Genomic DNA, 221,841 nt, shown 5'->3' on the forward strand with positions numbered 1-221,841 from the left:
CAAGCCGCCATGCATTGCATCGCGGCGAGCGCGTCTGGCTCGAAACCAATTGCTATGTCGATTTGTGGATCGAGCTACTGCATCACTTCGGCTGCGATCCGCATGCGGCGCTCGGCTTCACGGTGACGCAAGCGTTCGAGGGAGACCAGTTCACGTTCCCCAAGTTTTCTCTCGACGATATCGGCAGGCTCTACGGCCTGCAGGCGCAAGAACTGGCTATCTACGATACGCTCGAAGCACACGTCTGTGAGCAGACGAAACGCGGGCATGTGGTGGTCGCCGAAGTCGACGCGCACTATCTGCCGGATACGCGTGCCACCGCTTATCGTCAGACGCACTCGAAGACGACCATCGCGATCGACTCGATCGACGCTCGAGCAAAGCGGCTCACGTACTTCCACAACGCAGGCTATTTCGCGCTATCGGGCGAGGATTATGACGGCGTCTTTCGATTAATGCCCGATCTCGCGAGCGATGTGCTTGCGTTATTTCCATACGTCGAATTCGTGAAGCGTGCGAGGGCGCCGCTAGAGGGCGAAGCATTGGTGCAACGTTCGCTCGAACTACTCAAGCTGCGTCTCGCAGATCGGCCGGGCGTAAATCCCATCACGCAATGGCGTACGGAATTCCCAGAGCATTTGCAGAGACTCCTCGAACGCGACGTCGCCTATTACCATCTGTACACGTTCAACGTCATGCGTCAGCTAGGTTCGAATTTCGAATTGCTGTCGAAATACCTGGCCTGGCTGGATTCGAATGGCGTAAATGTTCCAGAGGACATCAGGAGAAACGCACAGGCCATTGCCAGCGAAGCCATGGTGATGCAGTTCCGGCTTGCGCGGGCACGTATGCGTTCGCGTCCGGACCCATGCAACGACTGCCTGGACTCACTCGAAGCGGCGTACGAGAAGGTCATCCAGCCGCTCGCCTCGCTTCCTTCGGGGCGATGAATAAGAGATAGCCTGTGCCGCGTCGAGGCGCGGCACGGGCTTCAAAGAAGAGTTGTGATATGAATGGCTCCCCGCTCGCGCCTCGCCGCCTGGACGCAGGGTGGCAATGCGCCAGCACGCCCGCCGGCGCATACGCGACGCCGATGGCGCTCGACGCCTGCATCAAGTGGCTCGATGCGCAAGTGCCTGGCACGGTTGCTTCCGCGCATCGCGCAGCAGGCGTGGACGATGAAGCACTCGCCCAACCGTTCGCGCTCTCGGACCATTGGTATCGTCTGACGCTGCACGCGGAAGGGAAACGACGCGTGCGCTTCAACGGGCTGGCCACGATAGCCGAAGTCTGGATCGACGACCGTAAGCTATTGGAGTCGGACTCGATGTTCGTTACGAGTGACATCGACTACGAATTCACGGGAACCACCACGCTCCATCTTTGCTTCAGGTCTATTACGCCTGCGCTTGCGGCAAAACGCGGGAGAGCTCGCTGGCGTCCGAGGCTTGCGCAACCCGCGACGCTGCGCAACATACGTACGACCCTGCTCGGTCATATGCCCGGATGGTGTCCGCCGGTGCAACCTGCTGGACCTTGGCGCCCCGTGGAGTTGATCGGCGACTCGCCTGAATCCATTGATCGCGTCGATCTAGCTTCGCGTGTAGACGTCGGCGATGGCGTCGTCGATGTAACGGTGCGCTTCTTTCACGCGCAAGCACCCACTGATATGCGCCTGCAATGCGGCGAGGCGTCGGCCACGCTGGCGTGGAAGGATGCGCACACGCTGACGGGCCGCCTACGCGTGCCACAAGCGCGCTTATGGTGGCCTCATACACACGGACAACCTGCACGCTATACCGTACAACTCGTCGGGGCATCGACAGGCGTTGTCTCTCTCGGCGACATCGGCTTCCGCACGATTGACGTGGACCGAGGCGCGGATAAAGCCGGCTTTCGACTCGTCGTGAATGGCGTGCCGATCTTTGCACGCGGGGCGTGCTGGACATCCGCCGATATCGTTGCACTCGATGCATCGCGAGAGAAGCTTGCATCGATCTTCGACGCATGTCGTCGCGCGGGTCTGAACGTTATTCGAGTGAGCGGCACTACGTTGTATGAGTCCGACACGTTCTACGAGCTTGCCGACGAATACGGCATTCTGGTCTGGCAAGACTTTGCCTTCGCCAATTTCGATTACCCGACCGACGAGCGATTTCAGCGCACCGTGCAGCAGGAAGCCGAGCAGTTCCTTGCGCGCACGCGGCGCTTTGCGTCGCTTGCCGTACTATGCGGCGGAAGCGAAGTGCATCAGCAGGCCGCGATGCTCGGGCTTCCGTTCGACGCCTATCAGCAACCGCTCTTCACGGAGCAATTGCCCTCGATCGTCGCAGCTATGCGTCCCGACGTGCCCTACGTCGTGAACTCACCGAGTGCCGCGCCCGGAGACACTTGGTCGATGCCTTTCGGAACACGTGGCGGCATCACGCACTACTACGGCGTCGGCGCATATCAGCGTTCCTTCGACGATGTGCGCCGTGCTGACGTGCGCTTCGCGAGCGAGTGCCTTGCGTTCGCCAATGTTCCCGATAACGCCGCGTTGCGGCTAGTGTCGAACGCCTCGCGACCGCACGAGCCGCGTTGGAAAGCCGGCGTGCCGCGCGATCCGGGCGCTGCCTGGGACTTCGACGACGTGCGCGAGCACTACTTACGCGCGGTCTACGGCGTCGACGTGGCGCGTTTGCGGTACGAAGATCCTGAACGGTATCTCACCTTGTCGCGCGCCGTCGTCGCCGACGTGATGGGCGCAGTCTTTTCCGAATGGCGACGCAAAGGCTCGTCCTGTGCCGGAGGCATTGTGTGGAATCTTCTGGACGTGCGGCCCGGCGCGGGCTGGGGAATCATCGATATCCACGGCGTTCCAAAGAGTCCTCTGCACGGACTCTCTCGCGTGCTTCAGCCGGTGCAAATCCTGGTCACCGACGAAGGTCTCGACGGGCTCGATATTCATCTCGTGAACGAAACGGCGCACGACATCCGCGCCCGTGTGGTCCTGAGCTGCCTGCGCGATGGCGCGGTCAAAGTGGCGGGCGGTTCGTGCGAGATCACGTTGCCCGCTCGCGGTGTCGAGCGAATCAACTCGAATGCTCTCTTGGGTGCGTTCTTCGATACGACCTATGCTTATCGCTTCGGCCCTCGCGCTCATGACGCGACTCACGTTCTTCTAAGCGACATCGCCGCGGGCGAAGTATTGTCCGAGGCTTTTCACTTTCCCGATCCCGGCGTTGCGGATCGCCGCGAGCTTGGCCTCAGCGTGACTGTCGAGAAGCACGCTGCGGGATGGTGCCTCGACATTACCACGACGCGACTCGCGCGCTGGGTACATGTCGACGATCCCAACTACTATGCGGAAGTCGACTGGTTTCATCTCGCGCCTGGTAGCACGCGACGAGTTCCGCTCGTCGCGCGTCGCCCGGACGTCTCTACTAATCCGGAAGGCGATGTCTTCGCATTGAACGGGACTGCGGGTGCGTCGTATAAAGCGTGATGCGATGCTATTGAGTTGTTCTACTGAGCTTCGTTTGGGTCGACAGGTTGGGGAACGCGATACAACGCATCTAATGCGTCTGTGAATTCCTCGGCGCACCCTATGCGCAACAGAAACTTGTCTATACGAATCAATTCGATCATGCCTTCCGCCGCAATGATTCGATAGAGCGCCCCTGATTCATTCTTGATGCCGACGCGCATGCCGCCGCGCGGCCCTGGCATGCAGGTCGCGTGCTTCGACACGAAGTCCAGGATCTGCGCATCGAGCGCCGATCTGGCTGCGCCATTGATCATATGGCTACGCATGCGGGTTCGTTACTGTCGGATCTCCTCACAATAGCACGGCTCATGATGGCCGCCTTCATCAGGCAGCGACCGCACGCGTTACACATTACTTCCACGCGTACCGAAGCCCTACCCAAACGCCACGCGGCGCCCCTACGCCCAAGAATTGTTCACTCGTCGTATCGGTTCCGCTGAATGTATGGTTAGGTCCATTAAAAGCGTTCTCTCCGAGAATGGCAAAGCTCGCATAGCGCTTGTTCAAGAGGTTTCTCACGGTTGCATAGATCTGCAACTGCTTCGTCACGCTATAAGTCGTGTCGAGGTCAATCAAGAAGTAGCCTGCGACGCTGCCATTCACGTCCTGATTGTTCTCGTCCCCGCGCGCAAAGATATTGCTACGGTAAGTCACATTGCTACCGACATTCCATCGCGAGACCGGGTTGTAATCGACACGAAGCTTCACGGTATTGGACGGGATGCCCGGAATGCGGTCGCCCGAATGTACGGTTATGTTGCCGCTACCGTCTGCGCTCGAATTGCTGGGGCTATGTTCGACCCACGTCGAGCGATAGGTCGCATCGACATACCCATAGCTTGCGCCGACGCCCAAAGGCCCCCATTGCGTCCGCCCCGCGAGTTCGAAGCCCTGGCGACGCGTCTTGCCCACGTTCTGGAAATACCCGAGCGTGCTTGAAGCGCCTTGGCTGCTGACGAACTCGATATCATCGGACAGCGTCGTGCTGTATGCCGCAGCGCTCCAGCTCGTCGCACTGCCGATGCGGCCCCGCGCACCCACTTCGAATGTACGCGAAATCACGGGCTTGAGGTCCGGGTCTGCAATGAAGTCATTCGGTAGAGAGCAAGGTGCATTCGGGTCCGCGCAAGCGAGTTCGATGGCAGTAGGCGAGCGCATGCCTTCGTTGTACGTGGCGTACGCGGTAAGCCATGGCGTCGGGTTCCAGTTGAAGCCAATAGCGGGGTTGAAACGCGAGAACGTGTGATTTCCATCGAGCAAAGGCTGCACGCCGCTTTCGTCGCCGATAGTCGCTTTGGCCCAGTTATATCGACCCGCCAGCGTCATCGACCATTGCTCGGTGAAAGAGAAAGTGTTCTCGAAGTAGATGCCCCAGTTCTCGTTGCGTGTCCTGGCGTTCGTGCCGGGCACGAACGGACCTATACCAAGCGTCGCGCGAGTGTCCGTGAATTCCGCCGGCTGCGTCGCTTGCGTGAAGTGCGTGTTGGCGAAGTCGCCTGCCGCTCCGAGAACGAGTTGGTTGTCCTTGCCGAATAGCTTGTTCAGCACGGTAAGTTGAAGGCTCGCGCCATAACTGTCAGTCAGTACGACGGATTGCTGGTTGGTCGCCTGTACGAGGTCGATATCATCGCCGCCCCCCGTCCCCGGGTTGTAATCGCCATTGACGTTGCTGCTCGTGTTCTTGTTGCGATAGTGCCGGTAATAGACGTTTCCACTCAGTTCCACGTTGGCCGAGAGATAGTGCTCGGCATTGATCGTGATATAACCGAGTTGGTTCTCGTTCGTGTCCGGATAGGTGTACGCCTGACGGAAGTTGTCGAGAAACGACCTGGGGATGGTTTGCGATCCGTTGAGCGTATTGTCGGCGCCGCCCATCGACAGCGACACCGTGGTATCCGCATCGGTATAGCGCAGTTTTCCGAATGCCTGACGCAAACGGCTCGCATTGTGCTCGGCCCAGCCGTTGTCATTCGTGATGTTGGCCGTGAAGTAATAGTCGAGGTGATCGCCAATGGCGCCGCCCTGTTCGATCTGCGCCGCCTTCCTTCCCCACGATCCGCCGCTCACATCGACATTCCCCCCAGGATTACTGCGGCCGTTCTTCGTCGTGACCGCCACCGCGCCACCGAGCGTATTAAGTCCGAACGTCGGGTTCGAGCCCGGGATGATCTGCATCGTCTGAATTGCCGCTTGCGGAATCAGATCCCAATTGACTACATCGCCGAAGGGTTCATTCACTCGCACGCCATCGAGAAATACCGACAAACCCTGTGGCGTGCCTAGCAAAGGCGAAGCAGTGAATCCGCGATAGAGAATGTCGGTTTGGGAAGGGTTGCCTTGTGCGTCGTTGGTGTCCACGCTCGTCACATTTCTCTGCATGTAATCCGCCATGGTCGACGTGGTGGACGTATGCTGCGCTTGAAGTTCACTGCCCTTGATGGTTTGGACATTTGCAGGCACCTTCTCCAGCGGAGTGCCGACGCCCACGAGCGGCGTCGTTCCAACGACTACGATCGTCGGCAACTCTGTGTTCGCAGTGGACACCGCGTCGGGCGCGCTCGCGGCTTGCGCCCATGCCCCCGCAGTCATGCTCGCCAACGCGCCGCCGATCGCCAACTTATATCTCGCGCGGAGCGTCAGCGAACGCTCCTGCATGAAGGTGCAGGAATTGCTCCTCATCGTCGTCTCCTGTCATTTTATTTTGTCAAGATGCACGTGAGCTGTTCCGACTTTGAAAGAGTCGCATGACGAACGCTGCGCGCGCCGGGACTTTTTCCCGATCGCGCTGGGAATCTCTCCCGAAGGCGACAACTCGATGCGAACACGAATCGTCGTCCGCCGCTTCGGTGAACTGCGATAACATGAGTAGAGCCGTCTCAACCGACAACGCAAGGACTGGAGAATGATCGAACGCTTCCGCCCGGCAACATCGAAGTATGTGTACGGCGCCCTCGTCGGACGCATTACCGATGGCAAAGAGAACCCTAACGGCAATTCACCGCATTACGAGATTCTCGTCGATGCGGCAGGCACCCCGTACCGCGTTGCAGTCAATATCCGTTCGGTGGAAGGCAGCCAAGTGCTCGCCTACAGCAGCAGCCAATACACGAACGATACGAAACTCGGTATATCCGGACGCATGTCGGGATCGCACGGTTTCACGCCGCTCGCCACAGGCAAGCAAGGTGAGGGACTCGACTATCTGCGCGATGATCTCTTCCCGCTGGATCAGATGAGACCCATCGCGGCAGATGGTAAAGGCAGCACGATGTCCGCCCTTCTCGACGGACAGATACAGCGCGCGAAGAACGATAAGCAAGCGGTGGTGCTCGCCGTCGGTGACAAGTTCGACGACTATGCGACACGTGAGCCGCTCGCCTTCTCGCTTGGCCGCGGCGTACACGATATTCATATGATGCAGGGCAACTCAGGCAAATTCGCGGACGATAATCGCATCAACGGTGACGGCGCGCTTTTCATTCGCTTCGCAAGCGGCGAGACGTTTGCCCTTTTCGTACGCTTTGCGACGCAAACGACTAAGACCGACGAGAACGGCAATCCCGTAAAGCCGGTTTAATGCGCTCTTAACGCATCGACGATATTCATTTTCGATGCCCTGAGCGCCGGCAGAAAGCCGCCCACGATACCCATGACGAGCGAGAAGACGACAGTCTGGAATACCACTGCAGGCGTAAGCATGAAACGGAACGACAGGTCGGAAAACGTCTGGAAGTTGGTTGTAGAGAACGAGGCGAACTGCATCAAGGAAGCGCAGCATAAGCCCGCCATGCCGCCCACGAGGCCGAGCAACAGCGCCTCCAGCAAGAACGCGAGCAGAACGTCGAACCGCTTGAAGCCGAGCGCACGCAGGGTCCCGATCTCGGCCACGCGATTGGCGACCGACGCATACATCGTGATCATCGCCCCGATCATCGCTGCAATCGAGAAGATGATCGAGAGAGTGAAGCCGAGTATGTTGATGAACGTCGACAGCGCCTTCGACTGATCGCCATAAAAGACCTGCTCGCGCTTGGCTTCGTCCGCGAGGCGCGGGTCCGTGTCGATGTCGGTCCTGAAGCGCTCCAGCGCGTCGCTGCGAACGAGGCGCACGACCATCGACGAGTAACTGGTTCGGCGAAACGACTGCATGAGTTGATCGACATCGCCCCATATCTCCGAGTCGAAGCCGCTGCCGCCTGCATCGAAATGACCGACTATGGTCCAGTCGCGTTGCGCAAACCGCAAGTGATCGCCGATGCGTGTACCAGCGAACCCCTTCGCGATATTGCTGCCCACGATGATTTCCGACGATCCACGCCTGAACATGCGCCCTGCCGACAGCTTCACCTGCGGGCGCAGTTCGACACCCATCGGCGAAACGCCGCGTATCACTACGTTGGCAGGCGTATTCGCACCGAGCTTGATAAGAGAGATCAGCACGACAGTTTCCTTCGAAGCGAGAGGCTGACCATCGCCATTCCTCGCGACTGACGGATGCATTTCCATCACGTTCGCTTGCGCGCGATCGACGGAACTCTGTATCTCCGTCTCCGCGCCCTTGCGGATCACCACCACGTTATCGCGTTCTCCTGTCGAAACGAGCGTCTTCTTCAGGCCCGCGTCCAGCATCAGCACGGTGGCAAAAACGAACACGACGAGCGCGAGGCCGCTAGCGGTGAGAAGCGTCGTGAGACGGCGCGCCCATAGGTTGCGTGCGACGTAGGTGACGGGAATGGCCATCGCCGTATGTCCTCAACCTATCGCCCGCAGGCCTTCGACGATACGCACGCGGCTAGCCTGCACCGCCGGCACGATCGCCGCTGAGAGCGCAATCACGAATGCGCATGCGCCCTGCAACAGCATTGTTTCATGCGACACCTTGAAGACAGGAAACACGCCGCCCGTCGCATGCTGGAATACTACGGCGGCAGGCGGGGTGGCCAGTATGCCAATGCCGCCGCCAATCGCACAGATCGCGAGCGATTCGCCGAACACCAGTGTCGAGAGAAACGCGGGGCCGAAGCCGAGCGCCTTGAGCGTCGCATACTCGACTGTACGCTCGCGCGCACTCATCGCCATGGCGTTCGCCATCACCGCCATGATAATAAGGATGACTACATACGACACTACGCGTATCGCCGCGATAATCTGATTCGACATCGCGACAAAGCCGAGCTGGAAAGCCTGTTCCGTTTCGGTCAATGTCTCCGCGAGCGAGTTCTTGAAAACCGCATCGATGTTACGGGAAACCGTCGCGCCATTATCAGGATCGTCGATGCCGACGACATATACGCCCACTTGATCCACGTTGCGCTTCGTGGTCTTTCGAATCGTTTCGTTGAGATATTCCCAGTGAAAGACGAGCTGCCGCGTAATGGTGGATTCGTCGCGACCTTCCATGATGCCGCGCACGACGAAATCCCACGTGCCCGGATAGATGGTGCCTTTGAGGGGAATGACATCGCCCACTTTGAAGCCGTATTGCGTCGCAAGCTGACGTCCGATGAGACAGCCCTTGCGGTCGCGACGATAGTCGGCGCGCGCTTGCGGCGATATGACGAACTCCGGGTAAAGGTCGAGATAGTTGTCGGATACGGCGAACTGCGCAAAGAAATTCTTCGGGTCCCGGTAGATGCCGCCGAACCAGTTCGAGCGCGCAACCATCGTGACGCCCTCGACGCCACGAATGCGGTTCTCATAGGCGAGCGGCAGAGGGAATACGAGGGATATCGCGTTGCGCGTGACGAGCCTTGCGTTGGATGCCGCCGCCGCACCGGCATACCACGCATCGACGACCGTATAGAGCAAACCATACGCGAGCACGGCGATGGTCAAGCCGAGGACGGTCAACGCAGTACGCAATCGATGGCGCGTCGCATTGCGAAGAATCAGCTTGAGCGCATACATGTGTCAGCGCGCCTCGGCATCGATGAGTTCGCCCTTCTCCAGATGCACGAGCTTTCTCGCTGCGTTCGCCGCGTGCGCGTCGTGCGTCACCATGATGATCGTTTTTCCGAGGCGATCGTTCAGACGCTGCAACATGGTCAGCACTTCGGACGCGGACGTGCGGTCGAGGTCACCCGTCGGTTCGTCAGCGACGATCAGCTTCGGATCGGTCACGACCGCACGCGCGATCGCGACGCGTTGCTGCTGCCCGCCCGATAGCTCCGACGGATAATGGCTCATGCGCTCGCTCATGTTCACCATGTCGAGCACCATCGCGACACGCTCGCGCCGCTCTGCACGCGAAAGGCGCGTAAGCATCAGCGGAAGCTCGACGTTCTCGAAAGCGGAAAGCACCGGCATCAGGTTATAGAACTGGAAGATGAAGCCGACATTCGATGCGCGCCAGTCCGCGAGCGCCGCCTCGGGCAAGCGAGTAATGTCGAGCCCGCCGACGCGCAACTCGCCGCTGTCCGGTTGGTCGATGCCGGCAATGAGATTGAGCAACGTGCTCTTGCCCGAACCTGACGGCCCCATCAGCGCGACAAAGTCGCCCTCGGAGATGGACAGGGTAATGTCGGTCAGCACGGGTACCGTTTGCACGCCGCGCCGGTACGACTTCGCGACGTGGCTGATCTGAATCAATGGCGCTGTGGTCACACTATTTCTTCGCCACGGTGACGCTCGCGCCGTTTTTGATCTTGTCGCCGGGCGCGAGCACGAGCGTATCGCCAGGCTTGACGCCCGAAACGGCCAACACGTCGCCGATGCGCTCGCCCGTTGTCACCGGCACTTCGCGCACTTTGTCGTTGTCGACCACATACACCACCTTTTTGCCCTCGCGTGTGACGATAGCAGCGGGCTGCACGGCCACGACGGCTTTCCTCTGATCCGAGGGCACTGGCTTCGAGAGAAAGGCGACTTTCGCGCTCATATCGGGAAGCACGCGCTCATCGCGCTCGACGAAACGCACCTTCACGAGCACGGTGGCTTTCGAGCGATCGACGGACGGCACGATGCGCGATACACGGCCCGCAAAACGCGTCTCCGGCAACGCGTCGAGTTGAATCTCGCAAGGTTGATCGACTGTGATACGTCCGATGTTCGATTCCGCCACATCGGCTTCGACTTCCAGCGTCTTCATGTCTGCAATGGTGACGACCGCCCCCTTGCTGTCCGATGCGGACGAGAACGGCGTGATGTTGTCGCCGACGTTCGCGTGTTTCTCGATCACGACGCCATCGAACGGTGCGCGAATCACGGTCTGATCGACGGCGACTTGAGCCGCGCGCGCATTCGCCTGCGCAGATTGAATGGCCGCTTGCTCACTGTTGATCGAGGCTTTCGCCTTATCGAAACGGGAGCGGTCGGCGTCGTATTGGGAAGCGGAAATTGCGCCGTGCGGAGCGAGCACGAGTGAACGCTTCAGATTAGCCGAGGCATTCTCGAGTTCGGCCCTTTGCAACTGCAGATTTGCCTGAGCGACCTTCACTTGTGCCTGCGCTTGAGCAAGCGCCGCGGCCACATCCGCGCTCTCGAGCCGCGCAATGATCTGCCCTTCCTTCACCGGCGTCCCCTCGAGTACGCCGAGCCATTCGACGCGCCCTTGCGCCTTGGATGCAACTGCCGCCTTCCGCTGCGGCACCACATAACCGGTTGCATTCAAAATGGTAAAGCTTTGCGATGGGTACACGGACGTCACGGTGGTCGTCTCGACAGTCTGCGGCCCGGCAAACCGAAGCGCGGCGCCGACCAGCACGAGAACGAGGATCAGGACGCCCGCGTAGCGGAGCCAGTTGCGCCGCCTCCGCGGCGCCAAGGCGCCCGGACCCGTTGTCCGATCAATTCTTAACTTTTCTAGGTCGTGTTCAGCCAATTTCTGACGTAAGCGCCGTTGGATGCCTGAGAGATGGCTGCCTGAGGCAGCAGTCCGGCGCGTGTTGCGGTGAAGGGATGCTCAGTATAGCGCCGGAGCTTACAGGTGCTTTCGCTCACGCCTGCGGTTTATGATCGGCTTGGGAATGCGGGCAGGACTCGTGGCATTCTGCATGCAAGCTGTGCATGGAGAATGCCAGACCGCCCCGGGCGACTATCTCGAGGTTTCGCGGGCTGATGCGCGGCTTCTGAGGCTGGCAATCGATAACGCGGTAACGTTGAAATTCGACGGATCAGGAGAAAGAGTTGAAGACATATCGCATTGCGACCATTCCTGGTGACGGCATCGGCAAGGAAGTCGTGCCCGCCGGACGACAGGTTCTCGAAACACTCGCTCGCAGCACGGGTAATTTTGTATTCGAAGTCGAAAACTTCGATTGGGGCGCCGACTACTACCGTCAGCACGGCGTCATGATGCCTAGCGATGGCCTCGACGCGCTTCGCGACAAAGACGCCATTCTCTTCGGCTCAGCGGGGGATCCGGACGTGCCGGATCACATCACGCTATGGGGCCTGCGCCTGCGCATCTGCCAGGGCCTCGATCAGTACGCGAACGTCCGCCCGACGCGCATCCTGCCAGGCATCGACGCGCCGCTCAAACACTGCGGACCGAAGGACCTGGACTGGGTCATCGTTCGTGAAAATTCGGAGGGCGAGTACTCGGGTGTCGGCGGGCGAGTGCATCAGGGTCATCCGCTCGAAGCCGCGACCGACGTTTCGATCATGACGCGCGCTGGCGTCGAGCGAATCATGCGTTTTGCATTCAAACTTGCGCAGTCGCGTCCCCGCAAGCATTTGACCGTCATCACGAAGAGCAATGCGCAGCGTCACGCCATGGTCATGTGGGACGAAATCGCGCAGCAAGTCGCGAAGGAATTCAGCGACGTGACGTGGGACAAGGAACTCGTCGATGCCGCGACCGCGCGCATGGTGAACCGCCCCGCGACGCTGGACACCATCGTCGCGACGAATCTGCATGCCGATATTCTCAGCGATCTCGCAGCCGCGCTGGCGGGCAGTCTGGGCATTGCACCGACCGGCAACATCGACCCCGAGCGCCGCTATCCGTCCATGTTCGAGCCGATCCACGGCTCCGCATTCGACATCATGGGCAAGGGTCTGGCCAATCCGATCGGCACATTCTGGTCGGTCGTGATGCTGCTCGAGCATTTCCGGGAATTCGAAGCGGCGCAGCGGGTGATGGCCGCGATCGAAGCCGCGACGGCGGACAGATCGTTGCACACGGGCGATCTCGGCGGCAACGCGACGACTGCGCAAGTGACGGCCGCGGTGTGCGCGTTCATCGAGCGCGGCGGGGTCGACCCAGTGCAGTGGGGAAACGACTAGCCTCGTCGGGGCGAATGCGGCTGTCCGACGCGTGAGGCCAGACGGGAGCCAATCTCCGGGAATATCGCTCGGGCCGGCGACAGTCGCGGACGCCGCTTCTTCCCTTGTCTGCCATTGAGTTCGCACCGAAGTGAGCCTCCTTTGGCTCTCCACCGTGAAGCACACAATCGCATGGCCGACCCTGCTCAGTTGCATGCAAAGTTCGAAATGCAAACGGCGCGGCCGATTCCCCTGCTTTTATTTTAAGATAGCCGCTTCTCCGTGACTCGGCGACGTTTGCCAGGGGTAGGTACGTGTCTTTTCCACTAACAGGCCGCAACACCGTGGCTCGCGCTGCTGGCACGGCGCTCTGCCTGTCGATCGCTTTACATGCGCAAGCGGCGCGCAGCGCAGCGCAAGGGAGTGCTGCGAGCGCAGGGCTTGCCGCAAGCGCCCCGAGCGCCACCACCGCCGCCGGTATTCTTTCTGCCGAATCGCTGCCGCCTCATTTCGCAGGCGACGATCCCGAACATGTGCGAGATTCGTTGGCGGCGGCGACGACTCCCGGGCAGCAGGTTGCGACGTCGAACCCATCCGTGACCAGTCGTGTTCGCAGCTTTCTGTCGCGGCCCTTTGTTGCAACCGGGCACCGGTCGTCGATCAACGACGCATCCCGTCCGGACAGAACTTTTGTATTCGTTATTCCTGCGGCCTACGGCGTGCGTTTCGAATCCAAAAAGAAACTTCTGTCGATCGATGTATCGCTTGCCGCGCCCGACCAGCGGGACGCCATCCTCCTGAAACGCCAGGTCCACGGGCAGAGCGGACGCAAGCTGGTGATCGCACCGGAAGCCAAGGCGAAGGGGTTCGTTCAGACCATCGACACGATCCAGCTCGAAACTGGAGAGCGCGCCAAAACTACCGTGCGGGGGCGAGCCGTCGTACCGACGTTCGACGCATCGCGTGGCAGCGATGACTTCGCGATCGTCATCGTCTGCTCACTCGAGCCACCGTATCTCTCGGACCGGACGGAACACAGCGAGCCGACCGACGAAGAACCCACGGACATCACGAGGAGAACATCGACGTTGCACGGTCGCATCGATGCGCTCTGGCTGGTGGACCGGAACGACGGCACGGTCATCACAAGGCGTCTGCGTCTTGGCAAATAGACACCGCCGGTAGACAAAACTTATGCAAGAGCCGGCTGCTGTTAGCTTCACTTCTCGAAGTGCATGCAAAAGACCGAAGCAAGGTCGAAACGTGCCGGCACCCATCTACAATCCGAAAGTCGAACGCGCAGGTTCGCTGACGACTGCATACGTAAGAGTGCTGCACCCGAACATCCCCAGCGCTAGGCATGCGCGCAGCGGATCGATCGGAACGCGCTCGCGTCACGGAGAGATGAATGCCCCGTAGATTCAAGGCCATGCGTCAGAGCGGCAGAGCCGTCCGGCGACGGCTGTTTCGTCGAAATACTCATGCATGGGTGCGCATAGCCGACGTCTTCTCGCGCTTTCCACTCCTCGCGGGCGCGATCGGCACCGCAGTGGCGCTTTCGATGGCCGTGCTGTCGTTCGCCGCTCTATGGCAAGGTCGCGCACAGGCGCTGCAGAACGCGCACGAGGCATCGTCGAACGTGGTGGCCACGCTGAGCGCCGACATTGCACGCAATATCGAGTCGAGCGATCTGTCGTTGCGATCCATCGTAAGTGGCATGCAAAATCCAATCGTGACCGGCCTGTCCCCGGAACTGCGCCGGCTGGTCCTTTTCGACGGCGCGACGGCCGTGAGCTACATCGGCGGCGCCTTCGTGATGAATGCGCAAGGGCGCATCGTCGACGAACGCGATCCTTTCGGTCATGCCGATCTCGTGTTCAACGACCGCGACTACTTCAAGGTCCACGTCGAGCGGCCGGACGTCGGGCTTTACATTTCCGGCCCGTATCGTTCCCGTCTGCGCGGTGGTCAACGCTCTCTCGCGCTGAGCCGGCGCATCAACGCGCCCGACGGCTCCTTCGCAGGAGTCGCGGTCATTGCGATGAACGTCAGCTACTTCGATTCCTTGCTGTCGCGCGTGAACGTTGGACGCTCGGGATCGGTATTCATTGTGCAGCGCGACGGTCTCATGCTTGCCCGCAAGCCGCCGCTGCCTCGCGACGGAGCGAACAACGTATCGGCATCGCCGACGTTTGCCTCGATGAAGCAAGAAAGCTCCGGCTCCTACATTTCCACTTCTCCGCTCGATGGCGTGCGCCGCCTGTACACCTTCGTGCGCGTGCCCGGTACGAATTTGATCGCCGCGGTCGCACCCGCCGAAGACGACGTGCTCGCAGGCTGGCGCGAACGCAGCACGGTCATCGGCGGCCTGACGCTGACGTTCGGCGGCGGCTTCGTCGCTATCTCCTGGCTACTCGCGATCTCGCTGCGTTCGCGCGCCATGGCCCTGGAGAAGTTGCAGCGCCTGGCCGGCACGGACTCGCTGACGGGCCTGAGCAACCGTCGCGCACTCGATCGACGTCTCGGCGAAGAGTGGCGTCGCGCACGCCGCGCCGACTATCCCATCTCGGCACTCTTCGTCGATGTCGATCACTTCAAGTTCTATAACGACACCTACGGTCACGCGATGGGCGACGATGCGCTCGTGGCAGTTGCCGATTGCATGCAGAATGCCGCCCAGCGGCCCGGCGATATCGTCGCGCGTTACGGCGGCGAGGAATTCGTGATCGTGCTGCCCGGCACTTCCGCGCCCGCAGCCGTCGTCTTCGCCGAGCGCCTGCGCGCCAAGGTCGAGTCACTTGCCATCCCGAACAGCAGGTCGCTGAAGGGCGTGCTCACGATCAGCATCGGATGTGCAACGGTTCATCCGCGTCAAGGCGACGATGCGCTCAAGCTGCTCAACAGCGCCGATGCCGCGCTTTATCGCGCGAAAGGCGCCGGCCGTAATCGTGCGGTTCACGAAAACAGCATGGCGAGCGGCAACGCGTAGGCACGGTCAACGGGCTTACGCGAGCGCCGGCATTTTGCATACGAAGGAGTCATCCAATGACAACGTCGGCGGCCATATCCGCGATCCTGCTGGCGATTCTTCTCGGCGCGATAGTTCCCGGACCGAGCTTCGTCATCGTCGCTCGGAACGCGGTCGGTCTTTCGCGGGCTCACGGCGTCGCCACGGCGTTGGGCATGGGCCTCGGCGGCATCACGTTCGCCGGAATCGCGCTCGCGGGTCTTTACACGCTGCTGTTCGCCGTCGAGTGGCTCTATGTTGCGTTGAAGATAGCTGGCGGACTCTATCTCGCCTACATTGCGCTGCGCATATGGCGCGGGGCCTCGCGGCCGCTGTCAATGCAGACCGACGGCGTGCGAGAAACCGGCAGTGTGCGCCGCTCGTTCTGGCTCGGCTTGGGTACCCAACTGAGTAACCCGAAGACCGCGATCTGGTACGGCAGCATCTTCGCGGCGCTCCTGCCACAGCACCCGCCGCTCTGGTGTTATTTCGTGCTGCCGTCGCTCGTCTTTTGCATCGAGTTCGGCTGGTACACCGTGGTGGCGGTCTGTTTCTCGAGCCGTCGGCCGCGCGATGTGTATCTACGCGCGAAAGTCTGGATCGACCGTATCGCCGCAACGATGGTCGCAACGCTCGGGCTACGACTGATCCTCGCAGCAGGCAAGGACGGCCTTTGAACCGGCTTGCATTCAGAATTCCGACCCAACAATAAGGAATTCAGAACACCAATATGCCGAATTGGTTGTCCTTCGGTGTCCCGGAAGCGCGCCGTTTCGTGCGCACACTCGTCGCGTGCACACTCAGCTATGCGGGCGCGCGCCTGGCCGCACTTCCGGAAGGCTATTGGGCGCTGATCACGACGCTAGTCGTAGTCACTCAACCGAGCCTCACGCAAGCGCTCGGCACCGCACGCGATCAGATCATCGGGGCCTGCATCGGCGGCGTGGCGGGCGTGCTCGGCGTCATGGCGACTCAACGGGGCGTTGCGCCGCTCGCTGTGTTCGCGGTCGCGTTGGTGCCGCTCGCCGCGCTGACCGCGAAGCGTCCCGCCATGCGGCTCGCCTGCGTAACGCTCGTTATTGTCGTCTTGATACCGGCAGGTTCCGGACCGCCGTTTCAACGGCCGTTGCATCGAGTACTGGAGATTCTCATTGGCGTGACGGCGGCGTTCATCGTTGCGGCGATCTGGCCGAATCGTGCGCTGCGCACTGCTCATCGACGCGTTGCCGATACGTTGGAAATTCTGCGTCAGTTCGTGGACCTGCAACTCTCGGGTAAGGCGGACGAAGCCGGGGCCGCACGTCTCGAAACGCTCAGCGTGCAGGCACAACAGGCCCTCGACGATGCCCTTCAGGAAGCCGAGCGCGAGCACATCATCGTGCCTCTGCGTAGTCGTCGCTCGGATGCAATCGACAAGGCTGCACCGTTCCTGCGTCGACTACATAGTGACGCACTGTTTCTCGGAAAAGCACTGTCGAATGGGCGGCCGGATGAATACAAAATGCATTACCGGGAGATCGGCCGCGCACTGCAGACGTCATTCGCAGCACTGAAGGACGCGCTCTCCGACACGAAACTGGACCCATCGAAGATGGAGCGCGTACGCGAGTGCATGCGCCAGCTGAAAGAGGCGCTCGAGAACAAGCGGGCGAATGACGGGGAGCGGGATGTCGCGAATTTCGTCGTCGGCCTCATCGTCACGGACCTCGATGCCCTCACTGCGGCGATCTATCCAAGCGAACCACCAAGCACGCCTTAGCGCGACAGTCCGCGCGCATCGATGGGCCATATATCGACGACTTGTCCGTTGCGATGGCACACGTATTCATCGTAGAGATTGACAGTCGGATCGCAATGTCCGGGGGGCAACAAAATGCGTGTGCCCAGCAGCGCGTCCGTGTCGTCGTATCGCGCAAGCAGTGCGTCCAGCATGCCATGCTCGTCATTGGCGGCAATATAGGTGAAGACCTGCTCGCCCGATGCATCGAGCGGTTGCACGCTGCGCGGCAATCCCGAGTCCACCGCCAATCCTTTGAGTCCGACATCGCAGACGGCCATACCGGGGCGCGCGGCACTCATGATCGTCGACAACACAAAGAGACTTTGCCGCCAGCGCAGTGCGTCGTTCCATGTCAACCCACCGTAGTCGCCGTCCATGAACAGGTACGACCCGGGCTGCAATTCGGTATAGACGCCACTGGCGGCATCGAACTCGACAGTGCCCGTACCGCCACCGGTGATAACGGTACATTGAATGCCACGTGCCTCCAATGTGCATGCAAAATGCGCCGCGCGTTCAGCCGCCCGACTCGCTGCGGTCTTGCGGTCCTGCCAGTCGACAATGTGCTGGGCGCCGCCGTGGTACGCCTGAATACCCGAGAAGCAGAGCGCCCGCTGCGCGGCGATCGCATCAGCGAGCGACAGCAGCGCATCGTCACTGGCTACGCCGCAACGATGCTGCCCCGCATCGACTTCGACCAATACGTCGATGTGAACGCCCGCGCGTGCCGCCGCTTCTCCGAGCGCGGCGACTTGCGCGAACGCATCGACGCAGACCGACAGCCGCACGTGCGATGCGAGTTCGACGGCCATCGACACCTTGTCCGCGCCGACGAACTCGTTACTGATGTGGATGCTCGCGATGCCCGCCGCTGCGAACGGGTACGCCTCCGACAACTTCTGGCAGCAAACGCCGACCGCACCCGCGTTTATCTGACGTCGCGCGATGGCGCTGGACTTGTGCGCCTTTGCGTGCGGCCGCAAAGCGACGCCGTGACGTGCGGCCAATGAACTCATCTGTGCGAGATTCGAGTCGAACGCGTCGAGATCGAGGACGAGAGAAGGCGTCGAGACTGCGGCGAGCGTGTCGCCGATACGGGCTGCGGTCGGTGGAACGAGCGTCATGGGCGCATCGAGTGAGGTGGCGGAAAGTCATCTTATCGCGTGACACTCCGCTCGCACGCATGCGGCATGCAAAATGCCACATTCATAGTGCCGCATGCAAAGCGGGAAGCTGTCGGGGACTTAAGCCGGGACTTCGGTCTCCAGAATCGCCCCCTCGTCTTTCAGCGCCTGGATACGCTCGGCGTCGAAACCGTATTCATGCAGCAGTTCCGACGTGTGCTGGCCCAGAACCGGTGCTGGACGCGACGACTGAGTAGAAGAATCGGAGAAATGGATCGGCAAGCCGATGCCGCGCATGCGACCCGCAAGCGGATGCTCCGTCTCGACGATCATTCCCCGCGCCAGGGCTTGCTCGTGCGACGACGCCTCGGGAACGCTGAGCACCGGTCCGCTCGGCAAGCCGATTTCGTCGAATGCAGCGAGCCACTCGTCCGTGGTCCGCTCGACGAGGCGTGCGGTGAGAATTTCGACGAGCGCTTCCCGATGCTTGAGCCGTCCGGCATTGGTCTGAAAACGCTCGTCTTCAGCCAATCCGTTTATATTTAGTACTCCCACCAATCTCTCATAGTTTCTCTGGTTGGCCGCCCCGATGTTCACCCATCCATCACGTGTGCGAAAAGCCTGATATGGCGCGCTCGTCGGGTTGGCCGAACCGGCCTTCGGCAGCACCGTCCCGTCCGCGAAGTAGTTGGCGAAGGCCCAGTACATCTGCTGCAACCCCGCTTCGAAGAGCGACGTGTCGACCATCTGCCCCAAGCCGGTGACCTGTTTTCGCGCATACGCCGCGCTGACGCCGAGCGCGGCGAGAATGCCCGCGTTGATGTCCGTGACAGGGGACCCCGCCTTGATCGGCGCCTGCCCCGGCTCGCCGGTCATGCTCATCAACCCACTCATGCCTTGGGCGATGAGGTCGAAGCCGCCTTTGTCGGCCATCGGACCACTGCGCCCATAGCCCGAGATCGCGCAATAGATGAGGCCGGGGTTGACGGCGCGTAGGGCTTCATAGCCCATGCCGAGTTTTTCCATCGTGCCGCGCCGATAGTTCTCAGTGACGACGTCGGCAGTCGCGAGCATCGTCTTGAGCACCTCCTTGCCGCCCTCGGTCTTGAGGTTGAGCGCGATGCCTCGCTTGTTCCGGTTCACGATCATGAACGACGCCGATTCACCGCTCGCGAGAATCGGTGCGAACCGGCGGCAATCGTCGCCGTTCGGGATCTTCTCCACCTTGATGACTTCCGCGCCCATGTCGGCGAGCATCATCCCGCAGATGGGACCTGACATGATGTGCGCCAGTTCGATGACCCGCATCCCCGCTAATGGTCCGTTCCCCTTCCCTGCGGATTCCGCGGCCTGCAACGATGCGTCGTCTGGTATTTGGTATGCCATCTCAACGCCCCTTGAATTCAGGTTTGGTCTTGCTCAAAAACGCCTCGTATCCTGTGCGGAAATCATCCGTGCCGAAACAGGCGAATCCTTCGTCACGTTCATCATCGTTGAGCGGCGTCGGATCCATTACGCGACGGACGAATTGCTTGTGCCAGCGCGCGACGAGCGGCGCACCATCGGCAATGCGGCGCGCGGTCTCATAGGTATGCGATGTCACGTCGCCATCGGGAACGATGCGTGTGACCAGTCCTTTCGCGAGAGCCTCGCTCGCGCCAAAAATTCGTCCTTCGAGCAAGATCTCCAGCGCGACCGCTGGACCCGCCAGCTGGACGAGCCCCTCCATTTCCGCATGCGCCATGACCAGGCCCAGGTTTTTGATCGGCACGCCGAATCGGCTCGACTCGCCGCAGATGCGCAGATCGCACATCGCCGCAATCTCGAGACCGCCTCCGACGCATATGCCGTGAATCATCGCAATCAGCGGGTGACGACAACCCCTCAACGCCGCAAGCGTTCGATGCATGATCGCGCCGTAGGCCCGCGCCTGCTCCACGTTGGACCGGTCGGTGCGAAACTCGGCAATATCGTTGCCGGGCGAGAATGCTTTCTCCCCCGCGCCGCGCAGGACGATGCAGCGCAGCGCATCGTCTCTGGACAGCGCGTCGATGGTCTCGCCCAGCGATTGCCACAAGTACTTGGTCATTGCGTTGAGCTTCTCGGGCCGGTCGATGATGACCGTCGCGATATCGCCGTCGCGCGTCGTCACGATGGATGCTTCCGCCACTTTGCCTCCTGATTGAATATTGCATGCGCTTCGGGCCGCCGACTCACCGCCGGAACGGCCCGCCGGACATGTCACACGAACTTCCTCGCATGCGCTGTCTCATTCTTTTCGTCTTCTACTTCCAGGGTACGGTCGGGGCGCATGGCGAACGAGAGAATGATGCCGGCCGCCATCAGAATCATCGACACCGTGAACGGGAGGTTCCAGTTGCCGGTGCGATCGATGATCCATCCGCCGACGACCGGACTGACGATAGCCGCCAGCGCCGATCCGGAATTCATAATGCCGGCGGCCGTGCCCGAGTGCTTCGGCGCGATATCCATCGGAACCGACCACATAGGGCCGATCGTCATCTCGTTGAAGAAGAACCCAGCCGACAGGCACAGGGCCACGAGCGTGATGGAGAGATTCGACACCAGCATGATCGGAGCAAGCGATAACAGCGTCAGCAGCATGCATACGCCGACCATCATGTTGCGCGCCAGCCGCACGTTCCCGCTTTTGCGCAGGATGCGATCCGTCAGAGAACCGCCGAGCCAGTCACCCAGTACGCCCGCGAAGAACACGCCCGATGCGAACAGCGCGGACTTGCCCAACTGCATGTGATAGTTGTGCAGGAAGTACTGAGGGATCCACCCGAGGAACAGCCAAAGGACCCAGCCATAGCAGAAGTAGACGGCGGTCACGGGCGCCATGCGACCGAGCAACGTGCGCCACGGCACCGCCTTCCGTTCCTTCACGCCTGAGTACGTGGCGAGCGTCTGGCATTCGCTGTCGGTGATGCGGGGATGATCGCGCGGATTGTCGCGGAAGTAGAACACCCACGCGAGCGCCCACAAGAAGCTGATGATCCCGGTAATGACGAAAGCACCGCGCCAGCTCGTCGCGACCATCAGCCATACGATCAGTGGCGGCGCAACTGCATTCCCGATGCGGGATGCTGCATGCGTAATACCTTGTGCGAAACCGCGCTGATCGGCCGGCATCCAGTTCGACATTGCGCGCGTTGCGGTCGGAAAGGTAGCGCCCTCGCCCAGGCCGAGAAGAACGCGAGCGACGATCAGCGAAACGAAGCCGCCAGCCATGCCGGTCAGTACCGTCGCGCCCGCCCAGATAATTGCGCATACCGTGAGCGTTCGGCGCGGCCCGAAGCGGTCGCCCACCCATCCACCGATGATCTGGAACACCAAGTACGGGTATGCAAAAGCGGAGAACACAAAGCCGATCTGTGTATGCGAAAGACCGAGTTCCGCGCCGAACTGACTGGCAGCGGTACTGACGTTCACGCGGTCGATATAAGTGATGAAATACATCGCGCATAGCAGCAATAGAACGCGCGTGGTGGCTCGACGGAACATCATCGTCTCCTTGAGTGGTCGCGTGCGTGAGCCGGCGCATCATGGCGCCTGCCACGACTTACGGAACAGCGTGTTGTTGCTTGGAACGGAAGACTGGCGCGTGTCTATGGCGCTCGTCGGCGTGAACTGCGGATGTGCGGTCTACACGATGGTGTCATGGCTTCGTCTCCGATTCGCGGATCGATAACGTGTCCGCTGTTATGTGTCGATGAATGAATCGTTAAGCTCTGCACTCTGCTCCGTTTCATGCGAGAGCGCGCTCAAGCACGCGCGCCACATGCCACGCTTCGGTCTGTGCGCCATCGCTGATCTGATGCCTGCAACTCGTACCATCCGCCACGATGATGCCGTCTTGCGCGTCGCGTGCCTTACGCACCGCCGGCAAGAGCGACAACTCCGCCATGGCTTGGGATGCTTCGTAATGTTCCGCCTCGTAGCCGAAGCTACCGGCCATGCCACAGCATGACGACTCGATAGTCTTGACGTCCAACTCGGGAATCCATGCAAGCACCGCTTCGACCGGCCGCACGGCGTCGAATGCCTTTTGATGGCAGTGTCCGTGCAGCAGCGCCCTGGGCTTGTCGAGCGCCTTCAGCGCAAGCTCGAAGCGACCGGCGGCACGCTCCCGAACGAGGAACTCCTCAAACAGAAATGATGCTTCGGACACCTTACTAGCCGCATGGCCGTATCCATAACCGAGAAACTCGTCGCGCAATGACAACAGGCAAGAAGGCTCCAGCCCGACTATGGCCACGCCGCGCTGAACATACGGCAGCAGCGTATCGAGCGTGCGGCGCGCTTCGGCTTTCGCTTCCTCGACGAGTCCCGCCGCAAGGAACGTCCGCCCGCAGCAAAGCGGTCGCTCGCCTGCTCTCGTGTTCAGATGCACCGTATAGCCGGCCGCTTGCAACACCCGCTGCGCGGCGCGAGCATTCTCCGGCTCCATGTAGTTGTTGAACGTATCGACGAACAGCAGCACTTCCTTCGTCGCGGATGTGACCGTTTCGGTCGCCGCTGCATCCAGGAAAGGCCTCTTGAATCGGGGGAACGCGCGTTGTGGCGCGAGTCCCAGCTTTGCCTTGAGCCAGCGCGCCGTGCTGGGCAGGTTCCTTTCGAGGGCGTTGCCGAGCCACGGCATGCGGCTCGCAAAAGGCGCGTACCGAGGAAGGTAAGCAACGAGTCTTTCGCGCATACGCAGACCATGACGCGCCGTCCATGCAGAACGCGCTTCGATCTTCATGCGCGCCATATCGACGCCCGTCGGACAGTCGCGCTTGCATCCCTTGCAGGAAACGCAGAGGTCGAGCGCCTCTTTGACGTCCTGACTCGCGAGCCCTTCTCCGGACTCGCCGAGCTGACCGGAGAGCGCAAGGCGCAGCGTGTTCGCGCGGCCTCGCGTGACATGTTGCTCGTCCTTCGTGATGCGGTAACTCGGGCACATGGTCCCCGCATCGAACTTGCGGCAATGCCCGTTGTTATTGCACATCTCGACGGCTTTCGCGAGGCCGCCCGTGAGATCGCCACCCGAGCCGACAACGCCTTCTATGCCCGTCGACGGATCGCGCGTGACGTTCCACGCGGACCAGTCGAGTTGCGTCGTGGTCTCCCGCTCGCGATACGACGGCGGAAATCTGAATAGCGCGGCATCGTCCATCTTCGGCGGCGCGACGATTCGGTCAGGGCTCATCCGGTTATCAGGATCGAAGAGCCGCTTGATGTCCCGAAACGCTTCATTGATGCGGGGCCCGTATTGCCATGCGACCCATTCGCCACGGCAGAGGCCATCGCCATGCTCGCCCGAATAAGCGCCCTTGTATTCGCGCACCATCGCCGCGGCCTCTTCCGCGATGGCGCGCATCTTCGACGCGCCATCGCGACGCATATCGAGAATGGGCCGCACATGCAACGTACCGACGCTTGCATGCGCGTACCACGTGCCCTCCGTGCCGTGCTTTCTGAAGACTTCAGTTAGACGGCTCGTGTATTGCGCCAGATGTTCGAGTGGAACGGCGCAATCCTCGATAAAGGACACTGGTTTGCCATCGCCCTTCATGCTCATCATGATGTTGAGCCCCGCCTTGCGCACTTCCCATAGCGCCTTTTGAGGGCCGGCCTCAGGCATCTGCACGACGGATCCAGGCAAGCCCAGATCGCCCATCAACTCGACCAGCTGCGCGAGCTTCATCAACTGCGTGTCGCGATCGGCGCCTGCGAATTCCACGAGCAGCACCGCTTCCGGATTGCCGACCAGCGCCTTCTCGATGACCGGACGAAACGACGGATTGGACATCGCGAGGTCGATCATCGTGCGATCGACGAGCTCGACTGCAACCGGTCCGAGCTTCACGATGTGCTGTGTCATGTCCATCGCGTCATAGAAGCTCGGGAAATTGACGACGCCGAGCGTCTTATGCGCAGGAATCGGCGAAAGTTTGAGCGTCAATTGCCGGCTGAACGCAAGCGTGCCCTCGGACCCGACCAGCAGGTTTGCGAGGTTGGGCTCACCGTCGCTGAAAGGCAGCGGGCTCTGGCAATCGAAGAGATCGAGGTTGTATCCCGCCACGCGTCTCAGTACCTTTGGAATGCGCTCGCGCAGTTCATCGTGTTCGCGCATTGCAATGCTGCGCACTCCGTCGACGAGGTCGCGCATGCGTGCATCCAGTTGCATCGCTGATAGCCTGGCGAAGCGCGCTTCATGGCCGTCAGCGAGGATCGCGTCGATCGCCTCGACGTTGTGCACCATGATGCCGTATTCCATCGAGCGCGAGCCGCATGAGTTGTTGCCGGCCATGCCGCCTATCGTGCATTGCGCGCTCGTCGATACGTCGACAGGAAACCATAGGCCATGCGGCTTGAGCCAGGCATTCAGATTATCGAGCACGACACCCGGCTCAACGGTCACCGTGCGAGCGTCTTTGTCGAAGTGAACGATATTGTTCAGCCACTTCGTCGTATCGATGACGAGCGCTTCTCCGACGGTCTGTCCGCATTGGCTCGTTCCCGCGCCGCGTGCGAGGACGCTCGCGCCGTGTGCACGCGCGACGTCGAGGGCCACGCGGAGATCTTCCTGATCTCTCGGGACCGCTACGCCGAGCGGCATGATCTGGTAGATGGATGCATCGGTCGCATAGCGCCCGCGCGAGGCGCGGTCGAACAGCACATCACCCTTCAACTCGCGCTGCAAGCGTGCCTGCAGAGGTGTAGGCGCCGAGGCGACCCGCGCTCGCTCGGAGGCGGGCACCAGATGTATCGGCTTGACTAGACGGTCGGTGGTCGAGTTGAGCATCGTCGCGCTATCGCTGAAGGGGCCGTGGACTTTTGAATGCGTAATGCCTAATGCTTCATGCCTAATGCCTAATGCCTAATGCGTAATGCCTAATGCCTGATGCCTAATGCTTCATTCGAAATGCAATTGAACCGGAGGAAGACCGTCGATTGCGCCGATCGCTGCACCGGGTCCGTCGGGAAACGCGATGCCGGTGTAAGAACCTGCTGTGATCGCCACGCCCTTCTCGACGGCCAGGCCGCGGGACACCGCGTGATTGATGGTCCATGCCAGCAGCCGCCGCGGGTCGCCTGCGGGATTCGCGGGTGTCGCGTCGAAGAGCGGCCGGCCGTCGTACGTAAAGGCCATCGTCGGCGATACGAACGGGAACGACTCGTCATATGGCACGCCTTCGCCGAGCACCAACGCGCCGTGATTTTGCAAATCCGCGAGTTGCCAGAGTTTGTCGACATCCGGCCATGCGGCGAAGCGGCTCGCGACGACTTCGATTGCCGAATGAATGCAATCGATAGCTGCCAGCACTTGCGCCTCGTCATACGGACCGCTACCTGCTTCGAAGCGCCGGTTGAACGTGAACGCCACTTCGAGTTCCAGCCCGGCCTTCCCGAAAGCCTGCATCGAAAGGCGCGCGCCCGAGCGATGCACGCCGTCCGCCGGCAGGAGCGCACCCTGAATGAGACCGTCCGTCGATTTGGCGCCGACCTTCCAGCCGCCGATCGCAGTTGCTTGACCCGCATTTGCAGCGCCTGCGCCGAGCGCGCGCAAGGTCGCCTCTTGCACAGCGTAGGCTTCGTCCGCACTGGAAGGTCGCGCGCCTTCGGGCAACGTGTCGAGCTTCGCGCGGTGCGCCTTCGCTTGCACGAAGAGCCGAGCGGCAGCGGCAGCGTCGAACCGGGCGCTCACGCGGCCACCTTCAGATCAGGCTTTGCGATATGGCTCGTCAGATAGCTCATCGCTGCTGCCACGCCGCTGTCTTTTAGCGGCACGCCGGCGAGCTTCAGTCCCATCTCGCAGCCCGTGAGTGCGGCCATCAGCGTGAGATCGTTGCAGTCGCCCAGATGCCCGATGCGGAACATGCGACCCTTCAGCTTGCCCAGGCCCGTGCCGAGCGACATGTCGAAATGTTCGTAAATGAGCTTGCGCACAGAGTCGGCATCGACGCCTTCCGGCATCATCACGCCCGTGAGCACCGGCGAGTAGACGGCGGGATCGGCACATTGAATTTCGAGTCCCCACGCCGTGACTGCGGAACGGCACGCCGCGGCAAGCCGCTGATGTCGCGCGAACACATGGTCGAGTCCTTCCCCGAGAATCATGTCCAGTGCTTCGAGGAGGCCGTAAAGCAGGTTCGTATTGGGCGTGTAAGGCCAATAGCCCTGCTTGTTCATCTCGATGATCTCTTTCCAGTCCCAGAACGCGCGCGGCAGCTTCGCCTCGTTCGATGCTTCCAGCGCCTTCTGCGAGACCGCGTTGAAGCTGATGCCCGGCGGAAGCATCAGGCCTTTCTGCGAGCCCGACACCGTGACGTCGACGCCCCATTCGTCGTGGCGGTAATCGGCGGATGCCAGGCCCGAGATGGTGTCCACGAGGAGCAGCGCGGGATGACCGGCGGCATCCATTGCGCGGCGCACTGCGGCAATGTCGGACGTCACGCCGGTCGACGTCTCGTTGTGAACGACGCAGACGGCCTTGATCGCATGCTGCGTGTCTTCGCGCAGACGCTTTTCGATCATGTCCGGCTGCACGCCGCGACGCCAGCCTTCGATGCCCGGCAACCCGAGAAACTCAGGTCTCAAGCCGAGCTTCTCGGCCATCTTCTTCCAAAGGCTCGCGAAGTGGCCGGTCTCGTACATGAGGACGGCATCGCCCGGACTCAGCGTATTGGAAAGCGCCGCTTCCCACGCGCCCGTTCCCGACGCCGGATAGATCACTACCGGCCGCGTCGTTTTGAAGATCCGCTTGATGCCGTCCAGCACCTTCAGTCCTAGCGCGCCGAACTCCGGGCCGCGATGGTCGATGGTCGGGTAGCTCATTGCACGCAGAATGCGATCCGGTACCGGACTAGGCCCTGGAATCTGCAAGAAGTGACGGCCAGCGGGATGGAAGTCGAGCTTGAGCATCGATGCGCGTCCTTAGGAAATTGAATTTTGCATGCAAAATACTCTAACGCAGCGACTCTCGCCGGCCAAGGATTTATTAGGCCGAATGGCCTAGGGATAACCCGTTGGCGGTTTTCCGGGCTTTCGGTGAGCTAGAATTGCTGAAACGGATTTCGAGGTATTGAATGCAAAACGTGGATCTACCGGAAGCGCGCTTGCCATCCGCCTTGCTGCCCAAGCTGGAACGGCTCCGGCTGCATGACACCGTCGTGGACAACCTGCGCAACTTCATCGTCGAGGGCTTGCTTGCGCCGGGAGTCAAACTCAACGAGCGCAAGCTCTGCGAGACGCTGGGCATTTCGCGCACGCCGCTGCGTGAAGCACTCAAGGTACTGGCGGCTGAAGGGCTGATCGAGATCGCGCCCAATAGAGGCGCCTCCGTCGCGCAGATGAGCGACCTCGAGATTCGGGAGATGTTCGAACTGATGAGCGGGCTCGAAGCGTTCTCCGGCGAACTGGCTTGCGAACGCATCACGCCTGCAGAGATTGCGGACATCAAGGCGCTGCATGAAGAGATGGTTCAATGCCGCGCGCAAAACGATCTTTCCGGCTATTACGCGCGGAACCGGGCCATACACGACAAGATCAACGAGGCCGCGCGAAACACTGCCCTGCGGCAAACCTACGTGTCGATCAATCGTCGTTTGCAGGCGCTGCGGTTTCGCTCCAACTTTCAGACGCCGAAGTGGGATAGCGCCATCCGTGAGCACGAGGAGATGATCGCGGCACTGGAAACGCGCGACGGCTCGCGCATGGCCGCCATCTTGCGTCGCCATCTGCTGGGCAAGCGCGATGCGGTGCTTGCCGAACGCACGCTCACGACGGTCAAGCCTGCTGCGGCGGCAAAGCGCCGTGCGAAAGACGCATGATGAATGCACGTTGAGATAGCTGCCTCACTGCGGAATCGAAGAATGCCCGCAGGGCGACGGTACGTTTTCTCGACGTGATGCAATGGTCGTGTGCGGGGCGCTGATCCCCATGCGTGCGAAGTCCGCAACGCAGCTTTCGTCCTGCTCATTCGGTTATCTTGTATCGCAAGCTCTTGTCGACCTCGATCACTGCCAAAGGCCCATCTCCGGCATTCTTTATTCGGCATTCAGCATGCAATCGACCCAATGTGTCGCTGCCACCGTCATCGAACTGCCTTTCACCCGGCCTTTCGACTGGACTCGCTTGTGCGCCTTCATCGGCGGACGAGCGTCAGCGGGCGTGGAGACGGTCGATGGCGGCGTGTATCGTCGCGCGATCGAATGGCGTGGCGACGATGGAATCGTCGAAGTGACGCCGCATGAGCGCAAGCATCGTCTGGTGGTAACGGTTGAAGGCGATGTTCGTCGGCACGCCGATGAACTTGCGCAGCCGCTTTCGCGCATGTTCGACGTCGGCGCTGATCCGCGTGTCATCGGTCGCTGGCTCGCGCGCGATCCGCTGCTCGCGCCGCTCGTCGAGGCCGCGCCCGGCTTGCGTGTCCCGGGCGCCTGGTCGGGGTTCGAGCTCGTCGTGCGAACCATCGTCGGTCAGCAGGTCAGCGTGAAAGGCGCTTCGACGATCATGGCGCGGATTGTTCAGCGCGCAGGGCGCCGCATCGACGGTCATGCGCATGAAGGCACGGCCTGGCGGTTTCCGACGCCAGCGGAACTCGCGGACGCCGACCTCCGCCAGATCGGCATGCCGGGCAAACGCGTCGAGACCGTGCAGCGGTTCGCGCAAGCCGTGGCAACGGGCGCACTTCCGATCGACACACCGGGAATCGATCGCGAGCACCTGAAACGCGACCTGCTCGCGATGCCCGGCATCGGACCGTGGACCGTCGGCTATGTCGCGATGCGGGCGCTACGCGATCCCGACGCGTGGCCCGATGCCGACCTCGTGCTCATGCAGGCAATCGCGCGGCACGAGCCGTCGCTCACTACATCGTCCCAACAGAGAGCGTATTCGGATCGCTGGCGCCCCTGGCGTGCCTACGCCGCCATGCATCTGTGGAACGGAGTCGCGATGCAAGTGGGGCGCGCCCGAGGCGGGTGATTTTGCATGCCGTCGTTTGTATGCCGCATGCCCGACGTTTGCATACCGAATGCAACTCATGTTTGCGCGGCATTGTTGACCCGTGAAGCGACGACAGCCTCCGGCACTCAGTTCACGACTGCCATGCAGGCGTATAGTCTGCGTGACGCACAACAGGAGAACACCATGAACGACGAGACGTGGCAGTACCAGGTGCGCATTCGCCTCAGTCCGTACTATGCGCAACTGGTTCGCAAAGAACCGGAACATGCGGCGCTGTCATCGCTGAATGCGCTGCTCGGCAAGCACCACGCGGTGCTGAAATGCCAGTTCGACGCTTTCGCTGATTACGTCGCTGAAGCGGAACGCGAAGGCACGCAGCACTATCCGCTCTATCGATGGACGCGCGAAACGATTGAGAATCCCGCAAAAAAAGCGAAGTACCTGGAAGCCTTCACTTTTTACGTGCGTGGCGACGAGCTATACGACAAGACGCTAGCCGATGCGCTCGAGGCCGACCTCTTGCAGCTCAAGGCGAACTTCAACGACGCCATCATCGACGTTAGCAAACTGGATTCGAACCCGGCGCACAATCCGCAACCGGCGTCGTACGGCAAGGATTGACGGAACGTGCGGTTCACGCACGGAGCATCGTGTTGGTTGCCGTATCGGCAAATCAACATCCATGCACGCCGAGCGCATGACGCAGTTGCGCCACGAAGATCTCATATGCGGAGCAATCGTCAACCGACGCGCTGACACTCTTTGCGGGCGAATGATCGGCCAGACACACGCCACCATGATTCACGTGGTCGTCGCAAGACGAAACCGATGACATCGCATGAAACAAGTCTGCGCGGGACATCGCCGCGGCGTTCTCCTATAGTCACCCCATCGCCACACGTAACGTCAAGTGGCTCACTGATCGAGGAGAACTACCGTGAACGACAAATCGACTTCCGCTGGCTCATTCTCCTCGAAGGCAGGCTTGCGCCGGCTGCTGATCGCCGTCGCGACGACGGCGCTCGCGCTCTCGAGCGGTTCCGCGTTCGCGGGCTGGGCGCGCGGCGGCACGGCCTATACCGGCCGCGGCGCCTATAGCGGCGCGCACGTCGGCGCGTGCGGCGGCGGAAGCTGTTTCCATGCGGGCGGCGTCATGAACCCGTGGGGCAGCGTCGCGACGAATTCAGGCACGGTGACGCGCACGGCCCCCGGCCAGTTCTCGAACTCGGGCACGGCCTACGGCCCCTACGGACGGTCCATGCAGCATGCAGGCGACACCACGTGCGCGGGCGCTTCGTGCTCGCATACCGGCAACGTCACCGGCCCGAACGGCAAGACCGCAACCACCGCGGATACCGTGACGCGCAGCGCGCCGGGGCAGTACTCGTCATCGGGCTCGGTAACGGGACCGAACGGGAACACATCCACGCACAGCGCATCCACGACTTGCGCCGGCTACACATGCAACCGCTCGGGCACCATCGACACATCGAACGGCGGCACGGTCGCTCATGCAGGCAGTGCGACGAGCGTCGCGCAGGGCGTCGTTGTCACGTCGAGCACCGTCACGGCCACCACGGGCACGCATAGCACGACGGTCGTGGCAGGCGGCACCGTCACCGGCGGCACCACAGTCGTCGCGGTGCCGCCGCCTTCCTCGACTGTGGTGGTCGCTCCGCCGCCTCCGCCCACGACGGTCGTTGTGGCTGCGCCCCCGCCGCCGCCCCAGCCGGTCGCGGTATATGCCGCGCCCGCGCCGCGTCCCGCCGTCTGGGTTCCGGGTCACTGGGTCGGAACCGTGTGGGTTCCAGCGCATTGGGCCTGAATGCAGAATGCAATCGCGATAAATCGCCCCTGCCGTCGGGTGACCGGCTGGCGGTACACTGCCAGTCAACGCAGCTTTCGAACGGACTCGACATGCGTGAAGGCGTTTGCGGTATGCAAAATGCGAAGGCGGCCCGCCGATGACGCGGCCTCGCATGCCACGATCGCACTTCGCCCGCGATCATGCCAGGCGAGTTCTGCACGACCTCACGTGGTCAGTCGGGCCGCTGATCGTCGCATCGGCGCTCGCCATTGCGCTAGTGGTGTGGCTCGTCAATCCCGCGCCGCCGCGATCCATCATCATCACAGCGGGGCCGCCCGATAGCTCGCTGTATCAGATCGCCGGGGAGTACGCGAAAGTGCTGGCACGTAACGGCGTCGCGCTGAAGGTGCTGCCGTCCGACGGCTCGGTGCAAAACGTCGAACGCCTGCTCGACTCGAAGACCCACGTCGATCTCGGACTCGTGCAAGGCGGCATCGCCACGCCGCAGCAAGCGGCCACGTTGATGTCGCTCGGCAGCGTGGCTTACGTGCCGCTGGTCGTGTTCTATCGCGGCAAGGGCCTGACACTGCTCTCGCAACTGGAAGGCAAGCGCGTTGCCATCGGACGCGAAGGCAGCGGCACGCGCACGCTGTCGCTGAAGCTGCTGGAAGCGAACGGCATCACGCCCGGCGGCAGCACGCAACTGCTATCGACCGATGGACTCGATGCTGCCACGCAGCTCGTCAGCAAAGAGGCCGATGCAGTCTTCCTGAGTGGCGATTCCGCGACGCGCACATTGATGCTGCGCCTCTTGAAGGTGCCCGGCATCTCGGTGATGGACTTCAACGAAGCGGACGCCTATACGCGCCTCTTTCCCTATCTCGACGAGATCGAGTTGCCGCCCGGCGTCCTCGATCTCGGCCGGCGCATTCCGCCGCAAGCCGTGCATTTGATCAGCCCGACCGTCGAACTGGTGGCTCGCACGAGCCTGCATCCGGCGTTGTCCGACTTGTTGATCGAAGCGGCGCAGGAAGTGCACGGCAAGGCTGGACTGTTGCAGCGCGCGGGCCAATTCCCGAGCCCGGTCGCGCACGAGTTCCCGATCAGTGAAGACGCGAGCCGCTATTACCGCTCCGGCAAGAGCTTCCTGTATCGCGCGCTGCCGTTCTGGCTGGCGAACCTGGCCGATCGCGCGCTCGTGTTGCTCTTGCCCGTGGCCGTGTTGATCTTTCCGGCGCTTCGCATCGTGCCAGCGTTGTATCGGTGGCGCGTGCGATCGCGCATCTATCGCTATTACGGCGCGCTCATTGCATTGGAGCGCGGCGCGATGCATCTTTCAAGCGATGACGAACGGCGCGCACTGCTTGTCGAACTGGACGACATTGAAGCCTCACTCGATACGCTGAAGCTGCCGCTCGCCTATACGGATGCGCTCTATGTGCTTCGCGAGCACATCGGCTTCGTGCGCTCGCGTTTGAGTACTGCGGGCAGACGAGACAAGCAGACCGTGTGACCGCCGGCCGTGCAGCGCCTGACCACAATCAACGCATCACTTGAAGCCCGCCACCGCGTGCGGAACGTACGGCGCTTCGAGTTGCGCGATCTCTTCGGGCGTCAAGTTCAGAGACAACGCTGCGACTGCATCGCTCACATGATGAGGCTTCGACGCGCCAATGATAGGCGCGGTCACCGGCGCTTTTTGCGCCACCCAGGCCAGCGCGACCTGAGCGCGCGGAACGTTGCGTGCCTTCGCCACGGCCGCCACTGCCTCGACTACCGCACGATCCGCATCATGCGTTTGATAAAGCGTGCTGCCGAACGTATCCGTTTGCTGACGCTCGGAAGTCGCATCCCAATCGCGCGTGAGACGTCCTCGTGCGAGCGGACTCCACGGCAGCACGCCGATGCCCTGATCCGCGCATAGCGGCAACATCTCGCGCTCCTCTTCGCGATAGAGAAGGTTCAAATGATTCTGCATGGTCTTGAACTCAGTCCAGCCATTGGCACGCGACGTATAGAGTGCTTTGCTGAACTGCCATGCATACATCGACGATGCGCCGATATAGCGCGCCTTGCCGGCCTTTACGACGTCGTGCAATGCTTCGAGCGTCTCTTCTATCGGCGTCGTATAGTCCCAGCGATGGATCTGATAGAGATCCACGTAATCGGTCCCGAGCCGTCGCAGGCTGTTGTCGATCTCGTTCATGATCGCCTTGCGCGACAGCCCCGCGCCATTGGCACCAGGCCGCATGCGATTGAAGACCTTGGTCGCGATCACGATGTCATCGCGCGTCGTCATTTCGCGCAACGCGCGTCCGACGATTTCTTCCGACGTCCCATCCGAATAGCTATTCGCAGTGTCGAAGAAATTAATGCCTGCATCGAGCGCCTGTTGAATGATGGGACGGCTTTTTTCTTCGTCCAGCGTCCAGGGATGCGTGCCGCGTTCGGGGATACCGAAGGTCATGCAGCCGAGGCACAGGCGAGACACTTCCAGACCGGTTGTGCCGAGTTTCACGTAGTCCATCGGGACGTTCTCCTTGCAGTCGATTGAGTTTCAATAGATGGCGTCGTCGCTGTGAGAGGCCAAGACACCGACATTAGCGCAGGTTGCAATGCGTTGCTTGCGAGTCAGTCATCGCCGAAAGAAAAGTGCCCGCACGGTGGCGGGCACTCAGAGCTACGCAGATGAGAAACGGTATCGAATCACGACCTCACCGGTTCCCCTTCTTCCATATCCTGCGGGCCCGATATGGTTTCGAGCGCCGTATCGTGATGCAGCAGCAACACCGCCGCCACGCCGATCAGCCCCGCCCCCGACAGACACAGCAGGCCCGCGCCGAAGCCGCCCGTGCTGTCCTTGATCCAGCCCATCACATACGGACCGAAGAAGCCCGCCAGATTGCCGAGCGAGTTGATCGCCGCGATACCGCCCGCAGCCGCCGCGCCGGAAAGAAACGCGGCAGGCAAGGTCCAGATCACCGGCAGGCAGCCGAAGATGCCGAAGCCCGCGATCGACAGCGCAATCATCTTGAGCACCGGATTATCGAGGCCCGCCGACGCTGCGATCCCGCCCGCCGCGACCATGAGCGCGATGGCCACGTGCCAGCGTCTTTCGAGCTTGCGGTCCGAATGACGTCCCCACAGCACCATGCTGATGACACCGACTACATACGGCAGCGATGTCACGAAGCCGGTTTGTACGTTGCTCAGGCCGAACGCCTTGACGATTTGCGGCAGGAAGAAGCTCAAGCCATAGTTGGTTGCATTGGCGCCGAAATAGATCAACGCAATGGCCAGCACTCGACGGTTGAAGAGCGCTTCTTTAACGCTGAACGAATGCACCGCCTCGCGATGCGCGCGCTCGTGCGCCTGGCGGTCCACGAGCCACTGGCGCTCGTCATCGGCGAGCCAGTGCGCGTCCGCAGGCCTGTCCGTCAGATAGAAGTACACGACGAACGCGAGCAGCAGCGCGGGCAAGGCCTCGATCAGATAGAGCCACTGCCAGCCCGCCATGCCATTGATGCCGTCGAGTTGCAGAAGCGCACCGGAGATCGGTCCGCCGATTACCGTGGAAAGCGGGATCGCAGCCATGAAGTATCCCACCACGCGTCCGCGATATTTCGCCGGGAACCAGAGCGTGAGCAGGAAGATGATGCCCGGGAAGAACCCCGCCTCGGCGACGCCCAGCAGAATACGCAGGCCGTAAAACACGTACGCATTGGACAAGCCGGTCGCTTGCGCGATGTGCGGGATATAGGCCATCGCCGCCGCCAGAATGCCCCATGTGAACATGATGCGGGCGATCCACCGCCGAGCGCCGAAGCGTTCGAGCAAGAGATTGGACGGCACTTCGAAAAAGAAGTACGCGATGAAGAAGATGCCCGCGCCGAAGCCGAATTCTTTCGCAGAGAAGCCGAGCGCCTTGTTCATCTGCAATGCAGCAAAGCCGACATTGACGCGATCCAGATAGGCGATGAAGTAACACACGATCAGGAACGGAACGAGCCGTACCATCACGTGCTTCATGGTGCGAGTTTCAAGGTCCATCAATATCTCCTCCGAATGTGCAAGCGGCAGGTCGTTGATTTAGGTTACGACTTGCCAGCCTACTCTTTACGAAGGAAGTACAGAACTGGTGTTTAGCCTGTACTGAGAGAAGGAGTCGCCCACTTCGCAGGGGCGGTCACCGCCTTTTCATGGCATTTATGCGACCGGTAACATACCGGCGTACTCCGGTTCCGGTAATCCTTGCACACCGGGGCGCAAAGCGAAGACGCAACCGTCGTCGTCCGTCGCGTTGACGGCTGGACGAATCGACGTCACGTAGAGCGTCGAGAGATCGCTGCCGCCGAACGCGCACATCGCCGGCTTGACAGCGGGCAAGGCGATGGAGCGGTCGAGCTTGCCCTCCGGGGTGAAGCGCAGCAGGCGGCCCGCATCGTTGGCGCAAGTCCAGTAACAGCCGTCCGCATCGACGGCGGCGCCGTCCGGACGCCCCGCATGGTGGTGCAGATCGGCGAACACGCGGCGATTGTGCGGCGTGCCGGTGGCGACGTCGTAATCGAAGGCCCAGATCAGGCGCCGCGTCGGGTGCGAGTCGGACAGGTACATCGTCGCGCCGTCCGGCGAGAACGCGAGCCCGTTCTGCGTGATGAGACCCTCGACGACCGGCTCGGACAGCACGCCGTCTGCGCCATAGCGATACAGCGCGCCCGCCGGGCTCGCGAGCGACATATCCTGCACCATCGTGCCCGCCCAGAAACGCCCTTGCCGGTCACAGCGCCCATCGTTGAAGCGCATGCCGGGTGCGTCGAAATGGGGCGCAGCAAGCCGAGTAACCCGCGCTTCGCCTGCACTTTCCAGGGTCAACGCGTGCAGCCCGCTTTCCATGCCCGCGACGATCGCGCCCGCAGCATTGAATGCAAAACACGCAATCTGCTCGGGAAGCGTCCAGTCGGCGCGCCGCCCGCTGTCGACTTGCAGCCGCACGATGCGCCGGTCCGGAATGTCGACAAAATACAACGCGCTGTCTTTTGCATGCCAGACCGGACACTCCCCGACCGTCGCGCGCCCGGCCGCCTCCAGCCGCTCGACGCGCGGCGCACCGCTCATCGGCTTCGCTCCATCGGCTCGCCGAGAACGAATGCGCCGCCCTGAAACTGCTGCGCGGGATCGTCGCGGTCGGCCGTCGGCGCGATGACCGGGAAGCGGTCGTTGAATTCGGCGGAGCTGTCTTGCGGATTGAACCCGAGGAAAGCCGCCTTCGTGTTGTCCCACCACTTCACCGGATTGTTGGATGCGCCATACACGACAGTGTGTCCGACGCGATTGGTGAACAGCGAACAGCGCACCAGCTCGATGAAATCCCGGTAACTGAGGTAGGTGACCAGCATGCGCGGATTCTTGGGTTCTTCGAACGAAGAGCCGATGCGCAGGCACACCGTCTCGATGCCGAAGCGGTCGAAGTAGTAACGCGACAGCGACTCGCCGAAGCACTTCGTCACGCCGTAGAGGCTGTCGGGGCGCTGCGGCGCGTCGGCGTCGAGCACTTCAGTCACCGGATGGAAGCCGATCGCGTGATTCGAGCTCGCGAATACGACGCGCTTCACGCCATGACGGCGCGCCGCCTCATAGATGTTGTACGTGCCGCGAATGTTCGCCTCGATCAGGTCGTCGAAAGGCGCTTCCACCGATATGCCGCCGAGATGCACGATCGCGTCCACGCCCTCCACCAAGCCCATGACCGCGTCGCGGTCCGCGAGATCCACCGAGCTGACTTCTTCATGCGCTGCGGCATCGTCGAGCGGGGCGATATCGGATGCGCGCACGACGTCGGCCCACTGTGCAAGCGCGCCGCGCACCTGACGGCCGAGATTGCCGGCCGCCCCGGTCAGCAGCAGGCGCCTGAAGGGTTTCCCCGTTGCGTTGGTCTTGTCCATCGAAACTCCTCTACTAAGATTGAATGCGATGCGGTAAAACGTTTTTCGGCGCGGTCGCGCTGAGCGAACGCCCGTCTGCGCTCAGCCGGTGTTCTGCATGCCGTATTCAAAACGCCATTCTACTTTCCTGTTTTCTGCGACAATCCGGAAAATTGGAAAAACGCACGAAAACGTTACCCGCCATGAAGAAGACCTCTCCGACCATTCGCGATGTTGCCGCCGCAGCGGGCGTGTCGGTCGCGACGGTATCCAAATACATGAATGGCGCGCAGCGCTTTTCCGCGCCCGTGGAAGCGCGGCTCAAAGCCGCAATCGACTCGCTCGGCTACAGGTCCAACCCACTCGCGCGCTCGATGATCACGGGTCGCACGCGCACCATCGGACTGACGATCCTCGACATCAGCAATCCGCACTTCACGAACGTGGTCAAAGGCGCGAATCGCATTGCGCTGAGACACGACTACACGCTGCTGCTCGTCGATATCGACGAGAGCCAGGCGCGCGAGCGTCCGCTCATCGAGGCGTTGGCGCAGCGCGTGGATGGCCTGATCGTCAGCTCGCGCCTCTCCGACGAAGACGCGCGCTGGATGCTCGACCTCGACAAGCCGGTCGTGCTTCTGCGCAATGCCGAGGCCCTGCCCATTCCGAGCGTCGGCATCGACAACCGCCTCGCCTCGCACATGCTCGCGCGGCATCTGCTGAATCTCGGGCATCGGCATATTGCATACCTTGGCTTCGGCCAGGCGCGCATCAATGATGAACGGATTCGCGGCGTGCGCGAATGTCTTCAAAATGCAGGACTCGAACTCGACGTATATGATGCGCATGCCCCCACCTCGCTTGCCGGCGAACATGCGTGCTCGCGCGTCATGCTCGGACCGAAGCGTCCCCAAGCGGTGATCTGCTACAACGACCTGATCGCGCTCGGCTTCATGAAGGAAGCCGCGACACTCGGCATTCGCGTGCCTCAGGACGTCTCGGTCACGGGCATCGACAACGTACCCTACGGCGCATACGCCGCGCCCGGACTCACCACCGTCGATATCCAGAGCGAGAAGATGGGCGAACTCGCGATGCAGAAGCTGATCGACGCGCTCGCGGGCCATCCGGACCCCGGCAACTCCATGTTCGAGCCGCGCTTGATCGTGCGTGAATCGACGGCTCCAGCCGCGACCACGACGACCGATTGACGCGCGACGCATCGTGCCGATGTCGTTCACGATGCGTCGCAAGATGCGCTCAGGCGTCGAGTTTGGCGGGCGCCATTTTCGGCGTCAGCACATGCATGACGGCGAACGCGACGAGGTAAGCCAGCGCGCCGATCGCAAAGAGCGCCCAGTACTGGCCGGTACGCTGCAGAACCTGACCGATCACTTCCGAGAACAGCACGCCGCCGATCGACCCTGCCATTCCGCCGATGCCGACCACGGCACCCACCGCGCGACGCGGGAACAAGTCCGAAGCCGTCGTGAAGAGATTCGCCGACCATCCTTGATGCGCCGCCGCCGCGAGACCGACAATCGCCACGGCGAGCCACAGATCATGGACCTGCGAAACGAATGCAATCGGCAGTACGCAACATGCACAGATCAACATCGCCGTTTTGCGTGCTGCATTCACACTCCAGCCCGCGCGCAGCAGCGCCGACGAAATCCAGCCGCCGCCGATACTGCCCACCGTGGTGATCGCATAGATCACCACGAGCGGCAGGCCGATGTGCTGCATGTCCATGCCGCGCGATTCGTTCAGCCACTTCGGCAGCCAGAACAGATAGAACCACCACACCGGATCGGTCAGGAACTTGCCGATCAGGAAGGCCCACGTTTCGCGCTTGCGGATCAGCACCTTGAAACCGGGCGCGCCCGCCTTCGCATGGCCGGCGTCGGCAGCTTCCGCTTCGTCCTTTTCGTGCGCGAGATCGCCTTCGTGCGCGCGGCTGTCCGGCTGGCGATACATGAAGAACCAGACCACGAGCCATACGAGGCCGATTGCGCCGACGATCACGAACGCCGCGCGCCAGCCCAGCGCCACGGCGAGCGCCGGAATGATGGCGGGCGCGAACACCGCCCCGATATTCGCGCCTGAATTAAAAATGCCAGTGGCGAGCGCGCGCTCGTGGCGCGGAAACCATTCGGCCGTCGTCTTGATCGCCGCCGGAAAGTTGCCGCCCTCGCCGATGCCGAGCAGCGCGCGAACCATCGCGAATCCCATCACCGAACCGACCGCCGCATGCAGCATCGCGGCAAGGCTCCAGACGAACATCGCCAGTGCGTACGACAGGCGGGTGCCGAGCCAGTCGACGATGCGCCCGAAGCACAACAGCCCGACCGCATAGAACGCCGAAAACGCGATGACGATGCGTCCGTACTGAATCTGCGTCCAGCCGATGTCATGCTGAAGCAGGGGCGCGAGCAGACCCAGGATCTGCCGGTCCATGTAGTTGATGACGGTCGCAAAGAAGAGCAACGCACACACGGTCCACCGATACCTGCTGGCGGTGCGTGCGAGGCCGACGACGGCTGTTTGCATGAATGTCTCCGGTACGCGGCGGCGCTCGTCGTGCCGCGTGTCAGTTTGTGAAGGCGACGGGCGCCGTTTGCATGCGTCGAGCTAAAAGGCCGCGCTACGCTTTTCTTGGAAAACGTTTTTCGAAGGATATAGCGACTTCCACCGAGACGCCTACCCCGGGACTTACCCTAACGGACGGCGGCACGCGGTCTAAGGTGACGCCGCGCGACTAAGCGGCGTTAATCGTTTTCTTCGACGTGCGGCTCGGTGGCATTTTGCGTGCGGAATGCCGCACACAGAATGCCCGCGACGAGTACGACCGACAGTGCAAAGCGAAGACCTCGAGACCCAAAAAACCCGATCGACTAAAGCTGCGTCCACTTTTTGCCGATAGATACCGGACACCTTCCCAAGATTTAAGTACTTATGCTCTTTCAACGTCTCGCCCGCATGAATGCCGGGACAAAGTTCGCTGTTCTCGCATGCACGCTCGCCGCCATCGTCGTCGCCTCTTTCACGCTTGCCGTCACGCGTTCCGCGGGCGAGCAAGTCGACGCTCATGCGCTCGCCCGCGTGGAAAGCGACAATCGTTCGATCGTGACGATGATCCGTCTGTACGACTCGGCAGTGAGCGCCGAAGTCGCGCGCTTCATGACCATGTTCTCGCATCGCCTGCCTAACGATTTCACGCTCGACGACACGCAAACCGTCGATGTCGCCGGGGCAGCGACGCCTCGCCTCAGCGCGGGCGATAAACCCCTGAACGGCGACTTCTCCATTCCGGATGCGTTTCTGGAAGAAAGCGGCGCGATCTCGACGATCTTCGCGCGCACCGGCGACGACTTCGTGCGCGTCACCACGTCGCTCAAGAAACAGGACGGGTCGCGCGCCGTGGGTACGATGCTCGATCGCAAAGGCCCCGCGTACGGTCCGGTGCTCGCAGGGAAAAGCTATATCGGCATGGCTGCGCTCTTCGGCAAGCAATACATCACCGAATACAAGCCCGTGAAAGATGCCGCAGGCCGTGTGATCGGCGCGCTGTTCGTGGGCGTCGACGTGACGGCGGAAATGGCCGCGCTCCAGAACGACATCCGCAAGTTGACGGTTGGCGAGAGCGGCTATCACTTCGTCGTCGATGCGTCGAACGGGCCGAACCGCGGCAAGCTGCTCGTGCATCCCGGCAACGAGGGGCAGGCGGCGGACGAGCGCGTTGCACCGTTCGTGCACATGCTCGAGACGCGCGAAGGCCTGCTCGCGTTCGATGGCGCCGACATAGCCGGTGCCGACGCGCATATCCACGGCGGCGCCAAGGAGATCGTCTTTACAACGGTGCCCGAATGGAACTGGATGATCGGCGGCATCGCATATCGCGATGAATTGCTCGCCGGCATTCACGCGAGCCGCAATCGCTTCCTTTTGCTCGGCCTCGTCGTCATCGCCGCGCTCGTCGGCGCGCTGCTGTATGCCGTCTCCAAGCTCGTTGGCGCTCCTATCGACGAAGTGACGCGCGCCTCCGAACGCATCGCGGCGGGCGATCTGACCGTGCGCATCGACACGGCGCGCCAGGACGACATCGGGCGTCTGATGCGCGCGATCGACGGCGTCTCGCAAGGTCTCGCCGGCATCGTCGCGCAAGTGCGAAGCGCATCCGCCGATATGACGGACGGCACCGCGCGCATCGCGTCCGGCAGCAGCGACATCGCCATGCGTATCGCGACGCAGGCGTCGAGCGTCGAGGAGACCGCGGCGAGCATGGAACAGATCACATCGACCGTTCAGCAGAACGCAGCGAACACCGAGCAGGCGGGCACGCTGGTGGCATCCGCATCGGACGCGGCACGCGCGGGCGGCGAAGCCGTGGCGCGCGTCGTCGAGACGATGAGCGAGATCGACGCATCCGCTCGACGCATCGCCGACATCACCGCGACGATCGAAGGCATCGCATTCCAGACGAATATCCTCGCGCTCAACGCGGCCGTCGAGGCGGCGCGTGCCGGCGAACATGGAAAGGGTTTTGCGGTCGTCGCATCGGAAGTGCGGGCGCTGGCCCAGCGCAGTGCCGGCGCGGTCAAGGAAATCGACGCATTGATCTCGGAGTCCGCGAACAAGGTGTCACACGGCTTCAAGATAGCGGAGGAAGCAAGCGGCACCATGCGCGGCATTGTCGATCACGTCGCGCGCGTGAACGCAATCGTCGGCGAGATCGGTGTCGCCTCACGCGAGCAGGCTTGCGGCATCGAGCAGGTGAACATGGCCGTGATGCAGATCGGCGAAGCGACGCAGCAGAACGCGTCGCTCGTTGGCGAAGCAGAACATTCGACCGCCGAGCTGCGCGATCAGGCCGAGCGGCTGGCACACGCAGTCAGCATGTTTCGCGTGTGACGTACGCGTGACTTGAACGCCTCGCCGCAAGCGGCTAACGGATCGCTTGCGGTCCGTTCGACTTCGCTGCTGTACGAATGTCAAGTGAGGCTGCCTTATCCGCCAACATACGTCTCTGCACGCCAGTGCGCAGCCTCGCCGCCATGCAACGTGGCACTGTCCTTGCTCTGACTTTCGTCGATCCATACGCCGCACGAGCTTGACCTACGGAAGGTGACATAGTATTTAAACGACGACCACCCATCCTTCCTTTTGAACGGCTAGGATGCAAGAAGCCCGTGAATGGACGCATCGGCGTGATTCTCAGGCTCATTCGGGGAACCCACCGCAGCAAAGATGCTCTATTGCGTGGCGCGGTTGACAAGATGTGCATCACATCGGGGCATGGGCTTCGATGTATAAGGCATCCACTGGCTCGTCCACTGTCTTTTCGACATGCGACCGGGTCTGCCAGCATCTATAACTAGACATCGCAACCGGCACGTGCCGCTTGTCGGGCGGCATGCCACGCCGAGGTGTGCGATGCGATCGACCACAAGATTCGTCCGGGGAGCGCGGCGTGTCGCGCCACGGCGTCGCCATTGCGGCGGCGCTTCCTTCAACCCGATTTAGACGGAGCGTCCCTATGTCTTTCGAGCGTGTCCCGGTGTCAGACACAAGTCCGCTGCTCACCATCGTGGTTGCAGCCTATAACGTCGAGGGGTACATCGAAGAAGCGCTCGAGTCGCTATTGAGCCAGCCACACATCGACGCGATGCGCATCATCGTCGTAGACGACGGGTCTCACGACGAGACCAATTCCGCAGTCCAACTGATGATCGAACGCGACGGCGGCGCGCATATTCAGCTCGTCCGGCAGCAGAACGCCGGCGTCAGCGCCGCACGCAATCTGGGTCTCGCCGCGGTGACGACCCCATACGTCGGCTTTCTGGATGGCGACGACATTTACCTGAAAGGATTCACCGAGGCCATCATCCCGCGCCTCGCCGAAGGTGAATACGACATGATCGAGTACAACGTGAGCATCATCGACGACGAGGGGCGCCAGTTGGACGAACTCGTTCTGGTGAGCGGAGCGGAGGGCGGCGATCATCCGGTGGATCGTCATGCGCGACTGCATTTCGCCGATACGTTCCATACCTTCGTCTGGGCGCGCGTGTATCGCACGGAACTGTTCAAGACCACGCAGTTTCCTGTCGGCCGCCATTACGAAGACATGGCGCTCATGCCGTCCTTGTATCTGCTCGCGAATCGCATGTATCGCATTGCAGAGCCGCTGATCGGCTATCGGAGACGGTTCGGCAGTATCACGCAGAAAGCCACGCTGCACGATATGCGCGATCTGCAGGTGAATGGCGTAGAGGCGCTCGCGCGCTGCGACGGCGGTGAGATGGACGACTTCTGGCTCGCCGTATTCGATAAAGTCTTTCAGCGTGCCTGCCACGTTTGCGCGCGAGTCGATCGGGCATCGTTTCGCGAGGCTTCGGAAATCCTGTCCGACATGGCGGCCGACCACCGCAACACGCGTGCAAGACTTGCCGAGCGCAATGGACGCACAGTCGTCGAACTCAAGCCTTTCGACCTCAATGTGCGCACCGACCGGTCCATTCACTTTCTGAAGTCGCTCGTGAAGAAGGTGCTGAGGCGCAGCCTCGATCGTCATCAACGGGAGCGGCGGCCGATCAGGAGAGAACGGCTGGGCATGACCGAACGCTCACGCGTCTAAAGCCGCACGAGGGAGCGCGGGCGAGCGTCCCGCGTTTCGCAGTAAACTGCATGCATGGAAAAGTGCCCCTATTGCGAAAGAATCCGCGACGAATGGGACTGTCACGGACAAACATGCCGCACCGCCATCGCGCTTGCGCTGCGCAGGCAGCGCATGGGCTTGCCCATGGTTCCCAAAGTGATACGCAACGAGATCCCGGCCGGCGCGTCGACGGGCGAAGTCATCGCCCAGTTGTCGCGGCAGCGCCTGCGCGCTCGCCGCGCGAACGAAGAGCGCCGCGAGCGCAAGGCCGCCGACGATCTGGACGTCTGAACGTTTGAACGTTTGAACGTCAGCGTGTTTGGCGTTCAGCAGGCGTCGAGCACGGCGCGAAAACCATCGGCGGTAAAAGGCTTCAGGAAATAGCCGTCGAAATGCTCGTGCAGTTCGTTCCTGTGGCGGTCGTCGCCGGTGACCGCCACGACGCATGCAAGCTGGCTCGGTCCTGCCGCCCGCAATCGCCGGCACAGGTCGCGGCCATCGACATCCGGCAAGCCGATGTCGATAAAGATCGTGTCGTAGCGGTTTTCCGCTGCCAGCAGCATCGCCTGATGACCGTCATACGCGACATGCGCAACGTGTCCGAGGGACACGGCGAGGTCTCTGAATGCATCGCAAAGACGGGCGTCATCTTCTACAAACAGGACATACATGGTCGGTCATCCGGAAGGCGTGGGCTCGCGTCGCGCTTGAGGCCGATGCGTCAGGCAAGAGACGCACGCAAAAACCGAGCCATTCTTTTGGCCGTGCAGTGAGGTCGCGAAAGTCGGATAGCCTTATTGAGGCCAGTGACCGAGCGCGGTGCTAATGCTCTAGTGAATTTCGCGGCGAACGAGAAGCTGATGCTTCAGCGCGCGATGCCGAGTGGCATCGAGATAGCCGCGCGCGACCATCGAGTCCAACGCGTCGAGCGTCGTTCGGGAGCCGCAAAGGCGCATGGCCTTCGCATCGGCGTCCAATTCGAATCGCGCCGCCCGCGCGTCGGCACGTGTGCGCCATGCCCTACGTGCAGCGAACAGAACGAGTGCGAAGCATGCACCCGGAACGGACACACGCCACAGCTCCGCGTCCGGCAACGACGCGAACAGGGCGCATGGGACCGCAAAGATCAAGCTCACGCCGAGCAGGGTCGTCATGAAGTCTGCGAGCAACGCGGGGCGCTGAGTCGCATGCGCGACTTCGTGCGCAAGAACGAGACGAAGCGCAGGCTCGGGCAACGCGAGCGTGCGCGAATCGATTTCGATGCGATTGAACAAGGCGTCATAGCACGGCCCGCACGACGTCTCCACGAACCGGACACCAGGTGTCGCGACGCTCAACGCCTGCGCGTAATGCGCGACGAGCCGCGATGCGAGTTGCTCTGTCTTGTCCATGTCGCCACGTCATTCGACTGTGTTATCGCTCGCCGGTGAATCGCTCCTTGATGCTGACATCGGGTTCTTCGTAGAAGATGGCGGCGCGTCAGTCATTTTGAGCGCAATGCCGTGAACGTGCTTGCGACCCTGCCACCTCGCGATGTAATCGACTCATCTCATGCCTCGCTCACTAAAAGCGGCAAATTAAACCGACGCCTGAGAGAGGCCAAGTAATTTTGTTTATTGTGACGTGCGCAAGTACACATGCTTAGCAAAAACGCGTATTGGACCAAAATCCCGAGTCATGGTAAAAATGTATTCGCTCGACATCACGAGCGCATCTTCAACGAAATTCGTCTCTTAGGGTTGGAAAAATGGCAACAGGTACCGTCAAGTGGTTCAACGATGCAAAGGGTTTTGGTTTCATTACGCCGGACGACGGCGGTGAGGACCTGTTTGCACATTTCTCCGAAATCCAGTCCAAGGGTTTCAAGTCGCTTCAGGAAAACCAGAAGGTGAGCTTCGAAGTCAAGCAAGGCCCCAAGGGCAAGCAGGCTTCGACGATTCAGCCGCTGTAAGTCAGTTATAGCAGGCTGCCTCGGCGCACAACGGCCCTTCGGGGCCGTTTGTTTTTTGCACTGTAGATTCTTTCTCCAAGGCGATGACGCCGCCTTATCCGCGTCGCGGCAAAGGAAATAAGTCAGTAGAATTCACGCATCGCATACAAAGCTGCGATCCAAAGCAGCGACATTTCTGGATCTTCATTGGCGTGAATTCGCGAAGCAGCCTAGAAAAGCGCCGTGTCTGGCCACGGTACACCGCTCATGCGTTGCTCATCATGCTCTGGTGTGTGTTCGCTAGCGCACACGGGCAATCGTTTGCACTAAATGCGCGTGCAGCCCGTTTTGTCAGCGCGGTCGTGATGGACGACTTTCACACGGCCCAATCAGGCGGCGGATATCTTTTTTCCTACGACCCTCACGAGACAGATGCCACGCTCAAGATGAAGCTCGCGCGCTGGTTTTCCGGCGTCGATCCCGACGCGATCCGTATGGCTCCTGCCGAGAAGAGAACGCTCTTCGGCTTTTATTGGGCGGCGAGCATGATGTCCGACAAGTCGCCCTGTTTCGACTCCATCGCGCAGGCCGCTTGCAGCGAAGAACTGGGCGCGTGGATGGCGCGCGAAGCGGCCGACGACCCGCGTTTCGTCCGCGCGTATGAATCGGCGGCGAAGGCCCTTGGCTTGCCGCCTTATGCAAGTCCGCTTGAATGAGCGGCGCGCTCGGCTGATCCCCGTGCGGCGTTTCATCGGCATGGTCGCGGGCCCACGCGATCTTCGCCGCCACGCTCGCGAGCACGGATAACGCGCCAATCGTTTCCAACAGAGCGGCGATCATGATGTTTCATCGATGGGAAAGCATCGGCCCATACGTTCGCACGAAGAACGCGATGGTGATGCCTGCGCTCAGAAGCAGCGTTCCGGCCCGGATCGCGCCAGGCGGCGCGCGGCGTCCCAACTGCGCGCCGCTGTATCCGCCCGCGATGGCCGCGACGAGCATCGCGACGGTCTCCGGCCAGCGTACCGCATGCGCCAGCGCGAACGTCACCACCGCGACCGAGTTCGCTGCGCTGACGAGCAACGTACGCGGCGCGTTCAGGCTCTTGAGATCGCGCGCGTCGAGCAAGCCCCAGACGGCCATCATCATGATGCCGACCGCTCCGCCGAAATAGCCGCCATAGACGCCGAGCGCCAGCTGAATCGCGAGGACCGACGGCGCGCCGATGCGCCACCGTCGCCGCAACGCTTCGCCCATCGTGCGGCCGAACGCGAGCGCGAGACTCGCGCAGAGCATGAGCCACGGCAACAGGAACGAGAACGTGGATGACGACGTGCGGAGCAACAGCCCCGCGCCGATCAGCCCGCCGATCACGGTGATGAAAAGCATCGCGCGAAGCGACACGGGGCCGACCGGACTCAAGCCGTCGCGGTACGCCCACGCGCTGACCACGCCGCCGGGAAAGAGCGCCACGGTCGACGAAGCGTTCGCCTGGACCGGGGGCAAGCCCGCTGCAATGAGCGCGGGCAGGCTCACGAACGAGCCGCCGCCCGCGAGCGCGTTCATCGCGCCCGCGAGGAAACCCGCGCCTGTCACAACGATAAGAGGTTCCATGCGGCAGATCGTAGCGGGCAGCCTGCGCGCTTACAATCTGGCAATTCCAATGCGAGGCTTCGGCGCGACCGAAGGCACGGCATGCGCTTCGATCTCACCGACATGCGGCTTTTTCTGACCGTGCTGGAGCGCGGCAGCATCACGGCGGGCGCGCAGGCCATGCATCTTGCGCTGGCATCGGCGAGTGAACGCATCGCGGGCATGGAAGCCGCGCTTGGCGCACCGCTTCTTGAACGCAATCGCCGGGGCGTACACGCGACCGCCGCAGGCGAAGCGTTCGTACGGCATGCACGCATGATTCTGGCTCAGGTCGAACAGATGAAGGGCGACCTGCGACATTACGCGACCGGTCTCAAAGGCCGCATCAAGCTGCTGTCGAATACGGCTGCCCTCGCCGCCTTCTTGCCGATGCAACTCGCGCGCTTTCTCGCGGCGCATCCCGATCTCTCCATCGATCTGGACGAAAGGCCGAGTGTCGATATCGTGCAGGCACTCGCCGAAGGCCGCGCGGACCTGGGCATCGTGGCCGATATCACCGACCTTGCCAGCCTGCAGACGCATGTGATCGCGCAGGATCAGCTCGTCGTGGTCGCGCACTTCACGCACCGCGTCGCGCAGCAGTCCGCTGCATCGTTCGCGGATATCGTGAGCGAAGCGTACGTCGGACTCGCGGATGCCGCGCTGGAGATGCATCTGGCCGAACGCGCGTCGCGGCTCGGCAAGCAACTGGACTACCGCATTCACATGCGCAGCCTCGACAACGTGGGCATGCTGGTCGAAGCGGGCATCGGCATCGCGATTCTGTCGGACGTGTCGGCGCAGGCGCTGCGGCGGCCCGGTCTCGCGATCGTGCCGCTATCGGAGCCGTGGGCCGCGCGCCGCCTGCTGCTTTGCGCCCGCGCTTTCGATGCGCTGACGCCTCATGCGAGTCTGCTCGCGCGTCAACTGATCGAGGCTGCGGCCTAGAACGCCCGCCCGACGATCAGCGGATCGACCGGACCGATTGTCCTGATATCGCGATTCGCATACGGCAGCCGATGCAGCACATAGCGCATGGCATTGAGGCGCGCGCGCTTCTTGCAATCGGAACGCACGACGGTCCACGGCGTATCGGCGGTATCGGTGTGCGCGAACATGGCTTCCTTCGCGGCGGTGTAGTCGTCCCACTTGTCGAGTGAAGCAAGGTCCACGGGACTGAGCTTCCATTGCTTGAGCGGATGCACTTCGCGCTCCTTGAAACGGCGGCGCTGCTCCGCGCGGCTCACGGAGAACCAGAACTTGATGATATGCACGCCGCTTTGCGTCAGGTGCCGCTCGAACGCCGGCACCTGCTGCATGAACGCGTCGTACTCCTGATTCGTGCAGAAGCCCATCACGCGCTCGACGCCCGCGCGGTTGTACCACGAACGGTCGAACAGCACGATCTCGCCGGCAGTGGGAAGGTGTTCGACGTAACGCTGGAAATACCATTGCCCTCGTTCGCGTTCCGAAGGCTTCTCGAGCGCCACGACGCGCGCGCCGCGCGGATTCAGATGCTCCATGAAGCGTTTGATGGCACCGCCTTTGCCTGCGGCATCGCGCCCTTCGAACAGTATCACGACGCGTTGACCCGTCTCTTTCACCCACGCCTGCAGTTTCAGCAACTCGACCTGCAGCCGGTACTTCTGCTTCTCGTACGCCTGGCGCGACATCAGATGCTTGTACGGATATTCTCCGTGACGCCAGCCGGCCGACAGTTCCTCGTCCTGACGCTGCCTGCGCGATGCCGGCGCTCCCACGAGCGATGTGGCCTCGAAGAGATAGGCGCGCAAGGTGGCCGCTTCGTCCGGAGACAGGCCGCCTATGATGGCCTTCAGCGTGTCGATGCGCGTTTCGGTGCTTTCGCTGTTCGAGGCGGCATATGCGAGCACGTCCGCCATGCCGCTCGTGATGAGTTCATTGGCTGCATCCACTGCGTCCTGCGTTTCCTGCCTCAAGATGGCCTCGGACGCTTCGGCGACGCTCACGTCGCCGTCCTGTTCCTGCGGGTTGCGTCGAGAAGTCGGGCCTTCGGGGGTCCCGGTTGGTCTTGCGTTTTTCAAAGTCCTTTTCTCCCTAAGGCCGCATGGTATGCGGCAGCGCGTACGCAAGCCGTCTCGTCAAACCGCTTCGGCGGCCTTGCGCAATACGACGTACAGCTTGTCTTTCAGCCGCAGCTTTTCCTTCTTCAACGCTTCGACGGCGAAGGGATCGGCCGGCGTGACGCCGCTCTCCATGTTGCGGATTTCATGATCGAGCGCATTGTGCCGCTCAAAGAGCTTCGAGAAGTGCGCGTCTTCAGTCTTGAGCCAGGATATCAGGTCACGGTATTCGGGAAACATGCGATGCTCCAATGCGGTTTTAACGAGGGCGTTGCTCAACACTACGTAGTACATCTTACCGATTCGCGACCGCGTTTCGCCCTTCACCGCCTGCTTCAATGCTGCGTGATTTCGCCGCATCGTAAAGCGGCAGCGAAGCGCCGCACGCGAGCCGTAGGCGAAAACCCCTCTGCCCGCCTACCCGTGCGCCGCGCACAATAGTCGTTCGGGGACGTCGCGTTCCCGCAGGGAGCCATCATGAAGACAACCCTTACCTCCGTCGTCGCGTTAGCGATCGGCGCCGGCGGCCTCGCTTTCGCCACCGTATCGCAAGCCGACAATTCCGCTGCCCACAAGCTCGGGCAGATCGGCGTCATCAATCAAACGCTTCAGCCCAAACCGACGAAATCGGCGCCTGCCTATTCGAACTCGAACTCGAACTCGACCTCCACCGGAAGCACTTACGGAAACACGGCGAACGGCGTGAACAGCCAGAACCCGTCGAATGCTGCGGCCAACACGGGCGCCGCCGCTCGCGCAGGCGCAGCAGCGGGCAGCGGCAAATAAAGCAGACTGGCTCCGTCGCGCGCGATGCGCGCAGCCCTGTCCGCATCGGCATAGAGGCGACCGACAGGCCCGGCTGAACGACATCAGAGTCGATCAGTAAAACCGCCCGGCTCCGAAAACGCCGCCCCGCCATGCGCCGCGCGCCTCACGCAAGAATCGCACGATCGTTCTCGCATGAAACGAACGGTTGTCCCGCAAATTCTGCTGAAGCTTTCTTAATCGTTTCAGTCGGAGCCATTCAAATAATCAAAATCAGGTTATCGTTTGCGCGGCTTTTTCGCTCGGCGATGTCGAAGGCATACTGTAGGTACATACAAATAAATGCTGAGAGAAAGCCATGTACGGGGAACCGAGAACACTTTACTTCGCAGGCCGCACGGCGTCGGACGATCTGACCGAACGACTGCATGCGCGTGGCTGGGCGATCGAATACGTAACGCCTGCGAAGCCGCCTAAAGCCGCGAAGCATGACAAGCGCGCGGCGGCAGGCATCATCGATCTGACGAGCCGTGGCTATGCCGAGGACACGGCCGCGCTCGTCGGATTGCTTTCGAGCCAACGCATCGGCTGGGTCGCGACCGTCGATCCGGATCATGCGGAAAACCCCGATATTTCCCGCGTCATTCGCGATTACTGCTTCGACTACGTGACGATGCCGTCGGCATCCGACCGCATCGTCGATGCGGTGGGCCATGCATACGGCATGGTCTCGCTGCACGACGCCGCCTCCAACGATGCCTATAAGACCGATGGCCAGGAAGTCGGCATGGTCGGCACCTGCGAAGCGATGCAGGCTTTGTATCGCTCCATTCGAAAGGTCGCCATGACCGATGCGCCGGTCTTCATCTCGGGCGAATCGGGCACCGGCAAGGAACTGACGGCGCTTGCCATTCACGCGCGTTCGGCGCGGCGCGACCAGCCGTTCGTTGCGATCAACTGCGGCGCGATTCCGCCGCATCTCTTGCAGTCCGAGCTCTTCGGCTACGAACGCGGCGCGTTCACCGGCGCGAACCAGCGCAAGATCGGCCGCGTCGAAGCGGCGGATGGCGGCACGCTCTTTCTGGATGAAATCGGCGATCTGCCGCTCGAAAGTCAGGCGAGCCTGCTGCGCTTTCTTCAGGAACGCAAGATCGAGCGCCTTGGCGGGCAGACGTCGACGGCGGTGGACGTGCGCATCATTTCGGCCACGCACGTCGACATGCAAACCGCGATGCTCGAAGGACGCTTCCGCGCGGACCTGTATCACCGTCTATGCGTCTTGCAGATCGACGAGCCGCCGTTGCGCGTGCGCGGCAAGGACATCGAACTGCTCGCCAACCATATGCTCGAACGCTTCAGGCGCGATGCGAGCCGCCGCTTGCGCGGGTTCTCGCCCTGCGCCATTGCCGCGCTTCACAACTACGCGTGGCCCGGCAACGTGCGTGAACTCATCAATCGCGTGAGGCGCGCCATCGTCATGAGCGAAGGGCGGCAGATTTTCGCGAGCGATCTCGAACTCGGCGACTATGTGGAAGCCGCGCCGACCACGCTTGCGCAGGCGCGCGAAGCGGCGGAGCGGCAGGCCATCGAAGTGGCGCTGTTGCGGCATCGCGGACGCCTCGGCGAAGCGGCCGACGAACTCGGCATCTCGCGCGTCACGCTGTATCGTCTGCTCACGGCCTATGGGCTGCGCGCGAAAGAAGAGCGCACGTTGCAGGTATCGAGCGCTTAAAGCCGCACGGCGACGCGCGTCTTCAGAAGGGCAGCGCGGCGTCCTGCCGCAGAAAGCGGAGGATGCGGCTCACCACGGTTCGCGCCTGCTCCTGCTGCACCCAATGCCCCGCGCCTTCGATAAAGTGCGCCGCGCGAAAATTCGTGCACGCGTACTGACGCATGGCTTCGAAATCGCCCGGTCGCTGATAGCAGCCCCAGTCGCTGCTTCCCGCGATGAAACACGCAGGCACGTCGATCGTGCGCCCTGCCCATAGGCGCAAGCGCGCGCTCTCGCCTGCGTCGTTGCTCGCGCGATACCAGTTCAATCCGCCCTGAAATCCCGTTCGCGCGAATTCGCTCGCATAAACGTGCAGTTCGGCGTCGTCGAGCCACGCGCACGATGCAACTTCTTCCGCGGACGGCATGGCTTGCGCGACGGTCTGCGGCATGGTCTTGTCCGCGTCCATCACGTAATAAGCGGGCAGCAAAGCGAGTTCTTCGGCAACGGGCGCGACAAGCGGATGCGGCCTGTTGCCGGACCAGTCCGCGCTCTTGACATGCCAATATGCGCGCAGAAAATCGGCAAGCCCTTGCGGCGCGTGCCGCATATCGTCGTTGGCCTGCGGCTCCGTGAAGTAGCGTTGATAGTGCTTTCGCGGCGGATCGAGCGAGGCCAGTTCGTTCATGGCATCGGTCATCGTAGGCGAGGCGGGTTCGGCGAACGCGAAGCGAGGCGGTCCTGCAAACGGCGCGCTCATCATCACCACGGAGCGGAAGACGTCGGGCCTCGTCAGCGCGCACCAGGCCGCCACGGGCGAGCCGAAATCGTGCCCGACGACAGCGGCAACCGACCGATGCCCCAGCGCGAAAACGAGGCCCAGTATGTCGAGGACGAGGTTCGGCATCGCGTAATCGGCGAGATCGGCGTCGAAGCGCGTGTCCGCCCCGCCGGTTCTGCCGTAGCCGCGCTGGTCCGGCGCGATGACGTGATAGCCGGCATCCGCAAGCGGCTTCATGACCTTGCGCCAGCTATAGGCCAGTTCGGGAAAGCCGTGCAGCAACACGATGCACGGCGCGTCCGGCGTCTCATACCCCGCTTCCAGCATATGCATCGACAGGCCGTTGCCGTTGTCGACCATGCGCGCGCGCACGCCGTCGGGCAAGGGCACATCCGGCAGCGTTTCACTCATGCGCGGCTCCTTTCTGCGAGAGCCCACATGATGCCATTTCCAGCAAGCGCCGAGGCGCTGCACGCTTTAACATGGCGGGTTATGAGGCGGCTATCGACGCTCGCCTCGACGCCTTACGTCTACTTCCGGGATTCTTCAGCCATGACAACCTCTACTTCCCGCCGCCGCGCCGCCTTTCGCGAACTCGTGAATGCCCGCCGTGGTCTGCTCCTGCCCGGCGCATTCAACGCGATGAGCGCGAGCCTCATCGCGGACCTCGGCTTCGAGGCGATCTACATCACGGGCGCGGGCGTCACCAACATGTCCCTCGGCTTGCCGGACCTCGCATTCATGGGACTCGCGGAGATCGCGGAGCATACGAATCGCATTCGCGATGCAGTGGACTTGCCGCTCGTCGTCGATGCGGACACGGGCTTCGGCAACGCGCTCAACGTGCGCCATACCGTAAGGACGCTCGAGCGCGCCGGCGCCGATGCGATCCAGCTGGAAGATCAGGTCATGCCGAAGAAATGCGGCCACTTCTCGGGCAAGAGCGTCATCTCGACGAGCGAGATGCTCGGCAAGATACGCGCCGCCGTGGATGCGCGCGAGGACGAGAACCTGCAGATCATCGCGCGCACGGACGCCTGCGCGGTGCATGGCTTCGATGCCGCGATAGAACGCGCGAATCAGTTCGTCGAGGCTGGCGCCGATATTCTCTTTATCGAAGCGATCGAAACGCAAGAGCAGATCGCATCCTTAACCCGGCTCGTCGCCGCGCCGCAACTCATCAATATCGTGATCGGCGGCAAGACGCCGGTCACGGGCCGCGACGAGTTGCAGAACCTCGGCTTCAGTCTCGTGCTCTATGCGAACGCCGCGTTGCAGAGCGCGGTGCGCGGCATGCAGACGGCGCTGACCGCGCTGAAGCAGCAAGGCAAGCTGGATGAAGATCCGGCTGTAGTCGCGCCGTTCTCCGAGCGTCAACGGCTCGTGAAAAAGCCCCTTTTCGACGAACTGGACCGCAAGTACGCGGCGGAATGAATCGTCGCGGGCATGTCCGCAGATAGAACGATCGCGACGACACGCAAGGCATGAGCCGATTCTTTGCTATGCTCGCCTACGCAAGAATGCATGCGTCGCAGACGGGTTGCAGACGCGTTGCATTCGCCTCATGGCGCATGGCGCTCAACGAAAATCAGGAGATTGCAGATGGCAAAAGGCTATTGGGTCAGCGCATACCGCAAGATTACGAAGCCCGATCAGGTTGCTGAGTATTCGAAGCTCGCAACGGTCGCGATTCAGGAAGGCGGCGGCCGCGCGCTGGTTCGCGGCGTAGCGTCGACGGTGCACGGCGCGGGCATTGCGGAACGCACGGTGCTCGTCGAATTCGACTCGCTCGATCAGGCGCTCGCCACGTTCAACGGCGAGAAGTACCAGGAAGCGCTGAGAGTGCTGGGCGATGCATGCGAACGCGACTTCCGCGTCGTCGAAGGCATCGCGTAAAACACGGTGAGCCGATGGCGGCGTGCTCGCGCCGCCATCGCATGCTCACGCGTTCACTGACCCGGCGCGTAAAGATCGAGCAGGCGCAAGGTCACGCCATTGGTCCATCCGAAGCCGTCCTGTAGCGGATATTCCCCGCCCCCGCCACCGCCTGTCCCCGCCCCTTCCACGACATACTTCTCGACGAGCTTTTGCTGCGTCGCATACACATGGTTCACGTCGGCGAGAAAGCGCGTGCCGATTTGCTGCGCGAGATCGCCGCGGCCATAGCGTCGCAAACCGTCGACCGCTATCCAGTGCAGCGGCGCCCAGCCGTTCGGGGCATCCCATTGTTGAGCCGTATTGAAGGTCGTCGTCGTCAGGCCGCCCGGTTTCAGCAATAGCGTTTCCACCGTGCGCGCCGTGGCGTGCGCGCGCTCGGGCCACGCCGCCCCTGCGAACAAGGGATAAAGCATCGCCGCCGACGGGTTGTTGCGCGGCTGACCGAGCTGCCAGTCGTAGTCGCCGTAATAGCCGTTGTTATTCCACAGATACCGGTTGATGCCGATGGCACGCTTTGCCGCCTTGCCGACGAACTCCGCGACACAACCGAAGTCGCGCGCTTCGCCGCAACCGCGCGCAATGGTCGTCTCCAGATGGAACATCAGGCTATTGAGATCCACCGGAATGATGGACGTTGTGCGGATGGTGGCAAGCGTCTGGTTGTCGCCGAACCATCGCGAACTGAAGTCCCAGCCGCTTTCCGCTGCCGCGCGCAGATCGCGATACACCTCGTTCGCGGGACGGTTCGTCACGAGCCGGGCAGTCTCGACGTCCTCCAGATACGACTCGTCGCGCGGCGTGTCGCGTTCGTCCCAATAGCGGTTGAGCACGGTGCGATCGGGCAGCATCACGACATTGCGCACCGCCTCGCCGGGTTGGAGCGAATGCGCGCCCTGCATCCAGTAGTGATATTCGCGCCGCATTTGCGGCAGATACTTCTGATACACGCGTCCGCCTTCCTTATGCGCGGCAAGCTCCACCATGTACGAGAAGAACGGCGGCTGCGAACGGCTGACATAGTACGTGCGATTGCCGTTCGGAATATGGCCGATGGTATCGATCAGATACGCGAAGTTGTCGAGCATGTTATCGACGAGATCTTCGCGACCGGCTTCCTGAAGCCCCAGCATCGTGAAATAGGTGTCCCAGTAGTAGCCTTCACGAAAGCGTCCGCCTGGCACGACGTACGGCTTCGGCATGGGAATCAGCGTGCTGTATGGCGGCACGGTCGCGGAGTTGCGCGTGAGTTGCGGCCAGAGCCAGTCGATATGCTCGCGCAGGGTCTGGTTAGGCGGCGGCGTGATGACCTGATCGGTCGGCGGCGTGAAGTACTGCGCGACGAATGCGGAAAGACTGAAGCCCGGGACGATACGCTGTTGCGCATAGAGCTGATTGATTTGCGCCGGGTCGATCTTGGGCGTCGCATCGACAAAGGTCTTCTGGTCCGGATAAATCTTCTGCGTTTGCACTGCGGTGAAAAGCTCGCCATAGAGTTCGCTAGGCGGTGGCGGCACGACATAGCTGCTCTGGGCATCGGCATAAGCGACGCTCGCCGCGCCGAGCAACGCCCATGCGCCGAACAGGCGGCGCGCGTTCAACGAATGGTGCTGCGACGCGTCATGCGTCATGCGATATCGCGACAGTACGATCATGTTCACTCCTTCGAAGGGTGATGAACCGGACTGGTCTCGCTCGTGCCGCTTGTTTTAACGGAAGCTGCAGCAGGGCGAAGCATCGCATGCACGGCACCGTCGTTGCAACCGGCGGTGCGGCCGAATTGAAAGCGCGCCTAGCGCACGCCGAACTTCCACACGGTCACTTCGTGATACTCGTCGCCCGGCCTGAGTTCGGTGGACGGGAACGAGGGATGGTTGGGCGAATCAGGAAAGTGCTCGGCCTCGAGTGCGAACGCGTCCGTCTGACGGTAAGCATTGCCCGATACGCCGACCGCACTGCCGTTCAGCCCGTTGGCGGTGTAGAACTGCAAGCCCGGTTGCGTCGTATAGAGATCGAGCACGCGCCCGCTCGCCGGATCGTAGGCACGCGCGGCAAACGAAGGCTCGCCTTCATGCTGGCTGCTCTTGTTCAGCTTGAAGTTGTTGTCATAACCGCGTGCGTAGCGCAGTTGCGGGAAGGCCGAACGCAAACGCGCGCCGATAGGCGTCAGCGCGCGCAGATCGAGCGGCGTGCCTTCCACGGACGCGACTTCGCCCGTTGGAATCGAATCCGCGCGGGTCGGCGTATAGCTTGATGCTGCAATCATGATGAGCTGATTCTCGACGCTGCCGCTGCCCTCGCCCGCTAGATTGAAATAGCTATGGTTCGTGAGATTCACGACTGTCGGCTTATCCGTTTTGGCGCGATAGTCGATACGCACTTCGTTGTCGTCGGTGAGCGTGTAGGTCACGTCGACCGTGAGCGTGCCAGGAAAACCGTTCTCGTTGTCCGGGCTCACGTAACGCAGTTGCACACCCGCGCCGCTTGCGTTCTGAAACGTGCGCACGACCGTCCATACCTTCTCGTCGAAGCTGTGCGGACCGCCATGCAGCGTATTGGGCGGATCGTTGACCGGCAACTGATACGTGTGTCCGTCGAGCGTGAAACGCCCTTGCGCGATGCGGTTCGCATAGCGGCCGATCAGGCTGCCGAAGTGAATATCGCCGTTGTATCGCTCATAATCGGCAAGCGATGCGAAGCCGAGCACGATGTCCGCGCGCCGCCCGCGCCGGTCCGGCACATCGATTCGTGTCACGATGCCGCCATAGGTGATGCAGCTCATCGAAACGCCGCGCGTATTCGACAGCGTGTATTGAACGACCGGCTGACCTTGCTGCGTCGCGCCATACGGTGAAGATGTGATGGTCACCGCATTCGACATGAACGGAAAAGCGGCGGCGCATAGCGCGGCAACGCTGCGGGAAATCTGTTTCATCGGATCAGGACGTGGGATGGGTCGGGGTGGTTAGGCAAACATACGACGAAGCATCGGCCATACCCGCGTGGATGCGCTCCAGGTTAGCGGGCACGTTCGATGCAACCGGTCCGGGATGCACTGACCATTCACATGACCGAAGGAACGCACCATGACACAAGAGAGCGAACGTTCGACTCCGCCTAAGCAAACGCCTAACGACGCGACCGCAGCGGACCGCCGCCTAAGCGACGAGCAGAAGCAAAACCTGACTAACGAGCCCGCGCCGCCGACGGGCGCCGGCAAGCCGCTGCCCGAACCGAACGACGTCGGCGAGGATGGCTAAGTAACTGGCAATGCGCAGGCCCGGCGCAGCGCTCGGCCTGCCCGCCGCACATTGACGCTCGTACAATGATGGAAGCAACGACACAACCGACACTGCGCTGCGCCCGGCGATAGGACACGTCGCCGTTCACCGAAGCAAGGACGCTCATGCACGATCCTGCTCACTTCCTGCCGTCGTTCGTGTGGCGCGCGGCGCGCGACGGGACCATTCAGTATGCCAATCCGTGGGCCTCCCGCTATCTCGGCATACCGTCCGACGATTTGGCCGGCCAACATTGGCAAGCTTTTGTTCACCCCGACGACGAACGTACGGTGCTCGACGCGCTGAGGCAAATGCGCGACGGCGTGCTGCTTCGCAATGTCGATGTCCGTCTTTTGCGCGCGGACGGCGCGTTTCGCTGGCATACGCTCCACTTGCAGGCACGCCGCAACGAGGATGGAAAAATCGGCGATACGGTAGGTGTCGCGATCGACATTCACGAATGCCGACACGCCTGGGAACTGTACGAAGCAAGCGAGCGGCGTCTGCAAGCCGCCTTCGCGGGCGCGCGCATGGGCGCGTGGGAATGGGACATGAAAATGCGCGTCGTGCGCATGACGGCGCAGCTCGCGGACCTTTATTCTTTTCCGCCCGGCACCGAATCGGTCATGCTCTCGGAGATATGGGACCGCGTGGCGCCCGATTACCGCGAGCCCTTTCAACGCAAGCTCGCCGATGCGCTGCGCTATGGCGGCCCGTTCGAATTCGACTTCATGCTGGACTGCCGTCGCGATGGCAACCCCGGCTCGCGACGCTGGCTGCGCATGCGCGGCAATCCGGAATTCGACGCGCAAGGCGTGCTGACGCGCGTGCACGGCGTGAGCTTCGACATCAGTCAGCAACGTGCCGACATGGAGCGTTTGAGCCTGAGCGAACGCCGTTATCGCGCGCTCGTCGAATCGACCGGGGCGCTCGTCTGGTCCGCCGATGCGAACGGCGAAATTCGGCCTTCGGGCGGCGAATGGGAGATGTTCACCGGCGAGCGGCGCGACCGGCTCTCGCGCTGGGGCTGGCTCGACTTCATTCATCCGGACGACCGCGAGCGCACGCATCAAGCATGGCTGGAAGCGTTGCATCAGGGCGGCCCGCGCACGCTTACCTTCCGCATGTATCGCCGCGATGGTTCGTATCGCATGGTGCAGGCACACGCCGCCCCGCTCTACGACGAGCACGGCAAGTTGCAGGAATGGTTCGGCACGACAACGGATGTCACGGCGCAATACGAAGCGCAAGCGGCGATCGAAGCGCGCAGCCTGCGCCTCACGGTTGCCATGCAGGCGGCGAAGATTCACATCGTCTCGCTGGAACTGGCGAACTGGACCATGTTGTTTGAAACGAGCGTCGAGCACCGGCCCGATCAGGTCGAGACGCTCACCTACGAAGCGGCGCTGGCACGCATTCATCCCGACGATGCCCCCGCTCTCGACCGCTATGTCCGACGCCTCGCGTCCGGCGACGATCCTCACGAGCAATTCGAGTTTCGCGTGCAGAACATGCACGGCGAACAGTGGATGCAGGGCAGCGCGTTGCTTCAGCGCAGCAAGGACGGCAAGCCGCTGCGGATCATCGGCAGCCTGATCGACATCACCGACCGCAAGCAGATGGAACTGGTCCTGCGTGAGTCGGGCCGTCGCAAGGACGAATTTCTCGCCATGCTCGCGCATGAGTTGCGCAATCCGCTCGCGCCGCTGCGCACGGCTATCGCGCTGCTGCAAAAGGACGAAGACTTGTCCCCGCAGACCAACGACCTCGTCGAACTGATGAACAGGCAAGTCGAGCACATGACGCGCATCGTCGATGATCTGCTCGAAGTGTCGCGCATCACGCAGGGCCGCATTGCGTTGCAGCGCGAGCCGGTGTTGGTCGGGACCGCCGTTTATCATGCGGTGGAAGCCATCGCGAACATGGTCGAATCGCGCGGCCAGCACATACAGGTCGATGTCCCCGATGCAACGACATGGGTGTGCGGCGACGTCACGCGGCTCTCGCAAATACTCGTCAATGTGCTCAACAACGCGAGCAAGTACACGCCGGAAGGCGGCGACATCTCGGTGAGCGTGAATGCGGATCCGGACTGGGTGTCCATCGTGATCGCCGATACCGGCACCGGAATTTCCGGCGACCTGTTGCCGAAGGTGTTCGAACTCTTCTCGCAAGGCGAACGCACACTGGACCGCTCGAATGGCGGCCTCGGCATCGGGCTGTCGCTCGTCAAGAAGCTCGTGGAAATGCATGACGGGACCATCACGGTTCAAAGCCCAGGACCGGGGCTCGGCACCACCGTCAACGTGCGCTTGCCGCGTCTGCATCATCACGAGCGTCACTCGGCGCTCGCGCTTTCCGAGGGCAGCGGGCTCGAAACGCATGCCGCGTTGCGCATTCTCGTCGTAGACGATAACCGCGATGCCGCCGATTCTCTCGCGATGCTATGTGAATCCGAAGGACACGTAGCGCGCGTGACGTATTCGTCGGAAGAGGCGCTGTCCGCCACGCCGTTTCAGGCGGACGTAGCGTTGCTCGACATCGGCTTGCCCGATATCGACGGTTACGAACTCGCGCGACGCCTGCGGCGCAAAGGAGAGAGCGCGCCGCTTCTCATCGCCATCACAGGTTATGGACAGACCGACGACCGCTTGCGCGCGCAATCGGCGGGCTTCGACTATCACTTTGTGAAGCCGGTCAACGTGGAAAGCCTTCTTAAGCTGCTGTCGTCGCTGACCGTCACGCGACGCCCGGAACGCTGATTGCTTGCTACAGGGCATCGCAACCAGAAGGAGGCACGCATGGCCGAGCAACACAAACCCGGTGAAAAGGTACAGACCTCGGGGATCTATCGCGTCGTGAAAGAAGGCGACAGCGGCTCCGCATTCGAAGTGACGTGCGTGGAAGGCGAGCACTTCCCGCCGACGAGAAGCGGCAAGGGCGCGCATTATGAACTGGTGCACGCCGCGACGCACTCGCACAAGCACGGCGAGCTCGGCAGCGGGGACAAGTGACGCCATAGACGCTATGAAGGCGGCGCGCGAGCGTCGTCTCTCACCTTTGCGAGGACAACGCGATGAACCCTGAACCCTCCGATCCGGTCGAGCGCGCGGACAAGCGCCGCGAGGCCATCGGCGAAGGCGAAGTCAAGGAAAAGCCAGACGGCACGATCGAGCAGCGCGGACATGGCAGCATGGACCCGACGCTCGTTCCGAAAGGCAAGGACCATCCCGAAGAGGGGCCTTATACGCCGGAGAACGATCATATCGACCCCGATGTCGATCCCACGGCGAGCAGCGATCATCCACGCAGCAAGCCGGATTCAGAAGCGTAAGCAGCGGCGCGGGCGCATGCAGCATAATGTGCGCTCGCCCATTTGCCCGACCGCATCATGCAGATTCTCGTCGATGCCGACGCTTGCCCCGCTGTCGTGAAAGACATGCTGTTCCGCGCGGGGCCGCGTGCGGCAATCAATGTGACGCTGGTGGCCAACCAGTTCCTGCGCACTCCGCCCTCGCCCTATATCAAGGCCGTTCAGGTGCCTTCGGGTTTCGATGTCGCGGACGCACGCATCGTCGAAATGGCCGCAGCCGGCGATCTCGTGATCACTGCCGACATACCGCTCGCAGCAGCGGTGCTCGCCAAAGGCGCGCATGCACTCGACCCGCGCGGAGAGTGGTTCAGCCCGGACAACATCGAAGAACGCCTGACCATGCGCTCGATGATGGACCAGTTGCGCAGCACCGGCATCGCGACAGGCGGGCCCTCGCCGTATTGTCCGCGCGATGGCAAACAATTCGCCGCTCAGTTGGACAAATTTCTCGCGCGTCAGCGCGCCGTCAAATAGTCGCAGTGAGTTTCAATGTCGCGGGCCTTCGCTTTTGCGGTCCATCGTGCGGTCTGTGATGCGGTGCTTGTCGCTCGGGCTATTGTTGAAATGATCGGGGTACTCGGTGCCGACGAGCGAGTCGTACTGGTCCGGTTGCGCCTTGACGATTGCCTGCAGCATCTTGATGAACGCGTTGCCGTCCGCGAGGTTGTCGGCGATCACGCGCGCCGTTCTGAGCGAAATGGATTCGGTCAGCGGCGGCGCTGTTCCATCGTCCAGCTTGAATAGAAACCGGTGAATCTCAGCCGACGATGCTTGCGGCGGCACTTCATGCGAAATGATGGTTGCTTTCATGCTCTGGTTCTGTGATTCATTCTTTGATCTGCTAGCAAGGAACAAACCACGACGCGACGGCACGTGATCTGCTGAGTGCCATGCATGTCAATCAGCACGGAGGACACATGACGAGCGAGAGTTTTTCCTTCAAAGGCTACGACGTTACGGTGACCATTCAGCAGAACGATACGGGCGACTGGGTGCCGCAGATCGCAGCGCTGCGCAATGGCGCGCCTGCCGACCTGCCGGATGTCGAACCGACCGGTCCTAGCTGGGCGACGCGCGCGGAAGCCTTGCGCGCGGGCGTCGAGCGGGCTCATCGTCTGATCGAACGTTATGGCCTCGGCCACGACGACCAACATACCGATGGCGGCACGAAGCGCGAGTTCTAGACGCTGGAACGCGGTATGCGTAATTGTCAGTCCCTAACCACGTTGCAAAGGAGTGAAGCAATGCCATCGTCCAAGCTCGGAAATTCGAACCCGACCAATCCGCGTAACGACCAAGGGAAGGCGCAAGGCCAACAGCAGCAGAATCAGCAGAAGCAGCCGATGCATCAGGGCGGCCAACGCCAGCCGTGATCGCGTCGAGTGGTGAAAAAGGTCCGCTCGCGCTGGCGTCATAGAGCAGTGCGAGCGGATCGCATGCATTGCGTTAGCAGGAGACACGACTCATGAAAGCGCGACCATTGATCGCGGCAGTGGCTCTCTCTTTAACGGGCACCGTGCTGGCTGCCGGAAGCGGCAGCGGAAGCCCGGGCGCCGGACCTTCGGTGAACACATCAGCCGCAGGCCGTAGCGGCGCTGATCAGGGCCCCGCGTCGGCCATGCGACCGCCGACGCCAGGAGGCGGCACCGGCGGCTCAGGCGACGGCATGCGTTCCCCCGGACAAGGCTCCTCGGGCGGAATGCAACCGATGCTGAAAAGCGGCAGCGGCAGCACCACGAATCAGTCCGGCGCGCCATCCACGACGAACGGCGGCGCTCAAGGTCAATAGACCGCCTGCACGTTTGCTGCGGCATACTTCGTCAACGAGCCCGCTCGAGGCTCCAACGGAGACGTCATGCCAACTCTGCCCATCAGCCGTTTTCCCGTTCCGAACCCTGAAGCGTGGCCCGACGACATTCGCGAGCGCATACGCGAAGTGCAGGACAAGGCGGGCTTCGTTCCGAATGTATTTCTTGCGCTCGCGCACCGGCCCGACGAGTTCCGCGCATTCTTTGCCTACCACGACGCGTTGATGCTCAAGGAAGGCGGCCTCACGAAAGGCGAGCGCGAGATGATCGTGGTGGCCACAAGCGGCGTCAACGATTGCCTTTACTGCGTCGTCGCGCATGGCGCAATCTTGCGCATCTATGAAAAGAACGCGCTGCTGGCTGACCAGATCGCCGTCAATCATCGCAAGGCCGACATTACGCCGCGTCAAAAGGCGATGCTCGATTTCGCGCTGAAGGTCTGCCGCGAAGCCGGCGCAGTAGACGATGCCGACTTCGCCGCGCTTCATGCGCACGGCTTCAGCGACGAAGACGTGTGGGACATCGCGGCCATTACTGCGTTCTTCGGCTTGTCGAACCGCATGGCGAATGTCACGTCGATGCGGCCCAACGACGAGTTCTATCTCATGGGGCGCGTGCCGAAGGGTTAACCCGAGCCGGCAATACCTGAAAATTTCTCAGCATTAGTTGAACCGAACCGCGTTGATCGCTGCGTCGAACGCGACGAAACTGCCTCCACACCGAACAAACCATGGAGACAGCAATGTTGCTCGACAATCGTGTAGTGATCGTGACCGGCGCGGCTTCGGCGCGTGGCATCGGCAAGGCGACGGCAAAGGCGCTCGCGGCGCAAGGCGCGCGCGTCGTCATTCTGGATCTGCGCGAAGCGGACGCGCAAAGCGCCGCACGCGATATCGGCGAAGAACACCTGGGCCTCGCGTGCGACGTCACCGACAAGGACGCATGCGTGGCCGCCGCCAACGCGGCCATCGAAAAATACGGCCGCATCGACGCGCTCATCAATAACGCGGGCATCACGCAACCCATCAAAACGCTCGAAATCAGCGCGGCGAACTTCGACGCCGTGATCGACGTCAATCTGCGCGGCACGCTCTATATGTCGCAAGCAGTCATCGGGCAGATGAAGAAGCAGCAGAGCGGCAGCATCGTGTGCATGTCGTCGGTATCGGCGCAGCGCGGCGGCGGCATCTTCGGCGGACCGCATTACAGCGCAGCGAAGGCCGGCGTTCTCGGCCTCGCGCGTGCCATGGCGCGCGAATTCGGCGCCGATCGCATTCGCGTGAATTCCATCACGCCGGGCCTCATTCAGACGGACATCACCGGCGACAAGCTCACGCCCGAGATGCGCGCGGACATTATCAAAGGCATTCCGCTCGGCCGTCTGGGCGATGCAGCCGACATCGCGAATGCGTGCCTCTTTCTCGCGAGCGACCTGTCGAGCTATCTCACGGGCGTCACGCTGGACGTCAACGGCGGCATGCTGATTCATTGATGTCGCGTGCGCCCGCCAGACGCGCGGGCGCAATCAACGCACCCGGACTAACCGGGGCGTAACGAGTCATGGCAGGAGACAAACATGAAACCTCGCTTTACCGCGCCGCCGCTCGCAGCGGATATCTCGTCGTCGGCCGACACCGCCACTTTCGAAGCAAAGACGTATGCGAAGGTCGGACGCCGTCTCATACCGTTCCTGATGCTGTGCTATCTCGGCGCTTATCTGGATCGCGTCAACGTCGGCTTTGCGAAGCTGCAAATGCTCAATGACTTGCGCTTTTCCGAAACCGTCTATGGCATCGGCGCAGGCATTTTCTTTCTCGGCTATTTCCTTTTCGAAGTGCCGAGCAACGTGATACTGCACAGGGTGGGCGCGCGCAACTGGCTCGCTCGCATCATGCTGACGTGGGCCGTGATCTCCGCGAGCTTCGTGTTCGTGAAGTCGCCCACCATGTTCTATGTCCTGCGCTTTCTACTCGGCGTGGCTGAGGCAGGCTTTGCACCCGGCGTCATTCTTTATCTGACGTACTGGTTCCCCGCCGCGCGCCGAGCGAAAGCATTGTCGTTGTTCTTCATGGCGATCCCGCTCGCGGGCATCATCGGCGGGCCGCTCTCCGGTTACATCATGCATGCGCTGCAAGGCGCTCACGGACTCGCCGGATGGAAGTGGCTCTTCATCCTCGAAGCATTGCCGTCGCTCTTCCTCGGCGTCGTGATTCTGTTCTATCTCGACAATGGCATTGCCAGCGCGAAGTGGCTCACCGATGCCGAAAAGACGCTCCTCGCCCGCAATGTCGAGAAGGACAACGCGCAAACGCTGGAACACGTGTCGATCCGCTCGTTCATCGGCGACCGGCGTCTGTGGCTCATGGCCGCGATCTACTTCTGCGTCGTGCTGGGTCAGTATGGCCTCACGTTCTGGCTGCCGACTATCGTGCGCCGTGCCGGCGTGGCGGACCCGCTGTGGGTCGGCATCTTCACCGCGATTCCGTATCTGTGCGCCATCGTCGCGCTGCCGCTGATCGGCGCGAGTGCCGACAAGCACCGCGAACGCCGTCTGCATCTCGCGATTCCGATGCTCGTCGCCGCCGCCGGCTTTGCCACCTTGCCGATGCTCGGCAGCGTGGGCGCGTCGATCGTCTGTGTGAGCGTCGCCGCTGCGGGCATCCTCGCTTCGTCGTCGCAGTTCTGGTCGCTGCCTACTGCCGTGCTCGGCGGCATGTCGGCGGCTGCGGGCATCGCGGCGGTCAACTGCTTCGCCAATCTCGCGGGCTTCTTCTCGCCCGCCATCGTCGGCTGGCTCAACGATCTCACTGGCAAGTCCACGGCTGGCCTGATCTTTATCTCGGCTGCGGTCGTCGTCGGCGCGGCGCTGGTTTTCCTCGTGCCTGCGAAGACGGTCAATCGATAAGCATCCCTATCTATCATTTCAAGGAGACGAACATGAGCAGTCCCGTTATCGAGGAGGTGACGCTCGCCGAGCGCGCCTACCGCATCCGCCGCAACGCCCTTTTGATGGGCGAAGTGCAGGGCCAGGGCTATATCGGTCAGGCGCTGGATATCGCCGATGTACTGGCCGTGAGTTACTTCGGCGCGATGAACTACCGCCCCGAAGATCCGGAATGGGAAGAGCGCGACCGCTTCCTGCTGTCGAACGGTCACTACGCGATTGCGCTGTACGCAGCCCTCTTCGAAGCCGGCATTCTGCCGCAAGAAGAACTCGAAACGTATGGCAGCGACGACAGCCGTCTGCCGATGTCGGGCATGGCGAGCTATACGCCGGGCATGGAAATGTCGGGCGGCTCGCTCGGCCAGGGTCTGACTATTGCAGTGGGCCGCTGTCTCGGACTCAAGCGCAAGAACTCGAAGTCTTTCGTCTATACGCTCTTCTCCGATGGCGAGCTCGACGAAGGCGCGATCTGGGAAGGCTTGATGTCCGCCGTGCACTGGAAGCTCGACAACCTGATCGCGATGATCGACGTGAACAATCAGCAAGCCGATGGCCCGTCGACGCAGATCATGGCGTTCGAACCGCTCGTGCCGAAGCTCGAAGCGTTCGGCTGGTACGTGCAGCGTGTGAACGGCAACGATATCGACGCCGTGAAGGAAGCCTTCGACAACGCGCGCAATCTGCAGGAAGCGAAGCCGCGCATCATCGTATGCGATACGAAGATGGGCTGCGGCGTGCCGTTCCTCGAACAGCGCGAAAAGAATCACTTCATCCGAGTCGATGCGCACGAGTGGCAACTCGCGCTGGAAGCACTCGAATCGAGCCGGTAAGCAAGGAGAACAGCATGAGCACCATCGAAAAGAAGCCGCGTTTGAAGACCTCCGCGATGATCGCCTCGATCGCAAGCGAAGGACAAGTCACGCGTTCGGCGCCGTTCGGCCATGCGCTCGCCGAACTGGCGCGCTCGAAGCCGAACGTCATCGGCATGACGGCCGATCTCGGCAAGTACACCGACCTGCATATCTTCGGCAAGGAATTCCCTGAGCGTTACTATCAGATGGGCATGGCCGAGCAGTTGTTGATGGGCGCGGCCGCCGGCTTCGCGCATGAAGGCGCGCAGCCGTTCGTCACGACGTATGCGGTTTTTGCGACTCGCCGCGCGTATGACTTCATTCACCAGACGATCGCGGAAGACAACCTCGACGTGAAGATCGTCGCCGCGCTGCCCGGTCTCACGACGGGCTACGGCCCGAGCCATCAGGCAGCCGAAGACCTCGCTTTGATGCGCGCGATGCCGAACATGACCGTGATCGACCCGTGCGATGCGCTCGACATCGAGCAGATGGTGCCGGCCATCGCCGCGCACAAGGGGCCGGTCTATGCGCGCCTCTTGCGCGGCAACGTGCCCGCCGTGCTCGATGAATACGGCTATCGCTTCGAGCTCGGCAAGGCCAAGATGCTGCGCGACGGTTCCGACGTACTCGTCATTTCATCAGGCATACTAACGATGAGAGCGCTCGAAACCGCGAAGGCGCTGGAAGCGGACAACGTCGACGTGGCCGTGCTTCACGTGCCGACGATCAAGCCGCTGGACACGGAAACCATCATTCGTGAAGCGCGGCGCTCGGGCCGGCTTGTCGTGGTCGCGGAAAATCATACGGTGATCGGCGGTCTGGGCGAAGCGGTGGCGTGCGCACTGCTGAGCGCGGGCGTAACGCCTGCATTCCGGCAAATCGCGCTGCCCGATGCGTTCCTCGATGCGGGTGCCTTGCCTACCCTTCACGACCGCTACGGCATCTCCACGAACGTGATGGCGAGCACCATCAAGGGCTGGCTCGGCTAGGGCGCACTGCGGCCGCGCGCAGGCTTTCTCGCGCGCGGCGCTTCTTTTCCGGCAGGCGCGTTCGCGCCTGTCATCTCTTCCATCCATGAAAGCGTGTCGACGTACGCGAGGAAATGCTGCAAGTATTCCGGCGAAGCCTCACGCATCAATGCAAGCGAACGATGCACGAGGCTGCTCGAATTGAGCGGTCCCGCGTTCTTCGGCACCTTCTGCTGCGACTCCCGCAACTGCCGCTCGGCGCTGACTTTGGACCAGACGCCCCGCAAATACTCCAGCAGTTCTTCAAGCGACGGATGCGTGGCCGCGTGGCGCGCCATCTCGTCGAGCAACACGGCAAGCGGTCCTTTCGGCGCATGCGCTGCAACGGCTTGGCGCGCGGCTGCCTGCGCGACCGTATCCGCGTAGTCGTTCAAGAGCGATGACAGCCGCGCGTCGATGATGCGTCTCGCCTCGCCTTCATGCGTCATGGCGCGCCGCGCCAGTGCCTCGATGAAGCGATAACGCACGGGATTGACACGATGCTCGCCGCGCGCGCGCCATGCGTCGAGCATCGCGCGGGCATTCATGCCGTCATCCACGAGGCTTCACCAGCGAGTTCGTCGGACGCGGCACAGCCGATATCTCGACGCGGCGGTTCTTCGCGCGGCCTTCGTCGTCGGCATTGGAACTGACGGGCTGCTCGGAGCCGAAGGCCGCCGCGAAGACCGATGACGGCGCAACGCCTGCATCGATCAAAGCGCGCGTCACGGTCAGCGCGCGCTTGGCCGACAGTTCCCAGTTGTCCGCGAACCGGCGATTGCCTTCGCGAACCTGCTGGTCATCGGCGAAACCGCTCACCATCAAGACTTGATCGTGCGTGCCGAGATACGCGGACAGCGGCCCGGCGAGGCTCTTCAGCACATCACGCCCCTGCGGTTGCAGCTGGTCCGAGTTGAGCGCGAACAACACGTTCCCGCTGATCCCGATGCGCCCGTTCACGAGCGTCACGCGCCCGGACGCGAGCGGTCCGGCGAGCGCCTGTTCCAGCGTCTTGCGCCGCTGCGCTTCCTGTTGCCGTTCCTTTACGGCCTGTTCGAGCTTCGTCGAAAGCTGCAACTGCACGCCGATGACCGCGACGAGGATCAGCACGAACGCGCCGAGAAGCACCGACATCAGGTCCGCGAAAGCGGCCCAGATGGGCGCGGCGCTCTCGATGCCGCCGTCGAGTTCTTCGTTCATGCGCGCGCTCCGTCCAACTCACGCTGTCCGGCAATGCGTTGCAAGTCTTCGACGATCTGCTTCTGCGACATCACGCTCAGGTCGATGACTTCGCGCGCCTGCGCGACATAATAAGCAAGCTGCTCGTCGCTGCGCGAGAGCGTCTTGTCGAGCGCCGTTTCGATGCGCTGCAAATGCGTGACGAGCGTCTCGTTCGCCGCGCCGAAGGACTCGACGGCCGCGCCCAACGCTTCGCCGAGGCTCGCCACTTCGGCGGCACTGCCGGTAACTTGCGCGGCCACCGCGCTGATCTTCGCGCCTTCGCTTTCGATCTTGTCGCTGAATTGCGTGCCTGCGCGCGCGAGCAAATCCGCCGACGTGGAGATGAGCGCATCGACGGCCGTGCGTTGCTCGGTTGACGCGAGATTCACCGCATCGAGAAGCGTGTGCAGCGTGGCGAGCAGGCGGCTGCGCTCCTCCAGCATGGCGGTGTCGCGCACCATCGAATCGGAGAGCATCTGCCGCATTTCCGCGACGACTTCAGCCGCGGCCTTGGGCGCTTGCGATGCAGCCTGCATGAGCTTTTCGATCTCTGCGATGAGACCGTTCGCATGCGAACGTGATGCGTCCGACATCTCGCTTGCCGTGCGCGCGAGTGTGTCGCAGATTTCCTGCTCACGGCGCTCGACGAACGTGCTCGTCTGCTGCCATTCTTCGCGCAAGGTCGCGGATACCGCGCCGAGGGCTTCGGTCCACGCGTTCAGGCGAGCATCGTTGTTCGATGCGAGGTCTGCGGCGAGCTTCGCGTGTGCTTCATCGACCGACTTCAGAAGCGATGCGGAGTGCGCTTCGAAGCGTTCGGTCGCCTCGTTCAACGCGCCGCGATGCTGCGCGGCGAGTTGTTCGCCCGCCTGCTGTTGCGCGGCGAGCGCGCTGCGCCAGGCGTCCGACATGCCAGCCGATGTGCTGTCGAGCCGCGACGAGATCCCTTCGAGCAAGTCGCTCGCGCGTGCCTCGAAACGGCTCGCGAAGCCATCGAGCGAAACGCCTGTCTGCGTGGCGAGCGCCGCGCTCGTCTGTTCGTGCTTCACGACCGACTCGTTCAAAGCGGCGGCGATCTTCTCGACGCAAGCATGCAATTCGGTCGTTACGCCGTTGATGTGCGTCGCCATGCCGGCGGCCAGATTCTGCGAGCGCTCGTCCACGGCTTGCGCGAAACGATCCAGCGAAGCACCCGTCTGCGTGAGGAGCGCCGCGCTCGCTTCTTCATGTTTGGCGAGCGTTGCGTCGAGTCCGTCCGCTGTCTGCTTCATGCGCGACGACACGTCTTCGATCAGCGTCGAAGAGCGTTCTTCGAAGCCTTGCGCGAAGCGTTCCAGCGACACATTCATCTTGTCGACGAGCGCCTCGTTTGACGCCTGATGCCCTTGCAGCGAGCGATTCCAGATACCGGCGATTTTCTGCGCGGACGCCTCGAAGCCGTTCGACAAGCCATCGAGTTGTCGCCCGACAGCCTCTTCGATACTGCCGTGCAGCGCCTTCGTTTCGCGTGCGATGCCGTCCATCGTCGCCTGCATCACGGGCTGCAATGCGGCGCTCGCTGCGCGCGCGCTGTCGGCCACGCTTTGCTTCAACGACAGTTCCACCGAGGTCGCAAGGCGCCGGTACGCCGTCTCCGTGTTCGCATGAAACGCGGCCTGATTCGCCAGCTGCCGCTCGTTCGCGGCGACGCTCTGCTGTTCGATGGCGCTCATCATCGCGTGAAGACGATCGACGAGCTTCGGCATGATCTCGGTCTGACGTTGCAGCAAGCGGAACGTCTCTTCGCGCTGATGCGTCTGCGTGAAAGGCCGCAGCGTCGTCGCGGTTTTCATGTCGAGCAGTTGCGCGACGTGCAGGCGTTCGCGACGGCATAGCGTGGAAAGCAGGCCGAGCATCGCGGAGGTCGCGACGCCCGCTATCGACGTGCCGAACGCGAAGCCCAGGCCCGTCACCGGCGCGGCGAGCGATGCGCGGATTGCCGCGAGATCGGTCGAGCTTTCGAGCGCGGCGCCTGTGCCGCGCAGCGTCGCGACCATGCCGAGCAGCGTGCCCAACATGCCGAGCAAGACGAGCAAGCCCGCGAGATACGGCGCGAGCGCGGGGCCGGGCAACGCAGTGCGTTCGCCTTCCACTCGCGAACGCACGGCATTGCGCAGACTCGCCGGCACCTGTTCGAGCCACGACGCAAGGCTCGAAGGCGTCGCGTTCAATGCGCCGACTGCCGTGGCCAATTCGCGCGTCGTTTGCTGATAACGCTGCAACTCCGACGCGCCCACGAGATAGCACGCGCCGATCACGAGCGTGACGACGAGCGCGAGCGCATTCGAGCCGATATAACCAATGGCTATACCGCAGACGGCCAGGAGGCCCACGAGAAAGACAGCTACATTCAGAAGATAACGGGGCATAGCGTTCAGTGAGCGGTTTGACATGCCGCGAGCAAACCATCGACCGGTTGGAAACGTACGTGCAGTTCGGCGCGCAGGACGCTTTGCATGTCCTGTTCGAAGACGCCGAGCCATGCGGATGCGTCGTCGGAAGACGCCTGATGCGCGCTGCGCATGCGCTGAAAATGCTTGCCGAGGAGCGCCGGCGCTTGCGCCAAGAGCGCGCGTTCGCGTGCGGCGAGCGCCTGTTCCATTACGGCATCGACGACGGCAAGACGCGCCATGCGCGTCGACTTCGCCGCGAGCGTCGCGCGCACGCGGGCGCGCAGCGAGCCGATCTCGGCTTCCATCGCCTGTTGCAGCGACAGATACCGTTGTCGATAGACGGCGTACTCCACGGCCAGGTCAGGAGGCGGCGCCTGCACCGGCGCGCGCCGCCGGTGAGCGCCCGGAGCGTTACCCTTGTCGCCGACGATGGCGCTCGTCAACGACGCACGCACGCGGGCGCAGGCCGCTTCTTCCACGTCCGATGCGGATCGCGCGCCCGACACGGCCGGCGGATCGCCGCCGAGCGCGGTGGACAGCGCGATCGCGTCGGTCCAGCCGAGCCACTGGCTCAGACGGTCCGACAGCGAGGAACCGGGTGCGTGAACATCGAGATCGGCGAAACGCGCGAGCAGGCGCACGAGCGCCGGCCCGCTGATCGCCGTGCGCGTGGGGGCTTGCACGATAACACCGCAGGCAAAAACCCGTTAGTTTACACGGTGACGGGCGTCTGCCTAGTTTCGAGGCGTTTTTGTCATTCTTTGCGGCTTCTTGACGCCCCGTAGCCTTTAGACCGCGCGCTTGCTGCGCCTGAACTGGTCGAACAGCACGGCGAGCAGCAGAATGCCGCCGCGAATGAGGTATTGGTAGAACGTCGGGACGTTGAGCAGGCTCATCGCGTCCTGCACCGCGCCCATGATGAGCACGCCGACGAGCACGCCCGAGATCGTCGCGACGCCGCCCGTCAGCGACACGCCGCCCAGCACGCACGCGGAAATCACGCCGAGTTCGAGCCCGACCGATGTCTTTGGGTCGCCGAGACTCATGCGCGATGCGAGCATGACGCCTGCGAAGCCGGTCACGAGCCCTTGCAGCACGAACACGGTGATCTTGATGCGCGTGACCGGCAGGCCCGCGAGCACGGCCGCCTCGCTATTGCCGCCGACGGCCAGCACGTTCTTGCCGAACACCGTCTTCTTCAGCAGGAAGCCGAATACGACGAAGCCGATGATGTTGCTCCAGATCGGATATGAGATGCCGAGGAACGAACCGCCGCCGAGATCGAAGAACCGCTCTTCGGAGATCATCACCGCGTCGCCGTTGGAGGTGAGGAACGCGAGACCGCGCACCGCTTCCATCATCGCGAGCGTCGCGATCAGCGAATTGATCTTGAAGCGCGCGATCAGCACGCCGTTCACCAGTCCGACCGCGCCGCCCGCAAGAATGCCCGCCGTAATGCCGAGCATGACGCTATGCGTCGCGGTGATGACGGTCGATGCCATCACGCCGGCGAACGCGACGATGGATGCCACCGACAGATCGACTTCGCCGAGCGCGAGCACGAACATCATCGTGACCGCGATGGAGCCGATCAGCGTCACCGAGAGCAGCAGCCCCTGAATATTGCGGGGCGTGAGAAAACCCGGCACCGTGGCGGAGAGCACCGCGAACAGCACCAGGAACACCACGACGATGCCCGACTTGTTGATGAGGTCCCACATGCGCGCCTGCGAGGGCGCAATGGGCGCTTGAGCATCGCTCGGGGAGGAAGTGCCTGGAGTTTGCATGGCTTGGCTCTAATTCGTTTCGTCTTTCCGGGGCCGCCGCTGGGGTCAGCAGTCAGCGGGGCAATGCGAGCTTGATCAGTTCGTCCGGCGTCGCCTGCGACTTCGGCAGCGCGCCGGCAATGCGTCCTTCTTTCATCACGATGATGCGATCCGACACGCCGATCACTTCGGCCAGGTCGCTCGATACGAGAATCACCGTGCGTCCCGCTTCGGCAAGCTCATACAGAAGGTTATAGATCTCGGCGCGCGCGCCGACATCGATGCCGCGCGTGGGCTCGTCCATCAGGAACACGTCGATGCGTTCCGCGAGCCAGCGCGAGAGAATCACCTTCTGCTGATTGCCGCCCGACAGCGTGCCGATAGCGGTTTCGCCGCTGCGCGTCTTGATTGCGAGCTTCGCGATGTATTCCTGCGCGAGCGCACGCTCGCGGCGCGCATCCAGCAGAAAACGCGCAGGGCTGAAATGACGGCGCGCGCTGATGTTGAGGTTGTCCGCGACGGACGCAATCGCGACGATGCCTTCCTGCTTGCGATCTTCGGGGCACAGCGCAATACCCGCGCGGACCGCATCGCGCGGACTGGAAAACGCCACGCGCTTGCCCTTCAGTTCGACATGGCCTTCGCTCGCTTTCGTCGCGCCGTAAAGCAGTTTCATCAGTTCGGACCGCCCCGCGCCCACGAGACCGAAGAAGCCGAGAATCTCGCCGCGCCGCGCGCTGAACGACACGGGCTCGGAAAGGCCCGGCCCGACCAGCCCTTTCGCTTCGATCATCACGTCGCCGGCTTCGCGCGAGCGATAGCCATAGACATCCGCGATCGAGCGGCCGACCATGCACGCGATCAGCCTGTCGCGCGAGAGGCCCGCGACGGACTCGAAGGTCTCGATGCGCCGGCCATCGCGGAACACGGTCACGCGGTCGCACAGTTCGTAGACTTCGTCCATGCGATGCGTGACGTAGATGATCGCGCGTCCATCGGCGCGCAGCGCGTCGATGATGCGAAACAGTTGCTTCGTCTCGCGCGCGGAAAGGGAGCTCGTCGGCTCATCGAACGCGATCACGCGGGCGTCGCGCATCAACGCCTTGCCGATCTCGATCATCTGCCGCTGGCCGATGGAGAGGTTCTTCACCGGCGTGCGCGGATCGATCCGTTCGCCAAGTCTTTCAAGTTCGGCCATCGCGCGCTTGACGAGCGCGCGTTCGTCGAGCACGCCCGCGCGGTTCGGCAATTGCCCGAGCATCAGGTTCTCGGCCACCGTCAGTTCCGGCACGAGGTGCAGTTCCTGATAGATGATCGCGATGCCTGCTGCAATCGCCTCGCGCGTCGTCGTAAAGCGGTGTTCCGCGCCGTTGAGCTTCAGCGTTCCCGCTTGCGGCCTGTTGACGCCCGAAAGCACCTTGAGCAAGGTGGATTTGCCCGCGCCGTTCTCGCCCATCAAGCCGTGCACTTCGCCCGCGCGCACCGAAAGCGACACGCCGTCGAGCGCGCGCACGCCCGGGAAACTCACGGTAATGCCGTCGAGTTCCAGGTATGCGCCGCGCTCGCCGTGCGCCGGGGCGAGGGTCACGTCGTCCGTCGTCGTAGCCATGCGTGCTTAGATACCGAGTTCGCTACGCACGGACTTCCAGTTCTCACGCGTCATCAGCTTGCCCGTGGTTTGCGTGTCGGCGGGCGGCTGCTTGCCGCTGCGGATCCAGTCGACGAGATTCTGCGCGCTTTGCTTGCCGTGGTTGGTGGAACTCACAGCAATGGTGCCGAAGAAGCCGGTTTGTTCCTTCTTCTGGAACTCGGCGAAGGCTTCCCCCGCACCGTTAATGCCGACGCCGATCACATCCGCCGAAGGAATGTGCAGCTGTTCCGTCGCGCGCACGCCGCCCAGCACCGACTCTTCGTTCAGCGCGAAGATCACCCACTTCTTGACGTTCGGATGCTGCGCGAGCACGGGCGACGCCGCGTTGAAGCCGCCTTCATCGTCCGTGGTCTTCTGCGGCGCGTCGAAGATGTTTTCCTTCTTGAAGCCGCTCGCGACGAGCGACTGCGTGGCGCCATCGGTGCGCAGCTTCGCGGTCGGAAGTTCGTAGTCCGTAATACGCAGCGCTCCGACTTCTTCCGGCTTCCAGCCGCGGCGCTTCATTTCGCCGGCAATGGCGTCGCCGACCTGATTGCCGATCTTGAACGCGGACATGCCGAGGTGGGGCACGTTGGACAACGGCTTGCCCGACGAATCGACGAGCTGGTCATCGACCGAAACGAACTTCATGTTGTAACGCTTCGCGCGCGCGGCGATGGCCGGTCCCAGGCGCACGTCCGGCGCGCAGATCACGAAGCCCTGCGCGCCTTGCGCGCCGAGGTTGTCGATGGCGGCGAGCACTTTCTCGCCATCCGGCGTGCCGATGTTCACCGACGTGAAGTTCTCTTTCTGTCCGAGCGCGGTGGATGCCTTCTGCTCGTTGATGAACCATGCCTGCTCCGGCATCTTCACGAGGAAGCCGATCTTGAGCGGCTCGTCGGCTCGCGCCGCGCCGTGAAGCGCGAAAGGCGCGACGCACATCGCGGCCATGATGGCGCGCAAGGTCAGGCGGCGAATTTGTTGGTTCATGACGTGTCTCCTTTGTATGGCTTTTGTTGGTGAATGTCGTTTGATTTAGCGGCCGAATGGCTCGGTTTCTACGTGTTTGCCTAACAGAAATGCGTCCGCGACGAGTCTGAGCGGGCGCACGTCGACATCGCTCCCGCCCCGCTCGATCAGTTCGTGGAATTGCTCATACAGCGCCGGATACTCGCCCTCCGATCCGAGCGAAACGGCTTCGCCCGCAATCGACAGGCGCTTGCCGCCCTCGCGAATCGACAAGCGGCCGCCGTCCGTATCGACGTCGATGTCCCACTCCTCGACCGGGCCATGACGCCAGTCGAACGACGCGCGCACCGGCGCACCGTTCGTATCGATGCAATCCAGTTCGGCGGCGATGGGCGTTGCGGTATCGCGCGGGATGGTGAGCGTCGCCGCGCGCAATGCGATCTCGCGCGGCAGAATGCGCGTGACGATGGAAAGCGCGTTGATGCCCGGATCGAACACGCCGAGGCCGCCCGGTTCCCAGATCCATTGCTGGCCCGGATGCCAGCGTCGCACGTCTTCTTTCCAGCGTATTTCGACCGCGCGCACCGCGCCCGCTTCCTTCGACGCAAGCCACGCACGCGCCGGTTCGACGGCGCTCGCGGCGCGCGAATGCCAGCTTGCGAAGAGCGTGCGGCCATGCGTTTGCGCGATGTCTCGCAATGCCTCGACTTCGCTCACGCTTGCGCCCGGCGGCTTTTCGAGCATCACGTGCTTGCCCGCTTCGAGCGCGGCGCGCGCCTGCGCAAAGCGCACTTGCGGCGGCGCGCAGAGCGACACCGCATCGAGCGACGGCTCGGCGGCGAGCAACGCGTCGAGGTCCGCGTAGTTGCGCACGCCGTCGACGCTTGCGTTGCGGCTCGCGCACGCGACCAGTTCGAAGCCGGGCTGCGCGGCAATGGCGGGAAGATGCTGGTCGCGCGCGATCTTGCCGATACCCGCGACGGCGAGCTTGTATGCCGATGTCATGCGTATCCTCGTGGTCAGTGCGAGTGGCGTGGAACCGCCGCGCCGCGCTTGCCGACGAGGAAGTCCAGGTCGCAACCTTCGTCTGCCTGAAGAACGTGATCGACGTAGAGGCGCTGATAACCGCCATCGCCATGCACGCGCGGCGGCTCGTGACCGCTCATGCGGCTCGCCAGTTCTTCGTCGCTGATGTCGAGATGCAGCGTGCCCGCATCGCAATCGAGCTCGATCCAGTCGCCATCGCGCACGGCGGCAAGCGGGCCACCGGCCGCCGCTTCCGGCGCGACGTGCAGTACCACCGTGCCGTAAGCGGTGCCGCTCATGCGGGCATCGGAAATACGGACCATGTCCTTCACGCCCTGACGCAACAGCTTGGGCGGCAGGCCCATGTTGCCAACTTCGGCCATGCCGGGATAACCCTTCGGGCCGCAGTTCTTCATCACGAGCACGCAGTCCTTGTCGACATCGAGCGATTCGTCGACGATGCGCTCCTTATAGTGTTCGAGGTTCTCGAACACGACCGCGCGTCCGCGGTGCTTGAGCAACTCGGGCGTCGCTGCCGACGGTTTCAGCACCGCGCCGCGCGGCGCGAGATTGCCGCGCAACACGCGAATGCCGCCGTCCTGAATGAGCGGATTGCTCAGTTCGCGGATCACTTCATCGTTCGTATTGGGCGCGTTCTTCACGTTCTCCCAAAGCGATTTGCCGTTCACCGTCAATGCGTCGGGATGCGGCAACAGGTTCGCTTCGCCCAGACGCCGCAGCACGGCAGGCAGACCGCCCGCGTAATAGAACTCTTCCATCAGGAAGCGGCCCGAGGGCATCAGGTCCACGATGGTCGGCGTATCGCGACCGATGCGCGTCCAGTCTTCCAGTTCGAGCGGCACGCCGATACGGCCCGCAATCGCCTTCAGGTGAATGACCGCGTTCGTCGAACCGCCGATAGCCGCGTTCGTGCGGATCGCGTTCTCGAATGCTTCGCGCGTCAGGATCTTCGACAACGTGAGGCCTTCGAGCGCCATCTCCACGATGCGAATGCCCGACATATGCGCGAGCACGTAGCGGCGCGCATCGACGGCCGGGATCGCCGCGTTGTGCGGCAGCGAGGTGCCGAGCGCCTCGGCCATGCAGGCCATCGTCGAGGCGGTGCCCATCGTGTTGCAGGTGCCCGCCGAACGCGACATGCCGCCTTCCGCCGACAGGAACTGATGCAGGTCGATCTCGCCTGCCTTCAGCGATTCGTGCAGTTGCCATACTGCCGTGCCCGAGCCGATGTCCTTGCCATTGAGCTTGCCGTTCAGCATCGGCCCGCCCGTGACGACGATAGCGGGCACGTCGCAACTCGCCGCGCCCATCAAAAGCGCGGGCGTGGTCTTGTCGCAGCCGGTGAGCAGCACGACCGCATCGATCGGATTGCCGCGAATGGCTTCTTCCACGTCCATCGCCGCGAGGTTGCGCGTGAGCATCGCGGTCGGGCGAAGATTCGATTCGCCATTGGAAAACACGGGGAATTCCACGGGAAAGCCGCCCGCCTCGTACACGCCGCGCTTCACGTGTTCGGCGATCTTGCGGAAATGCGCATTGCACGGCGTGAGCTCGGACCATGTATTGCAGATGCCGATGACCGGCCTGCCGTCGAACTCGTGATCGGGAATCCCTTGATTCTTCATCCAGCTTCGGTACATGAAGCCGTTCTTGTCGGCGGTGCCGAACCATTCTTGGGAGCGCAGCTTGGGCTTCGATGCCGACATGTGTTTCGTCCTGGTTCATAACGCGATTGCCGCGAAGTCTATGAGGGCGCGTGATAATCTACTAATGAATTGTTCGACGCCACCGATACCCGAAACGGCATTCGTAGAAACCCCTAAAAATGTTGCTGAATTCGACCCCCTGGTACATCCGCAGCCGGCTCAAGACGCGGCAGTTGATGCTCGTCGTCGCGCTCGTGGAGGAAGGCAACATTCATCGCGCGGCGGCCGTGCTCCATATGACGCAACCCGCCGCGTCGAAGCTCTTGCGTGAACTGGAAGAAACGCTCGGCGTGACGCTTTTCGAGCGCGAACCGCGCGGCATGCGGGCCACGCTGTACGGCGAAGCCATCGTCCGTCACGCGCGCGCGGTGCTCGGCAGCCTCGATCAGGCGCAGGAAGAACTCGTCGCGTTGAAGACCGGCCGGCTCGGGCATGTGGCGATCGGCGCGATCACGTCGCCGGGCGTGCGGCTCTTGCCGGCCGCTGTCGCTTCGGTCAAGCGGCAGCACGCGGACATCCGCATCTCCGTCGAGATCGACACCAGCAACGTGCTGCTCGAACGCCTCGCGCAGGACAAGCTGGATATCGTCATCGGAAGGCTTTCAGTCGAACATGACAAGCTGCGGCTTCGTTACGAACCGCTGACGGGCGAACCGGTGCGCGCGCTCGTGCGTGCCGGTCATCCATTGTTGAATGCGCCGGCGTTGACGCTCGCCGACGTGCAGCCGTGCGAATGGCTCGTGCCGCCGGCGGGCAGCGTGTTGCGGCATCGCTTCGAATTGATGTTCCAGCGCGCGAGTCTGCCGCCGCCGTCGAACGTGGTCGAGACCGCGGCGATTCTTTTCATCACTCGCCTGTTGGAACAAAGCGACATGATCGCGGTGCTCGCGGAAGACGTGGCGCTCTACTATGCGCAGCACGGCATGGCCGCGGTGCTCCCCTTGCCGATGGAATGCCAGATGGACGACTTCGGCATCGTCACGCGCGCCGACCGTCTTTTTGCACCCGCCACGAGCGTGATGGTCGATGCATTGCGCGCCACCGCCGCCGACGTGTACGAGAGCGCATCGCGCTAGGGTTTCGTCTTTCCGTCTGCCAGCGCTGTCACGATGGCATAGGCGGCTCGCACGCGATCCGCGTTCGGGATGTTCTTGTTGCCCAGCATGACGATGCCCACATGCTTCGCCGGCACGAACGCAATGTACGCGCCGAAGCCGTTGGTCGAGCCGGTCTTGTTGATCCAGACGTCGTCGCGCGGCGCTTGCGGCGGATCGATGCGCTCGGCGACGTGACCATCCACGATCATCGAGGGGCCGTTGCCCTCGAGCAAGGCGGTCAGCGGCGCGGGATACGGATACTGTTCCCAGACGAGGTCTTGCGTCATCGGGCCGGACTGGACATACGCCGTATGCGTGGCCGTGATCGCGCGTTGCAGCGTGGCGTCGATATGCGCGGCGTCGTTCATGTTGGCTTGCAGGAAGCGCGTCATGTCGTAAGCCGTCGATCGCACGCCGTACGCTTCGGACGAAAGCACGCCCGGATTCATGCGCACGGGCTTGCCGTCCTTGGCATAACCTTCGGCATAGTCGCGCATGCGAGCGGGTGGCACCTGCATATAACTATTGCTCATGCCCAGCTTCGCAAAGACGCGTTGCTCGATGAGCGTGTCGAAATCCTGCCCCATGCTTCTAGCCGTGATGAGGCCGAGCGTGCCGATGCCCGGATTCGCATACGTCCGGTATGTGCCCGGCTTGAAGCGCGGTTTCCATGCCTTGAAGTACTGCATAAGTTGCGCGTTGTCGTGAATCTCGTCGGGGACTTGCAAGGGCAAGCCGCCCGGCGTGTGCGTGCCGAGATTCAAGAGCGTCACGTCGTCGCCGAACGCACTGCCGCGCAACTCGGGCAAGTACTTGCCGACAGGATCGCTCAGTGATAGATGCCCGGTCTCCTGCGCATACGCGGCAAGAGTTGCAGTGAACGTCTTGCTGATCGACCCGAGTTCGAACAAGGTGTCGCGCGTGACGGGCGCGCGGCTTTGCTTCGACGCCACGCCGTAATCGAAGACATATGGCTTGCCTTCCACGACGACGCCCACCGCCATGCCCACTATGCCTTCGCGTGTCATCAGCGGCATGATGGTCTCATCGACGATGTGCTTGATGTCATCACGGCCGAGGCTTGCCGGCTGACTGAAACCGAATATCGGGCAGGTGGAAAGAAGAGCCGCTGCGAGCAGCGTTGTCAGCTTCATTATTCGAGTCCTTCGCTTAAGTAGCGGGGCGATATTACATCCGCCGTGGCGAGACTATCCGCGCTTTATGCGCCCGCCACAATCGAGGATGATGGAAGCCGCCGTGCAAGGCGCGGGCGTGGCGCTCGCGCCGCCCGCGATGTTGACGCGGGAACTTCAGGCGGGCTTTCTCGTGCAGGCGTTCGGTATCGAGGTCAAGACAGGCAGCGCCGCGCGAGCGATGCGCTAGTTGCGCATGCGCCGCCTGCTTGCGGCAAGATCGTCCACGACCGGCACGGAAGAGAACAACAACAGGAGCGCAGCCAACGGCACGGTCGTCATGAAGCCGAGATGCGCGAAGCCGACCGCACCGGCAAAGCCGCCCGCGACGAACATGGCGAGCAGCGAACTCAGCAGCGCGAGTCGCGCATGATTGGCGCGCACGTAGTTCGCATCCGTCCGACTCACGCCGCGATTCCAGTACAGGCTCTTGCCTAGCTCGATGCCGATATCGGTCACGAGACCCGTCACATGCGTGGTCCGGATCTCCGCCTTCGATATCTTGGTGATCATCGCGTTCTGAAGACCCATCACGAAGCACAGCAGCGCGACCGTGGCCGGCACGTCCCACACGCGATGCGTCTCCAGGTTCGAACCGAGCATGCCGAAGACAAGCAGCAGGCACGCTTCGAGCAGGAGCGGCGTGGCGAAGACGCTGTGCGCGGCGCGCTGCCGTCCCCAGTTGATGAGCAGCGCCGAAGTCGCCGCGCCGCAGACGAACGCGAGCACGGCGCCGAGCGCCGAGAACACGAGCGCCGCCTGACCGAGCACGACGTTGTCCGCAATCGACGAAACCAGTCCTGACATATGCGACGTGTACTGTCCCACGGCAAGGAAGCCGCCGGCATTCGCCGCGCCCGCGACGAAGGCGAGCGCGCAACCGAGCCGGCGATTGGCGGAATCGGTGCGGGCGGGAGAAGTCAGACCGCGAAGGTAGCTGATCGGCATGGCGGGCCGTGCTGATTGGTCGAGCCGAGAAGATAGCACGACAATTTCGCCGTCCGTACGCGCCGGCCCGAGGCGCACCCAGGCCGTTGCGCACGCAACGAAACATGAATCGATAGCACGCTAACGAATAAAACAATCGCTATAATCCCGGCCCATGACTTCCATTGATCTCCTGCGCCGGTCGGTCAGTAGCACGCTCGTGCTGGCAGCGCGCCGCTGGCGGCGCACGAGCCACGGCGTGCTCGCTTCGTATGGCGTATCGGAGGCATGCGCGGTGCCGCTGCTCACCGCGAACCGGCTCGGCGAAGCGGTGCGGCAGGTCACGCTCGCGGAGCACGTCGGCATCGAAGGGCCGTCGCTCGTCAGATTGCTGGATCAGCTATGCGCGGCGGGCCTCGTGCGGCGCGACGAAGATCCCGAGGACAAGCGCGCCAAGACCATCACGTTGACTGACGAAGGCCGCGCCGTGACCGCGCGCATGGAAGCGCGGCTCGTCTCGCTGCGCGCCCGTCTGCTCGAGGACGTGAGCCGCGAAGATCTGGAAACGACGCTGCGCGTGCTCAATGCATTCACGGCGGCGCTCGCGAGCAATAAGACCCCGGCCGACGCGCCATGAAGTTCGCATCCGCACGCGAGTGGCTCTTTTCGGCCAAGACCTTCGCCGCCGCGATGATCGCGCTCTACATCGGCCTCGCGCTGGAACTGCCGCGTCCTTATTGGGCGATGGCGACGGTCTATATCGTCTCCAACCCGTTCGTCGGCGCGACGCGCTCCAAGGCGCTGTATCGCGCGCTCGGCACCGCAATCGGCGCGGCGGGCGCTGTGGTGATCGTGCCGCCCTTCGTGGAATCGCCGTTTCTATTCAGCGTGATCGTCGCGCTGTGGACAGGCACCCTGCTATTCCTCTCGATGTTCGACCGCACCGCGCGCAGCTACGTCTTCCTGCTCGCAGGCTATACGCTGCCGATGATCGCGCTGCCCGCCGTGACGAATCCGGCGGTCGTCTTCGATCTCGCCATCTCGCGCACCGAAGAGATTCTGCTCGGCATCGTGGTGGCGAGCATCGTGGGCAGCGTGGTGTTTCCGAGCCGTCTTGCGCCCACGCTCGTCGAACGTACCGATGCCTGGTTTCGCGATGCCGCCTTCTACGCGAGCGAAACGCTTTCGGGCCGGCTCGCGGGTGCCGCGATATCCGCGTCGCGTCAGCGGTTAGCTGCGACCGTCAACGGCCTCGAAGTGCTGTTGAGTCAACTCACGTACGACCACGCACGGCCCGATATCGTCCGGCGCGCGCGCGCGTTGCAGGGCCGCATGCAGATATTCCTGCCGCTGATTTCGTCGCTGGCCGACCCGCTCATCGAACTGGTCGACAAGCGTGGCACGCATCCGCCAGGACTCGAAGCGTTGCTCGCCGATGTGGCCAAGTGGATGTCGCTCCCCGCGCCGCAGATCCACGACGCCGCCGAGTCCGATCGCGAGCCGAACGCGCTGCGCGAACGCATCGCCGCGATGCGGCCATCGGCGCAGGCGCTCGCGAGCGAAGACGGCGCGTTGCTTTCGAGCGCGCTGTGGCGTCTTTCGCAGGTCATCGACGTATGGCAGGACATTCGCACGCTGCGCGCCGCGATGCTGCATGACGAACACGACTGGCGTCCGCGCTTTCGGCACTGGCGGCTCGGCGGCACGGCGCGTTTTTTCGATCGCGGCATGATGCTGTTTTCGACGGGCGTCGCGGTCAGCGCGATCATCGTCGCGTGTGCGTTGTGGATCGAATCGGGCTGGGCGGACGGCGCCGCCGCGGTCACGCTCGCCGCCGTCGCGTGCTGCTTCTTTGCGGCGCTCGACGAACCCGCGCCGCAAGTGTTCGTCTTCTTTCTCGCGACGTGCATGAGCGTGGTGTTCGCGGGACTTTACGTGTTCGCGGTGCTGCCGCACGTGCATGACTTCCCGATGCTCGTCATCATCTTCGCGGGGCCGTTCCTCGTCGTCGGCACGTTGATTCCGCAGCCGCGCTTCACGCTCATCACCATGCTCGTCGCAGTGAATACCGCGACGTTCATCAGCATTCAGAGCGCCTACGAAGCGGACTTCTTCGTCTTTCTCAATAGCAACCTCGCGGGCGTGGCCGGGCTTTTGTTCGCGTTCGTGTGGACGCGCGTGACGCGGCCCTTCGGCTCCGAACTCGCGGTCGCGCGGCTCACGCGCTCGGCTTGGCGCGATATCGTCGCGTGTTCTTCCACGGCGACGCTCGACGATCAGCGCAACCTCTACTCCCGCATGCTCGACCGCCTGATGCAAGTGCTGCCGCGGCAGGCCTCGACGGATTCGCACCGGCACCCGTCCATCGAGAGCTTCCGCGACTTTCGCGTCGCGCTGAATTCGCTCGATCTGCGGCGCGCGCATCGCAAGCTCGCCTCCGACATTCAGGCGTCGATCGACGAGGTGCTCGCTGGCGTGCGCGATTACTTCGGGCATTGCATCGAGCGGCGCGAACGTCAGCCGGTGCCGTCGACGCTCCTGCGCTCGATCGACCGCGCCGTCGCGCAGGTCGCGGCGCACACCATCGCGGAGGCGGAAAAGCACGGGCAGGCGGCATTACCGGGGGAACGATTGTTGCGCGACACGCTGCATGCGCTCATCGGCGTGCGCTTGTCGCTGCATCCGCCCGCAACCGACACGCAGCCAGCCCCGCGTGGCGACGCGCCACGGGAAGAACCCGCCTGATGCTCACTCCATTCACATCACCGGACTCGCTCGCATGATCGGCGAAATCGACATTCTCGGCGTCTTCGTGCCGGCCGTTCTCGCGCTGATGTTCATCGCGTATCTGCTGAACCTCGTCATCCGCACCGTGCTCACGCGCGTGGGCTTCTATCGCTTCGTGTGGCATCGCTCCGTTTTCGATCTCGGCATCTATGTACTGGTGCTGGGGCTTGTCGTTATCGTTTCGCATCGGCTCATCACGTGAAAAAAACCTGGTTCTCCGTCGGGCAGATCCTGCTCACGCTTATCGTCGTCGCCATTGCAGCCGTCGTGTTGTGGAAGCTGGTCGATTACTACATGTTCGCGCCGTGGACGCGCGATGGCCACGTGCGCGCCGACGTCATTCAGGTCGCGCCCGACGTGTCCGGCCTCATCACCGATGTAAAGGTCGTGGATAACCAGCAGGTCAAGCGCGGCGACGTGCTGTTCGTCATCGATCGCGCGCGCTATGCGCTCGCGCTGCGCAATGCCGAAGCCGCCGCGCAACAGCGCCGCGCAACGCTCGATCAGGCGCGGCGCGAGGACGCGCGCAATCGCTCGCTCGGCAACCTCGTGGCGCGCGAAGTGGTCGAGGAAACCCACTCGCGCGTGGAGCAGGCCACAGCCGCGCTCGCCGATGCCGAAGTCGCCATCGACACCGCGCGCCTCAACCTGCAACGCACGCAAATCCTGAGTCCGGTGGACGGCTATCTCAACGATCGCGCGCCGCGCATCGGCGAGTTCGTCTCGGCGGGACGCGCGGTGCTGTCGGTCGTCGATATGCACTCTTTCCGCGTCGATGGCTACTTCGAAGAGACGAAGCTGCACGGCATCGATATCGGGCAACCGGTCGATATCAAGGTGATGGGCGAGCCGAACCTGTTGCGCGGACACGTGCAGAGCATCGTCGCGGCCATCGAGGATCGCGACCGTCAACAGAGCTCGAGCCTGCTGCCGAACGTGAACCCCGCGTTCAGTTGGGTGCGGCTCGCGCAGCGCATTCCGGTGCGCGTGACGCTCGATGAAATTCCCGCCGACTTCCGCATGATCGCCGGGCGCACGGCCACCGTCTCGGTGCGCGGCGTCGGTCCCACCATCGGATCGCGTGCGGCGTCCGGCAACATGCCCGCGTCCGCGACGGCGCCCGCATCGCCGGTCGCCGCGCATGTGCCGGCTTCGGGTGCATCGCAATGAAGCGCACTGCACGCATCAGAAGCCCGCGCCTCGGCCTGACGCTGCTCGCGTCGATGCTCGTGCTCGGCGGCTGCATGACGGTCGGCCCGGACTACAAGCTGCCCGAAGGCGCGGCGGTCAATGCGCCGTATGCGAACGCGCCCATCGACGGCGCGGATCAGGCGCCCGTCACGCAAGGCACGGCGCCTTCGAAATGGTGGCGTCTCTACGACGATCCCGCGCTCGACGAGCTCGTGAGCGAAGCGTTGATTTCTAACGCGGACATTCGCGTGGCTGCCGCGAACCTCGCGCGTTCGCGTGCCGAAGTCGAATTCGCGAACCGGCAAGGCGGCTTTTCGAGCCGCAGTTCCGTCGCGTTCCAGCGGGCGCAGGAATCGGCGGAACAGTACTTGTTGACCGAGAAGCTGCCGGTCGTGAACGAAGGCGCGCTGGAACTGAGCGTGTCGTATGAATTCGATCTCTTCGGCAAGCTCAAGCGCGGCGTGGAAGCCGCCCGCGCCGACGACGAAGCCGTCGAAGCCGCGGTCGATCTCGCGCGCATCACGGTAGTGGCCGATGTCGTGCGCGCGTATGTCGAATCGTGTTCGGCGGCGGAAGAACTGCGCATCGCGCAAAAGTCGTTAGCACTCCAGAGAGAACGCGTGCGGCTCACGCAGCGCCTGCGCGAAGCGGGCCGCGGCAATCAATCCGAAGTCACGCGCGGTCAGACGCAATCCGAGACGCTCGCGGCCGACATTCCGCGCTTCGTCACGCGCCGCCGCGTGGCGCAGTATCGGCTGGCGATGCTGCTCGCGCGCGCGCCGTCCGCCTTGCCGCCCGCCGCGGTCGCGTGCGACAAGCTGCCGAAGCTGCGCGAGCCGATTCCTGTCGGCGACGGCGCGTCGCTCCTGAAGCGCCGTCCCGATGTGCGGCAAGCCGAGCGGCAACTGGCGGCATCGACTGCGCGCATCGGCGTGGCGACTGCGGCGCTGTATCCATCGGTGAGCTTCGGCGCGTCGGTCGGTTCCGTCGGCGTCGCCGAAGACCTGCTCGGCGCGACGACGAATCGCTGGGCGTTCGGGCCGCTCATCAACTGGAGCTTTCCGATCAACGGGCAACGCGCTCGCGTGGTGCAGGCCGAAGCGGCATCCGGCGGCGCGCTCGCGCACTTCGACGGCGTGGTGCTCAATGCGCTGCGCGAAACGCAAAGCAGTCTCGCGACGTATGCGTCGGATGCAACGCGTGCCGATAATCTGCGCACAGCCTACCGGTCGGCGGTGGAATCTGCGGATGAGACGCATCGGCTTTATACGGCCGGGCGCGAGTCGTTCGTCGCGGATCTGGATGCCACGCGCACGCTGACGAGCGTCGCCGCGCAAGTGGCGGCGGCGGAGAGCCAGGTCGCGCAGGATCAGGTGAATCTGTTCCTTGCGCTAGGCGGCGGCTGGGAACGCGACGAAGACGTGGCGAACGCGCCGGGCAAGTAGTCGCGGTCGCCCGAGCTTATCCGGCAAAGACCCTTCGCTGGGTGCTTCGGCAAGCGCACTGCATCCGCAGTTTTCGTAGGCCGATGGCTTTGCGATTGCGAACGGATACCTGTTGGCGCGGTTCGCGTTCGGCCGCTTCGCTTGCGGACAGACCGACGCTCAACACACCGGCCACGCACGCCACCAAAGATGCAAGAACATGCCGCCGCATGCGTGCCAGGTACGCGGCAAACGCCTGTCAAGCTGGCGTGCTCGTTGCAGGCCAGCTTCGATGCCCGGCTTACTGAGACATTGCGCCGGACGCGGGATGCTCCTTGCTCAGCCCGTCGTGCTTCTTCATCTTGTCCTTGCTCATCGAGTCTTTCTTCATGCTGTCATGCGACATGGCGTCCTTGCTCATCGAATCGTGCGACATCGCATCGTTGGACATCGCGCCGCTCGCCTGCGCGTGAGCCGCCGATGCGCCGATTGCCAATGCCGCCGCGAACACTGCCGTCATCACTCGTTTCATTTCACTTCTCCTTGTTGGACCTGCGGACCTGCGTTGAGAACCTGCTCCGGCCGGGCCGGATTCGAAAGCACGGCGGTCATGAACCGCCGAACCAGTTGTAGCCCTGATCGACCCAATAGCCGCCGGGATACGTGTTGGTGACGAAGATTTCGACGATATGCTTCGGGTTCTTGTAACCGAGCTTCGTCGGCATGCGCAGCTTCATCGGATAGCCGTATTTCGCGGGCAAACGCTCGCCGTCATACTCGAATGTGAGCAGCGTCTGCGGATGCAGTGCCGTGGGCATGTCGATGCTTTCGTAATAGTCGTCGGCGCAGCGAAAGCCGACGTACTTCGCAGTCGTGTCCGCGCCGACGCGCCGCAGAAATTCGCGGAACGGCGTGCCGCCCCAGCGCCCTATCGCGCTCCAGCCTTCCACGCAGATATGCCGCGTGATCTGCTCGGCGTGAGGCAACGCGTAGAGCTCCGGCAGCGTCCAGACGCGCTGGCCCGTCACCAGACCGCTCACCTTCAGCCGGTAGTCCGCGCCATTCACATGAGGCACGTCGTCGATGCCGTAGTACGCATTGAACGGGAACGGCCGCGTGATCTGCGCCTCGCTGTACGTGGGCGCGAGACGCGTCGGGTCGAACAGCAACGCCTGCACGCGATCGTTCAGGCGCGAAACGGCGCCGAGAAACGTGTTGACGGAGTCTTCGTCGGTGAGCGAGCAACCGGTCAGAAGCGACAGCCCGCCGAGCGTGAGCATGCGCTTGCCGAAGAGGCGTCGCGACGGCATGACGAGCTCGCGCGTGGCATCGGCGAGCACGGATGCGCGGTCGAGCGTGGCGATCTTTTTACCTTGGGTCTTCATGGCGTGGGCTCCCTTCGTTCAACGACCGCGCAGCATGGTAAGCAGCGAGCGCGGCACGAGCGCGACCATCACGACATGCACCACCACGAACGCCGCCATGACCGCCATCGCGCAAAAGTGAACGACGCGCGCGTTGTCGTAGCCGCCCATCAGTTCACGCAGCAACGGAAACTGCACGGACTTCCAGATGGCAAGACCGGACAGCACGAGCACGATGAGATCGAGCACGACCACAAGGTATGCGAGCTTCTGCACCGCGTTGTACTCGCGCGGATTCTCGTGCGAGAGCTTGCCGCGCATCGCCGCAACGAGGTCATGCACGACAGCGCGCGGCGATAACGGAAAGAACTTCGAGAAGAAGCGTCCGCTCGCGACATTCAGCGCGAGATACGCGAGTCCGTTGAAGACGAGCAGCCACATCGCGGCGAAGTGCCACTGAAGCGCGCCGCCGAGCCAGCCGCCGAGCGTGATGGAAGGCGGAATGACGATGCGCGCGAAGACCGGCGATGCGTCGTAGATGCGCCAGCCCGAGAACATCATGATGAGCGCGGCCACGGCGTTGAGCCAATGCGTGATGCGCAGCCATAGCGGATGAACCGGATGCTTGCGTTGCAGGCTATCGGGCGGGGCGTCGAGTGTCGTGTCCATGATCGTTGCCGATAAGGGTGATGTACTCGTGAATTCGCTCGCCGCGCCGGCGCGGTTACAGGGCGCGCGGAGAAAATTTTTTTCGATGCGGTTTGCCGCTGCGCTGTAACCGCGCGCGCATCGCAAGCGAACTAACGTACGCAAGCAACGACCCGCCCCCAAACGACGCATACGATGAAAACGATTGGCGCAAAGGCAGCCGGCATTGCCGCTCGCCGTGGCTTCGGCTATTCTGAAACGCTCGATCTAAAACGCGATCCAGCTTACGCCGCGCTTGCTGTCTGCATCGCGCCGCGTTCGCTCGCTTCGTCCTTTCATCGCCTTGCCTTCACGGGACTCGCCTTGCATGACGCGGAACATCGCCTGAAGACGCTCCTTTGCTCCGGCCTCGAAGGCGACCAGAACGCCTATCGCGGTTTCCTGCAGACGCTCACGCGGCATCTGCGCGGCTACTTGCGCAAGCGCATTCCGCAGCATCGCGATGACGTGGAAGACCTCGTGCAGGAGATCTTGCTGGCGGTGCACAATGCGCGGCACACCTATCGCATGGAAGAACCGCTTACTGCATGGATTCATGCCATCGCGCGCTACAAGCTGATGGACTTCTTTCGCGCGCGTTCGCGTCACGAGTCGCTCAACGATCCCCTCGACGATCACGACGACCTTTTCGCCGTCACCGACGACGAGCCGACTCAAGCGCGTCACGACCTCGGCAAGCTCCTCGCACAGTTGCCGGACAAGCAGCGGCTGCCGATCGTTCACGTCAAGCTGGAAGGGTTGTCGGTCGCGCAGACCGCGCAACTCACGGGGCTCTCGGAATCCGCCGTGAAAGTGGGCGTGCATCGCGGACTCAAGGCGCTTGCCGCGCGCATTCGCGGCTTCAGAAGCGAGGAATCCGATGCGAACCGATGATCTGATCGATCTGCTCGCAGCCGGTGATGCGCGCGTCGATCGCGCGGCCGTCGGCCGCCGTTTCGCGCAGGCGCTGCCGCTCGGTTTCATCGGCTCGGTGCTGTTGATGCTCGTGGTCTACGGACTGCGCCGCGATCTGGCGAGCGTCGCGCAGACGGCCCTGTTCTGGGCCAAGCTCGCGTTTCCGCTATGCGTCGCGGTCGGCTCGCTGATCGCCGTGATGCGGCTGGGTCGCCCCGGCGTGCGCGGCGGTGTCGCGTGGCCGATCATCGTGCTGCCGTTCATCGCCGTGTGGCTGGCGGGCGCGCTCGTGCTCGGTCAGGCGACGCCCGCTGAACGCTTGCCGCTCGTGCTCGGGCAGTCGTGGCGCACGTGTCCGTTCAATATCGTGCTGCTCTCGGTGCCGACGTTTCCCGCCGCGCTGCTGGCCGCAAGAAGTCTCGCGCCCACTGATTTGCGCATGGCGGGCGCGGTGGCCGGCCTGCTGTCGAGCGCGCTCGCGACCATCGCCTATTGCCTGCATTGCCCGGAGATGAGCCCCGCGTTCTGGAGCGTCTGGTATGCGATCGGCATGCTGTTGCCGGCCGGCATCGGCGCATGGCTCGGGCCGCGCGTGCTGCGCTGGTAGCGCTAGCTCGCGCGGCGGACTCTTGCGCGGCGCTTGGTTGCGCCCAGCATGGCGAGCACCGGGCGCGCCGCGCCTTCGAGCAACTCGCGCCGCGGGTTGACCCGCGCCAGCACGCGCAAGCCCATGAGCGAAGCGAGCAAGGCCTTGGCGATATCGTCGGCCGATACGGTCGCCGCAATGGTCCCGTCGTCCTGTCCCGCGCGCACGCAGCGCACGAAGAAGCCTTCGATCTCCTTGAGCACCGCGCTCAACGCGCGATGAATCTGGCGGTCGTGCGGCGCGAGTTCGAGCGCCGAATTCACGACGAGACAGCCCTTGCGATGCGGATCGCGCACCGACAGTTCGATGATCTCGTCGAAGAACGCGAGAATCGCATCGCGCGGCGGCAGGCGATGCTCGAAGCGCCGCACGCGGTCGCGAAAGCCGTGCTCCACATAGCGTTTCAGCGCGCGTTCGAAGAGCGTGCGCTTGTCGCCGAAAGCGTTGTAGAGACTGGCCGCCGTGAGGCCCATCGTTGCCGCGAGATCGCGCACGGAGGTGGCTTCATATCCGCGCGACCAGAACTGCGCGGTGGCCGCATCGAGCGCGGCTTCCTCGTCGAATTCACGCGGACGCGGCATGATCGAGCCTCTCCTTCAAGCCGTCTTCGGATAGTTCGACGGGAACAACGCGCGGCGCGTCTCTTCGTCGTTGACCGTCTTGAACGCGTGCTGCTTGTTCAATGCGCGAGCGCGCGCAACGGCGGGGCGCGCGTCGATGGCGGCGAACCAGCGCTGCAACTCGGGATACGCGGCAAGCGGCGCTTCGGTCGTCTTGAACACACGCGATGCGCGGTCGATCCAGCCCCACGCGGACATATCGGCAATGGTGAAGCTCTCGCCGACGATGTACTCGCGACCTGCGAGGCGATCGTTCAGCACCTGATAGTGCCGGTCCGCTTCACGCCGATAACGGTTCACCGCATAGTCGAGACCTTCGGGCGCCGCATGCTGGAAATGCACGGCTTGGCCCGAAAACGGCCCGAGACCCGTGGCGATGAACATGAGCCACGACAGAAGCTGCGGGCGGTCTTCCGGCGTGCCGACGAACTGGCCGGTCTTCTCCGCGAGATAGAGAAGGATGGCGGTCGAATCGAACACCACGGCTTCCTTGCCGCCCGGGCCTTCCGTATCGACGATGGCTGGCACCTTGCCGTTCGGGTTGATCGCGCGGAATGCGGGCGTATGCTGCTCGCCTTTGCTGGTATCGACTGGCTTCAGTTCATAAGGCACGCCCGCTTCTTCAAGAAACAGCGCGACTTTTGCGGGGTTGGGCGTGGGGTGGAAGTAGAAGTGGATCATGCGAGCGCGCTCCGGTTTGGCAGGCGACCATTTTAGATCGCTCGCTCCAAAACGCGCAACGATGGCTTCTTCTCTTATGCGCAGAGCTTGCGGATGACCGACTCGATATCGACTTCTCCCTTCAAAATATCTTCGCTGCGTCCTTCGAAGTCGATCCATCCTTCATTGAAGCCGTCGAGCATGCGGATGCGCGGCATCGGATTCTTCATGCCCTGCTGTTCGAACATGTCGCGCCAACTCTCGCGCGGCACCGCTTGCGCGGCGACCGGCTTGCCGAGCACGGCCGCGAACGCCGCTGCGATATCGCGCGGGCTGACGCGTTGCGGACCTTCGAGTTCGACGATCCGCGTGCCGTGCCAGTCGTCTTGAAGCAACCGCGCGGCGGTTCTGCCGACGTCTTCGGTGGCGACCATCGGAATGGCGCGATCCAGCGGTTGCAGGAACGAATGAACGACGCCTTCGTCGCGGGCCGATTGCACGTCCCATGCGCTGTTCTCCATGAACCAGCCGGGGCGCAGGAAGGTCACGGGTATCGGCTGCGCGATGAGCGCGTCTTGCAGCAACGTGTGCTGCGTGAGCAGATTCGTCTCTGTCGCCTGCGCGCCGATGGTCGACAGGCACACGATCTTGCGCGGCTTTGTACGCTGCACCGCCGTGACGATGGCTTCAATGACTTCGCGCGTTTCCGGAAAGCCGGGCAACGGATCGAACTGCGGCGGCAGCAGAATGAACACGCCATGCGCGCCTTCGAACGCCTGCGCCAGCGCGTGTGCATCGTTCATGCGGGCGTTCGCCACCTCGCAGCCACGCGCCGCCCACGGCTCGCCCTTCTTTGCATCGCGCACGACCGCGCGAACGCGTTGTCCCGCTTGCAGCAGCGCATCGGCGAGCACGCCGCCCACTTGTCCGCTGATACCCGTGATGGCGTACATGTTTGCTTCCTCCTTGCGAATCGGTTGATGTCTTGTTTGACGACTCGCATGGTAGGCGGCGGCCCGCGCCGGTGAAATGCCGCCCGCGTCATTACATTCATGACGCGGCAGCACGAATGAAAAAGCCCCGCTCGCAAAGGGCCGCAAAACAGGGCCGCGAACGGGGCTTCGACACTTGGAGGACGACGCGTGCTTCAGGTCACCGGGGCCGGATTGAACAGCACGAGCGCGTTGTGCAGCTTCAGCTTCTCGGCGCGCGTTTGCTTGCGGCCGCTCGCGACATCGAGCATCAGACGGAACAGTTCCCAGCCCACGTCCGCGATGCTCGCCTCACCCGTCGCGATGGTCCCGGCATTCACGTCCATCAGGTCATGCCAGCGGCGCGCGAGATCGGAGCGCGTCGCGACCTTGATGACCGGCACTTCGGCGAGACTGTACGGCGTGCCGCGCCCCGTGGTGAAGACATGCAGATTGATGCCCGCAGCCAGTTGCAGCGTGCCGCAGATGAAGTCGCTCGCGGGCGTCGCCGCGTAGATCAAGCCCTTCTGCTTGACCTTCTCGCCCGGCGACAGCACGCCCGAAATGGTGGAACTGCCCGACTTGACGATGGACCCCATCGCCTTCTCGACGATGTTCGACAGCCCGCCCTTCTTGTTGCCGGGCGTCGTGTTCGCGCTGCGGTCCGCGCCGCCGCGCTTCAGATAATCGTCGTACCACTTCATCTCGCGGATGATGGCCGCAGCCACTTCGCCATTCGCCGCGCGCGCCGTGAGTTGCGCGACGCCGTCGCGCACTTCGGTCACTTCCGAGAACATCACGGTCGCGCCCGCGCGCACGAGCAGGTCCGTCGCGAAACCGACCGCCGGATTCGCCGTGAGACCCGAGAACGCATCGCTGCCGCCGCATTGCACGCCGACGACCAGATCGGATGCGGGACACGTCTCGCGGCGGCGATTGTTGAGCCGCTTCAGATGCGTTTCGGCCATGAGCATGATGGAGTCGATCATCGACTGGAAGCCGACGTGTCCCTCGTCCTGCAGCACGACCGCGCCGCCGTTCGCCTCGCTTTCCATGTCGCCGATATCGGCAATGGCGTCGTCGAGCGCGGCGGCCGCGATCGGTATGGTGCCGGGCGGCATCAGACGTTCGGGCTGGAGCTTCTCGCAGCCGAGGCTCACCATCATCACTTCGCCGCCGAAGTTCGGGTTCAGCGCGATGTTGCGCACGGTACGGATGGGCACCATCGCGTCCGGCGCTTCGATGGCGACGCCGCAGCCGTAGGTGTGGCCGAGGCTCACGACATCATCGACATTGGGGTAGCGCGGCAGCAGTTCCGCCTTGATGCGATCGACCGCGTGCTGCACGACATCCGCGACGCACTGCACGGTGGTCGTGATCGCGAGGATGTTGCGCGTGCCCACGCTGCCGTCCGCATTGCGATACCCCTCGAACGTGAAGCCTTCGAGCGGCGACGTGTCGGGCGCCTTGATGGTCGCGACGGGCAGATCGTCGAGCTCGGGCGGCGTCGGCATGCGCAACACGTGCTCGTTGATCCAGCTGCCTTTGGGCAAATCCTTCAACGCATAACCGATGACCACGTTGTAGCGGATCACGGCATCGCCTTCCGCGAGATCGGTCAGGGCCACCTTGTGACCTTGCGGCACGCGTTCGCGCAGCACGAGCCCATCGGCGAACGTCGCGCCTTCGCCAAGGCCTCCGTCGTTCACGACGATCGCCACGTTGTCATCCGGGTGCACGCGTATATAGAGCGGCGGCTGATTCATTCTCGACAATCCCTGGTGCATGACGGCCCGCGCCGTCCTGGAGTTATGTCATCCTACAACACATCGTCCCTGTCTGGCTCGGTGTTTACCCGCGAAATACGCTACCGAACTGTACGTGAGTTGCCGCGAGCCGAGCCATGTTGTACGATGACCTATAAGCGCTGCATTCGCCGGACGCTGCCAAACGAGACATAGATCATGACGACACCGCAAGAACTCAAGCAAATCGTATCCGAGGGCCTGCTCTCTTTCCCCGTGACCGACTTCGACGCGCAAGGCAACTTTCGCGCCGATACGTATGCGGAACGTCTCGAATGGCTCGCGCCGTACGGTGCGTCCGCGCTGTTCGTCGCGGGCGGCACGGGCGAGTTCTTCTCGCTGACGCAGCCTGAATATTCGCAGATCGTGCGCACGGCCACCGAAGTCTGCAAAGGCAAGGTGCCGATCCTCGCGGGCGCGGGCGGCCCGACGCGCACGGCCATCGCTTTTGCGCAGGAAGCCGAGAAGAACGGCGCGCAAGGCATTCTGCTGATGCCGCACTATCTGACGGAAGCCTCGCAGGAAGGCATCGCGGCGCACGCCGAACAGGTGTGCAAGGCCGTGCCGAACCTGGGCGTCATCATCTATAACCGCGCGAATTCGAAGCTCAACGCCGACATGCTGGAGCGTCTCGCGGACCGCTGCCCGAACCTCATCGGCTTCAAGGACGGTGTCGGCGAGATCGAAGCGATGCTGACCATTCGCCGTCGTCTCGGCGACCGCTTCTCGTACCTCGGCGGCCTGCCGACCGCGGAAGTCTACGCGGCGGCCTACAAGGCGCTGGGCGTGCCGGTGTACTCGTCGGCGGTGTTCAACTTCATCCCGAAGACGGCGATGCAGTTCTACCGAGCCATCGCGGCCAACGACCACGAGACCACCGGCAAGCTGATCGACGAATTCTTCCTGCCGTATCTGGCCATTCGCAATCGTCGTCCGGGCTATGCCGTGAGTATCGTGAAGGCCGGCGCGAAGCTCGTCGGACACGATGCCGGTCCGGTGCGCGCGCCGCTGACGGATCTGACCGATGAAGAAATGAGCCAGCTCGATGCATTGATCAAGAAGCTCGGCGCGCAGTAACTCGCGCTCCTAAAGCGCCCCGAGCGTGGGACAAGCGTCCGGCGCTCGGGGCGTTTCAACTGGCGCTCAAGAAGCGGCGACGACGCGCAGTTCGAGCGCATCGCCACCGGCGGCGATATCGAGCAGGCGATCCACATTCGGATGCGCCCCCGGACGATTGCGCGCGTCCGCCGTATGTTCCGCGAATACGAGCAGCCCGTGCTCGGCGGCCTGCGCGTTCAGCGTGCCGAACGTCTCTTTCAGGTAGTGATAGACCGCGAGCGAGCCTTGTTTGCCCGGCTTGTTTTCGATGCTCGCAACGACATCGCCCTTCGCATCGATCAGATCGATGCGCTCGATGCCTTCGATCGAAGGCAGTTGCGCGAAATTGTCCTTGAATACGCTGCTCGGCTGAATCACGAAAGAGGCTCCGGTCATGGTCGGTGAATGAGGCGGAGTATCTTAATCGATTCGCGCATCAGAAGATGTGCATGAGGCCGACGTATGCGCCGGTCTGCGATTCGCCGGCAAGCGGGCTCGTGCTCGTGCTGGCGTCCGAGTTGCGCGGCGTCGCGAATACGGAGAACGTGCCGTTCGCGCTGTTGCGCACATAAGCCACGGTGCCGTAGACGAACGTGCGCTTCGTGAAGTTATAGGTGGTGCCGAGCGAATAGAGCATGGCGTGACTCGCGGGATCGTGCGAGGCGTCGCCCGCGCCCTCGCCTACGTGAACATAGAAGCCCGCTGCGGTGACGGCCCATTGCGGCGTCGCCTGATACGTCGCGCCGAGCCAGTAATGGTCCGCGCTATCGGCGATGCCTGCAGGCGTATCGGGCGCCGCGTAGTGCGTATAGGCGGCCTGAATCTTGAACTTGTCGACCTTCAGGTTCGCGCCAACGAAGTATTCCCGCGACGACGCGAAAATATTGCTCATGCGCCCGTTCTGGTCGCGCAACTCGTCGTAGATGCCGCGCACATCAAGAAGCGGCGAATGATACGTGAGCATGATGCCCTCGGAGCGCCCGAACTCGCCCGGCGCGCCGCTGTTGAATGCACCGGGCTGATTGCCGAACGCATACTGGCCCTGAACATCGAAGCCATGAAACACGGGGCTATGGTATTCGACGTTGTTGCTCGTCTGCTGCCAGTTGCGTCCGCGCACGAGCGATGCCGAGGACACCGCTTCCTGCACCATCGGATCGAATTCCCAGACGCCGTCGCTGTCGATGAAAAGATTGCGGCCCGCCTGAATCTGGCCCCACGTCTTCGAATTGATACCCACGTAGGCGCGCCGTGAAAACATGCGGTCGCCGCCCGTTCTGCCGTTCATGATCTGTAGCGCGGTTTCCAGGTCGAAGACGGCGCTCATGCCGCCACCGAGGTCTTCGACGCCCTTGAAACCGAGCATGCTCGTGCCCCAGTCACCGCCTTCCGCGCTCCATCGCGTGGCATTGCCGCCTGCGCCGTTCGCGACATGATTCAGGTATTCGATGCCGCCGTCGAGCCGGCCGTATAAGGTGACGCTGGATTGCGCCCACGCGCCGGAGGTGAATAGAAGAAGCCCTGCCGCCTTGCAAAGCCTGACCGTCGTGTCTTTCCTCATGTGCCGCTCCATGTCCGTGGCGTTCGCCAACGCTGATTCTTGTTGGGCACGAACATAGCACTATCTTGCGAACATCGCAGAAGCGGCCGGTGCGATCCGCATCGACTTCGGCGAGTGCAAGAGAAATGACAGGCGCGCGCGGCCCGAAAGGCGCACACCGCCCGTCAAGATGAAGCCGCGCTTACCGAAGCAGCCGATGCTCGACGCTGCGAGAGGGTCGCCGTGTTCTTCGAGCCGGTTTGCGTCGGCATCAACGGTCAAATATCGCGCAAAGGCCTTTGCTTCGGATACCTAATCGTATTACCGAGCCACGCAACCGGCGTGGCGCCTCCCTCACATGCGATCCACTGCAATCACCGCATCGGCGAACGCCTTCGGCGCTTCCTGCGGCAGATTGTGTCCCACGCCGCCGCCCACATCGATATGCCGGTACTTACCCGTGAACTTCTTCGCGTACCCAGACGGGCTCGGATGCGGCGCGGCGTTCGCGTCGCCTTCCATCGTGATGGTCGGCACCGTGATCGGCGGCGCGGCCGCGAGGCGCTTTTCGAGCGCGTCGTATTGCGGCTCGCCTTCGGCCAGTCCCAGTCTCCATCGATAGTTGTGAATGACGACCGCGACGTGATCCGGATTATCGAACGCCTGCGCCGAACGCTCGAACGTCGCGTCGTCGAAATGCCATTCCGGCGATGCCGTTTGCCAGATCAGCTTCGAAAACGCGCGACGGTTCGCTTCATAGCCCGCGCGGCCGCGCTCGGTCGCGAAGTAGAACTGATACCACCACGCGTATTCCGCTTTCGGCGGCAAGGGCGCGCGATTCGCTTCCTGACTGCCGATGAGATACCCGCTCACGGACACGAGCGCCTTGCAACGCTCCGGCCACAACGCCGCGACGATATCGGCGGTGCGCGCGCCCCAGTCGAAGCCTGCGACGAGCGCCCTCTGAATGCGCAGCGCATCCATGAGCGCGATGATATCGACGGCGACGACCGCCTGCTGTCCGTTGCGCGGCGTATCGGCCGAGAGAAAGCGCGTCGAGCCATAGCCTCGCAGGTAAGGCACGATCACGCGATACCCCGCGGCCGCAAGCATCGGCGCCACTTCGGCGAAGCTATGAATGTCGTACGGCCAGCCGTGCAGGAGGATAACGGGCGGACCGTTTTCGGGGCCGACCTGCGCATAGCCGATCTTGAGCGTGCCTGCATTGATCTGACGGATATCGGCAAACGAAGGCGCGCTCGCTGTGCCCGCCGACTGCGCGCGAACGAGCCCGCTGAAGCCCAACTGCATCGCGCCGATGCCTGCGATAGTCGCACCTAGCAGGCGGCGGCGCGAGCCGTTGATGTTCTCCGTCATGTCACTCTCCCCTAAGTGTCGTCGATGAAGCGCATGATGGATGCGAGGCGCCGTCCGAGCAAGAGCAACAAAGTTCACGTATCGTTGCTTCAAGAACAACGCTCAGGGACGGGGACATGGTCATGCGCGAGATCAATCAACAGCGTCTGCGCTACTTCAACGAGGTCCTGGCGCACGGCACCATTCGCGGCGCGGCAGACCGTCTGAACACATCGCCATCGGTGATTGCGCGGCAAATCAAGTTGCTTGAAGACGAACTCGACACGCTGCTCTTCGAACGTCAGGCGCGCGGCGTTCGTCCGACGGAGGCTGCGTTTCATCTGCTCGAATTCTGGCGCGGGTATCGTTCGCAGCAGGAGAAGCTGGAGGATCAGCTTCATGCGTTGAAAGGGCTTCAGCAAGGCAAGATCAGGCTTGCCGTGAGCGAGGGCTACGTCGACATGCTGGTGGACGACGTCCTCGCGCCGTTCTGCGCGCGCTATCCCGGCCTCGACGTGACGGTGGAGATGCTGGCCGTCGATGAGATCATCGAGGAGGTCGCGCAGAGCCGCGCGCATATCGGGCTCGCGTACAACCCGCCGCCGCATCCGCGCATCGAGGTCCGCGCGAGCTCGGCGCAGCCAGTGGTGCTGCTTGCGCGGCGCGATCATCCGCTCGTCCGGCGCGGTGGCGTGGCGCGCATCGACGACCTGCGCGACTATCCGCTCGCCCTCATGCCGCCCACGTTCGGCATCGGGCATGTCGTGAAGATGCTGGAACTGGCGGAGGGCGTCTCCATCCGCGCGACAGTTACGACCAACTCGCTCACCGCATTGAAGCGCCTCGTGAGCGCGGGGGACTTCATCACGTTGATTGGTGCATTCGCTGCATATCGCGAGATCGCGAGCGGCGAGATGAAGACTGTGCCTATTGCGCACCCCGTCTTCGAAAGCATTCAGGCGCGTGTGCTGTTGAAAGCGGGCAGGCCGCTCGCAGCCGGACCGCAAGCGCTGCTCGCGGGGCTGCTGGACGCCATGCCGATGTTCGCGCAGCGTGACAAGCGCCGCAAGCGCTCGGCGAAGTGATGCAACGTCGCTGCGCGCGGCCTCAACGCGCGCCGTCTGCTTCCACGCAAGCGGCCTGCTCCAGCAATGCTTCAAGCGCAACCGGCCGCGAGCGCAGAAAGCCCTGCATCTTGTCGCAACCGGCGTCTCTAAGGCGTTGCAGTTGTTCCTGCGTCTCGACACCTTCGGCCACCACGATCACGCCGAGCTTATGCGCGAGATCGATCACGCCTTCAACGACCGTGCGCGTCATCGCGTCGGTGGCGATGTTATCGACGAACGACTTGTCGAGCTTCAGCACATCCGGCCTGAAGCGCGCGAGATAGCTGAGGCTCGAATAGCCGGTGCCGAAGTCGTCGATGGCGATGCGCACGCCGAGCGCACGCAGTTTCGACAGCACTTCCTGCGCATCGTCGACATTTTCGATCAGCGCGGACTCCGTGATTTCGAGCGTGATGCAAGCGGCATCGATGCCCGCCCGCTTGATCACATGATGAAGCACGGGAACGAGCCGTGGGTCGCGCAACTGCTTCGGCGACACGTTCACCGCCACCGACCGCACCTCGGGCACGGATGCGGCAAGGCGCCGTGCCGCCTGCACCGCTTCGCGAATGATCCAGTGCCCCGCCTCCACGATAAGCCCGCTTTCTTCCAGGACTGGAACGAATGCAGATGGCGGAATGAGGCCGAGGAGCGGATGCTGCCAGCGCAACAGCGCCTCGACGCCGACGAGGCCGTCCGTGCGAATCGAGTATTGCGGCTGATAGTGCAGAACGAACTGATTGTCGCGAATGGCGCCGTGCAATTCGGTCTCGAGATGCGCGCGCGCGAGGTCGTCCTTCTCGCGCTCCCCGAACACGCGAAACGCGTTGCGGCCCGCGCGTTTCGCGGCATACATGGCCATGTCCGCGCTGATAAAAAGCGTCTCGGGCGTGCGGCCATGCTCGGGATACAGCGCGACGCCGATCGAGCATGTCATGTTGACGGTCTTGCAGCCGGCCTTGATCGGCCTGCCACAGGCAAGCGCAAGCCGTCTGCACGCGCGCTCGATGTGGTCCTGATCGAGTGCGCCGGGAAGAACGATGGTGAACTCGTCGCCGCCGGCACGCGCCGCCACCGCGCCCTCCGGCATCGCTTCGCCGATGCGTTCGGCAATCGCCTTGAGCACGGCATCGCCCGCGCTGTGGCCCGCCGTATCGTTGATGGACTTGAACCGGTCGATGTCGATGAACAGATACGCGAACGGCTCGCCCGACGCGCATCGCTCGACGAGCGCATGCATCATCGCGTTGCGGTTGTGCAGGCCAGTGAGGCTGTCGGTGTTCGCAAGGCGATTGAGCGCCTGCAGGTTCATGCGTTCTTCGGTAGCGTCGACGCATACGCTGACGACGCGCGAAACGGCGCCGTCTTCGCTGACAGGATAGATGTCCGCGCGCACCCACCGCGTGCGGTCGCCTGCAAGACACAAACGGAAATAGCTCTGCGACGGCGCGCCGCTGTTCACGGCATCGCGCATCTTGCCGCGCAGGCCGGGCATGTCTTCGGGATGCACGCGCTGCATCCACGCCTTCTTGTCGGTTTCGAGCGCGGCCACGGGCATCTCCCACATGCGCTCGAAGGCCGAACTCACATGCAACAGGTCCTTGAAGTCATGGCTCGCGGTCCAGAAGACCGCATCGACGTGATCTTCCATGTCCTTCTGCACGCGCGCATTGCCGCGCAGTTCCTCGATCAGATCGACTTCAGCCGTGATATCGCGCGACTTGCAGAGCACCGCGACGACGCAGCCTTCCTCGCCATAGACCGGCGCGAACGTGGACGTCCACCACTTCGGGGTGCCGGCCATCGTCGGACATGCCGCCGAGAACGAGACGGACTCGCCCGCCTTCGCGCGTTCGAAGGCCGCTCGCGCGTCCGCGCCTTCCCATAACGCGAGCCAGTCGATGCCGACGATCTCTTTGGCGTCAGCCGCTTCGAGCAGCCGCGTGCCGACATCGGAAATGCAGCTCACGCGGCCGTCGAGATCGAGCAGTTTGATGCAGTCTTCGGCAATCGAAAGCAGCCCGTTGGAGAACTGCTGCGCGGCGAAGAGCTGGCGCTTCCATCGCAGCATGCAATGAAGGACCGCCACGGCCGCGGCGCACGCCGCGCTCAGGAGCACGGCGAACGGATGCGCCACGAACGGCGTCACGCACGCGACGAGCGCCGCGCCCAGCACCGCCAGCGCGCATGTGTCGAACCGGCGCGCGCGCTGCACATGCGGCAGCCGCCGCGCGACGCTATCGCCGATCGCTCCGAGAAATTCGCTCGCTCTTTCCTGCACTGCCGTAGTTCCTTTCCGCCGTGAGTGCGTCCTTGCTCGCTGCTTAACGGCGGGAAGGGGAAAGTCTTGAGCCGGGCAATGCTCTGGAGATATGCGGAAAACCCTGCCTTCGCGTGTCGCTCAATGCGTGTTGGTGGTGAGAGTCAAGGCGGGCCTTCTACTCAAGAGCCGCGCGCTTCGCGCGAGAGCACACGGGCTATCGCACTCGCACGCGCAAAAAGACGTCTACTGCGCGTCCAGCAAGAATCGCGTGCCTTAAGGCGTCTTCGGCCGGCGCACGACACGCACTTTGGCCGCGCGTCCGCCGCCGCAGAAGAAGCGGTCGTGCCCGTCCGATTCGAGCCCCGAGATGCTCGCGCCCTCGGGCATGTCGAGGCGTTCGAGCACATGGCCCGTGGCGGGGTCCACGTGCCGCAACTCGCTTTCGTCGCCTTCCCATGTGGCGTGCCACAACTCGCCTTCGACCCACGTGACGCCCGTCACGAACCGGTTCGATTCGATGGTGCGCAGAATCTCGCCGCTCGTCGCATCGATCTGATGGATCTTGCGGCCGCGATACTGGCCGACCCACAGCGTGCCTTCGCCCCACGCTAGGCCCGAGTCCGCGCCGCCGCCGGGCGCCGGAATGGTTGAGACGACGTGGCCCGTTCGCGGATCGATCTTCTGGATGCGGTCCTCCGCAATCTGATAGAGATGCTCGCCATCGAAGGCCGTTCCCGCGTGAGCCGCCACATGGAGCTTGCGTTGCGGCTCGCCGGTCTCGGGATCGAACGCGTTGAGCGTATCGCCTGCCGCGAACCACGCGGCATGACCGTCGAAGGTCACGCCGTGCACGCCTTCCACATCCGAAAAAGGCCCGTATCCACGGATGATTTCTGCTTTCGCGCGTTTCATGGCTCGGTCCTCTGGTCGCGCATCGTTGGATGCATTGCGATGATGCTAGCCGCTCGCGAGGCCGGCGGGGAGTAACAAGGCCGACGCGAATCCCGGCGTGGGCGGCGCGAGCCACCGGCGCGCGCGGCCGCGCCCGAACGACTGCACCTTGCCCGAGGCGGCCAATGTTTCCAGCGCACGTTGCACCGTGCGCTGGCTGGCATTGAGCGCAAGCGCGAGCGCGGAACTCGACCACGCTTCGCCGTCGGCCAGACAGGCGAGCAGCGGCGCGTGCGCGTCATCCAGAGGCCGCGCGAGCACGGCCACCTGTGCCGCTCGATGCGGCTCGAGCGCGTACCCGTCGCGCGTGGCCCGAATCTGCGCGAGCGGCCGCAGCAGCGTGCGCAAGCGTCCCATCTCGACCCGCAGCCGCGCGCGATGCGTCTCGTCCGCGTGACGCATGCGAAACGCGCATGCAATCAGTCGATCGCGCGGCACGTCGCCGGGCGACGCTTCGCCCAGCATGCGTGCCAGCGTAAAAAGCACCGGGCGCGTGGCGAGCGAGACCACTGTCTGCGCATCGCGCACGGCATGGCGGCAGGCGTCGATCACGAGCGTGTTCGATGCGAACAATGCCTCCACATCGTCCAGCAGCACAGGACGCGTCTCGCCTTGCGCAATAAGCCGCGCGGCGGGCGTATCGAGCAGCGCGCGCGCATGTTCGACTTCCGCTGACAGCGCCGCAATGCCGGCGACTCGCGCGGCTTGTCTCGCACGGTCCAGCGCGGCGCGGGCTTCTCTTGCCTGAAGACGGCGCATGGCGATGCCCGCTTCGATCAGCGCATGCGCGGCAAGCAACGCGGGCGGGAGCGCGGATGCATCGAGCGCGCGAAGCGCCTCTTCCGCTTCGTCGATGCGCCCGATCAACAGCGCGCGTCGCACGTCGAGATAGCGCGCGTGCGCCGCGTTGATGCGATCGCCGTGCGCTTCGAGCGTCGCGCGCGCGTGGTCCAGCGCCTTCGCGGGCCACGCGAGTTCGCGCGATGCGAGCGCAATCTCCGCTTCGGCGACGACGCAGCGTGCGCGCGCCACCGCTTCCTTCGCGCCGAATGCGCGAGACGCGCGCCTGAGCAGCGCCTTCGCACGCGGGAAGTCGCCGAGCTGCGCCATCGCGATGCCGCGCAGCGCGAGCGCGGGGGCATCGTCGCGCAGCGCCACGCGATTCAGCGCGCCGAGCGGATCGCCCGCCGCGAGCGCGCGCGCCGCCGCCGTCATCAACGAATCCATGCGAATCCCGACACGCTTGTCACTCCCCCGCGTCCGATGCCCGGCACTAATCTAACACCACGCATGACGCGCTTTGCAATCGATCCCAAACCGGTGCGCACGCACCGCCGCACAACGGAGGCAACGCAAATGACGACTCACACCACTGCGACACACCATGAATGGCTCGCCGCACGGCTCGATCTGTTGAAAGCCGAGAAGGACCTCACGCGCCGCAGCGACGAACTCGCGCGGCAACGTCAGGCTTTGCCGTGGGTTCGTATCGACAAGACATATCGCTTCGATACCGAAGCCGGCGATGCCGCGCTCGCCGACCTCTTTGGCGGGCGCTCGCAACTGCTCGTCTATCACTTCATGTTCGGACCGGACTGGAGCGCGGGCTGTCCATCTTGCTCGTCGATTGCGGACGGCTTCGACGGCTTCGCCGTTCATCTCGCGCATCACGATGTCGCGCTGTGGGCCGTGTCGCGCGCGTCCATCGACAAGCTCGCGGCCTATAAAAAGCGCATGGGATGGCGCTTTCCGTGGGCGTCCGCGAAGGATGGCGAGTTCAACTACGACTTCAACGTGTCGTTCACGGAGGCGCAGCAGCGCGCGGGCGACATCGAATATAACTTCGCGCGCGGCGGCCACGCGATGGACATGAAGGACGCGCCCGAACCCGTGAAGGCCTTTGCCGCCGATTGCGGCACCGACGCGCCGACCTTCACGCGCGATCGCCCCGGCATGAGCGTATTCGCGATGGAAGACGGCGTCGTGTATCACACGTATTCGGCGTATGCGCGCGGTCTCGATGCGCTGTGGGGCATGTATCAATGGCTCGATCGCGCGCCCAAAGGACGCAATGAAAACGGCATCTGGTGGAAGCGCCATGACGAGTATGCGGACTGATCTCGTCATGCTGAGCGGGGACGAGCGGCGCGGATTCGTCGCGCTGCTTGCCTCCGCGTTCGCGCTGAGTGCCGCGTTGCTCGCCGCGTGTCATGCCTGCATACCCTCGATGGACTGGGCGCGTCCCTGCGGCCAGACGCCGCTCGGCGCGGCCGTCTCTTTCGTCGCTGAATGGGCCGTCATGATGAACGCGATGATGCTGCCGCCCTTCGCGCAGACGTTGTGGCGCTATCGCCGGTGCGGTGCGGTGGCGCTTGCGCCCATGACGGCCGGATATGTCACGGCATGGTCGATGACCGGCATCGCGGTGTATCCGCTCGGCGCGACATTGAGCGCGCTTCTCATGACGAAGCCCGTCACCGGCGGCGCGTTGATCGTGCTTGCAGGCATCGTGCAATCTAGCCGATGGAAGGCGCGCCGTCTCGCGTGTTGCCGCTCCACGCTCGAGCATCGCTCGACGATGCTTGCACCGTATGAATACGGGATATGGCACGGCATGCAGTGCATTGCATCGTGCGCGGCGCTCACCGTGGCTTTATGCGTTGCGGGCATGGCGGACCCGCGAGCAATGGCTGCGCTGACGTTCGCCATAGCGGCAGAGCGCATGCTGTCGTTCGGGCATCGCGTAGCGAAAGGCATTGGTGTACTGATGATCGCAACGGGCGCGGCGTGGATGCTTCATGCCGCCGCATGAAATAAAACGATCGGCCGTGCGCTTTCCTCATCCATGTTTTCCCGGACTCAAGTGCGGCTCGCCGCTGTCGATATACAAAGGTCGATGGATTCCCTCGGCCGCGCAGTGGGCGCAGCATCGCCGCCTCCGCGTGAATGACGCGATGCAGCCATTTCGAGGAATCCATGTTTTCGACCATCAAAGGGCGGCTGGCCTTGGCCATGACGCTGTTGAGCGCGCTGCTGATCGGTATCGGCGTGCTCGGGCTCATCGGCATGACACGCGCGAACTCGGTGACGCATGAGTTGTTCACGAACGAAATGCCGAGCGCAGTTTCCGTCGGCAACGCCGAGATGTTCATGGCACGCGAGCGTCTGAGCTTCGACCGCGCCGCTTTGAACGTAGGCACGAGCGCAGCCGAAGATGCCATCGGGCGGGGCGCGCTCATGCGCAAGACCTCCGACGAAGCATGGGGTAAATACGCATCGCTGCCGCAGGGTCAGGAAGAGAAAGCGCTCGCCGACAAGTTCAATCAGCAGCGTCTTGCGATGCAGAAGCTGATCGACGAAGGCTATGCGGACGTGCGCGCCAAGGATCAGGACAAGATCACCGCCGACGCCAGCGCCATGCAGGCAGCGTTCAACGAATTCGCGAAGACGGGCGTCGCGCTGCGCAAGCTCCAATTCGAATCGGCGCAAGGCGCCTACGACGCGGGACAAGCTCAGTTCGAAACGTTCCGCCTGTTGAGCATCGCGGCGATCCTCGCCGGCGTGGCTGCCGCGATATATTCGTGGGCGTCGCTGCGCCGCCGCATCGCGCGTCCGCTGGATGCCGCGCTCACGCAGTTCAGCGCGATTGCATCGGGCGATCTGCGCCGCGAAGTGACGGTCAGCTCGAACGACGAGATGGGCCAGCTTCTGCGCGGCCTTTCGACGATGCAAGCGAGCCTCATCGAAACCGTGCGTTCGGTACGCTCGGGCAGCGAGTCGATCGCCTCTGCAACGAAACAGATCGCAGCGGGCAATATCGACCTGTCGTCGCGCACGGAACAGCAGGCGTCGGCGTTGCAGGAAACGGCGTCGAGCATGGATGAACTCACGGGCACCGTCAAACAGAACGCCGACAACGCGCGGCAGGCGAGCATGCTGGCCGCCAATGCGTCGGAGATCGCGAGCAAGGGCAGCCATGTCGTGTCGCAAGTCGTCACGACGATGGGCGAGATCAATCAAAGCTCGGCGAAAATTGCGGACATCATCACGATCATCGAAGGCATCGCGTTCCAGACCAACATTCTCGCGTTGAACGCAGCCGTGGAAGCGGCGCGCGCAGGCGAAGAAGGACGCGGCTTCGCTGTCGTGGCGGGTGAAGTGCGCTCGCTCGCGCAACGTTCGTCGGCGGCGGCGAAGGAGATCAAGGAACTCATCGATACATCGGTCGAGCGCGTGCAGTCGGGCAGCGCGCTCGTCGACGAAGCCGGCCGCACGATGGCAGAAATCAGCGGCGCGGTCGAGCGCGTGACCGACATCATGGGCGAGATCGCGGCGGCATCGGAAGAGCAGAGCAGCGGCATCGATCAGGTGGCGCGCGCCGTGACGCAGATGGACGAAGTGACGCAGCAAAACGCGGCGCTCGTCGAGGAAGCGGCAGCCGCCGCGCAATCGCTGGAAGATCAGGCGGCGGCGCTGCGCTCGGCGGTGGAGACGTTCAGGCTGCACGAGGCTGCATAAAAGCGCAACGGGGCGCGCGCGCACGTCGCTTATTGACCGCACCGCCCGATTGCAGGCGCATCGTCGCGCGTGTTGCCTGCATATACCCGAATGCGCTCGGCCAGATCCACCGATGGCGCTTCGTACGAGTAACAGTACGGCGGCTTCGGCACCTTGGCCGGCTGCTCGTCTTGCAGCACCGCTTTGGCATCGCCGAGGTACAGGTTGTCGCGCACCGAAAGAAACGCCTGATAGCCGTGCGTGTACCCGTAGCGCGACTTCGTGCGCTCATAGTGTTCGCGATCCGATTGGCCATTGACGAGCGCGCTGCGTGCCGGCGCCTGCGGAATATAGCGGCAATAGTTCGCGTTGACGCCTTCGACCGTCGGGAAGTAAGCCGGCTCGGTGCAAGCGCGATGCGCGGAGTTCGAGAAGATGTTGCCTTCCACGAGCGCCCGCGCCTCCAGGCTGAAGCTCATGCCGTAGAAGTCCCAGTTCTCGATGAGATTGTTATAGAGGTGAATCGTGCCGAACTGCGCGCGCGGGTTACGCTGCATGGTATCGACGAAGTAGCTATGGTGAATCGTCACGCGAGCAATCGCATCGCGCTCGTAGTTGGCGAAGAGATTGTCCTCGGTGATGTTGTTGACGAGCATGACCTTGTCGTCATCGTGAAACTTCACCCACGAGACCGTCACATCCGTCGAGCCGTTCTTCACGTTCACGAGCCGGGCCGCGAACCGCGAAAGATCGAGGTGATCGATCCAGACATCGCGCGAACCGTTGGCGATGTCGATGGCCTGCGCGAACGTGCGCAAGCGGCCGTCTATCGTCAGATGCGTCACGATGACGTTCGAACTGCCGTAGATGCCGAAGCCGTAGTCGAGCAGTTCCACCATGTGCCCGCGCCCGTCTATCGTCACGTTTGACGGCACCCGAAGCATGGACGCAAGCGCAATCTTCATGTCCGACGCGAAGCGAATCCAGGTGGGTCCGCGCGCATGCGCGAGCGCATCGCGCAACGATCCGGGCCCGCCGTCCGCCGCCGACGACACAACCACCACTTTGCCATCCAGCCCGCCGGTCGCCGCGCGGCCATATCCTTCTCGCTGCTGAAGAAGCTCGGACACCATCGCGCAATCCGCGGTCGCGCGCTCGCATGCATCGCGCGGCGCGGCGGATGCCGCCATGCACGCGGCCATCGACGCACACGCGATCATGCGAACGATGCTGTTGCGCAGCGCCCAGCGAAGGCGCTCACGGTAAGCGTAAGTCTTCATGATGCACGCACCCGCTTCGTCTTCGTCAGGAAATCGACGTACCACGGCAGCGCCTCGTTCATTCCCGCAGGCAAATCGATGAGCGGCACATAGCCGAGTTCCCGCTGCGCCTTCGACACGTCCGCTTGCGAATGGCGCACGTCGCCCGCACGGAAATCGCGGTGCGCCGGTTGCTTGTGATACGCGTGGCCGAGTCCCGCGAGACCGTTGCGGATCACATGGAAGAGGTCGTTGAGCGTCGTGCGTCCGCCCACGGCGACGTTGTAGACCTCGCTCGCAGCGAGCTCCGCGCGAAGCGCCGCACGCAAGTTCGCCTGCACGACATTGCCGACATAGCAGAAATCGCGGCTCGTTTCGCCGTCGCCGTTGATCTGCACGTCGTCGCCCGAAAGCATCGCGGCAATCCACTTCGGGATCACCGCCGCGTACGCGCCGTCCGGGTCCTGCCGCGGGCCGAATGCGTTGAAGTAGCGCAGGCCGATCGAGGCGAATCCGTAGGTGCGCGCATAAACGCCCGCATAGATCTCGTTCACGAGCTTGGTGACGGCATACGGTGACAGCGGATTGCCTATGCGCTCCTCGCGCTTCGGCAGATTCGGCTCATCGCCATACGTGGAACTCGATGCGGCGTACACGAAGCGGCGCACGCCGGCCCGCCGCGACGCATCGAGCATCTTGAGAAAGCCCGTTGCATTGACATCGTGCGACGTAATCGGGTCTTTCACCGAACGCGGCACCGACCCGAGCGCGGCCTGATGCAGCACGAAATCCACGCCGTCTACGGCGGCGTCGCATGCGCGAACGTCGCGGATATCCGCTTCCTGGAAGCTGAAGTTGCGCCAGCGCGTTTCGCCGACGCGCAAGCGGATCTCATCGAGATTGCGCTGATGCCCGGTCGCGAAGTTATCCATGCCGCGCACTTCCTGCCCGAGCACGAGAAGCGTCTCGACAAGATTCGATCCGATAAAGCCCGCCGCGCCCGTCACGAGCCATCGGAAGCGCTGCGCCGCGAGCGCATCGCGCAAGCCGGATTGCGACTCGTGCAGCAGCCATGCCGGCATCGGCGACTCATTCAACAGGGATTCATTCTGCATAAGGTTCTGCTCAGTTGATTCACGAAAGGTTGTGATCGCATGCGGCGCTCGTTGCATGCGCTGACGGATCGATGGGACGCACATGACGCCACAGGCCGCCGCTCAGGCGCAGGTCTTCCGGCGCTCCGGCCAGATGCGCGCGCAGATGGCCGAGATAGGCCTCCTGCCATCGAAGGGAAAAACGCTCGACATCCTCGCCGGGCTCGGCAGTGGGCAGCATTTCGAGCGTCTGCACGATCTTGCCGTTGCGCCATCGCGGCGCATAAAAGACCGAAGGCAAGCGGAGCCGGTGCGCGGCCCGCGCCGCGAACGACGAGTACGTGACCTCTTGCCCCGCGAACGGAACGCGAGGCGCGGCGGGGTTCGGCGCGCCATCGACCGCGATACATACGGCGAATCCCGACTGAAGGGCGCGAAAGCACTGCCGCGCCACTTGCGCCTCGGTCTGGTCCGCCGTCGAGATGAGCGCGGACGCGTAATGCGCCGTGGCGACGCCCGGCATGCTCGCCACCCAGCGCGATGGAATGCCGAGCAGTTCGAGCACCATGAGGCCCGCATACATGGGACCGACATGCGCGGTCGCGACCACGACGCCCTTTCCGCCGGCAAGCAACGGCGTGAAGCGCCGCTCGGTTTCGTCGAGATCGTCGAGCAAGGTCATGGCTTCTTCAATCGCATGATCGCGACATTCGAGCCATTCGAGCAGCAGATGATCGACGAGATGTCCCCAGCGCGCCGCCCGTTCCCAATCTTCGCGCGTCGTCGTGTTCGCATGGTTGCGCAGCGACCAAGCCCAATCGAGCCGTTCCTTCGGAATGCTAACTTCACCGATGCGCTCGTCGATCTGCGCCATCGCGAGCGCGAAACTCGAAGGCAGAAGGCGGTCTCGCGCGTCGAGACGCGTGCGGTAAAGCCCGGACGCTTCGTCCCTTCTGCCGGCCTGAGACAGTGCCGCGATCGCGAGACGCTGTACGCGTTCATCGTCCGGGCGCTGGTAAGCGAGGGTCAGCATGTGCTCCGCCGATTCCGCGTGGCGGCCGCAGTGGCGCAAAGCCCGGGCGAGCAGCGTTCGCGTGTGCGCAAGATCGGGACAACGCTCGCACGCGATTTGCAAATGCGTGACGGCATCTTCATAACGGCCCGCGCGCAGCAGCGTCTCGCCATGGAGCGTCATGAGCCGCATGTCGTTGGGCGCGAGCGCCACGCCGCGCGCGAAATGTTCGAGCGCTCGCACATGGCCGCCGTCCGCGACGCCGCTTGCCAGATACGCCTGCCCCAGTTGCGAACGCAGCGGGGCGCCTTCGAGCCCGGCGCGCAATGCGGCCTCTCCCGCTGATATCGCGAGTCCGATACGGTTGTCGCTTGCCAGCGCCTGCACGATGGCCGCCGCAGCGCGATCGTTAGGCACGCTGGCGGCGTCGAGGCGCGATGCGAGCCGCGCGGCAAGTTCCGTATGCCCCGCTCGCGTGAGCGCGGTCAGCCACGCGTGCGCATGGGCGGCGTGCGCGACTGCCATTTCGATGCCCGCGCGCGCCAGTTCGGCCGCCTCTGCGACGCGCCCCGCCTGGAGCCGCAACTGGATGCAGGCCGCGTGGGCAGCGGGCTCGTCCGGGTCGATCCGCGCGGCGGCATCCGCGTGAGTCACCGCTTCGTCCCACCGTCGCAGGCGGCCCAGGACGCTCGCGAGCATCCGCCGCTCCTCGGCGAGCTCGGGCCATGCGGTCACCAATGCGGCGAGGACGGCGGCTGTGTCGCTCAGCGCGCCGTCTCGAATGAGCGGCGATACGACGAGGCGTTTCACGTCGATGCGGGCGTCGGCGTCGCGGATGAGCGACGCATCCAGTGCCTCGATCGCGGCGGCTCGGCTCTCGCCGGAGCGAATCTGAGCGATGGCGCGATACACGCGCGCCGCTGCATCAGGCATAGCGCCGGCTCGCACCGCATCGGCGTACGCGGCAAGGCCGGCAGTCCACTCGCCTTTCTTTACGAGCGACCTGCAGGCGTCGAACGGAGCGCGGGTGTTCGGCTTAACCATTGAAAAACTCGCGCCCGAGCATCACGGCGACGCGTACGACCAGGGCGAGCGCAAGACCCGCGGCCAGCGACGCCAGCAACAACAGCGGCGTATTCGGGCTGGTGGGCCGGTCCGTCGGCAAGGGGCGCGTGATGACCGTCAGATATCGCTGGAGCTTGAGCGTATCCGTGAACGCCTGCTGATAGCTTTGCTGGGTCGCGGTGAGATTGGCATCCGCGAACGCCTCGGCGTTCTTCAACGATTCATAGTCGCCCAACTGGCTCGCCTGAGTCTTGCCCTTGCCGCTAATGCGTTCCCGCGTCTGCGCAAGCCGTTCCGTCAATGCCTGCACCTGCGCCGCTGCCGGAGCCAGCATCGGATGCTGCGGATTGCCGAGCGCGCGGATCTTGTCGAGATTGATCTGCGCCGTGTTGAGCTCGGTTTCCAGTTGAGCCGAAAGATTGAGCAGCATGGCCGCGTTCGCGGCGGGATCGAGGTTCTGGTTGACGATTCGCCACTTCGTCAGCGCCGCGCGCGCCGACTGCGCCTCTTTCTGCGCCAGCGCGACCGCCTGCCGGCTGACCTTCAGCGCATCCGCGACGCCCTTTTCATCCATTCGTTGTACGAAGTTTTGCGCGAGATCGAGCAGTGCATCGGAAATCGCCGTGGCATCGGCCGGCGAGTACGCGCTCACCTGCATGACATCGACCTGCTCCATGATGTTGTACGACACCTTCACGGACGAACGATACGCGCGATACAGATCGTCTTCGGACGCATTCGACGGCAGACGGTTAGGCAGATCGAAACCGTTCAGCGTGAGCCGGCGGCGCAGTCCGATCTTCGCGTCGAGCTGGCGCATGCAGTCGCGCGAAGCGAGAAAGTCGCTGACGGCCCAGCCATCGACGAAACCAGCGGCCACGCCAGCGCCGCCGCCAGTCGTGAAGAGACTTGCTGCGCCACCCGCGAGCGGCGCGGCGCTCGAAGTCGCGCGCACCGAAAATCGCGCTTCGGCGGAATAGCGCGGTTTCGCCACGAACGTCGCATAGACCGCGCACAACGCAACGGGCACGAGAACGAGCGCGAGCATGACCCAGCGAGCCTTGCGCCGCGCGAGCCTCGCCGTGTCTCGTTCACGGCGGCGCGCTTCGATGACCGATGCGGGCTCAGACATCGAACGCTCCTGCGGTGGCGGCGTCGAGTCCGTTGCCGTCCGCGCTTGCGATGGACTCGCTGTTCGCGCGGCGCGGAGGGAATCGACGGAGGCACTCGTCGAGATCGGCGTCGATTCGAAGGCTGCTTCCTTCATAGACCAAACCCTTGACGCAATAATCCGCCATCTGCTGACGACGGTAAGTTGAGAGAATGAGCGTGCGGCCGACCAGTCGTTCGTCGAACAGCGCACGCCACAGACGCGCGAAGCGGCTCGCTTCATGTGGCAGAGCGCCGTCGATCACATACACATCGAAGTCGGGCGCGAGCGCGAGCGCGAACGACACTTCCTGACGCGTCGCGAGCGGCCAGTGTTCCATCGGCAGTTCGAGATGCGCGGGACAGGTGATCAGGTCCGCGACGAGTTCGATAGCCGCCTTCGCAGGCAAACCATGCAGCGCGCACACGAACTCGATCATGCGCAGTCCGTTCGCCTTGCCGCGAATGAAGCCCTGCCGGCCAAGCGGCCACGACACGCGACCGCGATGCTCGACGAAGCCGTGACGTGGCCGGCGCAGCCCGGCCAGCACATCGATCAATGCGCGATGGGCTTCGGGCGTTCGCGAAAGCAACGCATAGCGTCCCTGCGCAATGTCGAGATCGGCGTTCGACAGAAGCGGCGTGAGCGAGCCCGAGATCGTCGATGAACATGTGACGGCGTGCAGGCGAATCATGTCGGTCACATCGGCTGGACGTTGCATCGGGCGAACCGTTCGGCGCAAAGGGCCACGGCCGCAAGAAAGACGAGCGACGTGACGAAGTAGGACAGACGCGCATCCGTCGAGCGATAGCTTTCGAAATACGCCGAACGCAATAGCTGCATGCCGTGCGCAAACGGCGACCACAAGAACCAGCCGCGATACTGCTCCGGCAACTGTTCCGACACGAAGAACACGCTGCTGAAGACTTCGAGCAGTCGTTCGATAGCCGTGGCGAGCCGCAAGAAGAAGCGCCACCTGCTCGCGATGGCGCCGAAGAGCACGCCCGTCGACGCGCCGCCGAAGCCCATCGCGATGACATAGCCGAAGAACGCGGGCCAGCTCGCCGGCAAGCTGATCAGATCGAACGCGTGGCCGACGAGAATCAGCGTCGCGAAGACGAGGACGAAGATCGCCTGATACAGCACGGCCTGCACGCATGCGCACAGGAGCGGCGTGACGCCCTGAAGATTCAGCCATCCGCGAGCGGCGACATAGCTCGTGCTGCTTCGAAAGATGATCTGCCGGAACATGATCCACGTCGTCGCGCCGAGCAGCGAGAAGGTAGGCACGTCCATTCCCAGAATGAACTGAGTTCCCGTGAGGAAATACAGCGACGAAATGAGCGTGAGCAGCACCGCCGGTCCGAAGAACGCCCAGGCGAGTGCGAAACGGCTTTCGCCCTGCATCGTGTGGAGCTGGAAGATCAGCATCGGCAACAACGCGCGAAGGTCGGAGCGGCCGGCTGGCAGCGCCCGCGGCCGCTGCCTTGCATGAAGCGAGGCAATGCGAGACTTGAGCGTGGCAAGGTCGCTGGCATCGCTGGCGCTGAAGTCCGGCGTCAGCGCGCGGTCCTCGCGCGACGCACTGCGGCGAGCCTCGCGCGCCTCTTCTTCGCGACGGCGGCGAACGCGCTTCTCGTGCGCGTCGGCAAGATGCGCTTCTTCTCGCGCCAGCGTGGCCGGCGCATAGCCGGAAGCAAACACATCGACTCCCGCGCGGATGTCGTTCTCTAGCAGACGAATCGCGGTACGCAGTTGGCGTCGCCGCAGGTCGAGCGTTTCTTCGTCCGCTTGCGACGCGCCGTCCGTGAGACGCGCCTCTAGCGCCTCGTACACCTGCCGCCGCTGCGCAGGCGTTTCGCGCGGTGACCGGCGCAGTGCGGCAAGGATTAGCGCAAGCGTTGTCGCGGGCGCGTGCGGCCCGGCGTCTTGGATGTGCGCGCCCGCGCCGATCCTGTAGCCCTGCGTTCGCCGGCGCGCACGCCAGTCGTCTATTCGCTTCTGATTGGTCATGGTGCCGCGTCAATCCGCCAGCGCGCTCACCGAGCGCGCGGTGCCGAGCGACGCGCTGAAGGTGGACAAGAGCTTCTGCACTTGCGTGAACGGTGCGTCGGATACCAGCACGGCATCGCCGTCATGCACGACGAACTGGCCCGCGAGCGCGATCTGCTCCGGCCGCGTGAAATCGAATTGATAGACGGTGGGCCGTGTATCGCCCGGCTCGCGCTCGCTCGTCGCGGCCCGGCGCATCAGATAGACGCCGCGCGGATTCGCGAGCGCGTCGCTGAGACCGCGCGAATCGCCGAGCGCATCCAGAAGCGTGTAATCGCGCTTCGGCACCTTGATGCGCCCTTGCACGCCCGCCGCGCCGAGCACCACGACCTGTTCGACCACGTTATGCGCAATGATCGAATCGCCCGCTCGCAGCGCAATGTCGTTGGCGCTCGTTCTATATACGTCCGCAAGCCGAATGGTGGCTTCCGTGCCTTGACGTCGCACCGAGATGGCCAACTGTTCTGGGTTGACCTGACTGGGCGCGGCGAGGCCGAGCACATCGCTCAGGCGGGACATGTCGCGGCCGAGCGGATACACGCCGGGCTTCTGAAGATCGCCCTGAACCGTGACCGTCTGACCGCGCCGCGTCGTGGGCCGCACGACGACGTCCGAAGCAGTCATGAGCCGGCTCAGGCGCCGCATGATCGCGGTGCGTAGTTCGGCGGCGGTCAGCCCTGCTGCACGGATGCCGCCCGCATAGGGCAGGTAGATGTCGCCTGCACGGTCGACGATCATCTCGCCCAAGTCGGATGCGCCGTTCGGCCCGGCGGGATAAACGGCGAGGCCGTCGCGCTCGAAGACGGTCACGTCGATGCCATCGCCTGGCGCGAAACGTTCGTAGTCGAAGGCGGCGGCGTGCGTGAACGCGGGCGGAAACGTCGACTGGCGCGCGCTGTGTCCGGCACGGACCGTCTCGTATGTCGCGGGAACGAGCACGACGTCGCCCCGCGCGTCCGATGCGTCGATCTCGCTCACCATCGGCCCGCTGCGCGGCAAGCCGCATCCCTGAAGGAAGCACGCGCTGGCGAGGCCGAGCAGCAACGCCGCGCACTGTCGCGCGCGGGTGATTTTCGCCGGGAAGATTTCACGAGCCAACGATTTCATCGCTTCCTTCTCTGAACCATCGAGCCACACGTGGCCGCTCTCATGCATGCTTCACGCGACAAGCGGGCTCTCCTGCTCGTCGGCCTGCGCGATCGACTCAGCGCCTTGTACCGTCGAGGCGCACAGTTCGGCGAACTTGCTCAGCATCGCGTTGACTGAAAACAGCATGCGCGCCCGATGACGCGCATGCTCACACGTCGCCTCGTCCGCCTTGCAGCGGTCGACGAGCGCGGCGAGCTTGTCGCAGGCGGCCTGCAAGTCGGGCTGTTCGGCGCATTCGAGCAAGTGCCCGGTCACGCCATCCACGAAGCACTCGCCCGCGCCGCCTGCCGGAGTCGAAAGCGTGGCGACGCCCAGCATCTGCGCTTCGATCAGCACGTTCGGTAGCCCTTCGAAGCGCGAGAGCAAGACTTTCGCGTCCATCTTCGAATACCAGTAGCCCACATGCGACGACAAGCCTGCGAACAGAAGCCGGCCCGAAATGCCCAGTTCGTTCGCAAGCTCGACGGCCTTCTCTTGCAAGCGGCCGTCGCCGACAATCACGAAACGCGCCCGCGGCCGCTTCTTCAGATACCGCGCCGCGAGCCTGATCCACGACGAGGGCCGCTTATCCGGCTCGAAGCGAAAGACGCCGCCGATCGTCTCGGTTGCGTCCGCGGTCTTCTTTGCGAACGCCTCCCAGCGCTCTACGTCCTCGATCGAACCGGTAGTGTCGAGTTCGGGCACGCCGTTATAGAGCACATGGAACCGCGCGAGCGGCAGATCCAGCCACGCGGCATACGCCTGCGCTCCCGTGCGGCTGTTGCAGACGAAGTGGACGCCGGGCACTTCGGCCAGGGCCCGGTAGAGCACTGCGTATTCGGGGCGGTCGCGCTCCCGGCGAATGTTCGGCGGCAACCCGCGAAACACGAGATGAATGACCGGCACGCCCGCCAGCAAGGCGGCGAGCGCGCCGAACAGGCACGTGCCGTCCTGCCAAAGGCTGACGACATCGAATCGGCGTTCGCGAAAGTACGGAGCCAGGCGTCCCACGCCGTAGTGAACCGGCGGCGGCAGGTAGCCGAGCATGCGTAGCAGCTTGGCATCCGTCACGGATTGATCGCCGTCCGCGACGACGGGCAGGTCATTGATCTGCGTGACGGGAACGCCCGCATCGTTCAATGTGCCGAGAAAGAAGTCGAGCCGCTGACCGTTCGGCCCACGCGTGGCTTCCGTATGCTGTCTGACGAGCACTTCGACGCGACTCGCCACCGTAGACGCGCCGCCATGCAGCGCTTCCTTCTGCAACTGGCAGGCAAGCCGCGTCAGCTGACGCTCGGCGCCGCCCGGTCCGAGGCTGCCCGTCAAGAGAGCGATGGCTTTCGCCCCGTCGCCGTCCGCGCAGCGCACAGCGCGCTGGCGGAACGACAGGATTGCGTGCTTCATCGCGACGATCTTGAAGTCGGCGCTCGCAAGCACATCGTCCGGTTCGTACTGTCGATAGAACGCGTAATCGCTCGCCAGCGCGGCCGCCAGTCGCCCGGCCTTGCTGTCGGGCGCGAGCGACGCGGCGACCGGTTCCAGCACGGCGACGGCCCGCGCCAGCCGTCCGCGCTTGCCGAGCCGCTTGGCGAAGGCAACGCGGATGTCGCGCCGGTCGTGCCGCGCGATCAGCCGCTCGAACAACGCATCCGACGCCTCGTGCGCCCGCACGTCCGCGAGAAGCTCGGCGCGCGCGAGACTCGCCGATGCGTCGTCGAGCGATTCCGGCATGCACCGGTCGATGTGTTCCAGCGCCGCATCGACCTTCTTCTCCTTGACGAGCCGCAGAGCGTAAGCGCGCGTGATGCCCGCATGGTCCGGGCAATCCGCCGACAGCGCATGCCAGGCGTCCAGCGTGCCCTCGGCATGCCCGGCCATTTCCATCAACTGCAATAGCAAAAGGCGCGAATCGGCGTCTTGCGCGTGATCGCCAACGAGGCTTTGCGCCTCGGCGAGCGCGTCTTGCGCGAGGCGCGCCGTTCGCGCGTGCGCCACCAGCCGGGCGAGTTCTGCGCGCACGGCGTGGGCGTCGGTTGCGCAATTCGACTGCGCCGATTCAGCCGGAACCTGTTCGTTCGCTGCCGGTCCGGGAGCGATGCATGCCGGCTGCGAGCTTGCCGCTGCCGTGCGCGCTTGCGTTACGTCGTTCATTGTTTAGGACTGCCACTATCTTTCGGAAGCGCGGCGGAGCCGTGCCGCGCGAGGCAAACGCCGCATACGCGGTCACGCGGCCTTCTCGGGCTCCGGCGGAGAAATCGTCTTGCGCCTGTCGCGTTCGGCCCACAGCAGGCATTTGCGGATGTTTGCGTCGATCTGCTCGACATCGCCTGACTGCTTGCGAAGCGCATTCCAGAACGGGAGCGCCTCCGCGAAGCGATGCAGACGCATCGCGCCCGACGCCGCCACCTTCAGGCCGACCGGATCGTCCGGCACGAGCTTCAAAATCGCTTCGCCGAGCGAGAGGCGTTCCTCGCCGCTCGCGGATTCGAGCCCGCGCAACTGCGCACGCAGCGCCGCGACCACGCGCTTTTTCTCGGCGGCGACATCGGCGCCCGAGGCGTCGGCTCTTTCGATCAGATCGAGCAGCGTCCACGCCGCGTCGTACTCGTGGCGAGCCAGCATGTCGCGGGCGGCGCGAATCGAGCGTCCCCGCAACGTCGAGATCTGCCGGGTCGCGTCGTCGCGCGTGGCGGCGTCCGCTTCGCGGTCCGCGGCGATCTGACCGAAAGCCTCGATGGCTTCCGCATAACGTCCGGCCCGAACGGCCACGCGCGCGAGGTGAAGACGCGCCGAGACCGGCGCGCCCGGCTCGTCCGCAGCCAGTCGCAGATGACGCAGCGCCGTGGGCGTATCGCCGAGCGCTTCCGCTGCGCGCCCACGCAAGCTGTCGAGATCGGGAAACGTGAGGCCCGTCTGCAAGGCGATGTCGATCACACCGACTGCCGCGTGAAAATCCTGCTCGACGAAGGCCGCGCGAGCCGCTTGACGCATGTGCCGTTCGAGCGCCCGGCGCGCGCGCAATGCGTCCGCGTTCGCGGGCTGTGCGACGCACGCCGCCTGAATGCGGTCGGCAGCCACGCGCAGATCGCCTGCGGCCACTGCCGCTTCGCCTTCGGCGAGCCACCGCGCGATCTGGCGGGTCAGCCAGTCCGCCACGTCGGCCGCGTCGTTCCCGGCGAATGCCCGCGATACGGCCAGCGCGGCCGCGGGCGCCGCGAAGCCCTCGCCGACCGCCCGCTGCGCGAGCGCCAGCGCCTCACGCGCGGGCAGCCGCAGCGGCTCACCGGCAAGCCGCATGAGCGCCGCGCGGTTCTTCGTGTCGAGCTTCCGGTGCCACAGCCATGCATAGCTCGGCGCGTGAGCCGGCAGCGCGGCGCGCACTTCTTCGGCCCAGCTTTCGGCGCTTTCCGGTTCGCCTGCCGATTGCAACAGGGACAGTACCGCGCTGGCGGCCTCTGAGTCGCCGTTGGTCAGGCGGAACAGGCGCTTCCAGCTTGCAAGCGCGGTCCTGGCGTCGCCGAGGCGCGTGGCGGCAACGGCGCTGATGCGCAATAGCTCGGGCGTTTCCACTTCTTCTCCGAGCATCGCAGTCGCGAGCGCCAGGGCGTTTTTGAAATCGCCGAGTTCGAAGTAGCAGCGCATCAACACGCGCTTCGCGTCGTCGTCGGCGTTGTCGTCTGCGCCATCGTCGGACTCTCGCTCTTTGAGCACGCGGATCGCGCCTTCGTAATCGCCCAGTTCGAATTGCATGCGCGCGAGCAGAAGGCCGTGCGCCGGGTGTGCCGGGTCCGCGCGCAACACGGCGCGCACTCGCCGGGACGCCTCGCACAGGCGTCCTTCGTGCCATGCCCTTTCGATGCTCGCGGCTTCGTCAACCGGCTGCGCTTCTTTCGGTAAGCGCGCGGCGCTGTCGCGCACGCCCGATGCGGCAATGCGCGCCGAAAGAAAGCAGCGGTGCCAATCGTCCACCAGACGATCGGCGAAGGCATCCGTGAAGTGGGTGAGATCGAGTCCGCCCTGCTCCATCGCGTTGGCCTGGCCGACTTCGTGCATCAGCGGCGTGGGATCGTAGCAAGGCACGTTCATGCGCCGCGCGATGACGCTCACGGTCTGGATCAGGCAATGCCGCTGCTCGATCACCGGACTGTCGGCCGGGGCGGCGTCCACGTGCGTGACGAATACGAGCTTTTCGCTACCGACGAGCGCGGCAATCTCCCGCATGTCGCGCTCGATCTCATCGTCCGTCTGTTCCCTGCGCACGATGCGCGCGAGCAATGCCTGATCCGCCGTCGCAAGGCGCCTGAAGTGCGGCTCCTGTTCGAGCCATGCGCGGCGCTCCGGCATCTTCTTGTCCGACGCCATCGACCAGAAGGTCCGCGAGCGCGCCCGGTCCGCGAAGAAATCCGCGAAGTACCGGCCCATGTAGTTGATCTGGATGGGATAACCGTCGACCGTCAACAGCTTGCGCGAAGACACTTCCACGATGGTCAGGTCCGCGTGCGCGCAAGGCTTGGCATAGCGCGCCGCCGCGACGCCGGGCCGAAACAGCAGCGCTTCGATCTCGGCCGGAATCGACTGCTGATCGAGCATGAAGCGCAGTTGCTGAAGCGCCTCCGCACTCGTGTGGACGAACCCATAGTTGCGCGCGCTCTGCGCCCGAATCGGATACCGCGCGGCGCCCTTGCGCAGCGGCGTATGAATGCGGCACGTCCCGATGGGACTGACCAGCAGCTTCGAATGGCTCATACCGGGTCTTGGGTGACGTGGACGATGCCGCTTACAGCGCCCAGTACTGCACGCTCGCGGGCAAGCGCGTCTTGTCCAGCGACGACTTGAGGTCGCACAGCAATGCGCCGTCCGTCAGCATGTGCGGCAGGTCCTGCCAGATCGTGGCCATGATGTCGCGATGAGGCACGGCGAGAACGACGACATCGAGATTGTCGAAGTGAGACTTGTCGACGAGCGAGATGCCGTATTCGTGCTCCATCTGGCTCTTGTCCGCCATCGGATCGAAAGCCAGCGGCTCGATGCCGTATTGCTGCAACGCACGGTACAGGTCGACCACTTTCGAATTGCGGATGTCGGGGACGTTCTCCTTGAACGTCATGCCCAGAATGCCGACACGCGTGGACCCGGCAAGACGGTGCTTGCGCGCGAGCATCTGGACGATCTTGGCGGCGACATGCTGCGCCATGCCGTCGTTGATGCGGCGCCCCGCCAGAATGACTTCCGGGTGATAGCCCATCTCCTGCGCTTTCGACGTCAGATAGTACGGGTCCACGCCGATGCAGTGGCCGCCCACGAGCCCCGGCGTGAAGCGCAGAAAGTTCCACTTCGTGCCTGCTGCTTCGAGCACCTCGGTCGTCGAGATGCCCGCGAGATCGCATATCTTGGACATCTCGTTCATCAGCGCGATGTTGATATCGCGCTGCGTGTTTTCGAGCACCTTCGCGGCTTCCGCGACCTTGATGGAAGACGCGCGATGCACGCCCGCGTCGATGATGCCGCCGTAGATTTCGGCGATGATGTCCGCGCTTTCATCGTCCTGTCCGGACACGATCTTGACGATCCGCTCCAGCGGATGCTCGCGGTCGCCCGGATTGATGCGCTCGGGACTGTAGCCCAGCTTGAAGTCCACGCCGCAGCGCAAGCCCGACGCCTTTTCGAGTTCCGGGCCGCAGATTTCTTCGGTGGCACCCGGGTGAACGGTTGACTCGAACACGACGATACTGCCCGGACGCAGCACCGGCCCGATGGTGCGGCAGGCGCTCACGAGCAGCGAGAAATCCGGGATGCACTTCTCGTCGACGGGCGTCGGCACGGCAACCACGAAGAAGTTGCAGTCTGCGAGGTCCGCTGCGTTGTCGGTGAAGCGCATGCTCGAGGCGCGCAACACATCGCTCTCGATTTCGCCGGTCCAGTCCTCGCCCTTTTTCAGATGCTCGATACGGCGGCGATCCACGTCGAATCCGATCACGTCGTAGCGGCGTGCGAACGCCACCGCGACAGGCAGGCCCACATAGCCCAGACCACACACTGCGATTTTCTTATTTGCCACAGAATTATCCTTGACGCCTGGCTATTCGACGCTGACTGCGTGCATTGAATAGCGTGTTGCAACATCACCGTTGGCAGTTATCTGCCTCGAACCCTGTTATTTGTCCGGGTTTCTTTTCGCTAAAAATATCCAGACTCCGCGAATGGGAACGAATCCTATAGAGGTGATAAAGACGGCGCAAGGGATATAGATGGACTTCGAAACAATGTTTCAGATAACACTGTTTTACGAAATGGGGGATCTGGAAGCTAAGAAACGCATCGAACCGACGCCTTAAGGATTCATTGCGGCAGCAATTGCACGCTTAACTGCGTTGTAAATAGGATAACGCTGAGATTAGGCGTAAATCCGTGAGCGCTTTGGATGAAATCTCTGTCGAGTATCAACCACAATCAAGATGGATTGGATACCCGAAATCGCGCAAAAGACGGCCCCTACTTATTATGTTTTTGATGTCGCGAGTCAATTTGTTCGGGAGCCGATTTTTCTAAGGCGTGAGCATCGCCATATATCAAATAGCGCCGGCGCCGTTAATTACGCGCCGTGCGCCTCATCTTAATGCTTACTACCGCGCAGGCTCCATTCCATACCGCTGCCTGATTTCATCGTTCTCGGGCGCGGCCATGAACGCCAGCAAGGCTCTCGATTCGGCCGGCGCACGCGCTGTCGCGCACACGGCGCCTTCGAACACGGTCAGCGCCTGAACGTCGTCCGGCAAAGGACCGACGATGTCCACGCCCGCCACGCCGATCAGCTCGCTCATCTGCTGAAAGCCCAGCTCGACTTCCCCACGCGCGATGAGCGTGCCGACCGCGACGCCCGGCGGCGCCTGCACGATGCGCGAAGCGATCGCGTCCGCAATGCCCCATCCTTCGAACAAGCGCACGAGGTGCGCGCCGCTCGGTCCCGTCGAATAGCCGATACTTCGCGCTGCAAGCACGGCCTCGCGCACGGCTGCGCCGCTGTCGATCGAAGGACGCGCCGCGCCCGCCGCCACCGCGACCGCAATGCCCGAACGCGCGATACCCACGCGGCTTGTCGCATCCACGCGCCCGGCCTCGGCGAGCCGCGCGATCACGTCCGACGCGAGCACCACGACGTCGAATACTTCGTTATCCTCAATACGCCGTGCAGCCGCCACGCCGCCGACCGATTCGACCGTCACGCGCTGCCCGGCGTGCTGCATGTAGACGTCGGCGAGATCGTTGAGGACCTGGCGCGTCGCCATCGAGGAAATGACCGTGATCGGCGCGGCGGTGTCGTGCATCGCGAATCCTTGCATCAGTCGATATAGCGCAGGCCCGCGCGTTGCAGCGGCTCGCGCATGCTGTACATGTCGAGACCGAGCACGCCGCTTGCCAGCTTCGCGCGCTTCTCCTCTTCGAGCGCCTCACGTGCCGTGGCCTTTTCGAGCACCTTTTGCGCCAATGCCGACGGCACGACGACCACGCCGTCATCATCCGCGACGATCACATCGCCCGGCTTGACCCACGCGCCCGCGCACACGACCGGAATGTTGACCGAGCCGAGCGTCGCCTTGACCGTGCCCTTCGCCGAAATGGCCTTGCTCCAGACGGGGAAGCCCATCTCGGTCAGCACGCGCACGTCGCGCACGCCGCCGTCGATGACGAGCGCCCGCGCGCCACGCGCCTTGAAGCTCGTCGCGAGCAGATCGCCGAAGAAGCCATCGGTGCTGTCGGTCGTGCATGCGGCCACGACGATATCGCCGGGCTGTATCTGTTCAGCTGCGACGTGCAGCATCCAGTTGTCGCCGGGTTGCAAGAGCACCGTCACGGCCGTGCCGCTCGCTTGCGCGCCAACGTATATCGGGCGCATGTACGGCTTCATCAGGCCGACGCGGCCCATCGCTTCGTGAACCGTGGCCGAGCCGAGCGCGCCGAGCTTCGCCGCTGCGTGGGCATCGGCGCGATGGATGTTTCGATACACCACTCCGAGTTCAACCATGTTCATTGTCCCTTTGCTTTGAGCGCCGCATCGAGGCGCGGATACACGCGGCGCGCGTTGCCTTCGTAAATCTTGTAGCGCGCTTCGTGCTGCATCGAAGCGGCTTCGATATAGCGCTTCGTGTCGTCGAAATAGTGCCCGGTTTCCGGATCGATGCCTCGCACCGCGCCGATCATTTCACTGGCGAAGAGAATGTTATCGACGGGTATCACACGCGTGAGCAGGTCGATGCCCGGCTGGTGATAAACGCATGTGTCGAAGAACACGTTGTTCAGCAAATGATCCTTCAGCAAGGGCTTTTTCAGTTCCTGCGCGAGCCCGCGAAAGCGTCCCCAGTGATACGGCACCGCGCCGCCGCCATGCGGAATCACGAAGCGCAGTGTCGGGAAATCGCGAAACAGGTCGGACGTGAGGCACTGCATGAACGCGGTCGTGTCCGCGTTCAGATAATGCGCGCCGGTCGTATGAAAGCACGCGTTGCAGCTCGTGCTGACATGGATCATCGCGGGGATGTCGTACTCGACCATCTTCTCGTAGATCGGGTACCAGTAGCGGTCGGAAAGCGGCGGGCTCGTCCAGTGTCCGCCGGACGGGTCCGGGTTCAGATTGATCGCCACGTTGCCATACTGCTCCACGCATTTCACGAGTTCGGGAATGCAAGTCGCGGCATCGACGCCGGGGCTCTGAGGAAGCATCGCCGCCGGAATGAAGCTGTCCGGAAAGAGCTGGCTCACGCGATAGCACAGCTCATTGCAGATGGCGGCCCACGTGCTCGACACCTCGAAGTCGCCGATATGATGCGCCATGAAGCTCGCGCGCGGACTGAACACGGTGAGATCGAGCCCGCGCTCGCGCATCAGCCGCAACTGATTGCTTTCGATGGATTCGCGCAGTTCGTCGTCGCTGATATGCAGTTCGGACGGACGCGGCATCTCCGACGGATTCTTGATGCCGGCGATCTGCCGGTTGCGCCAAGCCTCCAGCGCCTTGGGCGCGGTCGTGTAATGGCCGTGGATATCGATAATCATCTGTACTCCGGATCAATGTGCAGCGGTCGTCTGCGGGGCGGTATCGGCCGTGCGGCTGCGCTGCGCGACGAGAATGGCGATGCCTGCGAGCGTCGCGGGAATGGCGAGCATCGCGAGGATGGCACCGAACTGCCAGCCGAGGCCGAGCAATGCGCCGCCGAACGCGGAACCGAAGATGCTGCCGAAGCGGCCCATGCCGAGCATCCAGCTCACGCCGGTGGCGCGCGCGACCGTCGGATAGCGGCCCGGCGCGAATGCGTTGAGGCCGGTTTGCGCGCCGCTCATGCAGAAGCCGGCGGCAAACACGAGGACGGCGAGCGACGACGACAGCGCGCCGATCCACGCCAGCCCGAGCACGCACACCGCGCCCCCGAGATAAGCTGCGCTGATGACCGGCGCCGGGCGCACGCGGTCCATGATCCAGCCGACGATGATCGCGCCGATGGTGCCGCCGATCTGGAACATGGCCGTGATGTTCGCAGCCGCCGATACCGTGAGGCCGGCGTCTTTCATCAGCGTCGGCAGCCAGCCGGTGAGCAGATAAATCACGAGCAGGCCCATGAAGTACGTCACCCACAGCGCCGCCGTCAGAAGGCCGTAACCATGCGAGAACAGCACGCCGATGGGGCGCTTGGTCGGCAGCGGCGGCTCGGTCGAGACGAAGGTTTCATCGCCCGTGAAGCGCGCGCCGCACACGCGGCCCAGCACCTTGCCGATCTTTTGCGAGGTCGCGCCGCGCACCGCCAGGAGACGCGCCGATTCGGGCAGCAGCCAGATTTGCAGCGGAATGAGCACGAGCGGCAGGCCGCCGCCGAAGATCAGCACCGAACGCCAGCCGTGCGTCGGAATGAGCCAGCCCGCGACGAAACCGATCAACGCCGAGCCGAGATTGAAACCCGTGAACATGATGGTGATGAGCAGCGCGCGCTTGCGTTGCGGCGCGTACTCGGAAAGCAGCGTCGTGGTGTTCGGCATCGCGGCGCCGAGACCGATACCCGTCAGCACGCGCAACAACGCCATGCTCGTGGGCGTTGTGGTGAACGCCGTGGCGATGGTGAACACGCCGAACAGAAACACCGACGTAATCAGGACTCCTTTTCTTCCGATGCGGTCCGACGCCGGCCCGGCGGCCAGCGCGCCGATCACGAGTCCGATGGGCGCGGCGCTCATCACGAGCCCGAACGCGGGGCGCGAGATGTGCCAGTCCGCGATGATCGACGGCGCGACGAAGCCCATGATGGCCACGTCCATGCCGTCGGCCGTCACGACGAGAAAGCACAGCGCCACCAGCAGCCACTGGTAGGCGGAAATGGGCCGCTCGTCGATGAACGCCTTGATGTCGATGGTTGTACCGCTAGTCATGTGATGTCTCCGTGCGTTTATCGTTTTATTGTTTGCCCTGCTCCGCCTTGTCCCAGTCGAGCTTGCCGCCGCCCTTGCCCGCGACCGAATACAGCGCACCCGGCGCATTGCGCGTCTTCTGGAATTCTTCGAGCGTCTGGCCGCGCATCGCGGCATAGATGTGCAGGTTCGACACGCCCGTTACCGCGCCGAGCTTTTCGAGCATGAAGAAGATCACGCCGTAATGCAGCAGCGCGCGCCAGTCGCGGCGGCGGATCATGTCGCGTTCCGCTTCGCTGAGACCGGCGGCCTCGAAGCTCGCTTCCGGGTCTTGCTGAAAGACTTCGCGATGCGCGGGCTCGACCATGCGATGCAGATAATCGTTGATGCGATACGCGCGCACCGCCGTCTCGATGCCGAACGGATACGTGCCTTGCAGCTTCTCCACGTCGGTCAATTCGATCGCCATGCGCTGACGATGCCGCTCGATGATCGCGGGCTTTGTCTGGCTGTCCTCGCCTTCGTAGATGGCCGTCGCGATGCCGGCCATCGACGGCAAGTAGTAGCTGCGATGCTTGCAGACCACGCTGGACGACAGCGCGCCGCGCATGGTCAGCCACATGATGACTTCCGCTCCTTCGTAGCCGCCCAGTTCCGCGTATTCGGCAATCGTCATCTCGGCGAGTTGTTCGGGATCACGTTCGAAGAGATCGAGGAAACGCTGGTCCCATTCGGTGTTGTTGAAGCCGGCGCGTTCGCCATGCACCTGATGCGAAAGACCGCCCGTCGCGAGAATCGCGACCTTGATGTCCTCCGGATAGCTTTCGATGGCGCGGCGCAGCGCCTGACCGAGCTTGTAGAAGCGCCGCGCGCTCGGTATCGGCAATTGCAGCACGCCCATTTGCAGCGGCACGATCTTCACGGGCCAATCCGGCTTGTGCGGGCACAGCATCGAAAGCGGCGAGAAGCAGCCGTGATCGAGCGCCTTGTTCTGGAAGAACGACATGTCGAACTCGTCGGTCATCAGCGAGCTGCCGATGTGCGCGGCAAGCGCCGGATGTCCCTTGATCGGCGGAAGATCGCGCGCGCCGCCGCCTTCGTCCGCGACGTGCCATTCGGGGCCTACGCCCAATGCGAACGCCGAGTAATGATCGAAGAAGAATGAGGTGACGTGATCGTTATAGATGGTCAGGATCACATCGGGGCGCTTCTCTTCGAGCCACTTCGCGAGCGGCGCGAAGTTTTCGAAGATCGGCGCCCAGACCGGGTCGTCGCGCTTATTCTTGTCGAATGCGAAGCCGATGGTGGGCGTGTGCGAGGCGGCGATGCCACCGATGATGCGGGCCATGTCGAAGATGCTCCGTGAGGTGCCGGGCAGTCAGGCGCTCGTGGAATGCACGCGGCCCGGTGTGTTGCGATAACTTGAGCGGACGATACGGGCCAGTGAACACGCGCGGTACTGCGCGTAAACCATGAGTCGCAGAGGGATGGGACGCAGCGAAGATGATGGACGACCGGCCGGCGCGGCCTTGCGGGCGGGTTTCGACGCGACGGTTCGCGTCGGCCCGATAAATAAAACAGATGGCCGGACAAAAAGGACGCAAAGGACGCAGAGGTCCGGTTCTCGAGCAACCGGTCGTTCGACGTCTCTTGTGTCGACCACGCAGCTCCGCCGTCAAGCGGCCCGGTGTCGACGCAAGAGATGAGTGCCTGGGTCGATGAAGCGCTAGCGCATGCGCGACGGCGCCACGAGCGCGTCAGTAATGAATCGTCAACGGCTCGGGATGTTCCTGTGTGATCACGCAACTGGACTCCACCGGCCAGCCAGCCGCCGTGAGCGGCGGGCTATAGCGCTGGCATTGTCCGTTGGTGCCCAAGGTGTACGACGAGACGGTCAGGAGTTGCGAGTTCGTTTCGGGCGCGACATACACCGTCACGTCGGAGCCTTTGCGCACGGTGAATGCAGGCCGCGATGCAGTGGTGCTGGGGATGAGCGGTGCGCCGCTGCAATCGCTCGAATAGAACTGGTTCATGAAATACCATCCCCACATGAACTCGGTTGCCGAATAGACGATCTTGTTGCCGGTGCCCGAGACTTGCCGGCGCATGATCGGCACGAAGACCGGCGCCCCGTTCACGGATTGGAAAACACCCGCGCTGCCTCCGGCGTATTTCAATACGCCGACTTCCGTCCCGTTCGCATCGAAGACGCGAAGTACGTGCCGATGATGATGATGGTGATGTTCGACTTCATCGGCAAACGACGTCATTGCGCCAGAGCACAGCAGCGTCAACAGAATCATTCTGCGCATGGCATGCACCTCGAGGCCATAGTCATCGTTCAGTGGGACGCGCTTACGAAGTCCCTCGGCTAGCGTCACTGCGCTGGCGTGTGCCGGGTCGGAATGCGCACGGTGAGCGGCTCCGGATAGGCGCCGGTCAGCGAGAAGGTGCTTTCCGTCGGCCAACCGTATTCCGTGATCGGCGCGTTCGATGCCGTGCAGGTAAAGGTCGGACCCGCCCGCACGGACCCGATCACGATCGGAGCGGAGTTAGTGGCAGGCGCGACGTATAGCGTGACGTCGTTGCCTAGCCGTATGGTGGTGGATGGCCGGATGCCTGTGGTTAGCGTGATGACCGGCGTGCCGCTGCAATCCGTCGAAGTGAAGTCGACTGCGTTCACACCCGACCATCTGAATTGCGTGGCCGAATAAACGGTCCGCGGACCGCCGTCGCCCGAGACGATCACGCGCTCTATGGGCACGAAAGCGATAGCGCCGTTGACGGTCAGATAAACGCCGGGGCCGCCGTAATCGTCCAGTGGTCCGACGAACTTGCCTTGCGCGTCGAACACGAGGGGCGTCTCGCCCGCGAACGAAGCCGTCAGCTGCAGCAGCAAGAAGACTGAAACGACGAAAGCACGCATGTCTCCACCTCTTATGTCAGTTGCGGGCATTGCCGAATGAGCAAGCGATCGGGCAACCGTATGCGTTAGGATAGAACGGCTTCGACGTATTGCAAAGTAAAAGAGTCAGAACGCACGAATGGGCTGACATATCGTCGAGCGACGAGTCTTCTTTTGGCACGCTCAAACTATTCGGCAATCGCCGATTTGCGCCTAGATGACCGAATGGAGCACATTCGATACCGCTGCGCCGCACGAAAGACCGTCTCGACAAACGCTGGTCTGCTCGTCCGTAGGGGTATCCAGGAAGATTGGCAACCCGGTTCTATACTCAACTGCGCTGAACTGCGCAACGGGAGCCAGTCATGAAACTCGTGCTTCTTCTCACCGCGTTGTGCGTTGCAACGCCGTTCGCTCTGGCGCAGTCGCATCCGAGCGCGGAGACGGACATGCGTGCGCCTCACAACAATCCGAAGCTGATGCCGAATGCGCCGCTCGGCAGCGAGTACCCTTCGCACGGCAACGTGCAGGCAGGCGAATTGAACCTGAATCCCGCCGATCCTCGCGCTCAGATGGTGAACGGCCTGCCCAACAATGCGAACGACGGCGGGTATGGCGCGCCGCTCGCCGGCAACAAGGCAAACGTCGCGCCGCGCGAGTGACCGTATTCGGTAGCGGTTCTACGCAAACGCTTCGACGGCCTCATTCCCGGACCTGCTCAGACCCTGCCGCGCTTGCGCCGCCGGCATCGGTCGTCCGGTGAGGAAGCCCTGTACTTCATCGCATTCGTTATCGGCGAGGAAGGCAAATTGCTCGATGGTCTCCACGCCCTCGGCAACGACGCGCATCCCCAACGTATGGGCCATCGCCAGCACTGCCTTCACGATGACCTCGTCGATCGTCGACTGACCGATGCCTTGAACGAACGACAAGTCGAGCTTGATGCAGTCGGGCTTGAACTCTCGAATGTAGTTGAGGCTCGAGAAGCCCGTGCCGAAGTCGTCGATCGCGATCGATACGCCCATTCGCCTGATTGCGTTGAGCGCGTTGAGCGCGGCCGGCGTCATCAACACGCTCTCGGTTACTTCGAGTTCGATATTGCGCGGACTGACGCCGACCTTCGCAAGCGTGCTCTGCACCGTGCTCGCGAAGTTCGAATGCAGAAACTGCATGGCCGACACGTTGATCGAAACGATGATGTCCGGATCGTCTCGCGCCCAGTCTCTGGCCTGAAGGCATGCCTGTTCGAACACCCACTCGCCTATCGGCACGATCAGCCCTTTTTCTTCCGCAAGCGGTATGAAGACAGCAGGACTGATGAGTCCGCGCTCACCGTCGAACCACCGCAACAGCGCTTCGTACGCGACCGGCTTGCTGCTCCCCAACGCGACGCGCGGTTGGAAAACCAGTCGCAGCGCATCGCTCTGCACGGCGCGACCGAGATGCTTGGCAAGCTCGACACGCTCTGCGTCCGCAGTCGCAATCGACTCGTCGTAGACCACGAGCGCGCTTTGGCGGGAACGCTTCGCGTGATACATCGCCGCATCGGCGTAGCGAATCAGCGTGCCGGCGTCGACCGCGTGATCGGGAAACACCGCCACTCCGGCGCTCGCATTCGAAGCGACGAACTCACCGCCCACGCGCAGATTCGCGTTCACCGATGCATGCAACGCCTTCGCCCTGCCGATCAGTTCTTCGACGCCCGAGCGCCCGAACAGCAGCGCAACGAACTCATCGCCCGCGAAACGCGCGACCACGTCCGACTCTCCGACGCTACCCGACAATCGCCGGGCGACCTCCTTGATGACTTCATCGCCGCATACATGGCCGAGCGAATCGTTGATCTCCTTGAAGTTATCGAGGTCGATAAAGAGGATGGCAATCTGACCGGCAGAAGTCGAGGCCGTGCCGAGCATCTCTGTCAACCGTGCGTACAACGCGGATCGATTGAGCAGGCCGGTCAACGGATCGAGGCTTGCCTGCAACTGCAAACGCTCCTGGTCCCTGATACGGTCCGAGATGTCGCTGAAGACGGCGACCGCGTGCGTCGTCGTGCCATGTTCGTCGAGTACGGGCGAGATCTGACGCTGCGCCCAGAAACGCGATCCGTCTCGACGGCGGCCCTCGACGACCGCAGCCGCTTTCATGCGATCCGCGGTCGATGACGCGGCATCGAGCAAAGCGGCGTCATCCATCCGTCCGGGCAAGACGTCGGCCGCTTCCTTGCCGAGAACATCCGCAACAGGCAGCCCCGTCAGCCGCTGGAAGGCGGGGTTTGCATAGATCACATGCGGAGCGTCCTCGCCCGCGGTGGCTTGCAGAAGGACGACGGCATTGTCCGACGCATCCAGCGCCCGGCTGCGAATCCTCAGTTCCTGTCTTGCCAGTTCGTGCGCGCTGACGTCGGCGGCTGTGACGAAGCACGCTTCATGGCCGGCATAGTTCAGAAGATGGTAGGAGACATCGACATGAATGATATGACCGTCAAGGCGCGTATGCCTGCGCACGCCGCCCGACCCTGCCGGCGCGCTTGCCGCGATATACATCTCCAGGTCTTGCCGGAATTGCTGTCTGTCCTCCGGCGGACGCAGGTCGTCGGCGGTAATCTGCATCAGCTCGCTGAGACTGCCTCCGTACTGACGCTGCGCCGCTGCGTTTGCCGTGAGCACGCGCCCCGTATGAATGTCGAAGATGAGCATTGCCAGCGGATGCTGCTCGAAGTATTCGATGAAGCGATCATGTGCTTCGCGCGCGACGATCCTGGCCGCGCTGCTGGCAAGCGATGCGCGATGCGCGATCACGAGTGCGTAAGCGAGCATGATCAAACCCGTGGCGAGTGCGACGGCGAACGTGACCTTCTGCCGAACCAGTTGTGCTTCCGCCGCGAGCTGCATCGTTGCGAGCTTCGACCGCTGCGCCAGTTGCAGTTCGGAGAGCCCATGCATGATCGACTGAAGCGTCTTGTTGGCCTTTTCCAGTTGCGTCGAATCGACGCCTCGGCTTGCGCCAGGACCGCGCGCGCTCGTCGCGGCCATGTCGAGTTGGGATGCCCAAAGGCTGGTGTCGCTTCGCAACGTCGAGAGTTGATAGAGCGATGCCTCGTCGTCGCTCAGGAAGCGCTGAAGCAGGTCGTATGAGCGCATGGCTTCGACGGCACGCGACACCGGCCAGGCGAGCGACCGAAACCGCGCGCTGCCGACGCCCGTGAGGAAGTCCGCATTCGCGTCGATGTGCAGATTGGCGATCAGTTCGAGTTGCGAACTGACCGTGAGGGCTTGTCGCAGCGCGTCCTCCTGCTGCGACCGCGATCTCGCGGCGAAGTAACACGTCAGCGCCGCGAACGATGCAACTGCAACCAGAAAGATGGCCGCTCCGAAAAGCCGGCCTCTTCTAGAGCCCCGAAGGCCCTGCACGAACCGCCGCACGTCTTTTTTCATTGCTACTTGCCGAACGCCATGTCTCTTGTAGTGGTGCGCGTTGCGATGCCGTCAATGCGAATGCCGCATCGAATACGCACCTGACTCGCTCGACCGCCGAAGACCACTCGTGGAAAACGGCCTATCTCCGAAGACTTTTATCGGCTGCCTACCCGTTTAGTTAAGTGAGGAGTTGTCCGTTTCGTGAGGAAACGACGTGCGAACAAGTAAATCGTGCCGGTCATGCGCGCGAACATCGGTAAAACAGGGTTTTCATCAATGCGCGGAGCCGTTACTTCCGACGATACTCAGTCACCACCTCTCGTCGGAGCACACCATGTCGCAAACGTTTCTCTCTCATCAGGAAATCTTTGAACGAAGCATCCAGCACCTTTTCGCGCAAGGGTCGGCTTCGCTGCTGCCGCGTGGAGGCGGTGCTTATCGAGGACGGTGCGGTGGCTGCCCCGTTGGCGCGTTGGTGCGGCCGGGCGACTATCGCACTGCGATGGAAGGCGTGCCGGTGCGCTTCATTCTCGCTGACCCGACTCGCGTCCCGGCTTATATGGATGTGGGCGTCGCCGCGCTCAGGAAGGCGCTGCTGCGGGCAAGGATCAACGTGTTCTCCCAGGAAACCGTGGAGTTGTTGAGCTGCTTGCAGAACGTGCACGACGTTTTCGGCATCTGGGAGTGGGAAGACCGCCTGCGCTCCATCGCGCGCCAGTTCGGCTTGTCGGCCGAACGCTTGCAGCGCGCCGCCTAGCGAACCCGGACAACGCATCATGAAAGACCTTACGGAAATCTTCGAGACGGTGCGGTCGCATCTGCTTGCGCAGCAGGCGCTTTCCGTGGATGACGACGGAACCTGTCGTCTGCGCGGGCAAGACGGCCGCCGATGCGCAATCGGCATCCTGATCGATGACGCGCATTACGGTCATCCGCTCGAAGGCCTCGGAATCGGCTATTACAAGACCGGGCAAGACGGTCCGCTATTGCGCGCGCTGGCGATGTCCGGTGTCGACGTCTATCGGGCAGAAACGTTAGCGCTACTTCACGATCTCGAAGATCTGCATGATGCGGGCGACATCGCAGACTGGCCGCTCCAGCTGTCTGCCGTGGCCAAGCGTCACGCCATATCTATGCCCGACGAAGCGATGGCCTGACGACCGAAGGCGTGGCGACTTGGCCGCGCCTCGATGCCCGTGCCCCGGCATGTTCCTAATCGGCGATAAGCAGTCAGATCAACCCCCAGTTCTGCGAATTCGGCGATCAACAAGAACCCTATAATCGCACGATACTACGCACCGCTCTCCAACTGACTGCGCGGCAAGCGTCCCGCTCTATCGCCCGTGCCGGGCACAGAACATCAATTTCGCGTCGAACGCATGCAAATCAAAAACTCCAAACGGTGGGCGCCGCGCGGAGCAAAGAGGTGGCTCATCGCCGGAGCAGCACTTTTTGCCGCCGGCGTCATCAGAACGATGCTGCACCCGTTGCTCGGTCCCGTCATGCCGGGCGCGGCCTTCCTGATCGCTGCGGCGCTCGTTCAGTATTACTGCGGCCTTGCGCCCGCCTCGTTCGTGATGTTGGCGGGACTCGTGATCGCCGACTATCTGTTCGTGCCGCCGTACGGCCGCATCGACATCATCGACGCATCCGACATCCGGCTGCTCGTCTCGTATCCGCTCATCACGATCGTCGTCATTACGCTGATCGAGCGTTTGCGACGCGCGCAGTATCGCGCCGAGCTGCTCGCGGCGGTCGCGCAGTCGCGGTACGAAATGCTGCTGCGGCATGACAACGAGCGGCTCATCGCGCGTCGCGCCACGGACGAGATGCATCGCATGCTGCATCACATCGCGCAATACAATCGCTCGCTTATCGTCATCAAGGCGCTGGACCCGGCGAACGGCGTGTCGCCGGGCAGCCTGGTGGCGGCGGCCGCGACCGCTACGCGCAATGGCGTCATCGACGACACATCGTTCGGCTCGGGCATCGCGTATGGTACGAAGCATGCCGAGGCGCACGAAGAAGACCTTGCCCGGGTCAGCGTGCGCCTGACGCCAGGGCATCACCGAATCCGTTTCCGGTCTGGCGGCCGCGACGACTGGCAACCCGTCGAGTGCGTGTGCGAGCGCTTCGTCACGCCGTCGGGCGACTTCCTGATCCTGCGAGCCGAAGACTGACCATGAAGACGCCCGAGTTTTCGCCGGCACACGGCCACGATCACGCCGTTCTGCTTTTGCACGGCCTTTCCAGTTCGCCGCTCGAACTGCGTTTCCTCGCGCGCTTTCTCGCCGATGAAGGCTTCGCGACGCATACGCCGGAATTGCGCGGATACAGCGCGGGCACCGGGCACGAAACGATGGAACGGTGGATCGACGCGGCCGTTCAGGAATTCGACGCGCTCGCCGCTCGCTATCGCCACGTCTCCGTATGCGGACTTTCGATGGGCGCGACGCTCGCAGCCGCCGTCGCGCAACGACGCCCGGACGCGCGCGCCTTGTTGCTGCTGTCGGTCACGCTCGACTGCGACGGCTGGGCGATACCGTGGTACCGCTTTCTGCTCGACTATCTGTACTACACGCCGTTGCGCTCGCGTTACCGCTATCGCGAAGAGGAGCCGTACGGCTTGCGCAACGAGGCGTTGCGCTCGAAGATCGCGCGCGCGATGCAGAAGAATGAAATCAGCGAAGTCGGGCCCGCGTCCATCGCCATGCCGGCGCTGCACGAAGCGAGCCGCCTCGCTCACGCGGTACGCAAGGAGCTCAAGGGCATCACGACGGACTGCCTCATCATTCACGCCATCGACGACGAGACGTCGAGCCCGCATAACGCGCGCTTCGTCGGCAAGAACGTCGGGGCGTCGTTCCTCCGCACGATCTGGCTCGACGATTCGTATCACATGATCACATCGGATAACGAGCGCGAAGTCGTCGCGCGGGAATGCGCGCTCTTCTTGCGCGAAAGCGCGGCGGCGTCGGAATCGAACCATGCGCCGACGCCGGTCGTGTCGCGCGCACTCGCGCGCCGTTTGCGGCAATTGGCGACCGTTGCGAGGAAAGCATGAATCGCACGTTTGCAGTCGCCGCGGCCCTCGCCCTCGTGCTAACGGCTAGTGCGCACGCGGCGGACGCCGACGAGCCGCCGCCCGCCAGTGACTGGAACGTGTCGATCGGGCCGGGCCTGTATGTCTTCCCGAAGTATCCCGGCTCGTCGAAATTGCAGGTGCTGCCGTTCCCGGTTCAGGACATATCGTGGAAGGAACGGATCTTCTCGCAAGGCCCGGACGTGCTCGGCGTGAATGCGTTGAAGGGCGAGAACTATCACGTCGGTGCGTCGCTGAGTTTCGACTTTCAATCGCGATCCGCTTCGGACGACAAGCGGCTGAAGGGCCTGCCTGATGTTCACTACGGCCCCAAGCTGCGGCTTTTTGCAGACTACACGTGGTGGGCGTTCACCGGCGCGGCTGCCGTCTATCAGGACATCGCCGGAACGGGACAAGGTCTCACCGCGATGACGGATCTCTACATGTCGGCTCCGTTGGGCAAGCTCTTGCTCTCCGTCGGGCCGGGTCTGACGTGGGCGAACGCAGCTTATACGAGGACGTTTTTCGGCGTCAGCGCGCAGGAAAGCGCCGCGTCGGGCTTGCCTCAGTACGCGACGCGTTCCGGCTTGCGCGATATCCACCTCGGCATGAACGCCACGTACACGATGAACGCTCACTGGTCCGCCGACGTGACCGCCGAAATCGGACGCCTCGAAAAATATGCCGGCGGCAGTCCGATCACCGAACGCCGTCTCGATCTCAACGGCATGGCGTCTGTTTCATATCGCTTCTGATGCCGCGATGCGGGCGATAGTCTCGCGAGACTAGGCGTTGCCTTGCGCTTCCAGATGCCGCAGCAGCTTGCCCACCATCCATACGACGGTCATCCCGACCAGCACGAAGAACGCGGCGAGCGGCGTCAACACCTGCACCGAGACGAAGCCCGCCAGTCCCATCATCCCCGACGACACCAGGAGGAGCGCGCAACCCAGAATCGCGCTCGTCAACCCCGCGATGTGCGGGAACAGCGAATTGCCTTTCGCCATGAGCGTCGGATACATCGCGCCGGCGCAAAAGCCCATGACGAGCACGGGCAGAGCGAGCGTCCATACGCGAAGGCCGACGGTCAACGCGAGCAGCAGCATGACGGCCGACGCAGCCGCCATCGTCCATGAGCCGATGCGCAGCCGCGCTTCCGCGCTCGGCAGACGCGGACCATGCACGCGGTTCGACAGACCGCCGAAGAAGTACATCATGCCGATGCCGAGCGCGAGATAACCGAAGTACGTCGGCGGCTTGTGCAGCGTGTTCTGCACCATGAACGGTCCGACGATATTGAACACGAGCAAAATGCTGTAGCACAGGCCCTGCGCGAGAAAGCAGCTCTGAAACACCGGACTCGCGAGCACCTTGCCCGCGTTCGCCATCAGCGTGCGCGGCTCGAGCCGCACCGGCCGCCGCAAGGTTTCGCGATAACGCCACACGAGCGCCCACATCACGATCGAATAGATGAGCAGGAAGACGAGGCACGCCTTCCAGCCGAAAGCGGTTTGCAGATGCGCGCCGATTACGGGCGCGACAATCGGCGCGAGCCCCCACGCGATCGACATATACGTGAACGCGTGCATCAACGCATGGCCCGAGAACGAATCGGTGATGATGGCCTTGGCGAGCAGGTTCGTCGCCGCAATGCCGAAGCCTTGCAGGCAGCGCGCGATGAGAAACGTTTCGAGGTTCGTCGCGGCGAGCGACAGCAGGCAGCCGAGCGTGAAGACCACGAGCCCGAACGCGAGCACGCGCTTGCGGCCGTATGCGTCCGCCACCGGTCCGAGCGTCAGTTGGCCGAGCGCGTAGGCCGCCATGTAGCCCGAGACGCTCGACTGGATCGCCTGCGGCGAGGTCGCGAAATAGCGCGCCATTGCGGGCAGCGCCGGCACGTAAATGTCGATGGCAAGCTGCCCGGCCGATGCGAACAGACACACGAGGAACAGCAGAAAGCGCGGCGAATTAGCCGGGCGCGCGGCGACGAATGTGCCGTCCGGTTGAGCAGGGTTCATGAAAGCGACGAAAGCGACGATAGGGCGGATGCCATGACGAGGCATCCGCCGGTTCAGGTGGAGTGAAGCGAGAAGCGGCGTCAGCGGGTATTCTGCCTGTCATCGCGCGATGCCGCCGAAGACGCCACGTCCGCTATGCGCCGCTGCGGTTAGCGGCGACGCGTTGCGCCTCCGCATCGCGAGTCGATCCTTTCGCCGGACGCCCCGCCCAGTGGCCCGCGAGCATGGAGCCCGACAGGTTGTGCCACACGGAGAAGAGCGCGCCGGGCAACGCGGCAATCGGCGTGAAGTAGAGCTTGCCGAGCGTCGCGGCGAGACCCGAGTTCTGCATGCCCACTTCGATCGCCAGCGTGCGGCAAACGGCTTCGTCGAAACCGAGCAGACGCCCGCCCCAGTAGCCGCCGAGCAATCCGATGCCGTTGTGCAGCACCACGCCGAGCGCCACGACGACGCCGACCGACGCAATGCTCTTCTGCGTTCCGCCGACGACCGCCGCGATGATCAGCAGAATCGACACCATCGACACGAGCGGCAGCACCGGCTCGATCTTGCGCACCAGCTTGCCGAAGAGATGATTCACGATCAGCCCGACGATGATCGGCAGCGCGACGATCTGCAAAATGCTCATGAGCATGCCGTGGACATCGACGGCGATGGACGCATCGACATAAAGGCGCGTGAGCAGCGGCGTCGCGAACACGCCGACGAGCGTGGAGAGCGCGCTGATCGTCACCGAAAGCGCGACGTCGCCGCGCGCCAGATAGATCATCACGTTCGACGCCGTGCCGCTCGCGACGCTGCCGACGAGCACCATGCCCGCGGTGAGATCGGGCGGCATGCGCAGCGCCTTGGCGATGACCCAGGCGGCGAGCGGCATCACGAGATAGTGCAGCACGATGCCGGCCACGACCGGCGCGGGACGCGTGAAGACGCGCCGGAAATCGTCGATGGAAAGCGTCACGCCCATCGACAGCATGATGATGGTGAGCAGCGTCGTCACATGCGGCGCGATGCCTACGACCGATGACGGCGAGAAGTACGCGGCAACCGAAGCAAGTACGGCCCAAAGCGGAAAAAGACGGGTAATGCGGGCAAGCATGTGGTGCGGTCCTCGAATGTCGTGACGTGTGTGTTCTGGGCGAACGTCGAGCGCAGTAGCCGGCGCGTGATGCCCGAAGGCGTCACGGCGATACGGTCTGCTGGCGTCGGATAGCAAAGCGCGCGGCATGGGTCGCGGACCGCGCGTGGGACAAATGCTTGCCTTCGTGGGGCGGATGCCCGTTGACGATGCCGCGCCGCGCGGGTCACGCGCGACGCGGTCAGTTGGCGGGCAAGGCTCGTATTTTACCGGCGCCCGCCCGAAGTTCGCGCACCGCCCTGACAGGCGATGCCGATTCAGCGCGTCGACTCGATGGCTGCGGCGCTCAGATCGGTCGGAAAGCAATGGGGATGCTCGAATCCCATAGGCGAGGCGCCCGTTGAATAGATGATGTTGTCGGTGTTGTTTGGGCCCTGCCCGCGCGGCACGTTGCCGATTCCCGCGAGCTTGCGCATGCGGTATGCAATCGCATGATCCGCGCAGGCGCTGTCGCCGCTCACGCCAAGACCGCCGATTACCTTTCCGCCCGCATAGAGCGCCACGCCGCCGCCGAAGGTGATCACGCCGCCGAGCGTGCGCCCGATGCCGCTGCCCTGTTCAAGAAAGCGCGCATCGAATGGATTCGAGTTGTTCAGACCGTAGAGCGAGCCGCCCGGCTGCGTGGCCGCGTAAAGATTCGCCGTGGAGAGCGCGAGCGCATCGTTGGAGAAGCCGTTCGCCGTGTAGGCCTTCGCGATCGCGATGGCGCGGCTGCCGGGCCACGCGTCGCCCGTCTTGATGACCGAACACAGGTGTCCTTCGCGATCCACGACCGCGGCCCACATGCGGTTCGGTTTGAAGATGCCGCCGTTGCCGTCGCTCAGATTGACGACTTTGGCCAGTTGATTCTCGACCAGCGAGACGGTTCCTTGGGGAAGCGTGCAGCGTCCCTGCGGATAGTCGTCGTTGCCGTGCGCGTGAGCGAGCGGCGACACGAGTGCAACGGACATTGCGGCGGCCAACGAGTAAGACGCGATCATGCGCATGGCGATTCTCCCGACGTATTCACGATTTACCTACACGAGTGAAGCACTAAACCGATCGCTGCCTAACAAGATAGGATGCCTTAGTGAATAGAACGAACGTTGTTTCTTCGTCGTAAACCCTGAACGAAGAAGGGCGCGCTGCCGGCGCACGGCTCGCCGAAAGCGCGCTGTAATCGGAAGAAAGTCAGCCCGACACCGACGCTTCCACCACGGCGAGATAGGCCGCCAGCGCCCGCTTGACCTCGCGCAGATAACGCTTTGCGAGTTGCACGTCGCCCATCGCGGGACGCAGCTTGATGGCGAGCGCGCCGCTCGCGAGCGCGCGCAACATGTCGACGTACAGCGCGCGCTCGGCGGGCTTCACGCTCGCCATGCGCACGTCGATCACCTTGCGCAGCGTGCCGGACTCGCGCTTGGTCTTGTCGTCGTGCGGCATGACGGACATGAGGATGAGGCAGTCCGGGTGCTGCTCCAGATACGTGATGTAGGGCGTCATGATGCGGTCGATCACCGCCTCCGACGACAACGTGCGCCACGTCTCGGTATCGATCTTATCGAGCGCGTCGTCGATCTCGCCCATCGCTGCCTTGTGACGGTCCCAGAGCGCGCTCAACAGACTCTCGCGGTCCGGAAAGAAGTGATACATCGAGCCGATCGGCGTCTGCGCGCTGCGTGCCACGCCATGCATGGTCACGCCGGCGAGACCTTTTTCCACGATCAGATCGGCCGTCGCGTCGAGCACCGATTCGATGCGCGCGCGCCCGCGCGCCTGCAATGGCGAACGCGCGCTGCTGGCGCGTTCAGGCGCATGCGGGTCGTGATCCTGTGGCTTCGTCATCGGGTCTCCAATTGTCGAACGAAACTAGACGCATGCGTCTACAATCATGCATACTAGACGATGCCGTCTAGTTTGGCGAGCGTGCCGCACGAATGTCACGGCCGCGCCATCGGATGCAGTTTCATTACGGCCGCCTTGCAGCGCGGTCTTATCGAAGTTGGAGAAATCATGGCAGTTACAGCGCCTGCACAGGGCGGCGAATCGAACGAGTCGACCCAACGCAAATCGTCGCGGCGACGCGTGCTGTTGCTCATCGTCGGCATCATCGCCATTGTCGCGGGCCTGATCTGGGGGCTGCGCTGGTGGACGGTCGGCCGCTTTATCGAGAGCACGGACGACGCGTATCTTCAGGCAGACAGCGTGACCATCGCGCCGAAGGTAGCCGGTTACGTGACCGACGTGCTCGTCGCCGACAATCAGGCGGTCGCGGCGGGCGCACCGCTCGCGCGGCTCGATACGCGCCAGTATCAGGCGTCGCTCGATCAGGCCAAGGCCACGCTCGATGCGCGCGCCGCCGACATCCAGCGCGCCGAGGCCGAACTCAAGCAGCAGCACGCCAATGCCGACCAGGCGAAGGCGCAAGCCGAGGTATCGCGCGTGAGCCTCGCGCATGCCGAAGACGACGTGCGCCGTTATCGGCCGCTCGTCGCCACCGGGGCGGAAACCGAGGAGCGGCTCGCGAGTCTGGTGAGCACGCGCGATCAGGCCCGCGCCACGCTCGCCGCGAATCTTGCTGCGGCGCGCGCGGCGGCCACGCAAATCGGCGCGACCGAAGCGCAGATCGTGCAGGCCCGCGCGCAGATGGAAGCCGCAGAGGCGCAGATGAACCAGTCGAAGCTCGATCTCAACGACACCACGCTGTATAGCCCGCTCGCCGGGCGCGTCGGCGACCGCACCGTGCGCGTCGGCCAATACGTGCAGCCGGGCACGCGTCTGATGACTGTCGTGCCGGTGCAGAGCGTGTATCTCGAAGCGAACTTCAAGGAAACGCAGGTGGGCCGCATGCGCGTCGGCCAGCCGGCGACGCTGCATGTCGATGCGCTGAAGGGCACCGAGCTGCACGGCGTCGTCGAGAGCTTCTCGCCCGGCACCGGCGCGCAGTTCGCGCTGTTGCCGCCGGAGAATGCCACGGGCAACTTCACGAAGATCGTGCAGCGCGTGCCGGTGCGCATTCGCATCGACACGGGACCGCAAACGCGCCAGGTCCTGCTGCCGGGGCTGTCCGTGACCGTCGACGTCGACACGAAGTCGGCCACCGATGACAGCAAGCGCATCGCAGCCGAGAATCGCCATGACTGAGGCCAGCGCGAACGCGCCGGCACGCGCCACCGCCACGGACTGGATCGCCGTGACCGCCGGCGCGCTCGGCGCGCTGATGGCCACGCTCGACATCTCCATCACGAACTCCGCGCTGCCGCAGATTCAAGGCGAAATCGGCGCGACCGGCACAGAAGGCACGTGGATCTCCACCGGCTATCTGATGTCGGAAATCGTGATGATCCCGCTCGCCGCGTGGCTCACGCGCGTCTTCGGGCTACGCAATTTCCTGCTCGGCAACGCGGTGCTGTTCACGCTCTTCTCGGCCATGTGCGGGCTTTCGCATTCGCTGCCGATGATGGTGGCCGGCCGCATCGGTCAGGGCTTCACCGGCGGCGCGATGATTCCCACCGCGCAGACCATCATCCGCACGCGGCTGCCGCGCGAGCAGATGCCGGTGGGCATGACCATCTTCGGCCTGATCGTGCTGCTCGGGCCGCTCATGGGGCCGGTGGTCGGCGGCTGGCTCGCGGAGAACATCTCGTGGTCGTGGTGCTTCTTTCTCAACTTGCCGGTGGGCGTCGCGCTGGTTGCGCTCCTGCTTTCCGGCTTGCCCTCCGAGAAGTCCCAGTGGGACGCGTTCTTCAAGGCCGACTGGATCGGCATTGCAGGTCTCGCTATCGGCCTCAGTTCGCTCACGGTCGTGCTCGAAGAAGGCCAGCGCAATCAGTGGTTCGAATCGAGCGAAATCGTGTTGCTCTCGTGCGTCGCCGCGTTCGGCATGGTGTTGATCGCCGTGTCGCAGGTCATTGCAAAGCGCCCGATCGTGCGGCTCTCGCTGTTGCGCAATCCGCGCTACGCGAGCGTCATTCTGATCGTCTTCGCTGTCGGCGCCGGGCTCTATTGCGTGTCTTTTCTGCTGCCGCAGTTCCTGAGCATCGTGGCGGGTTACAACGCGCTGCAATCGGGCTCCATCATGCTGATTTCCGGCGTGCCCGCGTTTCTCATCATGCCCGTGTTGCCGCGCCTGCTCGGCAAGATGGACTCGCGCGTGCTCGTGATCGCCGGTCTCCTCTGCTTCGCCGGAAGCTGCCTGCTGGACATTTCGCTGACCGCGCAGAGCGTGGGCCACGACTTCTTCTGGTCGCAGATTCTGCGCGGCATCGGCCAGATGCTCGCGATGATGCCGCTGAATCAGGCGTCGATGGCCGCGGTGTCGCGCGAAGAATCGGGCGATGCGGCCGGACTCTACAACATGGCGCGCAATCTCGGCGGCTCGGTCGGGCTCGCGATTCTCGGCACGGTGATCGACCGGCGCAACGACTTCCATAGCGCGGCCATCCGCGAATCGATAACGGCGAATTCGGTCATCGGCCAGGAGCGCATGGCCGCCAGCGCGGCGAGCTTCTTCGCGCAGACCGGCGACATGGCCCACGCGAAGTTGCAGGCGCTCGGGCAACTCTCGATGCAGATCGGCCAGCAAGCCGTCGTCATGACGTACTCCGAAACGTTTTATGTGCTCGCCATCGCGCTGCTCGCCTGTCTGCCGCTCGCGATGTTGCTGAAAACGCCGTCGTTCAAACCCGGCGAAGCGCCGTCCGCCGGACACTGAAGCAATGAATCCTCACACGATGTCCCGTTCTCCTTCTGGTTTCACGCGCCTGCTGCCGCTCGCGGCGCTCGCGCTCGCGGCATGCACCGTCGGACCCGACTATCGCGGCGCGCCCGAGGTCGCCGCGCAATCGGTGCAAAGCGGCGCGTTCGTTCGCGCGCCGTCGCAGGGCGTGCTCGCCACGCACGCGCCGGCCGCATGGTGGCGCTCGCTCAACGACCCGCAACTCGACGCGTTGATCGACGCCGCGCTCGCCGGCAACCTCGACGTGAAGATCGCGCAGGCGCGTTTGCGCCAGGCGCGCTCGCAATTGCGCGGGGAACGCGCGAACGCATTGCCGAAGGCATCGGCGTCCGCGGCGGCGTTGCGCATGCGCTCGCCTGACACCGCGATCCTCGGCGGATCGGAAGGCTCGGGCGGCCGTGGCCCGCTCGACTTCTACACCGTCGGCTTCGATGCATCGTGGGAGATCGACCTCTTCGGCGGCACGCGCCGCGCGATCGAAGCGGCATTCGGCGAAGCGGAAGCCGTGCAGGCCGATCTCGCCGATACGCAAGTGTCGCTGGCCGCCGAGGTCGCGTCCGCTTATATCGACTTGCGCGACGAGCAGGAGCGGCTCGCGCTCGCGCAGCGCACCGCCGCTGACCAGCAGCAGATGCTCACGTTGACCGAGCAGCGGCGCGAACGCGGCACGGCGGCTCAAGTGGATGTCGAGCGCCTGAACACGCAGGTCAATACGACGCGCGCGACGCTCGTGCCGCTGCAAGTGCAGATCACCGATTCGCTGGATCAACTCGCGGTGCTGACGGGCCGCGCGCCCGGCGCGCTCGATGCCGAACTCGCGCAGCCCGCGCCGCTGCCGGCGCTGCCCGCGTCGGTTCCAATCGGCGATCCCGCGACGATGTTGCAGCAGCGCCCGGACATTCGCGCGGCGGAGCGGCGTCTCGCATCGAGCAACGCGCAGATCGGCGAGCATATCGCGGATTATTTTCCGAAGGTCTCGCTGCTCGGCGATATCGGATTCTCGGCGGCAGAACCGGGGCATCTCATTCGCAAGGAGAACTTCTCGTGGCTGGGCGTGCCGTATCTGCAATGGAACGTGCTCGACTTCGGCCGCACGGCGGCGAGCGTCGATGCAGCGAAGGCATCGCGTGATGAAGCCGAGGCCCGTTACGGCAAAACCGTGCTCGCGGCGCTGAAGGACGCGAATTCGGCGCTTTCACGCTATGGCAATCAGCGCGAGCATGTCGTGCGGCTTCAGGAAGTGCAGGCGTCGTCCGAGCGGTCGGCTACGCTCGTGCGTCAGCGGTACACGGCGGGCGTTTCCACGCTCATCGACTTGCTCGACGCACAGCGCACCGAGTTCGCCGCGCAACAGGACGTGGTCGCGGCGCGCGCCGAGTTGCTGAAAGACTTCGTGTCGCTGCAAAAGAGTCTCGGCCTCGGCTGGCAGCAAGCGTCGGATTCGGCTTCATGACCAACGCATTCGATTGCTCTGCGGAATGCATCTTGCGGCAGCGGTTCGGTCTTGAACCCTGTGCTTCCGGCATCACGCGGAGAATCGAATGTATCGAGCGAAACACCCTGCCACACGCCTCAACACGCTTACACGCGCATTGCTGATCGCGGCGAGCGCCGCCGCTTTTACGACAGCCACGCAAGCGCAGACCGCGCCGCAAACGGAAAGGCCAGCCGTGGCGGCGAGCGCGCCCGCCTCGTCGCCCCTTCCGCCATCGGAACTGTACGGCGAGTTGTATCGCGAGGTGCAACTCGCGCACGTCTATCCCGATAGCAAGACCTTCGCCGACATGACGCCGAACGTGTCGCCGCAGCAGGTCATGATCGACTATGCGAACCGGACGCAGCCGTTCGATCTCGCGCGCTTTGTCGGCTCGCACTTCACGCTGCCGCAGCGGGAAACCAAGGGCTACGCGTCCGACCCGAACGAGAGCGTGACGCAGCATATCGACACGCTCTGGACCGTTCTGCGCCGCAATCCGGACGCGAACGCGAGCCCGTGGTCATCGCTGTTGCCGCTGCCGTACGCGTATGTCGTGCCGGGCGACCGCTTCGACGAAATCTACTACTGGGATTCGTACTTCATCATGCTCGGGCTGCGGCAAAGCGGGCAGCGCGAGTTGATGAAAAATGAACTCGATAACTTCGCGACGCTCATCGACCGATACGGGCATATTCCGAACGGCAACCGCAGCTACTATCTGAGCCGCTCGCAGCCGCCCTTCTTCGCGCAGATGGTTCAGCTCGCGGCGGAAACCGACGGCGACAGCGCGTATCTGCGCTATCTGCCGGAACTCGCGCGCGAATATGCGTACTGGATGGACGGCGAGAACAAGGTCGCGCCGGGCGAGGCGTATCGGCATGTCGTGCGCCTGTCTGACGGCACGCTCCTGAACCGCTATTGGGACGACCGTGCCACGCCGCGCGACGAGTCGTATCGTGAAGACGTGGAAACGGCGAAACAGATGACGCAACGCAATGCCGAAGACCTGTGGCGCAATCTGCGCGCGGGCGGCGAAACCGGCTGGGACTTCAGTTCGCGCTGGTTCTCGGACGGCAAGTCGCTCGCGACGATCGAAGTCACGTCGCTCGCGCCGGTCGATCTGAACGCGCTGCTCTACGATCTCGAACGCACGCTGGCGCGCGCGTATCGCGTGAAGGGCGATGCCGCGCAGGCCGAAGACTTCGAGCAACGCGCGAACGCGCGGGCGCAGGCGATCCGCAGCCATCTCTGGGACCCGCAACTGCACGCGTTCGGCGATTACGATTTCGTCGCGCACGCGCTCACGCATCGCCTGAGCGCCGCGACGGTGTATCCGCTGTACGCGGGCATCGCGACCAAAGCGCAGGCGGGCGCGGTGGCATCGACGATTCGCGCGAAGTTGCTGCGCGTGGGCGGCCTCGCCACAACGACCGTGCGGTCCGGCCAGCAATGGGACGAGCCGAACGGCTGGGCGCCGCTGCAATATCTCGCGATCATGGGCTTGCGCCGCTATGGCGAGTCCGCGCTCGCGCGCCAAATCGCGGAGCGCTGGATTCAGACGAACGTCGCGTATTACCAGCACACCGGCAAGCTCGTCGAGAAATACGATGTGGACGCGAAAGCAGGATCGACCGCGGCGGGCGGCGGCGAGTATCCGTTGCAGGACGGCTTCGGCTGGACCAACGGCGTGCTGCGCACGTTGATGGTCATGTATCCGTCGGCGGCGGGCGCGACCACGCGTCCGGTCGATGTCCCTTCGGGCGCGGCGGGCGTCGCGGACGCGGCGGCATCGGCGGCGAAGGCGTCGAAGAATACGCATCGGCTGGCGCCGACGCCGAGCGGGGAATAAGCGCACGGGACCTTAGGAAGTCGGGACCGTGCGCGGCGCTATACTCACGCGCTTTTGCGCCGCGCACGGCCCGAAGGACAACCGATGAACGTACTTCCCCCTTGCCCGCACTGCCATTCCGAATTCACGTATGAGGACGGCGGCGCGTACGTCTGCCCGGAGTGCGCGCACGAATGGACCGCGAACGCGGACAGCACCGCGCAAGCACCCGCGAAGGTCTATCGCGATTCGGCGGGCAACGTGCTCAACGACGGCGACACCGTCACGGTCATCAAGGACCTGAAGCTGAAGGGCTCGGGCGGCGTCATCAAGATGGGCACGAAGGTCAAGAACATCCGCCTCGTGGATAGCGACCACGATATCGACTGCAAGATCGACGGCTTCGGCGCGATGAGCCTGAAATCGGAGTTCGTGCGCAAAGCCTGAGCGTTCAAAGGCAAACGAGCGGCAAGCACATTGTAAAGATGCGTTACGATGCGTCTTTTCCACGCCCCGCCCCGTCGTTTCGTCTTGACTGCGTCTGAAATCAAAGCCATCGCCCGCGCGATGCTCGCCCGTCTCGCGGCCCGCCTGCGTCCGCACGTCCGGCCGCGCACGCTGCTTCTGCTGCCGGCGCTCTTCGTCTTGTACGTGCTCGTGCTGATTCCGTTCACGCCCGGCATCAGCGATATCCGCAAGGCCAAGGTCGATCAGCCCGCGCAGATTGTTTCCGCCGACGGCAAGCTGCTTGCCGAATTCAAGCCGACGCATCGCGAGTGGGTGAGCGTGAAGCACGTCTCGCCGTACGTCATCGACGCGCTCATTTCCACCGAAGACCGGCGCTTCTACTCGCATCACGGCATCGACTGGCGGCGCACGGCGTCGGCGGGGCTGCACACGTTCTCGGGCGATCGCCAGGGCGGATCGACGCTCACGCAGCAACTCGCGCGCAATCTGTATCCCGATGAAATCGGCCGCTCGCAGACGCTCACGCGCAAGCTCAAGGAAGCGATTACCGCGTTCAAAATCGAAGCCGTTTATTCGAAGGACGAGATCCTCGAAACGTATCTGAACACGGTGCCGTTTCTCTACAACGCGTACGGCATCGAAATGGCCGCGCGCACGTACTTCGGCAAGTCCGCAGGTCAGCTCGACGTGCTCGAAAGCGCGACGCTCATCGGCATGCTCAAGGGCAACAGCTACTACAACCCAGTGATCAATCCCGAGCGCGCGCTCGACCGGCGCAATATCGTGCTCGGGCAGATGGTGCGCTTCGGGCATCTTCCGCCCGCCAGGCTCGACGCCCTCGCGAAACGGCCGCTGCGCATCGACTTCGAGCGGCAGACCGAAGAGCCGGGACGCGCGCCGCATTTCGCGCAGCAGTTGCGCAAGTGGCTGATCGCGTGGGCCGACGACAACGACTTCAATATCTATTCGGACGGGCTCGTCGTGCGCACGACCATCGACTCGCGCCTTCAGGCGATGGCCACGCAGGCGCTCACGTGGCAGGGCAATCAGTTGCAGTCGATCGCCAACGCCGCGTGGAACGGACACGGCGGCTGCGCGAACGCGGACGCCGATCTGGCGCGCGCGTTCGTGCGCGAGACGAGCGAATACCGCGCCGCCCGCGATGCCGGCGCGACCGACGCGGACACCATCGAGCATTTGATGGCGGATCGCGCGTTCATGCGAAACGTCTGCGAGAACAAGACGCGCGTGCAGGCCGCATTCCTCGCGCTCGATCCGCGCAACGGGCAAATCAAGGCGTGGGTCGGCAGCCGCGACTTCGCGCAGGACCCGTTCGATCACGTGCAACAGGCGCGGCGTCAGCCGGGCTCCACGTTCAAGCCCTTCGTCTATGGCGCGGCGTTCGAGCGCGGCGCGCTGCCGACGGATACGTTCATCGATCAGGACGTGACCATTCCGGTGAGGGGCAACGAGACCTGGCATCCCACCGACGAAGCGCCGCCGAGCGGCCGTCCGGTGAGTCTGCGCGACGGCATCGCGTTCTCGAAGAACCGCATCACCGCGCAACTGATGCAGTCGGTCGGCCCGGCGCGCGTCGCACGCCTCGCGCGGGACATGGGCGTGCGCGACAGTCATCTCGACGTGGTGCCGTCGCTTGCGCTCGGCACGAGCCCGGTGACGCTCAAGGAGATGGTCTCGGCGTACGGCACCATCGCCGACAATGGCAATTACATGGAGCCGCTGCTCGTCACGCGCATCGAGAACCGCAAGGGCGACGTGCTCGCGCAGTTCGAAAGCACGCCGGAGCGGGCGCTGTCGATCGACGCGACGCACAAGCTCGTCGACGTGATGCGCGATGTGGTGAATCGCGGCACAGGCACGGCCATTCGCACGCGCTTCGGCATTCGCGGCGATGTCGCGGGCAAGACGGGCACGACGCAGGACAACGCGGACGGCTGGTTCATTCTGATGCATCCGCAACTGGTGGCGGGCGCGTGGGTCGGCTTCAACGACAGCCGCGTGACGCTGCGCAGCGACTACTGGGGACAGGGCGCGCACAGCGCGTTGCCGATGGTCGGCGACTTCGTGCAGCGCGCGTTGCGCTCGCGGCTGATCGACTCGCGCGCGCGCTTCGACACGCAGGCGCCGCCGAGCGCGTGGCAGACTTTCGTCACGCGGCTGCGCGGATGGATCGACGAGACGTTCGCGAAGAAACCCGCGCAGACGGCGGTGCAGAAGCCGGTGCGTGTCAAGCGCGCGCCTGCGCAACCGGTGGCCGAAGTGACGGAAGAGCCGCCGCAGCCGCCGCAGCCGCCGATCCTTCCCGCAGTACCACCGCTTTTGCCCGCATCGCCTGCCGTGACCGCGAGCGACACGCCTGCGGCGGCTTCCGCCACGGAGCCGTAATCTCAGGCTTCCGAGAAGAACCCCGCGACGATATCGTCCTTAAGCCGCGCGAGCCGTGCATCGGTGCGCACGCGCGGACGCGGCACGTCCACATCGACGATGTCGGCGATGCGTCCCGGCCGCGCCTGCATCACCACGACGCGATCCGCGAGGAACACCGCTTCCTCGACATCGTGCGTGACGAGCACCATCGTGATCCGCTCGGCGGCCCAGATGCGTTGCAGTTCGTCCTGCATGCGCGCACGCGTGAGCGCATCGAGCGCGCCGAACGGTTCGTCGAGCAGCAACAGGCGCGGCCGATTGACGAGGCCGCGCGCAATCGCCACGCGCTGCGCCATGCCGCCCGACAGTTGATGCGGATAGTGCCGCTCATAGCCGCGCAGCCCGACGAGCGCGATGTGCTCGGCCACCGCCCTCGCCTTCTCGCTCTTCGACAAGCGCGCGTTGCGCAGCGCCACCGCCACGTTCTGTTCCACATTGAGCCACGGAAACAGCCGGTGATCCTGAAACACGATGCCGCGTGAAAGATCCGTCGACACCACGCGCGCTCCGTCGAAGTCGATCTCGCCTTCGAACGCACTGTCCAGGCCCGCGACGAGCCGCAAGAGCGTCGACTTCCCGCATCCGCTCGCGCCTACGATGCTCACGAACTCGCCGCTCTGCACGTTCAGATCGATGCGTTCGAGCACGGGCGCGCTGTCGTCGCCCGCGAAACGCTTGCTCACGTGCCGCAAGGCGAGGCTGCCGTCCTGCGCTGCTATCGCTTCCATTCGTTGTTCTCCTCAAACATAGCGCGATGCATCGAACCATCGCCGCTGTATCGCGCGGGCGAGCGCATTGAGCGCCCAACCCGTTATTCCGACGAAACCACGCCGAACAGAACGAGATCCATCCGAAACTGCTCGCTGCCGTCCACGAGCGTATTGCCGATGCCGCTGCCCGCGACCAGCAGATACTCCGCGCCGAGCGTGGCGAGCCACGAGTAGATGAGCGCGAGGTAAATACCGGTGAAGACGGACGGCAACGCGGCGGGCAACACCACATGCGCGAGCATTTGCAGCTTGCCATAGCCGAACGTGCGCGCGACCTCGGTCCATTGCGGCGGCACGGCGCGAATGCCGTCGCTCGTATGCACGACGACCGGCACCAGCGCGGCAAGCGAGAGGAAGACGACCTTCGCGACATCGCCGAGTCCGAACCACACGGAGATGAGCGGAATCCACGCGAACAGCGACACCTGCTTGAACGTGTCGAAGCTCGGCGCAATGGCGCGATGCGCGAGCCGCGAGATGCCGAGCAGCGCGCCCAACGCGAGGCCGAGCGTGGTGCCGATCAGAAAGCCCGTCAATTCCCGCGCGAGCGATGCCGACAATGCACGCGCGAGCGCGCCGCTTTTGGCCTGTTCCAGCGCGACATGAAGCACTTGCAAAGGCGAGACCATCACGCCGTGGCCGGGCTGCGCGTGACGCGACACGAGCCACCAGAGCGCGAGCGCCGCGAGCGGTAGCACGACGCCGCGCCAGCGCTGCGGACCGGCGGTACGTGGTTGATCGGGCGTTCCGGCTTCGAGTTCGAGTGTGGACATGTCGGCTCCTTAACCCGCGTTCGCGCGATTCAGCCTGCGTTCCACCGCGCCGAGCGAGCGATCCGCGATGAAACCGATCGCGCCCACGATCAGCACCGACGCCAACACGAGATCGAGCTGGAAAAGCTGGCGGCCGTACACGATCAGATACCCGAGCCCTTCCGACGACGCGACCAGTTCCACGACGACCAGCGTGAGCCACGCCTTCGTGAACGCGAGGCGCACGCCGGTGCCGATCATCGGAATGGCGGCGGGCAGCGTGACGTGAAGAATGGTCTGCCAGCGCGAATAGCGATACACGGACGCGACTTCGCGCAGCGCGGGCGGCGTATTGCGAAAGCCCTGAAGCGTGCTCAGCGTGACCGGCACGAGCGCGGCATGGCCGATCAGCAGATACTTCAACGGCTCGCCGATGCCGACGACGATCATCAGAAACGGCAGCCATCCGAGCACGGGCACCTGCACGATCGCATTGAAGCTCGGCAGCACGTACGCTTCGAGCGAGCGCGACAGACCGAGCGCCGCACCCAGCGCGACGCCGAGCGCGACGCCGCCGATGAAGCCGACCGCCACCCGCGAGAGGCTCGCGGCCAGATGTGTCCATAACTCGCCGCTTCTGGCGAGCGCGCCGAGCGTTTCGAAAACGAGCGCGGGCGCCGGCAAGACTTGCGCGGAAATCCATCCGAAGCGCGCGCCGAGCACCCACAACACCGCGCAGACAACGGGCAGAAGCCAGGGAAGCGCGGTCCATCCGGCCGCGCGCAGCGTCTGCGCGCTGAACACGCGAGAGCGGGCGCGCGCAGCCGTTGGCAACGCTCGGGACAGTGTGTTCGCCATGAGCCTGTTCTCCGTGAAGATTGAGCGCGTCACGCCTGCGGCTTGCCGGACGCATCGAAGCGCGGCCAGTAGCCATCGAGCTTCAGCGACTTGATGGCCTCGTCCAGATACTTCGGCTCGAACCAGCCGTTGACGCTGACGGGCTGGCGGATCAGATTGAGGCGCAGCGCGTCGTCGGCGACAGCCTGATAGCGCGCGACCAGAAACGGATCGATGAGCGGCGACATGCGTTCCTTCATCGGCTGGTTCGCATACTCGGCCTGCCATGATTCGACCGGCACGCCGCTTTTCGCCCACAGCGCGAAGAGCGCGTTGCGGTTCGCTTCGTCCGACGACCATTGCGCCGCCTGCACGACCGCCGTCACCACTTTCTGCACCGTATCCGGATGCGCGTGCTCGAAGTCTTCTAGCACGAGCAGGTGCGCCTGGCGCGTCAACTGCAAGCCGTCATTGCGCGACGCATAGACGATTTTCGCCAGGCCCTGACGCTGCAACTTGAACAGCGAATAGTCGAGGAACACCGCATCCACGCCCTTCGATGCGAGCGCCGCTTGCGCCGCTGCCGTATCGAGGTTGATGACGCGCAAGTCGCGCTCGCTGAGTCCATTCTCCTTGAGCACGTTGTCCGCTACGAGCTGTAAATTCGTACCCCGAAATATTCCGACGCGCTTTCCCTTCAGGTCCTTCACGCCTTTGATGTCGGAATCCGGCGGCACCGCGAGATAAACGCCGGTGCGCACGTTCGACGCGAGTAGCAAATGCGTCTTGAGTCCGTTGGCGCGTCCGAGCACCGAGGGCAAATCGCCCTGATACGCGAAGTCGACCTGCTTGTTCGCAAGCGCCTCGTTCACGGCAGGTCCCGCGCCTTTGAAGAAGAGCCATTGGACATTGATGTGCTCGGGCTTCAACGCATCTTCCACGCGATGCTGCAATTGCGCGGTCGCGGCAGGCGATCCGCCGAACGTCGGGGGATCGCCCATGCCTTGCTGCGCGACGCCGATGCGCACCACGTCGGGCTGCGCCGCATGCGCGGCGCACAACAATGCCGCGCCGAACCACGCGGCGAGACTGCGTGTGATGAGGACAGAGAGTCTGCTCGATTTCATCGCTTGATCGCTAGAGTGAAGGGCGTCGGCAAAGATCAGTGCGTGCGCGTCTCGCGCTTGACGATGCGGCTCGTGCGTCCGTCGATGCCGACAGGCACATCGCCATGCACGGTCGCGCGGCGCACTACGCGATGCGCGTCGCCGTAATCGTTCACCGCATAGTGCTGCGTCGCGCGGTTGTCCCAGATCGCGACGTCGCCCTGCGTCCAGCGCCAGCGCACCGTGTTCTCCAGACGCGTGACGTGATCGTGAAAGATCGCGAGCAGCCGGTCGGAATCCCGCTGCGACAAGCCGATGAACCGCTGCACGAAGTGGCCGAGAACGAGCGTGCGCTCGCCCGTCTCCGGATGCACGCGCACCACCGGATGCTCCGTCTCGTACAGCGTGGAGGTGAACTGCTGGCGGTACTCGCGGTCCGCTTCGGTGTCGGGCGTATTGCGCGCGGCGGCGTAGTCGTAAGCGTTTGTATGCAGCGCCCACAAGCCGTCGGCGAGTTCGCGCAACGCTTGCGGCAAGTGTTCGTATGCGGCGGCCGTGTTGGCCCAGACCGTGTCGCCGCCCGCAGGCGGAATCACCACGCCGCGAAGAATCGAAATCTTCGGATAGGCATCGACGAAAGTGACGTCCGTATGCCATGAATTCGCGCGCGCGCCGTGCTTAGAGTCCAGTTCAAGCAGGCGGCTGCTGCCCGCAAGCGAGGGCACCGTCGGATGCGCGACCGTCTCGCCGAAGCGGGCGGCGAAGGCTTCCTGCGCGGCGTCGTCCAGATGCGACTGGCCGCGAAAGAACAGCACTTTATGTCGAAGCAGCGCCGCGTTGATGACGCCGATGGCGGCATCGTCGAGATCCGCCGAGAGCGTCACGCCACGCACTTCGGCACCGATGCGCCCGCCTATCGGGCGGACCTGAAACGGCTCGTGTGACGTGGCGGGCTGGCGTGCGGCGTCGCTGGAAGATTCGTTGGCGAGCGAGACGGTATCGGACATCGTGGGCTCCGTTGATCCTGGTGTCGGCTGGGAGAAAACATTGAAGCATCTCGCCACCGCCTGACCAACGAAGCGTTTCGACTTAGCTTTACAGCGTCGATGTCATGCGCAAAGCATGTGCGTATTGCTGAAGCTCGCCGATGCTCTCCTCCAGTTCGGCGCTCAATCGCGCCATTAATTCCGCAGCCGGCATCTCGCGCGCGAGCGCCGCCGCCTGCCCCGCCCACTGCGCGCCGTAGCCGAACTCGCCCTTCGCCTTGGCCGCCGCGTGCAGTGCCTTGCCGGCGTCGTAGGTGATCGGATAATCCGGATGCGTCGGCGCGCCCGCGCTGCGGCCCAGCTCCGTGAACTTGTTGACGAGGCCACGCGCGACGCGGCCCGAGATCGCTGCGGTGAACGTCGTGCGAGTCGCGGCGTCGCTCAGAATGGCGCGGCGAAAACCCGCGTCGATCGACGTCTCCGTGCAAGGCACGAAGGCCGTGCCCATTTGCGCCGCCTGCGCGCCGAGCGCGAGCGCCGCCGCGATGCCCGCGCCATCCATGATGCCGCCCGCCGCGATCACGGGCACGTCGAACTTGCGGGCGATCAGGCGCGTGAGCGCGAACGTTCCGATACGATCGTCGTCGGCTTCGGTGTCGAAGACGCCGCGATGCCCGCCCGCTTCGACGCCCTGCGCGATGATCGCATCCATGCCCGCGGCGGCCACCTGTTCCGCTTCGCGCAGATTGGTGGCGGCAGCCATCAGCGTAATGCCGGCCTTGCGCAACGCGTTTATCGCGTCATTAGATGGCAGTCCGAAATGAAAACTCACGATGGCAGGCTTCTCTTCGACGAAGACCTTCAGCATGGCATCGTCGACGACGAAGCTCGTATAGATTTCGGCGAGCTTTTGCGGCGGTTTCGCGTCGTATTGCGCGAAAAGCGGCGCAAGCCAGTCGATCCATGCTTTCTCGACGGCCTCGTTCGCTTGCGCCGGACGATGGCAGAACACGTTGATGTTGAACGGCTTGTCGGTCAGCGCGCGCGTTTCGCGGATCACGTTGCGCGCGCCTTCCGCGTTCATCGCGCCGACGCCGAGCGAGCCGAGCCCGCCCGCATTCGATACGGCCGCCGCGAGCGCGGGCGTGCTGACGCCTGCCATCGGCGCCTGAATGATCGGCTTCGTGATGCCGAGGAGCGGCATCAGGGTGTTGGGTCTGTTCTGCTGAGTCATTCGAATGTCCTCTCACGCGGTCAACCGGCACGCAAAACGCACAACGCCCGCTGAATCCGAGAAGTCAGCGGGCGCCAGGTTCATGCACTTCTATATTACTTCGCGGTCGGCATCACGAATTCCGCGCCCTTCTCCGTGCTTTCGGGCCAACGCTGCATGATCGACTTCTGCTTCGTATAGAAGCGCACGCCCTCTTCGCCGTAAGCATGCGTGTCGCCGAAGAGCGAACGCTTCCAGCCGCCGAAGCCGTGCCATGCCATCGGCACAGGAATCGGCACGTTGATGCCCACCATGCCCACTTCGATGCGTCGGCCGAATTCGCGGGCAATGTGTCCATCGCGCGTATAGCATGCGACGCCGTTGCCGAACTCGTGCGCGTTGACGAGATCCACCGCTTCGCTGAAGTCCTTCGCGCGCACGCACGCGAGCACCGGCCCGAAGATCTCTTCCTTGTAGATGCGCATTTCCGGCTTCACGTGGTCGAACAGCGTGCCGCCCGTGAAGAAGCCGTCTTCGTGGCCCGGCACTTTCAGGCCGCGTCCGTCGACGACGAGTTGCGCGCCTTCGTCCACGCCCATCGCGATATAGCCCTCGATGCGTTCGAGCGCGGCGCGCGTGACGATCGGGCCCATTTCGGCGTCCAGCTCCATGCCATTCTTCACGATGAGCTGACGGGCGCGTTCGGCGAGGCGCGGCACGATCTTGTCGGCGACATCGCCCACCAGCACGGCAACCGAAATCGCCATGCAACGTTCGCCTGCGGAGCCGTACGCCGCGCCGATCAGCGCATCGACGGCCTGATCGATATCCGCATCCGGCATCACGACCATGTGATTCTTCGCGCCGCCGAGCGCCTGCACGCGCTTGCCGTGCTTCGCGCCCGTTTCGTAGATGTAGTTCGCGATAGGCGTCGAGCCGACGAAGCTGATTGCGCGAACGTCCGGATGTTCGAGCAGCGCATCCACGACGACTTTATCGCCCTGAACGACGTTGAAGATACCGTCGGGCAGGCCGGCTTTCTTCAGCAGAATCGCCATGAAAAGCGACGCGGACGGATCGCGCTCGCTCGGCTTCAGAATGAACGCGTTGCCCGTTGCAATGGCGACCGGGAACATCCAGCACGGGACCATGCACGGAAAATTGAACGGCGTGATGCCCGCGACGATGCCGAGCGGCTGACGCAGCGTCCAGTTGTCCATGCCCGTGGAGACTTGTTCGGTGAAATCGCCTTTTAGCAGTTGCGGGATGCCGCACGCGAATTCGATCACTTCGATACCGCGCGTCACCTCGCCCTGCGCATCCGTGAACACTTTGCCGTGCTCGGCCGTGATGATCGCGGCGAGTTCGTCGCGGTGCTGATTCATCAGTTCGAGAAAGCGCTGCATGATGCGCGCACGGCGGATGGGCGGCGTGTCGCGCCACGCGGGAAACGCCGCCTTCGCGCTTTGCACCGCCGCTTCGACGTCCGCCGCTTCGCCCAGCACGAGCTTGCGCGGCCGCTCGCCGGTCGCGGGGTTGAAGATGGGCTGCGAGCGCGCGCCCGATCCGCTCACTCGCTCGCCGTGGATGTAGTGGACGACATCGGCGGTATCGTTGAAGGCTTGCATTTCGTCTCCTGTCTCGAACGTTTCGGCAATACGACAAGTGTAGGAAGCGAATCGAGCCGTGCAAAGGCGCTATGATTGAACTCGTTGTTCACTATGGCAAACAATCCGCGCATGGACGAGCAAAAGATCGAAGCGCTCTGGACGCATCTGCACTGGCTGACGGTGCTCGCCGAACAAGGCAGCTATACGGCGGCGGCCGCGCGGCTCGGCGTGAGCAAGGCGGCGATGAGCCAGCGCATCGCGGAACTGGAGCGTGCGGCGGGCGTGCCGCTCGTCACGCGCACGACGCGCAGCGTGCGCTTTACGGAAGCGGGCCGCCGGCTCGTCGACGACACGCGCGCGCAGTACGCGCAGATCGCGACGAGCTTTTCGAGCGTGCGCGAGATGGCGGGCGTGGCGCGCGGGCTCATTCGTATGACGGCGCCGGTGGCCCTGGCGCGGCAGCAGATCGTGCCGAAGCTCGCGGGCTTTCTGCATGCGCATCCGGAAGTGCGCGTGCAACTGGAGGCGTCGGACCGGCTGACGTCGATTGCGACCGAAGGCTTCGATCTCGCCATTCGTCATAGCGCGCAGGCGCCGGAAACGCATGTCGCGTGGAAGCTGTGCGATACGCATTCGGTGATCGTCGCGACGCGCGCCTATTTGCGGCGGCGCGGCACGCCCGCCACGCCCGCCGATCTCGCCGTGCACGACTGTCTGTACTATCCGCGCACGCAAGCCGCGAGCATCTGGTCGTTCGTGCGCAAGGGGGCGCGCAAGACTACGGCGGGACCGTTCACGCTCGCGATCAACGGCGCATTCTCCGCGAACAACAGCGAGTTGCTGCGCGATGCGGCGCTCGACGATCTCGGCATCGCGCTATTGCCCGACTTCACGGCGCAGGCCGCGGTGCAGGCGGGCAAGCTCGTCGTGCTGCTGCCGGACTGGCGGCCCGTGGGCGCGTTCGCGGATCAGCTCTATGTGGTTCGGCCCTATGCGACGCATGTGCCGCGCGCCGTCGCGCTTTTCATCGGCTATCTGCGCGAGGCTTTCGCGGGCGGCTTTCCGCTTTGAGGCCTTCGCTGCGGCGTTTCGTGGATCACGTCACATAGAGCAGGCATCCCACCGACGTCAGGCACGCGCAGGCGCTCGTATAGAAGAACCACGTCGAGCGTAAGACGCGAAAGCGCGGTCCGTCGTCATCGAGCCGGTCGTCGTGAAGCTGCCAGAGGTCGAGATACGTCGCGATCGTGCAGGAAAGCAACGCAACCGCCGATAGTGAGGACAACAAAAAGAACAGGCCCCAGGCGAGATCGTTCATAGTGAGGGCGTCGGCTATGGTTCGGCACGCGGTGCCGTGACGAATGACGACCGCAAGCTGACGAAACGCCATGCGTCCCGCAACTCGTGTCCATGTTTTGAAGTATAGGGACCGAGCATACGCGCCACAACGACGGCAAACCCCAGTTAATAATCGGACGGATTGCGCACGGCGCGAGCGAGCAGACTTCCGCCGGAGCGTTCGCGATAGGCTTCACCGTGCAACGAGAAGCGTCAATCAGGCGCCGCCTGCCACTGCAAGATCGGATGTTTTGCTCCCGCAGGCATGGCCCAGACGCCACCCGCACCGAAGTTCCATCCGGCGAAACTTGCTGGAGTGCTCATCTGGGCGGTGGTGAGCCCGTTGGTATTGGGCGGAGCGGAGCCTGTGTTGAATCCCGTCGCAGACGTTCGGGTTGTCGTCTCCTTGTCCCAATACACGTTGTTGCTTATCTTGCCTTGGTTGACTGCGGCAATACCGCCGAGGCGTTCATCCAGCAGCCCGGGAGGACTTGCTACCCAGCCTGTCGCAAAGGATTCTTCAACGACTCCTGTAGGGCCATTAGATGAGACGATGCCGCCTCCGTAACCAAAAGCTGCAACCACGCCGGTAGCATAGGACTGTTTGATAACGCCATCGTTTGCTGTTGCAAGACCTCCAGGGATGCCATGATTGCCTCCACTCGTAGTTCCGCTAGCGAATGATTGAACCACCGTGCCTGTGAGCCTATTCCAGCCGACCAACCCGCCACCATAGCCAATGTCCGCGCTACTGGAGGATCGTTCGATCAACCCATTGTTCACGCCAGCTATTCCTCCGTTGCCGGCATTTCCGAAACTACCGCCCCCTGAACCGCCCGAAGTTTTCGCATAGGCAATAGTGCCATCGTTTCTCCCGGCGATAATTCCAAAAGCGTTGCCCGTTTCTGCAGATATCGATGCAGCCACATTCAGATTTCGCACGATGCCAGTCGGACCAATCATACCGAACAGACCCACGTAATCGGGCTGCGGCTGGGGAGTGTTTGCACCGCCCACGGTAAGACGGGTTATAGAATGCCCGAAGCCATCGAACTGGCCGGTAAAGGGCGAGTTCTCCGTTGGCCCAATGGGTCTGAAGTAGTTCGGAAACCTGGTTGCGCTCGCATCGATGTCCTTACCCAGTGCATAGTCACCGGCGAGATTCTGCGAAACTCTGCGGAGATCTTCGAGCGTGTTGACCAGCTTGTATGCAGTAACTTGCGTGGCAAGCCCGCTGTATGGTTCCGCGCTCCACTTGGGATTCGATATGACCTTGCCGGGCGAATAGGTAGCGTTCATATCATAAAGAGTACTGACGATCCCCCTGCTGTTAGACCAGTCGACCGTCCCATGGTTGATCACAGTGCTTGCGTTATCGACGCCAGTCGCATCGGCGCGCAACGTGAGGTTACCCGCGCCCGCATTACTGATGATCGCGTTCGACGCAATCGTCACGTTATGCACTGCACGCAGCGCGAGCGATGCGTTGCCCGTCCAGTTCACATTGCCCTTGACCGACAGGTCGCCTGTTGCCGCGTTCGTGCCGTTGGCTTGTGCATCGACGGAAGTGCCTTTGCTCAGGCTGCGCGATAGCGCGTTGGCGGTCGCACGGTCGATAGTGAGATCGGGTGCGTCGAGCTTCCAGGTGCCGGCTGTCACTGTCGCGCCGCCCACATTCAGCTGGTTCGCGCGCGTCTCGACGGTGCCGCCGCCGTTCGCGGCCTCGATGACGCCGTCTGCCTGCACCGCACCCTTTTCTGCGACGAGCCATACATGGCCATCGCGCGTCGCCGTGCCGGTGGCTCGGATCGCCGAACGGTTGCCAGCCAGCGCGTAGACGTTACCGTCGGCGGCCTGCAGGCTGACCTGCGCAGCGCGAATGGCGCCCACGTTCAACGCTTTGCCCTTACTTCCGGCCTGCACGAACACTTGTCGGCTGCTGGCCGAATCCTGCAACAGGACCTGAGTGCCTGCCGCGAGTTCGGCGGATCCTTTGGCAGCATCGATATCGCCTGCATTGATCACTGCGGTCCGCGAGATAAGCATCACGTCGCCACCCGACGAACCGATCTTCCCTAGGTTCACTACTACGCCGTTGCCGCCGCCGGAAAAGGTGAGCGAGCCTCCGCCCATGAATGCACGATTGTCGACGTTGAGCGTGGATGCGACGAAGCGTCCGCCCGTTGTCACGACGCCGCCTGGGCCGATGATCACGCCTTGCGGGTTGATCAGATAGACGCTTCCTGTGGCGCTAAGACGGCCGAGAATAACGGACGCATCGCCGCCCGTAACGCGGTTGAGCGTCGCCCCGGAGCCGTTGTGGAAGGTGACAGTGCGGCCGCTGCCGATAGAGAACTCGCACCATTCGACGATTCCACGGGAGGAGGCCTGATTGATCGTCAGCGATTGGCCGCCGCCGGCGATGGCTCCGCTACCGGAGACGAAGTGCCCGCCCGTCGGCAACATCGGCGGCGACGCGTGCGCCAGCGAAACGCACAAGAGAAGTTGCAAGCCAACGAACGGGAGCGGTCGCGGGCGCGGGGTCGCAAAGGCTCGCGTCGCTTTCGGATGCCAAGTCGTTACGAAGCGATGCTCAACGGCAAGCTGATAACAATCGAGACTGCGCGGCATGGCGGCCTCCTGCAGTGCGTCATTTCTCGGACACGAGTCGCTATCGAGTTATTTTTGTACTGCAGATCTCTTCGGCCTTGATCCATAACAATAGATTAGGGAAAGAGGAAGAGCAATTAACGGTACTTCAGTGGACACGTGCGCAGTGATCGAACTTCAAACTCGCTCTCTCGACGAAGGACCCCAAAAAAAACGCGCCCACGAAGGGGCGCGTTTTCCGTGAAAGCAGTCAGTCGATGCTTAGACCTTCTCGACCGACGCCTCGTAAATTTCGTCGATCGACTTGGCGAGCGTCTCATTGAACTCGCTGTCGCTCATCGACTTCTGAAGCTCGTTGATCAGCGCGCGCGAGAAGCTCGCGATCATGCCGTGGTTCTCGGCGAGGCGCTTGCATGCGTCGGTGCGCGAATAGCCGCCCGACAGCGCGACCACGCGCACGACGCGCGGATGCTCGATCAGCGGCCGATAGAAGTCCGCTTCGTCCGGAATGGTGAGCTTGATCATCACGTTGCTCGATTCCGGCAGCGCGTTCAGGCCCTTCAACAGTTCGTCGCGCAGAATCTTTTCCGCGCCCTTCTTGTCCGGGCTCTTGATCGAGACTTCCGGTTCGAGAATCGGAACGAGACCCTGCGCGATGATCTGCGCGCCTACTTCGAACTGTTGCTGCGCGACCGCCGCGATGCCCTTCTCGTTCGCCTGATGGATGACCGAGCGCATCTTGGTGCCGAACACGCCGAGCTTCGCGGCGCGCTGGAGCAGTTCGTCGAGGCCGGGAATCGGCTTCATCACCTGAACGCCGTCAGCTTCGGCTTCGAGGCCCTTGTCGACCTTCAGGAACGGCACGACGCCGCGGTCTTCCCACAGGAACGTGGGCACCGGCTTGCCTTCGGCTTCGCCGTCCATCGTGCGTTCGAACAGAATCGCGCCGATCACCTTGTCGCCCGTGAAGGCGGGCGCGGTCATGATGCGCACGCGCATGTCGTGCATCAGCTTGAACATTTCGGCTTCGCCGTTGTAGGCGTCGTCCGGAATTCCGTATTGACGCAGCGCGCCGGGCGTCGAACCACCGCTTTGATCCAGAGCGGCGATGAAACCCTGCTTTTCCGCCATCTGCGCCAGCATCTTCTCGTTAGCCACGAGCATTCCTCCTCAAAGTTCAAACACCGGAGCGCGCAAGCACGGTCCGGGCTTTTGGTTCAACTCCTTCAAGTTTAATGGTTTTGAGGCGTGGCTTTCTCGTGCAAATCCGCCAAATCCCCGGCGTTGCGGCCATTCACTGGGCGTTTTCGCGCCGAAAAGATCAGGAAGCAGCGGAATTGAGGTCGCCGGGCGCGACAGGGTCGGCCGCGCTTGCGCCCGCTCGCCGCAGCGCGCTGGCGGCGCGGCGTAAGAACGACGGCGTGGCGGATTGCGCCGGAAGCGATACCGGCCGTTCCGGCGCCTGCGGTTGTTCCGGCGTTTCGGGAAAGAGCGCTTCGCGTGCATCGGCGCATCGCGCGTTCAGTTGGCGGCGCATGTCCGGATGGTCGATCAGCGCCTGCGCTAAAGCCATGCCGTGCTCGAATTGCAGCGCGTAGGCGATGTCGGCGAAATTCTCGTAGCGGCCGCTATCGGCCAGTTCCAGCGCCAGCGTGACGATGCGCTGGCGGTTCCATGCGGCGAGATCGTCGTGGCCCGTGCTCACACATGCCTCTCTCGGCAATGAGGTGCGGACGATGTTAGCCCGAGCGCCGCCCGTTTTCCGTTGTCATGTCACAACATTCGGAACAAAAAGTACGACGAGAAGCAGCAGCGGCGCGCGCCGCACGACCGTTCGTTTCAACGGGTTACCAAGCCGCCGCGAACGTCCGCACCGCGCGGTTGAACGCGCCGGGACTCGCGACATTCATTCCGTGCGACGCCCCGGCAATCGTCTCGCGCCCGGCATATTCGATCCACTCTTCGAGCTTTTCGACGTTGTTGCGGAACATGCGCGGACTCTTTTGCCCGTCGATCAGGAGCGTGCGGCACTTGATGTCGCGCGCCGCCTCGCGCGTGTAGGCGGGCAGCGGATCGCGGAACTGCTTCGGCAGCGTGAGCGCGTTGTCGAGCGCCATGCGCCGGAAGCTCTCCGTGCTCTTGCGCCAGAAGCCCGGCATGCTGACCGAATCGACGAACATTTCGAGGCCCGCGTCGAGCTCGCCGGCTTCGATCAGTTCCGCGACGCGGCCGCGCAATGCGTTCGTCGCCGGCGGCAGCGCGGCGGGCGCGGCGGACGTGGACTGAGCGGACGTTTGCAGCGGACCGCCGGGGTCGGCGAGCGTCAGCGTCTTCACGAGCCGCGGATACTCGCGCGCCAGATGAAACGCGATGCAGCCGCCGCGCGAATGCCCGACGAGATGCACGGGTGCGAGGTCCAGCGCGGCAATGAAGTCCGCCATTTCCGCGACGTGCGCTTCCCAGCCGAAGTCGCCCTGCACGTACGCGTCGACGGCCGGCCAGTAGTGGCTCAGGCTCGGCGCGATGCAGCGGAAGTCTTCGCCGAGCGGCGCGAGTTGCGCGCTCCACCAGCGAAAATCGCACAGCGAACCGTGGATGAACAGCAGTGGCTCGCCTTCGCCGCATTCGACGTAAGGCACCGAAATGCCCGACGCCACCGTCGCAAACGACGGTTCGGGCAGGGTTTGCACTGCGGCCAGCACGGCGGGATCGGTACGCGCGTTCATCGGTTCGCTCCTTTCCTGCACTATGCCGCGCTCCGATGCAAAAGAAAATCGCATAATATTGATAGAACCGTTCAGCTTTTCTGATGGCACACCCTCTTGACCACGAACGTAAAAGCCCTCGACCTTGACGTTCTCTCGATGATCGTCGCCGTCGCCGACACCGGAAACATCAGCCGCGCGGCGGAGCTGGTGCATCGCTCGCAGTCGGCCGTGAGCATGCAGATCAAGACGCTCGAAACCGCGCTCGGCAAGGCGCTGTTCGTGCGCAAGCCGCGCAGCGTGGCGCCCACGCAGGACGGCGAAGTGCTGCTCGCCTACGCGCGCCGCATGATCGCGCTGCGCGACGAAGCGTGGGCGGCGGTCGTGCGGCCCGACGTGACCGGGCGCGTGGTGATCGGCGTGCCGGACGACTACGCGTCGTCGCTCTTTCCGCCGATTCTCAAGAAGTTCTCCGCGACGTATCCGAAGGTCGAGATTCAGGTGGTCGGCCTGCCGAGCGCCGCGCTCGCGCCCATGCTGAAAGACGGCGCGGTGGATCTCGTCTGCGCGACCCGCATCAAGGGCATCACGGGCGAATTTTTGCGGCACGAGCCGATGGTCTGGGCCGCCGCGCCGAGCGCCAACGAAATCTGGCGCGAGCGGCCGCTGCCGATCGCGGTGTTTCTGCCCGGCAGCGTCGCGCGCGAGAACGCCATTCGCAGTCTGGAGCGGGCGCGCATCGGCTATCGCACGTCCTACGAAAGTCCTAGCCTGCTCGGACTCTTGACGATGGTCGAAGCCGGTCTCGCCGTCGCGCCGCTCGCGAAATGCGCGGTGCCGTCGCGTTTCACGCTGCTCGGGCAGGCGCACGGGCTGCCGGAAATCGCGGCGCTGGAAGTGGTGCTCGCGCGCAGCGCGGCCTCCAAGCGTCCGCCGTGCGATTTCCTGGCCGAGCGCATCATCGCGGAGTTGCGGCGTTGAGTTCCGCTTCGATCGCGCCCATGCGACGCGACGCCCACGCGCGCAGTAATCGATCCGATGCCACCAGCGGCAGCGACGCAGCCATGATGCGATAGACGTCGTTGCGGCGAACCTTCGAGACGCGCGCGGGGTCGAGCCACGCGTCGTTGCGCGCCAGCAGCGCGAGCGTCTCCAGGCCGATCATGATCGGCCACAGGCACGCGAGCCGCAGCCGCACGGCGCTCGCGGGAATGGCGAAGGTGTAGTCGAGCGCGTCGCGATACAGCGCGAGTGTCGTGCGCAGCAGGTCCGCGAGCACGGGCCGCGCACGCGCCGACGCGCCTGCATCGAGCAGATCCGTCGGCGTCAGGCCATGACGCGCGAGCATGTCGCCGGGCAGATAGCATCGGCCGATGCGCAGATCGCGCGCGCAATCGCGCAGCACGTTCGTCATTTGCAACGCCTTGCCGAAACGCACGCCTCGCGCGAGCATTGCGTCGGGCGCGGCCTTCAGCGTGACCGGGCTGTGCGCGTAGGTCATCTTCGTCCAGAACTCGCCGACGCATCCCGCGACGAGATACGTATAGCGGTCGAGTTCGTCGAAGCGTTGCAGGGCGATCACTTGCCCAGACGTTTCGTCGGGGAACGTGCGCAGATCGAACTCCATGCCGGTGGTCAGCGTCGTGACGATATCGCGCACGGCGGCGCGGTCGGCGGCGTTCGTCTCGCGCAGGATCGCGAGCGCCGCGCCCAGCGATTCGAGCAGCGTGCGTTCGTCGGGCTGCGCTTGCTGTCCCGCCACTTCGCGTTCGATGCGCGAGAGCGCGCCGTCGTCCGGCTCGCCGTTGACCTGCGCGCGCAGCGACAGCAGCAACGCGAGACGCCGCTCCGGCGCAACGAGCGACGTATCCGCGATGGTATCGGCCGCCCGCGCGAGCAGATACGCGAGTCCGATGGGGTCGCGCATACCGGGCGGCAGAATGCGCAGCGTCAGATAGAAAGACCGGGAAACGCGCTTCAGCAACGGGCCAAGCAGAAACGCGCGGGGTGATGGGTTCATGTGTCGGATCGGATGACTCGGCGAGGCGCGCGGCCGTGCGCGCCGCCGCATTGTATCCGTCCGTGCGGTTTCGCTAGCGCATTCGCTGCGCTTGTGCGCTTGTCCGCTAGTGCTTGTGCGCGGACGCGCGATGCCGGACATGCGAAATATGCAGCGTCACCGGCTTGACGGCCGCTCTCGTGTGGCGATGCTGCCGGGTTTGAGCGGCGTGAGCCGAAGCGGCGTGCGTCGGCGCAAGGTCCAGCGCGACCGGCGTCACCGGTTCGAGGACCACGCGCGCTCGGCCCGCGTGTTGCAGTCCAAGCACGCTCGCGGCGGCGAACGACAGGTCGATCACGCGCGTCTTCACGAACGGCCCGCGATCGTTGATTCGCACGACGACCGACTTCGTTCTCGACAGATTGCTCACGCGCACATACGAGCCGAGCGGCAGCGTGCGATGCGCCGCCGTGAGCGCATGCATGTCGTACCGCTCGCCGCTCGCCGTGCGACGGCCCTGGAACTTACGGCTGTAGTACGACGCCTCGCCGACTTGCCGGAACGCAGGCGATGCGTCGTTGAACGCGGTTTCAGGCGCCGCCGCCGATGCGCCTTCAGGCGCCGACGCCGCCGCATCCGATGCCGCTGCGGGCGCGCTTTCCTCCTGCGGCTTTTTCTGCGGCGGCGGCGTCGCGACCGCAGGCCGATGCGCCGCGCAGCCGCTCAGCAGCATCCATGCGCCGACCGATGCGACACCGGCCACGCGCGAACGGCGAATCCATGCCTTAGCGACCATGAGCGAGCTTCTCCATGTAACGCCGGTTCACCCGGAACCGGCTCGCCCATAACGCAATGTCGTCGCGGCAGTTGACCCGCGTCGCGCAGATATGACTCAAGTTGACAGATACGCCGCGGCGCCTCAGACGTATTCGAGCTTCGGATACCAGTCGGTGCCGCGTCCTTCCGGCGTCATGTCGAGCACGGTCCAGAGCGGCATCGGGTCCGGCGCACCGCGCGGATCTTCGCCTGGATCGGCCGTCGCGAAATCCATTTCGCCGCTCCAGAAATGGCGGATCACGCCATCGCGCCGCGTGAACACGTTGAGCGCGGGCTCGTCGCCGCCCTCTTTCGATACGGCGTGGTAATCGCGGCTGAAATTGCCGTTCAAATCGGAGTACAGCTTGAGATCGCGCCAGCCGCGTTGCCGCTTGAATGCAAGAAGCCGTGGCAGCGGCGAGCGCGCGATCACCGCGAGCGCGACGCGCTGTTCGATATCGCGCGCTTCGCCTTCCCACGCCGAGAGGAGCGACGTGCACATCGGACACGGGCGCTCGCGTTGCGGTCCGAACATGTAGCTGTACGTCACGAGCGTTTGCTTGTCGCCGAAAAGACCGGCCATATCGACGACGCCGTGCTCGCCTTCGAAGCGGTAGTCGCCCGTGACCTCGCCGCCGGGCGGCAGCGCGCGCCGCATCTGCGCGACGCGTTCGATGTGCCGCCGCAACTCGATTTCCTCCGCGAGCAACGCGGTGCGCGCCCGGCGGTATTCGGCGCTTTCGTTCGGGAACCGCATGCTGGCGCGGTTCGCCAACTCGGCGGCCGGAACAGGTGTCGTCGTCGGTGATGTCATGCTGGCTCTCCTGAGTTGAGCTCGGCTCAATCGCGATCCGGCGCGCCGAGCGGAAAGAGCGGCCGATACGGCCGCGCCTCGTCGACCGCCCGCGCGAACGACGGCCGCGCGAGCAGCCGCTTGCGATACGCGATCACGTTCGGATAAGCGTCGCCGATCCGGTGCGTCCAGTCCGCGTAGAACAGAAACGGCGCAGCGGCGCAATCGGCGAGGCCGAAGGCATCCCCCGCGGCCCATTCGCGGTTCGCCATCACGCGGTCCAGAAACGCGTAGGATGTGTCGAGCATCGCGCGGGCGTCCGCGACGCCGCGGGCATCGCGTTCATTCTCGGCCCGCATGCAGTCGAACACGATCTTCTGCTGCGGTGTGGCCACGTAATTGTCGAAGAAGCGGTCCATCCAGCGCACTTCAAGCGCCGCGCGCGGAGCCTCCGGAATGAGGCGCACGGGGCCGGGATAGAACACGTCCAGATATTCGATGATGATCGTCGCTTCGATCACCGGCTTGCCGCCGTCGACCAGCACCGGAAATTTTCTGATGGGCCAGATCTCGGCGAGTTCGCGCATGGACTGCGGCGCGTCGGGCGTGAGCGGCCGCCAGGCAAACGGCGTCGCGTTCTCATAGAGCGCAATCAGCGCCTTCTGACAGTACGACGAAAAAGGATGGGCATAAAGGATCAGACTCATCGGCAGACTCCGCTAGAACCAATGGACGGCGCGCTGCATGGCCGGCTACATGGACGACGAGCGGCGTAGCTGCGAATCGACAACTTTGCGCAGCCGAACGAGAAAATTTTGTTGTGCGATGCAGCGTCGGCGCGCGCCGCATTGTCGCCGGACCGGGCCTTTGCTACCGTGCGAGGTTCCGCCGCGAAGCTGTCACGAGAACCGCTCGTCCGGAAATGACGAAACAATCAATGGGTCGAGGCAAGAAATGTTACGTACTGACAAGATAAGAGTCGTGATCGCAGACGAGCAGCCGGTCATCGTGCTGGGACTACAGACGTGGTTCGAGACGCGCGAGCGTTATCGCGTGGTCGCGAGCGCGACGGGCGAAGAGCAATTGCTGTCGAAGCTGCGCGGCGCGGACGGCGAACTGGTGATCGTGGGCTGCGCGCTCGGTGCGCATGCGCGCCCGGCGGCCGACCGCTTCGGCATCCTGCGCAAGCTCCGCGAATGCGTGCCGCATACGCCGCTCGTCGCGTTGACTACCGACAGCGATCCACTCGCCATTCGCGCGATGCAGCGCGCGGGCGCAGACGGCATAGCGAGTACGCGCGACGACTTGAAAGACCTCGGGCGCGTCTGTGAGCGCGTGCTGTCGGGCGTGAAAGGGGTGATCTCGCCGCGCATCGCGGCTTGCCTCGAAAGCGAACGCCGCAACGCGCAGGCGTTCGATCCGAACACGATCTATCGCGAAGTCCGCGTGAGCGCGACGACACTCGCCGCCCGCACGTGACCTCGCTCGCGTGACTCACGCCTCACGCTGACCGCGAAGCGTCGTTCGAGACTTCGCGTGCCTTCTTGTTCGGGTAGCTCACGTCCTTGCCGTCGTCGAACCCTTTCTCGTACGCGCGTTGATCGAGCGCCCGGAAAAGCGGCGCGAGTTCTTCGACTTGCGCGCGGATGAGTTCCATCAGCGGTTTCGCGAGCGCGGGCGAGCACTCGCTCGCGCCGTCGATATGGCCGTGCGCGCTGCTTACGACTTCGACCATCGCGCGCAGCGTCTGGGCGCGCTTCACGCAATAGTCCACCAGCGGCATCGCGTGCGTAATGACCGCATGGCCGTTCTCGTTGACCGACACCGTCACGTTCGACTCCACGAGCGTCTCCTTTCCGAATTGGGGGACCGAAACTCTAGAAGCCTCGCATCGGCGCGCGCCAGCGGACGATTCCTAAACGGCGCGCTGTTCCATCGCACGTTTCTATCGTCGATGAAAGCTGCGTCGCCACGACCGCGCCCCCGTCAGCAAGGATGCGACAACTTCGCTACGATGCTCGCTTGACTCTTCTCCGACTCTTCCCCGGCGCGCGCCGCCGACCTTCGGACACACCATGCCCACGCCGCCAGACGCCATCGGTTTCACGCAAGATCCGCTCGACCGCATGTCCGAGAAGCGCGACGACGAAGCGTTTCTCGCGAGCCTCCACGACGACGCCGCGACGCGCTTTCTGCTTTTCGTGAACAACGTGCCGCTCTTCAAGCGCACGGATGGCCACGATCCGCTTTTTTCCGCGCACGAAGCCGCGCAGTTCGGCACGCCGCTGCAAACCGTGCTGCTCGGGCGCGACGCCGACCGGCGCGCGGTGTTCGCCTGCACAATCGATACGACCGCCGAGGCCGCCGCCGATGCGCTGCCGGGCGCTGCCGTCGAAGCCATCGAACTGCGCCCGGTCGCCATGCAAGGGCTCGTCGCGCCGCCGCTCGTGAGCGCGCTCGGCGAGGCGCGGTCGATGCTGGACTGGCATCGGCGGCACCGCTTCTGCGCGAACTGCGGCAATCCGACGGACAGCGCGGGCGCCGGCTGGCGGCGCATTTGCGGCAACTGCGGCGCGCAGCACTTTCCGCGCGTCGATCCGGTCGTCATCATGCTCGTCACCGACGGCGAACGCTGCCTGCTCGGCCGCCAGCCGCAATTCGCGACCGGCATGTACTCCGCGCTCGCCGGCTTCATCGAGCCGGGCGAGACGTTCGAGCACGCGGTGTATCGGGAAGTGCTGGAAGAAGCCGGCATTCGCTGCGCCGACGTGCGGTACTTCGCGTCGCAGCCGTGGCCGTTTCCGTCGTCGCTGATGATCGGCTGCTTCGCCCGCGCGACGGGCACGGAGATCACCGTCGACGAAAAAGAACTCGAAGACGCCCGCTGGTTCAGCCGCGACGAAGTCCGCGCGATGCTCGACGGCACGCATCCGCAAGGATTGAACGCGCCGAAGGCTTTCGCCATCGCGCATCACTTGCTGAAGGCGTTCGTCGAAGGCGACTGAAGCCTCAGAGCGTCTCGCGCTCGATGATCTCGAAGCCGACATCGACCGGCGCAACCGGCGCGGCGCCGCCGAGCCGGTCGATCAGGCAGCGCGCAGCGGTCGCGCCGATGCGCTTGCCATCGACGCGCACCGTGGTGAGTGCGGGCGTCGTGTCGGCGGCGAAGTCGAGGTCGCCGAAGCCGCAGACGGCGAGCCGCGCCGGCACGTCGAGGCCGAGCCGCCGCGCCTCCGAGACCACGCCGAGCGCAAGCAGGTCCGAGCTGCAAAATATCGCGTCGACCGCAGGCGTCGACTCCTGAATGCGCCGCAGCGCGTCTTTCCCGAGCGCCACCGACGAAGGCGGCGGCATCAGCACATCGGCGACGCCGTGCAGGCCGTGCAAAGCCAGCGTGTCGATGAAGCCGCGCCGCCGCGCGAGCGCGCGCTGATCCGTCGCACAGACGAGCGCCGGATGCGCCGCGCCCCGCGCGATGAAGCGCTCCGCCACCGCCGCGCCGATCCGATAGTGCGAAAAGCCGACGAGCATGTCGATCGGGTCGTCGGTCATGTCCCACGTCTCGACAATCGGAATGCCGATCTTGCGCAGCCGTTCGCGCAGCGTCGGCGTATGCGGGACGCCCGTCAGCAACACGCCTTCCGGACGGCGACTCAGCACGGCGTCGAGCAACTGATCCTCGTTTTCGTCGCTATAGCCCGACAGGCCGAGCAGCACCTGATAGCCGGCGCGCGACATCGTATCGCTGAACACCTGCACCGTTTCCGAGAAGAGCGAATGCGCGACGGTCGGCACGATGGCCGCGATCAGCCGCGATTTCGCCGACGACAAGCCGCCCGCCAGCCGGTTCGGCACGTAGCCGAGTTCGCTCACCGCGCGGCGCACGCGGGCGAGCGTCTCGGGCGCGACCGTCTCCGGCGCGTTGAACACGCGTGAGACGGTGATCGGCGAGACGCCCGCGGACGCCGCCACGTCCGTGATGCGCACGCCCTTCGGCGTGCCGCGCGTGCGGCGCGGCGCGGCGCCCGCCGTTGCGGCGTCGTCAGAGGTGTCGGCGAGCTTGGTCATGCATGGATTGGCGCGTCGGAGGCGGATCGGAGAAAGCGCGCCATTTTAGGCCTTTACCGGCGCATCGACGGCCGCGTCGCCGCGCGTGTTCCCGCGCCGCATCAGCAGCATCGTCACGACGGCGAAAATCAGCAGGCACGCAGCCGGAATCAGCATCGGCGCCTTCACGCTGCCGCTCGTCTGCCGCACCCACGGCACCAGATTCTGCGCGATGAACCCGCCGACATTGCCGAGCGAATTGATCGCCGCGATGCCCGCCGCCGCGCGCGCGCCGGTCAGGAACTTCGGCGGGATCGTCCAGAAGCACGGCAGCAGCAGATACATGCACGGCGCGCCGAGGCACAGCGCGATGAAGCGCAGCGTGTTGGTCGGCAGGAACACGCTCGCGAGGAAGAAGACGACGCCGAGCAGCGCGGCAGTCAGCATCGCCATGGTCGTGCGGCGGTCGGAACCGTTCGCCGCACGCAGCTTCGCGGGCAGCCACGCCAGCACGACGGTCGCCGCGAGCCACGGCACGATGTTGAGCAGACCGTTGGTCGTGTTCGACACGCCGAAGCCCTTCACCAGCGTCGGCAGCCAGTAGCTGACGCCGTAGACGGACATCGACAGCATCATGTAGTAGAGCGCCATGCCGATCACGCGCGGTTCCGTCAGCACGCGCATGACGTTGGCGTGGCTCGTCTCCGCTCTCTTCGCCTGTTGGCGTTCGGTTTCGAGCGTGGCGTCGAGCCAGTGTTTTTCGCCGTCGGAGAGAAAGCGCGCTTTCTTCGGCGATGCCGGCAGCCACAACAGCACGACCACCGTGAGCAGCACCGACGGCACGCCCGTCACGATGAACACCAGCTGCCAGCCTTGCAGGCCGAACCACGCCTTGTCGAGCAGATAGCCGCAGATCGGCGCGCCGACCATGTTGCCGATGCTGCTGCCGAGCGTGAAGTATCCGAGCATGCGCACGCGATGCCGCTGCGGAAACCACAGCGTGAGGTAATAGATGACGCCCGGATACAGTCCCGCCTCCGACGCGCCGAGCAAGAACCGCAGGACGTAGAACATCGTCGCGTTCGTGGTGAACGCGAGCAGGATCGTGACGACGCCCCACGTCAGCATGATCCGCGCGATCCAGCGCGGCGCGCCGTACTTGTGAAGCAGCACGTTGCTCGGAATCTCGAAGATCAGATAGCCGATGAAAAACAGCGACGCGCCGAGCCCGTACGCCACTTCTGAGATGCCCAGGCTGCCGAGCATTTGCAGCTTCGCGAAGCCGATGTTCGAGCGGTCGATATACGCGACGAGATACAGCAGGCCGACGAGCGGCATCAACCGCCACGCAAGGCGATTGATGAGACGCGGCTCGTCGACGGTCGGCGGCGCGTTGCGGGGAAGCGGCGATCGGGTGTTCACGGTGTCTCCAGTGCGAGGCGGTCGAACTTATCCGCGCTGCTTGCGCCATTCGGCATACGCCGCGAGCGTTTCCTCATTCGGCGGATACGTGCCGCGCAGCATCGCGCCCGCTTCCACGCGCGTCGTCACGAACTCTTCGAGCAGTTCCTGCTCGGCGGCATCCTTCGCGACCTGCTCGGCCATGTGACGCGGCACGATCACGACGCCATCGACATCGCCGACGACGATATCGCCCGGATACACGGCCACGCCGCCGCACGCGATCGGCACATTCATATCCACCGCGTGATGCTTCGCCAGATTCAGCGGCGCGCTCGCGCCGGCGCAGAAAAGCGGCAGCCCGATCTCGCCGATGGTGCCGCTATCGCGCACACAGCCGTCCGACACCATGCCCGCGACGCCGCGCACCTTCAGGCGCGTCGTGAGAATGGAACCGGTCGATGCCACCGTGCGATCGCCGCGGCAATCCTGCACGAGCACGCTGCCCGGCGGCGCGCTCTCGACCGCCTTGCGCTGCGGATGGTCCGGGTCCTGAAACACGCCGACGTGATCGATATCTTCGCGCGCCGGAATATTGCGCAGCGTGAATGCCGGACCGACGAGATTCGGCGCGCCCTTCGCGGGCTTCACGAGCGGCGCGACGCCTTGCAGGAACACGTTGCGCAGGCCGCGCTTGAAGAGTTGCGTGGTGAGCGTCGCGGTGCTGACGTGGCGCAGCAAGTCGAGCGTTTCGTCGGAAATGGCGATGTCTGGTGTCGTCATGGTGTGGATATCGTGTTCAGTGGATTTCCGGCTCGCCGCCGTGCGCGGCCGTCTTCTCTTCGAGGAAATCGAAGTCGCAGCCCTTGTTCGCCTGCGTCACGTGCAGCTGATGCATCACGCCGAAGCCGCGTTCGAACGGGCGCTTCGGTGGCGTCCAGGCGGCTTTGCGCGCGGCGAGTTCCTCGTCGCTGACTTCGAGATGCAGGCGGCGCGCGGGCACGTCCAGTTCGACGATGTCGCCGTCCTTCACCAGCGCGAGCGGCCCGCCGACGAACGATTCCGGCGCGACGTGCAGCACGCACGCGCCGTAGCTCGTGCCGCTCATGCGCGCGTCCGAGATGCGGACCATGTCGCGCACGCCCTGCTTCAGGAGCTTCTGCGGAATCGGCAACTGGCCCCACTCCGGCATGCCCGGCGCGCCGACCGGTCCCGCGTGTTGAAGCACGATCACGGAATCGGCAGTGATATCGAGGGCTTCGTCGTCGATGCGCGCGGCCATGTCGCCGTAGTCCTTGAACACGACCGCCGGCCCGCGATGCTTCAGCAGATGCGCTTCCATCGCCGCCGGCTTGATGACGGCGCCGTCCGGCGCGAGATTGCCGGTGAGCACGGCGAGGCCGTCGTTCGGCACGAGCGGATTGCCGAGCCGGCGGATCACGTCGTCATTGAAAATTTCGGCGCCCGCGATGTTTTCGGCGAGCGTCGCGCCATTGACAGTTAGTTGCGACCCGTCGATCAAATCGCCGAGTTCGGCGAGGAGCGCGCGCAGGCCTCCGGCATAGAAGAAGTCTTCCATCAGATACTGCCCGGCCGGCCGAATATTGCCGATGACCGGCGTCACACGCGACAGTTCGTCGAAGCGCGCGGTCGTGAGCGGCACGCCCGCGCGCCGCGCGACCGCCACCAGATGCACGATGGCGTTGGTCGAGCCGGACATCGCGAGCACGGTGGTGACGGCGTTGTCGAAGGATTTCGGCGTGAGAATGTCGGACGGCTTCAGATCGGTCCACACCATCTCGACGATGCGCTGCCCCGTCAGCGACGCATACTGCGCGTGCCGCGAGTCCACCGCCGGGATCGACGCGAAGCCGGGCAGCGTGAGGCCGAGCGCTTCGGTGGCGCTCGTCATCGTGGAGGCGGTGCCCATCGTCATGCAATGACCCGGCGAGCGCGCGATGCCGCTTTCGACGCCCTTCCACTCGTCCTCGGTGATCTTGCCCGCGCGCAGTTCCGCCCAGTACTTCCACGTGTCCGAGCCGCTGCCGAGCGTGCGGCCGTTCCAGTCGCCGCGCAGCATCGGGCCGGCGGGCAGATAGATGGCGGGCAGGTCCATGCTGATCGCGCCCATCAAGAGGCCGGGCGTGGTCTTGTCGCAGCCGCCCATCAGCACGCAGCCGTCGAACGGATACGAGCGCAGCAGTTCTTCCACTTCCATCGCGAGAAAGTTGCGATAGAGCATGGTCGTCGGCTTTTGGAACGGCTCCGCGAGCGTCATCACGGGCATTTCCACCGGAAAACCGCCCGCCTGCCAGATGCCGCGCTTCACTTCCTCGACGCGCTGCTTGAAGTGCGTGTGGCACGAGTTGATCTCGCTCCACGTGTTCACCACGGCAATGACCGGCTTGCCCATGTAATCGGACGAGTGATAGCCCATCTGCGCGGTGCGCGAGCGGTGCCCGAACGAGCGCAGGTCGTTCACGCCGTACCAGCGATAACTGCGCAGTTCCTCGGGCGTCTTGCGTTTAGTGGGATCGTAGGCCAAGCGATGTCTCCTCGATGGTAGCGTTACCATGTCAATGCCGGCGATGGTAGCGTTATCATCGGCGCGCGTCGCTTGGGGTTTCTACGAGCAGCAGAGCCTATTTGACGATGGGATGAACGGAGCCGAGCAGTTCCGAAAGCCCGAGCCAGAGAATCTGCACGCCGATGCAGAAGATGACGAACGCGAAGAGCCGCATGGCGACCTGCGTGCCGACGGTGCCGAGCAACCGTTCCAGATACCCGGCGAAGCGCACGCAGACGTAGATGCTCGCGCACACCAGCAGAAGCCCGACCGTCACGCCGACGATATGAACCGGCTGCAAGCCGTGGCGCGGCGAACCGGTCCCGAGCGCGATGGCCACCGCAATCGAGCCGGGGCCGACGGTGATCGGCAGCGTCAGCGGATAAAAGGCCTTCGCGCGCAGCGACGCGCCGCTGCGTGGCGTGGGCGCGGGTTCGGCGGAGGCGTCTTCGTCGGGAGCCTGAAGGAGGCTCCAGCCCGCCATCGAGACCACGATGCCGCCCGCCACGCGCAGCACCGGAATGGAGATGCCGAAGAAGTTGAGCACGTACGCGCCCACCGACAGCGACACGAGCAGAATGACGAAGCTGTGCAACGAGATGCGCCGGGCGAGTTCCTGCCGTTCGGCATCGCTGATATGCGGCAGCATGCTCAGCACGACGAGCGCGACCGCGGGCGGATTGATGATCGGAAAGAGCCCGGCGACGATCACGAGCACGGTCTTGACGAATTCGTTGAACATGCTCGATAGGTCTTGGATGTCGACTCGGTTGTATCAGTCCTCAGCCGGAAACGAGCGGCGCGGTCAAAATGAGCGCGCACTCGGTCAGAAACGAGCCGAGGCCCACGCCGATCAGCACGCGCGCCACGTACGTCCACATGCGCCGGTCGACGTTGCCCGAGCAGCGCCACGCCGCCGTGCACCACGCGAGATAGAGCGCGCCGCACGCGGCGAACAGGCCCAGCGTGCCGGGCCAGAACCAGATGGTAATCAGCAGAAACGCTTCGGGAGCAACGCCGGTGCCCCAGAGGTACAGGTACACCGCCCACCATGCGAGATGGATGGGCAGGCCGAGTAGCCACCAGACTTTCCAGAAACGTTCTTCTCCGCGCCAGGCCTTGCGCAACATGCGTCGCCGTATAAAGAAAGGAGGCTGGCATTCTACTTCACCGGATGCGGCGGCACGGTCGCGGCTTCGCCTCTGCAATGCCGGTAACGACTAGGTTCTCGTGGCATTTCAGCATATTGCGTCGCGGCAAACGCCGTCTGCGGCTATGCGCGGCGCTCGGTCAGCATTTGACTGGCGAGGTCGCCGTGATGCATGGCGAGCGCGCGCAGCGACGGCCACATGTGCATGTAGTGGACCATGAAGCTGTCTGCACGCTGAAGCTGATAAGGCGTGTTCAGCGTGATGCAGTCGACGAGTTCCGCATCGCCCGCCATGCGGTGACGCGAGAGCACCCTGATGAACGTGTCCTGATCGCCGCCGCTCGCGTACGTCGACGACTTGTCCGCCACGCCGCCGATTGCCTGCTCCACTTCGCCGAGCACGTCGAAGTTTGCCTGCGTGCGCCGGAAGCCCATGATGCCGGAGTTGAACTGCCAGCTCATGTCCATCGCGATCAGGCGGTCCCGGTTGTCGAGCAAGCGTTCGAGCGGCATCGACTGGTCGATCACGAGCACGTCCGCGTCGATCCAGAACACCCATTCGTGCTGAGGCAAATGGCGACGCAGCACCCACGGCTTCAGCCAGTTGCCGCTCGCGCCGTGCGGCGATTCGTGCGGGATCTCGCGATAAAGATGCAACGCATAGCCGTGGCGCGCGCAGTAGCGCCGCAGATTGCGCTCGGCGATCGCGCCGTACGCGCGAATGTTCGGCGTGTAGAGCATGGCAAGCGCGATGCGCGCATCCGGCCGCAGCGCCTCGTACGCGTCCTCCGCGACATCCGAAGCGGGCAGCGTCAGATACGCCTCGCCTTTCGCCTGACACGCGTTGACGTGCGAGGCGATCAGATCGCGCAGACCGGCGTGAACCGGCTCGTTGGGCGGCGCGTCGGGAATGTCGGCGAGCGCGATGGCGAAGACGCGCACCCGCGCCCACATCGGATCGATATGCCACGCCGCGGGCACGACGGCATGCACGCCGTCGATCTGCGTCATGTAGCCGAGCGGCGCCGTCATGCGCAAGAGCGACGACTCGCTCGCGAGCGCGCCGCCGAAGCGCGCGCCCGCGCACAGGCGTTCGGCAAGCGCGCGCGACGCAGGCGTATTGCGCCAAAGCTGAAACGCGCCGATCACGGCATCGCTTTCGGCGTCGCCCATCGAGACGATCAACGCGTCGCGTTCAGCGTCCGACATCAGCGATTCACAGGCGATATCGCTCACGATCAGGCAGTCCTGCGTGAGCAGCAGCACGAAGTCGCCGTCGGCAGCGGCGCGCAGCGCGCGCAACAGCGTCTGGAACTTCAGCAGCATGCGCAGATGCGTCCAGCCGATGCCGCTCGCATCGACGAACTCATGCGCGTAGCCGCGATGCGCGCAATAGCGCCGATGGTTCTCGAACGACGCGTGCGCGTCCCGGCTCGCGAAGAAACTGATGACTCGGGTCGTCATGGAGGCTCGATCAGGAATGCAGGCGATCACCGATTCTGCGTTCGCTTTCGAGGTGCCGGCAAGCGGCTGGACACTTTGTTTCATGCCGCGCAGGCGTTGCGGTTCCTGTTTCGCTTGCCGTCGTCCGCGCGTGCAACAGGATTCAAGACGCCGCGCGACCGCGCCTCGACAATTGCGCTTTCTGCCAACCGAACGGGGATATCCATGACAAACGAGACGACAGAAACCAGCGCGCGAGCGCAACGCTGCGTGATCGTGGTGGACCGCGCGCTGCCCGCCGGCAAAGCCGCGAACGCGGCGGCGGTGCTCGCGTTGACCATCGGGCAGCGGCATCCGGCGCTCGTCGGCGAACCGCTCGTCGATGCGTCCGGCGTAGCGCATCCGGGGCTGATCCCGGTCGGCATCGCGGTGCTCGCAGCCAGCCAGGACGAACTCGCGACGATTCGCGGCAAGGCGCTCGCAGCCGATTGCGATGTCGTCGCGTTCCCCGAGCAAGGCCAGCAGACGACGGACTACGCCGCGTTCCGCGATGCCGTCGCGACGGTCGCCACCGATGCGCTGCGTTACGTGGGCGTCGCGCTGATCGGCGACAGAAAGCCGGTGAGCAAGGCCGTCGCGAATCTCGGCCTCTTGAAGTGATGCGCGTCAGCCGCGCGTCGCCGCCTTGTACGCGCCGGGCGTCACGCCGAGCATGCGGCGAAACGTGCGCGTCAAATGCGCCTGATCCGCGAAGCCGGTTTCGGCAGCGATATCGGAGAGCGCATTGCCGCGCCGGATGAGTGCCATCGCGCGGCGCACGCGCGCCTGCCGCTGGTATTCGTGCGGCGTCATGCCTGTTTCGCGGCTGAACGCGCGAAACAGGCGATACGGCGGCAAGTCGGCCGCCGTCGCGATTTCATGCAGACGCAGTGGCTCGGCGAGTCGATCTTCGAGAAAGCGCCGCGCCGTGACAATGGCGCGCGGCTCGCTCGTCTCGCGCGGCGCCGTGGTCTGCTTCATGTGCCGTTGCGCGAGCCGCGCCGCGAACGACAAATACCGCTCGTCGCGATACAGCGACGACCCGCGCACTTCCGACGACCGATGCACGTCCTGAAGCGCCATGCTCAACACCGGATCGCGGATGATCGGACCGATGAGCCCGCCTGCGCGCTTCTCGCCGGTCAACTCCAGCAGATGCGCGACGTCCACATACAGCGTGCGCTGCGTCCAGCCGCCGCCGTCGACGGGCCAGCCTGCGTGCGGCTCGTCGGCGTCGATGGCGTACAGATCGCCGCGCCGCGCGACGAACTCGGTGCCGCGCATGCGGATGCGAATCGCGCCGCCCGTGAGCAGCGCGAAGCAGGCGGTATCGTGCGCGTGAACGTCGTAGACGAAGTCCGCGAAGCGCCCGCGCAGCAGTTCCGCGCCGAGATCGGGCGCGCGCCAGATGTGCGTGTCGGACGTGGGACGGGCGTTCATGGACATTCGCCTGCGGGGGTTACCGCTCGATGGTCGACATGTCGATCACGAAGCGGTACTTCACGTCGCTCTTCAACATGCGCTCGTAAGCGGTGTTGATCTCGTCCATGCGGATCATCTCGATATCGGACGTGATGCCGTGCTTGCCGCAGAAATCGAGCATTTCCTGCGTCTCCGCAATGCCGCCGATAAGCGAGCCGGCGAGCGACCGGCGCTTGAAGATCATGTTGACCACCGACGGCGACGGATGCGGATGCTCCGGCACGCCCACGAGCGTCATGGTGCCGTCGCGCTTCAGCAGCGTGATGAACTGGTCGAGATCGTGCGAAGCGGCCACCGTGTTCAGGATGAAATCGAAGCTGTTGGCGTGCGCGGCCATCTGGTCCGGGTCCTTCGACACGACGACATCATGCGCGCCCAGACGCTTCGCATCCTCGATCTTGCTCGGCGAGGTCGTGAAGAGCACGACATGCGCGCCCATCGCGGCAGCCAGCTTCACGCCCATGTGGCCGAGGCCGCCGAGACCGACGATGCCGACCTTGTCGCCTTGCTTCACGCCCCAGTGACGTAGCGGCGAGTACGTGGTGATGCCCGCGCACAGGAGCGGCGCGACCGCGGCCAGTTCGAGATTCTCGGGAACGCGCAGCGTGAAGGCTTCATCGACGACGATGGACGTCGAATAGCCGCCGTAGGTCACGCCGCCCGACTTCTTGTCCGGCGAGTTGTAGGTCTGCACGAAGCTCTCCGGGCTCTCGCAATACTGCTCGAGACCTTCCTTGCACGCCTCGCACACGCGACACGAGTCCACCATGCAGCCGACGCCCGCCAGGTCGCCCGCCTTGAACTTCGTCACGTCCGAGCCGACTTCCGTCACGCGCCCGACGATCTCGTGCCCCGGCACGACCGGATAGTTGGTGCCGCCCCATTCGTTGCGCGCCATGTGCAGATCGGAGTGGCAGACGCCGCAGAAGAGGATGTCGATACGCACGTCGTTCGGGCCGACATCGCGGCGTTGAATCTCGAGCGGGCCGAGCGGCTTGTCGGCTGCGGACGCTGCATAGGAATAGGCTTTGAACATGGTCGTTTCCTCTTGAACTTGATGCGTGGACAGGGTGCCGGCGCCTTCGCGCAGTGGGAAGGCGCGGCTGAAAAGACGTGTGCGCACGGGTCGCGCGGGCATTTTATGTGCGGCAGCGAACGCTCGCCATCGTGCTCCCGAGCCGCTGCTCCGTTCTTGCCGATCCCGCCGATACTTCGGCGGCGGTGCGCAGCCTCGTTACTGTATGCCTATCGGAATATCTTTGCTGGAACGGTGTGCGCGAGCCATACCGCGCGTTGCGAGCGGCGCAAGACAGTGGCGCTTGTCATCTGCGTCCTACGATCGAGAGAGAGAGAGCCGGACGCCATGCACGCGGCCGGCGTAACACGCACAACACGAGAGGCCCACGACGATGAAAGCGAATGCAATGACGGTGAGCATCGATTTGCCGACCGGCGCAGTGAGCGCCGAGTTCCACCCGGACACAGGACGGCTGCGGATTCTGGAGCGCGACGTGTTGCGCGTCGAGCTGTTTCCGCCGCATTCGTGGTTCACCGTTGCGTCGGTGGCGGGCAATAGCCGATGGGGCACGCGGCCACGCGAGTCGGATCTCTACCTGGTGCTCCAGAGCTTCATCATGCAGCGGTTCGGCATGGCGGCGTTGGAAAAGGCGATGGCGGTGGCGCATTGAAAGCGCTGGCGGGTCGGCGCCGGCTCGCTCGAAAGGCAGTGATGGGCGCGTCGCAGAAAGGCCCGTCAATGCTTCATCTCAAATTAGGACCCGTCTCATTCATTCTTAGAACCTCTCTAACTATTCTGTGGGCACCTCGAAGCTGTTCGGAATCGCAAAGACCGGGCAGCACGGTTTCCCATCGCTTCCCCTAGAGAGATTCAGCATGAAGAGCATGTTCAAGAAGGCCGCAGCCGTTGCATTCGTCGCCAGCGCAGTGCTTTCCGTTTCCCCCAGTCTGTTCGCCGCCAGCAAGACGGCCACCTTCCAGGTTACGCTGACCATCCAGGACGACTGCTCCATCGCCGCCAACCCGCTCGACTTCGGTTCCACGGGTGTGATCGCGAACAACATCGATCAGTCGACGAACCTCTCCGTGACCTGCACGACCGGCACGCCGTACAACGTGGCGCTCGACGCCGGCAGCCCGACCGGCTCCACCATCTCCGCCCGCACGCTCAAGAACGCGGCGAACACGGGCGCCGTGCAGTACAACCTGTTCCGCGACTCGGGTCGCACGCAGGTCTGGGGCCAAACGGTCGGCAGCGATACGGTCTCCGGTGTCGGCAATGGCAGCGCACAGGCGATCTCCGTTTTCGGCCGCGTGCCGGCACAACCGACGCCCGCCGCCGACACCTACATGTCCACCGTCACGGCCACTGTCGTGTTCTGATCGACACCTGTTGTCGATGTTCAAGGCGCCTCGCTCATGCGAGGCGCTTGCGCTCATGCAGCGCGCGATATATCAGATGAGGCGAGACCGGACAGCTCGAAAGGAGGCGGCTTATGCGTCGAATGCTTGCTCTCGCCATGCTCTTCTTTACGCTGTTTCAGGTCACGCCGGCGCTGGGTGCTTCGTTACAGATCTCACCGGTTTCCATTGCGCTGGCCGCTACGGAAAGCGGCAAGGTCCTCAATCTGCGCAACGACAGCGACGTCGCCATTCACGCTCAAGTGCGCGCATTCGACTGGGACCAGGCCGATGAAGACGACCGCCTCACGCCGACGCGCGATCTGCTCGCCAGTCCTCCCATTGCCGAAATCCCGGCGGGCGGCCAGCAAGTCATCCGCGTGATTCGCGCCGACCGCGCCGCTCCGGAACGCGAGCGTTCATACAGGCTCTTGATCGACGAACTACCGCCGGAAGGCGGCAGTGGACGCAACGGCGTGCAGTTTCGTTTCCGGTATTCGGTGCCGCTCTTCGTTGCGCCAGCGGGCGAGGCGACGCCGCCCGAGTTGCATTGGTCGATTGTCGAGAAGAGCGGTCAGCCCTTCCTTCGCGTATCCAACACCGGACAGACGCACGCGCGACTGAGCGCGGTCTCGCTCACGATCTCCGGTGCCAGCGTGCCCGTCGCGGCCGGATTGCTGGGCTACGTGCTGCCCGGCCGCACGCGCTCATGGCCGCTCACGAACGCTGCGGGTCTACTGCGCGGACGAAGCGGCGATGTGTCGGCGACGGTCAACGGCAACGGCATGAAAGCGCCACTGACCGGCAGCGGTTCGCCCTGATTCGCCGATCCGGGACCGCGACATGACCGCCTCGCGCGACACATACCGAACGCGACGGGGCCGGCCATACCAGCCCATCCCGGTCGTGTTCGCACTGTCGGTCATCGGCCAGTCGGCCGTTGCGCAGATCGACATAACAGGCGGCAGTCCAGCCGCATTGCCGAGCCTCACCGGCAATGCGCCTTCGCCAGCCGGTCCTTCGACAGCGGCCGCGACGGAATCGCTGGTCCTCGAGATCGTCGTCAATGGGACGAGCCAGGGCGAACCATCCAATTTCGAATTGCGCGGCGGCGAGCTCTACGCCGAGCCGCAATCGCTGACCAATGCGGGCATTCGGGTGGATGACGTCAAGCCCGGCGCGGATGGCTGGGTCGCGCTTGCGTCGATACCGGGCGTGCATGCGACGTACGTGGCACGCACTCAGCAAGCCGTGCTCGAAGTCGCCACGGACCGGCAGGTCGCTCAGCAAATCGGCTATCGCGTGCCTGCCGTGCCGAAGGCGACGCCGGGCACCGGATTCGTTCTCAATTACGATGCGACGTATCAGCGCTCGTCGGGCGAAGCGCATGGCGATCAGTTCGGCGTCTGGAGCGAACAGCGGTTGTTTTCGCCGTTCGGCGTGTTCGACAACACGGGCACGTATCTGAACGGCACCGATATCAACCGCTATACGCGCCTCGACACGAACTGGACGTACACCGACGCCACGAAGCTCTTCTCGCTGACGGTCGGCGACGCAATCTCCGAATCGCTGGCCTGGTCGCGCTCGGTGCGCTTCGGCGGCATTCAGATTCGGCGCGACTTCGCGCTTCGGCCCGACCTCATCACCTTTCCGCTGCCGATGTTCACGGGCGCCGCCGCCGTGCCGTCAGCGGTGGATCTGTACATCAACGGGCTGAGGCAATACAGCGGCAACGTGGCGCCCGGTCCGTTTCAGATCGCGCAGGCGCCGAGCCTGACGGGCGCGGGCGTCGCGCAGGTGGTCGTCACCGACGCGCTGGGCCGGCGCGTGACCACGAGCGTGCCCCTCTACGTGGACACGCGTCTGCTTGCGAAGGGCCTTTTCGACTACTCCGTCGAGCTCGGTTTCTTGCGCAACGACTACACACTGCGATCCTGGTCGTACGACTCGTCGCCCGTATTCAGCGGCACCTTCGACTATGGACTGAGCGACAGGCTCACGCTCCAGGCGCACGCGGAAGCGGCGAAGGACTTGCGCAACGGCGGCGCGGGCGCGGTCCTGGCCTTGGGCAACCGGGGCACACTGAGCGCCGCGGTGGCGGGCAGCAACGAAAACGGTAAGTCGGGCGCGCTCGCGAGTCTCGGCTATCAATATATCGGCCCGCGCTTCTCGCTGAATCTGCAAGGCACGCGCGCGACGAGCGGCTATCGCGACATCGCGTCGCTGAGCGGCGCATCGACCTTCGAACACCTCTATCAGGCGACCGCGTCCGTGGCGCTCTATCGCACGCAGTCGGCGAGCGTCAGCTATATCGACTCGAAGGATACGTTCTCGGGTCACGCACGCGTCGTCACGCTTGCCTTCAACGCTCAACTCGGCACGCGCCTGTCGCTCTTCGCGAGCGTATTTCGCGACTTCTCGCAGACCAAGGTTTATGGCGGATCGGTCGGCCTGACGATGAGTCTCGGCGGCAATGCCTCCGCCAGCGCCACCGTTTCGCAATCGGGCGGCCATACGACAGCCGATGTCAGCGCGTCGCGCCCGGCCGACTTCAGCGGCGGATGGGGCTGGGCCGTGCAGGGCGGCGCGGGCGCGGACTATCGCCATGCGTTTGCCGGCGCGAATTATCGCGCGAGCTTCGGCGACTTCCAGGCCACGGCGCAGCGGTTCAACGGCACCACGACGGGCACCTTGCAGGCAGCGGGCGCGCTCGTGGCGATGGACGGGACGGTTCTGGCCTCGCGCTCGCTCGGCGACGGCTTCGCGCTCGTCTCGACCGACGGCGTCGCCCGCGTGCCGGTGTTGCAGGAGAACCGCGTGGTCGGCGTGACCAACCGCGACGGCTACTTGCTCGTGCCGGACCTGTCGTCGTACCAGCGCAATCAGCTCGCCATCGATCCGCTCGCCTTGCCAGCCGATACGATGATCGACAAGACACAGATGGATGTCGCGCCACAACGGCGCGCCGGCGTGCTGGCGCGCTTCGGCTTGAGCCGTTATCGAGGCGCGTCGGTGAGTTTCGTCGATGCCGATGGCAACGCAATCCCGCCAGGGAGCGTCGCGACGGTGACGGACACGGGGGCTTCGGCAGTCGTCGGGTACGACGGCGTCGCGTTCTTCGAACAGCTGTCGACGATGAACGCGGTGAGCATCCACGGCAAGAACATCGATTGCGCGGCCGAGGTGGCCTTCGATCCATCGACGGCACGGACGATGCCGCAACTCGGTCCGATCGCGTGCCGCGCGACGAGAAAGCCGTGACGCGCCGTGGCCTCGGCCGAAATCCCCAACACGAGGACGCACGCCATGAATGACGCCGCGAAACGGACGTTCGACTGGAAGCGACTGGCCTTCTGCGCGCTGCTATTGGCGGTGTTGCCCCGCATGGCGTGGTCGCAAAGCTGTACGTTCACCACGAGCAACATCAGCTTCGGCGCGGTGAGTACCATCAGCGGCGTTCCCGCCGACGCGACCGGCACGATCGGCGTCAACTGCACCGGCTTTTCGACGGCGACCGTCAGGCTGTGCCTGAGCCTCGGCGCGCCCGGAGGCAGCACGTTCGTGCAGCGCGTTTTGAGCGGACCGTCGGCCAACAAGCTGACAGCGAATATCTATTCCGACGCGTCGCATCAAACGATATGGGGTTCGTACTATTCGTCGGGATCGCCGCCGCTCGTACAGTTGGACTTACCCGTGACCGCGGGCAGCGCATCGACCAATGTGACGATGTATGGCCGCATCGACGCGAATCAGGTGTCGGCCATCGTCGGGAGCTACACGCTGACGTTCACGACCAACGACACCCTTTTCGCCTACTCGGGCTACACGGGCACGCCGCCGAGTTGCGCCAACTTCATCAGCCCGAACGGGAGAACGAGCTTCACGCTGACTGCCAGCGTCGTCGCCGATTGCAACATCGTCGCGGCACCGCTCGCTTTTCCCGCTGCGAGTCTGCTCGACCAGCCGCTTCAGGCGACGAGCACCGTGCAGGTGACGTGCGTCTCCGGCGCCCCGTACACCGTCGCACTGGACGGCGGAACGACGCCCGGCGGCACGGTCGCGATGCGCAAGCTAGGGCTTCCATCCGGCGCCGCGACGGTCAACTACCAGTTGTACACCGACGCGGCCCGCACTCGACCGTGGGGCGATGGCACGAATGGCACGACGACGAACACCGGCACGGGCGTGGGCTCGTCGCAGTCGTTCGTTGTGTACGGCCAGGTGCCGGCTCAACCATCGCAGCCGGCGGGCAATTATTCGGACACGATCACAGCGACAGTCAGCTTCTAACTCGACTCGAAGCGTCCGCAACCACCGCAACACGCATTCCGTTGTGACGTGGCATCATGAAGACGCTGTCCGCCATCCACGCAACCGCTCGCCGGAGACGCCATGGAAGTGACCATCAGCGAATTGACAGGGCTACTCGAGGAATTGGAACGCGAAGATCCCGTCGATTACGGCGATCTGCCGTTCGGCGAGCCGGAACTGCGCGGGCTCGTCTTGACTTCGCTTCTGGAGAGGCATCGCAGCTTGCAGGCGAGCGGGCTTAATCCCGGCGATGTGAACCTCACCTATATGCTCACCACGGCGCTGCTGGTCATCGAGAACCTCGTTTTGCACGCGCGGCTGCTGTTGCTGCAAGGGCAGCGCATCGATGTGAGCGCGCTGTTGCGCAAGTATTCGGGCGGATAGATTCTCGGTCGGCGTGGCGTCGCCGATTAGTCGCGCAGGCGGCTAAGCGGCCGATAGCCGGGAATCTGCTGCAATGCTGCATGGCAAGCCGCTGAAAGCGCGGCCAGCCGTTCGACGCTCGCGCGCAGTTGCGCGTGCGTCCGGGCAATGTCCTCGCGCAGCACCTCGATTCGAGGCGTGATTCTGTCTTCGATCGCTTCGCCGATTGCGCCGCACGCGAGAAGCGCCTCGGCGTCGTGACGAGCTTCGCGAAGCTCCATGACATGAAGCTTGTTCTGCGCGAGCAGCCGCGCGTGCGCTTCGGCGAGTTCGCCGAGTCCCATCGACCGCATGCGCTCGATGAAATGACGCATCGACCGCAGTGTCGCCTCGCCCGCGTCGTAGGCCATGAACTGAACATCGTCGATCGACAGCGACAGACGGCCTTCCGGGGTTTCGAATTCGAGCTTCGTGGGCATGACGGTGGCAACGGGTGGTGTGAGTTGCTCAAATTCTAGGCACGCGATGATGGCCGACGCTTAGGAGAAGACCGAATTCGAGCCGCAGGTCGGCGATCGCTGCGTTTCCGTTTACGCGTCGATGCAGGCCGTCAGCGCGTGGTCGCGACGGCGGGCTTGATGGACGTCGCCTCGTCCACGATGTCCAGCCCCCAGTCACCGAATGCGTACCAGTCTTCGCCCAACAATTCCGCCGGATGCTGCGTGCGGCTCGATCCGTTTCCGCAACGCAGCGCCTCCGCTCCGCAGTAATGGTCGCAGCCCCAGCAATTGCGTTCGGGGTGCCTGGGATGTAGGGGAAATCGCTTTGCCATGATCTCTTCGATCCTTGGTCAGATGTGGCTCGTCGCGTGAAGAAGGCTACGACGTGCGCGGACGGCGGCTTGGTCACCTTCCTCACGAACGCCTGCCGTCCGCCAGTCAACCGGCCGCGACCGCCGCTTGGGTGCTGCCGGTGAGCAGCAGTTCGATCAGTTCGCGCACGCTGCGGATCGCCGCGCCGAACGGCAATTTCTCGCGTCCCCGGAAGAACAAGCCGTTGCCCACGTCGCCGCGCAGCGCCGCCGCGAGCCGCGTGTCGATGCAAAAGTGCCCGAACTTCTCGATGCCGTCGCGCAGTCCGCACGCGCTCAGGCATTCGAGCGCCGTCGGGCACGTCTGCTTGCGTGCGCCGATCTTAGTGCGAATGCGCTCTTCGTTGCGCAAGTAGCGCATGAGCCACGGCGTCTTCACGGCGCGGGCGGGCAGGCCGGTGACGCTGACTAACTCGACGATGTCCTCCGGCGTCGCCTGCGCGAGCACGCGCTTGAATTCGGGATGCGCGTCGCCTTCCTCCGTCACCGCGAACGGCGTGCCGACCTGGACGCCGTTCGCGCCGGCCGCGAGCCACGTGCGCACGGCTTCATGGCTGTTGATGCCGCCCGCGACGATCACCGGCACGTCGGCACGCGCCAGTCCCAGCGACGCGAATACGGTCTCCAGGTCTGCGAGCACGCGCGCGAACCCGAAACGCTCGTTGTCCATGTCCGCGACGTCGTTCACGCCGAGGTGTCCGCCGGCATGCGCCGGATGCTCGATCACGATGGCGTCCGGCAGGCGTCCCTTCTTCATCCACTTCTTCAGCACGAGCGCAACGCCGCGGCTGTCGGAGAGAATCGGGATCAGCGCGATATCGCAGCTTTGCGTCAGATCGGGCAAATCGAGCGGCAAGCCCGCGCCCATCACGATGGCATCGGCGCGCTCTTCGCAGGCCACGCGCACGTAGTCGGCGTGGGCGCTGACCGCTTTCATCACGTTCACGGCGATCATGCCGCGACCTTCCGACAGTTCGCGCGCGCCGCGAATCTCGCGTCGGAGCGCGGTCAGATTCGCTTGCTCCAGCGTCTCGCGCGACGGATCGGCGCGGCACATGTCGAGCAGATCGGCGTGGTGATGGCGCAGGTCGATACTCGCGATGGTGCCGACCGCCCCTTCTCGCGCCACGCTGCCTGCCAGCCGGTGCGCCGAAATACCGACGCCCATGCCGCCCTGCACGATCGGCAGCACGCTGCGCCCGCGAATGACCAGCGGCGCGAACGCGTTCTTTCCCGCGCTCGGAGAAGTTTGAATTCCAGCTTGATTTCGATTCATGATCTGACTGCCTGATGTGGTCGGCAAAAGCCGTCGATACGTCGCTAAGGTCAAGCGGCGTTCATGATGTTTCGTGGAAGATCGGGGCGGTGGCCGCGTCGGAGCGATCGGCGTCGTGTCGCGGGGCGTAGAGCGCGACTCGCGATGTCGAGCTTGCGCAAGATGTTCCGCGCGTCGATCTTCACCGTGCTCTCAGCCAGCGAAAGGGTGCGCGCGATCTCCTTGGTGCTCGCCCCGCGCGACGGGATCGGGTCGGATGCAGGAGCCAGCTTCCGCCAGCATCGCGGGCCGCCGCATGCTCCGACGATGCTTCGCGGCCATGTCGTTCGCGACAACGGGTTCGCCCGCCGCTTTTCGAATGGCCAGCAGAGCGTCTCCGCTTCGACGCTTCGCGCAGCGCGACGGTCAAGTCGTCGACGTCCTCCGACATGGTCAACGCGGCAAATCTGCCCATGTCGTCAAGATCGTAGCGTTGACCATCCTCCCGCGGCAAGCAGCCAGAGTTCGCTTTCATTGACGATCGTCACAGGAACCCCAGTGCTTGATTTGCGGTCCTCGTCCACGAACGTCATGTCCATTCGATAACGTGTTAGCCCGGAAGATCAGCAAGGCATCGGCGCGTTGCATCACGAATTGCCATGACCACGCATCGCATAAAAGCCGATGAGGCATCAGCCGTTTGGCTGCATTTCCTCCGGCAGAGCGTAGCGCCCGTTGCGATAGACGAGCCTAAAGCTCTTTCCCTTCGGCACACCGTTCCTGTTCACGCACGCCGCCTTGACGATGCGCGACACGCTATGCACCGACTTCTCGGCAACATTCAACGACGCATAGCCTTCCGCGCCGGGCGCGCCAATCGAAAGCGTCCGCTTGATCGAGTCGTACCAGCCGTCGCAATGCGTATCCCATTCGCCGCTCGCCTGCGCGATCGTCAGCCGATCGAGCACCGGGCGCAGCGCCTGGCCGTCGAACGCATAGAGACTCAGCGATGTCTCGCCATGTGGCTTAGGCCCCGACGATCCGTCGAGACTCATGCGCACGCCGAACGCGCGCTGCGCCGGAGCCAGCCGATACGGCGCCGTGTCGAGCGCCATATCGGCCGACGCGCCTGCGCGCTGCCTGATCGCCCCCGGTTGATACACGTGCGCGACGATCGCGCCGGTCGCCGTATCGGCAACGAGCACCTCCAGGTTGTCAGCGTTTTCCTTCGCTTGCGTGTCGTCGCCGGAGAACGCAAGCGCCGCGAGCGTCAACCCGGGGCTCGCGGGCCACGCCGTGCAGACGCTGAGCGCGCTGTCGAGCGTTTTCTCGGGATGCAGCGTGCTTGCCCACGTCTGCATCATGTCTTCGCAACCGGCGTGCGCGAGCATCGGCGCGAGCACACTGACGGCAAGCAGAATGAGTTTCTTCTTCATGTTGTGATGCGCCTGCGATTCGAGCCTCGCATTTTGACGGCTTACGTTCCGCTGATGCCACGCGCAACACCATTTGACAAGAATAGTCCTTCGACATGCCAAATTTTGATGCATTCGACATGGCAAGCTAACAACGCTCGCATGGGTTGCGCGGTGCGGGCACAATAGCGGGTTCCGCTCTCGCAAAGCCTTGTTAAGAGACGCTCCAGGCGTCGCCTTTTTCGAAGCGCGCAACTCGCGCGACACAGCGTCGCAACGCCGCGTTTTACGACCAAATTCCATAAATTCGCAACATCGCGATAAATGTCGCGTGGCATGATCGCGTCGCGGCGCAACGCCGTGAAACGGCGTTCTTCCCAGGACGCTTCGATCCAAAAAACCAGCGAATGCAATGAATGAAAATACTCACCGTTTAGCAGCGCCATTGTTATCGGGTTTGTTGGCCAGTGTCTGTTTATCGGGATGCAATCTCGAGGTGCTCGATTCGAAAGGCGTCATCGGCGCGGCGGAAAGCTCGCTCATCGCCACCGCGACTTTCGCGATGCTCCTCGTCGTCGTTCCGGTGATTCTGCTCACCCTGATCTTCGCCTGGCGCTATCGCGCGTCCAACACGAACGCCACGTACGCGCCGAAATGGACGCACTCCACGGCCATCGAGGTCGTCGTGTGGGCGATTCCCGCGGCCATCATCCTGTACCTCGGCACCCTGACGTGGAAGACCACGCACGAGCTCGATCCGTACAAGCCGCTCCAGTCGGAAGTCAAGCCGATCAACGTGGAAGTCGTCGCGCTCGACTGGAAATGGCTCTTCGTCTATCCGGATCTCGGCATTGCGTCGGTCAATCAGGTCGCGTTCCCGGTCGGCACGCCGGTCAACTTCCGCATTACGTCGGACTCCGTGATGAATTCGTTCTTCATCCCGCAGCTCGGCAGCCAGATCTACGCGATGGCGGGCATGCAGACGCGTCTGAACCTGCAAGCCGACCACGCGGGCGACTACGCGGGCATTTCGGCGAACTACAGCGGAGCCGGCTTCTCCGACATGAAGTTCCGCGCGCTCGCCCTCTCGCAGGCCGACTTCGATTCGTGGGTCAAGAAGGTCAAGACCGCGCCCGAGGCGCTCAACATGGACGTCTATGCGGGCGTCGCGCGTCCGAGCGAAAAGGTGGCGGTCCGCTACTTCTCGACCGTCGATCCGAAGCTCTTCAACAACATCGTCGGCAAGTACAACAACGGGAATGTCACCGTTGGCACGAATTGCGTAACCAAGGGGTAAGCCATGTTCGGCAAATTAACGCTTGAGGCGATCCCGTACCACGAGCCGATCATCATGGGGGCGACCGTCCTCATGGCGGTCCTGGCGCTCGGTGCGGCCGCCCTTCTCACCAAGTTCGGAAAATGGGGCTGGCTCTGGCGCGAGTACCTGACTTCGACCGACCACAAGCGCATCGGCATCATGTATCTGGTCGTCGCCGGCCTGATGCTCGTGCGCGGCTTCGTCGACGCGGTCATGATGCGCGCGCAGCAAGCCATCGCGCTCGACTCGCCGGGCTTCCTGCCGCCGCATCACTACGACCAGATCTTCTCGGCGCACGGCACCATCATGATCTTCTTCATGGCGATGGCCCTGCTCGTGGCGTTCTTCAACCTCGTGGTGCCGCTGCAGATCGGCGCGCGCGACGTGGCGTTCCCGTTCATCAACTCGTTGTCGTTCTGGATGACGGCGATGGCCGCGGTGCTGATCAACCTGTCGCTCTTCATCGGCGAGTTCTCGGCGACCGGCTGGCTCGCGTATCCGCCGCTGTCGGAAACGCAGTTCAGTCCGGGCGTCGGCGTCGACTACTACATCTGGGCGCTGCAGTTGTCCGGTGTCGGCACGCTGCTTACCGGCGTGAACTTCTTCGTGACCATCGTGAAGATGCGCGCGCCCGGCATGACGTGGATGAAGCTGCCGGTGTTCACGTGGACGGCCTTCTGCTCGAACGTGCTCATCATGGCGACGTTCCCGATTCTGACCGTCGCGCTCGCGCTGCTCGGCCTCGACCGCTATCTCGGCATGCACTTCTTCACGAACGATGCCGGCGGCAACCCGATGGTGTATCTGAACCTGATCTGGGCCTGGGGCCACCCCGAGGTCTACATCCTGGTTCTTCCGGCGTTCGGCATCTACTCGGAAGTCGTTTCCACGTTCTCGAAGAAGCCGCTCTTCGGCTACAAGACGATGGTCTGGGCGACGTGCTGCATCATGGTGCTGTCGTTCCTCGTGTGGCTGCACCACTTCTTCACGATGGGCTCGGGCGCGAACGTCAATGCCTTCTTCGGCATCATGACGATGATCATCTCGATCCCGACCGGCGTGAAGATCTTCAACTGGCTTTTCACGATGTATCGCGGCCGCGTGCAGTTCACCACGCCGGTTCTGTGGACCATCGGCTTCATCATCACGTTCACGCTCGGCGGCATGACGGGCGTGATGCTGGCGATCCCGGGCGCGGACTTCGTGCTGCATAACAGCCTGTTCCTGATCGCTCACTTCCATAACGCCATCATCGGCGGCGTGGTGTTCGGCTACTTCGCGGGCGTGCAGTTCTGGTGGCCGAAGGTGTTCGGCTTCAAGCTCGACGAAAAGCTCGGCCGCAATGCGTTCGTCTGCTGGTTCGTCGGTTTCTTCGTCGCGTTCGTGCCGATCTACATTCTCGGCTTCATGGGCATGACGCGCCGCCTGAATCACTACGACAACCCGGCATGGCAGCCGTATCTGGTGGTCGCGGCGTGCGGCGTCGGCATCATTGCGCTGGGCGTGGCGTTCCAGGTCGCGCAGATCGTGGTGAGCGTGATTCGCCGCAATCAGCCGGCTTATCGCGATGTCACGGGCGACCCGTGGGGCGGCCGCACGCTCGAATGGTCGATCAGCTCGCCGCCGCCGGTCTACAACTTCGCGCATGTGCCGGCTGTCCGTGAACTCGACGACTTCGCCCACGCGAAGGAAACCAACCGCGTCGAAACGCGTCCGTTCCGCGACATCCACATGCCGTCGAACACGAGCGCCGGTTTCTTCGTCGGCGTGTTCGCGCTGGCATTCGGCTTCGCGGCGATCTGGCATATCTGGTGGCTGGCTATCGTCGGTCTCGTCGGCATCGCTGCCGTCGTGATCGGCTACAGCTTCGGCGAGAACGCCGGCTACATCATCCCCGCCGCCACGGTGAAGGCGACCGAAGAGCGGAACCGTCCGCCGAAGTCGCCCGCCAAGACCGGCGCGGGGCGCGAAATGGAACTGGAGGTGCTGTAAATGTCGCAATCGACGCTTTCCGCGCATGACGCGCACGAGCACGAACACCAGCCGTCTCATTCGGTGTTCGGCTTCTGGTCCTACCTGATGACCGACTGCGTGCTGTTCGCGTCCCTCTTCGCGACCTTCGCGATGATGGCGAACCAGTTCGCGGGCGGCCCTACGGCCAAGGATCTGTTCAACCTGCGCGATGTCGCGATCGAAACCGGCCTGCTGCTCACGAGCAGTCTGACGTTCGGCTTCGCGATGATCTCGGCGCATCGCAAGCAGACGGGCGGCGTGCTCGCGTGGCTCTTCGTCACGTTCGTGCTGGGCGCGGGCTTTCTGTGGCTCGAAGTGCATGAGTTCGCCCATCTGATCGCTGAAGGCGCGGGTCCGCAGCGCAGCGCGTTCTGGTCGTCGTTCTTCACGCTGGTCGGCACGCACGGTCTGCACGTCACGCTCGGCCTCGTGTGGCTCGTCGTGCTGGCGCTGCAAATCATGCAGAAGCCGGAACTGAACGAACGCCAGATCCGGCGGCTCGCCTGCCTTAGCCTTTTCTGGCACTTCCTCGACATCGTCTGGATTTGCGTGTTCTCCTTCGTCTACCTTGCGAGCGTCGTCTAATGGCTCATACGCATACAACGCATAGCGATATTCCGCACGTCACCGTGGGCGGATATCTCGTCGGCTTCGTGCTGGCCGTGGTACTCACGGTGGCTTCGTTCTGGCTCGTCACGGCAGGCAAGGTGTCGGGCGAACAAGGCATCGTGTGGCTCGCGGTGCTGGCCGCCGTGCAGATGGTCGTGCATGTGGTGTTCTTCCTGCACGTGAATACGTCGAAGGGACAACGCTGGCACGCCCTGTCCTTTGCCTACACGATCCTGATGTCGCTCGTGATCGTCGTCGGTACGGTGTGGGTCATGCATAACGTCCACATGCTGATGATGGCGCGCTAACGCTGAACGCATCGGTGAGCGAAGCGGGTCCGGTTTCCGGGCCCGCTTTTTTTTCGCCCGCCGTCTTCGCAGGCCGCTGACAAATCTTGACAATTCCACGAAGCAGCGCGACCATTTGTCCATAATTTGATTTCACGATCCACAATATGGACACAGGAGACACGATGCCCGCGCCTAAACCGTCGGCGGACGCCATGACGCCGTACCAATTCCCCAATCCCAAGGAAGCGCAGAAGGAAATCGTGATCGGTCATGCGATACCAACCGACGAGCGCGAATGGGTCCCGCAAGCCGAAAACGTCTGGTTCCGCCCGCTCTGTCTGAACGTGTCCACCGGCTACTGGATGAACCTGCTGCGCGTGCGCAAGTCCGGCGTGCTCTCGCGGCATCGTCATCCGCAAGCCGTGCACGGCATGGTGCTGAAGGGCCGCTGGCGGTATCTGGAGCATGATTGGGTCGCTACGGAAGGCAGCTATGTCTTCGAGCCGCCCGGCGAAACGCACACATTGTACGTGCCGGAAGACGTCGAAGAGATGATCACCTACTTCCAGGTGAACGGCGTGATGTTCTATTGCGATCCGTACGGCAACTACACCGGTTATGAGGACGTGTTCACCAAGGTCGACATGTGCCGCAAGCACTATGAATCGGTCGGGCTGGGCGCGGATTTCGTCGATCAGTTCATTCGCTAGTTCATCCAGCTAGTTCGTCCATCACAGAGCCAAACCATCATAAGCAGCCGAAGCGTCAACGAAACGCATTCGGGGAGACACCATGCAGAGCAAATCGCCACGCATCAAGCGCATTCAATGGATCGCGCTCACGTTCCTCACGCTCGCGGGGATCGTGAATTATCTGGACCGCAGCACGCTGTCCATCGCCAATCATTCGGTCACGCAGGAACTCGGACTCTCCGCATCGCAGATGGGCCTGCTGCTCTCCGCATTCTCGTTCGCGTATGCGTTCTCGCAATTGCCCATCGGCGTGATGCTCGACCGCTTCGGCGCGCGCGTCATGCTCGGTCTCGGCATGTTCGTCTGGTCGGTCGCGCAGTTGTTCGGCGGCCTCGTCACGAACCTGCATCAGTTCCTCGCCGCGCGCATCGCGCTCGGCATCGGCGAAGCGCCGCAGTTTCCGGCCGGCGCGAAGGTCGTCTCCGAATGGTTCGCGCAACACGAGCGCGGCAAGCCGACCGGCATCTTCGTCACATCGTCGACCATCGGCCCCGCGCTCGCGCCGCCGATCCTGACCGTGCTGCTGTTGAGCTTCGGCTGGCGCAACATGTTCGTCATCATGGGCGTGCTGGGCATTGCGGTGGCGATCGGCTGGTACATCGTGTATCGCAACCGGAAAGACATTGCGCTCGAGCCACAGGAAATCGCGCACTTGACCGAAGGCGAGCCCGCGCAACGCACCGAACGCAGCATGAGCTTCGCGGAATGGCGCGGCCTCTTCAGCAAGGCGACCACGTGGGGCATGATCTTCGGCTTCATGGGCGTCATCTACATGGTGTGGCTGTATCTGACGTGGCTGCCCGCGTATCTCGAACACGAGCGGCATCTGACTATCGCGAAGACCGGCTGGATCGTGTCGATTCCGTATCTGGCGGGCACGCTCGGCATGCTGTCGTCGGGCTTCATCGCCGATGGACTCATGGCCCGCGGCGTCGCGCCGATACGCAGCCGCAAGTGGCCGATCTGCACGGGTCTCATCGGCGCGGCGCTGTTCACGGTTCCGGCCGCGTTCACGCCGAACCTTGCGCTCGCGATCACGTACCTCTCGGCGGCGATGTTCTTCGTCAACATGGCGAGCGGCGCGGCATGGGCGCTCGTCTCGGTGGCGGCACCGCGTCACATGGTCGCGTCGCTCGGCAGCATTCAGAACTTCGGCGGCTACTTCGGCGGCTCGTTCGCGCCGTTCATCACCGGCCTCGTCGTCGACAAGACGCATTCGTTCGTCAACGCGTTCCTGATCAGCGCGGGCGTGGCGTTCGCGGCGGCGCTCGTTTATATGTTTGTGGTCCGCGCGCCGATTCAGGATTCCGAGCAGCCGGCGTCTGCCGTGCCCGTCGTTTGAGGGTGACTGACATGACCTTCCAGTCCGATCTCTTCAACGGCAAGACCGTCGTCGTCACGGGCGGCACGCAGGGCATCGGCGCGGGCATCGCGCAGCAGTTCGCCGCGCTCGGCGCGCGCGTGATCGCGGCGGGCATCGCGCCGACGGATGCGCAACGCGACGCGCTCGGCGGCGGCATCGAAGTCGCGGCGCTCGACGTCGCGGATGCCGCGAGCACCGCCGAGCTCATGAACCGCCTCGACACGCTCGACGTGCTCGTGAACTGTGCGGGCATGATCAAGCGCGGCGACGAGCACGACATCGAGACGTTCGAGCGTGTGATCGCCGTGAACCTGAACGGCACCATGCGCATGTGCGCCGCCGCGCGGCCTCTCCTCGCGAAAAGCGGCGGCAGCATCGTCAACACGGCGTCGATGCTGACGTTCTTCGGCGGCGGCCTCGTGCCCGCATACAGCGCGAGCAAGGGCGGCGTCGCGCAATTGACGAAGTCGCTCGCCATCGCCTATGCGGCAGACGGCATTCGCGTGAACGCGGTCGCGCCCGGCTGGATCGCCACGCCGCTCACGCAGGCGCTTCAGGACGACGGCGGCCGCTCGCAAGCCATTCTCGACCGCACGCCGATGAAACGCTGGGGCTTGCCCGAAGACGTGGCGCGCGTCGTCGCGTTTCTGGCGTCGCCGGCGGCGGCGTTCATGACCGGCGCGATCGTGCCGGTGGACGGCGGCTATCTCGTGGCGTAAGCGAGCGTCGATATAATCGCCGCGCCGCCGCTTCCCTATCCGATCATGGCCGCTGATCCCGCCTCTCTCGACGCCGCAAAGGCAACCGGCACCGCCGCGTTCTCCAAGTTCATGGCGGTGCTGCAACTGATCGCCGATGCTGCCGAGCCGCCGACCATCGCGCGTCTGACGACCGAAAGCGGCTATCCGCGCCCGACGGTGTACCGCATCGTCGGCGCGTTGATGGCCGAAGGGCTCGTCGTCGAAAGCGCGCGTGGCGGCTGCTATACGCTCGGCCCGCGCCTGATGTCGCTCGCGAGCCGAAGCTGGGAGCGGTCCGACCTGCGCATCGCCGCCGCCGACGCGTTGCAGGCGCTGCGCGATGCCACGCAGGAAACCGTGCATCTGGCGGTCAGAAGCGGCGCGGAAATGGTGTACGTCGAGAAGCTCGAAAGCCCGCACGCGGTGCGCATGGCATCGCGCATCGGCACGCGCGTCACGTTGTATTCGAGCTCGGTCGGCAAAGCGTATCTGTCGACGCTTTCGCCCGCCGAACGCGACGCGCTCCTGCAAGGCATCCCGTTTCAGCGATTCACGCCGAACACCATCGTCGACCGAAGCGCGCTCGATGCCGAACTGGACGCGTGCCACGCGCGCGGCTACGCCGAAGATCGCGAGGAGAACGAAGCGCAGATTTTCTGCTACGGCAGCGCGATCGTCGGCGCGAACGGCGCGCCGCTCGGCTGCGTCAGCGTGAGCATTCCGCTCTTTCGAAAAAGCGAAACGCCGATGGAAACCTACGTCGCGCCGCTGAAAGCTGCGTGCCGCGCGATTGCCGAGCGCATGAGCCCCGGCACGCGCTGAAGCGTCAGAACGCGTTGCCTTGCGACGCCCCCGCGCGCTTGGCGATCAAAGTCGGCAGACGCGGGAGCAATTGCGGCCAGTGCGTCGCTTCCTGCGCCAGATGCGCGAGCAGACCATGGCAGCCGAACTGGTCCGCCGCGAGCCGGGCGATCACACGCCGCGCGATCTTCCACACATCGACATCCGGCGCGACCGAGTGCGCCATGCGCTCGATCGTCTCCATCGAACGTGACAGCAGCACGGCCCGCGACGCAATGCGCCCGTGCGCCGCGCTGAACATGTGCTCGGCGGGCGCCTTGCCGATCGCATCGAACAAATGCGAGACGCGCGCGCCCTGCCGCGCATCCGGCGACGAGAACCGCTCCGCTTCCCGGCGATACGTCGATTCGACGCGCACTTCGTGATGCGCCGCGTGTTGCTCCGGCCGCCCGTGTTCGAGATGCGTGCGCGCCGCCGCCTTGTGATCGCCTTCGAGCAGTGAGTTCGATACACCGACGATGAAATCGCGCTCATGCGCAGCGAAGAACGAAATCGCGTTGTCGGCTTCGAGCACGATCTGGCCGCGCGTGCCGGGATCGATGCTGACGCGCGCGCCCGCCGCATCCAGCCCCGCGTGATACACGCCCTGCCCGAGCGCCATTTCGAAGAACGCTTCGATCAGCGTCGCGATGAGATCCGCCTGTTTGAGACCATGCGATGCGAGCGCGTGGCCGTCGGATAGCGACACGGTGTCGATGGCGCGCGTCGTCAGCACGGCGTCGTTGCAAAAGTCCCAGAGCACTTCGGGCACGGCGAGCCGGTCGTCGTCGCGCAGGCGGTAACGCAGATAGCTTTGATCGGCGGCGCGCTGGCGCAGGTCGATCATCGAATGCACGCTCTCGCGCACGCGGCTCAACCACTGCACCGCCTGCAGCTCGCGGGCCGTCGCCGAACGCCGCTCGGCGAAGCGCGCGGCGGCGAGCGCCAGATCGAGATCGTCGGCGAGTTCCTGGCGTGCGTCCGCGCGAAGCAGCGTGATGCGGACCGGCACGCCGTCGATACGTGCCGTATGCGTTTGCTCCGCGATGCCCGAGCGCAGCGGCGCTGCGCTGATCCCGGTGATGTCGGCGCGCGGCGCGGCTGCGAGCGCGAGCGCGCACGCGCTGCGAAAGCTGGCGGCATCGTTGGGCGTGAACAGACCTTCCATCTCGGACAGCGCCACGCGCACCGCGGCTTCCGCGAGCGCGGGATGCCGCGTGAGCGCGTCGGATGCCAGCGAGAACACGCGCGGCAACTGGCTCAACGCCGGCACGCCGCCTGCGAGCGGCGCGGCGCGCGCGCCATGCATGGCGAAAAAGCGCGCGATGCGTTGCATCGACGCGCCGTCGCTATCTGAATGGCTTTCGCGGACGAACGCCCGGCCAAGACGCCAGAGCGTTGCGAGTCGTCGGACGGGCAAATGAAGTCCTTTTGGCTTGAGTGTGCCGTGGCATTCGGCTTGCTCGATTTGCAGCATCTTGCAGCACGAATCGAACCCGCGTTCCTGCGGTCTACTTTGGACCACCATGCACATGACAACGGAAGACGCTTCCGTCGATGAACGAGACCCTAGCGCCCTGCGCGATGCGCTGCAAAGCGAGAACAGCGGCGTGCGAACCTTCGTCGTCGTGCGGGACGGCCGCATCGAATTCGAACATTACCGCAGCGACGCCGCGCCCGATACGCTCGAAAACGTCAATTCGGTCACGAAGAGCGTCGTGGGGCTCGCCGTGGGCATCGCGCTGACCGAGCGGCTGCTCGCGGACCTCGACACGCCGATCGGCGACATCATCGAAAAGGCGCGCGATCCAGCGCTGGACGCGCGCGTGCGACGCATCACGCTGCGCCATCTGCTGACGATGACCTCGGGCTTCGACTGCGAACCGGGCGCAGTGGACAAGTGTCTGCTCGGCGCGTGCGAGCGGCTCGCCGGCGAGGACGACCGCCTGAATTTCGTGCTTTCGCGTCCGATGGCCGACGCGCCCGGCACGCGTTTTCGCTACGACTCGCATGCGGTGCAGTTGCTCTCGCTCGCCATCGAAGCGGTGACGGGCGCGACCGTCGAAGCCTATGTGCGCGACAAGCTGTTCGCGCCGCTCGGCATCGAAACGAGCGAATGGATCGCCGACGAAGACGGTCATACGTTTGCGGGGCGCGGCCTCATGCTGCGCGCCCGCGACATGACGAAGCTCGGCACGCTGATGCTGGATCGCGGCACATGGCAGGGCGCGCAACTGGTTGATGCGTCGTTCATCGACGACGCCATGTCGGTGCACAGCCAAGGCGGCCCGCCGATGCAGCACGCGCAGTACGGCTACCTGTGGTGGATCGCGCCGCGCTATGCGTTCGCGGCGGGCTTCGGCGAGCAGTTCATTTTCGTTGCGCGCGAGGCGGGAATCGTCGCAGCCGCCACATGCGACAACACCGCCGCGAACAAGAACGTCCGCGCGCTCTTCGAAGAACACGTGCTCGGCCTCGACGCACGCTGATCCTCGCCGGCGTTGTTTCGAATTGCTCGCGGCGTCGTTTCCGAACTGAGCGCAGATCAAAGCCTCGCGCGCAGGTAATCTCGCTTTGCGTCCGTTGCCATGGCGGACATTCGAGGCGAGCGAGGTATCGCATGAAGTCCTTCGACATTACGGTGGATGCGCAGGGGCGCGTCGTCGTTTCGCACGCCGAGCCCATCGGCGAGCATTGCAAAAGCCGCGCGCGACTGCTTTCGTCGCTGGTCGGCATGATCGCCGCGCCCGGCGCGTTCGAGCACTTCTGCGCGTTTCCCGAGCCGATGAAGCGCGACATCCTGCATCTCATGCATTCTCTCGCCGAAGAAAGCGTTCCATTGCTCGCCGCGCTGGAACAGCACACCGCGCAAGCCTTCTACGACAAGGGCGTTCACGCCGCGACCGAGCAGCGGCGCCAGGAACTGGCGGCCAACGCGCCGCCGGAGCCCATCGATTACACGCAGCGGTGATCGCGGGTGATCGCTGGCCAGCGGCAGCAAAAACCGCCCTCGTCAATGTAGATTTTTGTCGATATGCGATCCCGATTATTTTCGATACGGTATCGTAATGTGCTCACGCTATAACGTATCAATATCGCGATGCCGGAATCCGTGTGGCAACGGCTTCCTGCTGCAATGAGGCAATCGAGAGCGCCATGAAACAACCATCAGAAAAAGGACGCGCCATGCAGCCGCCAGCCGGTGAGAGTATCGAACGAAGCATGTATATCCTCGGGCAGATCGGCGCCATCGTCTGTCACGAGCGCGGGCCGCGCCCGAACACCGCGATTCTCACGACCATGGCTTCGCATCCGGCCGAAGGTCTGTGGCTGGCCATCACGCGCATGAACGAACTGTGCCCGGCCGTACGCGGCCCGCGCCGCACGCTGCTGCAGTGGAAGCGCAGGGAGATTGCGCGGCTCGCCCGCATGCTGCCGCATCCGCTGCCGGCCGATGCCTGCGCGCAAACGCAAGTGCCGTTCTGGGCCGGCTACTGCCAATATTGGGAAGACGTGCTGAAGCAGCATGTCGATCGTGAGATGGACGCGCCCGCGGTGGCGGTGGACGAAGTTCCGGCACGGCGCGTCAACGCCTGAAACGCTGCGTCCGCGCGCCACGGCAGTTGCCGCCCGCGATCGAGTCGGGCACACTTCGCGCGGCCGCGCGCAGCCATTTGTCCAGAGGCACAGAAATGCTTTCTCGCGAAGGAGTTGGCGCGTTGCGCCATGTACCGAGCAATGAGGAAGAGCTTATGGACCGAGTCAAGATCACGATCACCCCCGAAGGGCATCCTGTCATCGCGCATGCGGTGGCAATCGAAAAGCGCAGCACCGATGTGGCGCGTGCGGTCGCCGCGCTGTCGGACGTGCTCGCGAGCGGGGACGGCGCGGGCGTCGGTCAGCCCGTGTTGATCGATCTGCTGCGCACGCTCGCGCATGAGCAACGCGCGCTGACCGAGGCGCTGTCCGACTACACCGGCGAAGTGTCGGCTGAAGAAGCGTACCGCCGAACCTACCGCCGCGCATTTCGGAAGGGCTTCAGCGCCGGATTGCAGCGCACGCTGCCCGCGCGGCCGGTCGACCGGAACGACAGCGCGCTGCTGAGCCCGCCGGCCGCGGCCGGCACCTCGCGAAACGACGCCCTGCGCCGTCTCAAGCAAGTCTAGTCATCCGGCGCACCTTCAGCACTCGCGCTCGCGCCGTGGCTCGTGGGTCGAATAATAGGCGCGCATCACATCGATCATGCGATCCAGCGGACTCGGCTTCACGAAGTAGCCGTTGAACCCCGTGCGACGCGCCCGCGCGCAATCGTCGGGGCATGTGCGGCCCGTGTGCGCAATCAGCATCATCGACATATCCAGCGCCCGAATGGCCTCGGCCGCTTCCCAGCCGTCGCCAAGCGGCATCATCAGATCGAGCAGCACCACGCCGGGTCGCCACTTGCGCGTGAGCGCCACGGCGTCGAGCCCCGTATGCACGGCGCGCACGTTGAAGTCGGCGTCCTCGAACGCGAGGCAGATGGCGCGCGTCGCGTCGAGGTCGTCGTCGGCGATGAGCACGCGCGGTTCGTCGTGATGCGCGGCGCGAACGGGAATCTGCCAGATCGCTTCTTCGGGTACGCGGGCTTGTCGTTGCGTAGATTGCATTTTTGGCCTCGGATAGACCGACTATTTCAGCAACGCGCGTTCCGCGACGCAGCATGCACGGGTTTGCCCGAACAATGCGGCGCGCGCCAACGTTGCACCTCGGGAATACCCGGACGCCGCGCGGGCCGGACGCTTGCACCAAGAAGAACCGAGCTCACCTGCGAGCGACATGCTCGCTTCCTTTGGAGGCACACGATGTTCGTCGTCTACTGGCTCGAAGGCGAAGCGGAGGCCGAAAGCCACGCGCGTCACCGGCAGTTCGACGCCGCCGCGCTCGCCGAGGCGCTGCGCTTCGCCGAAGAATTGCGCAAGCGCCAGGCGCAAGGCGAGACGGTCGGCTTCGTCACGTTGTGCAGCGAGAATCCGCAATCGGTCGGCAAGCCGGGCGTCGCCGATCCGCCCGCCGACTACGACTGGAAGAAGCGCCGCCGCTAGCCGTTGCCTGCATCGGCGTTCTTGCTGCCGCCGTCTTGCGCATCGTCCTGCCATCCGCCGCCGAGCGACTTGTACACGGCGATCAGATCCGTCGTCACGTTCACCGTCGATTGCGCGAGCTGCTCGCGCGTTTGCGCAAGCTGGCGCTCGGCGTCGAGCACCGTGACGAACGCGGTCAGTCCCTTGCGATAGCTGTCCGTCGCGAGTTGCAGGCTCACGCGATTCGCCTCCACGGTGCGCACCAGAGCCGCGCGCCGGTCCTGCTCGGTGCGATATGCAACGAGCGCGTTGTCCACATCCTGAAGCGCCGTGAGCACCGTCTGCCGATACTGCAGCGCCGCCTGCGCGGCCTGCGCCTTCGCCACGCGAACGTTCGAGCGCAGCGCGCCGCCTTCGAAGATCGGCAGCGAAATGCTCGGCCCGACCGACCAGAAGAGACTCGACCAGCGCGCGAGGTATTTCGCTTTGGTCGCTCGCGTGCCGACCTGACCGGTCAGCGAGATGTCCGGATACAGCTGGGCGACGGCCACGCCCACTTCGGCGGTGGCCGCGTGCAATTGCGCTTCGGCGCGGCGGATGTCGGGACGGCGGCGCGCGAGCGTCGACGGCACGCCGACCGGCACCGTCGGCGGCACGGGCGGCACCGCGCGGGCATCGGACAATTCGGCGTCCAGCGTGCCGGGCGCGCTGCCGGTCAGCACGGCGAGGCCGTTCATCGCCTGCGCGATCTGCGCCTCCAAGGACGGCACCTGCGCCTGCAACGCGCCGACTTGCGCGCTCGCGCTCTGCACGTCCTGCTGGCTCGTCAGGCCGACGCGCGCCTGCTCGCGCGTGAGGTCGAGAATCTGCTGCTCGGCGTCGATCTCGTCGAGCGTGATCTGGCGGATGGACTGCGCGCCGCGCAACTGCGCGTACGTGCGCGCGACTTCGGCTTCGAGCGAGACCAGCGCGTCGTTGCGGCTTTCGATCTCCGCCTGCGTCTCTGCATTCGCCGATTCGACCGAGCGCCGCACGCGCCCGAAAAGATCGAGCTCCCACGACGCATCGAAGCCGCCCTGAAACAGCGTGACCGGCCCGGTCGCGGAGTCGAGGCCCTGCCGGATCGGCGCGCGGTTCGCGCCCAGCGAGTCGATGCGGCTGTACAGCCCTTGCGATTCGAGCAAGCCCTTCAGCCCGAGTTGCTCGCGCATGACGCTCGCGTTCGCGCTGATCTGGGGCAAGCCTTGCGCCACCGCCGACACGCTCTGCTCGCGCGCTTGCGCGATGCGCAGCACGGCGCTTTGCAGATCGAGATTGCCGGCCACCGCGCGATCGATCAGCGAATCGAGCATCGGATCGTCGAACTGCTTCCACCAGCGCGGGTCGGGATCGGCGGATGTGCTCGCCACGGAAGGCGCGTCGGCGTGCGGCGCGCGCGCATCCGGCGTTGCGTTCTGCGCGCGCTGCATGTCGGTCCAGTTGCCGGGCGTGTCGGCGACAGGCGGTTTGAAGTCGGGGCCGACCGTGCAGGCGCCCATCGCCAGCGCAAGTACCGGAATCGAAAGTCGAGCGGAAAGTCGCTGCGTCATGTCAATGTCCTCCCGCCTGACCGGACGCCTTCACCGGCGAGAAGAAGAACGTGATCGGAATGAAAAGGAACGAGAAGATCGCGCACGCGGCGAACACGTCGAGGTACGCGAGAATCGTCGCCTGCGAGACGAGCGTTTTGTACATCTGGCCGGTCGCCGCGCCCATCGCCTGCGACATGGTCTGGCCCGTGTCCATCAGCGTTCGCGCGATGCGCTGCACCGTGTCGTTGTACGGCTGATTCAGCGGCGTCAGATGCTCGACCATATGCGCCATGTTCGCCTGCGTGCGCTCGCGGATCATCGCGGTGGCGAGCGAAATGCCGATGGAGCCCGCCACGTTCCGGAACATCGTGAACAGCGCGGAGGCGTCGTTGTTCATCGACTTCGGCAGCGAGAGATACGCGAGCGTCGTCACCGGCACGAACAGAAAGCCGATGGCCGCTGACTGCGCGCTGCGCATCATCGTGAGCGTGCGATAGTCGACGTTCGGCACGAGGTGATGCGAATAGATCAACGCGCAGCCCATCAGAAAGAAGCCGAACGCGACGAGATAGCGCGTCTGCACCCACAGCATCAGCTTGCTGACGACCGGAATGAGAAACACGATAAGCAACGCGCCCGGCGACAGCACGAGGCCCGCGAGCGTCGCGGTATAGCCGAGTTGCTGCTGCGCGAGCTGCGGAATGAGCACCGCGCTGCCGTAGAGCACCGAAGCGAAGCCGACAATCGAGAGCGAGCCGAGCGCGAAGTTGCGGTCCTTCATCACGCGCAGATCGACCACGGGTTTTTTCGCGTACACGAGCCAGAACGCCGCGCCGACGATGCCGATCGCCGCGAGCACCGCGAAGGTCACGATGAAGTTGGACGCGAACCAGTCGTCGTCCTCGCCGCGATCCAGGAACACTTGCAGGCAGCCGAGCCCGAGCGCGATCAGACCGATGCCGACCACGTCGATGCCCACGTCCTTGTGGCTTTGCCGCTTTTCCCACGGCGGATCTTCGACGAACTGCATCACCGCGATGGTCGTCAGCACGCCGACCGGCACGTTCAGCAGAAACACCCAGCGCCACGTGAAGTTGTCGGTGATCCAGCCGCCGAGCGTCGGCCCGAGCACGGGCGCCACGACGATCGCCACCGCCGAGATCGAGAACGCGCGGCCGCGCTGCTCCGGCGGAAACGTGTCGAGAATGATCGACTGCTGGCTCGGCTGCAAACCGCCGCCGAAGAAGCCTTGCAGAATGCGAAAGACGATCAGTTGTCCGAGATTCGTCGCGATGCCGCAGAGAAACGAGCACACCGTGAACGCCGCGATGCAGATCAGGAAGTAGCGCTTGCGCCCGAGAATCTTCGAGAAATACGCGGAAAGCGGCAGCACGATGCCGTTCGCGACGAGATAGGACGTGAGCGTCCACGTCGCCTCGTCGTAGCTCGCGGACATGGTGCCGGAGATGTGCGGCAGCGCCACGTTCACGATGGTCGTGTCGAGCACTTCCATGAAGGCCGCGAGCGTGACGACCACGGCGATGAGCCACGGATTCGCGCTCGGCTTCCAGCCGCTGTGGTCCTGTGCTGTGGATTCGCTCATGGCTCAGTGGCGCAGCATGACGGTGGGCACCACGGACAAGCCCAGCGGCAGCGACGTGTCCGGCTTCATGCCGCTATCGATGACGATCTTCACCGGCACGCGCTGCACGATCTTCACGAAGTTGCCGGTCGCGTTTTCGGCGGGGAACGCGGAGAAGCGCGAGCCGCTGCCGAGCTGAATGCTGTCCACATGGCCGTGCAGCGAGAGGCCGGGATACGCGTCGACGTCGATATCCACTTTGTCGCCCGGATGCATGCGCGAAAGTTGCGACTCCTTGAAGTTCGCCGTCACCCACACGCGCGTGGTGACGAGCGTGAGAATCGACGTGCCCGCCTGCAAGAAGGTGCCGAACTGCACGTTGCGTTTGGTGACCCAGCCGTCGGAGGGCGCGCGCAGTTCGGTGTACGAGAGATTCAGCTGCGCGGTTTCCACTTGCGCCTGCGCCTGCCGCACTTGCTGGCGTCGCTCTTCGACTGTCGCGACGACCTGCGCGATCTGCTGCGGCACGAGGCTCGCCGTGCGCACCTGCGCGCGCGCCTCGGCGACGTTCGCTTGAGCGCTCTTCTGTTGCGCGGTCGCAGCGTCGATGTTCTGTTGTGAGGTCGCGCGAACGTCGACGGACTGCTGGCGTTGGTAGGCCGCGCTCGCCTGCGCGAGATTGGCGCGCGCGCTGGCTTCCTGCGCCTGCGCCTGCGCGAGTTGCGCGGGATACTGAACCCGCGCGACCTGCAACTGCACTTCGGCGGCATGCAATTGCGCCTGCGCGAGACCGAGTTGCGCGTTCGCCTGATCGAGTTGCGCCTGATAATCGCGCGGATCGATGCGGATCAGCAGATCGCCCTTGTGCACGAAGCGGTTGTCGTCGATGTTCATCGCGACGACATAGCCCGATACCTTCGGCGCGATGGTGACGGCGTCGCCATCGGTATAGGCGTCGTCGGTGGTTTCCTGATTGCGCGTCATGAACCACCAGACGAGCGCGCCTATCGCGAGCAGCACGACGACGATGCCGAGAATGATCAACGGCTTCTTGCCGGGCCCTTTGCGCTCTTCCTTGCCGTTGCCGTTCGTCTTGTCGCCGTTCTTGGCTTTATCGCCCTTCCCGGCTTGGTCGTTTTTCTCCGATGACTCGCGCTCGCCGTCTTCCTTCGCGGCGCCGGGGCGTGCATCGTCCTGAGTTTCGTCTCGATCTGACATCGCGTTCGCTTTGCGGTTGGAGTCCGAAGTTCGACTCGGGGTGAAATCCCGGCGCGGCCGGGCGGTCCTCGTGCGGATACTGCGTGACGAGCGTGACCGGTGTGCGACTGCCGGTCAGGGCATTCGAGCGGACGATCTGAGCAAGACGCATTCCCAAATGCGTGCAATTCGGCCGCAAACCGGCCGAACCGAACGCCCGTGCGGACTGGCATGAATCCGCGCGTTTTCGAGGCGCTGATTGCCCGGCGCGGTTTTCAAAATAGCTGGCAAAAGCTGCACGGCGCAGTCGTGCAAACAATTGCCTCAGAGCGCCTGGCGCAGCTTCGCCGCGAGTTGCACGATGCCCATCGAGATCTGCTTTTCGCGCTTCGCGTCGAGCCGTCCGACAGGCACGCTCGTCGATACCGCGACGCGCTTGCCCGCAGGCGTCACGCCGACATACGCCGCGAAGCACGCGAGCCCTTCGGCCACTTCCTCCCGCTCGACCGCGAGCCCGCTCGCGCGTATCGCGGCCAGTTCGCGCAAGAGCGCGGCGCGGCGCGTGATGGTGCGCGGCGTCACCGCTTCGAGACGCTCGGGCAGCCGCTCGACGACGGCTTCGTCGGCCAGTCCCGCAAGCAGCGCCTTGCCGAGCGCGCAGCAGTGCGCGGGCAGCCGCGAGCCGAGATCGGACACGAGCCGCACCGGCCGATGCGCGTCCTCGCGTGCGACATACACCACTTGCACGCCGTCCAGCACAGCGAGCTGCACGACTTCGTTGTGCGTGTTGATGAACGCGCCCGCGCCCTCGCGAAACGCCGCCTGCAGCGCATCGTGCCGCACATAGGCGTTGCCGAGCTCGAACAGGCCGACGCCGATCACATAGCCGTCGTCGCGCTTCTCGATCCACTGCATGCGCGCGAGCGTTTCCAGCATCAGATAAAGCGTGCTGCGCGAGAGGCCGGTGCGCTCCGCGAGCGTGGCGGCGCGCACGGGCTTGGCCGCGTCGGCGAGCGCTTCGAGGATATCGTTTGCGCGGCGCAGCGCCGGAACGTCGTAGTTTTTTTCCATGTGAGTCGTCGCATCGGGGATGCGTGCATCGTCCAGCATATTGGACAAACATGCAACCCAATGGACAGTGAGGGAGCGGCAAGCTACGATCGTTTTTCCCTTTTCCGATGCCCGGTGACCCTGCCATGCCGCCCGTTTCCGTCTCCTCCTGCCTGCCCGAAGACTTAGCCGATGCCGTGTTGATCGGCCGCGTATGGCGTCCCGCGCCGGTCGATGGTCCCGCTGTCGTCGCGGTGCGAAACGGCGAAGTGTTCGACATCACCCGCGCCGCCCCGACCACCGCCGATCTCTTCGACCGCCCCGACGCGCTCGACATCGCGAAGAACGCACAGGGCGAACGCCTCGGCACCGCGCAAGAACTGCTGCAAGCGACGCTCGAGGCCGCGCCCGGCGGCTTGCGCCTGCTCGCCCCGTGCGACGTGCAGGCCGTGAAGGCGTGCGGCGTCACCTTCGCAGTGAGTCTGCTGGAGCGCGTGATCGAAGAACAGGCCGGCGGCGACGCGACCAAGGCGCAGGAAGTGCGCGACACCATCAACAAGCTGATCGGCGCGGATCTTTCCAAGATCAAGCCGGGCTCCGAAAGCGCGCAGAAGGTGAAGGAAGAACTCGAGCGGCGCGGCGCGTGGTCGCAATACATGGAAGTCGGCATCGGGCCGGATGCGGAAGTGTTCTCGAAGTCGCAGCCGATGTCGTCGGTCGGCTTCGGCGCGGACGTAGGCCTCTATCCGACCTCGCAGTGGAACAACCCCGAGCCGGAAATCGTGCTGGCGGTGAACGGACGCGGCGAGATCGTCGGCGCGACGCTCGGCAACGACGTGAATCTGCGCGACATCGAAGGCCGCAGCGCGCTGTTGCTCGGCAAGGCGAAGGACAACAACGCGTCGTGCGCGATCGGCCCGTTCGTGCGGCTCTTCGACGGCCAATTCACGCTGGACACCGTGCGAGGCACGAGCGTGTCGCTGCGCATCGAAGGCGAGGACGACGGCTTCGTGCTCGAAGGCGTGAGCCACATGAGCGAGATCAGCCGCGATCCCGCCGATCTCGTCGCGCAGACGCACGGCGCGCATCATCAATATCCGGACGGCTTCATGCTGTTTCTCGGCACCATGTTCTCGCCGATCAAGGACCGCGACACGGAAGGCGGCGGCTTCACGCATCATCTGGGCGATGTCGTCACCATCTCGACGCCGGAACTCGGCGCGCTCGTGAACACCGTGCGCCTTTCGACGGAAATCGAGCCGTGGACCTTCGGCGTGCGCGCGCTGTATCGCAGCCTCGCTGCGCGCGGCCTGCTCGCGGCGGACGCTTAAGCGCGCGGGGCGCGCGTCTTCTCGCGCGTCACCACCTGCACCGGCGTCTCCATGTACGGCGACAAGTCGCGCTGACGGCGCCGTTCGACGAGCGCCTTCACCGCGACATCCACGCCGAATACGGCCTGCCGCGCGCCGAACTGCTCGACGGTCGCGAGCATGCTGCCGTCGTCGAGAAGCGGCTGCACCGCGCTGATGTTGTTGTAGCCGGTCACGAGCACGCGGCCCTTTTTGCCTGCGATGCGAATGGCGTCGATCGCGCCCATCGCGATGTTGTCGTTCGCGCAGAGCAAACCGCGCAGCGCCGGGTGCGCATACAGCATTTGCAGCGCGATGGACTTGCCGCTGGGCGCGGTCCAATCGCCGGTGTCGAGGGCGCTCACACGCAGTTGCGCGGCGCTCATCGCTTCCTTGTAGCCGATCGTGCGCTGCTGCGCGTTGCGGTCGTTCGGCGGCCCTTCGATGATGCCGACTTCGTCGCCTGCCTTTAGCTTCGACGCGAGATACGCGCCGACGAGCCGCGCGCCGCGCCGGCTGTCCGGCCCGACGAACGGAATGGTGACGTGCGCCGCTTCCTGCGCGTCGTCGTCGAACGGATTGTCGATGGCGATCACGATGACGCCCGCCGCGACCGCTTTCGCGGCCACCGGCACGAGCGCCTTCGAATCGGTCGGCGCGATCACGATGGCGTCCACTTTCGCCGCGACGAGCGTTTCGATGATGCGCCTTTGCCCGGTGACGTCGTTGTCCGTGAGCGTGCCGTAGGTCGTGAGGTCGAGTTGCGACGCATAGTGCCGCTGGTAGTTCTTCGCGCCGTCGATCATCGACTGGACGAAGGGATCGCCGAGCGATTTCATCACGAGCGCGACGCTCGCCTTGCCGCCGGGCTGCGCGGCGGCCGGTCGCACGGACGCGAGCCCGCTCGCGGCGAGGGCGCACGTGGTGAGCAGACGGCGGCGAGCAAGGCTGATCATGGAGGCGGGTCGGGGATCGACGGTCGCCTCATTGTAGACAAACGGCAGCGACCACGACTCACGCTTGCGGACGCTCTTCCCATGCGAGCGCGATGAACGCGGCGCACAGCGCTTCCATGCCGCGGGCGTCTTCTTCGTCGAAGCGGCCGGGCACGGGGCTGTCGACGTCCCATACGCCGATCAGCGTGCCGTCGCTCCCGACGAGCGGCACGACGATCTCCGAGCGCGACGCCGAATCGCACGCGATATGGCCAGGAAATGCGTCGACATCGGGGACGACTTGCGTTTTGCGTTCGCGGGCGGCCGTGCCGCACACGCCGCGTCCGAGCGCGATGCGCACGCACGCGGGCTTGCCCTGAAACGGCCCGACGACGAGTTCGTCGCCATCGAACAGATAAAAGCCGGCCCAGTTGATATCCGGCAGCGAGTGATAGACGAGCGACGAGAAGTTCGCCGCGTTCGCGATGAAGTCGGCTTCGTCGCCGATCAGCGAACGGGCCTGGTGCAGCAGGTCGTCGTAGTGCGCGGACTTGCTGGCGTGGGAAGGCGTGGAAGGCGTGGAGAGCGTGAACATGGCGGCGGCTCGAAGTGCGATCGAGGTGTAGCTTAGCGTCTATGCGCTGATCGCCGCACGCCGGATGCCAAATCGGCTTCGGGATTTCCCTGCTTTACACCCTGTCGGCCCCGGTATTAAATAAATCAACTTGATTTAATTAATCGTCACACAGATGACGGTTGCCAGCATAACCGGAGACAGCCAGTGAAATTGCCGAGCGGCAGAGGAAGCAATTCCGCGTCCGTGCGCCGATACAACGAGCGTTTGCTGCTACAGGCGCTGCGCCGCACCGAACCGGCGTCGAAGGCCGATCTCGCGCGTCACGCGAATCTGACGAGCACGGCGGTCGGCAGTATCGTCGAGTCGCTCGAACGCGCCGGTCTGATCGAATACAGCGGACGGCGGCTCGAAGGCCAGCGCGGCCAGCCCGCGTCGCTCATCCGGCTCGATCCGCGCGGCGCGTTCGGCATCGGCGTGCGGCTCGACCGCACAAGCATCGAGACGGTGCTCGTCAATTTCGCGGGCGACGTGCTCGTCCGGAGCGCGCTGGATCGCGTGCTGCCGCATCCGTCGGCGGTGCTGGAGATCGTTCAGCGCGACATCGAAGGCATGCTCGGCCTCTTGAGCCAAGCGGAGCGCGAGCGTCTGACCGGAATCGGCGTCGCGCAGCCGTACAACCTCGGCAGCTGGCTGCGCGAACTGGGCGTGAGCGCCGATACGACGAGCGCCGACATCTTCCGCGCGTGGGATCAGACGGACTTTCCCGCCGCGCTGTCCCGCGCGCTCGCCCTGCCCGTCTTCGGCGAAAACGACGGCAACGCCGCCGCGACCGCCGAGTTGTTCTACGGCCACGGCCGCCACTGCGACGACTTCGTCTATCTCTTTCTCGGCTCGGCCATCGGCGGCGGCGTCGCCATCGACGGCGACTGTCTGCGCGGCGCGACCGGCAACGCGGGCGACATCGGCGTGATGCCGGTGCGGCCGAGCCGCCTGCCGTCCGCGCCGCAGCCGCCCGGCCAGTGGGACATTCTGCTTTCGCGCGCATCGCTCAATGCGCTCGTGCGGCATCTGCACTTTTCCGGCGCGCCGGCGGCGAGCCGCCTGGACGTGCAGGCGTGCATCGAGCGGCGTCTGCCCGCAGTCGAAGAATGGATCGACGACTGCATCGAAGCCCTGGCTCCCGCGTTGCGCGCGATGCTCTGCGTGCTCGACGTGCCGATGGTCGTGATCGATTCCGATATCGACGGCGGCCTGCTCGACCGCCTGATCGACCGTCTCGCCGCGACGATGGCCGCGAACGCGCCCGAAGCGCGCGGCACGCCGGAGATCGTGCGCGGCAATTTCGGCCCGGACGCGGGCGCAATCGGCGCGGCCACGCTGCCGATGTTCTTCAACTTCTCGCCACGCGTGGGGCTGCATCGCGGCGCGGGTGTCAAATCGCAGGAGGTGAACCATGCCGCATGACTCTGCCCTTTCGCCGGAGGCACGCACGCCGCTGCTCGAAATGCGCGGCATCAGCAAGACGTTTCCCGGCGTGCGCGCGTTGAACGACGTGCGCCTGTCCGTGTATCCCGGCGAAGTGCATTCGCTGATGGGCGAAAACGGCGCGGGCAAATCCACGCTGATGAAAATTCTCTCGGGCGCGTATCAGGCGGACCCCGGCGGCCAGATTCTGATCGACGGCAAGCCTGTCGTCATCGACGGGCCGCTTGCCGCGCGCTCGCTCGGCGTCGCCGTGATCTATCAGGAACTGAGTCTCGCGCCGAACCTCTCGGTGGCCGAGAACATCTACGCCGGGCGCGAACTGCGTCGCGGCAAAGGCGCGTGGTCGCTCGTCGACCGGCCCGGCATGGAGCGCGGCTGCGAAGACGTATTGAAGCGCCTGGGCGCGGCGTTCAAGCCGCACACGCTCGTCGGCGACTTGTCGATTGCCGAGCGGCAACTGGTCGAAATCGCGCGCGCCGTACACGCGCACGCCCGCATTCTCGTGATGGACGAGCCGACCACGCCGCTCTCGTCGCGCGAAACCGATCGCCTCTTTGAGCTCGTGCGTCAACTGCGCGAGGAAGGCATCGCGATCATCTATATCAGTCACCGCATGGCGGAGATCTACGAATTGTCGGACCGCGTCTCGGTGCTGCGCGACGGCAGCTACGTCGGCACGTTGATGCGCGACGAACTCTCCGCCGAAAGCCTCGTGCGCATGATGGTCGGCCGCGACATTTCCGGCTTCTACAAGAAAGAGCACGCGCCTTACGATCCCGGCCACGTCGTGCTGTCCGTGCGCGACATGGCCGACGACAACCGCGTGCGCGGATGCAGCCTCGACCTGCACGCGGGCGAAGTGCTCGGCATCGCGGGACTGGTCGGCGCGGGGCGTACCGAGCTTGCGCGGCTCATCTTCGGCGCGGAGGAACGCACGCGCGGCGAAGTGTCGATGCACGGCAAGCCGCTCGCGCTGCGCACGCCGCGCGACGCCATCGACGCGGGCCTCGTCTATCTCACCGAAGACCGCAAGGGCCAGGGCCTTTTTCTCGACATGAGCGTGCGCGACAACATCAACATCGCGGTGGCCGGGCGCGACGCGAAAGCCGGCGTGATGGACATCGCGCGTGGAAACACGCGGGCGCGCGACGCCATCGCGGCGCTGTCCATTCGCGTGCCGAACGCGCGCGTGAACGCGGGCGCGCTCTCGGGCGGCAATCAGCAGAAAGTGCTGCTGTCGCGCCTGCTCGAAACGAAGCCCGAAGTGCTGATCCTCGACGAACCGACGCGCGGCGTGGACATCGGCGCGAAGTCGGAGATTTACCGGATCATCAACGACCTCGCGCGATCGGGCGTCGGCGTGATCGTGATATCGAGTGAACTGCCGGAAGTGATCGGCGTGGCGGATCGCGTGCTGGTGATGCGCGAAGGCGTGATCGCGGGCGAACTCGGCGGCCATTCGGGCACGCCGATCTCGCAGGAAGGAATCATTGAACTGGCGACGGGCTCGCGGGCCGCGCTCGGTCAGGCGGCTTGACGTTATTCGGAGACAGACATGGCTAACACGACGAAACACCACGACACGGGCGCAGCCCCTGTTCCAAGCGCCGAAAGCGCGAACCAGCGGCAGCGCCGCATCGAGCATCGCGAGCGCATGCAAGTGCTGATGCGCACGGCGGGCATGTTGCCTGTGCTGATTCTGCTGTGCATCGGCTTCGGCGTGGTCACCGACGGCTTCTTCAGTTTGCAGAACATCTCGATCGTCACGCAGCAGGCGTCGATCAACATCGTGCTCGCGGCGGGCATGACCTTCGTGATTCTGACGGGCGGCATCGACCTGTCGGTCGGCTCGGTTCTGTCGGCGGCGGCGGTCACGGCGCTGCTCGCGTCGAATCTGCAGGGCATGGGCTGGCTCGGCGTGCCCGCGGCGCTGGGCGTCGGGCTCGGCTTCGGCGTCATCAACGGCGCGCTGATCGCGCTGCTCAAGCTGCCGCCTTTCATCGTGACGCTGGGCTCGCTGACCGCCGTGCGCGGCATCGCGCGGCTGATCGGTCACGACACGACCATCTTCAATCCGCAACTGCCGTTCGCGTTCATCGGCAACGATTCGATTCTCGGCGTGCCGTGGCTCGTCGTGATCGCGCTCGCGGTCGTGATCGTCTCGTGGTTCATCCTGCGGCGCACGGTGCTCGGCCTGCGCATCTATTCGGTCGGCGGCAATCCGGAAGCGGCGCGGCTTTCGGGCATCAAGGTGTGGGGCATCCAGATGTTCGTCTACGCGATGTCGGGCCTGCTCGCCGGACTCGGCGCGGTCATGTCCGCCGCGCGGCTCTATGCGGCGAACGGCCTGCAACTGGGCCAGTCGTATGAACTCGACGCCATCGCCGCGGTCATTCTGGGCGGCACGAGCTTCGTGGGCGGCGTCGGCTCGATCGTCGGCACGCTGGTGGGCGCGCTCATCATCGCGGTGCTGTCGAACGGCCTCGTGCTGCTCGGCGTGTCGGACATCTGGCAGTACATCATCAAGGGCCTCGTGATTATCGGCGCGGTGGCGCTCGACCGTTATCGCCAGCGCGGATCGGCGCGTACGTAATGAGTCTTGTCGGTTCACGACGCCTTACATCGCTTAGAGTCGCAACCATCGACATCAACATCAACGAAACAACCGGAGACAACCCTATGCGCAAGCATAACAAGCTGTTCGCGAGCATGGCCCTCGCGCTCGGATGCACGATGACGCTCGCCGCGCACGCGGCGGATAAGCAACTGAAGGCCATCGGCATCACGGTCGGCTCGCTCGGCAACCCGTACTTCGTGACCATTTCGAAGGGCGCGGAAGCCAAGGCGAAGGCCATCAATCCGAACGTGAAGGTCACGGCCGTCTCGTCCGATTACGACATGAACAAGCAGTTCACGCAGATCGACAACTTCATCTCGGCGCACGTCGACATGATCCTGCTGAATGCCGTCGATCCGAAGGCCATCGAGCCGGCGGTGAAGAAGGCGAAGGCGGCGGGCATCGTCGTGGTCGCGGTGGACGTCGCGGCGGCGGGCGCGGACGCGACCGTGCAGACCAACAACGTGCAGGCCGGCCAGCTCGCGTGCGACTTCCTCGCGAAGAAGCTCAACGGCAAGGGCAATGTCGTGATCGAGAACGGGCCGCAAGTGTCGGCGGTGATCGACCGCGTGAACGGCTGCAAGTCCGTGCTCGCGAAGAACCCGGGCATCAAGGTGCTCTCCGACGATCAGGACGCGAAAGGCTCGCGCGAAGGCGGCATGAACGCGATGCAAGGCTATCTCACGCGCTTCCCGAAGCTCGACGGCCTGTTCGCGATCAACGATCCGCAAGCTATCGGCAGCGATCTCGCGGCGAAGCAGCTTCATCGCTCGAATCTGGTGATTACGTCGGTGGACGGCGCGCCTGACATCGAGAATGCGCTCAAGACCGATACGCTGATTCAGGCGTCCGCGAGCCAGGACCCGTGGTCGATGGCGCAGCAGGCGGTGAGCGTCGGCTATGACCTGATGAACGGCAAGAAGCCGAGCAGCACGATGATCCTGATGCCGTCCACGCTCGTCACGCGCGAAAACGTCGCCAATTACAAGGGCTGGTCGGCGCCGCATTAAAGTCGCGTTAAGCTCGTAATCGCCGCTCGCTTGATTCGGCGAGCGGCGCGTCGGACATCGTCTCTCCGGCATGCGGCGGCCGCCATTCGAACGGCGCGCCGCCTACTCTTCAATCCCACTCTCCCTTTCAACCTGTCGATGCCGCCGACCGCACCCTGCGCGGCGACGCCCGGCACGGACACGCACGCACGCCGCGTACACGGCGTATCCTGTGGCTTCGACGCGGCCGTGCTTCGGTGAACGGTGACGCGCGTCCTCAATCGATCAAGCAGCGCAGACAGGAGAAACTGAATGGCCAGGGTTGAAGTCAAGGTTCCGCAGCTTTCCGAATCCGTCACCGAAGCGACGATGCTGCCGTGGAAAAAGAAAGCGGGCGACCCCGTGACGCAAGACGAGATTCTCGTCGAGCTGGAAACCGACAAGGTCGTGCTCGAAGTGCCCGCGCCCGCATCGGGCGTGCTGGCGGAAGTGCTCAAGCAGCAAGGCGATATCGTCCACGCCGACGAACTGCTCGCCGCCATCGACACTGAGGCGAAAGCCGCGGCGCCGTCTGCGGCCGCGCCCGCGCCATCGCCCGCGCCATCGCCCGCACCGGCACCCGCGCCTGCCACAGCATCTGAAAAGCCCGCCGCTGCTCCGGCGCAACAGGCGAGCCCGGCAGAGTCTGCGCAAGACAAAGCCGACTTCGACGTGATCGTGATCGGCGCGGGCCCCGGCGGGTACATCGCCGCGATCCGCGCCGCGCAGCTCGGCATGTCGGTGGCGTGCGTCGAGGAATGGATCAACCCGGCCGGCAAGCCGAAGCTCGGCGGGACGTGCCTGAACGTCGGCTGCATTCCTTCGAAGGCGCTGCTCGCATCGTCCGAAGCGTTCGAGAACGCGAAGCTGCATTTCGGCGATCACGGCATCTCGATGGACAACCTGAACGTCGACATCAAGAAGATGATCGGGCGCAAGGAAGCCATCGTCGAGAAGATCACGGGCGGCGTGGAGTTCCTGTTTCGCAAGAACAAGATCACGTGGCTCAAGGGCCACGGCAAGCTCGCGGGCAAGGCGGGCGGCGCGTTTCGCATCGAAGTGAGCGGCGGCGAGCAAGGCGGGACGCATACCGCGAAGCACGTGATCATCGCGACCGGTTCGAAAGCGCGGCATCTGCCGAACGTGCCCGTGGACAACCGCATCGTGTCCGACAACGAGGGCGCGCTCGCCTTCGACTCCGCGCCGAAGAAGCTCGCCGTGATCGGCGCGGGCGTGATCGGCCTGGAACTCGGTTCGGTGTGGCGCAGGCTCGGCGCGGAAGTGACGATTCTCGAAGCGCTGCCCGAATTTCTCGCCTCCACCGACACCGCGATCCAGAAGGAAGCCGCCAAGCTCTTCAAGAAGCAAGGGCTCACCATTCACCTCGGCGTGAAGATCGAGAACGTGAAGGCGTCGGATGCGGGCGTGTCCGTCTCGTACACCGACAAGGACGGCGCCGAGCAGACGCTCGACGCGGACCGCCTGATCGTGTCCATCGGCCGCGTGCCGAACACCGACAATCTCGGGCTCGATTCCATCGGCCTCGCGACGGACCAGCGCGGCTTCATTCCCGTCGACGGCCATTGCGCGACGACGGTCCCGAACGTCTACGCGATCGGCGATGTCGTGCGCGGCCCGATGCTCGCGCACAAGGCCGAGGACGAAGGCGTGCTGGTGGCCGAGATCATCGACGGACAGAAGCCGCATATCGACTACAACTGCATTCCGTGGGTGATCTACACGCACCCGGAAATCGCGTGGGTCGGGCAGACCGAACAGGCGCTCAAGGCGGAAGGCCGCGAGTACCGCACCGGCCAGTTCCCGATGATGGCGAACGGCCGCGCGCTCGGCATCGGCGAGACGGACGGCTTCATCAAGATGATCGCGGATGCGAAGACCGACGAGATTCTCGGCGTGCACATCGTCTCGGCCAACGCGTCAGATCTGATCGCCGAAGCGGTCGTGGCGATGGAGTTCAAGGCGGCGTCGGAGGATATCGGCATCATCTCGCATCCGCATCCATCGCTCTCGGAAGTGATGCGCGAGGCGGCGCTCGCGGTGAACAAGCGCGCGCTCAATATCTGAGCGAGCGAAGCTGCCTTCGCGTTTCCGCCTTTGCGTTGCACGTTCGCTGAACGATGGCGCGAACCGCCATACAATCGTCGCGCGGCGGCCGTGTCGATCACGGCGGGCCGCGCATCGTCGATGTCAATGCAATCTAAACCTGGAGAGGATATGAACGTAATGCTTGCCAGAAAGCTCGCCGTCTCGATGATCGTGGCTGCCTTCGGCGTGTCCGTCGCGGGCGTGTCGTATGCGCAGGACAACAGCAGCACGACCGATGCCGCGCCGTCGACCAAAGCCCAGCGCAAGGAAGCGCGCAAGGAAGCGCGTGCGAAGAAGAACGCCGAGCTGAAGAAGCTCGAAAGCGCGGGCTATAACCCCGCGCAGCGCGACGACGCGTCGTATCCGCAGGACATTCAGAAGGCCCAGAAGAAGGCCGGCATCGGTCAGTGATGCCGTAGCTGAACGTGCGCCGCGTTGGACGCGGCGCGCTGTTTTTTGACTCTGCGGCTCTCTCGGACGACGTGCCTTAATTAGTTCTACGTATGACCTCGGTGATCGACAAGCCGGTCGTGCGATACAGCGCCAGCTCGACTCGAATAGCGTGGTGCCTGCCCGGCGAAGCCCGTGCGCGCTCAGTCGCTCGCCGCTTGCGTCGGCTGCGCGACGCAGGTGAACGTCACCGTGGAAGTCTGTTCTTCGAGCGATCGCACGCCGCTCGTCGATTCCGACCTGACGAGCGGGCGCTGTGAACGCTGCTTGCAATAGTCGTCGGCTGCGTCCATCGCTCGGTTACGCGCGGTGACCCAGGACATGCGCGTGCCGGTGGCCTTGCCCGTGACGGTGAAGACGTTGGGCTGCGGGCCGGCGGTGACTGCGGTCGTCGTGCCGCACGCGGCGAGCGCGAGCAGCAAGCCTGCGCTGAGCGCGGCAGCGGCACGCTTAGCGAATGAATGGTGAGATGAATGAGGCATACGCGTCGTGTCGTGATCTCGATGAGGCACGCATGGTAACGCCGTACGCCGAATCCTTCACGGATCAGACAATTCAAGCGATGAGGCGGCGCAGCAGCCGCCCTTCTTAATCGCTCAAGACTCGCTGATGCGATCGAGCAGACGTTGCAGCCGCGCGTGCTGGCACGGCGCGAGACCCGGCGTCGACAGCGCCTGGTCCACGCGCGAGCGCCAATAGGTCTTCGAGAAAAGCGAATTCGCGCCGTCCAGATTCAGCACCTGTTCGAGATGCGCGATAGCCGCGTCGAGATGATTCACGTTGTAGGGACGTGGGCCCTGGCGTAAGTCTTCCATTGGCGAGATGCGGCCGCGCGTCGTAGCGACGCACGGCGTTCGGTTTGGACAAACGAGGCACGCGAAGCGCCTGCTTCGCGTTGCCGTAGAGGATGAACGAGATTTGCGTTGTCGCGCGAAGCGATCAATGCATGTGCTGGCCGCCGTTGATCGCGATGTTCGCGCCGGTCACGAAGCCCGCATCGTCCGAACAGAGGAACGCGACGAGCGCCGCGACTTCCTCGGGCTTGCCCAGACGCCCCGCCGGAATCTTCGGAAGAATTCTGGACTCCAGAATGTCCTGCGGAATGGCCGTCACCATTTTTGTCGCGAGATAGCCCGGCGAGATGGTGTTGACGGTCACGCCCTTCTTCGCCACTTCCAGCGCGAGCGACTTGGTGAAACCGTGCATGCCCGCTTTCGCCGCCGCGTAGTTGGTCTGCCCGATCTGCCCTTTCGAGCCATTCACCGACGAGATATTGATGATGCGGCCCCAGCCGCGCGTGACCATGTCCTCGCAGACGGGCTTCGTCATGTTGAACACGGAGTCGAGATTCGTGCGCAGGACGGCGTCCCAGTTCACCTTCGTCATCTTCTTGAAGGTGGTGTCCTGCGTGATGCCCGCGTTGTTCACGAGAATGCTGATCGGCCCGACTTCGCGCTGAATCTTCGCGATGCAGTGCTGGCTTGCTTCGTAGTCGGCGACGTCGACGGGGTACGCGCGGAAGTTGCGCCCCTGGCGGTCCATGCTGGCGAGCCAGTCGGAGACGATCGTGTTGCCCGGTGAATGCGTGACGACGACGGCATAGCCCGCGTCGTTCAGCTTGATGCTGATGGCCTCACCGAGGCCGCCCATGCCGCCCGTTACCACTGCAATACGCTTAGTCATACTAATAGTCCTCTCAGGTTCTATGGTGCTCGAATGCCTCCCGGCGGCGCGCTTGTAGTGTAGGTTTGATGCGCGACGCCGGGATGTTTTGCCCGTCGATGCCCGCTCTGCGGGCGATGTAGGTTACAGCCGCTCGACCGCCAGCGCGACGCCCATGCCGCCGCCGATGCACAGCGACGCGAGGCCCTTCTTCGCATCGCGCTTCTGCATTTCGTGCAGCAGCGTGACCAGAATGCGGCAGCCCGATGCGCCGATCGGATGCCCGATCGCAAT

208 protein-coding genes and 3 pseudogenes (1 of these 211 cut by a window edge) are annotated in these 221,841 nt (G+C 63.9%); 94 read left to right on the forward strand and 117 right to left on the reverse strand.

Annotated elements, in window-relative coordinates; translation table 11 throughout:
- Positions 1–950: the 3' portion of a DUF1839 family protein gene (locus NCR35_RS20890; RefSeq protein WP_250535825.1), read on the forward strand. Its footprint begins 49 nt before the window's first position; 950 of the gene's 999 nt are visible here — the last part of the coding sequence; its start codon lies off the left edge, out of view; the stop codon is at positions 948–950.
- Positions 951–1,009: 59 nt separating this feature from the next.
- Positions 1,010–3,487, forward strand: coding sequence for a glycosyl hydrolase 2 galactose-binding domain-containing protein (locus tag NCR35_RS20895; RefSeq protein ID WP_250535826.1), 2,478 nt, complete (start codon positions 1,010–1,012; stop codon positions 3,485–3,487).
- A gap of 20 nt (positions 3,488–3,507) precedes the next feature.
- On the opposite strand, the gene NCR35_RS20900 is transcribed toward NCR35_RS20895, so the two are convergent.
- Together NCR35_RS20900 and NCR35_RS20905 are read right to left on the reverse strand one after the other, a co-directional pair.
- Positions 3,508–3,795, reverse strand: coding sequence for a hypothetical protein (locus NCR35_RS20900; protein WP_250535827.1), 288 nt, complete (start codon positions 3,793–3,795; stop codon positions 3,508–3,510).
- Positions 3,796–3,880: 85 nt separating this feature from the next.
- Positions 3,881–6,184 (reverse strand): TonB-dependent receptor, encoded by a 2,304-nt coding sequence (locus tag NCR35_RS20905; protein WP_250536026.1) that lies wholly within the window; start codon positions 6,182–6,184, stop codon positions 3,881–3,883.
- Between the two features lie 247 nt (positions 6,185–6,431).
- Between NCR35_RS20905 and NCR35_RS20910 the strand changes: the two genes are divergently transcribed.
- Positions 6,432–7,106, forward strand: a complete 675-nt coding sequence (locus tag NCR35_RS20910) for a DUF2278 family protein (protein WP_250535828.1) — start codon at positions 6,432–6,434, stop codon at positions 7,104–7,106.
- On the opposite strand, the gene NCR35_RS20915 is transcribed toward NCR35_RS20910, so the two are convergent.
- Genes NCR35_RS20915 through NCR35_RS20930 form a run of 4 tightly spaced genes read right to left on the reverse strand, consistent with a single transcriptional unit; the run spans position 7,103 to position 11,372 of the window.
- Positions 7,103–8,269, reverse strand: coding sequence for an ABC transporter permease (locus NCR35_RS20915; protein ID WP_244850901.1), 1,167 nt, complete (start codon positions 8,267–8,269; stop codon positions 7,103–7,105). The genes NCR35_RS20910 and NCR35_RS20915 overlap by 4 nt on opposite strands.
- A gap of 12 nt (positions 8,270–8,281) precedes the next feature.
- A complete protein-coding gene (locus NCR35_RS20920; RefSeq protein WP_250535829.1) occupies positions 8,282–9,436 on the reverse strand; it encodes an ABC transporter permease in 1,155 nt (384 codons plus the stop codon).
- Between the two features lie 3 nt (positions 9,437–9,439).
- Positions 9,440–10,132 (reverse strand): ABC transporter ATP-binding protein, encoded by a 693-nt coding sequence (locus NCR35_RS20925; protein ID WP_250535830.1) that lies wholly within the window; start codon positions 10,130–10,132, stop codon positions 9,440–9,442.
- A 1-nt stretch (position 10,133) separates the two neighbouring features.
- Positions 10,134–11,372: an efflux RND transporter periplasmic adaptor subunit gene (locus NCR35_RS20930; protein WP_250536027.1), complete on the reverse strand. Its 1,239-nt coding sequence runs from the start codon at positions 11,370–11,372 to the stop codon at positions 10,134–10,136.
- A 281-nt stretch (positions 11,373–11,653) separates the two neighbouring features.
- Here NCR35_RS20930 and NCR35_RS20935 point away from each other — a divergent pair, with 281 nt between their 5' ends.
- The 5 genes from NCR35_RS20935 to NCR35_RS20955 all read left to right on the forward strand — a co-directional run bounded on the left by NCR35_RS20935 (position 11,654) and on the right by NCR35_RS20955 (position 17,499).
- On the forward strand, positions 11,654–12,754 hold the full coding sequence (locus tag NCR35_RS20935) for a tartrate dehydrogenase (protein WP_250535831.1): 1,101 nt from the start codon (positions 11,654–11,656) through the stop codon (positions 12,752–12,754).
- Between the two features lie 293 nt (positions 12,755–13,047).
- A complete protein-coding gene (locus tag NCR35_RS20940; RefSeq protein ID WP_250535832.1) occupies positions 13,048–13,905 on the forward strand; it encodes a hypothetical protein in 858 nt (285 codons plus the stop codon).
- A gap of 236 nt (positions 13,906–14,141) precedes the next feature.
- Positions 14,142–15,722 carry a GGDEF domain-containing protein gene (locus NCR35_RS20945; protein WP_250535833.1) on the forward strand — a complete coding sequence of 527 codons (1,581 nt, stop codon included), beginning with the start codon at positions 14,142–14,144 and terminating at the stop codon, positions 15,720–15,722.
- Positions 15,723–15,778: 56 nt separating this feature from the next.
- Positions 15,779–16,417 (forward strand): LysE family translocator, encoded by a 639-nt coding sequence (locus tag NCR35_RS20950; protein WP_250535834.1) that lies wholly within the window; start codon positions 15,779–15,781, stop codon positions 16,415–16,417.
- Positions 16,418–16,470: 53 nt separating this feature from the next.
- Positions 16,471–17,499 carry an FUSC family protein gene (locus tag NCR35_RS20955; protein WP_250535835.1) on the forward strand — a complete coding sequence of 343 codons (1,029 nt, stop codon included), beginning with the start codon at positions 16,471–16,473 and terminating at the stop codon, positions 17,497–17,499.
- On the opposite strand, the gene NCR35_RS20960 is transcribed toward NCR35_RS20955, so the two are convergent.
- The 7 genes from NCR35_RS20960 to NCR35_RS20990 all read right to left on the reverse strand — a co-directional run bounded on the left by NCR35_RS20960 (position 17,496) and on the right by NCR35_RS20990 (position 27,578).
- Positions 17,496–18,644, reverse strand: a complete 1,149-nt coding sequence (locus NCR35_RS20960; protein WP_250535836.1) for a DSD1 family PLP-dependent enzyme — start codon at positions 18,642–18,644, stop codon at positions 17,496–17,498. The genes NCR35_RS20955 and NCR35_RS20960 overlap by 4 nt on opposite strands.
- A 120-nt stretch (positions 18,645–18,764) precedes the next feature.
- Positions 18,765–19,952 (reverse strand): CaiB/BaiF CoA transferase family protein, encoded by a 1,188-nt coding sequence (locus tag NCR35_RS20965; RefSeq protein ID WP_250535837.1) that lies wholly within the window; start codon positions 19,950–19,952, stop codon positions 18,765–18,767.
- Between the two features lie 79 nt (positions 19,953–20,031).
- Positions 20,032–20,814, reverse strand: coding sequence for an enoyl-CoA hydratase/isomerase family protein (locus NCR35_RS20970; RefSeq protein ID WP_250535838.1), 783 nt, complete (start codon positions 20,812–20,814; stop codon positions 20,032–20,034).
- Positions 20,815–20,885: 71 nt separating this feature from the next.
- Positions 20,886–22,175, reverse strand: coding sequence for an MFS transporter (locus tag NCR35_RS20975; protein WP_244850892.1), 1,290 nt, complete (start codon positions 22,173–22,175; stop codon positions 20,886–20,888).
- Between the two features lie 241 nt (positions 22,176–22,416).
- Positions 22,417–25,458 (reverse strand): FAD-binding and (Fe-S)-binding domain-containing protein, encoded by a 3,042-nt coding sequence (locus NCR35_RS20980; RefSeq protein ID WP_250535839.1) that lies wholly within the window; start codon positions 25,456–25,458, stop codon positions 22,417–22,419.
- A gap of 111 nt (positions 25,459–25,569) precedes the next feature.
- Entirely contained in the window at positions 25,570–26,361 is a 792-nt protein-coding gene (locus NCR35_RS20985; protein WP_250535840.1) for a 2-keto-4-pentenoate hydratase, read from the reverse strand.
- The gene (locus NCR35_RS20990; protein WP_250535841.1) at positions 26,358–27,578 is read right to left on the reverse strand and encodes a pyridoxal-phosphate-dependent aminotransferase family protein; all 1,221 of its coding nucleotides are present in this window, start codon (positions 27,576–27,578) and stop codon (positions 26,358–26,360) included. The genes NCR35_RS20985 and NCR35_RS20990 overlap by 4 nt, the downstream gene beginning before the upstream one ends.
- A gap of 164 nt (positions 27,579–27,742) precedes the next feature.
- Between NCR35_RS20990 and NCR35_RS20995 the strand changes: the two genes are divergently transcribed.
- From NCR35_RS20995 to NCR35_RS21015, 5 genes are all read left to right on the forward strand, one after another.
- Entirely contained in the window at positions 27,743–28,486 is a 744-nt protein-coding gene (locus NCR35_RS20995; RefSeq protein ID WP_250535842.1) for a GntR family transcriptional regulator, read from the forward strand.
- Between the two features lie 232 nt (positions 28,487–28,718).
- Positions 28,719–29,642, forward strand: coding sequence for a DNA-3-methyladenine glycosylase family protein (locus NCR35_RS21000; RefSeq protein ID WP_250535843.1), 924 nt, complete (start codon positions 28,719–28,721; stop codon positions 29,640–29,642).
- 165 nt (positions 29,643–29,807) lie between these two features.
- On the forward strand, positions 29,808–30,245 hold the full coding sequence (locus NCR35_RS21005) for a hypothetical protein (RefSeq protein ID WP_250535844.1): 438 nt from the start codon (positions 29,808–29,810) through the stop codon (positions 30,243–30,245).
- Between the two features lie 316 nt (positions 30,246–30,561).
- Positions 30,562–31,449, forward strand: a complete 888-nt coding sequence (locus tag NCR35_RS21010) for a hypothetical protein (RefSeq protein ID WP_250535845.1) — start codon at positions 30,562–30,564, stop codon at positions 31,447–31,449.
- A gap of 139 nt (positions 31,450–31,588) precedes the next feature.
- The gene (locus tag NCR35_RS21015; RefSeq protein WP_502801707.1) at positions 31,589–32,944 is read left to right on the forward strand and encodes a TAXI family TRAP transporter solute-binding subunit; all 1,356 of its coding nucleotides are present in this window, start codon (positions 31,589–31,591) and stop codon (positions 32,942–32,944) included.
- A 36-nt stretch (positions 32,945–32,980) separates the two neighbouring features.
- On the opposite strand, the gene NCR35_RS21020 is transcribed toward NCR35_RS21015, so the two are convergent.
- The 4 genes from NCR35_RS21020 to NCR35_RS21035 all read right to left on the reverse strand — a co-directional run bounded on the left by NCR35_RS21020 (position 32,981) and on the right by NCR35_RS21035 (position 37,373).
- Positions 32,981–33,958, reverse strand: a complete 978-nt coding sequence (locus NCR35_RS21020; RefSeq protein ID WP_250535847.1) for an aldo/keto reductase — start codon at positions 33,956–33,958, stop codon at positions 32,981–32,983.
- A 179-nt stretch (positions 33,959–34,137) separates the two neighbouring features.
- On the reverse strand, positions 34,138–35,481 hold the full coding sequence (locus NCR35_RS21025) for an MFS transporter (RefSeq protein ID WP_250535848.1): 1,344 nt from the start codon (positions 35,479–35,481) through the stop codon (positions 34,138–34,140).
- A gap of 156 nt (positions 35,482–35,637) precedes the next feature.
- Positions 35,638–36,546, reverse strand: a complete 909-nt coding sequence (locus tag NCR35_RS21030) for an SMP-30/gluconolactonase/LRE family protein (RefSeq protein WP_250535849.1) — start codon at positions 36,544–36,546, stop codon at positions 35,638–35,640.
- Positions 36,543–37,373, reverse strand: a complete 831-nt coding sequence (locus tag NCR35_RS21035) for an NAD-dependent epimerase/dehydratase family protein (RefSeq protein ID WP_250535850.1) — start codon at positions 37,371–37,373, stop codon at positions 36,543–36,545. The genes NCR35_RS21030 and NCR35_RS21035 overlap by 4 nt, the downstream gene beginning before the upstream one ends.
- A gap of 182 nt (positions 37,374–37,555) precedes the next feature.
- Here NCR35_RS21035 and NCR35_RS21040 point away from each other — a divergent pair, with 182 nt between their 5' ends.
- Entirely contained in the window at positions 37,556–38,563 is a 1,008-nt protein-coding gene (locus NCR35_RS21040; RefSeq protein WP_250535851.1) for a LacI family DNA-binding transcriptional regulator, read from the forward strand.
- 49 nt (positions 38,564–38,612) lie between these two features.
- On the opposite strand, the gene NCR35_RS21045 is transcribed toward NCR35_RS21040, so the two are convergent.
- Positions 38,613–39,902 carry an MFS transporter gene (locus tag NCR35_RS21045; RefSeq protein WP_250535852.1) on the reverse strand — a complete coding sequence of 430 codons (1,290 nt, stop codon included), beginning with the start codon at positions 39,900–39,902 and terminating at the stop codon, positions 38,613–38,615.
- Positions 39,903–40,307: 405 nt separating this feature from the next.
- Here NCR35_RS21045 and NCR35_RS21050 point away from each other — a divergent pair, with 405 nt between their 5' ends.
- The 3 genes from NCR35_RS21050 (at position 40,308) to NCR35_RS21060 (ending at position 44,301) form a co-directional block, all read left to right on the forward strand.
- Positions 40,308–42,263, forward strand: a complete 1,956-nt coding sequence (locus NCR35_RS21050; protein ID WP_250535853.1) for a methyl-accepting chemotaxis protein — start codon at positions 40,308–40,310, stop codon at positions 42,261–42,263.
- 646 nt (positions 42,264–42,909) lie between these two features.
- Positions 42,910–43,989 (forward strand): glycosyltransferase family 2 protein, encoded by a 1,080-nt coding sequence (locus NCR35_RS21055; RefSeq protein WP_250535854.1) that lies wholly within the window; start codon positions 42,910–42,912, stop codon positions 43,987–43,989.
- Positions 43,990–44,043: 54 nt separating this feature from the next.
- A complete protein-coding gene (locus NCR35_RS21060; RefSeq protein ID WP_244850874.1) occupies positions 44,044–44,301 on the forward strand; it encodes a hypothetical protein in 258 nt (85 codons plus the stop codon).
- Between the two features lie 35 nt (positions 44,302–44,336).
- Here NCR35_RS21060 and NCR35_RS21065 read toward each other — a convergent pair whose 3' ends face one another.
- Positions 44,337–44,681 (reverse strand): response regulator, encoded by a 345-nt coding sequence (locus NCR35_RS21065; RefSeq protein WP_159832771.1) that lies wholly within the window; start codon positions 44,679–44,681, stop codon positions 44,337–44,339.
- A gap of 159 nt (positions 44,682–44,840) precedes the next feature.
- On the reverse strand, positions 44,841–45,401 hold the full coding sequence (locus tag NCR35_RS21070) for a M48 family metalloprotease (protein WP_250535855.1): 561 nt from the start codon (positions 45,399–45,401) through the stop codon (positions 44,841–44,843).
- 356 nt (positions 45,402–45,757) lie between these two features.
- Between NCR35_RS21070 and NCR35_RS21075 the strand changes: the two genes are divergently transcribed.
- Positions 45,758–45,961, forward strand: a complete 204-nt coding sequence (locus NCR35_RS21075; RefSeq protein ID WP_008347993.1) for a cold-shock protein — start codon at positions 45,758–45,760, stop codon at positions 45,959–45,961.
- Between the two features lie 83 nt (positions 45,962–46,044).
- Positions 46,045–46,656, forward strand: coding sequence for a hypothetical protein (locus NCR35_RS21080; RefSeq protein WP_250535856.1), 612 nt, complete (start codon positions 46,045–46,047; stop codon positions 46,654–46,656).
- A gap of 130 nt (positions 46,657–46,786) precedes the next feature.
- Here the strand turns inward: NCR35_RS21080 and NCR35_RS21085 are convergent, their stop codons facing one another.
- Positions 46,787–47,554, reverse strand: a complete 768-nt coding sequence (locus tag NCR35_RS21085; protein ID WP_250535857.1) for a sulfite exporter TauE/SafE family protein — start codon at positions 47,552–47,554, stop codon at positions 46,787–46,789.
- A gap of 81 nt (positions 47,555–47,635) precedes the next feature.
- On the opposite strand from NCR35_RS21085, the gene NCR35_RS21090 reads away from it, so the two are divergent.
- A complete protein-coding gene (locus tag NCR35_RS21090) occupies positions 47,636–48,520 on the forward strand; it encodes a LysR family transcriptional regulator (protein ID WP_250535858.1) in 885 nt (294 codons plus the stop codon).
- Here the strand turns inward: NCR35_RS21090 and ppk2 are convergent.
- Complete coding sequence (gene ppk2, locus NCR35_RS21095; protein WP_250535859.1) at positions 48,517–49,560, reverse strand: polyphosphate kinase 2; 1,044 nt, start codon at positions 49,558–49,560, stop codon at positions 48,517–48,519. The two genes, NCR35_RS21090 and ppk2, sit on opposite strands and share 4 nt — an antisense overlap.
- A 132-nt stretch (positions 49,561–49,692) precedes the next feature.
- On the reverse strand, positions 49,693–49,914 hold the full coding sequence (locus NCR35_RS21100; protein ID WP_250536029.1) for an HP1242/YdcH family protein: 222 nt from the start codon (positions 49,912–49,914) through the stop codon (positions 49,693–49,695).
- 237 nt (positions 49,915–50,151) lie between these two features.
- Between NCR35_RS21100 and NCR35_RS21105 the strand changes: the two genes are divergently transcribed.
- Positions 50,152–50,460: a hypothetical protein gene (locus tag NCR35_RS21105; protein WP_250535860.1), complete on the forward strand. Its 309-nt coding sequence runs from the start codon at positions 50,152–50,154 to the stop codon at positions 50,458–50,460.
- A gap of 337 nt (positions 50,461–50,797) precedes the next feature.
- Positions 50,798–52,171 (forward strand): sigma-54 dependent transcriptional regulator, encoded by a 1,374-nt coding sequence (locus NCR35_RS21110; protein ID WP_250535861.1) that lies wholly within the window; start codon positions 50,798–50,800, stop codon positions 52,169–52,171.
- Between the two features lie 22 nt (positions 52,172–52,193).
- On the opposite strand, the gene NCR35_RS21115 is transcribed toward NCR35_RS21110, so the two are convergent.
- Positions 52,194–53,291 (reverse strand): alpha/beta fold hydrolase, encoded by a 1,098-nt coding sequence (locus NCR35_RS21115; protein WP_502801711.1) that lies wholly within the window; start codon positions 53,289–53,291, stop codon positions 52,194–52,196.
- A 192-nt stretch (positions 53,292–53,483) separates the two neighbouring features.
- Here NCR35_RS21115 and NCR35_RS21120 point away from each other — a divergent pair, with 192 nt between their 5' ends.
- Both NCR35_RS21120 and NCR35_RS21125 read left to right on the forward strand, forming a co-directional pair.
- Positions 53,484–54,365, forward strand: a complete 882-nt coding sequence (locus tag NCR35_RS21120) for an isocitrate lyase/PEP mutase family protein (RefSeq protein ID WP_250535863.1) — start codon at positions 53,484–53,486, stop codon at positions 54,363–54,365.
- A gap of 168 nt (positions 54,366–54,533) precedes the next feature.
- A complete protein-coding gene (locus NCR35_RS21125; RefSeq protein WP_244850863.1) occupies positions 54,534–54,827 on the forward strand; it encodes a DUF1330 domain-containing protein in 294 nt (97 codons plus the stop codon).
- Positions 54,828–54,880: 53 nt separating this feature from the next.
- Here NCR35_RS21125 and treA read toward each other — a convergent pair whose 3' ends face one another.
- Entirely contained in the window at positions 54,881–56,521 is a 1,641-nt protein-coding gene (gene treA, locus NCR35_RS21130) for an alpha,alpha-trehalase TreA (RefSeq protein ID WP_250535864.1), read from the reverse strand.
- Positions 56,522–56,658: 137 nt separating this feature from the next.
- Positions 56,659–57,747 (reverse strand): aldose epimerase family protein, encoded by a 1,089-nt coding sequence (locus NCR35_RS21135; RefSeq protein WP_250536030.1) that lies wholly within the window; start codon positions 57,745–57,747, stop codon positions 56,659–56,661.
- A 205-nt stretch (positions 57,748–57,952) separates the two neighbouring features.
- Between NCR35_RS21135 and NCR35_RS21140 the strand changes: the two genes are divergently transcribed.
- The 5 genes from NCR35_RS21140 to NCR35_RS21160 all read left to right on the forward strand — a co-directional run bounded on the left by NCR35_RS21140 (position 57,953) and on the right by NCR35_RS21160 (position 61,994).
- On the forward strand, positions 57,953–58,126 hold the full coding sequence (locus NCR35_RS21140) for a hypothetical protein (protein WP_250535865.1): 174 nt from the start codon (positions 57,953–57,955) through the stop codon (positions 58,124–58,126).
- A 146-nt stretch (positions 58,127–58,272) separates the two neighbouring features.
- Positions 58,273–60,909, forward strand: a complete 2,637-nt coding sequence (locus tag NCR35_RS21145) for a hybrid sensor histidine kinase/response regulator (RefSeq protein ID WP_250535866.1) — start codon at positions 58,273–58,275, stop codon at positions 60,907–60,909.
- Positions 60,910–60,948: 39 nt separating this feature from the next.
- Positions 60,949–61,161, forward strand: a complete 213-nt coding sequence (locus tag NCR35_RS21150) for a YjzC family protein (protein WP_244850857.1) — start codon at positions 60,949–60,951, stop codon at positions 61,159–61,161.
- Positions 61,162–61,223: 62 nt separating this feature from the next.
- Entirely contained in the window at positions 61,224–61,481 is a 258-nt protein-coding gene (locus tag NCR35_RS21155; RefSeq protein WP_250535867.1) for a hypothetical protein, read from the forward strand.
- A 57-nt stretch (positions 61,482–61,538) separates the two neighbouring features.
- Entirely contained in the window at positions 61,539–61,994 is a 456-nt protein-coding gene (locus NCR35_RS21160; RefSeq protein WP_250535868.1) for a YaiI/YqxD family protein, read from the forward strand.
- Positions 61,995–62,006: 12 nt separating this feature from the next.
- On the opposite strand, the gene NCR35_RS21165 is transcribed toward NCR35_RS21160, so the two are convergent.
- Complete coding sequence (locus NCR35_RS21165; RefSeq protein WP_250535869.1) at positions 62,007–62,330, reverse strand: hypothetical protein; 324 nt, start codon at positions 62,328–62,330, stop codon at positions 62,007–62,009.
- Between the two features lie 107 nt (positions 62,331–62,437).
- On the opposite strand from NCR35_RS21165, the gene NCR35_RS21170 reads away from it, so the two are divergent.
- The 7 genes from NCR35_RS21170 to NCR35_RS21195 all read left to right on the forward strand — a co-directional run bounded on the left by NCR35_RS21170 (position 62,438) and on the right by NCR35_RS21195 (position 68,115).
- Complete coding sequence (locus tag NCR35_RS21170; RefSeq protein ID WP_250535870.1) at positions 62,438–62,704, forward strand: DUF6566 family protein; 267 nt, start codon at positions 62,438–62,440, stop codon at positions 62,702–62,704.
- Between the two features lie 60 nt (positions 62,705–62,764).
- A complete protein-coding gene (locus tag NCR35_RS29915) occupies positions 62,765–62,893 on the forward strand; it encodes a hypothetical protein (RefSeq protein WP_255751465.1) in 129 nt (42 codons plus the stop codon).
- Positions 62,894–63,375: 482 nt separating this feature from the next.
- On the forward strand, positions 63,376–63,957 hold the full coding sequence (locus tag NCR35_RS21175) for a peroxidase-related enzyme (protein WP_250535871.1): 582 nt from the start codon (positions 63,376–63,378) through the stop codon (positions 63,955–63,957).
- A 113-nt stretch (positions 63,958–64,070) separates the two neighbouring features.
- Positions 64,071–64,820: an SDR family NAD(P)-dependent oxidoreductase gene (locus tag NCR35_RS21180; RefSeq protein ID WP_250535872.1), complete on the forward strand. Its 750-nt coding sequence runs from the start codon at positions 64,071–64,073 to the stop codon at positions 64,818–64,820.
- A gap of 84 nt (positions 64,821–64,904) precedes the next feature.
- Positions 64,905–66,233, forward strand: coding sequence for an MFS transporter (locus NCR35_RS21185; protein WP_250535873.1), 1,329 nt, complete (start codon positions 64,905–64,907; stop codon positions 66,231–66,233).
- A gap of 32 nt (positions 66,234–66,265) precedes the next feature.
- Positions 66,266–67,102, forward strand: coding sequence for a transketolase (locus NCR35_RS21190; protein ID WP_250535874.1), 837 nt, complete (start codon positions 66,266–66,268; stop codon positions 67,100–67,102).
- Positions 67,103–67,116: 14 nt separating this feature from the next.
- Positions 67,117–68,115, forward strand: coding sequence for a transketolase family protein (locus NCR35_RS21195; RefSeq protein WP_244850849.1), 999 nt, complete (start codon positions 67,117–67,119; stop codon positions 68,113–68,115).
- Here NCR35_RS21195 and NCR35_RS21200 read toward each other — a convergent pair.
- The 9 genes from NCR35_RS21200 to NCR35_RS21240 all read right to left on the reverse strand — a co-directional run bounded on the left by NCR35_RS21200 (position 68,112) and on the right by NCR35_RS21240 (position 78,904).
- Positions 68,112–68,681: a DUF2894 domain-containing protein gene (locus NCR35_RS21200; RefSeq protein ID WP_250535875.1), complete on the reverse strand. Its 570-nt coding sequence runs from the start codon at positions 68,679–68,681 to the stop codon at positions 68,112–68,114. The two genes, NCR35_RS21195 and NCR35_RS21200, sit on opposite strands and share 4 nt — an antisense overlap.
- A 4-nt stretch (positions 68,682–68,685) precedes the next feature.
- Positions 68,686–69,333: an OmpA family protein gene (locus NCR35_RS21205; RefSeq protein WP_175946010.1), complete on the reverse strand. Its 648-nt coding sequence runs from the start codon at positions 69,331–69,333 to the stop codon at positions 68,686–68,688.
- Positions 69,330–71,762 (reverse strand): DUF802 domain-containing protein, encoded by a 2,433-nt coding sequence (locus NCR35_RS21210; RefSeq protein ID WP_250535876.1) that lies wholly within the window; start codon positions 71,760–71,762, stop codon positions 69,330–69,332. Before NCR35_RS21210 ends, NCR35_RS21205 begins: the two co-directional genes overlap by 4 nt.
- Before the next feature lie 5 nt (positions 71,763–71,767).
- A complete protein-coding gene (locus NCR35_RS21215) occupies positions 71,768–72,472 on the reverse strand; it encodes a DUF3348 domain-containing protein (protein ID WP_250536031.1) in 705 nt (234 codons plus the stop codon).
- A gap of 102 nt (positions 72,473–72,574) precedes the next feature.
- Positions 72,575–73,573: an L-arabinose ABC transporter permease AraH gene (gene araH, locus NCR35_RS21220; RefSeq protein WP_250535877.1), complete on the reverse strand. Its 999-nt coding sequence runs from the start codon at positions 73,571–73,573 to the stop codon at positions 72,575–72,577.
- 52 nt (positions 73,574–73,625) lie between these two features.
- Positions 73,626–75,161, reverse strand: coding sequence for an L-arabinose ABC transporter ATP-binding protein AraG (gene araG, locus NCR35_RS21225; RefSeq protein ID WP_250535878.1), 1,536 nt, complete (start codon positions 75,159–75,161; stop codon positions 73,626–73,628).
- Between the two features lie 6 nt (positions 75,162–75,167).
- Entirely contained in the window at positions 75,168–76,172 is a 1,005-nt protein-coding gene (locus NCR35_RS21230; protein ID WP_250535879.1) for an arabinose ABC transporter substrate-binding protein, read from the reverse strand.
- A gap of 45 nt (positions 76,173–76,217) precedes the next feature.
- Positions 76,218–77,156, reverse strand: coding sequence for a Gfo/Idh/MocA family protein (locus NCR35_RS21235; protein WP_250535880.1), 939 nt, complete (start codon positions 77,154–77,156; stop codon positions 76,218–76,220).
- Positions 77,157–77,170: 14 nt separating this feature from the next.
- A complete protein-coding gene (locus NCR35_RS21240) occupies positions 77,171–78,904 on the reverse strand; it encodes an IlvD/Edd family dehydratase (protein ID WP_250535881.1) in 1,734 nt (577 codons plus the stop codon).
- A 119-nt stretch (positions 78,905–79,023) separates the two neighbouring features.
- On the opposite strand from NCR35_RS21240, the gene NCR35_RS21245 reads away from it, so the two are divergent.
- Complete coding sequence (locus tag NCR35_RS21245) at positions 79,024–79,980, forward strand: LysR substrate-binding domain-containing protein (RefSeq protein WP_175945997.1); 957 nt, start codon at positions 79,024–79,026, stop codon at positions 79,978–79,980.
- On the opposite strand, the gene ampC is transcribed toward NCR35_RS21245, so the two are convergent.
- The gene (gene ampC / locus NCR35_RS21250) at positions 79,977–81,155 is read right to left on the reverse strand and encodes a class C beta-lactamase (protein ID WP_250535882.1); all 1,179 of its coding nucleotides are present in this window, start codon (positions 81,153–81,155) and stop codon (positions 79,977–79,979) included. The two genes, NCR35_RS21245 and ampC, sit on opposite strands and share 4 nt — an antisense overlap.
- Positions 81,156–81,243: 88 nt before the next feature.
- Here ampC and NCR35_RS21255 point away from each other — a divergent pair, with 88 nt between their 5' ends.
- Entirely contained in the window at positions 81,244–81,384 is a 141-nt protein-coding gene (locus NCR35_RS21255) for a type 2 periplasmic-binding domain-containing protein (RefSeq protein ID WP_350029221.1), read from the forward strand.
- Here the strand turns inward: NCR35_RS21255 and NCR35_RS21260 are convergent.
- On the reverse strand, positions 81,381–82,142 hold the full coding sequence (locus NCR35_RS21260; protein ID WP_250535883.1) for a YoaK family protein: 762 nt from the start codon (positions 82,140–82,142) through the stop codon (positions 81,381–81,383). The genes NCR35_RS21255 and NCR35_RS21260 overlap by 4 nt on opposite strands.
- Before the next feature lie 154 nt (positions 82,143–82,296).
- Between NCR35_RS21260 and NCR35_RS21265 the strand changes: the two genes are divergently transcribed.
- From NCR35_RS21265 to NCR35_RS21285, 5 genes are read left to right on the forward strand one after another with little or no spacing between them, the layout of a single operon-like run.
- Positions 82,297–82,758: a MarR family winged helix-turn-helix transcriptional regulator gene (locus tag NCR35_RS21265; protein WP_250535884.1), complete on the forward strand. Its 462-nt coding sequence runs from the start codon at positions 82,297–82,299 to the stop codon at positions 82,756–82,758.
- Entirely contained in the window at positions 82,755–84,866 is a 2,112-nt protein-coding gene (locus tag NCR35_RS21270) for an FUSC family protein (protein ID WP_250535885.1), read from the forward strand. Before NCR35_RS21265 ends, NCR35_RS21270 begins: the two co-directional genes overlap by 4 nt.
- Before the next feature lie 34 nt (positions 84,867–84,900).
- Complete coding sequence (locus NCR35_RS21275; RefSeq protein ID WP_250535886.1) at positions 84,901–85,110, forward strand: DUF1656 domain-containing protein; 210 nt, start codon at positions 84,901–84,903, stop codon at positions 85,108–85,110.
- Positions 85,107–86,078: an efflux RND transporter periplasmic adaptor subunit gene (locus tag NCR35_RS21280; RefSeq protein ID WP_250535887.1), complete on the forward strand. Its 972-nt coding sequence runs from the start codon at positions 85,107–85,109 to the stop codon at positions 86,076–86,078. The genes NCR35_RS21275 and NCR35_RS21280 overlap by 4 nt, the downstream gene beginning before the upstream one ends.
- Entirely contained in the window at positions 86,075–87,544 is a 1,470-nt protein-coding gene (locus NCR35_RS21285; RefSeq protein ID WP_250535888.1) for an efflux transporter outer membrane subunit, read from the forward strand. Before NCR35_RS21280 ends, NCR35_RS21285 begins: the two co-directional genes overlap by 4 nt.
- 280 nt (positions 87,545–87,824) lie before the next feature.
- On the opposite strand, the gene NCR35_RS21290 is transcribed toward NCR35_RS21285, so the two are convergent.
- The 3 genes from NCR35_RS21290 to NCR35_RS21300 form a co-directional block, all read right to left on the reverse strand.
- A complete protein-coding gene (locus NCR35_RS21290; RefSeq protein ID WP_250535889.1) occupies positions 87,825–88,055 on the reverse strand; it encodes a pentapeptide MXKDX repeat protein in 231 nt (76 codons plus the stop codon).
- A 76-nt stretch (positions 88,056–88,131) separates the two neighbouring features.
- The gene (locus NCR35_RS21295; RefSeq protein WP_250535890.1) at positions 88,132–88,908 is read right to left on the reverse strand and encodes a molybdopterin-dependent oxidoreductase; all 777 of its coding nucleotides are present in this window, start codon (positions 88,906–88,908) and stop codon (positions 88,132–88,134) included.
- A gap of 18 nt (positions 88,909–88,926) precedes the next feature.
- Complete coding sequence (locus NCR35_RS21300) at positions 88,927–89,556, reverse strand: cytochrome b/b6 domain-containing protein (protein ID WP_250535891.1); 630 nt, start codon at positions 89,554–89,556, stop codon at positions 88,927–88,929.
- Positions 89,557–89,898: 342 nt separating this feature from the next.
- Here NCR35_RS21300 and NCR35_RS21305 point away from each other — a divergent pair, with 342 nt between their 5' ends.
- Both NCR35_RS21305 and NCR35_RS21310 read left to right on the forward strand, forming a co-directional pair.
- Positions 89,899–90,468 (forward strand): sigma-70 family RNA polymerase sigma factor, encoded by a 570-nt coding sequence (locus NCR35_RS21305; protein WP_244851091.1) that lies wholly within the window; start codon positions 89,899–89,901, stop codon positions 90,466–90,468.
- A complete protein-coding gene (locus NCR35_RS21310) occupies positions 90,455–91,096 on the forward strand; it encodes a DUF1109 domain-containing protein (RefSeq protein WP_250535892.1) in 642 nt (213 codons plus the stop codon). The genes NCR35_RS21305 and NCR35_RS21310 overlap by 14 nt, the downstream gene beginning before the upstream one ends.
- A 2-nt stretch (positions 91,097–91,098) precedes the next feature.
- Here the strand turns inward: NCR35_RS21310 and NCR35_RS21315 are convergent, their stop codons facing one another.
- The 4 genes from NCR35_RS21315 to garD form a co-directional block, all read right to left on the reverse strand.
- Positions 91,099–91,716 carry a TetR/AcrR family transcriptional regulator gene (locus NCR35_RS21315; RefSeq protein ID WP_250535893.1) on the reverse strand — a complete coding sequence of 206 codons (618 nt, stop codon included), beginning with the start codon at positions 91,714–91,716 and terminating at the stop codon, positions 91,099–91,101.
- 15 nt (positions 91,717–91,731) lie between these two features.
- A complete protein-coding gene (locus NCR35_RS21320; protein WP_250535894.1) occupies positions 91,732–92,436 on the reverse strand; it encodes a glutathione S-transferase family protein in 705 nt (234 codons plus the stop codon).
- Between the two features lie 74 nt (positions 92,437–92,510).
- Positions 92,511–93,368, reverse strand: a complete 858-nt coding sequence (locus NCR35_RS21325) for an NmrA family NAD(P)-binding protein (protein ID WP_250535895.1) — start codon at positions 93,366–93,368, stop codon at positions 92,511–92,513.
- A gap of 194 nt (positions 93,369–93,562) precedes the next feature.
- Complete coding sequence (gene garD, locus NCR35_RS21330; protein WP_250535896.1) at positions 93,563–95,152, reverse strand: galactarate dehydratase; 1,590 nt, start codon at positions 95,150–95,152, stop codon at positions 93,563–93,565.
- 198 nt (positions 95,153–95,350) lie between these two features.
- Here garD and kdgD point away from each other — a divergent pair, with 198 nt between their 5' ends.
- Entirely contained in the window at positions 95,351–96,268 is a 918-nt protein-coding gene (kdgD, locus tag NCR35_RS21335; protein ID WP_250535897.1) for a 5-dehydro-4-deoxyglucarate dehydratase, read from the forward strand.
- Positions 96,269–96,334: 66 nt separating this feature from the next.
- Here kdgD and NCR35_RS21340 read toward each other — a convergent pair whose 3' ends face one another.
- The 3 genes from NCR35_RS21340 to NCR35_RS21350 all read right to left on the reverse strand — a co-directional run bounded on the left by NCR35_RS21340 (position 96,335) and on the right by NCR35_RS21350 (position 99,206).
- Positions 96,335–96,667: a DUF2322 family protein gene (locus NCR35_RS21340; protein ID WP_250535898.1), complete on the reverse strand. Its 333-nt coding sequence runs from the start codon at positions 96,665–96,667 to the stop codon at positions 96,335–96,337.
- Positions 96,668–96,725: 58 nt separating this feature from the next.
- A complete protein-coding gene (locus NCR35_RS21345; protein ID WP_250535899.1) occupies positions 96,726–97,850 on the reverse strand; it encodes a porin in 1,125 nt (374 codons plus the stop codon).
- Positions 97,851–98,183: 333 nt separating this feature from the next.
- On the reverse strand, positions 98,184–99,206 hold the full coding sequence (locus NCR35_RS21350) for an alpha/beta fold hydrolase (protein WP_250535900.1): 1,023 nt from the start codon (positions 99,204–99,206) through the stop codon (positions 98,184–98,186).
- Between the two features lie 122 nt (positions 99,207–99,328).
- Here NCR35_RS21350 and NCR35_RS21355 point away from each other — a divergent pair, with 122 nt between their 5' ends.
- The gene (locus tag NCR35_RS21355; RefSeq protein ID WP_250535901.1) at positions 99,329–100,270 is read left to right on the forward strand and encodes a LysR family transcriptional regulator; all 942 of its coding nucleotides are present in this window, start codon (positions 99,329–99,331) and stop codon (positions 100,268–100,270) included.
- Between the two features lie 22 nt (positions 100,271–100,292).
- On the opposite strand, the gene NCR35_RS21360 is transcribed toward NCR35_RS21355, so the two are convergent.
- The 3 genes from NCR35_RS21360 to NCR35_RS21370 all read right to left on the reverse strand — a co-directional run bounded on the left by NCR35_RS21360 (position 100,293) and on the right by NCR35_RS21370 (position 104,732).
- A complete protein-coding gene (locus tag NCR35_RS21360; RefSeq protein WP_250535902.1) occupies positions 100,293–102,572 on the reverse strand; it encodes a putative bifunctional diguanylate cyclase/phosphodiesterase in 2,280 nt (759 codons plus the stop codon).
- A 255-nt stretch (positions 102,573–102,827) separates the two neighbouring features.
- Entirely contained in the window at positions 102,828–103,466 is a 639-nt protein-coding gene (locus NCR35_RS21365; RefSeq protein WP_250535903.1) for a Vgb family protein, read from the reverse strand.
- Between the two features lie 45 nt (positions 103,467–103,511).
- Entirely contained in the window at positions 103,512–104,732 is a 1,221-nt protein-coding gene (locus NCR35_RS21370; RefSeq protein WP_250535904.1) for a helix-turn-helix domain-containing protein, read from the reverse strand.
- A 129-nt stretch (positions 104,733–104,861) separates the two neighbouring features.
- Between NCR35_RS21370 and NCR35_RS21375 the strand changes: the two genes are divergently transcribed.
- From NCR35_RS21375 to NCR35_RS21385, 3 genes are all read left to right on the forward strand, one after another.
- Positions 104,862–105,623: a DUF899 domain-containing protein gene (locus NCR35_RS21375; protein ID WP_250535905.1), complete on the forward strand. Its 762-nt coding sequence runs from the start codon at positions 104,862–104,864 to the stop codon at positions 105,621–105,623.
- The gene (locus NCR35_RS21380) at positions 105,604–106,317 is read left to right on the forward strand and encodes a DUF2182 domain-containing protein (protein WP_250535906.1); all 714 of its coding nucleotides are present in this window, start codon (positions 105,604–105,606) and stop codon (positions 106,315–106,317) included. Before NCR35_RS21375 ends, NCR35_RS21380 begins: the two co-directional genes overlap by 20 nt.
- Positions 106,318–106,481: 164 nt before the next feature.
- The gene (locus NCR35_RS21385) at positions 106,482–108,023 is read left to right on the forward strand and encodes a methyl-accepting chemotaxis protein (RefSeq protein WP_250535907.1); all 1,542 of its coding nucleotides are present in this window, start codon (positions 106,482–106,484) and stop codon (positions 108,021–108,023) included.
- A 29-nt stretch (positions 108,024–108,052) separates the two neighbouring features.
- Here the strand turns inward: NCR35_RS21385 and NCR35_RS21390 are convergent, their stop codons facing one another.
- From NCR35_RS21390 to NCR35_RS21470, 17 genes are all read right to left on the reverse strand, one after another.
- On the reverse strand, positions 108,053–109,192 hold the full coding sequence (locus tag NCR35_RS21390; RefSeq protein WP_250536032.1) for a pectate lyase family protein: 1,140 nt from the start codon (positions 109,190–109,192) through the stop codon (positions 108,053–108,055).
- An 86-nt stretch (positions 109,193–109,278) separates the two neighbouring features.
- Positions 109,279–110,343, reverse strand: a complete 1,065-nt coding sequence (locus NCR35_RS21395; protein ID WP_250536034.1) for an SDR family oxidoreductase — start codon at positions 110,341–110,343, stop codon at positions 109,279–109,281.
- Positions 110,344–110,395: 52 nt separating this feature from the next.
- The gene (locus tag NCR35_RS21400; RefSeq protein WP_502801708.1) at positions 110,396–112,411 is read right to left on the reverse strand and encodes a tetratricopeptide repeat protein; all 2,016 of its coding nucleotides are present in this window, start codon (positions 112,409–112,411) and stop codon (positions 110,396–110,398) included.
- Complete coding sequence (locus NCR35_RS21405) at positions 112,404–113,564, reverse strand: KpsE/RkpR family capsule polysaccharide export protein (protein WP_250535909.1); 1,161 nt, start codon at positions 113,562–113,564, stop codon at positions 112,404–112,406. Before NCR35_RS21405 ends, NCR35_RS21400 begins: the two co-directional genes overlap by 8 nt.
- Positions 113,557–114,303 (reverse strand): P-loop NTPase family protein, encoded by a 747-nt coding sequence (locus tag NCR35_RS21410; RefSeq protein ID WP_502801709.1) that lies wholly within the window; start codon positions 114,301–114,303, stop codon positions 113,557–113,559. The genes NCR35_RS21405 and NCR35_RS21410 overlap by 8 nt, the downstream gene beginning before the upstream one ends.
- A complete protein-coding gene (locus NCR35_RS21415; RefSeq protein ID WP_250535910.1) occupies positions 114,282–115,595 on the reverse strand; it encodes an ABC transporter permease in 1,314 nt (437 codons plus the stop codon). The genes NCR35_RS21410 and NCR35_RS21415 overlap by 22 nt, the downstream gene beginning before the upstream one ends.
- Positions 115,596–115,604: 9 nt before the next feature.
- Positions 115,605–116,741, reverse strand: a complete 1,137-nt coding sequence (locus NCR35_RS21420) for a polysaccharide biosynthesis/export family protein (RefSeq protein ID WP_250535911.1) — start codon at positions 116,739–116,741, stop codon at positions 115,605–115,607.
- Between the two features lie 51 nt (positions 116,742–116,792).
- The gene (locus NCR35_RS21425; RefSeq protein WP_250535912.1) at positions 116,793–118,913 is read right to left on the reverse strand and encodes a glycosyltransferase; all 2,121 of its coding nucleotides are present in this window, start codon (positions 118,911–118,913) and stop codon (positions 116,793–116,795) included.
- A gap of 72 nt (positions 118,914–118,985) precedes the next feature.
- Positions 118,986–121,508 (reverse strand): hypothetical protein, encoded by a 2,523-nt coding sequence (locus NCR35_RS21430; protein WP_250535913.1) that lies wholly within the window; start codon positions 121,506–121,508, stop codon positions 118,986–118,988.
- A 31-nt stretch (positions 121,509–121,539) separates the two neighbouring features.
- Positions 121,540–122,799, reverse strand: a complete 1,260-nt coding sequence (locus tag NCR35_RS21435) for a nucleotide sugar dehydrogenase (RefSeq protein WP_250536037.1) — start codon at positions 122,797–122,799, stop codon at positions 121,540–121,542.
- A 586-nt stretch (positions 122,800–123,385) separates the two neighbouring features.
- Positions 123,386–124,087 carry a substrate-binding domain-containing protein gene (locus tag NCR35_RS21440; RefSeq protein WP_250535914.1) on the reverse strand — a complete coding sequence of 234 codons (702 nt, stop codon included), beginning with the start codon at positions 124,085–124,087 and terminating at the stop codon, positions 123,386–123,388.
- 14 nt (positions 124,088–124,101) lie between these two features.
- Complete coding sequence (ligK, locus tag NCR35_RS21445) at positions 124,102–124,785, reverse strand: 4-carboxy-4-hydroxy-2-oxoadipate aldolase/oxaloacetate decarboxylase (protein ID WP_284503190.1); 684 nt, start codon at positions 124,783–124,785, stop codon at positions 124,102–124,104.
- A gap of 2 nt (positions 124,786–124,787) precedes the next feature.
- Positions 124,788–125,813, reverse strand: coding sequence for an amidohydrolase family protein (locus NCR35_RS21450; RefSeq protein ID WP_250535916.1), 1,026 nt, complete (start codon positions 125,811–125,813; stop codon positions 124,788–124,790).
- A gap of 12 nt (positions 125,814–125,825) precedes the next feature.
- A complete protein-coding gene (locus tag NCR35_RS21455; protein WP_250535917.1) occupies positions 125,826–127,175 on the reverse strand; it encodes an MFS transporter in 1,350 nt (449 codons plus the stop codon).
- A gap of 25 nt (positions 127,176–127,200) precedes the next feature.
- Positions 127,201–128,502 carry a gallate dioxygenase gene (locus tag NCR35_RS21460; RefSeq protein ID WP_250535918.1) on the reverse strand — a complete coding sequence of 434 codons (1,302 nt, stop codon included), beginning with the start codon at positions 128,500–128,502 and terminating at the stop codon, positions 127,201–127,203.
- A 409-nt stretch (positions 128,503–128,911) separates the two neighbouring features.
- Complete coding sequence (locus tag NCR35_RS21465; RefSeq protein WP_244850801.1) at positions 128,912–129,466, reverse strand: hypothetical protein; 555 nt, start codon at positions 129,464–129,466, stop codon at positions 128,912–128,914.
- A gap of 65 nt (positions 129,467–129,531) precedes the next feature.
- Complete coding sequence (locus NCR35_RS21470; protein ID WP_250535919.1) at positions 129,532–130,080, reverse strand: hypothetical protein; 549 nt, start codon at positions 130,078–130,080, stop codon at positions 129,532–129,534.
- 344 nt (positions 130,081–130,424) lie between these two features.
- Between NCR35_RS21470 and NCR35_RS21475 the strand changes: the two genes are divergently transcribed.
- Positions 130,425–130,721, forward strand: coding sequence for a hypothetical protein (locus NCR35_RS21475; protein ID WP_250535920.1), 297 nt, complete (start codon positions 130,425–130,427; stop codon positions 130,719–130,721).
- 18 nt (positions 130,722–130,739) lie between these two features.
- On the opposite strand, the gene NCR35_RS21480 is transcribed toward NCR35_RS21475, so the two are convergent.
- Positions 130,740–133,496: a putative bifunctional diguanylate cyclase/phosphodiesterase gene (locus NCR35_RS21480; protein ID WP_250535921.1), complete on the reverse strand. Its 2,757-nt coding sequence runs from the start codon at positions 133,494–133,496 to the stop codon at positions 130,740–130,742.
- 316 nt (positions 133,497–133,812) lie between these two features.
- On the opposite strand from NCR35_RS21480, the gene NCR35_RS21485 reads away from it, so the two are divergent.
- The 5 genes from NCR35_RS21485 (at position 133,813) to NCR35_RS21505 (ending at position 137,315) form a co-directional block, all read left to right on the forward strand.
- Positions 133,813–134,235 (forward strand): hypothetical protein, encoded by a 423-nt coding sequence (locus tag NCR35_RS21485; RefSeq protein ID WP_250535922.1) that lies wholly within the window; start codon positions 133,813–133,815, stop codon positions 134,233–134,235.
- Between the two features lie 19 nt (positions 134,236–134,254).
- Positions 134,255–134,635, forward strand: a complete 381-nt coding sequence (locus NCR35_RS21490; RefSeq protein ID WP_250535923.1) for a hypothetical protein — start codon at positions 134,255–134,257, stop codon at positions 134,633–134,635.
- 222 nt (positions 134,636–134,857) lie between these two features.
- Positions 134,858–135,658, forward strand: coding sequence for a DUF4118 domain-containing protein (locus NCR35_RS21495; protein WP_250535924.1), 801 nt, complete (start codon positions 134,858–134,860; stop codon positions 135,656–135,658).
- 2 nt (positions 135,659–135,660) lie between these two features.
- Positions 135,661–136,542: an alpha/beta hydrolase gene (locus NCR35_RS21500; protein ID WP_250535925.1), complete on the forward strand. Its 882-nt coding sequence runs from the start codon at positions 135,661–135,663 to the stop codon at positions 136,540–136,542.
- Positions 136,539–137,315 (forward strand): MipA/OmpV family protein, encoded by a 777-nt coding sequence (locus NCR35_RS21505; protein ID WP_250535926.1) that lies wholly within the window; start codon positions 136,539–136,541, stop codon positions 137,313–137,315. Before NCR35_RS21500 ends, NCR35_RS21505 begins: the two co-directional genes overlap by 4 nt.
- A gap of 30 nt (positions 137,316–137,345) precedes the next feature.
- On the opposite strand, the gene NCR35_RS21510 is transcribed toward NCR35_RS21505, so the two are convergent.
- From NCR35_RS21510 to NCR35_RS21525, 4 genes are all read right to left on the reverse strand, one after another.
- The gene (locus tag NCR35_RS21510; RefSeq protein WP_250535927.1) at positions 137,346–138,578 is read right to left on the reverse strand and encodes a multidrug effflux MFS transporter; all 1,233 of its coding nucleotides are present in this window, start codon (positions 138,576–138,578) and stop codon (positions 137,346–137,348) included.
- Between the two features lie 133 nt (positions 138,579–138,711).
- Positions 138,712–139,677 (reverse strand): ketopantoate/pantoate/pantothenate transporter PanS, encoded by a 966-nt coding sequence (gene panS, locus NCR35_RS21515; RefSeq protein ID WP_250535928.1) that lies wholly within the window; start codon positions 139,675–139,677, stop codon positions 138,712–138,714.
- 296 nt (positions 139,678–139,973) lie between these two features.
- Entirely contained in the window at positions 139,974–140,666 is a 693-nt protein-coding gene (locus tag NCR35_RS21520) for a GlcG/HbpS family heme-binding protein (RefSeq protein ID WP_250535929.1), read from the reverse strand.
- 220 nt (positions 140,667–140,886) lie between these two features.
- Positions 140,887–141,540, reverse strand: coding sequence for a TetR/AcrR family transcriptional regulator (locus NCR35_RS21525; RefSeq protein WP_250535930.1), 654 nt, complete (start codon positions 141,538–141,540; stop codon positions 140,887–140,889).
- Between the two features lie 168 nt (positions 141,541–141,708).
- Here NCR35_RS21525 and NCR35_RS21530 point away from each other — a divergent pair, with 168 nt between their 5' ends.
- The 6 genes from NCR35_RS21530 to NCR35_RS21555 all read left to right on the forward strand — a co-directional run bounded on the left by NCR35_RS21530 (position 141,709) and on the right by NCR35_RS21555 (position 150,612).
- Complete coding sequence (locus tag NCR35_RS21530) at positions 141,709–142,839, forward strand: HlyD family secretion protein (protein ID WP_250535931.1); 1,131 nt, start codon at positions 141,709–141,711, stop codon at positions 142,837–142,839.
- Positions 142,832–144,409 carry an MDR family MFS transporter gene (locus NCR35_RS21535; RefSeq protein ID WP_250535932.1) on the forward strand — a complete coding sequence of 526 codons (1,578 nt, stop codon included), beginning with the start codon at positions 142,832–142,834 and terminating at the stop codon, positions 144,407–144,409. Before NCR35_RS21530 ends, NCR35_RS21535 begins: the two co-directional genes overlap by 8 nt.
- Before the next feature lie 4 nt (positions 144,410–144,413).
- On the forward strand, positions 144,414–145,886 hold the full coding sequence (locus tag NCR35_RS21540) for an efflux transporter outer membrane subunit (protein ID WP_250535933.1): 1,473 nt from the start codon (positions 144,414–144,416) through the stop codon (positions 145,884–145,886).
- Between the two features lie 88 nt (positions 145,887–145,974).
- Positions 145,975–147,759, forward strand: coding sequence for an alpha,alpha-trehalase TreF (gene treF, locus NCR35_RS21545; RefSeq protein ID WP_250535934.1), 1,785 nt, complete (start codon positions 145,975–145,977; stop codon positions 147,757–147,759).
- Positions 147,760–147,843: 84 nt separating this feature from the next.
- Positions 147,844–148,185, forward strand: coding sequence for a zinc ribbon domain-containing protein YjdM (locus NCR35_RS21550; RefSeq protein WP_250535935.1), 342 nt, complete (start codon positions 147,844–147,846; stop codon positions 148,183–148,185).
- Positions 148,186–148,233: 48 nt separating this feature from the next.
- The gene (locus NCR35_RS21555) at positions 148,234–150,612 is read left to right on the forward strand and encodes a penicillin-binding protein 1A (protein WP_502801710.1); all 2,379 of its coding nucleotides are present in this window, start codon (positions 148,234–148,236) and stop codon (positions 150,610–150,612) included.
- A gap of 2 nt (positions 150,613–150,614) precedes the next feature.
- On the opposite strand, the gene NCR35_RS21560 is transcribed toward NCR35_RS21555, so the two are convergent.
- The 7 genes and pseudogenes from NCR35_RS21560 to NCR35_RS21590 form a co-directional block, all read right to left on the reverse strand.
- A complete protein-coding gene (locus NCR35_RS21560; RefSeq protein ID WP_250535936.1) occupies positions 150,615–151,382 on the reverse strand; it encodes an ABC transporter ATP-binding protein in 768 nt (255 codons plus the stop codon).
- 12 nt (positions 151,383–151,394) lie between these two features.
- A pseudogene (locus NCR35_RS21565) lies at positions 151,395–152,197 on the reverse strand (ABC transporter permease).
- 9 nt (positions 152,198–152,206) lie between these two features.
- Positions 152,207–153,034, reverse strand: coding sequence for an ABC transporter permease (locus NCR35_RS21570; protein ID WP_250535937.1), 828 nt, complete (start codon positions 153,032–153,034; stop codon positions 152,207–152,209).
- Between the two features lie 29 nt (positions 153,035–153,063).
- Positions 153,064–154,140, reverse strand: a complete 1,077-nt coding sequence (locus NCR35_RS21575; RefSeq protein ID WP_250535938.1) for an ABC transporter substrate-binding protein — start codon at positions 154,138–154,140, stop codon at positions 153,064–153,066.
- A gap of 35 nt (positions 154,141–154,175) precedes the next feature.
- The gene (locus tag NCR35_RS21580) at positions 154,176–155,126 is read right to left on the reverse strand and encodes a TauD/TfdA dioxygenase family protein (RefSeq protein ID WP_250535939.1); all 951 of its coding nucleotides are present in this window, start codon (positions 155,124–155,126) and stop codon (positions 154,176–154,178) included.
- Positions 155,127–155,214: 88 nt separating this feature from the next.
- Positions 155,215–156,339: an NAD(P)H-dependent flavin oxidoreductase gene (locus NCR35_RS21585; protein ID WP_250535940.1), complete on the reverse strand. Its 1,125-nt coding sequence runs from the start codon at positions 156,337–156,339 to the stop codon at positions 155,215–155,217.
- A 95-nt stretch (positions 156,340–156,434) separates the two neighbouring features.
- Positions 156,435–157,946 carry a CoA-acylating methylmalonate-semialdehyde dehydrogenase gene (locus tag NCR35_RS21590; RefSeq protein ID WP_250535941.1) on the reverse strand — a complete coding sequence of 504 codons (1,512 nt, stop codon included), beginning with the start codon at positions 157,944–157,946 and terminating at the stop codon, positions 156,435–156,437.
- A gap of 111 nt (positions 157,947–158,057) precedes the next feature.
- Here NCR35_RS21590 and NCR35_RS21595 point away from each other — a divergent pair, with 111 nt between their 5' ends.
- The gene (locus NCR35_RS21595) at positions 158,058–158,999 is read left to right on the forward strand and encodes a LysR family transcriptional regulator (protein WP_250535942.1); all 942 of its coding nucleotides are present in this window, start codon (positions 158,058–158,060) and stop codon (positions 158,997–158,999) included.
- Positions 159,000–159,024: 25 nt separating this feature from the next.
- Here the strand turns inward: NCR35_RS21595 and NCR35_RS21600 are convergent, their stop codons facing one another.
- The 5 genes from NCR35_RS21600 to NCR35_RS21620 form a co-directional block, all read right to left on the reverse strand.
- Entirely contained in the window at positions 159,025–159,246 is a 222-nt protein-coding gene (locus NCR35_RS21600) for a hypothetical protein (RefSeq protein ID WP_250535943.1), read from the reverse strand.
- 233 nt (positions 159,247–159,479) lie between these two features.
- Positions 159,480–161,897: a two-partner secretion domain-containing protein gene (locus NCR35_RS21605; RefSeq protein WP_250535944.1), complete on the reverse strand. Its 2,418-nt coding sequence runs from the start codon at positions 161,895–161,897 to the stop codon at positions 159,480–159,482.
- Between the two features lie 240 nt (positions 161,898–162,137).
- On the reverse strand, positions 162,138–163,034 hold the full coding sequence (locus NCR35_RS21610; RefSeq protein WP_250535945.1) for a fructose bisphosphate aldolase: 897 nt from the start codon (positions 163,032–163,034) through the stop codon (positions 162,138–162,140).
- 163 nt (positions 163,035–163,197) lie between these two features.
- Positions 163,198–163,581, reverse strand: coding sequence for a hypothetical protein (locus NCR35_RS21615; protein WP_250535946.1), 384 nt, complete (start codon positions 163,579–163,581; stop codon positions 163,198–163,200).
- Between the two features lie 142 nt (positions 163,582–163,723).
- Complete coding sequence (locus NCR35_RS21620) at positions 163,724–164,602, reverse strand: alpha/beta fold hydrolase (protein ID WP_250535948.1); 879 nt, start codon at positions 164,600–164,602, stop codon at positions 163,724–163,726.
- Positions 164,603–164,740: 138 nt separating this feature from the next.
- Here NCR35_RS21620 and NCR35_RS21625 point away from each other — a divergent pair, with 138 nt between their 5' ends.
- Complete coding sequence (locus NCR35_RS21625) at positions 164,741–165,562, forward strand: LysR substrate-binding domain-containing protein (protein WP_250536040.1); 822 nt, start codon at positions 164,741–164,743, stop codon at positions 165,560–165,562.
- Here NCR35_RS21625 and NCR35_RS21630 read toward each other — a convergent pair.
- From NCR35_RS21630 to NCR35_RS21645, 4 genes are all read right to left on the reverse strand, one after another.
- Positions 165,540–166,601 (reverse strand): phytoene/squalene synthase family protein, encoded by a 1,062-nt coding sequence (locus tag NCR35_RS21630; protein ID WP_250535949.1) that lies wholly within the window; start codon positions 166,599–166,601, stop codon positions 165,540–165,542. The genes NCR35_RS21625 and NCR35_RS21630 overlap by 23 nt on opposite strands.
- 106 nt (positions 166,602–166,707) lie before the next feature.
- Entirely contained in the window at positions 166,708–167,376 is a 669-nt protein-coding gene (locus NCR35_RS21635; protein ID WP_250535950.1) for a septal ring lytic transglycosylase RlpA family protein, read from the reverse strand.
- A 123-nt stretch (positions 167,377–167,499) separates the two neighbouring features.
- Positions 167,500–168,210 carry a DUF899 family protein gene (locus NCR35_RS21640; RefSeq protein ID WP_250535951.1) on the reverse strand — a complete coding sequence of 237 codons (711 nt, stop codon included), beginning with the start codon at positions 168,208–168,210 and terminating at the stop codon, positions 167,500–167,502.
- A 26-nt stretch (positions 168,211–168,236) separates the two neighbouring features.
- The gene (locus NCR35_RS21645; RefSeq protein WP_250535952.1) at positions 168,237–168,896 is read right to left on the reverse strand and encodes a glutathione S-transferase family protein; all 660 of its coding nucleotides are present in this window, start codon (positions 168,894–168,896) and stop codon (positions 168,237–168,239) included.
- 247 nt (positions 168,897–169,143) lie between these two features.
- Between NCR35_RS21645 and NCR35_RS21650 the strand changes: the two genes are divergently transcribed.
- Positions 169,144–169,668 (forward strand): response regulator, encoded by a 525-nt coding sequence (locus tag NCR35_RS21650; RefSeq protein ID WP_250535954.1) that lies wholly within the window; start codon positions 169,144–169,146, stop codon positions 169,666–169,668.
- A 22-nt stretch (positions 169,669–169,690) separates the two neighbouring features.
- On the opposite strand, the gene NCR35_RS21655 is transcribed toward NCR35_RS21650, so the two are convergent.
- Complete coding sequence (locus NCR35_RS21655) at positions 169,691–170,032, reverse strand: hypothetical protein (protein WP_250535956.1); 342 nt, start codon at positions 170,030–170,032, stop codon at positions 169,691–169,693.
- A 232-nt stretch (positions 170,033–170,264) separates the two neighbouring features.
- Here NCR35_RS21655 and nudC point away from each other — a divergent pair, with 232 nt between their 5' ends.
- Positions 170,265–171,194 (forward strand): NAD(+) diphosphatase, encoded by a 930-nt coding sequence (nudC, locus tag NCR35_RS21660; protein WP_250535957.1) that lies wholly within the window; start codon positions 170,265–170,267, stop codon positions 171,192–171,194.
- A 4-nt stretch (positions 171,195–171,198) separates the two neighbouring features.
- Here nudC and NCR35_RS21665 read toward each other — a convergent pair whose 3' ends face one another.
- The 7 genes from NCR35_RS21665 to NCR35_RS21695 form a co-directional block, all read right to left on the reverse strand.
- Positions 171,199–172,257, reverse strand: a complete 1,059-nt coding sequence (locus NCR35_RS21665; RefSeq protein ID WP_250535960.1) for a LacI family DNA-binding transcriptional regulator — start codon at positions 172,255–172,257, stop codon at positions 171,199–171,201.
- Positions 172,258–172,302: 45 nt separating this feature from the next.
- Positions 172,303–173,574, reverse strand: a complete 1,272-nt coding sequence (locus NCR35_RS21670; RefSeq protein ID WP_250536041.1) for an MFS transporter — start codon at positions 173,572–173,574, stop codon at positions 172,303–172,305.
- 111 nt (positions 173,575–173,685) lie between these two features.
- On the reverse strand, positions 173,686–174,420 hold the full coding sequence (locus tag NCR35_RS21675) for a ribonuclease activity regulator RraA (RefSeq protein ID WP_250535961.1): 735 nt from the start codon (positions 174,418–174,420) through the stop codon (positions 173,686–173,688).
- 16 nt (positions 174,421–174,436) lie between these two features.
- Positions 174,437–176,182 (reverse strand): L-arabinonate dehydratase, encoded by a 1,746-nt coding sequence (gene araD, locus NCR35_RS21680; protein WP_250535963.1) that lies wholly within the window; start codon positions 176,180–176,182, stop codon positions 174,437–174,439.
- Positions 176,183–176,279: 97 nt separating this feature from the next.
- On the reverse strand, positions 176,280–176,945 hold the full coding sequence (locus tag NCR35_RS21685; RefSeq protein ID WP_250535965.1) for a MarC family protein: 666 nt from the start codon (positions 176,943–176,945) through the stop codon (positions 176,280–176,282).
- A gap of 40 nt (positions 176,946–176,985) precedes the next feature.
- Positions 176,986–177,333, reverse strand: a complete 348-nt coding sequence (locus tag NCR35_RS21690) for a hypothetical protein (RefSeq protein WP_244850761.1) — start codon at positions 177,331–177,333, stop codon at positions 176,986–176,988.
- A 143-nt stretch (positions 177,334–177,476) separates the two neighbouring features.
- Positions 177,477–178,817 (reverse strand): glycosyltransferase family protein, encoded by a 1,341-nt coding sequence (locus NCR35_RS21695; RefSeq protein WP_250535966.1) that lies wholly within the window; start codon positions 178,815–178,817, stop codon positions 177,477–177,479.
- A gap of 204 nt (positions 178,818–179,021) precedes the next feature.
- On the opposite strand from NCR35_RS21695, the gene NCR35_RS21700 reads away from it, so the two are divergent.
- Positions 179,022–179,456, forward strand: a complete 435-nt coding sequence (locus NCR35_RS21700) for a DUF2000 domain-containing protein (protein WP_244850759.1) — start codon at positions 179,022–179,024, stop codon at positions 179,454–179,456.
- 6 nt (positions 179,457–179,462) lie between these two features.
- Here the strand turns inward: NCR35_RS21700 and NCR35_RS21705 are convergent, their stop codons facing one another.
- Positions 179,463–180,275, reverse strand: coding sequence for a helix-turn-helix transcriptional regulator (locus NCR35_RS21705; protein ID WP_250535967.1), 813 nt, complete (start codon positions 180,273–180,275; stop codon positions 179,463–179,465).
- A 19-nt stretch (positions 180,276–180,294) separates the two neighbouring features.
- Entirely contained in the window at positions 180,295–181,353 is a 1,059-nt protein-coding gene (locus tag NCR35_RS21710) for an NAD(P)-dependent alcohol dehydrogenase (RefSeq protein ID WP_250474680.1), read from the reverse strand.
- Positions 181,354–181,726: 373 nt separating this feature from the next.
- Between NCR35_RS21710 and NCR35_RS21715 the strand changes: the two genes are divergently transcribed.
- The 6 genes from NCR35_RS21715 to NCR35_RS21740 all read left to right on the forward strand — a co-directional run bounded on the left by NCR35_RS21715 (position 181,727) and on the right by NCR35_RS21740 (position 187,433).
- Positions 181,727–182,005, forward strand: coding sequence for a hypothetical protein (locus NCR35_RS21715; protein WP_250474681.1), 279 nt, complete (start codon positions 181,727–181,729; stop codon positions 182,003–182,005).
- Between the two features lie 205 nt (positions 182,006–182,210).
- Positions 182,211–182,717 carry a Csu type fimbrial protein gene (locus NCR35_RS21720; RefSeq protein WP_250535969.1) on the forward strand — a complete coding sequence of 169 codons (507 nt, stop codon included), beginning with the start codon at positions 182,211–182,213 and terminating at the stop codon, positions 182,715–182,717.
- A 113-nt stretch (positions 182,718–182,830) separates the two neighbouring features.
- Positions 182,831–183,556 (forward strand): fimbrial biogenesis chaperone, encoded by a 726-nt coding sequence (locus tag NCR35_RS21725; RefSeq protein WP_250535971.1) that lies wholly within the window; start codon positions 182,831–182,833, stop codon positions 183,554–183,556.
- Positions 183,557–183,641: 85 nt separating this feature from the next.
- Complete coding sequence (locus NCR35_RS21730) at positions 183,642–185,999, forward strand: fimbria/pilus outer membrane usher protein (RefSeq protein ID WP_250535974.1); 2,358 nt, start codon at positions 183,642–183,644, stop codon at positions 185,997–185,999.
- Positions 186,000–186,044: 45 nt separating this feature from the next.
- On the forward strand, positions 186,045–187,028 hold the full coding sequence (locus NCR35_RS21735; protein WP_250535975.1) for a Csu type fimbrial protein: 984 nt from the start codon (positions 186,045–186,047) through the stop codon (positions 187,026–187,028).
- Positions 187,029–187,130: 102 nt separating this feature from the next.
- A complete protein-coding gene (locus tag NCR35_RS21740) occupies positions 187,131–187,433 on the forward strand; it encodes a hypothetical protein (RefSeq protein WP_244850751.1) in 303 nt (100 codons plus the stop codon).
- Positions 187,434–187,459: 26 nt separating this feature from the next.
- Here the strand turns inward: NCR35_RS21740 and NCR35_RS21745 are convergent, their stop codons facing one another.
- The 6 genes from NCR35_RS21745 to NCR35_RS21770 form a co-directional block, all read right to left on the reverse strand.
- Positions 187,460–187,891: a hypothetical protein gene (locus NCR35_RS21745; protein WP_250535978.1), complete on the reverse strand. Its 432-nt coding sequence runs from the start codon at positions 187,889–187,891 to the stop codon at positions 187,460–187,462.
- Between the two features lie 131 nt (positions 187,892–188,022).
- Complete coding sequence (locus NCR35_RS21750) at positions 188,023–188,244, reverse strand: DUF3079 domain-containing protein (RefSeq protein WP_250535980.1); 222 nt, start codon at positions 188,242–188,244, stop codon at positions 188,023–188,025.
- Between the two features lie 106 nt (positions 188,245–188,350).
- Positions 188,351–189,559, reverse strand: a complete 1,209-nt coding sequence (locus NCR35_RS21755; RefSeq protein ID WP_250535981.1) for an NAD(P)H-dependent flavin oxidoreductase — start codon at positions 189,557–189,559, stop codon at positions 188,351–188,353.
- Between the two features lie 50 nt (positions 189,560–189,609).
- Positions 189,610–189,894 (reverse strand): LuxR C-terminal-related transcriptional regulator, encoded by a 285-nt coding sequence (locus tag NCR35_RS21760; RefSeq protein ID WP_250535982.1) that lies wholly within the window; start codon positions 189,892–189,894, stop codon positions 189,610–189,612.
- 336 nt (positions 189,895–190,230) lie between these two features.
- Entirely contained in the window at positions 190,231–190,974 is a 744-nt protein-coding gene (locus NCR35_RS21765) for a PA3715 family protein (RefSeq protein WP_250535983.1), read from the reverse strand.
- Positions 190,975–191,015: 41 nt separating this feature from the next.
- On the reverse strand, positions 191,016–191,399 hold the full coding sequence (locus tag NCR35_RS21770; RefSeq protein WP_250536047.1) for a hypothetical protein: 384 nt from the start codon (positions 191,397–191,399) through the stop codon (positions 191,016–191,018).
- Here NCR35_RS21770 and cyoA point away from each other — a divergent pair.
- The 8 genes from cyoA (at position 191,366) to NCR35_RS21810 (ending at position 198,860) form a co-directional block, all read left to right on the forward strand.
- Positions 191,366–192,250, forward strand: coding sequence for a ubiquinol oxidase subunit II (gene cyoA / locus NCR35_RS21775; protein ID WP_250535984.1), 885 nt, complete (start codon positions 191,366–191,368; stop codon positions 192,248–192,250). The two genes, NCR35_RS21770 and cyoA, sit on opposite strands and share 34 nt — an antisense overlap.
- A 3-nt stretch (positions 192,251–192,253) precedes the next feature.
- Positions 192,254–194,263 carry a cytochrome o ubiquinol oxidase subunit I gene (gene cyoB / locus NCR35_RS21780; protein WP_250535986.1) on the forward strand — a complete coding sequence of 670 codons (2,010 nt, stop codon included), beginning with the start codon at positions 192,254–192,256 and terminating at the stop codon, positions 194,261–194,263.
- Positions 194,264–194,869: a cytochrome o ubiquinol oxidase subunit III gene (gene cyoC / locus NCR35_RS21785; RefSeq protein WP_175945818.1), complete on the forward strand. Its 606-nt coding sequence runs from the start codon at positions 194,264–194,266 to the stop codon at positions 194,867–194,869.
- The gene (gene cyoD / locus NCR35_RS21790; protein WP_248324489.1) at positions 194,869–195,201 is read left to right on the forward strand and encodes a cytochrome o ubiquinol oxidase subunit IV; all 333 of its coding nucleotides are present in this window, start codon (positions 194,869–194,871) and stop codon (positions 195,199–195,201) included. Before cyoC ends, cyoD begins: the two co-directional genes overlap by 1 nt.
- 164 nt (positions 195,202–195,365) lie before the next feature.
- The gene (locus NCR35_RS21795) at positions 195,366–195,893 is read left to right on the forward strand and encodes a 2,4'-dihydroxyacetophenone dioxygenase family protein (RefSeq protein WP_250474690.1); all 528 of its coding nucleotides are present in this window, start codon (positions 195,366–195,368) and stop codon (positions 195,891–195,893) included.
- Positions 195,894–195,975: 82 nt separating this feature from the next.
- Positions 195,976–197,277 (forward strand): MFS transporter, encoded by a 1,302-nt coding sequence (locus NCR35_RS21800; RefSeq protein WP_250535988.1) that lies wholly within the window; start codon positions 195,976–195,978, stop codon positions 197,275–197,277.
- 11 nt (positions 197,278–197,288) lie between these two features.
- Positions 197,289–198,017: an SDR family NAD(P)-dependent oxidoreductase gene (locus NCR35_RS21805; RefSeq protein ID WP_250535990.1), complete on the forward strand. Its 729-nt coding sequence runs from the start codon at positions 197,289–197,291 to the stop codon at positions 198,015–198,017.
- A gap of 45 nt (positions 198,018–198,062) precedes the next feature.
- Positions 198,063–198,860 carry an IclR family transcriptional regulator gene (locus NCR35_RS21810; protein WP_250535992.1) on the forward strand — a complete coding sequence of 266 codons (798 nt, stop codon included), beginning with the start codon at positions 198,063–198,065 and terminating at the stop codon, positions 198,858–198,860.
- A 4-nt stretch (positions 198,861–198,864) separates the two neighbouring features.
- Here NCR35_RS21810 and NCR35_RS21815 read toward each other — a convergent pair whose 3' ends face one another.
- Positions 198,865–200,214, reverse strand: coding sequence for an AarF/UbiB family protein (locus NCR35_RS21815; RefSeq protein WP_250535993.1), 1,350 nt, complete (start codon positions 200,212–200,214; stop codon positions 198,865–198,867).
- Positions 200,215–200,410: 196 nt separating this feature from the next.
- Here NCR35_RS21815 and NCR35_RS21820 point away from each other — a divergent pair, with 196 nt between their 5' ends.
- The 4 genes from NCR35_RS21820 to NCR35_RS21835 all read left to right on the forward strand — a co-directional run bounded on the left by NCR35_RS21820 (position 200,411) and on the right by NCR35_RS21835 (position 203,044).
- Positions 200,411–201,367: a serine hydrolase domain-containing protein gene (locus NCR35_RS21820; RefSeq protein ID WP_250535995.1), complete on the forward strand. Its 957-nt coding sequence runs from the start codon at positions 200,411–200,413 to the stop codon at positions 201,365–201,367.
- A 131-nt stretch (positions 201,368–201,498) separates the two neighbouring features.
- Positions 201,499–201,849, forward strand: a complete 351-nt coding sequence (locus NCR35_RS21825) for a hypothetical protein (protein ID WP_250535997.1) — start codon at positions 201,499–201,501, stop codon at positions 201,847–201,849.
- Positions 201,850–202,034: 185 nt separating this feature from the next.
- A complete protein-coding gene (locus NCR35_RS21830) occupies positions 202,035–202,475 on the forward strand; it encodes a hypothetical protein (RefSeq protein ID WP_250535998.1) in 441 nt (146 codons plus the stop codon).
- 155 nt (positions 202,476–202,630) lie between these two features.
- On the forward strand, positions 202,631–203,044 hold the full coding sequence (locus NCR35_RS21835) for a hypothetical protein (RefSeq protein ID WP_250536001.1): 414 nt from the start codon (positions 202,631–202,633) through the stop codon (positions 203,042–203,044).
- A gap of 15 nt (positions 203,045–203,059) precedes the next feature.
- On the opposite strand, the gene NCR35_RS21840 is transcribed toward NCR35_RS21835, so the two are convergent.
- Positions 203,060–203,524 carry a response regulator gene (locus NCR35_RS21840; RefSeq protein WP_244850727.1) on the reverse strand — a complete coding sequence of 155 codons (465 nt, stop codon included), beginning with the start codon at positions 203,522–203,524 and terminating at the stop codon, positions 203,060–203,062.
- A 195-nt stretch (positions 203,525–203,719) separates the two neighbouring features.
- Between NCR35_RS21840 and NCR35_RS21845 the strand changes: the two genes are divergently transcribed.
- The gene (locus NCR35_RS21845) at positions 203,720–203,959 is read left to right on the forward strand and encodes a hypothetical protein (RefSeq protein WP_250536003.1); all 240 of its coding nucleotides are present in this window, start codon (positions 203,720–203,722) and stop codon (positions 203,957–203,959) included.
- Here the strand turns inward: NCR35_RS21845 and NCR35_RS21850 are convergent.
- The 4 genes from NCR35_RS21850 to NCR35_RS21865 form a co-directional block, all read right to left on the reverse strand.
- Positions 203,956–205,527: an efflux transporter outer membrane subunit gene (locus NCR35_RS21850; protein WP_250536006.1), complete on the reverse strand. Its 1,572-nt coding sequence runs from the start codon at positions 205,525–205,527 to the stop codon at positions 203,956–203,958. The genes NCR35_RS21845 and NCR35_RS21850 overlap by 4 nt on opposite strands.
- Before the next feature lies 1 nt (position 205,528).
- Positions 205,529–207,112, reverse strand: coding sequence for a DHA2 family efflux MFS transporter permease subunit (locus tag NCR35_RS21855; protein WP_244850724.1), 1,584 nt, complete (start codon positions 207,110–207,112; stop codon positions 205,529–205,531).
- 3 nt (positions 207,113–207,115) lie between these two features.
- On the reverse strand, positions 207,116–208,309 hold the full coding sequence (locus NCR35_RS21860; protein WP_250536007.1) for an HlyD family secretion protein: 1,194 nt from the start codon (positions 208,307–208,309) through the stop codon (positions 207,116–207,118).
- 303 nt (positions 208,310–208,612) lie between these two features.
- Positions 208,613–209,359, reverse strand: coding sequence for an IclR family transcriptional regulator (locus tag NCR35_RS21865; RefSeq protein ID WP_250536009.1), 747 nt, complete (start codon positions 209,357–209,359; stop codon positions 208,613–208,615).
- A 125-nt stretch (positions 209,360–209,484) separates the two neighbouring features.
- On the opposite strand from NCR35_RS21865, the gene NCR35_RS21870 reads away from it, so the two are divergent.
- Positions 209,485–210,669, forward strand: a complete 1,185-nt coding sequence (locus tag NCR35_RS21870) for a fumarylacetoacetate hydrolase family protein (protein WP_250536010.1) — start codon at positions 209,485–209,487, stop codon at positions 210,667–210,669.
- Here NCR35_RS21870 and NCR35_RS21875 read toward each other — a convergent pair.
- Both NCR35_RS21875 and msrC read right to left on the reverse strand, forming a co-directional pair.
- Positions 210,666–211,643 (reverse strand): substrate-binding domain-containing protein, encoded by a 978-nt coding sequence (locus NCR35_RS21875; RefSeq protein ID WP_250536011.1) that lies wholly within the window; start codon positions 211,641–211,643, stop codon positions 210,666–210,668. The two genes, NCR35_RS21870 and NCR35_RS21875, sit on opposite strands and share 4 nt — an antisense overlap.
- A gap of 58 nt (positions 211,644–211,701) precedes the next feature.
- Positions 211,702–212,217 carry a free L-methionine (R)-S-oxide reductase MsrC gene (gene msrC / locus NCR35_RS21880; protein ID WP_250536013.1) on the reverse strand — a complete coding sequence of 172 codons (516 nt, stop codon included), beginning with the start codon at positions 212,215–212,217 and terminating at the stop codon, positions 211,702–211,704.
- Positions 212,218–212,403: 186 nt separating this feature from the next.
- Between msrC and NCR35_RS21885 the strand changes: the two genes are divergently transcribed.
- From NCR35_RS21885 to NCR35_RS21915, 7 genes and pseudogenes are all read left to right on the forward strand, one after another.
- On the forward strand, positions 212,404–213,663 hold the full coding sequence (locus NCR35_RS21885) for an ROK family transcriptional regulator (protein WP_250536014.1): 1,260 nt from the start codon (positions 212,404–212,406) through the stop codon (positions 213,661–213,663).
- Entirely contained in the window at positions 213,653–215,221 is a 1,569-nt protein-coding gene (locus tag NCR35_RS21890) for a sugar ABC transporter ATP-binding protein (RefSeq protein ID WP_206470684.1), read from the forward strand. Before NCR35_RS21885 ends, NCR35_RS21890 begins: the two co-directional genes overlap by 11 nt.
- Before the next feature lie 18 nt (positions 215,222–215,239).
- Positions 215,240–216,277, forward strand: a complete 1,038-nt coding sequence (locus NCR35_RS21895) for an ABC transporter permease subunit (RefSeq protein WP_250536015.1) — start codon at positions 215,240–215,242, stop codon at positions 216,275–216,277.
- A 116-nt stretch (positions 216,278–216,393) separates the two neighbouring features.
- On the forward strand, positions 216,394–217,311 hold the full coding sequence (locus NCR35_RS21900; RefSeq protein WP_250536043.1) for an ABC transporter substrate-binding protein: 918 nt from the start codon (positions 216,394–216,396) through the stop codon (positions 217,309–217,311).
- A 291-nt stretch (positions 217,312–217,602) separates the two neighbouring features.
- Positions 217,603–217,821: pseudogene (locus NCR35_RS29920) on the forward strand (biotin/lipoyl-containing protein); the annotation flags it as partial.
- Between the two features lie 180 nt (positions 217,822–218,001).
- Positions 218,002–219,414 carry a dihydrolipoyl dehydrogenase gene (lpdA, locus tag NCR35_RS21910; protein WP_250536045.1) on the forward strand — a complete coding sequence of 471 codons (1,413 nt, stop codon included), beginning with the start codon at positions 218,002–218,004 and terminating at the stop codon, positions 219,412–219,414.
- Positions 219,415–219,564: 150 nt separating this feature from the next.
- Positions 219,565–219,846, forward strand: coding sequence for a DUF4148 domain-containing protein (locus NCR35_RS21915; RefSeq protein WP_250536016.1), 282 nt, complete (start codon positions 219,565–219,567; stop codon positions 219,844–219,846).
- 182 nt (positions 219,847–220,028) lie between these two features.
- On the opposite strand, the gene NCR35_RS21920 is transcribed toward NCR35_RS21915, so the two are convergent.
- The 4 genes and pseudogenes from NCR35_RS21920 to NCR35_RS21935 form a co-directional block, all read right to left on the reverse strand.
- A complete protein-coding gene (locus NCR35_RS21920) occupies positions 220,029–220,367 on the reverse strand; it encodes a hypothetical protein (protein WP_244850713.1) in 339 nt (112 codons plus the stop codon).
- Between the two features lie 114 nt (positions 220,368–220,481).
- Positions 220,482–220,700 carry a hypothetical protein gene (locus tag NCR35_RS21925; protein ID WP_250536018.1) on the reverse strand — a complete coding sequence of 73 codons (219 nt, stop codon included), beginning with the start codon at positions 220,698–220,700 and terminating at the stop codon, positions 220,482–220,484.
- A 124-nt stretch (positions 220,701–220,824) separates the two neighbouring features.
- Positions 220,825–221,568: an acetoacetyl-CoA reductase gene (gene phbB, locus NCR35_RS21930; RefSeq protein ID WP_250536019.1), complete on the reverse strand. Its 744-nt coding sequence runs from the start codon at positions 221,566–221,568 to the stop codon at positions 220,825–220,827.
- 123 nt (positions 221,569–221,691) lie between these two features.
- A pseudogene (locus NCR35_RS21935) lies at positions 221,692–221,841 on the reverse strand (acetyl-CoA C-acetyltransferase); the annotation flags it as partial.

Origin of the sequence: Caballeronia sp. AZ10_KS36, assembly GCF_023631105.1 — a bacterium.
Taxonomy (GTDB): Bacteria; Pseudomonadota; Gammaproteobacteria; order Burkholderiales; family Burkholderiaceae; genus Caballeronia.

Coding starts and splice junctions, on each gene's coding strand:
- NCR35_RS20895 (WP_250535826.1), top strand. CDS start 1,010: ATGAATGGCTCCCCGCTCGCGCCTCGCCGCCTGGACGCAGGGTGGCAA.
- NCR35_RS20900 (WP_250535827.1), bottom strand. CDS start 3,795: ATGCGTAGCCATATGATCAATGGCGCAGCCAGATCGGCGCTCGATGCG.
- NCR35_RS20905 (WP_250536026.1), bottom strand. CDS start 6,184: ATGCAGGAGCGTTCGCTGACGCTCCGCGCGAGATATAAGTTGGCGATC.
- NCR35_RS20910 (WP_250535828.1), top strand. CDS start 6,432: ATGATCGAACGCTTCCGCCCGGCAACATCGAAGTATGTGTACGGCGCC.
- NCR35_RS20915 (WP_244850901.1), bottom strand. CDS start 8,269: ATGGCCATTCCCGTCACCTACGTCGCACGCAACCTATGGGCGCGCCGT.
- NCR35_RS20920 (WP_250535829.1), bottom strand. CDS start 9,436: ATGTATGCGCTCAAGCTGATTCTTCGCAATGCGACGCGCCATCGATTG.
- NCR35_RS20945 (WP_250535833.1), top strand. CDS start 14,142: ATGCCCCGTAGATTCAAGGCCATGCGTCAGAGCGGCAGAGCCGTCCGG.
- NCR35_RS20950 (WP_250535834.1), top strand. CDS start 15,779: ATGACAACGTCGGCGGCCATATCCGCGATCCTGCTGGCGATTCTTCTC.
- NCR35_RS20955 (WP_250535835.1), top strand. CDS start 16,471: ATGCCGAATTGGTTGTCCTTCGGTGTCCCGGAAGCGCGCCGTTTCGTG.
- NCR35_RS20960 (WP_250535836.1), bottom strand. CDS start 18,644: ATGACGCTCGTTCCACCGACCGCAGCCCGTATCGGCGACACGCTCGCC.
- NCR35_RS20965 (WP_250535837.1), bottom strand. CDS start 19,952: ATGCGGGTCATCGAACTGGCGCACATCATGTCAGGTCCCATCTGCGGG.
- NCR35_RS20975 (WP_244850892.1), bottom strand. CDS start 22,175: ATGATGTTCCGTCGAGCCACCACGCGCGTTCTATTGCTGCTATGCGCG.
- NCR35_RS20980 (WP_250535839.1), bottom strand. CDS start 25,458: ATGCTCAACTCGACCACCGACCGTCTAGTCAAGCCGATACATCTGGTG.
- NCR35_RS20990 (WP_250535841.1), bottom strand. CDS start 27,578: ATGCTCAAGCTCGACTTCCATCCCGCTGGCCGTCACTTCTTGCAGATT.
- NCR35_RS20995 (WP_250535842.1), top strand. CDS start 27,743: ATGCAAAACGTGGATCTACCGGAAGCGCGCTTGCCATCCGCCTTGCTG.
- NCR35_RS21000 (WP_250535843.1), top strand. CDS start 28,719: ATGCAATCGACCCAATGTGTCGCTGCCACCGTCATCGAACTGCCTTTC.
- NCR35_RS21005 (WP_250535844.1), top strand. CDS start 29,808: ATGAACGACGAGACGTGGCAGTACCAGGTGCGCATTCGCCTCAGTCCG.
- NCR35_RS21015 (WP_502801707.1), top strand. CDS start 31,589: ATGACGCGGCCTCGCATGCCACGATCGCACTTCGCCCGCGATCATGCC.
- NCR35_RS21020 (WP_250535847.1), bottom strand. CDS start 33,958: ATGGACTACGTGAAACTCGGCACAACCGGTCTGGAAGTGTCTCGCCTG.
- NCR35_RS21025 (WP_250535848.1), bottom strand. CDS start 35,481: ATGGACCTTGAAACTCGCACCATGAAGCACGTGATGGTACGGCTCGTT.
- NCR35_RS21030 (WP_250535849.1), bottom strand. CDS start 36,546: ATGAGCGGTGCGCCGCGCGTCGAGCGGCTGGAGGCGGCCGGGCGCGCG.
- NCR35_RS21035 (WP_250535850.1), bottom strand. CDS start 37,373: ATGGACAAGACCAACGCAACGGGGAAACCCTTCAGGCGCCTGCTGCTG.
- NCR35_RS21040 (WP_250535851.1), top strand. CDS start 37,556: ATGAAGAAGACCTCTCCGACCATTCGCGATGTTGCCGCCGCAGCGGGC.
- NCR35_RS21045 (WP_250535852.1), bottom strand. CDS start 39,902: ATGCAAACAGCCGTCGTCGGCCTCGCACGCACCGCCAGCAGGTATCGG.
- NCR35_RS21050 (WP_250535853.1), top strand. CDS start 40,308: ATGCTCTTTCAACGTCTCGCCCGCATGAATGCCGGGACAAAGTTCGCT.
- NCR35_RS21060 (WP_244850874.1), top strand. CDS start 44,044: ATGGAAAAGTGCCCCTATTGCGAAAGAATCCGCGACGAATGGGACTGT.
- NCR35_RS21065 (WP_159832771.1), bottom strand. CDS start 44,681: ATGTATGTCCTGTTTGTAGAAGATGACGCCCGTCTTTGCGATGCATTC.
- NCR35_RS21070 (WP_250535855.1), bottom strand. CDS start 45,401: ATGGACAAGACAGAGCAACTCGCATCGCGGCTCGTCGCGCATTACGCG.
- NCR35_RS21075 (WP_008347993.1), top strand. CDS start 45,758: ATGGCAACAGGTACCGTCAAGTGGTTCAACGATGCAAAGGGTTTTGGT.
- NCR35_RS21080 (WP_250535856.1), top strand. CDS start 46,045: ATGACGCCGCCTTATCCGCGTCGCGGCAAAGGAAATAAGTCAGTAGAA.
- NCR35_RS21085 (WP_250535857.1), bottom strand. CDS start 47,554: ATGGAACCTCTTATCGTTGTGACAGGCGCGGGTTTCCTCGCGGGCGCG.
- NCR35_RS21090 (WP_250535858.1), top strand. CDS start 47,636: ATGCGCTTCGATCTCACCGACATGCGGCTTTTTCTGACCGTGCTGGAG.
- NCR35_RS21100 (WP_250536029.1), bottom strand. CDS start 49,914: ATGTTTCCCGAATACCGTGACCTGATATCCTGGCTCAAGACTGAAGAC.
- NCR35_RS21105 (WP_250535860.1), top strand. CDS start 50,152: ATGAAGACAACCCTTACCTCCGTCGTCGCGTTAGCGATCGGCGCCGGC.
- NCR35_RS21110 (WP_250535861.1), top strand. CDS start 50,798: ATGTACGGGGAACCGAGAACACTTTACTTCGCAGGCCGCACGGCGTCG.
- NCR35_RS21115 (WP_502801711.1), bottom strand. CDS start 53,291: ATGGTCGACAACGGCAACGGCCTGTCGATGCATATGCTGGAAGCGGGG.
- NCR35_RS21120 (WP_250535863.1), top strand. CDS start 53,484: ATGACAACCTCTACTTCCCGCCGCCGCGCCGCCTTTCGCGAACTCGTG.
- NCR35_RS21125 (WP_244850863.1), top strand. CDS start 54,534: ATGGCAAAAGGCTATTGGGTCAGCGCATACCGCAAGATTACGAAGCCC.
- treA (WP_250535864.1), bottom strand. CDS start 56,521: ATGATCGTACTGTCGCGATATCGCATGACGCATGACGCGTCGCAGCAC.
- NCR35_RS21135 (WP_250536030.1), bottom strand. CDS start 57,747: ATGTCGAATGCGGTGACCATCACATCTTCACCGTATGGCGCGACGCAG.
- NCR35_RS21140 (WP_250535865.1), top strand. CDS start 57,953: ATGACACAAGAGAGCGAACGTTCGACTCCGCCTAAGCAAACGCCTAAC.
- NCR35_RS21145 (WP_250535866.1), top strand. CDS start 58,273: ATGCACGATCCTGCTCACTTCCTGCCGTCGTTCGTGTGGCGCGCGGCG.
- NCR35_RS21150 (WP_244850857.1), top strand. CDS start 60,949: ATGGCCGAGCAACACAAACCCGGTGAAAAGGTACAGACCTCGGGGATC.
- NCR35_RS21155 (WP_250535867.1), top strand. CDS start 61,224: ATGAACCCTGAACCCTCCGATCCGGTCGAGCGCGCGGACAAGCGCCGC.
- NCR35_RS21160 (WP_250535868.1), top strand. CDS start 61,539: ATGCAGATTCTCGTCGATGCCGACGCTTGCCCCGCTGTCGTGAAAGAC.
- NCR35_RS21165 (WP_250535869.1), bottom strand. CDS start 62,330: ATGAAAGCAACCATCATTTCGCATGAAGTGCCGCCGCAAGCATCGTCG.
- NCR35_RS21170 (WP_250535870.1), top strand. CDS start 62,438: ATGACGAGCGAGAGTTTTTCCTTCAAAGGCTACGACGTTACGGTGACC.
- NCR35_RS29915 (WP_255751465.1), top strand. CDS start 62,765: ATGCCATCGTCCAAGCTCGGAAATTCGAACCCGACCAATCCGCGTAAC.
- NCR35_RS21175 (WP_250535871.1), top strand. CDS start 63,376: ATGCCAACTCTGCCCATCAGCCGTTTTCCCGTTCCGAACCCTGAAGCG.
- NCR35_RS21180 (WP_250535872.1), top strand. CDS start 64,071: ATGTTGCTCGACAATCGTGTAGTGATCGTGACCGGCGCGGCTTCGGCG.
- NCR35_RS21185 (WP_250535873.1), top strand. CDS start 64,905: ATGAAACCTCGCTTTACCGCGCCGCCGCTCGCAGCGGATATCTCGTCG.
- NCR35_RS21190 (WP_250535874.1), top strand. CDS start 66,266: ATGAGCAGTCCCGTTATCGAGGAGGTGACGCTCGCCGAGCGCGCCTAC.
- NCR35_RS21195 (WP_244850849.1), top strand. CDS start 67,117: ATGAGCACCATCGAAAAGAAGCCGCGTTTGAAGACCTCCGCGATGATC.
- NCR35_RS21200 (WP_250535875.1), bottom strand. CDS start 68,681: ATGAATGCCCGCGCGATGCTCGACGCATGGCGCGCGCGCGGCGAGCAT.
- NCR35_RS21205 (WP_175946010.1), bottom strand. CDS start 69,333: ATGAACGAAGAACTCGACGGCGGCATCGAGAGCGCCGCGCCCATCTGG.
- NCR35_RS21210 (WP_250535876.1), bottom strand. CDS start 71,762: ATGCCCCGTTATCTTCTGAATGTAGCTGTCTTTCTCGTGGGCCTCCTG.
- araH (WP_250535877.1), bottom strand. CDS start 73,573: ATGCAAACTCCAGGCACTTCCTCCCCGAGCGATGCTCAAGCGCCCATT.
- araG (WP_250535878.1), bottom strand. CDS start 75,161: ATGGCTACGACGACGGACGACGTGACCCTCGCCCCGGCGCACGGCGAG.
- NCR35_RS21230 (WP_250535879.1), bottom strand. CDS start 76,172: ATGAACCAACAAATTCGCCGCCTGACCTTGCGCGCCATCATGGCCGCG.
- NCR35_RS21235 (WP_250535880.1), bottom strand. CDS start 77,156: ATGACATCGGCATACAAGCTCGCCGTCGCGGGTATCGGCAAGATCGCG.
- NCR35_RS21240 (WP_250535881.1), bottom strand. CDS start 78,904: ATGTCGGCATCGAAGCCCAAGCTGCGCTCCCAAGAATGGTTCGGCACC.
- NCR35_RS21245 (WP_175945997.1), top strand. CDS start 79,024: ATGTTGCTGAATTCGACCCCCTGGTACATCCGCAGCCGGCTCAAGACG.
- ampC (WP_250535882.1), bottom strand. CDS start 81,155: ATGAAGCTGACAACGCTGCTCGCAGCGGCTCTTCTTTCCACCTGCCCG.
- NCR35_RS21255 (WP_350029221.1), top strand. CDS start 81,244: ATGATGGAAGCCGCCGTGCAAGGCGCGGGCGTGGCGCTCGCGCCGCCC.
- NCR35_RS21260 (WP_250535883.1), bottom strand. CDS start 82,142: ATGCCGATCAGCTACCTTCGCGGTCTGACTTCTCCCGCCCGCACCGAT.
- NCR35_RS21265 (WP_250535884.1), top strand. CDS start 82,297: ATGACTTCCATTGATCTCCTGCGCCGGTCGGTCAGTAGCACGCTCGTG.
- NCR35_RS21270 (WP_250535885.1), top strand. CDS start 82,755: ATGAAGTTCGCATCCGCACGCGAGTGGCTCTTTTCGGCCAAGACCTTC.
- NCR35_RS21275 (WP_250535886.1), top strand. CDS start 84,901: ATGATCGGCGAAATCGACATTCTCGGCGTCTTCGTGCCGGCCGTTCTC.
- NCR35_RS21285 (WP_250535888.1), top strand. CDS start 86,075: ATGAAGCGCACTGCACGCATCAGAAGCCCGCGCCTCGGCCTGACGCTG.
- NCR35_RS21290 (WP_250535889.1), bottom strand. CDS start 88,055: ATGAAACGAGTGATGACGGCAGTGTTCGCGGCGGCATTGGCAATCGGC.
- NCR35_RS21295 (WP_250535890.1), bottom strand. CDS start 88,908: ATGAAGACCCAAGGTAAAAAGATCGCCACGCTCGACCGCGCATCCGTG.
- NCR35_RS21300 (WP_250535891.1), bottom strand. CDS start 89,556: ATGGACACGACACTCGACGCCCCGCCCGATAGCCTGCAACGCAAGCAT.
- NCR35_RS21310 (WP_250535892.1), top strand. CDS start 90,455: ATGCGAACCGATGATCTGATCGATCTGCTCGCAGCCGGTGATGCGCGC.
- NCR35_RS21315 (WP_250535893.1), bottom strand. CDS start 91,716: ATGCCGCGTCCGCGTGAATTCGACGAGGAAGCCGCGCTCGATGCGGCC.
- NCR35_RS21320 (WP_250535894.1), bottom strand. CDS start 92,436: ATGATCCACTTCTACTTCCACCCCACGCCCAACCCCGCAAAAGTCGCG.
- NCR35_RS21325 (WP_250535895.1), bottom strand. CDS start 93,368: ATGTACGCCATCACGGGTATCAGCGGACAAGTGGGCGGCGTGCTCGCC.
- garD (WP_250535896.1), bottom strand. CDS start 95,152: ATGAATCAGCCGCCGCTCTATATACGCGTGCACCCGGATGACAACGTG.
- kdgD (WP_250535897.1), top strand. CDS start 95,351: ATGACGACACCGCAAGAACTCAAGCAAATCGTATCCGAGGGCCTGCTC.
- NCR35_RS21345 (WP_250535899.1), bottom strand. CDS start 97,850: ATGAGGAAAGACACGACGGTCAGGCTTTGCAAGGCGGCAGGGCTTCTT.
- NCR35_RS21350 (WP_250535900.1), bottom strand. CDS start 99,206: ATGACGGAGAACATCAACGGCTCGCGCCGCCGCCTGCTAGGTGCGACT.
- NCR35_RS21355 (WP_250535901.1), top strand. CDS start 99,329: ATGCGCGAGATCAATCAACAGCGTCTGCGCTACTTCAACGAGGTCCTG.
- NCR35_RS21365 (WP_250535903.1), bottom strand. CDS start 103,466: ATGAAACGCGCGAAAGCAGAAATCATCCGTGGATACGGGCCTTTTTCG.
- NCR35_RS21370 (WP_250535904.1), bottom strand. CDS start 104,732: ATGGATTCGTTGATGACGGCGGCGGCGCGCGCGCTCGCGGCGGGCGAT.
- NCR35_RS21375 (WP_250535905.1), top strand. CDS start 104,862: ATGACGACTCACACCACTGCGACACACCATGAATGGCTCGCCGCACGG.
- NCR35_RS21380 (WP_250535906.1), top strand. CDS start 105,604: ATGACGAGTATGCGGACTGATCTCGTCATGCTGAGCGGGGACGAGCGG.
- NCR35_RS21385 (WP_250535907.1), top strand. CDS start 106,482: ATGTTTTCGACCATCAAAGGGCGGCTGGCCTTGGCCATGACGCTGTTG.
- NCR35_RS21390 (WP_250536032.1), bottom strand. CDS start 109,192: ATGGCGGCATCCGCCGCGCCGCGCGATGCATGCGAGCGCGCGACCGCG.
- NCR35_RS21395 (WP_250536034.1), bottom strand. CDS start 110,343: ATGCCGGCATGGCTGCTGCACGAGTCGCAATCCGGCTTGCGCGATGCG.
- NCR35_RS21400 (WP_502801708.1), bottom strand. CDS start 112,411: ATGGTTAAGCCGAACACCCGCGCTCCGTTCGACGCCTGCAGGTCGCTC.
- NCR35_RS21405 (WP_250535909.1), bottom strand. CDS start 113,564: ATGTCTGAGCCCGCATCGGTCATCGAAGCGCGCCGCCGTGAACGAGAC.
- NCR35_RS21410 (WP_502801709.1), bottom strand. CDS start 114,303: ATGCAACGTCCAGCCGATGTGACCGACATGATTCGCCTGCACGCCGTC.
- NCR35_RS21415 (WP_250535910.1), bottom strand. CDS start 115,595: ATGACCAATCAGAAGCGAATAGACGACTGGCGTGCGCGCCGGCGAACG.
- NCR35_RS21420 (WP_250535911.1), bottom strand. CDS start 116,741: ATGAAATCGTTGGCTCGTGAAATCTTCCCGGCGAAAATCACCCGCGCG.
- NCR35_RS21425 (WP_250535912.1), bottom strand. CDS start 118,913: ATGAACGACGTAACGCAAGCGCGCACGGCAGCGGCAAGCTCGCAGCCG.
- NCR35_RS21430 (WP_250535913.1), bottom strand. CDS start 121,508: ATGAGCCATTCGAAGCTGCTGGTCAGTCCCATCGGGACGTGCCGCATT.
- NCR35_RS21440 (WP_250535914.1), bottom strand. CDS start 124,087: ATGCACGACACCGCCGCGCCGATCACGGTCATTTCCTCGATGGCGACG.
- ligK (WP_284503190.1), bottom strand. CDS start 124,785: ATGGTTGAACTCGGAGTGGTGTATCGAAACATCCATCGCGCCGATGCC.
- NCR35_RS21450 (WP_250535916.1), bottom strand. CDS start 125,813: ATGATTATCGATATCCACGGCCATTACACGACCGCGCCCAAGGCGCTG.
- NCR35_RS21455 (WP_250535917.1), bottom strand. CDS start 127,175: ATGACTAGCGGTACAACCATCGACATCAAGGCGTTCATCGACGAGCGG.
- NCR35_RS21460 (WP_250535918.1), bottom strand. CDS start 128,502: ATGGCCCGCATCATCGGTGGCATCGCCGCCTCGCACACGCCCACCATC.
- NCR35_RS21465 (WP_244850801.1), bottom strand. CDS start 129,466: ATGCGCAGAATGATTCTGTTGACGCTGCTGTGCTCTGGCGCAATGACG.
- NCR35_RS21470 (WP_250535919.1), bottom strand. CDS start 130,080: ATGCGTGCTTTCGTCGTTTCAGTCTTCTTGCTGCTGCAGCTGACGGCT.
- NCR35_RS21475 (WP_250535920.1), top strand. CDS start 130,425: ATGAAACTCGTGCTTCTTCTCACCGCGTTGTGCGTTGCAACGCCGTTC.
- NCR35_RS21480 (WP_250535921.1), bottom strand. CDS start 133,496: ATGAAAAAAGACGTGCGGCGGTTCGTGCAGGGCCTTCGGGGCTCTAGA.
- NCR35_RS21485 (WP_250535922.1), top strand. CDS start 133,813: ATGTCGCAAACGTTTCTCTCTCATCAGGAAATCTTTGAACGAAGCATC.
- NCR35_RS21490 (WP_250535923.1), top strand. CDS start 134,255: ATGAAAGACCTTACGGAAATCTTCGAGACGGTGCGGTCGCATCTGCTT.
- NCR35_RS21495 (WP_250535924.1), top strand. CDS start 134,858: ATGCAAATCAAAAACTCCAAACGGTGGGCGCCGCGCGGAGCAAAGAGG.
- NCR35_RS21500 (WP_250535925.1), top strand. CDS start 135,661: ATGAAGACGCCCGAGTTTTCGCCGGCACACGGCCACGATCACGCCGTT.
- NCR35_RS21505 (WP_250535926.1), top strand. CDS start 136,539: ATGAATCGCACGTTTGCAGTCGCCGCGGCCCTCGCCCTCGTGCTAACG.
- NCR35_RS21510 (WP_250535927.1), bottom strand. CDS start 138,578: ATGAACCCTGCTCAACCGGACGGCACATTCGTCGCCGCGCGCCCGGCT.
- panS (WP_250535928.1), bottom strand. CDS start 139,677: ATGCTTGCCCGCATTACCCGTCTTTTTCCGCTTTGGGCCGTACTTGCT.
- NCR35_RS21520 (WP_250535929.1), bottom strand. CDS start 140,666: ATGTCCGTTGCACTCGTGTCGCCGCTCGCTCACGCGCACGGCAACGAC.
- NCR35_RS21525 (WP_250535930.1), bottom strand. CDS start 141,540: ATGACGAAGCCACAGGATCACGACCCGCATGCGCCTGAACGCGCCAGC.
- NCR35_RS21530 (WP_250535931.1), top strand. CDS start 141,709: ATGGCAGTTACAGCGCCTGCACAGGGCGGCGAATCGAACGAGTCGACC.
- NCR35_RS21535 (WP_250535932.1), top strand. CDS start 142,832: ATGACTGAGGCCAGCGCGAACGCGCCGGCACGCGCCACCGCCACGGAC.
- NCR35_RS21540 (WP_250535933.1), top strand. CDS start 144,414: ATGAATCCTCACACGATGTCCCGTTCTCCTTCTGGTTTCACGCGCCTG.
- treF (WP_250535934.1), top strand. CDS start 145,975: ATGTATCGAGCGAAACACCCTGCCACACGCCTCAACACGCTTACACGC.
- NCR35_RS21550 (WP_250535935.1), top strand. CDS start 147,844: ATGAACGTACTTCCCCCTTGCCCGCACTGCCATTCCGAATTCACGTAT.
- NCR35_RS21555 (WP_502801710.1), top strand. CDS start 148,234: ATGCGTCTTTTCCACGCCCCGCCCCGTCGTTTCGTCTTGACTGCGTCT.
- NCR35_RS21560 (WP_250535936.1), bottom strand. CDS start 151,382: ATGGAAGCGATAGCAGCGCAGGACGGCAGCCTCGCCTTGCGGCACGTG.
- NCR35_RS21570 (WP_250535937.1), bottom strand. CDS start 153,034: ATGGCGAACACACTGTCCCGAGCGTTGCCAACGGCTGCGCGCGCCCGC.
- NCR35_RS21575 (WP_250535938.1), bottom strand. CDS start 154,140: ATGAAATCGAGCAGACTCTCTGTCCTCATCACACGCAGTCTCGCCGCG.
- NCR35_RS21580 (WP_250535939.1), bottom strand. CDS start 155,126: ATGTCCGATACCGTCTCGCTCGCCAACGAATCTTCCAGCGACGCCGCA.
- NCR35_RS21585 (WP_250535940.1), bottom strand. CDS start 156,339: ATGACTCAGCAGAACAGACCCAACACCCTGATGCCGCTCCTCGGCATC.
- NCR35_RS21590 (WP_250535941.1), bottom strand. CDS start 157,946: ATGCAAGCCTTCAACGATACCGCCGATGTCGTCCACTACATCCACGGC.
- NCR35_RS21595 (WP_250535942.1), top strand. CDS start 158,058: ATGGACGAGCAAAAGATCGAAGCGCTCTGGACGCATCTGCACTGGCTG.
- NCR35_RS21600 (WP_250535943.1), bottom strand. CDS start 159,246: ATGAACGATCTCGCCTGGGGCCTGTTCTTTTTGTTGTCCTCACTATCG.
- NCR35_RS21605 (WP_250535944.1), bottom strand. CDS start 161,897: ATGCCGCGCAGTCTCGATTGTTATCAGCTTGCCGTTGAGCATCGCTTC.
- NCR35_RS21620 (WP_250535948.1), bottom strand. CDS start 164,602: ATGAACGCGCGTACCGATCCCGCCGTGCTGGCCGCAGTGCAAACCCTG.
- NCR35_RS21625 (WP_250536040.1), top strand. CDS start 164,741: ATGATCGTCGCCGTCGCCGACACCGGAAACATCAGCCGCGCGGCGGAG.
- NCR35_RS21630 (WP_250535949.1), bottom strand. CDS start 166,601: ATGAACCCATCACCCCGCGCGTTTCTGCTTGGCCCGTTGCTGAAGCGC.
- NCR35_RS21635 (WP_250535950.1), bottom strand. CDS start 167,376: ATGGTCGCTAAGGCATGGATTCGCCGTTCGCGCGTGGCCGGTGTCGCA.
- NCR35_RS21640 (WP_250535951.1), bottom strand. CDS start 168,210: ATGACATCACCGACGACGACACCTGTTCCGGCCGCCGAGTTGGCGAAC.
- NCR35_RS21645 (WP_250535952.1), bottom strand. CDS start 168,896: ATGAGTCTGATCCTTTATGCCCATCCTTTTTCGTCGTACTGTCAGAAG.
- NCR35_RS21650 (WP_250535954.1), top strand. CDS start 169,144: ATGTTACGTACTGACAAGATAAGAGTCGTGATCGCAGACGAGCAGCCG.
- nudC (WP_250535957.1), top strand. CDS start 170,265: ATGCCCACGCCGCCAGACGCCATCGGTTTCACGCAAGATCCGCTCGAC.
- NCR35_RS21665 (WP_250535960.1), bottom strand. CDS start 172,257: ATGACCAAGCTCGCCGACACCTCTGACGACGCCGCAACGGCGGGCGCC.
- NCR35_RS21670 (WP_250536041.1), bottom strand. CDS start 173,574: ATGCCGCTCGTCGGCCTGCTGTATCTCGTCGCGTATATCGACCGCTCG.
- NCR35_RS21675 (WP_250535961.1), bottom strand. CDS start 174,420: ATGACGACACCAGACATCGCCATTTCCGACGAAACGCTCGACTTGCTG.
- NCR35_RS21685 (WP_250535965.1), bottom strand. CDS start 176,945: ATGTTCAACGAATTCGTCAAGACCGTGCTCGTGATCGTCGCCGGGCTC.
- NCR35_RS21690 (WP_244850761.1), bottom strand. CDS start 177,333: ATGTTGCGCAAGGCCTGGCGCGGAGAAGAACGTTTCTGGAAAGTCTGG.
- NCR35_RS21695 (WP_250535966.1), bottom strand. CDS start 178,817: ATGACGACCCGAGTCATCAGTTTCTTCGCGAGCCGGGACGCGCACGCG.
- NCR35_RS21700 (WP_244850759.1), top strand. CDS start 179,022: ATGACAAACGAGACGACAGAAACCAGCGCGCGAGCGCAACGCTGCGTG.
- NCR35_RS21705 (WP_250535967.1), bottom strand. CDS start 180,275: ATGAACGCCCGTCCCACGTCCGACACGCACATCTGGCGCGCGCCCGAT.
- NCR35_RS21710 (WP_250474680.1), bottom strand. CDS start 181,353: ATGTTCAAAGCCTATTCCTATGCAGCGTCCGCAGCCGACAAGCCGCTC.
- NCR35_RS21715 (WP_250474681.1), top strand. CDS start 181,727: ATGAAAGCGAATGCAATGACGGTGAGCATCGATTTGCCGACCGGCGCA.
- NCR35_RS21720 (WP_250535969.1), top strand. CDS start 182,211: ATGAAGAGCATGTTCAAGAAGGCCGCAGCCGTTGCATTCGTCGCCAGC.
- NCR35_RS21725 (WP_250535971.1), top strand. CDS start 182,831: ATGCGTCGAATGCTTGCTCTCGCCATGCTCTTCTTTACGCTGTTTCAG.
- NCR35_RS21735 (WP_250535975.1), top strand. CDS start 186,045: ATGAATGACGCCGCGAAACGGACGTTCGACTGGAAGCGACTGGCCTTC.
- NCR35_RS21740 (WP_244850751.1), top strand. CDS start 187,131: ATGGAAGTGACCATCAGCGAATTGACAGGGCTACTCGAGGAATTGGAA.
- NCR35_RS21745 (WP_250535978.1), bottom strand. CDS start 187,891: ATGCCCACGAAGCTCGAATTCGAAACCCCGGAAGGCCGTCTGTCGCTG.
- NCR35_RS21750 (WP_250535980.1), bottom strand. CDS start 188,244: ATGGCAAAGCGATTTCCCCTACATCCCAGGCACCCCGAACGCAATTGC.
- NCR35_RS21755 (WP_250535981.1), bottom strand. CDS start 189,559: ATGAATCGAAATCAAGCTGGAATTCAAACTTCTCCGAGCGCGGGAAAG.
- NCR35_RS21765 (WP_250535983.1), bottom strand. CDS start 190,974: ATGAAGAAGAAACTCATTCTGCTTGCCGTCAGTGTGCTCGCGCCGATG.
- cyoA (WP_250535984.1), top strand. CDS start 191,366: ATGAATGAAAATACTCACCGTTTAGCAGCGCCATTGTTATCGGGTTTG.
- NCR35_RS21770 (WP_250536047.1), bottom strand. CDS start 191,399: ATGGCGCTGCTAAACGGTGAGTATTTTCATTCATTGCATTCGCTGGTT.
- cyoB (WP_250535986.1), top strand. CDS start 192,254: ATGTTCGGCAAATTAACGCTTGAGGCGATCCCGTACCACGAGCCGATC.
- cyoC (WP_175945818.1), top strand. CDS start 194,264: ATGTCGCAATCGACGCTTTCCGCGCATGACGCGCACGAGCACGAACAC.
- cyoD (WP_248324489.1), top strand. CDS start 194,869: ATGGCTCATACGCATACAACGCATAGCGATATTCCGCACGTCACCGTG.
- NCR35_RS21795 (WP_250474690.1), top strand. CDS start 195,366: ATGCCCGCGCCTAAACCGTCGGCGGACGCCATGACGCCGTACCAATTC.
- NCR35_RS21800 (WP_250535988.1), top strand. CDS start 195,976: ATGCAGAGCAAATCGCCACGCATCAAGCGCATTCAATGGATCGCGCTC.
- NCR35_RS21805 (WP_250535990.1), top strand. CDS start 197,289: ATGACCTTCCAGTCCGATCTCTTCAACGGCAAGACCGTCGTCGTCACG.
- NCR35_RS21810 (WP_250535992.1), top strand. CDS start 198,063: ATGGCCGCTGATCCCGCCTCTCTCGACGCCGCAAAGGCAACCGGCACC.
- NCR35_RS21815 (WP_250535993.1), bottom strand. CDS start 200,214: ATGCAACGCATCGCGCGCTTTTTCGCCATGCATGGCGCGCGCGCCGCG.
- NCR35_RS21820 (WP_250535995.1), top strand. CDS start 200,411: ATGACAACGGAAGACGCTTCCGTCGATGAACGAGACCCTAGCGCCCTG.
- NCR35_RS21825 (WP_250535997.1), top strand. CDS start 201,499: ATGAAGTCCTTCGACATTACGGTGGATGCGCAGGGGCGCGTCGTCGTT.
- NCR35_RS21830 (WP_250535998.1), top strand. CDS start 202,035: ATGAAACAACCATCAGAAAAAGGACGCGCCATGCAGCCGCCAGCCGGT.
- NCR35_RS21835 (WP_250536001.1), top strand. CDS start 202,631: ATGGACCGAGTCAAGATCACGATCACCCCCGAAGGGCATCCTGTCATC.
- NCR35_RS21840 (WP_244850727.1), bottom strand. CDS start 203,524: ATGCAATCTACGCAACGACAAGCCCGCGTACCCGAAGAAGCGATCTGG.
- NCR35_RS21845 (WP_250536003.1), top strand. CDS start 203,720: ATGTTCGTCGTCTACTGGCTCGAAGGCGAAGCGGAGGCCGAAAGCCAC.
- NCR35_RS21850 (WP_250536006.1), bottom strand. CDS start 205,527: ATGACGCAGCGACTTTCCGCTCGACTTTCGATTCCGGTACTTGCGCTG.
- NCR35_RS21855 (WP_244850724.1), bottom strand. CDS start 207,112: ATGAGCGAATCCACAGCACAGGACCACAGCGGCTGGAAGCCGAGCGCG.
- NCR35_RS21860 (WP_250536007.1), bottom strand. CDS start 208,309: ATGTCAGATCGAGACGAAACTCAGGACGATGCACGCCCCGGCGCCGCG.
- NCR35_RS21865 (WP_250536009.1), bottom strand. CDS start 209,359: ATGGAAAAAAACTACGACGTTCCGGCGCTGCGCCGCGCAAACGATATC.
- NCR35_RS21870 (WP_250536010.1), top strand. CDS start 209,485: ATGCCGCCCGTTTCCGTCTCCTCCTGCCTGCCCGAAGACTTAGCCGAT.
- NCR35_RS21875 (WP_250536011.1), bottom strand. CDS start 211,643: ATGATCAGCCTTGCTCGCCGCCGTCTGCTCACCACGTGCGCCCTCGCC.
- msrC (WP_250536013.1), bottom strand. CDS start 212,217: ATGTTCACGCTCTCCACGCCTTCCACGCCTTCCCACGCCAGCAAGTCC.
- NCR35_RS21890 (WP_206470684.1), top strand. CDS start 213,653: ATGCCGCATGACTCTGCCCTTTCGCCGGAGGCACGCACGCCGCTGCTC.
- NCR35_RS21895 (WP_250536015.1), top strand. CDS start 215,240: ATGGCTAACACGACGAAACACCACGACACGGGCGCAGCCCCTGTTCCA.
- NCR35_RS21900 (WP_250536043.1), top strand. CDS start 216,394: ATGGCCCTCGCGCTCGGATGCACGATGACGCTCGCCGCGCACGCGGCG.
- NCR35_RS21915 (WP_250536016.1), top strand. CDS start 219,565: ATGAACGTAATGCTTGCCAGAAAGCTCGCCGTCTCGATGATCGTGGCT.
- NCR35_RS21920 (WP_244850713.1), bottom strand. CDS start 220,367: ATGCCTCATTCATCTCACCATTCATTCGCTAAGCGTGCCGCTGCCGCG.
- NCR35_RS21925 (WP_250536018.1), bottom strand. CDS start 220,700: ATGGAAGACTTACGCCAGGGCCCACGTCCCTACAACGTGAATCATCTC.
- phbB (WP_250536019.1), bottom strand. CDS start 221,568: ATGACTAAGCGTATTGCAGTGGTAACGGGCGGCATGGGCGGCCTCGGT.